Source organism: Rhizobium sp. AN6A, from assembly GCF_900215635.1.
Lineage (GTDB): Bacteria > Pseudomonadota > Alphaproteobacteria > Rhizobiales > Rhizobiaceae > Agrobacterium > Agrobacterium tumefaciens.
Window position 1 is genome coordinate 170,157 of sequence record NZ_OCNC01000003.1, and the last position, 230,686, is coordinate 400,842.

Genomic DNA, 230,686 nt, shown 5'->3' on the forward strand with positions numbered 1-230,686 from the left:
CCAGCACCGGCACAGGGTCGGATGCCATCGCCTCCAGCACCTCCGGCGAAAGCCCGCCATTGCGGATGACCCATTCCATGGCCTCGCGCGTTTGCCGCTCGGCCTTCAGCTGCGCATAAAGCGCCAGTATCAGCCGGTCGCGGACATCGAAGGGCTTCACATCTCTGTCTGAACGTTCTGTCTGTCGTTTCATGTCAAATCCTCAAAGCCGATCAGGCAATGCCCCGGCCTCCGGTCACACCATAGACCTCGCCATTGATGAAACTGCCATCCTGCGAAGCCAGCAGCACATAGACCGGTGCCAGTTCCACAGGCTGGCCTGGACGGCCGAAATCGCTGTCCTTACCGAAATTCCTGACCTTTTCGTCCGGCTGCCCGCCGCTTGGCTGCAAAACCGTCCAGAACGGACCAGGCGCGACGACATTTGCCCGCACGCCCTTTTCGATAAGCTGTTTGGCGAGCGCTTTCGTATAGGCAACGATGCCGGCTTTCGTAGTGGCATAATCAAGAAGAATGGGAGACGGCTCATAGGCCTGTATAGATGCGGTGGTAATCACCGACGATCCGGGTTCCAGATAAGGGACGGCGGCCTGCGCAATCCAGTGCAGCGCGTAGAGATTGGTCTTCATCGTGCGGTCGAAATCTTCAGTCGACAGCTCGGCGATACCCTCGCGATATTGTTGTCTTGCGGCGTTGATCACCAGAATGTCGAGGCCGTTGAGATCGCCTACCGCTTTTTCAACCAGTTCGCGGCACCATGCCTCATCGGTAATATCTCCGGGTAAGGCGACGGCCACGCGGCCTTCCGCTTCGATAAGCGCTACCACCTCTTCGGCGTCCGATTCTTCCTCCGGTAGATAGGATATCGCGATATCTGCACCCTCTCGCGCAAACGCGATTGCCACGGCGCGACCGATGCCGGAATCACCGCCGGTTATGAGCGCCTTGCGCCCGGCAAGCTTGCCGCTGCCGCGATAGGTCTTTTCACCATGATCAGGGAAAGGCATCATGTTCGTGACCAGCCCTGGCATTTCCTGAGTCGGCGTTGAAAAGGGCGGGCGCGGATACTGGTTGCGCGGGTCCTGCGGCTCAAGGCGGTCTGTCATTGGTTTCTCCCAGAGATAGAATTCCATCTTGGTGCGTCTCATGACCAGCGAACTCGTTATCGGAAGGTCAGGTCAGTCGTCTGCCGCCGGCTGCGGCGATGGCGACACAGATGCACCACACACAATCCTAACGATCTGCGTTCGCTCTCGTTCCATTGGCGTAGGAGAATGGAATTACGACGGCATCACGCCGCCGCACTCCTCTTTCAGACGGAATGTTTCTTCCGCTTGCCAGTGCTTGCCGCCGCAGCAGGAGCCACATCCGGCCTGCCGAAGAGATAACCCTGCGCCTGCGCGCAACCTTCATCGACAACCATGCGATATTGCGCGTCGGTTTCGATACCCTCCGCCGTCACCGGCAGATCGAGGCTGCGACCGAGGCCGATCACCGCGCGCACGATGGCGCGGGCATTATCATCCTCGCTCATGGCGGCGATGAAGCTGCGGTCGATCTTGATCTTGTCGAAGGGGAAGCTCTGCAAGTTGCTGAGCGAGGAATAACCGGTGCCGAAATCATCCATGACGATGGCCACACCCAGCGCCTTCAACTGGTTGAGGATGATCAGCGTCGCCTTGCGGTCCTTCAGCAACGCGGCTTCGGTGATCTCGAGTTCCAGCCGGTTCGGCGAAAGGCCGGACTGCATGAGAACCGTGCAGACGACATGGCCGAGATTTGCGAGCGAAAACTGCAATGGTGAAACATTGACTGCGATTTTCAGGTGCGGCGCCCAGGTGCTCGCCTGGCGGCAGGCCTCGCGCAGCACCCATTCGCCGAGCGAGATGATGATCCCGCTTTCCTCTGCAATCGGAATGAAGACATCCGGAGGTACGACACCCCTTGTCGGATGCTGCCAGCGTACCAGCGCCTCATAACCGACGACCTGACCGCATTCGACGGAAAGGACAGGTTGATAGTTCAACAGCAATTCGTTGCGGTTGATGGCAAGCCGCAAATCCGTCTCGAGCTGGCGGCGCTCGCGGGCCTCCTGATCCATCAGGGGATCATAAAAGGACAATATTCCGCGCCCACCCATCTTGGCGCGGTAAAGCGCCAGATCGGCGGCGTGCAAGATGCTTTCGTTGCTGTTGCCGTCCCGCGGAAAGACGGCGATACCGATGCTGACGCCGACAGCGGTCGGGTCGTTGGCCGCATTCATTTTCAACCCGAACATGGCAAGGATCGTCTCGGCAAGCAGACGTGCCTCCTCCGATTTGGTGTGCCGGGCAGTCAGGATAACGAATTCATCGCCGCCGAGACGGGCAACGATATCTCCCGGCCTTGCGCATTCATCGAGGATGGTCGCAACTTTTTTCAGCACCCGGTCGCCCTCGGCATGGCCGAAAATGTCGTTGACCGCCTTGAACCGGTCGAGATCGAGCGCCAGCAAGGCAAACTCATCCTCCGCGTCGCAATGTTCGATCTGCTGGTGCAGCCGTGTCTGGAACATGGTGCGGTTCGAAAGGCCGGTCAGCACATCGTGGCGGGCCAGATATTCGATCTCCCGTTGCGCCTCCCGCTTTTCCGTCAGGTCGCGAATGGCCAGCACTTCGCAAGGATGGCCGCGATACTCGATGGTGCGCACGGCAAGCTCGAACACCTGCGCCCGGTCGGTGCGTTCGCGGATTGCCTCAACCGGCGCGTGGCGCGGCAGATAGGTGGGCTGCCCGTCCATGGCCTTGAAGAGATCATCGGGATTTTTACCCATCAGCGATGCCTCATCGCTGCCGAGAAGACCGGCAAAACGAGTGTTCAGCTCAACAATGCGGCCATCACGGACCACGGCAAGACCATCCAGCGTCGCATCCACAAGCCCCTTGAGGTCGACAAGGTAACGGTCAACGAGAGCGGCGGTGGCAGTGGCTGCGAGGACCAGGAAAGTCACGCCCGAAACGGCACCGATCATGATCACCCTGGCGAGATTGTCGGGATCCGGGCCAGCGACGGACGGATCCGGCGACAGGATCGTGGCCGACATGGCGGTGAAATGCAAAGCGCAGATTGCCACGATCGAACATCCGGCCGGAATGACGATGCGTTTCCATGCGGCGGAACGAAGGAACAGGAAAAAGGCCAGCAGAAAAAATACCCAGGCAACGGCAAAGCCACCAAAAACGGGGCCCCAACGATAGCTGATCGTGGCGGCCACATCCATGCCCGCCATGCCGACGAAATGCATGACCGCAACCGAAAGGGTAACCAGCGTTCCGACGATAACGGGACTGTAGCTCGCCTTCGAGCGCGCCCTGAGCGCCAGCCAGAACCCCAGAACGGCCAGAACCGCCGACAGAGCCGTGAACTGGAAATCAAAGCCGATCGGGACTGAACCCTTATAAGCAAGCATGGCAACGAAATGCGTGGCCCAGACGCTGAGCCCCGCTGCAAAGGCGGCAACCAGCACCCAATAAGGCTTGCGGCCAGCCGGGCTTTCTTCCGCACGCAACAACAAATGGAAAAAAGCATGCATGCCAAGCAGGCAAATAACCGCTGCAAGCAGCACGATCGCATGATCGTGTTGTACCGCAACGCATTCCAGAACCGTGAACATGATGCACTCTCCCAGCCTCGAGAACCGCCCACGATCGCACTATGGAGTTGGTTTATTTATAAATCTCTAATGCAACTTTGGATAATTGATTGATCTCACCGACAAAGAGCCAAGATACGCCGGGCCGACGCGCCAACCCATAAGGCTCTTGCGACCGGCCCTATATACGCCAAGAAAAAAGCCTTTATTTCCAGCTTCGAAAATCATCCCCGGCACAACCGAAAGGTGCCGGACCATCAGCAAAACGCTCCTGCAGACGCGCGCAGCCCCACTCGTTGAGCGCCGTGGGCATCATGTTGTTGAGGTCCATGCCCGGAGAGTTGAATTGCGAAGGCGCGCTGGTGACGTACCAAAGCCAGTATCCCAAGGTTGCGACGACGATAAAGGCGACAATTGCAAGGAACGTTGCCAGCCGTCGCGCAAGGCTCGGGGCTTTTGTCACCGCCGCGCCGGGGGCGGATACGCCCTCCTGACCACGGTTTGCAAGCGCCGGTCCGAGCGAGGCAAGTGCTGCCGCTCTTTCCTGTTCCGATAGGTCAATTCGCTCCAGTTGATCGTCAAGCAGAACAGGCAGCGGGGTTTCACCGTGCCAGACCGCCAGTGCGACATCGTGTTTCCCGGTGTGGCCGACGACGACCGGAATTCGCCCCCTCTCCAGATAGGTAAAGGATTGCCTCTTCGTCTTCCCTTCCCTGACCGTATCGGAATAGGTCACGAAAAGACGGCTGCGTTTTTCGGCGACCGCCGTCAGCGCCACCGGAATAACAGTCAATGGCGCCGGGTGCCGCAGACGCAGACGAGCCCGCAAGGTGCGGATTAGTGTAAACAGCAGTGCGATACAGCCGAAACCGAGCAGGGCAACGAACACGCCCAGGGTTATGATCCGGTTCCAGAGCATATCGAGGCCAAGTGAAATCGTTGCAAGTTCGGGATTCTTCGCCGAAATGACCAGACCGGTTTCGTAGTCACCTGAATGGAAATCGACGAACATGACCTCGACATCCTTCTTGTAGCTCACACCACCATGGTCGTAGGAAAGCTCCGCTTCGCAATTCGTGAAGATCGCCTTGCGGGTCTTGCAACTACCGTTGATATCGCCGCTTTCGATCTCCAGCGGGTCGCGGCTGATCTGATAGTCGCGCAACACACCCGGGCCTTCGGCCACGAGCAGGACGACCGTAATCACCAGCAGCACGGGGATGGAAAAATAATAGGCCGCCGGTACCGAAATGACACCGCGCTTCAAACTGAGCGGCCTTGCGGGAAGTTTTATCTGTGGGAAGCTCATGGTGCTAACGCATTTAGTGGAATGTGAGCGAGCGGGGTTTGGGAATCGCGCTCTGGGAAAGGGTCGATCGCTGCACGGTCTAAACCGCTAAAGCCATCGCGAAAACCCCAAGAATTCAAGGATGCGGGTGTAATAGTTCGCACGGCGGCCCTGTCTTAATTAGCCAGCAAGCCGTCCGGGGACCCACAAAAAAACGGGCGGTAAATTCACCGCCCGTCACATGTTTTCCGTCTAGTGGTTTGCAGTCACTGCTTCGTCACGTTTTCAAGTCGCGTCGTCTGGCTGGGGTGACCGACATAGTCCTTGACGCGCGACGTCAAAACGATCGGCTCGTATCTCTCGAAGAGAGGCAGAACCGCCGGCTTCTGCGCGACGAACATTTCCTGCATCTGGGTGTAGATTTCCCCACGCTTCTTGGCATCGGGCTCAAGGGAAGCCTTTGCGGTCAGAGCCGTCAGTTCCGGAATGTCCCAGGCCGAGCGCCAGACGAAATTGCCGGCATTGTTGGCAGCAAGCGAGTTGTCGGGGTTACTGGAGAACTGCTCCATCGAGCCGAGGACGTTGGGCATATAGGCGCCCGTCTGCGGAATGAGCAGATCGAAGTCCCGCGCACGGTGAGCGGCAATCACGTCCGAACCGTTACCCTGCTGAATGTTCACCTTGATACCGACCTGGCTGAGCGATGCCTGGATGGCGGTAGCAAGATCGATACGCGGCGTTTGGGCAATTGTCTTCAGATTAAGTGTGAAGCCATTCTCATAACCGGCTTCCTTCAGAAGAGATTTCGCTTTCTCGACATCAAGCTTCCAGTCGGGGCTTGGAATGGCATATTCGAAATTCTCTGGAACCGGCACCGTGCGCGCCCTGCCATAGGGCCCCATGATGGTCTTTTCCATTCCCTTGTAGTCGATGCCGTAAGCAATCGCTTCGCGAACCTTGGGGTTGGAAAGAGGCTCCTTGCCGGCATTCATGGACAGGACGTAGAAACCACCCGTCGGCACACGCTGGATCTGAAAACCTTCCTTGTTGTTGAAGGTCGCAAGGTCGGATGCCGTCAGCGCGCTGGCAATGTCGATGTCGCCTCGCTCCAGCATCAGGCGCTCCACCTGGCTTTCCGGTACATGCCGCACGATAACGCGGCGCATTTTCGGGCTGCCGGCCACATAGTCCTTGTTGGCCTCAAGAATGATGATTTCGTTCGGCGACCAGCGATTGAGGGTGAAGGGTCCTGAACCGGCGGAATTTGTTCTCAGCCACGCATTGCCCCAGTCGCCGTCAACTTCATGGGACTTGAGCTCCTTGCTGTCAACGACGCTGGCAATGACCATCGCCAGACGGTAGAGCAGCAGTTCGGAGGTCGTTTGCCCTGACAGTTCGATGCGGACAGTCTTTTCGTCCGGGGCGCTCACCAGCTTGTCGACATTTTCAGCGTTATAACCGACGCGCTTGAGGTTGGCGGCGGCCGCCTGATTCATCTTCAAAAGGCGGCTGAACGAATAAACGACATCCGCAGAGGTGACGGGATTGCCCGACGCAAAGTTGGCGGCGCGAAGATGAAACGTGATGCCCTTGTCATCTGTCTCCCAGCGCTCTGCCAGCTGCGGCGAAACCTTCCCAGAGCCATCGACCGAGATCAGCCGATCGTAAAGATTGGCCATGATTTCGTTGGCTTTCGCTTCGGTAGCCTGATGGGGGTCTAGCGACAGCACCTGGGCCAGCGATGTCCCGACGACGAGCTGGTCGTTGGGGGTCTTGGCCGCCACCGGCGACGCCTGTACCAGCATGGCGCCGAGAACAGTGGTGAATGCGAGACGGATCATTGATTTTTTCATACCTGCTCCTCCTACAGATCGGTAATTGCAAGCCGGCAACGCCATGACGCGCCCACCGACCTGAAACAGTCAAAGATGGTTGTTATTAAGCGCCTCGATGAGCGCGGCGATGTAGCCGTAGCAAAACGCAAATGCGACACCGACTGGATCGCGGCCCGCAATCGTCGGCACATGATCGGGCATGATCATGTAACGATAGCCGAGTTCATGGTAGAGCTTCAGCGAACGCACCATGTCCATGTCACCCTCGTCGGGAAACGTTTCCATGAACGACAGCTTGCCGCCGCTGATGTTGCGGAAATGGACGTTGAAGATCTTGTCGCGGCTGCCAAACCAGCGGATGATCTCGTCGATTTCCTCACGTGGATTGTCGAGCATCTCGCCGATAGATCCCTGGCAAAAATTCAGGCCGTGATAGGGGCTTTCCCGCATCTGCACGAATTTCTTCAGGCCCTCGACGGTGCCGAGCACCCGGGTGACACCCTTGTAGCCGGGGGGGGTGTAGGGGTCATGCGGATGGCAGGCCAGCCGGACCTTGTTGCTTTCGGCAACCGGCACCACGCGTTCGAGGAAATAGTCGATGCGTTCCCAGTTTTCGTCCTCGGATAGAACACCGGCAAGGCCCGGCGCCGCGTCGTGGTCCGCCTTGTCCCATCGCCAGGCTTCATTGAGCGAACCACCGCGCCCACGCTCCATTTCAGTGCGCGGGATGCCGATGAGATTGAGGTTGTATTTCGCCGCCGGGATGCCGGCCCTGGCGATATCCTCAATCATTCTGCAGACGGCATCAATCTGTCGGTCGCGTTCTGGCCCGGCAAGCAGGATATCGGGAAACGATGCCTGTTCGATCGGCCTTGATGGCAACGGCAATTGCACCATGTCGAGCACGAGGCCAAAGCTCTCGACCTTGTCACGGTGGCGCTCAAAATCCTCAAAGGTCCAGCTTGCGGGTGCACCAGGCGGATCGGCATTGATATTCTTGACGCCAAGCTGCGCCCAAACCTTGAAATCCTCGTCATCGCGCGCTGTCACCTGGGTGCCGACATACATCGATTCTCTCCTCACTCCATGCTAGTCATCATATGACATCGCACGAAATAAGACGAGTGTCGAGATGCTATTGCGCCTCGGAAAGCAACCTGTATCGACGCTGGCTCGCAAGCATATGATCGCGCATGGCTTTCCGCGCGGCATCCGGATCCTGCTCTACGATGGCGCGCAGGATTGCCTCATGCTCGGCCTGCACTTTGCGAAGATAATCCGCATTGCCCGTTTCCGGCAGGGTGGGAAACTGACCGCGCGGTATCGAGCGTGACCCGAACTGGCGCAGTGCCTCGAGATAAAACCGGTTGTTGGTCGCTATCGCAATGGCCGTGTGAAACTCGTAATCGGCACTGACGGTGCTTTCGCCCGCATCGATGGCCCGGCCCATTTTCCGATGGGCTGCGGAAATCGCCGCCTCCTGCTGGGCTGTGCGGCGATAGGCGGCAATTGCCGCTGCTTCGCCTTCGGTTGCGAGCCGAAACTCAAGCATTTCCAGCGTTTCTGCAATTGTGCCAACTTCGGATTGCGTCAGCTTCACGCCCGCCCACTCGCTGACATTGCTGACGAACACGCCCTTGCCGTGGATGGGAATGACATAGCCGGAAGAGCGCAGATCCGCGATCGCCTCGCGAACCACCGTGCGGCTCACGCCGTAGGTGCGCTCAAGCTGCGGTTCCGTGGGAAGCTGATCGCCGTTCTTCAGTTTTCCACTGCGAATTTCTGCACTGAGATTATCGATGATCTGTTGTGCCCGCCGCTCCCGCGGCTTTTCCCTATCGCCCATCATGCCACTCTTCCCTCTTGCAGAAAACGAATCCCTTCGTTACTCATATGATGACGTGGCGTTACGTCATATGTTTTCATGTTAGCTCAGGGAGGAGTTGGGATGAAGTACCATCAAAAGTTTTTGCAGGGTAGAATTGCTCGTCTGCGGCGAGCCGTTCAGAAAGTGGCATCGCTGACAGCGTCTTCCCGTGGAAGTGCGATTTGCGATGACTGAAATTTCATTACGCGGGCTTGGACATCGCTTCCTGCAACTTGTCGTCAGCCTCTTCATCCTGCTCTGCATCACCTTCATCATTGGCCGGGTGATGCCGACCGATCCGGTCGGGGCAATCGTCGGTGAGCTTGCAGATCCCAAGGCCTATGAAGCCATGCGGGCTCGTCTTGGGCTTGATCTCCCTCTTTACCAGCAGTTTTTCATTTATCTCCGCGGCTTGCTGCACGGCGATTTCGGTATAGCTATTCTGACCGGAAACCCGGTAACGCGGGACCTGGCGCAAGCCTTCCCGGCGACGCTTGAACTTGCAACGCTGGCAATCATCATCTCCACCGTCATCGGCGTCCCGCTCGGTCTCGCCGCGGCCCTGTTTCGCGACACGTTCATCGACAAGTTCGCACGTGTCTTTGCGCTGGTGGGGCATTCGATACCCGTATTCTGGTTCGGTATCGTCGGGCTCGTGATTTTTTATGCGAATCTCAACCTTGTCGCCGGGCCCGGTCGCGTGGACGTCTTTTACGAAGGCCTCGTGGAGCCGAGAACAGGGCTGATGCTGGTCGACACTCTTCTCGCAGGTGAGACAGAGATTTTCTGGAACGCGCTCGCGCATATCATGCTGCCGGCGATCATCCTTGCCTATATGGCAATGGCCTACATTACCCGCATGACCCGCGCCTTCACCCTCGAACAGCTTAGCCAGGATTATGTGATTGCGGCGCGTGCGAAAGGCGTCAGCCCGGCGCGCACCGTAACCCGCCATGTACTGCCGAATATCGCGGTGCAGCTGATCACCGTTCTCGCCATCTCCTATGGCAACCTGCTGGAAGGCGCCGTTGTGACCGAAATCGTCTTTTCCTGGCCCGGCATCGGACAATACATGACGAATGCACTGCTTATCGGTGACATGAATGCGATCCTCGCAGCCACGATCGTCATCGGCTTCATCTTCATGATGCTCAACTTCCTCGCAGACGTGGCCTACACCACGCTTGACCCGCGGACACGGGAGGTCGCTCGATGACCGATATAACTCAGAACACTCCCGTGCGGAGCCGCAGCGCGTTGTCTCGGATATCCACAACGACGGCGCGGACGCTGCGGAAGCTTGGCGACGAGCCGCTTGGAATGTTCGGCTTTGCCATTCTCGCCATTCTGGTCGTGGTTGCCATTTTCGCTCCCCTGATTGCGCCATATGATCCGGTGCGCCAGGTGCTCGACAATGCGCTTCAGCCTCCCAGCTGGGCGCATCTGGCGGGAACCGACGAATTTGGCCGCGACATTTTCAGCCGCCTCGTCTATGGCACCCGCATCACGATCCAGACCGTCTTGTCGGTCTCGGTCATCGTCGGCCCTGTCGGCCTTGCAATCGGTGTCATGGCCGGTTTCTTCGGCGGCCGAACCGACGCCATTCTGATGCGTGCGACCGATATTGTCCTTTCCTTCCCTTCGCTCGTTCTGGCACTTGCCTTTGCTGCTGCAATGGGAGCCGGTCTTGGCACCGCAATCATCGCGATCTCGCTGACCGCCTGGCCGCCCATCGCGCGTCTGGCGCGGGCCGAAGCGCTGGTCGTGCGCAACACCGACTATGTTGCGGCCGCACGCCTCTATGGGGCCTCGCCGATGCGCATCCTGTTTCTTTATATCGCGCCGATGTGCATTCCTTCGGTCATCGTCAGACTGACGTTGAATATGGCCGGTATCATCCTGACGGCCGCCTCGCTTGGCTTCCTCGGTCTTGGCGCGCAGCCGCCGCTTCCCGAATGGGGGGCGATGATTTCCAGCGGCCGTAAATTCATGCTCGATTACTGGTGGGTCGCCGTCATGCCCGGCATCGCGATCCTTTTGACGAGCCTTGCCTTCAACATCGCTGGCGATACGCTGCGCGACCTACTGGATCCGCGTCATGCCCGTTCCTGATAGCTCTCCCATTCTTTCGGTCCGCGACCTTAACGTTCGCTTTGGCCGCAACGCCATCCCCGCCGTCTCCAATGTCAACTTCGACGTCGGACGCGAGCGTGTCGGTATCGTCGGCGAATCCGGGTCCGGAAAGTCCACGACCGGCCGTGCCGCCATGCGCCTTCTGCCCAAGAGCGCCACGGTGACGGCAGAACGGATGGATTTCCTCTCCGAACCCCTGCTTGAAAAATCCGAGCGCCAGATGGGTGCGATCCGCGGCAGCGAGATGGCGCTCATCATGCAGGACCCGCGCTATTCCCTCAATCCGGTCCTGCCGATCGGAAAGCAGGTGGCGGAAGCGGCCGAGCTGCATCTGGCCCTCAAGGGCAAGGCCGCCAGAAATGCCGCGCGCGACATGCTGCTGCGCGTGCGCATCAACGATCCTGACCGCGTGATGGGGCTTTATCCCCACCAGATTTCAGGCGGCATGGGACAGCGCGTGATGATCGCCATGATGCTGCTTGCCAAACCCAAGCTGGTCATCGCCGACGAACCGACCTCAGCACTCGATGTCAGCGTCCGCAAGGATGTCCTTCTGCTTCTGGACGAGATGGTGCGCGAAAACAATTCGGGCCTCATCCTCATCAGTCACGATATCCGCATGGTCGCAGCCTTTTGCGAACGCGTGCTGGTCATGTATGGCGGACGCGTCGTGGAGACACTCTCCAAGCTCGAAGATGCGCAACACCCCTATACACGGGGCCTGATCGCGGCCATGCCCGATCCCCGCAATCCGGTCCGGCGCCTCAAGGTGCTGGATCGCCAGGCAATCGATGCGGAGGTGATGCGATGATCACGGTAGACAAGCTGGATGTCGTCTACGGCACGAAGGAAAACCGCAATCACGTCGTGCGCGACGTCAGCTTTCGGGTCAACCGAGGCGAGACACTCGGCATCGTTGGCGAAAGCGGTTGCGGCAAGTCGACATTGCTGCGATCGCTTGCCGGCCTGGAATCCGGCTGGACCGGATCGATCTCTTTCGAAGGCAAGCCTGTGGGCAAAGTCCGTAGCCGCGACGAGCTGAAGCTGGCGCAGATGGTGTTCCAGGACCCCTATGGTTCCCTGCACCCACGCCACCGCATCGGCCGGGCTCTTGCCGAACCGATCCGCTCCATGGGGCTTGGTGACGGCTGGTCGAAGGTTCCGGCCGCGCTGCAGCAGGTTGGCCTGCCCGCGCATTTTGCCGAGCGCTTCCCGCACGAACTGTCCGGAGGCCAGCGTCAGCGTGTTGCGATCGCCCGTGCGCTTATCCTCGAGCCGCCGATCCTGCTTCTCGACGAGCCGACATCCGCTCTCGACGTCTCCATTCAGGCGGAAATCCTGAACCTGCTGGCCGATCAGCGCGACGAGCAGAACCTCACCTTCGTTCTCGTCAGCCACGACCTGTCGGTTATAGCCCATATGTGCGACCGCGTTCTGGTCATGCAGAATGGTGTTTTTGTCGATGAGTTGACCAAGGCCGATCTCGAAGCGGGCATCACCCACGCGGCCTATTCAGGCGAGCTCTTCGAGAGCAGCTTTCTTTGAAAGCCGTCATGGGGTGAGCCATGGGAACAGCTGGACTGCGAGGTTTTCCCTGGCAGTCCAGTATCTGATCAGGCCATCAGCCGCGCAAGAGGCAGATGGCCCCGTGATTAGTTCAGCCGTGCTCCGTCTTCACTCGAAAACAGATGGACGCTGTTAAGTGTCGGCGAGACCATGATGCTGTCGCCGACTGCCTGCCCTATGCGTTCCCGAAAGACGCCGAGCACCTTGGTATCGCCGAGTTTCATGGTGACCTGCGTTTCCGATCCTAATGGTTCAACCAGCATGATCTCGGCCGGCACGCCGCCGGCATCAAGCAGGAAGTGTTCCGGGCGGATGCCGTAAACGGCCTGTTTGCCGGCAAAGCCGGCCGCGGAAACTGGCAAGGGCAACACGATACCTGCGGTTTCAAAACCTCTTTCAGTTATCGTGCCGGACAGGAAGTTCATCGATGGCGAACCGATGAAGCCCGCAACGAACTGATTTGCCGGGCGGTCGTAAAGTTCGAGCGGCGTGCCGATCTGCTCGACCCTGCCGCCATTGAGAACCACGACCCTGTCGGCCATCGTCATCGCCTCGACCTGGTCGTGCGTAACATAGATCGTGGTGGTCTTCAGCTTCTGGTGCAGCGCCTTGATCTCGCCGCGCATGACAACGCGCAACTTCGCATCAAGGTTGGACAGGGGCTCATCGAACAGGAACACCTGCGGATTGCGCACGATGGCGCGGCCCATCGCAACGCGCTGGCGCTGGCCGCCGGAGAGCTGGCGCGGATAACGGTCGAGCAGCTGCGCAAGGCCAAGAATATCCGCTGCCCAGTTCACCTTTTCAGCAATTTCCTGCTTGCTCGAGCCGCGGTGCTCCAGCGAAAAGCCCATATTGCTGGCCACAGTCATATGCGGATATAGGGCATAGGACTGGAACACCATGGCAATATCGCGGTCCTTGGGATCGAGATCGTTGACGACCCGCTCGCCGATCCTGAGCTCTCCGCCGGTAATCGTTTCGAGACCGGCTATCATCCGCAGCAGGGTCGACTTGCCGCAGCCGGAAGGCCCGACAAGCACAACAAACTCGCCGTCCTTAATGGCGAGATCGATGCCGTGAATGGTTTTCACCGCGCCATAGCTTTTGCGGATGTCGGAGAGAGTAACGTGAGCCATCAATCGGTTTCCGGTTCTTCAGCCCTTGAGGCCGGTATGGGCGAGGCCTTCGACAAACTGCTTCTGGGCAATCACGAAGACGATGAGCACGGGCAGCGCTGTCAACGTCGCTGCGGCAAGCTGGATGTTCCACATCGGCCCGCCATAGGCGTCGGTATATTGCGTCAGCGCCTGCGGCAGCGTGAACATCTCGGCGCTGGAGAGAAAGACGATGGGTTCGAGGAACAGGTTCCAGGAATGCAGGAACGTAAAGATCGCGACCGAAGCAAGCGCCGGCTTTGCCAGGGGCAAGGCAATCTTGCGAAATATCTTGAAACGTCCAAGACCGTCGACGCGTGCCGCCTCCTCCAGCTCCCCCGGCAGTGTCACAAAAAACTGCCGCATGACGAAGGTGGCAAACACGCTTGGCGCCCCGAAAATCGGCACTAGGATCAGCGGCCAGTGGGTGTTGACCATGCCTGCCTTCAGGAACATTTGGAAAAGCGGCACGATCGTCACTTCGGACGGGATCAGCAGGCCAAGCAGCACGATCATGAAGATCACATTGGCGCCCGGAAAACGGATCCGTGCGAAGGCATAGCCTGCCATTGAGGAGATGATCATCGTGCCGATCGTCACCACAGCGGCAATGTAGGCGGAGTTCCAATATTGCCGCACGAAGGGCTGCAACTCGAACACCTTCGCATAGGTCGTCCAGTCGTGGCTCTGCGGGATGAGCTGCGGTGGGAAGGCGAAGATGTCGCTGATGGGCTTGATGGACGAGGTAACCATCCACCAGGTTGGAAAGACGAAGGGGACAAGCAGCACGCACAGCAACCCGTATAGCGCCACCTGCATGCGGGGGGAAAGGTCAGCTTTCATAAAAGACGATCCTCTTGCGCATCTGCCACTGGGCAAAGGTCAGCACTGCAACAATCAGAAACAGCAGGATGGACAGCGTCGAGCCGTAACCGAAGAAATGGAACTGGAAGGCCTGCTGATAGAGGTAGTAGACCAGCACCGTGGTCGACAGACCCGGCCCGCCCTGGGTCAGAACCGCAATCTGAGCAAAAACCTGCAACGAGCCTACAATGGTGATGATCGAGGTCAACAGGATCGTCGGGCTGATCAGCGGCAGGGTGATGCGACGGAACTGTTTGAAGGCTGGCGCGCCGTCGATGCGGGCGGCCTCGTAGAGTTCCTTCGGCACGCCCTGAAGTGCCGCCAGAAACAGGATCATGTTGAGCCCGACATTCTTGAAGACCTGCACGACGATGACCGAAATCATCGCTGTCGTCTCCTCGCGCAGCCAGTTGGGGCCTTCGAGGCCGACCATCAGCAACATGCCGTTGATGCCGCCGTTCTTCTGCAGCAGGAAACCCCAGACGATCGTCCAGGCAACCAGCGACACGACGACGGGCGAGAAGAACAGCGTTCTGAATATCGCAATGCCGGCAAGCTTCTGGTTGAGCAGCACGGCAAGCAGCAGCGCAAGCGACAGGTTGAACACCACCAGTCCGGCGGAGAATATCCCGGTCGCGCCCAGCACCTCCAGAAGATTGCCGTCTTCGATGAGCATCCGGTAGTTTTGCGCACCGGTATAGGTGAAGGTATTGGCGAGCACGTTCCACTCATGCAGCGAATACCAGAACACCAGCCCCAGCGGGATCAGCACGAAGATTATGATCCCGATCAGTTGCGGGGCGATGAACAGAAAGCCAGCGAGACTGTCGCGCCGCGCGATGGTCCAGAACGCCGATGCAGGGCGATGCCGGGGACGGGTAATCTCCTGCGCGACAGCCATGGCTTTCTCCTCAGCGCTTCAGGAGCGGCGCGATCTGACCGCAGATTTTTTGAAGCGCTCCCGCGACATCGGCCTCCGGCCGCCAGACCGCATCGAGGTTTGAGCGCACGATCTGCTGGATCTGGGCAAAGCCGGAGTGGCCGGGCATGACCTTGCCGGTGGCGATGCCTGATATGACCACCTTTTCGATCTGTTCCTGGCTGAGCAGCGGATTTGTTTTTTTCAACACCTCCGCATTCAACAGCGACTTGCGTGCCGAGGGGAAGAACTGGCTGAGCTTTGCCGAATTTTCCGGATTGGTCATGTAAGCAACGAATTCGGCCGCCGTCTGCGCATTCTTGCCGGACTGCATGACGCCGATGCCGGCCTGTCCGATCAGCGCGTATTCGCCGGCAGGTCCCTTTGGCAGCGGCACGAGGTCCCAGCCGAAAGGCTTGTCCTTCGGCAGAAGCGAGGCCCGGCTGATCTGGGTAATGGTCATCGCGGCATTACCGGCAAAGAAATCGACCGTCTCGCCGGGGCCGGGCATGGCCTTCTTGCTGAAGATGGCATCATGGATGAACGACACAGCATCCGCCATCGGCTTTTCCGCCATCGTGCAGGTTGCGCCATCCGCGCTCCAGGGCGATGCGCCCCAGCCGTTCCACACGGAAGTCAGATATTGCCAGCTCTGGTAATTGAAGTCGCGGACGACAAGCCCGCCCTTGCCGGATTTCGAGACCGCCGAGGCGGTGGCGATGGCGTTTTCCCAGGTCCATTCGCCGGCAGCGATCATCTCCGCCGGCGTCTTTGCACCTGCGGCCTTGATGAGATCATTGTTGACGAAGACCGCAAAGGGCGAGGTCGAGAACGGATAGGCGAAGAGCTTTCCGTCCTGCGACCAGCGTTCCGTGGCCCCGGCGCTGACTTCGTCGAGATTGTAACCCTGCGCGGCCTTCAGCGTGTCGGTAAGCGGGTAGAGCGCACCGGATTTGACGAAATCATAGGCCGAGGTCTCGAAAATCCAGGCCATGTCAGGGGCGTTGCCACCGGCGATCTGGGTCGTCAACGCAGTGGTATAGGTGTCGAAAGGCAGGGACTCATATGTCACGCTGACATTTGGATGGTCCTTTTTGAAGCCGGCTGCGATGTCGTTGAACAGCTTTAGATGCGCCTCGTTGGCACTCCAGATCGTCATGCGCAGCTTGACCGCTTCCTGCGCCGCCGCTGCCCCTGCCAGCGCAAAAGAGCCGATAAGGGCCAGCGCGCAGGCTGTGGTTTGCATTTTCCAATGACTATTCATTCCCAGTCCTCCTCCAAAGATGGGTTCGATCGAACGACAGTTCGTCGTCCTAGTAGGCCGCGATATCCGGCCAGCGTATTTCGATGCCCTCGCGGGTCAGCGCCGTCTGGAAGGCATGAAGATGGTCATCGTCTTCCTGCACCTGATGCGGCGTCAGGCCTTTTTCCAGGCAGTGGGCCGCCAGCATTCCAGCCACTTCGCCGATATTCCATTCGACTGGATGCAGGCGGTAGCAGCCATTGGTGATATGCGTCGTACCGATGTTCTTGCCTGCCGGAATAAGGTTCTTCACGCGCTCGGGTATGAGTGCGCCAAGCGGAATCTCGAACGGGCAGGAAGGCACGTCGATATAGTTGTCGCCACCGGTCGATGGGTGCAGATCGATGCGGTACATGCCAATGCCGATGCTGTCGCGATAGCGGACAGCCCCCCTGTCACCGCGAACCGTGTAGGAAAGATCCTGTTCGACGATACGCGTGACCGGTTTGATGCGGCGGCTTTCCCGGATATAGGGCGCCATGGCAAGGCCGTGTTCGGTGCCGGTAATATCGCCTCTGAGGCGCAGGCCGCGAAAACCCTGTCCGCCATCAAGGCGCGGCGCTTCTGTCTGCAACCAGTAAAACACCGAATAGGAAAGATCGGCCGCCGCCTTCAGATGCCGCGCCTTTTCTTCTTCCGACACATCGATGATGGTGCCGTCCATATAGTCGATCATCGGCCAGTTCACGAGGCAGATATCGGACTTATAAAAACCCGTCGCAAAGTTCTTCCGCGCCGCGATGCGACGGAAAATCCAGAGGTTTTCATCGCCACCGCCCTTGCGCTGGTCGGCATCGACCAGCAGCGGATCGTCATCCGGATTGGGCGTGAAGGAGCGGGTCGTGTGTTCCAGCGTGCGCGGATGCGGCGCGGTGAAACCGAGCATCGGCCCACCCCAGAAATGCGGCTGGTACTTGTGCCAGTAGTCGTAATTATCAGGCTTGTCGATCGTCTGATCGCCGTCGACATGATCGATTGCAAAGCAGATCGATACGGCCTGCACATTATCAGGCTGGGCCTTGGCCGGCGCACTGGGCTCACCTGTGTCCGATTGCGCCTCGAACCCCTTGGCATATTCCGTGCCCGTCATCGGCAACAGATCGCCAAGCTCGGTGGCATCAAGAATGTAGTCGGCGGAAATGACGATCTCCGCTCCGCTTTCGCGATGGCGCACGGTGATCGCGCGGACCCTATCGCCATCCACATCGGCAGCAACCGGCCGATAGGGCTTGAGCACCGTCAGCCGGTCGGCGCCGACATAGGGCATAAGCATGCTCTCCATCACCGCAAGGCTGACGCGCGGCTCGGCGCAGATGCGGCTGACCCAGCCGCCGCCCGGATTGAGGTCACTCCAGGAGCGGGCGCCTTCCGTCAACGGATAATGGTCGCGGTAATATTGGCGCACGCCGTTGCGTAGCGCGCGATAAGAGCGGGTGATGCCGAACTGCTCGACCCAGCTATGTTCGTCCGATGGAACGGCCTGACTAGTCAGCTGACCGCCGATCCAGTCATATTCCTCGGTCATGATCACGCGCTTTCCGGCGCGTGCGGCACCGAGCGCCGCCGCCACGCCGCCAAGGCCACCACCGACCACAAGAATGTCTGCTTGCATCTCTTTCACGTCGTCTCATCCGTTTTGTTGACTGGGGACTTATCTGGGGAGGCCGCTGGAGCCGGCCCCAATGTTTCACCCTTGACGGGTTGGCACTTGAGTAGAATCTGACTTCCCGGGCTGCCGGTCTCGATGCGGTTCACCAGCATTGCAGTCGCCTGCCGGCCCATCTCTTCACGGGGAATTTCATAGGATGTGAAACGCACCGGGCTGCGGCCGGCACGAATATGGCTGCCAAGCACGACCATCGAAAACACGTCGGGCACCCCAATTCCGCGCTCCCGTGCCAAAGTCTCGACGCGCACCGCATCCGCCAGTTCTATGAAAAATGCCACCGTCGCGCCGCTTTCGATGATCGCGTCGAGGATCTTTTCGGCAGGCCGGTTTACCGCCTTTATGTGCAATGCAAGCGTCGCCGCCGTGCCGAGCGCATCACTGAAACCTCGCCAGCGGTCGGCAATCGATTCCGCCGGACCCGCAGGGCCGATATAGGCGAGTTTGGAATGCCCGAGCATCATGGCATCTTCAACAAGCTGCCGTGTGCCCGCGGCATAGTCGCCGCCAACATAGGGCACGGGCCCGCCAGCATCGTCGCGTCGGCCAATCGCCACGAATGGATAATCTTCCGAGACCAGCCGGGTAAGCTCCTTGCGGTCAAATTCGCGGCCGAGGACCAGGCAGCCATCGGCGATCCGGAGCCTGTTGCCCTCGGAAAAAATCTTGCGGTTGTTGCCGACGCCAGCACTGGTCAGCAGCAGAAGATCGTACGCCTGCTGCTGCGCCTCTTCCTCGATGCCCAACAGGAACGGCGTGAAGAAGTCCGCCTGTGCGCTTGGAAAGGCAGGCTCGTAGGTGAAGACGCCGAGGATGCGATTGAGCCCCTTGGCCATGCGGCGCGCGATCGGGTCGGCGACATAGCCCGTCTTGCGAATGACCGCCTGCACGCGTTCGCGTGTTTCAGCAGGGATACGGGCGATCGCGGTCGGCGCGCCGTTCAGAACAAGCGATACCGTGGCCTGACTGACGCCGGCAAGCTTCGCAATATCGTTCTGAGTAAGGCGTTTATGGCTGGTCACGCAATGCCCTCCCCGACATTCGTTAACTGCTAATACGTATTAGCTGTTAATACGCATTAGCACGACTTCCCTACTCTGTGTCAAGAGGGGAAAGACACGCTTGCGGAGAGATGTTTTGACGAAGGCTTATGAGGCGGCCAGCCCGGCCTTATGACGGCCGCGCTGGGCTATGGGCTTTCATACCAGCGGTAAAATGGTGCCCGCTGCGGGTTCAGGGTGCCGAAGGCGTCTTTGCGTCGGCAAGCTTTTGCTGGAGAAGCCAGGTCCACATCGCCTCATCGCCGAGCACTTTTGCCTCCACCTCTTCATGGTTCGTATCCTCAAAAACCGTCAGCCGCACATTGCGTTTCAGTTCCTGGAGACGTTGAACGAGGACAACAGTATCGGACAAAGGAATCACCTCGTCCCTTGCGCCGTGAAAGGCCCAGAAGGCTGTCTTTTCATTGGTGCGGTTGAGGTAATGGCGGATGCCGCCACCAGCAATTGGGACGACCGCAGCAAAAGTTTGCGGAAACTGCTCGGCCATTGACCAGGCGCCGAACCCTCCCCGGCTATATCCGATCAGATAGATTCGGCTGCGGTCCACCCGATGATCCCCCACAACGGAAGCCAGAACGCTTGCAACACGCTCGATCGGATAAAGCAGTTCCTCACTCGGATTTTGTGGCGAAAACACTATGAAAGGAAAATCACGGCCCCCTTCGATCAATTTTGGCAGGCCGCTGCGGCGCAGCTTTTCGACGTCGCTCCCGCCCTGATCGCCGCCATGCAGCCAGACCACGAGAGGATAGGTTTTGTCCGAACCGGCATAGTCTTTGGGCGTGTAAAGCAGATAATTGATATCCGACGCGATCGTTGCGTCAGACCTCATGGCCTTCTGCTCCGCAGACGCAAATGTCGATGTGGCCAGTGCCGCAACAGCGATCAGGCATAGTTTCAAATGCTTCATGCTTTTGTCCTCCCAACAAACACGTCTTCCAAGACGCGACTGGTGAACTCATCAGCCGTCGGGTTGGTTCATTGGTTTGAAAAGCATGCCGGTCGACACGCCATGCGGAACCCGATTGAGGTCGCCAAAATCGATCTGCCAGGTTTGTCCACCGCAGTGTGGAGGACAGAGACATGCGTTCATTATTTGTTCTGGCCTGCTGTTTGAGTTTTTGCTAATCATTGCAACAAGAGTGCTTTTGAAAAATGCCGTCGTCGTGCGGATAGGCAAATATCAAGGATGCAGGCATGGCGGTTGCCTATCTGGACAAACTGAACGAGCAGCAACGCAAGGCCGTGGAACATGGCGTTGGGCCTTCAGGCGGACACACAGCTGGACCGTTGCTGATCATCGCCGGTGCCGGTTCCGGCAAGACCAATACGCTGGCGCACCGGGTGGCGCATCTGATCGTCAATGGCGCTGATCCTCGCCGCATCCTGCTGATGACGTTTTCACGGCGTGCCGCTTCCGAAATGTCTCGTCGTGTCGAGCGTATCTGCAAGCAGGTCATTGGCGCTAACGCCGGAGCCCTCACGGATGCGATGGCCTGGTCCGGCACGTTTCACGGAATCGGCGCGCGCCTCTTGCGAATCTATGCGGAACAGATTGGACTGGACGTAGATTTCACGATCCACGACCGCGAAGACAGCGCTGATCTGATGAACCTTGCCCGACACGAGCTGGGTTTCTCCAAGACCGAGAGCCGTTTTCCGACAAAGGGCACCTGCATTGCGATCTATTCGCGCGCCGTCAATTCACAAACGCCGCTGAAAGACATCCTGCGCCAGCACTATCCATGGGTGTCCAGCTGGGAAGAAGAGCTCAAGCAATTATTCGCCGCCTATGTCGAGGCCAAGCAGGCCCAGAACGTTCTCGATTACGACGATCTTCTGCTCTATTGGGCCCAGATGGTCAGCGATCCCGATCTTGCAGGTGATATCGGCAATCGTTTCGACCACGTGATGGTCGACGAATATCAGGATACCAACCGGCTGCAGGCTGCGGTGCTAATGGCACTGAAGCCGGGCGGTCGCGGCTTGACCGTGGTGGGTGACGATGCCCAGTCGATCTATTCCTTCCGGGCAGCAACGGTGCGCAATATCCTTGATTTTCCGGCATCTTTCAGCCCGGCTGCCGATATTATCACCCTTGATCGCAACTATCGCTCGACACAGCCGATACTGGCTGCCGCCAATGGTGTCATCGACCTTGCCCGTGAGCGATTCACCAAAAACCTCTGGACCGAACGACAGTCACTCGAGCGGCCGAAGCTCGTGACTGTAAAAAGCGAAACCGAGCAGGCGAACTTCATTATCGACCAGGTGCTGGCCAATCGTGAGACCGGCATGACGCTGAAGCAACAGGCGGTGCTGTTTCGCACCTCCAGTCATAGCGGGCCGCTTGAAGTTGAACTTACACGCCGCAACATTCCCTTCGTCAAATTTGGCGGCCTGAAGTTTCTCGACAGTGCCCATGTAAAGGACATGCTGGCAGTATTGCGTTTCGCGCAAAACCCGCGCGACCGCGTCGCCGGTTTCAGGCTACTTCAGATGCTGCCGGGTATCGGGCCGAAGAAAGCCGGCAATATTCTCGATACGATTGCGGCAGATCCCGAACCTTTGCTCGCCCTTGCCGAAATTCCGCCGCCACCCAAAACCGGCGGTGACTGGGTATCCTTCGTGCAGTTGCTGGCGAACATGCGAAAATCGCACGGCGGCTGGCCATCAGATATCGAGCAGGCGCGGCTCTGGTACGAGCCCCACCTAGAACGCATCCATGAGGATGCCGAGACGCGGAAGGCCGATTTGCTGCAACTCGAGCAGATTGCCGGCGGCTATCCTTCCCGCGAACGCTTCCTCACCGAACTGACGCTCGATCCGCCGGATGCCACCAGCGATCAGGCAGGCGTACCGCTGCTCGATGAGGATTACCTGACGCTTTCAACCATTCATTCGGCAAAAGGCCAGGAATGGCGTTCCGTCTTTATCCTGAACGTGGTCGATGGCTGCATACCATCCGATCTGGGCGTCGGCTCCACGCATGAAGTCGAAGAGGAACGCCGGCTGCTCTATGTCGCCATGACGCGCGCCAAGGACAGTCTGTCACTGATAACCCCGCAACGGTTCTTCACCCATGGCCAGAACGCGCAGGGCGACCGGCATGTCTATGCCGCTAGAACCCGCTTCATACCGGCAACTTTGCTGCAGTTCTTTGAAACCGCCACATGGCCCCTGGTTTCGGCCGCAGCCTCCGAGCGCAGCGCGCAGCAGATCCGCATCGATGTCGGCGCGCGGATGCGGGCGATGTGGAAATAGGGAAGATCGTACAGGCTGGAACGATGGATAACACGGCTGTTCGAAAGATCATCCATATCGACATGGATGCCTTTTATGCATCGGTGGAGCAACGCGACAATCCCGCACTTCGCGGCCTGCCCGTCGCCGTCGGCGGATCGGCCGCACGAGGCGTGGTGGCTGCGGCAAGTTACGAGGCGAGAACCTTCGGCGTCCATTCAGCCATGCCGTCCGTCACTGCCAAACGGAAATGCCCGGATCTGATCTTCGTACCGCCACGCTTCGAGGTATACCGGCAGGTGTCGCAACAGATACGGGAGATATTTGCCGAATATACGCCGCTGATCGAGCCGCTATCGCTCGACGAAGCCTATCTCGATGTCACCGAAAACCTGAAAGGCATGGAGATCGCCACCGAAATTGCGCTGGAGATCCGCGCAAAGATCAAGGCTGTCACCAGCCTCAATGCATCTGCCGGCATCTCCTACAACAAGTTTCTGGCCAAGATGGCAAGCGACCTGAACAAACCGAATGGCCAGGCTGTCATCACGCCGAAGAATGGACCTGGCTTTGTTGAAGCCCTGGCCGTCAAGAGATTTCATGGGGTAGGACCCGCCACGGCGGAGCGGATGAAACGGCACGGCATCGAAACCGGGCTCGATCTCAAGTCGAAATCACTTGGTTTTCTGCAACAGCATTTCGGGAAGTCCGGCCCTTATTTCTACAACATCGCCCGCGGCATCGATGAACGGCAGGTCAAGCCCGATCGCATCCGCAAATCTGTCGGCGCAGAAGACACATTCGTCGAGGATATCGACGATCTCGACTTGGCGAAGGCGGAGCTTGGCCCTTTGGCTCAGAAAGTCTGGCGTTATTGCGAGGCCCACGACATCACGGGAAAGACGGTGACCGTGAAAATCAAATATTCGGATTTCAGCCAGGCGACACGCAGCAAAACAGTGTCGGGAGCCGTGTCTGACCTCGCGACTATCCAGGAGATGTCAGAGAGCCTGCTTGCCTCCGTCTTTCCATTCAAACGTCCGGTAAGGCTGTTGGGGATTACCCTTTCCTCGCTGAGCACCGAAGAGAGCGAAGAGGAACCGCAGCTCGCGCTTGGCCTGTGATGCCGCTGTCCCGAAAACGAAAAAGCCCGCCGCGGGAGGAGGTGCGGCAGGCTTTCCGAAATTTCGAACAACGGCTGGGAGGAGGAGTGCCATTGTTCACAAGACAACCCTTGGGAGGAGGATAGGGTCATCTCAATCCGAAGCTTTGCGGGAGGAGGTGCATCGCTTCGATGAAAACAAGATACCCGGTTTTGCCGCATATTAAATAGGCTTTAATGCAGCGCAGCCATGCAAGAAACGCACGAGTCTGCTTTCATCAGCAGTGGCGCGACCCAGATGGATTGCGTCGCCTGTACCCTTAGAATTTCACGCTGGCCGTGAGGCTGACGTTGAAGGGCTCGCCGACTGCATTGGCGTAGCTGGTGGAGCCAATGGATGAGGTATAATAGCTTTTGTCGAAGATGTTCTTCAGATTGAGCTGCAGGGTTACCGGTTTCTCCAACTGAAGCGTATAGGTCGCAAAGGCGTCGAAGACGGCATAACCCGGCAGGTCATAGGAATTGTCGTTGATGCCGGCACGCTGGCCGACGGCCCGCACTCCTCCGCCGATCCGCAGCGTGTTGCCGTTCGGCCCGACCTCACCGACATCATAGGCAAGAAACAGCGAGCCGGTGTGACGCGCGACATTCGGCAAGCGCTTGCCGGCATAGGTGGAATCTTCGAGAACGAGAGCGTCCGTATAGGCATAACTTGCGATTAGATCGAGACTATCGGTAAGGCTGCCGGCAATATCCACCTCCACCCCGCGCGAGCGAACGAGACCGGCGGCCTTCACCGTCGACACACCGCCTACATCCTCCGAATAGGCGACATTGCGCTTGCGGGCATTAAACAAAGCAATATTGGCATTCAACCCGGTGAACAGGTCGAACTTGGCACCCACCTCATAGGAAATGCCCTCCTCCGGATCGAGCCCACCATAATAGGCTCCGATCGAGGATTGCGGGCGGAAGGTTTTCGCCACATTGGCATAAAGGGATGCATCCGGCGTGAGCTTGTAGACGAGACCGGCATTGGGGATGAGTTCGCCGCCATTGTTCTTTGTGTTGACGACGAAGGGGCGGCCTTTGCCGGCATAGATGTCGTAATACTGGTAGCGCAAACCGCCGACAGCGATCCATTGATCGCCCAGATGCACGGCGTCCTGCATATAGATCGAAGCAGTGGAAAGCTCCTCCGTCTGGTCGCTGTCGACGGCCCTGACCGTCGTGCACGCCGGCAACCTGCCGTAAACGGGATTGTTAATGTTGAAATTCGTCGAATTCGCGCATCGCAACATGTTGGTGCGCAGCGTGTCGCTGTAATCGTAGGACATGCCGAACAGCAGATCGTTGCGCAGGCCACCAATATCAGCCTCACCGGTCAGGTCAGCGCGGGCCGCGTGGTTGTAGATGGTGGAATATTGCGTGGCGTCAGCGCGCCGCGTCACCTGCCCCGTGCGGGAATTGTAACCCATCACGCGGGCCTGGTTGTCGGAATATTCGTTTTGGCTATAGGCGTAGTTCAGCGACAGTTTCCAGTCTTCGGACAATTGGCGGTCTATTGAGATACTCGCCAGATCGGATTTGCCATCGGTGATGTTATAGGCCTCGTCCAGCCTGAGACGTCGGCTGACATTGATTGCCTTTCCTGTCGCCGGATCGAAGATCGTGCCGCGATCGAAGGGCACGCTGTAATCCTCATGCATATAGGAAACCGTAATGTCGGTATCCTCGCCGCTCCATTTTAGCGAGGGTGCGATCAGCCAGTTCTTCTTCTCACCAAAATTGCGCCAGTAGTCGCTGTTCTCCCCCTGACCGATCAGGCGATAGGAAAAATCCGTTCCCGCAATAGGTCCGGTCACATCGAAACCGCCGGATGTACCGTACTTGCCCGCCCCAAAGGCTGAGAAGCGCGAATAGGCTTCGGCGGAGAAAGTATCTTCAGGCTTCTTCGTCACGACATTCACCATGCCGCCCGGATCGAGAATGCCGTAGAGCGTGGATGCCGGCCCTTTCAGCACTTCCACTCGCTCCGCCGTATCGTTGAAGGAATGCGGCAATGCGGTCTTCAGCCCGTTGATGAGGATCGAGCCATCGCGATTGTCACCAAAACCACGGCGGATAACGGCATCCTGCGTGCCGCCCAGCGTGTTTGACTGGGTAACGCCGCTGACATTGGCGAGCGCATCATCGAGCGAGCGCGCCTGCTGGTCACGCAGCACTTTGTTTGTCACGACGTTGACCGATTGCGGAATATCGAGGATCGGCGTCTCGGTGCGCGTCGCAGTGCCAGTGGTTATCGGCTGATAGCCGCGCGCACCTTTTTTGACGTCGGCATTAACGGTTATCGTCTCAAGCACGGTCGTCCCGTCGGCATTTTTCTTCGGTGCCGTGGTCTCCTGCGCAAAAGCAGGCAGGGCAACTCCGGCCAGAAGCAACGCCAACAGCGCTCGCGAGCCTACCTGAATGATCATCGAACCGTCATGCATCTGTCTTGTCCCCGGCTGCCCCAAATCGTCATCGCGACGATGATGCACCGCTCTTTCAATTGATGAATGTAGTAGTCAACTTTAATTCGGCTTGTGACGGGCGAAACATCTGGTGGATGCGCGCTCCCTCATGCCTCCACAGTTCTGATTCGAGCTCAAGATCGTCGCTTTTTGTGCAAATCACCGCGTAAAAACCGGCTTTTCGAAAGCTATATACTTGACTACTACAGTCATCAATAATTCTGGTGGCGGCTCGCAAACGGGGAAGATCTTGGACGACGGTGGCAAAAACAGACGCGCGGACATACGTCTTGCGGCCAATGCAATTGAGTTTGCCTATGGCGACACCCCCGTGCTTGCCGACGTGTCCATAGACGTTGCGCCGAACCGATTTACCGTTCTGCTCGGTCCGAACGGGTCGGGAAAATCGACGCTTCTCTCCGCACTTGCCCGCCTGCACCGCCCGGCAAGCGGCCATATCCTTCTCGACGGCCGCGACATATTTCATCATCCCACACGGGAGGTGGCGAAGCGGCTGGGCATGCTGGCACAGCAGAACCACACGCCGGAAGGGCTTTCGGTCTTCGATCTCGTCTCCCGTGGCCGTTACCCGCATCAGGGATTTTTGAAGCAATGGAGCGAGGAAGACGCGGACGCAGTGGACGAGGCACTTTCCGTGACCGGAATGTCCGGCCTTGCCGAAAGAGCAATCGACAGCCTCTCCGGCGGCCAGCGCCAGCGCGCGTGGATCGCCATGGCGCTCGCGCAGCAGACAGATATCATCCTGCTGGACGAACCGACGACATTTCTGGATCTGCATCACCAGATAGAGGTGCTGGATATGCTGGCTGGCCTCGTCACCCACCACAAGCGCACGATCGTTGCCGTGCTGCATGATATCAATCTCGCCCTGCAATATGCCGATCACCTGATTTTTCTGAAGGATGGACGGCTGCGGCACCGGCTGGAAACAGCGACGCTGTGCGATGCCCAAATCATCTCGGACGTTTTCGACATGCCTGTCGCCCAGCTCACGCATCCGGTAACGGCGAGGCCGGTATTTCTTCCCCTGCCCGGACGGACTAGCGCGGCATGATGTTCGCCAGGATGAGCTACAGCAAGCCCGCCATACAGGAAAAGGCCTATGGCCGCGCGCTTGCGGCAGCACTGCTTATGTTTCTGGCCATGCTGCTTCTGATTCTGGCACATATTGGCACTGGCCCGCGCGCCGTTGCTCCACACGTTCTGAACGACCTGATATTTTCCTACGACGCCCGCAATTTTGACCAGCAGGTTTTGCTGCGTCTGCGGCTTCCGCGTCTGCTTGCGGCGCTGCAAGCCGGCGCCTGCCTTGGAGTGGCAGGGCTTCTGTTACAGACCCTGCTTCGAAACCCGCTGGGCGAGCCGCATATTCTGGGATTAAATGCGGGCGCGAGCCTCGCGGTCGTCGCGGCGACCGTGACGCCGCTGGGGTTAATCGCAACGCCGGCCTTGCGCCCTATGCTGGCGGCGACGGGCGCAGGCATCAGCTTCTCGCTCGTCCTTCTGCTCGCATCCGCCGGACGGCAGGGTCTGACGCCAGCAAAACTCGTCTTTTGCGGTATCGCGCTGTCGACGCTTGCCGGAACCCTTACCTCCGCCATCCTCATTCTCAACGAGGAAACATTACAGCAGATGCGCTTCTGGCTGGTTGGCGATACGGCAGGCATTTCGATGGCAGCCGTCGCCGCCGCCCTGCCCGCTGCCATTATCGCACTTCTCCTTGCATTTACCGTCGCGCCGCGGCTCGATCTGCTCGCTTTGGGTGACACCACCGCCACAACGCTTGGCGTACCTGTCCGCTCGACCCGGATCTTGGCGCTTGCCGCAATATCGCTGTTCTGTGGCGCGGCCATAGCCGTCACCGGGCCTATCGGTTTCGTCGGTCTGGTGGTGCCGCCACTCGTGTCGCGGCTAAGAACGGGGCGGCTTCTGCTTGCCATTCCCATAGCCGCGCTCGGCGGCGCGGTTTTACTGATCGCCGCCGATCTCGCCGCCCGCCTGATTCTTGCGCCAAAGGAACTGCCGACTGGGGCAATGACCGGCCTTGTCGGAGCGCCGGTCTTTCTCTGGTTGGTGCGTAGGGTGCTGAAATGAACCGTTACAGGGTCATCAGACTGGCGCATTTTTCAATTCGCCTCTTGCCGCAGCGGCTGGCTATTCTGGTGACGCTTACCCTTTGCCTTACGATTGTCACGGTATGGTCGCTTACCGCCGGCAGCCAATACATCCCGACCTCCTCCCTGTGGTCGTTATTGACCGCTGGAAACAATGATCCCGCCTCGAATGACGCCGTGGTGGTTCTCCACTTTCGCTTTTCGCGCCTGGCGCTTGCCATAGTCTCCGGCGCCATGCTCGGCGTTGCCGGTGCCATCATGCAAGCGACCACCCGCAATAGCCTTGCCGACCCGGGCCTGCTCGGCGTGCGCGAAGGCGCGTTGCTCGCGGTGCTGGGCTGCCTGTTTTTGTTGCCATCCCTGCCGGTGATATTCCGCCCCCTGGCCGGTATCGCCGGTGGGATGGCGAGTGCTGCAATCGTCTTTTCGCTTTCCGGTGTCACCTCACGGCTGCGCTTCGTTCTGACGGGCATCGGCTTCTCATGGTTTTTATCAGCTTTGCTGCTTATCCTTATGGCATCGCTTGATATTCGCAATTTGCAGACGGCGATGATCTGGATGGTAGGAAACCTGCAAGGCGCATCCTGGAGCGCCGTCTCGATCCTTTCAGCCATCCTGGCCATCACCCTTTGCCTTGTTCTCCTCACCGCCCGTGCCGCGGATGTTCAGGCGCTCGGCGACAATAATGCAGCGGCACTCGGCGTTCACACCCGCTGGCTATCAGCGCTGCATGTCATCCTTGCGGTCGTTCTCACCGCATCCTGTATCTCCTTTATCGGCAGCATCGGTTTTGTCGGCCTGATCGGCCCGCATATCGCCCGACTTTTGCTGCCGGGCAGCTCCCATACCGGGCTTGTTATGGGCGCGGGTCTGGCAGGAGCGACGCTGGTTGCAATTGCCGATACGATTGCCCGAACCGCTTTTTCACCGCTGGAATTGCCGATCGGGCTCGTTCTTTCGGCCGTGGGCGCCCCCACGCTTCTTACCCTTCTTTGGTTTCACCGGCACCGACTATAGGTCTTTCATGCGCAAAACCATTCTCGCTTTCGTTTCAACCGCCGGACTTCTTCTGGGGGTATGCGTTGCTCACGCGGAGGGCAGCCGGACCTTTACCGACGACCTCGGCCGCACCGTGTCTGTCCCCTTACAGCCGAAACGTATCGTCGCCCTGCACGACATCGATCTCACCATCCCGCTGATAGAATTGGGTGTGATGCCGGTGGGTAGCCATGGCCGCATGGGTGGGGACGGCAAACCCTATCTGCGCTCCAGCGCCATTCTGACCGGTGTCGATTTCGACAATAGCGACATCGCCTATATAGGCTCCATCAACGCCGATCTGGAAGCGATCGTCGCCCTCAAGCCCGATCTCATCCTGACGGAACCGGACCGACCGACACCAATCGAAAAACTGGAGCAGATCGCCCCGACCGTCGCCATCGACAATACGAAGGACGGCGCGCCGCATATCTACAGGGTGCTGGCTGAACTGACCGGCACGCAGGCGCGACTTGCCGTTCTGGACCGACGCTACCGGGCGCAGATTGAAGCGCTGAAGGCCTCGGTCGAAACCGGCGCGAGCACTGTCTCGGTGTTCCAGCCACTGAATGGCAAGATCAGCGTCTACCATACGTATCGTGCGCTCGGCCGGGTGCTGCGAGATGCCGGTTTTCGGTTCCCAGCCATCATCGACGATATTCCAGACGGCGAGCGCATCGAGATCAGCGCCGAGCGCTTGCCGGAGCTCGACGCCGACTTCATTTTCGATCCGTATCGTTCCGATACCGGCGCTTCTCCGCAGGCCGAAATCGACATGATGGAGGCTGTAATGCCGGGTTTCTGCAATTTTCTGCAGGCCTGCCGCAACGGTCGCTACATCCTTCTGCCGCGGGAAGAGGCAATCTCCAACTCCTACGCCGCACTCAGCCTCATGGTCTCCGCGATCCAGTCGCATCTCGCGGTAAGGCCCACGGCTGAAAAGTAAAGGGGAACAATTGCCGCGACAAAAGCGCTTGCCTGCCAGCTTGGCGCACTGCTAATCCGTGAAGAAGAGTAAGAACTCACCTTCACGGAAAGTCCCATGACGACTGGCGAAACCCGTATATCAAGGCCTAGACATACAGATCGTTTCGGGGAGCAACTGCGCAAGCGCCGCGACCGTCTTTCGCCCGGACTGCTTGCCGTTGCCGAATATATTGACGGCCACCGCCATGCCGTTCTCGGTAAATCGGCGCTGGAAATCGGCTTTGAGACCAATACCTCCGATGCGACGGTCATTCGCGCCATTCAGGCACTTGGGTTTCAGGGGCTGGTCGACCTCAAGGAAACTCTGGAGGCCTATCTCGGCGTGACGGATTCGCCGGTTGAAAAATTGGCCGCTACCACGAAATCCATATCGGGCAACTGCGACGCGGCAATCGACTTCGTTCTCGATAACCAGAAAAACGCGCTGGAAATGCTGGCCACTGTGGAAAACCGCGACGCCATGGCCGCCGCCGTGCGTCTTCTGGCGGAAGCACGCGGCATCGGCGTCCTCGGCATCGGAGCCTCCGGCATTATCGCCACCTATGCCGCCCGGCTGTTCCAGCGCTCCGGCGTTCGCTCCTATGCGCTGAACGCCACCGGTATCACGCTCGCCGAACAATTGCTCGACCTTGAAAACGGCCACGTCCTCATCATGCTCCTGCACGGCCGCGCCCACCGCGAAGCCCAAACCGCAATCGCTGAGGCTGGTCGCCTCGACATCCCGATTATCATGCTGCTCGGCCAGGAAGACAGCGTGCTCAAAAAACACGCCAACGCTTATCTCCTGCTGCCCCGTGCAAAGAACGAAGGGGTAGCGCTACACGCCCCATCCTTCATCGCCATGGAAACCATGGCGCTCGCCCTCTCCGCTGCCCGCCCCGATCGAAGCCTTGAGACACTGGAAAGACTGGTGGAACTGAGGACATCGATCAGGCCGCATAAACGGACATAGTCTTGGGCGAGATACAGACCCGCCACGTTATCCGCTATACTCTCTGTTGCAGAGCAAGATACTCTTGTGTGGTGGACCGATAAAGCGTTATTGACTGTCCGTAGCGATAAAGTCATATCACCGTAAGCAGGCAGAGCAGACAGGATCCGCGCAGTGCAGGTAGAAGCATTCTCGATATCAGGCTTAAAAAAGATAACTCCGGCTCGGTTTGGCGACAGCAGGGGTTACTTCAGCGAAGTTTTCAAACGGGATTGGTTTCGCGAGAATGTGTCGGACGTCGAGTTCGTGCAGGACAATGAATCTCTGTCCGCGCAGGCCGGAACGGTTCGAGGCCTTCACTTCCAGGCGCAACCTTTTGCACAGGGCAAACTCGTTCGCTGTCTTCGGGGACGACTATTAGACGTTGCGGTCGATATCAGAACAGGATCACCCACTTTCGGACAATGGACCGCCGTTGAGCTTTCACCGGAAAAAGGCGAACAGCTGTGGGTTCCGGCAGGCTTTGCCCACGGTTTCATGACGCTGGTTGACGACACCGTTATCTCCTACAAGGTGACAGCTCCCTATAGCGCCGCGCATGATCACGGTGTCAAATGGGATGATCCCGCCATCGGCATCAACTGGCCAAAGCTGGACCGTTGCGTGCTTTCCGACAAGGACGCCAAGCAGCCGTCTCTGTCGGAATTGCCTGAATATTTCACCTACCAAAAAACTGGAAACTGATGATGCGCGTTCTAGTCACCGGCGGCGCCGGATTTATCGGGTCTGCCCTTGTGCGTTATCTCGTAAGCGAGGTCGGTGCGGATGTCCTTACAATCGACAAGCTGACTTATGCCGGTAATCTGGCTTCGCTCAAGCCAATCGAAAACGCGCCAAACCACCGCTTTCTTCAGGCTGATATATGCGACCGGGCCGCAATGAATGACGCTTTCGCGACATTTCAGCCGGACTATGTGATGCATCTGGCAGCCGAAAGCCACGTCGACCGCTCCATCACCGGCGCGGCTGATTTTATTCAGACCAATATTAATGGCACCTTCACGATGCTGGAAGCAGCGCGGCAATATTGGAACGGTCTTGCCGAAGACGCAAAATCAGCCTTCCGCATGCTTCACGTCTCGACCGACGAGGTCTACGGTTCGCTCGGAGAGCATGGCCTCTTCGAAGAAACAACGCCCTACGATCCCTCGTCGCCCTATTCCGCTTCGAAAGCCGCAAGCGACCATCTCGCCACCGCTTGGCAGCGCACCTATGGCCTTCCGGTCGTGATTTCCAACTGCTCCAACAATTACGGGCCATTTCATTTCCCGGAAAAGCTTATTCCGCTCATTATTCTCAACGCGCTGGAAGGCAAGCCGCTGCCGGTCTACGGAAATGGCGCGAACATTCGCGACTGGCTATATGTGGATGACCACGCCCGCGCGCTGTGGCTCATTGTCCAGACGGGACTCGCCGGCGAAAAGTACAATGTCGGCGGCAGAAACGAGCAGAAGAACATCGATGTGGTGAATTGCATCTGCTCCATTCTGGACGAGTTGCGCCCGCAGTCAAAGCCTTATGCCGAGCTTATCAAATACGTCACGGATCGCCCTGGTCACGATGCCCGCTACGCCATCGATGCAACAAAGCTCGAAACGGAACTGGGTTGGAAAGCACAGGAAAATTTTGCGACTGGAATTCGCAAGACCGTTGAATGGTACCTCGACAATGAATGGTGGTGGGAGCCGCTGCGTCAAGGCGTCTACTCAGGTGAGCGCCTCGGCGTTCTGACGAAGGACTGAACCGGATGCGGCTGGCAGTCACCGGAAAAAATGGACAGGTCGTCAGTGCCCTTCAGGCACTGGCCGGACCCGACCTGGAGATTGTTGCTCTCGGCCGGCCGGAGCTTGACCTTGCGCGACCTGACACTGTTTTCAAAGCGCTGCGGGAGGCGAAACCCGATGTCGTGGTATCGGCTGCTGCCTACACCGCCGTGGATAAAGCGGAAAGCGAACCGGACATCGCTTTTGCCGTCAATCGGGACGGAGCAAAAGCCGTCGCGCGAGCCGCAAATGACATCGGTGTTCCCGTCATTCATATTTCCACGGATTATGTGTTCGACGGCACCAAGACCACTGCTTATGTCGAGAATGATCCCACTGGACCGGCCTCCGTTTACGGCCGCTCAAAGCTCGAAGGCGAACAGGCTGTCTCTGAAAGCACCGACAACTACGCTGTTCTGCGAACCGCATGGGTCTACTCGGAATATGGCAGCAACTTTCTAAAAACCATGCTCCGTCTAAGCGAAAGCCGCGATCAGATCAATGTGGTTGCGGACCAGTTTGGGTGCCCCACCTCGGCAACCGACATCGCCGTCGGGATTGTGTCGATCGCGAGAAAACTTGCAACGGATCCAGCCTCACATCTTCGCGGCGTTTTTCACATGTCCGGAACAGGTGAAACGAACTGGGCGGGTTTTGCCAAACAGATATTCGAGTTTTCTGCGGAAAACGGCGGAAAGTCGATGATTGTCAATGACATCACGACCGCACAATACCCTACCCCGGCCCGACGCCCGGCAAACTCCCGGCTTGATTGCAGCAAGCTGGAAGAAGTTTATGGAATAAGATTGCCGGAATGGCAGACATCAACGCGCGCGGTCATGGCCGCCCTAGCGCAGAACAAAAAGGAAATGCCATGAAGGGCATCATTCTTGCCGGAGGCAGCGGAACGCGTCTGCATCCTATGACATTGGCGGTCTCAAAGCAGATCCTGCCCGTTTACGACAAGCCGATGATCTATTATCCGCTGACGACGTTGATGCTGGCCGGCATTCGCGAGATCCTCATCATATCGACACCACATGACATGCCGCTTTTCCAGAACCTTCTGAAAGACGGCTCCCAATGGGGTCTCTCGATCGAATATGCCGTTCAGCCAAGCCCGGACGGGCTTGCCCAAGCCTACATGATCGGCGCCGACTTCATTGGTGGCTCCCCGTCCTGCCTGATCCTCGGCGACAATATCTATTACGGGCACGGACTGCCGGAGCTCTTGCAAAGCGGTACCGACGTCAATGACGGAGCCACCGTTTTCGCCTACCACGTCAACGATCCTGAACGTTATGGCGTCGTTGAATTCGATAGTGAGATGCGCGCGCTGTCCATTGAAGAAAAGCCGTTAAAGCCCAAATCCAACTGGGCCGTTACCGGTCTGTATTTTTATGACGCCGATGTCGTGGACATCGCCGCCAATCTCAAGCCTTCCGCGCGCGGCGAGTATGAGATAACGGACGTGAACCGCATCTATCTGGAACGCGGAAAGCTGAAGGTATCCATCATGGGCCGTGGTTACGCCTGGCTCGACACCGGAACGCCAGACAGCCTGCTGGAAGCCGGGGAATTTGTGCGCACCCTGGAAAAGCGTCAGGGCTTCAAGATAGCGTGTCCTGAAGAGATTGCTTTGAGCAAGGGATTCATCACCGCATCAAAATTTGAACAGATCGCTGAATCCGCGGGCAAGGGCGATTATGGCGTTTACCTACGACGTTTAGCAAGCTCGTGACATAGTCGAAAAGCCGCTAGATAGGGCTCCGAACAGCGCGGAATTTACCAGAGACCTTCCGGGCGAAGATACGCAACATGGAAGTTTGCGAAGAGCGAGGGCCTGGTCATTCGTCGATTTTGACGTACGGAATGTCGCCAAGTCGATCCAGAAAGGGCGGTCGCTCACCAGTATACCAGTTGGAACAAACTGAACTCCCAGGGCGTCGAAACTGCGCCACTGTTCCTGCGGAAAGGTATGCTTTGTCTCTGTAGAATCCGTTAATCCTCATGGTGAGAAGGGTGTCGCGATAACTTTCGCCAACTCTCCGTAGGATGTTGGCCTTTTAGGGGCAACTCCACTTTTCAACTGCAGCCCTTTGCGGTAGTAGGCCTCAAAGATATGAATGCACCCCGGAAACGACTCGAAATGAATATGATCCAAGCAGCTTTATCCCGACCGCTCGAGCTTTCCGTCGTCGTGCCGACGTTCAATGAGAGTCAGAATATCCGCGAACTGGTAAAAAGATTGGATTTGGCCCTTGGGGAAACAGCATGGGAGTTGATCGTCGTTGACGATGATAGTCCAGATGGCACGTCGAAACTGGTGAAATCACTTTCTGCTGCGGATTCGCGTATCAGATGTATCAGGCGTGTAGGACGCCGAGGTCTTGCAGGTGCTTGCATAGAGGGTATCCTCTCAAGCTCTGCACCGTATGTTTTGGTTATGGACGGCGATCTTCAGCATGATGAATCTATTGTTCCGGAAATGCTGCGATCGCTCGAGGGCGGAAAGGATTTGGCAGTCGGCAGCCGCTATGTCGCCGGAGGTTCGTCTAATGAAGGCTTCTCTCGCCTGCGCAAATGGGGTTCGGATACGGCGACAAAGCTCGCTAGACGGGCGCTGAAAATTAGTATTTCAGATCCGATGAGCGGCTTTTTTATGTTGAGGCGCGAGACGTTTGAAGAGGTTGCACCAGCACTATCCAAGGAAGGTTTTAAGATACTGCTTGATTTCATATCATCTTCACCGTCAAATCTTCGAACAGTAGAAATTCCGTTCAAGTTTCGAGAACGCTTCGAAGGAACCTCCAAACTCGGATCACTTGTAACGGTTGATTACTTGGGACTTCTATTATCAAAAATATCCGGTGGCGTTTTGCCGGTGCGCTTTTTGATGTTCGCTTCCGTCGGTGCATTCGGCGTCTTGGTTCATCTGCTGACTCTTCGGATAATGCTGGATGCAGTTCAGCTGTCATTTTCGATGGCTCAGTTTGTGGCGACCATGGTTGCGATGACAGGGAATTTTATCCTGAACAACGAGTTGACTTATCGGGATAAAAAACTCCGTGGCGCGCGTTTCTTCACGGGATTGTTGACGTTTTATGCCGCGTGCAGTGTGGGTACCATTGCCAATGTGGGGGTCGCAAGCTGGATTAACGAGGCATGGCACTCGGACGCTTTGCTATCTGGACTAGCCGGGGCGCTCCTCGGAGCGGTGTATAACTACGCGGCGGCGTCGATGCTCACCTGGAAAAACTGACGGGCGAACATTTAGACTTTGCAGACGAATTATGAAAATGAGGTTCCGGATTGCTTACCAAAGAAAATAACAGCCGCGATTACGCGATTTTTGGTGCAATCATACTCTGTGCTTTGTTTGCTGCAGTCAGCGTTCGTTGGGTGATGTTTTACAGGACCGGTGGCGGACTCGATATCGACGAAGCGGGTTATATTGGATACTCGATCGCGCTCGAGCGTGCGCTTATCGGAGGCGGCATAGTGGGCTGGCTCCATGCATTCTTTACGCCGACGGGCCAAGCACCACTCACGATGGTAGTTGCTTCTTTTATCACCACTGAAGCTGGTACCTACTCGGAATGGATCGCACTAACGACTAATAGTTTTATCTTATTCTTCCTGCTTTTTATGGTTTACCTGCTAGCTGCAAGAGAATACGGCCGCAGTGTAGGCTTTTTTTCACTTATAATAGTGGCAACAACTCCATACGTTATTGATTTTTCTCGCCTATTTAATTTTGGTATACCAACAGCTCTGTTTTTCATCGCAACTATTTATTGCTACCGCCGCAGCGAAGGTATGGCCAAACTCGGCTGGGTCGCAGCAGTTGGGTGTTGCGCAGCATTGATGGTCTTATCACGCACAATGGCATTGGCGTTTTTACCAGCTTTCGCATTGGTTTTTCTGGTGGAAAGCCTTTTTTGGCGCACTCATATTAAAACGCTATTACTATCGATACTTGTCGGGACTGCTACCTTTGCGATGGTATGCGGGCCTTGGTTCGCGGTAAATTTCCATATAGTATTTGAATACCTTTTTTCATTCGGTTACGGTCGGAAAGCGGCTGAGTATGGAGCAGGAGAAGGTATTTTTAGCTATGATGATATTAAGTTTAGGCTCTATTTGTTCGCTAAATACACTAAACTTACACACATAATATTTTTTCTAATTGGCTTATGTGCGATTGCTATCAGTCTAGTTATTTCAAAGAACGAACGCAAAAAAGGCCTTTCGTTCTCTGCCCACGTTTTACTACTGACATCGCTATGCCTTCTGACTTTGATGTCATCACGAAACATCGGGACGGCCTTTGACTTGCCTTTGTTGCCACCGCTAGTAGTTGCAATGGCGGGTTCTCTAGCGAACATTATTAGAACAACTCGGATAAGATATCTTGCTGCTTCCATTGCTTTGCTTTGCGTTACCCCAGTGTACTTCTTACATGCCGATCAACGGTTATGCGAGGCTTATGAGACGGGATTTTCAGCGTCAGGTGTTGACATAGGTCCCGTGGCGTTCTGTGGTGGAATTATGGAAAACTATATCGGCGATAGGTATGGCCGCGGTAATAACGGCGACCAAATCAGGTCCATAGGCGCCGGTTGGATGAATACCAGCTCGGAACTATCGCGCGCCTTGACCGACTTGCCTGGATCAGAGTTTGGTGTGGTATTCGCATCGCGACATATTTTGGCGAACGTCAATTCTGTCAACTTAGCAAGAATACAGACAGTTGGTTCATTCCTACCATTACAGCAAATCGATCCCACTGCTGTCACCGACGACGTTGCCCACTACGGAATATGGCTTACAAGCGCGCCTGTTTCGAGTGCTTGCTACGTAGTCATGCTAAACAGCATAGAGGGTGAGTTTCCTTTTCCAGCAAATCCTGAAAACTTACGCGCTGCACTTTCGCAGAATCATTATTCTGTGGTCGCCACCATCGACACACCGACCCACGGCCAATTTTTCGATATATTCCGCAAGCCCGCTGCCGAGTGTGGAAAAGGACTCCAGGAAAACGCTACCGGATCATTAAGCCTTGAAAAAAAGGCAGCACTATTTGATGACGAGCGCAATCGGTCTGGTTTTTTGGTCGGGGGCGAGTTTGCAAGCAGGAGTAGTGTAGACTAAGCGAGAGTTTGTTCACGAGGCAATCTTCATCGGTCTCGCCTGCATCTAAAAAGGTGACTCGGTTCAGGAAATCATTAAACGGGAAGTATGTGGAACAATGCGGTGTTTGGTGCTTGGAGGCGGGGGATTTCTAGGAAAGAATCTCGTGGATTCGCTCGAGACAAAAGGTTACTTTGTTCGTAGTTTTGATCGGGCACTGAATGAAAAACGTGGTGGGGCAAGTGAGGAAAAGAGTGCTTCTAACGTTGAGCATTTTTCAGGGAATTTTTTGGCACGATCGGATATTGAAGCTGCCCTGAATGGAATTGATGTTTGTTTTCATCTAATTTCGACAACGATAGCCAGCACTTCGAATGCAAACCCGACCTTCGATGTCGAGACCAATTTGTTGGGGACTCTTCAGCTGCTTAAATGCGCTGTGAAGTCGGGTGTAAAACGCATCGTCTTTATATCTTCCGGTGGGACTGTTTATGGTGTTCCTAAGACCATTCCCATTTCAGAGGAGCACAGCACGTATCCCACATCCTCATACGGCATCACCAAGCTTGCTATCGAGAAGTACCTGGATCTTTATCGGTCACTTCATGGACTTGAATATGTCACGCTTAGGCTAGCAAACCCATATGGCGTTGGGCAAAGGCTCGACGCCCAGCAGGGAGCAATAGCTGTTTTCTTAGCGCGTGCGCTGCGTGGCGAGGAGATAAGCATTTGGGGAGACGGCAGCGTTATCCGAGACTATATTTATGTCGATGACGCGATAGATGCTATGGTTCGATCAGCTGATGTCAACATCCAGGGCGGATGTGTCGTTAACATCGGCGCAGGCGTCGGTTACAGCATCAACGAGATTTTGTCTGCAATTGAAAAAGTGACGGGCCGGCGGACAAATAAAAAATATGTCGAAGGGCGCACATATGATGTGCCGGCAAACGTGCTAGACATCTCTGCCGCAGCAAGGTTGCTGGGGTGGACGCCAAAAATTTCGCTCGAGGAAGGGCTTCTTCGTTTTTCGAACTGGATTAAGGACGGCGGCTCCCGCCTTTCATAAGTTGTATGAGGTAGGTCTTGGCTAATAATAATCGCGACGGCGGCTTTGAAGACTTTCGCCAAATGGCCAAAGACTCATCCTTATCGAAATACGAAAAAATAGGATTTCCCGATTCATATCGCGCGGGGTTCGAGACTGCGATTTTTGATGATATCGCAACGAAACTCTCCGGGCTTGAGCGGAGCGGCGCTAAAATACTGGATATTGGCGCCGGATGTAGCGATCTACCACTGATGATAATAGAAAGAGGCCGTGAGCTATCCCAAACAACATACATGATTGATAGCGCAGAAATGTTGGGCCTTTTGCCGGAAGCATCTCATGTCCATAAGCTACCAGGAGCTTTTCCTAACATGTCCGAGTTCGTTCAGGAACATACGGGCTCATTCGACGCTATCCTCTGTTACAGCGTGTTTCAGTATATTTTTGTTGAAATGCCTTTATATAAATTTCTCGATACTGCCCTTTCTTTGCTTGCACCCGGCGGGAAGATGCTGATTGGAGATATTCCAAACATTTCGAAGCGGCGGCGTTTCTTCGCAAGTGAAGCTGGCCGAGAGTATCATCGCAAATTTACAGGGAGCGCTACGGAGCCCGACATCGCGTTCAATCGCATTGAGTTCGACAAGATAGATGATGCAGTGATACTCTCAATCATCGCGAGAGCGAGGGCGCAAGGTTTCGATGCATTTGTCATGCCGCAAGATCCCCGTCTACCAATGGAAAACCGCCGCGAAGATGTGTTAATTGCTAGGCCCTGATCAAAGATGTTCAAAGAAAAACTGATAATAGTGGGCGATAGCGCGTTTGCAGAAGTAGCTTACGAATATTTCTCTCAAGACTCTGAATACGAGGTTATCGGCTTCGCAGTTGAGCGAGCGTACCGGACGAAGACGGAGTTATTTGGCCTGCCGATCTTCGTCTTCGAAGAGTTGCCCGATATTTTTGGCAAGGATGACGTGAAATTTTACGTTGCTATTGTATATTCTCAGCTCAATAGGCTCCGTACCCGCCTCTATAAGGCCGCGAAAGACATGGGGTATCAGCCGGCGAGCTATATCAGCAGTCGCGCCTTTGTCTGGCACAACGCCCAAATTGGAGAGCATTGCTTCATCATGGAGCATAATACCGTCCAGCCATTTGTTTCGATCGGTGACAATGTGGTGCTGTGGAGCGGGAACCATGTTGGACACCATACCAAGATACAGAACAACGTATTTGTCTCTTCTCATGTCGTCATATCGGGATTTTGCTACGTCGGTGAAAACTGTTTTCTCGGCGTTAATTCAGCGATCGCGAACAACGTTACTGTTGCTGCCGACAATTGGCTTGGGCCATCCGTCACCATTTCGTCAAATACACAGGATGGTCAACTTTTCCGGGTAGATCAAGATCAACCAACGAAGGTTTCCGCATTGCGGTTTTTCAAGGTTGCAAAATGAAATGGCTTAAGCGAGGACTCGTTTGGGGGCCTGATCAGACCAAACCTTGGGCACTCAGCCACGCAATGTGTCCCACGCCAATTCAAATTGACGATAACATAATTCGTGTTTACGTCTCAACCTTGGATGCTGAGGGTCGCGGACACGCGACATTTGTGGAGGTTGACGCAAATGACCCAACCATTGTGAGACACGCGCCAGATACCCTGTCTCTGGGACCAGGTGAGTCCGGCGCATTTGATGACAATGGTGTCGTGGCGTTGGGTGTTATCAAAACCGGCGATCGCCATCTCATGTATTACGCCGGTTTCGAGTTGTGTACTCAAATTCGATATCGAATTTTTACCGGGCTTGCGATTAGCGATGACGGAGGGCGATCGTTTAATCGCCATTCCAAGGTGCCGGTTCTAGATCGCAGTGACAAGGAAATGCTTTTCCGCTGCGGGCCGTTTCCAATGATAGACAAAGATGAAATTAGGCTTTGGTATGTCGGAGGCGATCGATGGACGGACATTGATGGCAAGTCGATGCCCGTTTATGATCTACGTCACGTCCGGTCCCAAAATGGGATTTCCTGGCCCCAATTCGGCGATGTTGTTATGTCAATCTCTGGTGACGACGAACATGGTTTTGGTCGCCCATGGGTCGTAAAGCAAGGCGAAGGTAGCTATCAATTATTTTATTCAATCAGACGCCGTTCGCTGAAAGCCTATCGACTGGGTTACGCAGAATCGTCAGATGGGTTGAACTGGATTCGCAAAGACGAAAAAATGGGACTGGATGTCACACCGGGCGGCTTCGACAGTGATGCCATCATGTATTCCGCCGTCATCACAGTAGCCGACAAAACATACTGCTTTTATAACGGTAATGACTTCGGAAAAGAGGGTTTCGCCTTGGCGGAGCTGGTAGAGTGACTTTAGAGATAAGGCCTTTCTCAAGTACTGAAAACGAACTGTGGGATGCTGTCGTATCGCGCAGCATCAATGGTACGTTGCTGCATTCCCGCAAGTTTCTTAGCTACCACGGCGGGCGCTTCGAAGATATGTCTGTCTTCGTTATCTTCAAGACGGAACCTGTTGGGGTATTTCCGGCCGCGCGTTCAGCTGCTGATACTGAGACAGTTGTAAGCCATCCAGGATTAACCTACGGCGGCATCGTCCACGATGGTACTATTTCGGGCGATCGTATGCTCGAAGTCATGGATAAACTCTCGATATATTTTCGCGAAAAGAAATTCCGGAGGCTAATTTACAAGGCCATCCCCAATATCTATGCGATAGCCCCCGCTCAAGACGATAGCTATGCTTTATGGAGGCTTGGCGCGGCTCGTATACGCTGCGACCTTGCTGTCGCCATTGACCTTGCGCATCGTCTTAAACCCAGCCACCGACGGATACGGTCGCTAAAAAAAGCACGCGCGGCGGTAAATATCAAACGAGACATCCGCACATTTGATCAGTTTTGGCCGATACTGTCGGCTAATCTCGCGCGGAAACATGAGGCTGTACCCGTACACAGTCTGGAGGAAATATCGCTTCTCTCGCGCCGCTTTTCGACTGAGATAGAACTGTACGGAGCATTTGCCAACGATATACTTGTAGCGGGTGTTCTCCTTTTTAAGACCGCTCGTGTTTGGCATGCCCAGTACATAGCATCGAGTGAACATGGTTACGAACTCGCTGCTCTCGACGCTGTATTTGATGAGATTATTCGCGATGCACAAAACGCCGGGGTTCGATATTTTGACTTTGGCACCTGCAATGAAAACGGTGGCCATGTGCTGAATGGCGGCCTCTATCGTTTTAAAGCCGAATTTGGCGGTGCAGGCGTCACCTATGAACAATATCAACTTGAACTGGAGGAGCGGTGAAGATTTCGGATTGCAAGGTCTTGGAGTTGCCGAGACGTCTGGACGTGCGCGGAAGCCTGACGTTCGTCGAAGGCGGCCACCACATTCCCTTCGATATTAAGAGAGTATTTTACCTGTATGACGTTCCCACGGCAGAAGGTAGGGGCGCTCATGCGCACCGGGAACTTCACCAATTTCTAGTTTGCCTTTCGGGAAGTTTCGATGTTCGTTTGGACGACGGGACAGATAATACAGTCGTTCACCTCAACAGGCCGTGGCATGGCTTGCATGTACAGCCAATGATCTGGGCCTCGGAGATTAATTTTGATCCAGGTTCGGTTTGTTTAGTTTTGGCCTCTATGCTTTATGATGAAAGCGACTACATCCGCGACTATGATGAGTTCCTGAAAGAAAAAAAAGGTACTGTAATATGAAGGTACCCTTTCTTGATCTAAAAGCCGCCTACCAAGAGATAAGCGCGGAGATAGATGAAGCCGTTCACAGGGTACTCGATTCCGGATGGTACATTCTTGGTGAAGAGATCGAGGCTTTCGAGGCTGAATTTTCAGACTATTGCCAAGTGAAACACACCGTTGCTCTTGGCAACGGACTCGAGGCGCTTCATCTTGGTTTGCGAGCGTTAGGTGTTGAAACCGGAGACGAAGTAATCGTTCCATCGAACACCTATGTTGCGACCTGGCTGGCTGTGAGCCAATGTGGAGCAAAAATCATCCCTGTCGAACCAGACCCTTTCACCCACAATATCGATGCCGGGCGCATCGAGGCTGCCATTACCGATAGAACAAAGGTGATTTTGCCTGTTCATCTCTACGGCTTGCCGGCTGATATGGGCACTATCCTAGACATCGCTTCCAGACATAGATTGAAAGTCCTGGAGGACGCGGCTCAAGCACATGGGGCCGTCTACGATCAAAATCGTATCGGTGGGCACGGTCACGTCGTGGCGTGGAGCTTTTATCCCAGCAAGAATCTCGGAGCACTTGGCGATGCCGGTGCGATAACAACCAACGATGACGTGATTGCTGATAAAATACGTATGTTGCGCAACTATGGAACTCGGACCCGGTACGTAAACGAGGTGCGCGGATACAATAGCCGAATGGATCCGTTGCAGGCGGCCGTCCTGCGCGTCAAACTGAAATATCTGGACCGTTGGAATGAACGCCGTGCGTCAATCGCATCACGATATATTGGCGCAATATCAACGGTTCCGGGGATAGTCGGACCTAACGAACCAGTCGGATACAAACACGCATGGCATCTTTTTGTGATCCGCCATCTTCGGCGAGACAGTTTTGCTAAAATGCTCAACGAAAAGTCGGTCGGCACAATTATTCACTACCCCATCCCGCCACATATGCAGACGGCCTACTCAGATGAGAATTGGAAACCAGAAAGTTTCCCTGTGGCCCGGCGACTAGCGGGAGAGGTGATTAGTCTACCTATCGGCCCACAGATGTCTGACGCGGCAGTCGAGTATGTGGCAGATCTCCTTCATAAGGGGGCAGCGTCCTCATGAGCATCTACAATCTCGGCAATGTGAAGAGATGTACTGAAGAAGCTCTGGAAGCCTCGGACACGGCTAGAGCCCTTGATATTGTCAGGAACGCTGTAGACGTTGTGATCAACAATCAGAGATCGGTAGCGAGAACTCTCGCTAGCAAAGATCTCGACGAGATGTGTCGAAACATCGCAGCGTATCACCGCAAAAATGAGGATTTGGGCTCCTCTTCGGAATCTACCGTGGGAACCGTTATCTTAGCTACCGAACTGGCTAAAGCTGGCGGCCATGTTGAACTTATTAAGGACTACATCCGATCCGGGGAATTCCCTGCGCCAATCACGCTCGTTTTAACGGATTGCTTCGATAGAATAGACGATGTTTTGTCTAACGAATTTTCTCAAACATTCGGCATCAGCGTCGTCACTGTTAAGGCAAAGGACAGTAAACAGCGAGTGGATTTGCTAACAAGACGCCTTAAGGAACTTTGCCCACAAAAAATGCTTCTGATTACCCATAATCAAGACTCAGCTGCGATTGTGGCTGCTCTTATCCATACTGCACCGGAGATGTTTTTTATCCACCATGCAGATCATCATCTTTGTCTTGGCGTAACTTGTGAAGAGTTCATTCATGTCGATGTTGCTCAATTCGCGTACTGCAACTGCCGAAACAGTCTAAAGAATCACGACAACCGGTATTGGCCTATTGTATTCCAGGGGCACTGTTCGGCACGATCGCCAGTATTCGAACTTTCTGCGGGCTTGACGACATGTGCTGTAGGCAGAGAAGAAAAATTCGAAGCTGGGGGATACACCTACGATTATTTTAAGATAATCCCTGAAATACTTCATTCAACCGGCGGAACTCATATTCATGTTGGCCCTCTACAGCAAGAACGGCTCGAGGAAATCCACGCACGCCTTGCTCAACTCGGCATTGATGCATCGCGTTTTTACCATGTTCCGTGGGTAGCATCTGTAGCGACCGCGCTCACTGAATACTCTGTAGACATGTATCTCGTATCGTTTCCTTATGGTGGAGCTAAATCAGTTATAGAAGCAATGGCGGCAGGAATTCCTGTTCTTGCGCACAAAAATTATCGTTCACTCTTAACCAGCAGCTATTTCGTCGCCTACCCCGAATGTTACTCTTGGGCGAATACGGCCGAGCTATTCAAGTTGCTCAAGGAAGTAACAGAGGATGATCTATCTCGGCATTCGGTGATGTCTCGCGTTTTTTACGAGCAAAATTACACTCCCGCGATTTTAAGCGCGGCCATCAAAAAAACGTCCGGGTGGGCAGACCATCAACCCGACTTACGAAGCTACTTTAGTGATGGGTTGCAGGCGTTTTTAGACGAAGAGCGTCTCATCGATGACAAGCAGGAAACCCTCGATCTTAGAAATGAGCTCAGTAGGATGCATAAAGAGTACGCGAAGGTTCATACTGAATATCTGCGTATTTTAGAAGCGTACAACGCACTGGTAAATCAGTAAAATTGTAGTTCGCTCCAACCAAGTACCGCGATGAGCGGGGCAATTTCGTTTCTATATTATCCAAAGTCTCCTTGTGAGAATTTTCTGAGAGCGACATCGATACTGATTGTCTCCCGCTCGACAATATCAAATATTTCAAAATTAGCCCTAGGGCGGCGCCGTTTGATCCCTGATTGAGTTTCGCGAACATACTGCCATGCGGCAGCTTCACGGGTTTCCGGCTTCGGAAAACCTCTAATTTCTTTTTGCTGCCCCCAAAAATCTACATCTATGAGGTCGTTGTCAGCAATCCTCGCAGCTAATTTTTTACCTTCATGGTTTGTTTGGACCGCAATGTCGATTAGAGCGTCAATATCGTTGACATAGCGCTCCATGCTGAATCTTCTGCGACCAATCTCGCTCAGCTGTTCCGAAATGCGACGCAATTCGTCTGATTTTTCAAGTGCGTCGACAACTTTTTTTGCCATGTCATAGCTATCCAGATGCGGAGAGATAAGCAGGTCACCGAGCCCTTCCTCTTGCAATACATCTGCTACGCCGGAAGCTCCGGCGAAACAGAAAATCGGAAGGCCGTGGCAGATGGAATCCAGACCAACATTTGGAAGCGGGTCCAATCGAGACGTTAGCAAGAAAGCGGTCGCACGGCTGTATGCGTATTCAAGACTACCGATGTTTCCAACAATCTCGATATGATTTTCCAAACCGGACCGAATAATTTGCTCTTTAAAGTAGAGAGAAAATTCAAAATCTTTCTCTGGGTCATAACCACCGCCGAACCAGACAAATCGTAGATTCTTATCGGTCGAATTCTTTAGGATGTAGGAACAGGTTTGGAGGAAAAACTCGACACCCTTGCGAAAACTGAATGAGCCTGCACCCATAATTACTTTAGCAGCGGCATTCAAACCCGCGGGTTGGAATGCCGCGTCCACCTTGTCTTTCTCCGGATTTCCTTCCAGGACACACCTACCCTGTGGAACGACGTAAGAACGGTGATTTGGCTGCCATTCCGGAACATGGTTTACCGCGTCAGCCTTGATAATTTCCGCCGAGTAAACCGTTACCGACGAACTGCGGATAATAGCTTCCATGAAATGATGAGGATTTATATACGTTGTAAACTCATGAATCAGCGAGATCGTCGGAATTTGATTGTTGCTCAAAGCTTCAAGAGCGTAGATCGAAACAACGCTATTGACGATCGCGCAATGAATATTGTCAGCCTTTAGAATTTCGTTTACGGCGCGTAGACATAAAATCGGATGATTTTTGGTGATCTTGTAGATTTTATTGACACTTCTCTCGAAGTTGTCTTCTAGGGCACCAGGACCTAGCAAGAGGCAAATGATGTTATACTTTTCGTTCAAAGCTTCAATCAGCTTGAGGCATACAATTGGAGCTCCCGTACGCGAAGCTTCATGGCTGACAAAGAGTATATTTTTTTTTGAAGAGTCCGGAGCCTTGACGGTTTTCTCCACCGGCGACTCCAATTTATATGTTCTGCCCTCTGACTTCCCGTGCTCCAAAAAGTGCGAAACTGCGGAATGACCTGCTGCAGCAACGTCGGGATTGGCTTCGAGATAGTCTTGCGATTTAAAATCGCGAGGAATATTTCCCAAGGAACGCTCAATGCTCTCCCTTATGTAACCCACTAACGAATTTAGCGCCATTGTCATTTTCGGCTTAGCCAATTTATATGTCCTGCCTTCTGCCTTGCCATATTCTAGGTAGTGCTCGACAGCAGAATAACCTGCCGCGGCGACATCAGGGTTGGCCTTCAAATAGTATTTAGAACTGAAATCCCTCGGGATTGTTCCCCTTACACGTGCAGCGAAGCCACGTGAACAGCTAGTGACCGGTTTTAAAACCCTCTTCATAACCTCTCCTAGTCTCGTCTACAGGCATGTTACAAATCGCTGGAAAAACCGAACGGGATCGATATGCCCCTGTCAAATAGTTTCACCACCTGGCGGTGCAGTGTCTTGTCCCTACTTATATCCAAAGGCACCCCAAGAGGAAATTTCAAGCTATTACTAATATAAATTTGACGAAAAAAGAAAGCGTTTCGACTAGTTACGAAAATCAACATCATCCAGCAGCCAAACGGAATGGTCCATAACAAAACTGGTACTGTTTCGCGACAGATTGGAATTATACGCCGGATCTGGGAACTGGTTTGTCTTCCATCTGCTCCTCATAAACTCTACTTCTTTCTTGAATCGCTCTTTTTTTTCTGGCGTGTCCTCGTATCCTCTACTTAAGGATTCGTGGTGATAAAGCTCAGCCCAGGGAGTCCAGACGTTTTCATAGCCGGCCGCACGTATCCTCAGACAGAAATCAACATCGTTAAAAGCAACGGCGAGATCTTCTTCATTTAATCCACCAACGCGATCATAAACCTCACGCCGCACCGTCAAGCAGGCTGCAGTCACGGCGCTATAGCTCTGCCTAAGCTTCAACCGACCAAAATAGCCACCGTGGTCGCGCGGGAAAAGATGATGCCCGTGCCCGGCAACACCGCCCATACCTATTACGACGCCAGCATGTTGCAGACGACCGTCAGGATAGAGTAATTTTGCACCCACGCAACCGACGCCTGGCCGCTGGGTCAATCCAACCATTTCCAACAGCCAATCCGGGGAAATGACCTCAATATCATTGTTTACGAGAGCGATGATTTCGCCGTTGCTTTGAGCAACCGCATTGTTATTCAAAGCGGAATAGTTGAACGGTCGCTCATCACGTATCACCCGTACGCGCCTGTCATGTTTTTGAACTTGATCGAGCCACGCCAACGTGTCGAGATTAACAGACTGATTGTCAACAATGATCAATTCAAAATGATGATAGTTTGTCTTCTCAAGTATAGACTCGACAGCCACTTTAAGGACGTTCAAATGGTCGCGTGTGGGCATGATTATCGAGACAAGCGGCTTGCCCTCGACTGGCCACAAAACACGATAACTAAACGGAAACGGCCCCGCGACAACCGGAACGTCTTTACCGACGGTACGATAAAGATGCTCTTGCAGTGCCAAGCGCCCAGCTTCCGTCGCGTAAGGCTTAGACTCATTTGATGCTGCCGTGCTGCCCGGTGAAGCCCGCCAGGAATAAAGAACCTTCGGGATATGACGAATTTGCCGGTCTTCGACGAGTTCTATACAACGCAAAAGCAAGTCGTAATCCTGTGCCCCCTCAAATCCCGCACGAAATGCTCCGACCTTTCTCACTAACTCCGCGTCATAAACACCGAGGTGCGAAATATAATTCATGCCGTACAGTAGTTCTCTATTCCAATCCGGCTTGAAATGAGGATCATATCTGGTTCCATCCTCCCGTATTTTGTCCTCATCAGTATAGATAATTTTAACATCGGGTTGCACGTTGATCATCTGCGCCACGAGCAGCAGTGCATCATGGTCAAGCAGGTCATCGTGATCAACCAATGCGATGTATTTGCCTTTCGCAATCTCGATTGCGCTATTTGTCGCTTTTGAAATATGCCCATTTTCCTCTCGGAAAATAATGCGGATCCGATCGTCGCGCCTTTCATAATCCTCAAGGACCCGCCTGACCACCGGATCAGTTGAGCAGTCGTCTGCGAGACAGAGCTCCCAATTTGGGTAACTTTGCGCGCGAACAGAGTCGATCAACTCGGAAAGCAGCCGTGGTTGAGGATTGTAAACCGGCACGACCAACGATATTAGCGGCGCATCTTGCAAATCGAGTGCTAGTTTGCGCAGGTCTGCAGATAAATTTTGGCGCAAACGCGCCCATTGCGAGAGTACCTTTTCGTAAGACATTTCAGCAGCACGCCACTGCTGGATTTCAGTCCGCATAGGGTCGCGCTTCGCAGCTGAGCGCTTAAAACGTTCAACCATCCGCGGGGAAAACAGCCCGCTACCGCTTGCCAGAATATTGAGGAATTTAAAGACCAGCTTTTTGCGAAGCTGTTTAAGCGGTCGGTTTCTCGCATCTTGTAAGAGTTTCTCAAGATTTTCGGAGACGGCTACATTCCTTTTACCACCACTGTTCTTGTGAAGCACAGCCGCATTTTTTAAATCATGTTCGAATTCTTCGACAGCATCTTTCATCATCACAGAACGAACGTATGCTTCGCCCGCCAACAAAAAAGCGTCAGTCACGACCGCGCGTCCCACCTCATTACTCAGTAGGCGGAATAACGGCTTTAGACTGTCACTAATGTTATCCCCCCAAAACAGCATCGTCAAACCACTTCGATGCGGCAGCCTCAGCGAAGGGCGACTTCCCACTATCATCTGCCATTGGCGCTGATTAGCGTCACTGCACTCATCCGTACCCATGCCATAAATCAGCACAACGGCTCGCGAGGATAGTTTAACCGTCCACTTCTCAAAGTCCTCGGCAACTGCTCTACCGCAATTACGCGCGTCGACACTCAGAATGTCCACAGATTTATCCGATATCTGGTCCAATGCATGTGAAACATTCTCATTAACAACACGACTGAAGCTTGTGTAGCGCTGATTCAGCAACAGAGCTTGTTCGAAAGCGTCGCTGGGAATGGAGCCCTCACGGGTATTATCCCGCCAGTTCGAAACAGCAAAACACTCCGCTTCAATCGCACGCTCTGCAATAGCCTGACAGAATGAAAAATAGAAAAAGCCGGTGTTTGTCCCGACCTCCAAAATGTTACGCGGGCGTTGAGCATGGACAAGCCACATTGCAAACGGACCATATCGGAGCCAGTCCTTATCTGGATCAACGAAAACCGGTTCGCCAAAAGGAACATTTAAAAAATCCATCTCAAGGCTCCTTATTGGCATCACGCATTACATCCGCGAGGTTTTTTACTTCAGGATGCAACAACATTCGCGCCTCGTTTCGGATTTCATTTCCGACAGGCCCATCAATCCTGGATATCAACATGGCCATTGTCGCAGCTCCGCCGCGGGAGAGCCAAAGTGGAGATTTTTTCAGAAACTGAAAACCGCGCCGCAGAGCGTAACCAGGCAACGCATAAGCGCTTGCGCGCCTTGAAACGGTCGCCAATATCAGAGCTATTCGGTTCGCCCGACCTTCCTGGGTGTTGTGGTCGATGCTAAGTACGCCTTCCAATATGCCTTCAAGTGCTGCATCGTCAGGAATTACAAGTTCACGCGCGATACGATCCACTTCAGAGTTGTCGAAAGACGCAAGTTCTTTATCCAACTGATCGACTTCATGTGTCGCTGAGTGAGTAAAACCATGACGCAACGCCCATTGCGTCAACCCGATCTCGCCACGACGTACGGTTCGTGTTTTATCATCCGTAATATGAAGTTTACGCCAGTACCGCAGAAACGCCGGATCACGGATGATACGAGGACCAAATCCCATAGCATAAGATGCGTAGTGGAAGTTCTTGTGGTCGGTTCGGTGACGCCAGATAATTTCCTTATAGCGATGAGGGGCCACCCTAGGCATGGCAAAATTCGAGGTAGCCGCAACCAAATCTGTACCCAGTATACGCGCATCTTCGAACCAACTTGTTGGTTGAGGAACGAGCCAAACAGAATCGTTCAGCATCCATGCTCTCTGCACATTACTCAACTCAGCCGCTAGATCGAGAAATCCGTCACGGTAACCGCCAAAATCGTATCCGACATTCGGTCTCTCGATAATTCGTGCGACAATAGGGATCAATTTTGCTCTATCATCATCAGACAAGGGTAAATTCGATACGATGACCGGTGCGATCTGGGCACGCCTCATTTCTTCAATCATCGTAACGTGGGACTGCAGGAGCCCTTCTTTTGGAAAAATAAGGTATACCCCAACTTCGTCCTCGATCGAGATTTGCCCGGTAGTTCGCCTTATTTTTCGGCAGGTACGAAAATCGTACCAACGTCGGAAATAAAGCAGGCGCAAGACTTCGCCAGGTAGGTTTAACAGTTGTCTGCCGAGACGAACGAATTCCCGACGAATTTTCCACGAAAAAAAACTGTCCATCGTTTCTATTCAAATGCCGAGTGGAAATTTACCCGGTGATGCATCCACGAGTGAACCCATAAAAAACCGGATCGCGAACCGGATTTCGCCTGTATAGTCGTCGAGGCGGCTGAAATCATAGGCGGCCCCCCTTCAGTTCTTGTGACATTTGTCTAGTACCTTTTATAAACCCCAATGCCTTAGCACGGCGCCTGCGGGAAAATAAACTCGAAGGTGACAATAAAAGAAGAATTCCATTCAGCAGCGCTGTCAGGACTGGAACAGGTCTTCCGTACTTTAGACCCGTATAAATCCGGGAACGTGCCATATGAAAAGCTTTAAAATAAGCGATCTCCGGTGAACGCTCGGTTGAATGACCGCTAGCGTGTTCAACCAAGGAATTTCGAACGAAATACAACGCCCCCAATTTTTGCAGCCGCAACGAAAGGTCGTCGTCTTCGTGATAGAGAAATATGTTCGGATCAAATCCTTTGACAGCGTCGAATTTGGCTTTTGATACGAATAGGGCCGCGCCGCTTAGAACCGGCACCCTACAGTCTGCATCAGGCCACCCCCGTTTCAAAAAGGCACTGCGGGGCAGTAAATATGAACGGCGCTTGAAATAAGGCACGCCTGCGTCATTGATAATTCGAGGGTTGAATGCTGCGCCGTTGGAGTAATCAACGGCAGCATTGAGCAAAGCCTCGACGGCACCTTCCTTCAATCGTGCATCAGGATTCAGAAACAGTAGAAACGGTGTCTGCGCCGCTTGTGCACCCGAATTGCACCCCTTGCCAAAACCTTCGTTTTTCGTCAACGCAACAATTCTTATCGCACGCTCGCTGGGCAAACTTTTAAATGAGTTTGTAAGCCCATTGTCGACGAGCACGATGGCCACCTCATCAGGCACCGAGGCGACCATGCCGCCGATTACATCGTCGCTCTTGTAACAAACAGATATTATCGTAACATCCGACAAAGAATAACGGGTCACGTCAAATCACACTAGGTTGCGGCCATGACGGGCAAATAAGCCGACAGGCGAGGAATGAAGGAAAGAACGTCACCACAATCAATCCGACCACGCAACCGTTCTGATCATTGTTTCACGTTCCCCTCACTTCTACGCGAATTCGCTGGAATGGCCAAGCGTGCCGTTTAGCCCAAACCAATGATCATAGCTCAAATACCTTGCCTCATCCCGCTCTTAAATTTTGGATATCGCTCGCGCTAATTAGGGCTAAGGACTGTTGGCAATAGACATCACTGGAAAGATAAACGCTCAAGCTTGCAAGCGCTGCCGAGCTTGATCGGTTGACACTCATTCGCGGCGAGCTTATTTGCATAGCCTTGAAGACAGACGGCAAGAACCTTGATCACAGCCTTGGACATTATAGAAAATTTCGCACGACTAATAGTGTCGTTTTCGATCGAGGAAAGGCGTGGAGTGCTTTCCTTTGAGCGTGATCAACAGCCACACCAGCGCGATACTTAACCGCGTAGAAACTAAATAAGGATATCTCGGTGATCGGATCGTTTTTGTCGCCAAACGACAAGAAGCTGCTATCGCGGCTTTTTAAAGAAAACTTCAAAATGCACGTCGGTTGGTATTCCGCAGCAATAGCAGCAATGCTCATTGTTGCTGGAACGACATCCCTCAGCGCATGGATCATGCGGGACATCGTCAATAGCGTTTATCTCAAACAGGGATTTGACGTCGTCCTTGAGATTGCATTTGCTGTGGCGATCATATTCATCGTCAAAGGCCTCGCAACCTTTGTTCAGAGCTATTATCTTAGCAAGGCTGGCAACAGCATTGTTGCCGAGCAGCAACGTAGAATCTATGATCGGCTTTTGAAGCAGGGTGTCTCCTTTTTCCAAAATCTGCCGTCTTCCGAACTTCTTGTGCGCGTGACCTACAACGCCCAGGCTGCGCGTAGCGTTATCGACACGATCGTCACGTCCTTCGTTCGCGACCTATTTTCTCTTCTTGGTCTGATTATCGTGATGTTCGCCCAGAATTTTCTTCTGAGCGCGATTTCCATGATCATTGGTCCAATTGCGATTTTCAGCGTTCGCCTTGTTCTGCGTCGCGTTCGCAAGATCATGGAAGCGGAACTTGCTTCGTTGGGCGAAATCGTCAATGTCGTGCAGGAAACCAGCATCGGCGTTCGCGTCATTAAGGCATTCTCGCTTGAAAAGCTGATGCGCCAGCGCATGAACAAGGCGGTATCTGATGTCGAGCAACGCGCCAATGGCATTGCGAAGCTTGAAGCGGCGACCAGCCCGATCATGGAGACACTGTCTGGCCTCGCCATTGCAGTCGTCATCGCCGTATCCGGTTACACCGTTCTTGAAAAAGGTGGCTCGCCGGGCGACTTGATGGCCTTCATTACTGCCCTGCTTCTCGCCTATGAGCCGGCCAAGCGTCTGGCCCGCATGCGAGTTCAGATCGAAGGCGGCATGATTGGCGTGCGCATGATGTTCGAGGTTCTGGACGCTCCGTTGACACTTGCCGAGAAGAAAGATGCCCTGCCGCTCCCCAAGGCAAGCGGCAATGTGGAGCTCAAGAACGTCAGCTTCGAATATGTTCCTAACCAGCCGGTTCTAAAGGACGTCAGCGTCCTCTTCGAGGGTGGGAAGATGACTGCGCTGGTCGGGCCTTCCGGCAGTGGGAAGTCGACGATCATCAACCTCATGATGCGTCTTTATGATCCACAAAGCGGTTCCGTCGAGATCAACGGAATGGATTTGCGCGATGTGTCTTTCGCCAGCCTGCGCGAGCATGTTTCTTACGTCGGCCAGGAAACCTTCCTTTTCTCGGGAACGGTGAAGCACAACATTTCCGTCGGTCGCGACAACGCCACCGATGAGGAAATCATTGCTGCGGCCAAAGCGGCCAATGCGCATGATTTCATCATGAACATGCCCGATGGTTATGATAGCAAGCTCGGCGAAAACGGCTCCGGTCTGTCCGGTGGCCAAAGACAGCGTATTGCAATCGCCCGCGCGATGCTGAGAGACGCAGACATATTGATCCTCGACGAAGCAACGAGTGCGCTCGATTCCGAATCCGAAGCGCTTGTCCGGGACGCGCTTGAGCGTTTGACGCTCAACAAGACATCGATTGTCATTGCTCACCGTCTCTCCACGATCAATCGCGCCGACAAGATCGTCGTCATGGATAATGGTCAGGTTGTCGAGCAGGGAAGCCGTCGCGAGTTGCTCGCAACCGATGGTCTTTACAAGCGCTTGCACAGCATCCAGTTCGATGCGGACGTAGCCTAAGTCAAACTAGGATCGGGCGGCAATGCCGCCCGATCCTTAATAAGCTTGCCTGTCATATCAGGTACCTTCGGCCGGTTGACGCCGATTATAAGGCGATTTCCGTATCGCTCGCTGCCTTCACCAAGAGCGACAGATTTTATGCCACGCGTTCATCGCTCAACCGTATCAGCGGCGCGGCACCGCTCACAGTGCCGACGACTTTCTCCCCCTGACGGATGGCAACCACGATTGCCCCTCCCCCTCCTCGGCGGCCAAAGCGTGAGCCCGCTCGGCTCATGGCTTGTGAACCCGGACGAAATGATGATCTACAAAACCTCGTGCTCTGGCTCGATGCTCCTCATGCTCGGTGACGTCGTCACGACCGGTACGCCGCTCGGCGTCGGCCTTGGAATGAAGCCGCCGGTCTTCCTGAAAGCGGAGATGTCGTCGAACTTGGCATTGATGGCCTTGGCAAACAGCGCCAAATCGTGACAGCATTCGGCCAATAGACAGAATGAGGGATGATGACTGGAATGACGGCGATCGAAAAACTGGCCCAGGGCCTTGTGAAAGCAGGCCTGAACAGCAGCAAAATTGCGCTGGCGACAATCGAGGCGGATGGCCTCGTTCCAGAAGGCCTTGAGGAAGCCATTGCCGTTCAACGCGCTTTCGTTGAAGCTTCCGGTAAAACAGTGGGAGGCTGGAAGCTGGCGATCCGGCCGGACGGGAACGCGGTCGCTGCGCCGATGGTCGATTGTTACCGGATCGGTGACGACGCTATCGCGTCTTTTCCCGGAGCGGATATTGAAGGCATCGAGGTGGAAATCTGCTTCACCCTCGCCACCGATATTCCGTCGCAACCGCCACCCCGCTCAGCAGGGCCGATATACTGACGCATATCGACGCCGTTCACCTCGGCGTCGAGCTGCTCGGCTACCGGTTGGTGGAAAAGAACCAGGTCCCCTTCCCGCTCTTTCTGGCGGATCGCCTTGCCAATCGCGGGTTTGTTCTCGGGCCAGAAATCGACGCGGCAATCATTAATACCTTTGCCGAAAATACCGGGGATCTGCCGCATCTGACAGTGACCGAAGGTACAGAGCTTCGTTTCGATGCGGTGGTGAAACACCCCAATATCGATCCGCTCGCCCCGCTTATCGCTTTCGCCAATTCCCCGCTCAACAGGGATGGAACGCTGAAGCGCGGACAGATCGTCACCACCGGCAGTCTTTGTGGTGCGATAACAAGCGACCTTGCCGCCGAAACCTATATCGATATGAAAGCGGTCGGGGCTTTCACACTTTCATGCTCTTGATCGTCGCCTTCGGCCATCGACGCGGATAGTGCTTCCGCGTCGATGACGATTTTGGTCGAGACGTTACGGATCTAAGGCGTCATGTTTCGAAGAACCCCTTTCGGGCTGGTTCATATCCCGTCGGCCAATCTTCGTCCGGCGATCCTATCCGGCTTTCGTCGTCGCCGTCGTGTCCACGCGGCCCGAAAACCAGTTGGCCAGCAACGCGCCGGAGATATTGTGCCAGACGCTGAAGATGGCGCTGGGCACAGCTGCGAGAGGCGAGAAATATGCCGTCGCAAGAGCGGCACCGAGACCGGAGTTCTGCATGCCCACCTCGATGGCGATTGCCTTGCGCTTGGTGAGTGAGAGGCCGGTCGCCTTTGCCGCGAAATAGCCGAGCAGATAACCGAGCCCATTATGAAGAACCACGACCGCAAAGATCATCAGGCCGGACTGCACGATCGCGCCTTTCGATGCGCCGACAACCGCCGAGACGATCAAAACGATACCGATGACGCTCACGAGCGGCAAAGCCGGCACGGCCGCCTTGACGACACCTGGCAAAAGCTTCTGCAAGGCAGCACCAAGGGCCAGCGGCACCAGCACGACCTTGACGATGCTCAGGAACATTGCCCAGCCATCAACCGGCAGGAACTGGCTGGCGAACAACCACACGAGGAATGGCGTCACCAAGGGAGCAGCAAGCGTCGTCACTGACGTGCAGGCGACGGAAAGGGCGACATCGCCCTTCGAAAGATATGTCATGACATTGGACGATGTGCCGCCCGGGCAGCAGCCAACCAGGATGACACCCGCTGCCACTTCCGGTGGCATCGGGATTAGCAGAGTCAGCAGCACCGCAAGTAACGGCATGATGAGGAACTGGCCGAGCACCCCGATGGTAACATCGACCGGGCGCTTTACGACTTCACGAAAATCGTCGACCGAAAGTGTGAGCCCCATGCCGAACATGATGATCGACAGAAGCGTGACGATCCACGGCCCAATCTGCTTGAACGTATCTGGAAAATAAAAGCCGAGCACGGCAAACAAGATGACCCAGACCGCAAAGGTTTTGCCCACAAAAGCCGAAACGGCTGCCAGCGATTTCATGTCTACACTCCCAAAATGAACATGAAACCCCCTCTAGACTCCTAGGGTGCTCTGTCAAGGTCATTACGCCGTTGCTACAACCTCGCGGTCAAAAACGATACGTCGCAAATCCCGGAAGATCGAATACCTCTAGGTCAACAAGCTCAGTTGGCCAAATCTAGCCAACATTGACCGCGACATCTGCCCCACCAAATATGGAGCCAGATTGATGGCAAAACCCCTTGGTCTACCGAATACTTCAAAATCCCGCAGATGAGGGCGGCGTGAACACTGGACCAAAAAGAGAATGATATATCGATAGATAGACTAAAGATTATAATCCAAATATCCGCTGGCAAGTCGATTCCATCCCTGAAAACAGGCGATAGCTGTCCGTCGGAATACCGATATCGCGGCGCGCGTTTATCGCTGCTATCCGTCCTGCTTTCACCGTGACGGCGATCTCGCAACTTTTCTGCGCGTCGTGCGCAGAAATGAACTCCCTGCGTCTAATTGTCATATTTTGCATATAGTCCGCTGTCTCAACATATTGTCCCGGAATATGCGCGACAATGGTGCGAAACCACACGCGGTTCCCTTCCTTGTCCTGGCCTGTCGGTGCCCCGAACCTGCTCTGAAAGTCTGCGAGTGTCTTGCCTCGCCATTGGGAGTCAAGTTTTCGGTATGGTGACAGCATCGCAGCGACGACACCGCTATTCGCGTCGTTGATCGCCGACGATGTCTGATTCAATGCGGTGCATCCAGTCAGGAACAGAGATCCGACAATAATGGAGGAGAATGATTTCAACATCTTCATTAATTATATCGGCGTCTTCTACAATGAATCGGATGACTTACCCCAACCCTCATCAAAACCGCCCTTCGCTATGATCGCTATTAAATATGGATTTGTACTCAGCAAGCGCTTCAATAGTGGATTTAATATCCAAACTATATTCTGGATTCTGCCTTTCAAAATCCGTCAAAACCATAATACTATCATCAATACGATAATTTGTTCGACACATTCCATAGAAGGTTTCAAAAATATTTTTTAACCATAGCTTCTCACCATATTTTGCCTTTTTAAACTCTTCTATCAAAATATCCCCTGAAAAATTTATCGTTTTTCCGTAGTATACCGCAGACAAAACTGCTGATATTCTTTCTTCTGGATCGTTGTCAATACGCGACAAAATCTCAATAATTTCTTTTTCCGTTCTGTTTTCTGGCGATTTGTACTTCACTTGACAGGCCTCCCTTTGGCCGTGAACAGCCCAGCACGGATAAGTGCATTTTTCTCGGACTGCCGCAGCTCGTTCCAAGAAGACGGAACATACCCGTGATATACGCTCTCAAAGTGATTTTGAAACACAACAATTTCGCCTGTGGAACTGTCGTAACCTATACGCGCAGTACTATTCCCGCCGAGCGGCACAGAATTAGACAATGCCTGCCCTCCGTTCGTAGGTTGGGCACTTACCCCCGGACGAATCTGGTCATGTTTTGGATTTGCTTCATACCTACCGCTGAATGCCCCGGTGGGAACGGGTAGAATATCGACCGAACTGAAAACATTGCCACGGTTATCAGCTATGACAACGTTACCGTTTACGTCAACAACTCGTGCAAAACCAACAGGCAAACCGCCTACATCGTTGCCAACCGCACCGGCGCTAGAAAGTGGTCTGTACCCTTCAGGAACGAGAACGACGGTTCCGTCGGATGCGACAACTCTTCTGTATCCGGCCGTTTGCCCCCCGCTTGCCTCCCCGTGACCTGTTCCAATGCCAGAACGCAAACCGATCACACCGTAGGCGATTTCGGTTACAGTCGCTGACACGTATTTGAGAGCTTGGCCAGTTGCGAAACAGCTGCTCGATTGACCATGGTCCTCGCAGTAACCCACACCAGAAGCGACATCCATGATCTTCTGCTCGAAGACGGTGGAATCTCCTGTTAGCCATCGTTCCATGACCTGATAAGAGAGCAGGCGCTGCGCCAGTGACTCACTGACGCCAAGTTCCTGCAGTCTCATCACATCGAGGTATGCAAAACGCGGGTCATCATTCAGATCACCCAACAGGTCCTGGACACACTGCCTCGTCCGGCAGGCATCAAGCTGACGGTCCTGATCGAAGTCGATCTGGCTATATTTATCTGACACGGCAGCTTTACACGCAGCAGGATCGCCAGCACTGTCGCAGCCCTTTAGTTCCTTGGCGAGATCCTCACTCTGCTTGTGAGTCAGGAAATTATGATTAACGTTGTCTAGCCCGGCGGCCGCGCCGGTCTCTCCTCCGACCGCCGCACCGACTATTGCCGCAACCCACTGGGTGATGGCGCTTTTCTGGTCGTCGGTCAGGTTCGGATTGGCGCTCAACACCTGCTGCAAGACGCCATTGACGACTTCGCTCAATCCACCTGCCAATGCTCCCGATCCGGCACTACCGCCTGCAAGCTGCGCGACAAGGCCCCCGACCGCAGCATGTAGGGCAATCTTCGCCGGACTGCCTTCGGCAAAGCCGAGTTTAGCGGAGATATCACCAACGGCGATGTTGGCAAGCGCCGAGAGGGCAGCCGCACTCTCCTGCTTTGCCTTCAGGCGCTCAATGTCAAATGGGTCGGCCGTTGTATTGGCGTTAGAGAGGTCTGTGTTGAGCGCGGCCAGATCTTGTGTCTGATTGGTGAGGGTCAACTGACCCGGTGTCAGCGTGGCACGGGCAACCCCCTGGTCCTCCTCCTTGGCCGGCTGGCCGACTACAGGAACGGGAATGCCGCCGGGCGTCAGGGATATTCCAAGACTGGAGCTCGACGCCTCGGAGCGGTTGGCTATGTCTGACCAGGTTAACGAATCGGCGGAAAGCGTGTTTTTGGCGGGATCGGCCGTTGAACCTATGACGCCACCGACAAGTTCGACATTGCCGCCGACCTTGACATTATATCCGCCGGAGCCCGCGATTAGTCCGCTCTGTTCGGAAACGTTGGCATAATTACCTTCAACATCGGTTTTCTGAACCCCACCACCGACCTTGCCCGCTGGTGACAGATTCAGGCCACCGCCAGCTGTCTTTTCGTCGTAGATCATCGTATCCTGGCGGCTGACGATGTTGAGGTCGCCACCGACGGCAGCAGTAACCCGTTCACCGGACACAACAGCTCCCGCAAGCGTAGTGTCGTTGCCAGAAGCCAGTGTGACATTGCCGGTGCCCATGACATGGGTGTTGAGGTGAGTGACGCTGTGAGCGTCCTGCTTACCGCTGCCCGCTGCAAAACCACCGCTCAGACCGCCGTTCGTAAGATTGACACCAATTGAAGCGTTTGCTGACTGGCTGCTGCTCGAGGAGGATGAAGCAGATTGGGCACTTTCCAACAGAATGGAGCCGCCAGCCATGAGAAGCACGTTCCCTGATGTCGGATCGCTTTGGGAGCCTGCTGCAATCTGAACGCCACGACCGGCCAAATCGCCGGAGTTGGCGACAATGCTGACTGAATCCCCTGCTTCAATCGTTGTGACAACCGGCGTTAATGTCGAGAGAGTTGCGCTACTCTTTTGGTATGTGAAGCCTATGGACAGGCTTGCAGAGGCCAGCGGCTGAGAACCGCCGTCGATCTGCTTGAGAATGTCTTTTACTCGATACGCCGCGAGCGCAGACGGTGCGAGAGCATAGGCACCGTTCGGACCGCCAAGCTTTCCGGCAGCGTTAGCGAGACTACCCGCAGCACCCGCGAGGCCGGAGGACACCGACAGGCTGATGCCAGCAAACATCTCCTCATGCAGGCTTTCGTAGTTGGACTTGTCCTGCGCCGAAAGCAGATTGACGTTGCGCTCTGCGAGGATAGCAACATCCCGCTCAGCGGACACCTCAGCCGCTTGAAGGTTGGCATCGCGGCCCGCAGAGATTATCAGATCACGGCCGGCAGAAAGGGTGGATCTGGCATTGGTCTCGGAAGACTGGCTCGTTTGATCAACCGACTTGCCGTAGCCAATGCCCACAGAGGCGCTACCACCGCCTGAACTGAAAGAAAGACCGAAACCGGAGCGCTGCTCCTTCTGCGCCGACGAGGCACTTTCTGCCCCGGGAGTGATATTGACGTCACGGGCTGCATCAAGCGTGATGTCGCTGCTGGCTGCGATAGAGGAGCCGATGACATTCACGTCGTTTTCGCGTGCCGTGAGCGTGACATCGGTCCCCGCCTTCAGCGCAGAGCCAACGTTAAAGGTAGATGATTGGCTCTTTTCTTTCTGCTCCTTGCCCCAGAGCGAAAGGAAGCCACCGCCGGAACCGGCGAACAGACCGGATTTCTTGCTGCTGCTCTCCAGCGCGTGCTGCTCCTCCGCCCCGATGATGGCGACGCTGTCACCCGCGACGCTGATCGCATCGCCTGCCGTGACATTCGAGCCAGCGATGACGGCGTTGCCACCAGCATCCAGCTTGATGTTGCCGGACGCGGAAAGCTGGGAGCCAACTGTCGTTTCGTCGTAGTTGTACTGCGTCGAACTCTTTTTCGAGAGGAAGCCCTTGGATGATGAACTCTGCTCGAACTCCGCAGTATTCTTGCCCGACGCGATCAGCAGATCGCCGCCCGCGCTGACATTGATATCGGCTTTGTTGGTCCCGTCGCCGGCAGTCACCGTCGAGGCCGAGAGGACGGTATCTCCACCTGAGACGATGGACACACCCTTCCCGCCGCTGACCGATGATCCGACGACGGTCTGCGTTTCCGTGTGGCTCGTCGTCTGTTTGCTTCCGCCGAACAGACCGCCCTTTTTCTTATAGGCGTAGTCAATCGTGGTAGTGTCGACAGCTTCGGCGATCGTCACATCACCGGTCGCTTTCAGACCAACGGTTCCATCGGCGGCAATCGTGCTGCCGATGACGTTGAGGTTGCCGCCTGAATTGGCTGAGACCGAACCGCCCGCGGTGATCTCGGAACCCTGGCTGGTGGTTCTGACAACCGTCGTCGAACTCCGCTTGTCGCGCAATGTGCTGGTTGTCAACCTTTCAGTCACGGAGATATTGATGTCTCCATTCGACGTCAGGCCGAGATTGCCACCTGCTTTCACCTTCGCATTGGCCAGCAGAATGCTCTCGTTCCCCTTCAGCGAGGCATTGCCACCCGCCGTGAAGGTGCCGCCGATCGCCGCGATCGACGAACCGGAAACAGTCAGATCACCAGCCGATGCAATCATGCCTGATGTTGCAAGCAGGCCAGTATCGATTGTCACCTGATTGCCGGCGATCAGCGCGCCCGCAGAATTCGATCTTTCCCTGTCATTGGCGGCGAGATGTAGTACCGGCGCAAGAACGGTCGTACCGTTCACCGTCTGCCACTCATATTCGACGACGGATTCGGTGAGGCTGGCGATCTCCTCAGCCGTAAGCGGTTGGCCGAGCGGGCGCTGCTGCGCTCCCAGATAGGCGGCTCCGTTGTCGAGCAATTGCTTTATCTGAGCGATCGAATCCTGCCCGTTAAGGCCGGAACCCGTCGCCAGTCTGAGCTGCTGCTCAATATATTGATTCTCGAAATAGGCGTCCCCAAGGAACTGGATCTGCCGGTCCGGCTGGTAGCCGATGCGGCCAAGGAAATAGCTCGATCCGTAGAATTTCGAGACATCGAGGAAGGCGGCACGCGTTTCATAGAGGAACGTCTGACCGGGAATGGTGCCGCCAAAGCCGCCGGACTGCGGGCCTGCAACGGAGCCAATAGTGAACAGCGCACCGCTTGCGGTCATGCCAGCGAGCAATCCGGTCGGATCGCTCGAAGGCGCAGGCGCTGCTACGCTGACATGATCTGCGATCGTACCTGCTGCGGCGGTATTGTTAACGGCACCAAAACCGGTAATACCCAGCGCTCCGCCAGAGCGGATCGCCGCGGGAACACCGCCGATCGCCTCGACGCTTTCTACACTCCGTCCTGGCCCGAGATCTTTTGACGCATCGCGCGTTCCAAAGGGACTGGGACCAGGCATGGCGACCTGCCATGAACCTTCCCAACCACCTGTATCGCCGCTTGTCTTCGATTCCTGCCACTCATAGATGACATCGGGAAAATACTGGCAGCCGCCTTGTTGGTTACAATTTAGCGAAGTGGTACGCTGCAATTGCAAACCGAGATTGTTAAGCGTGCCGGAGCCAACAAGTGTCATGCCGGAGCCGGCTTCGATGTTGCTATAGGCATTGGTAAGATCGACGGTATCGATAAAAAGCGTATTGCCCGCCTTGATTGTCGCTGCGGGGCTACCAGCCGATGTGAGACGGTCTTCAGTCACATCACGATAGACATGGCGAATGGGCGCACCAATGACGAACTGCTTGCCAGCAAAAGAGACGGGAGATGAACAATCTCCACATTCGCGTGCATAATAGGTGTCATAAGCCGACACGAGTGCGTTTGAGATTTGCTGGCTCGTATAGGTCGGAGCCACGCTTTTCTCGTTACGCAGATTTGCCGTCAGGATCGAGATATTGCGACTAGCGGAAATTAGACCTGAACTGTTGACCGTAGCAGCATTGCGCGCGCCAGAAGCACTTCCAGCAATTGTGAGGTCACGACCTGCGACAATCGCCCCCTGATCATTGGCAAGCACGCCGCCCACGAAAAGTGCCGCGTCGTTACCGGCATAGATGAGCCCCGTGGCGGTGTTGGTGAGGTTGCCGGCGATATTGAGGGTAAGATCATTGCCAGCAGCCAGCTGACCGGCGTTGGCAAGTTGCGAAAGCGACAGCGTCAGATTATGGGCCGCAAGAATATTGGTGACGTCATTTGCAGTGAGGCTACCCGCTTGGATCGCGATGTCACCTGACCCCTGAACGGAACGAGCTGTGCTGCTCGCGGTGACAGCATTGAGCCGCGCACCCGTCAGATCTGTCGTTCCAGATGAGGTGAGATCAATACCACCTGACGTCAGCGTGCTGTTGGTGAGATTAATATTATTGGCATCAATGTAGAGTGTGCCAGATGTAGCAAGTCCGCTCCTGTTATTGGAAAGGTCGGCATTTTGCTGCCTGATCCTGATGTCGCCCCCGGCGGCCGTGCGTTTATCGAAACTGATGACACCATTTGTCGAAGACAGCAAAACGTCTCCGTTTGCCTCCAGACTGTCATAGCGGATGTCGCTGCCAGCCAAAGCCTGCAAATTCCCTTCTGCAAGCACGAGCCCGGAAATCCCGAGATCAAGGCCGGAAAGCAAAGCCAAATCGCCTTTCGAAAGCAGCGAGCCCGCTGCGATCGCGCCTGAGGCAGCCGTAAGCGACATCGCCTTGCCAGACTGGGCCGTGCCACCGATGGCAATGGAACCAGCCCCAGACCACAGCGAAACAGGCCCGGCAGCCGACGCGTCGGCCAAGGCAATTCGACCATCCGCCAGAACGTGGAGTGCGCCACTAGCCCCGAGAGTACCGCTGACATCGACGAAACCTGCTCCGCCATTAATCAGGATATCCTCTTCTGCGCCGATCGAAGCGATCTTGGCGTCTTTCCCCGTTTTGACGGACACCGATTTTTTCGAGGTGAGACGACCGGCCGAAACACTTCCCTTCGAAGAGATGTTTACGCCGTTATTGCCAGAGGCATTGCCGATCGAGATTTTGCCGTCTGCCGATAGCGAAAGTTCACCGGCATTGGCGGCCATGTCGCCGCGCATGCGAACGCCAGCGCCCTTTTCCGTGACGACCATCTTGATGCGGCCGGCCTGCATCGCCCCGAGTGCGGAACCATCAATTGCATATTCAGGTGTTCCGGAGATCGCATCGAGCGGTGTCGCTTCACCAGTGGCATAATCGAACTTGCTCTTACCGGCCGTCAGGCGCAGGTCCTCGCCATAGATCGTGCCGTCGATCTGGATGGTACGGGATACGATATCGAACAGATCGACTCTCCCGTCCCCTGTCGCAAAATTCGCTCCCTTCGGACCAAACGTGACGTCTCCGCTATTGACCGTGAAGCCATTGAGACGTCCATCAGCGCCGATGTCAGGCACACCCGTCGTCAGCGTGGCGCGTGGCGTGTTGATGAAACCGCAGCCGTCGCAGGTGGTCCCGTTCGGATTGGCGATAATGACGTCGGCGCGGCCGCCGAACACTTCGGTCGGCCCGACGAGAGAACTGCGATTTTGCGACGTCACCTCATTGAGGATGACCGTGGCAGCACCCCTGCCTTGAAGGTTTGGATTGCCAGGTGTCGCGCCACCCAGCTTCGACGTACCGATCTCACCATTGTAGTTGTTGAGAATAACGCCCGGCGTGCCGACGTTGAAATTGTTGTATTTGTTGTGCGACAGACCCTGGCTGTTGGGTCCGACGATATCGATGAGCGGCACGCCGTTCGGAGCAGCCCCTATCCCGGGGCGATTTGCAAAAGATCCTCCAGCTTCCGGCGATATGTCCTGTGCGTGAAGAAGCACTGGCTGAAGCACGAGCGTAAAACTGACAACGGTGGCAATGATTTTTTGAGCCAGCGTCCCGGCATTGGCGAACAATGCGAGGTCGGTTGTTTTGCGTGGAAGACGCTTAAACTGTGATGTCATTGTTGTTCGCCTCTCGTGGCAGACGGAATTTGGGGCTTAGCGGTCTTTTCTGCTCGTGTCGGCCGGAGACGGCTTGGTGTCGAGTTTCTTGTAGACATCCGCCAGCTTCGACTGCGGGGCCGGGCATTTTTTGCTTTTGGCAATCTCGCCAAGAACCTGATTGCGGTTACGCAATGCGTCGATCTCCAGTTTCTCTGGCGATTTCGGATCCATAAAGAAAAGAGCCGGCCAAAACAGAAGAACACCTGTCGCACCGAGGACGACGTTTTTACCCTGCGCATCGGATCGTTCTTTCACCGTCGCCAGGACCTGCCGTTCGTTAGCCTCGAATTCGCGCTTGATGCCGGCGCAATCGAAAGCGCTGTCGGCAGGGTTTGTCGAAGCAACCGGATGCGCTGCCCGGCCACCGCAACCGGAAACGACACTGGCAGTCGCCACCAGCGCGAATACGACAGACAATTTGGGGGTGTGAAAAGAAGATCTGACCATAATATTCTCTTTTGAAGCCTACCAGCGTGCCGTCACGCTGGCGAAAATGAGATTGCCGCGTCCGTGACTGACGCTGCTGGAAAATGCCTGGGAGTAGCCGAAATCGGCACTGATGTTTCCCCCAACGAGTTTCGCACCAACGGTCCAACTCGCGAGATAGCCGTCTGGAATATCGAAGCGATGCTGCGAGAACACGCGGCCATAATCGAGGCCCAGGTAGGGGCGTAATTCGCCCAGAACGGGCGCCAGACTTGTACCCTCCCATGGCATTGTCCGCCAAACCAGTTCGTTGCGGCTGAAAACTCCGTTGTTACCGAATATGACGCTTTCCCTCAGGCCGCGTACGTTGCTGGAGCCACCAAGCCCGATCTGTTCTGCGCCAAACATGTTATCGGGCGAATATTGGGCATTGAGGAGCGTCGTTAACTCGAACCGCTGGCCAGCCGCCTCGAACGGCCGCGTCGCGCTGACGGTCGTGTTGAACTTCAAAAACCGGGGATCCGCCGTGCCCGCCCCCGGCTCTCCGGCCTCCACGGCGTCGAAGAGATCAAGACCCTTATCAAGGGCAAAATCGAGAGCGATGACGCCACCCAGAATTCTCTGTGAACGCGACAAGCCCAGACTGCCAATCGTGTATCGACGGCTTCCCACCTCAATTCGATTGCCGAGAAGAAAGTTGTCGGTCTGCTTGTATGTGAGACCGCCTCTAAGGGTCGTGATGGAATCCTTGTCTCGCAGAATGACGCGATCTATGCCAAATCCAACCTGACCGGAATTGCCCGAGGTTTCGATCGGCCCAAAATTGCCGGGAATGGTGCTGTTATATTCGTACCAGGAGCCATTTGTTGAAAACGTCCAGTAGCCATAAGGTACGCTTGTATTGAGCGAATAGCTGTTGCTGTGGCCGCGACCATCATCGTCCCAAGGATAATCCGGGCCGCTGCGACCGTAGGAGAACCCTAACTGATCATTGATGCCCAGCAGGTCGTCTAAGCCGACGGAAACATTGGTCTGGGAGTAACCGGTACTCTCTTGACCGAGATTGTTGTTGGAAATACTGGCGTACCAGCGCTTTGCCGGCTTGTTCTCGACATTGAGGATAGACGTTCCATCGTCCTTGCCCGGCAACATCGAGGTCTTCGCGTCGTTCGATGACAGGCGATTGATCTGGTCCAGCCCCTGTTCAATATCGCGAATATTGGCGACCTCACCCTTCACGCCGGGAAAAGCCGTAGCGAATGAACCGTTTCGCCCAGCCGGTTGACCGTTAAGATAGATATCCGAGATCGTGCCCTCGACGACGACCAGCCGCAGCAACCCTGTTCCGGCAATATCCTGTGGGGGAACATAAGCGCGCGAAGTCACAAATCCCTTGTCCAGATAAAGGTCGGTGATGGCCTTGAGCAACGTGGTAATATCCGCAACACCGATGCAGCGATCGTCGTAATGCTCGGTCACTTTTCCGACCGCAATGGCGGACAGACTTGTCGCGCCTTCGATCTCTACACGCGAGATATCGAAGCATGGACCAGCGGATTTTGCGTCGCCTCCCGGCGCCCGGCTGTCACGACCAGCGACGCCATCAGGAGTTATCTGTTTCAGGTTTTCAAGCCGCTGCAACTGCTGTTGCTGGTCCTGCCGGCGGGAAAAATCATCGGCGGGCGACTGTGCAGTTGCCTGCCCTGACGCGAGCAGGTTTGCAAAAATCGCAATGGCAAAGGTTCGCTTGAAACCATTCGCCGCGCTCCTCGGGAAATTGGCTGAGATTTGAGCGGCCGGGACAATTGCGAGACAAAAGTCAGGAGGGACTAGCCGTCGGAAACCAGGAATGAAAGCAGCAAGTGACATATTTCGGAGGCCTGCATTTGAAATGAAGTTTGTCGCGGCAATGCCGCCCATGCTTCACTCTGCAGCTGTCCTTGCTGTCGATCCCCTACCGGGTGCATAGATCAGTTCATCTGACCCAAGAAGCGTTAAAGTAGTAACTTTTTTACGAGACGATAGTCTCTAGTCATTTTCTCAAAGAACCGTACACATTAGAAATTCACGTAATAATCAATCTTGCCAACACCATGGCATGGATATTATTTTTCATCCGTGAATTTTAAGCGCGACCTGCCAATTTCATGCCCATCGGTTCTTCGAGTCAAATAACAACCAGAAGTTACTGCAATGCGCATCTCTCTGCAAGACCGAGATGAAGACCAAAGTTAAGGAGAAACTAAAATTGTTTCTGGGATGGGTGTGAAAAGGCGATGAGACACGCGACAACAGTGACTAGAACCGGTACGTCAACCCGACCACCGGTCCACTCAGCCGTGAATCGAAGACATAACCATCGTGCGAGTAATCAACGTCGAGCACCTTATAGCCTGCCGAGACCGACAATGTGTCGGTAAAGATGTAGTTCACCGTCGCGAGCGCTGACCAGGTAAGATCGGATCCCGCGCCGAAACCGCCGATATCCACCTGCCCATGAACGGACAGTTTGTCCGTGAGGCTGAAAAAGGCGCGTGCGCCGATGACGGGGTCGACCCAGCCGAAACTCTCTCTGTGGGTGGCGGAAACGCTGCCGATCAACGGATGGCTGGCAGTGACCGCAACGTCGTTTGAAATGTGCCAGAAGCGCGCGCCTGCGAGCGCGTCGAGCGAAAACCCGTCTGCATCGATGACACGGTAACCTGCCTGCAACGTCGCCATGAATTCCTGTGTATCCACATTCGCATTGATGGCGGCACCGGCAGGCAAGGTTGGCAAACCCGGAATTTGCAGCGCCGGTAGCGGACCGGCTGCCTTGCTGTCGGTGGTATCGACATACATCAAATCGCCGGAAAGGACGAAACGGTCGTAACGTCCCCAGATGTTGAGAAACCCACCGAAATTGAGATCATCCATGACATCTGAAAAGGATTTCTCCACATGGAGGGTCGGGGCACGTTGGAACGGCGACACGTTGCCATTCAAGCCGGTCGCCCAGAGGTAACCCGTCGCCTGAAATGCCCAGTCTGGTGCCACATCAACCGTCGCGGGTGTGGCAACAACGTCGTCTGCAGCTGTGGCCGCGGTTGCGGAAAAAGCCATAAGGGCCGAAAAAATTGATAATTTTAGCAATGCCTTCTCCCCCCCAACAATCGTCCGTAGCTAAGCGTATTTGACTTCCGGCAACAAGTCCGATTTTCTATCATACGCTGTATCTTGTGCCGCGAACACCGGAGGCTTTTCCATGCGCCTGAAGACCTTGCCGATTTTTTCCGCCTGCACCGCCGCGATATTGTCTGTCGCAACACTGACGACATCGGTGGCCGAAGCCTGCACGCGCTTCGTCTATCTGGGCGAAAATGATCAGGTGATGACGGCCCGGTCGATGGATTGGAAGATGGATGTCGGAACCAACATCTGGGTATTCCCGCGCGGCATGGAACGCTCCGGCGAGGCCGGGCCGAATTCGGTCAAATGGACCTCGAAATACGGCAGCGTCATTGCTTCAGGTTACGATATTTCGACGACAGACGGCATCAATGAGGCAGGCCTTGCTGCAAATGTTCTCTGGCTGGTCGAGTCGAGCTATCCCGCTTATGATGGGAAATCGCCGGGTCTTTCCATCGCCGCCTGGGCTCAATATGCGCTCGATAATTTCGCAACGGTGGACGAGGCCGTCAGCGCGCTCCAGAAGAACCCTTTCACCATTGTCACCGACAATGTTCCCGGCGAAGAACGTCTGGCGACCTTACACCTCTCCCTTTCGGATGCGACTGGTGACAGCGCGATCATCGAATATATTGATGGCAAGCAGGTCATCCACCACGGTCGTCAATATCAGGTGATGACCAATTCGCCGACCTTCGATCACCAGCTGGCGCTCAACGAATATTGGAAGCAGATTGGCGGCACCGTCATGCTGCCGGGCACTAATCGCGCCTCGGACCGGTTCGCCCGGGCTTCTTTCTACGCAAACGCCATCCCCAAGAGCGAAAATCCGGTCGAAGCCATCGCCAGCGTCTTTAGCGTCATCCGCAATGTGTCGGTTCCCTACGGCATAACCACGCCGGACCAGCCAAATATTTCCTCCACCCGCTGGCGCACCGTGATTGACCACAAACGCAAGCTCTATTTCTTCGAATCCGCATTGACGCCGAACATCTTCTGGATCGACATGACAAAACTCGACCTTTCGAAAGAGACGGGTAAGGTCAAGAAACTCGACCTGGGGCCCAATCAGATCCACATCTATTCGGGGATGGCGAATGAGAGCTTGAAGGACACCAAGCCTTTTAAGTTTCTCGGGCTTTGAGGGCGGAAACCGCGCAGTCAGGCCGGGAGCAGCTGGCAAGGTCTGTATCGACCATTCCTCGCCGCCCCACTAACATCATGAACCCGAGAGCATCACGAGAAGCGGTAGTGCAATCGAACGCAGCCCTTTTCGATTGCCGTTGCGCTGACGAGAGTGGGACTGGCCCGATGCCCGGTGAGCGGAAAAAGGGGCTCACCTGAGCCGAGGATTTCCGGGACGACATAAATCTCGATCTCATCCAGTGCATCACGCTCCAGAAAGGCCATCTGCAGCTTTCCGCCGCCCAGCATCCAGACATCGCCGTCATCGAGTGCACGCAATTCCTCGATCAACGAGCCCACACCGCTGCGCGCCTCCAGAGGTCCCTTGGGCCCCTCGATCGGCCTTGAGGTGACGACGATGACGCGTTGTTCTCCGTACGCCCAGGGCGCCTGTTCACCGGCGATGAAATCATAGGTCGCCCGCCCCATGACCACCGTTCGAATTCCTTTCAGGAAAACGCGATAATCGTGTTCGCCGAGGTCCATATCATCATATTTGTAGAGCCAGTCTAGCGAGCCGTCTCCAGAAACGATCCGCCCGTCTAGGCTCGCCGCGATATATCCGCGAATGACCGCCATATTATCCTCCTTGATTTATAAATGAATATACATTTATATATATGTCATGCCAAGACACAAGTCGATTTCAGATGATCAGGTGCTGGATGTCCTGCTGCCCCTCATGTTGCAGACAGGCCCCGACGGGCTGACTTTTGCCGCAGCCGCAAAGGCCTGCGGCCTATCTGCGGCAACCCTGGTGCAGCGTTACGGCAAGCGCGAAAACCTTGTCGAAACCGTGCTTCTGCGCGCCTGGGACAAGCTGCAGGCGGAAACGGAAACAGCCGATGAGGAGGAACCATTGACGCCGCAGGGCGCCATATCCCTTCTCATGCGCCTCATGCCCCCCGAAGCCGCAGAACAAAATGCCAGTGACGGGTTGCTGCTGCTGAGAGAAGACATTCGCAATCCGAAGCTGCGCGCGAGAGGAGCGCTCTGGGGACACACCCTCGCCCAGGCGCTTGGCTGCCGCCTTACCCACGACAAGGCTAGCGAGAAACGGCTTGGCTGGCAGATGGCCGCCTTGTGGCAAGGCGCACATACATGGTGGGCATTCGTCCGCGGGGAAGATGCGAACTCGGCAATTCGCAGGGCACTCGAAGAATGGGTCGCCGCGGTGAACGTCGACGAGCGATAATCCGCGCCATCGTGGCGCATGTTTCATAAGCCCGCCAGCTCTTGGATTTATCCCCCCAAAAACCGCTTGACGTCAACTGTGATTGAGGTCCTAGAAGTATTGTCACCTTGTTTTCGCAAGGCTTTTTCCATGCTCTTGAGCAAACAGTGACAAAGGAATACCCCATGGCTTTCCAGCTTCCCGACCTCCCCTATGCCCATGATGCGCTCGCCCCTTCTGGCATGTCCGAGGAGACGCTGAAGTTTCATCATGATCTCCATCACAAGGCCTATCTGGTGAACTGGCAGGCAGTGGCCGCCCGCCTCTGATTTGAGCCCCACCGAGCCGACCGGTCCCGCTGCCCTGGGGGCGACCGGGCCAGGCGCAGCCGGACAGCCGCCGCCCGGCTGCAACTCCATGCGAGCATCCCCATGTCCTATGTCGTCACCGAAAACTGTATCGCCTGCAAATACATGGACTGCGTGGAAGTCTGCCCGGTCGAATGTTTTTATGCAGGCGAGAATATGCTCGTCATTCACCCGGATCAATGTATTGATTGCGGCATCTGCGAGCGCGAATGTCCGGCCGCGGCAATCCGGCCGGATACCGAGGCGGGTCTGCATGTCTGGCTTGACCTCAACCGCCACTATTCCGGCATCTGGCCGCGCGTGCACCAGAAAAGAACGCCGCCTGATGATGCCGACATCATGAATGGTGCTGCGGCCAAGTTTTCCATTTTTTCGAAGAACCCGGGAGCGGGCGGTTAGCCCGGCACTGCATGTCTCATAATTTCATGCTGATCGATGGTGGTGTGGTCAATCACGCGCATGTCCCGCTGAAAGCACCCTCCTCTCCGACAATCTCGCCGCGTGAATTCAAGGACGCTATGGCGAGCCTCGTCTTCACCGAGGCCGTGGCCACGGCCTCCCATGCGGGCGAGCGGATCGGACGTACGATCACGTCCTTCATGCCGCTCAGCGCCGAACCGCCGCTTCTAATGATCTCCATCGATGCCAGCAGCCGTATGGTCGATCTTGTCGCAGCAAGCCGGCGCTTTTCAGTCACGACGCTGTCCAGAGGGCAGGAGGAGATCGCCGATGTGTTCGCCGGAAAAGGAAACCTGCCGGACCGGTTTTCCGTCGGCCACTGGGATGTCTGGCCGTCGGGAAGCTCAAGGCTTGCTTACGCGCTGCTCTCGATGGATTGCGAACTCGTCGGCTCCATTGATGCCGCCGACCACATCCTGTTTGTTGGATCGATCATCGAAGCGAGCTTCGATCCGCTGCGCAAACCCTTGCTCTGGAGTGAACGCAACTATCTAGGTACGGAGGTAAGCCGTTAGCTAAACCATAGACTTACCTTCCCATGATCTCATGTGCGCAGCGTCTTTCTTCGCCTTCAAGGGCAAGGCCTTTCGAATTGGGGGCGATAGCGGACGACAAACACTGCCAACGCGCGGTGGAATTTTCGCGGTTGTCACTTCGAAAGACGGACAGCTTCGAAATACTTTTCGGCGCGGATATCTCTTCACCGCGCCTTCATGCACACCACGGTCCTGTCGTCGCTGAATTCGCTCGATGTTGACCCCTTCACCGACGGGTACTCGTTGATCTTGTGAAAATCTGCCGTCTCGACGCGGTCAAATTCCGCTTCCCAGTCAGCGATATCGGTTCCAGCCGGCAGAGACAGATAACCGTCGGAAAAGATTTCAAGGCTTACAAGCGTGTCCTTGGCGATGCTAAGATCGACCGTCCCCTCTTCTATGACCGTTCCGCCATTAACCGAGGCGTATCCCAGTACGTGTCCCTGCCTGTTTGCGAATTGCGGCTGGACGCGAATTCCTCCCATCAGGAATTCCTCGACTGCTTCGATATCGCTCTCAAGACCGCTCATGCGGGCTGCGGCAATGACAACATTCTCCGCCTCCTGCGCAGTCATGATGCCGTTTTCGACAGCGGAACGCAGGCCGGAAAAGATGGTCGCACGCGTGCGTGCCTCGGCTGCATCACCATCCCCCATAAAGGCAAAAAGCTGTTTGAAGACAAGGATGCGCGCCGATGTACTTACCTTGTCTATTAGCTTGGCATGCTGCAACAACCGGGAGCCGTTGATACGCACACCGGAATCGCCGGCCAGAAGCAGGCGGAAACTGTCTCCCAGGTCGGCAACAATTGCCAGGGTTGTCGACGGTGGATGGCTGGCATTGATGCGCTCGGCCTCCTGCTTCAAGATATCGCTGATGTTCTGAAAGAGCTTGGGCGCGGCTATTGTTTCCAGCATGCCATCGAGGCCCATTTTCGCCACGGCATTTGCGGCAGCAAGTGCTGCGATACGGCCCGAGCTCAAGCCGCCGTAACTTGCACCGGTAGGGTCGGTCGCACCGTCAAAAACGGCCAGAACCCTTCCCGGTATGATCAGCGCCACATCGTCCCCGGGCGTCGCGGCGTTCTTGTATTTCGATTGCGAAAAGCTCGCGATATTCATCGTCGTGTATTCCTTGCAGAGGGAGGCTGGGCAGAGGGAGGCTGGCGGCGACACGTATGTCGCCGCTCCTGCAGGCTTTTGGTGAGGGCTGGTATGGTTTCAGACGAAAGAGGCTTCTTTGTCTTCCGAGAGGCGGAACACGATGAAGACGCAAAGTCCGGTGCTGACCAGAAGGACGGTTGAAAGCGCCGCAGCCGTGCCAAACTCGCCGTCAATCACCTGAACATAGATGAGAACCGGCATGGTGATCGTTCGTGCCGTGTAGAGGATCAGCGTCGAGGACAGCTCGTTGATAGCCGTTATGAAGCTCATCAGCGAACCGATGATGAGACCGGGCAGCATCAGCGGCACCGTCACCGACACGAAGGTCTTTGCCGGCGAAGCCCCGAGATTGACCGCAGCCTCCTCGATGGACGGTTTGATCTGCCTGAGGATCGATGTCGTGGAGCGGACGCCGTAGGGCAGCCGGCGGATAAACACCAGGACGATGATGATGAGCGCCGTCCCTGTGATGTCAAACGGCGGATAGCGGAACGTCGTGACGTAGCCGATCGCCATGACAACGCCGGGAATGAGGTAAGGCACCATCAGCAGGAGATCGAGCGAGCCGGAGACCGCATTGTCGCGTCGCACCACGATGAAGGACAGCAGGCCGGAAACGATCGCAATCAGTACCACGGCAGCCAGTGCAAACGTGAAACTGTTGGCAATCGCCTGCGGTGAATCGCGAAGGATACGGGCATAGCTATCCAACCCGAAGCCGCCGGTAAAGACGGGACCGCTGGTTGCGAGGAACGAGGTATAGATGACCGTGAGCGACGGCAGCATGGCGATGAAGACGACCAGATAGCAGAAGCCGTGCACGATGAACGATTTCAACGGGCGCATGGATTGCTTTACCGGCCTGTTGGTCAGTGAACTGGCGTAACGGCGCTTGGCAAGAATGTGCCGCTGCAAAAGAAGTGCCGCCATCGAAATTGCAATCATCACCATGGAAATCGTTACCGCCATGGTCGGCGTACCGGCCATTTCGGAGGTGTATTGCGCATAGGCGATGGTCGAAAGCGTTCTGATGCCCTTGCCGAGGATTGCCGGCGTTCCGAAGTCGGCGATGGACAGCACGAAGCAGATGATCGCGCCGGTGCTGACTGCCGGAAAGACCAGCGGCAAGGTGATCTTGCGGAAACGTTCGAACGCCGTGCAGCCGAGATTTTCCGCCGCGTCCTCATAGGACTTGTTGATGGTGTTCAGCGCGTTCTCCGTCATCAGGAAGATGTAGGGAAAGAACTTCAGGCTGAAGACCATCACGATGCCCGGGATCCCGTAGATCGTCGGCAATGAAATGCCGGCGAAGGACAGGAGATTGGTGACAGCACCATTGGCACCGAAGAGCATAATCCAGGCATAAGCACCAATGAACGGCGGGGCGCACAGAACCAGAACCGCGAAGGTGGCAATGAAAGTGCGCCCCTTTATGCGATAGCGAGAGGTGCAGAAGGCAAGCGGAATACCGAGAAGGCAGGCGCCCAGCATGCCCAGCACACCGATGAGAAGCGTATTCCAGAGTGCGACGGTATAAAAACGCCGTGTGAACACTTCCGCATAGTTGCTGAGACCGAACGCACCGGTTTTGGCATCAAAGAAACTGATGAAGAAGACGCTAAAAATCGGCAGGATCAGGAAGATCGCCAGCAGGATGACGGCAAACACCGTCACGCTTGTCCAAAAACCTGGCAGTCGCAGGCGGAAACCGCCGGGAGTCGCAGTCATATCCGTCATGACAGGCGCTCCCCGGTTACGCCCTCGCCGAACAGCTTCGCATCGGCCGCGCGCCAGGAGAAAGTGGTCTTCTGGTTGGGCTGCAGTGCAATGATCTCAGGCGATGGCTTGGTGATCGCCTCGATTTCCTCGCCCGACGAGAGAACGGCTGCAACGTTCATCTCACGCCCCGTGAAGCTGACCAGTCTTATGGTCACGGGCAGTTCGATGCGCTCGTCACCATCGATCGCGGCAGGACCGACAGAAATCGCCTCCGGGCGGATGGCGGCGACGATCTTCCGCTGCGGGGAAATCGCATCCGCCTGCGGCAATGCGACCTTATGGCCGGAAATGGATGTCTGCCCGCCTGCACGGTCAAGCGTCAGGAAGTTGTTTGCGCCCACGAACGACGCAACGAAGCGGTTGGCGGGATTGTTGTAGACTTCCCAGGGTGGTGCAGCCTGCTGAATGACGCCGCCATACATGACGCAAACCAGATCGGACATGGCAAGCGCCTCTTCCTGATCATGCGTGACATAGACGGTGGTGATGTTCATGGCCTGCTGGATTTCACGCAGTTCCCGGCGCAGGTCCACGCGAAGTTTGGCGTCGAGGTTGGACAGCGGCTCGTCCATCAACAGCACTTTCGGGTTGATGACGAGTGCGCGCGCAAGACCCACACGCTGCTGCTGGCCGCCGGAGAGTTCGTGAGGCATACGCTTGGCATAGGGAGCGAGCTGCACGACATCGAGAATCTTGCCGACCCGTTCGCGGATCTCGGCTGAAGACGCCTTGCGCTGTTTCAGACCGAAGGCAATGTTGTCAAACACCGAAATATGCGGAAACACCGCATAATCCTGAAAGACCATGCCGACATCGCGCTTGTGGGCGGGCACATGTTCGATCGCCTGTCTTTCGATGCTGATGCTGCCGCTATCCTGCTGGTGAAAACCTGCAATCGTGCGCAAGAGGGTCGTCTTGCCACAACCGCTGGGTCCAAGAAGCGTAAAAAACGATCCGGAGGGAATGGAGATGTTGATGTCGGAGAGGGCAACGACATCCCGGTAACTTTTCTTGATGCTGGTAATTTCTACGGCGGCCATGTGCTGCTCCATGACATATCCTGCGCGGCACACGACCACGGTGGACGGAACGAAAATGCTGTTGTGAACGAGGTAAGCAGGGGACGGCTGCCTGACGCACCGCCCCCGGCAATGTTCTTACTGGACGTCGAGCAGGATCTCGTTCCACTTTTCCATCAGACGCGAGCGGTTGTCCGCAGCCCACTTGAAGTCGTACTTCGCATCCGGAACATCGGACAGCGGAACGAGCGCCGAATTGGCAGGAACATCGGTTCTGACAGAGCGACGACCGGCTTTCACCACGACTTCCTGCGCTTCCTTGGAGACGATGAAATCGATGAAGGCCTTGCCGTTTTCGGCGTTCGGCGCACCCTTGACGAGCGCCATGCCGTCAGGCGCGATTGCCGTGCCTTCTTTCGGATAAACGATCTCTACCGGAGCGCTGCCAAGCTTGTAGCGCAGGGCGGCGTCTTCGAGCGTGATACCGACCGCCTGCTCGCCATCATTGACGAAACGCGGAACAGCGCCTGAAGAGGTGGAAAGAACGGAGTTGCCGAGAATGCCGGTATAGACTTCCCAGCCCTTCTCCTCACTGTCGAAATCCTGCAAAACCGTCGCCATCTGGATATAGGCGGAGCCGGACTGATCGGCACGGGCCGAGGAAATCAGGCCCTTGTATTCAGGCTTGGCAAGATCGGCCCAGGATGTCGGAACCGGCGCGCCTTTCAGCGCTTCCTTGTTGACGATGAAGGCCGTAACGACTGCGGTAAAAGGAACCCAGTTGGTGCTCGGCGAAAAGGCAGGGTTGATCGATGCTGCCTCGACAGGCTTGTAAGGTTCGAAGAGGTCGGCGGAAAAGTCGATGACGGTGCCATCAACGCTCCAGATCACGTCGCCAGCCGCCTTGCCGCTTTCCGCCTTGATGCGGTTCATCAGCTCGCCGGACCCGGCTTTGACAAGCTCGACCTTGGTGCCGGTCTTCTTTTCAAACATGGGCAGCAACTCATCCATGAGCTGCTGCGGCGCTGCCGAATAGACCACGACGGTACCTTCCGCATGGGCGAAAACCGCACTGGCAAGGAAAGTTGCGCCAGCAACAAGGCGCGCGAAAATAGTGCATGATTGACGCATAAAGGGTGCTCCGTTTTTTTGTTCCCTGACTGGCAAGGCAGTACGACATAATTTCTTATTGATTTTGCGTGTCGCTACCCGCCGTCTGCTATTTATTTTCTTTACGTAAATTAATTAGTCAAGCTGCAATTTATCTTGAATACAAAAATCCAATATCCGTCTGAAAAAACTCAACATTTGAAGACAGCCGCGCTTAATCTGCGAACCTGAAAAGTCAGGACGTTCCGGAAAACAAGGTGCACAGCCACTGAAATTGCGCTAATCATCCGACTTAACTTCTCGTGGGAGACTTGGTTGATCGACCTCGGCTACAATGAACGGCGTCTGCTCGAAATCCTGCGCGGCAAGGGAGGCATGTCGCGCATCGAACTGGCGCGCGAGATGGATGTTTCCGCACCGACCCTCACCCGCCTGACGGCCAATCTTCTGGAATCCGGCCTGATCCTGGAAGCCGAGGAAGCGCGCAGCGACGGCAAACGGGGGAAGCCATCCACTGCCATCGAGATAAATCCGAACGGACTTTTCACGCTCGGGGTCTATTTCAACCCGGACGATCTGCGTGTCTGCCTGGCCGATCTCAACGGCACGATCAGGCAGGAAATCAGGTCCGAGCTTGAGGGACACAGTTTCGAGCATATCATGGAGATGGCCGAGACGGCCGCCCGACAGGTGGTTGAAAAGGCCAAGATCAAAAAGAAGGATGTGCTAGGCTGCGGCATCAGCTTTCCAGGCCACTTCAAGCGTGATCGAGGCCATGTCTTTCGCATCAAGCAGTTCGAGAGCTGGCGCGACATCGACGTGGACAAGGACTTCCAGCCCTATTTCGATTTCCCGGTCTTTCACGAAAATGACGGCAATACCGTCATCCTCTCGGAGCTGTATTACGGAGCGGGTCGAAGCATCCGCAATTTTGCGATGATCTGGCTGACATACGGCATAGGCGGCGCCGTTGTGGTTCAGCGCCATCTCTATCGCGGCACGAACGGCAATGCCGGCGAGTTTGGCGGCCTGTTTCCCAAATCCCATCCACGTCCCTCTGGACAGGACCTTTGCGACACGCTGGCCGCCCACGGAGTGGGCATCCGGCGTTTGAAGGATATTGATGAAAGCTATTGCGACCACCCCGCCGTGGTTGCCTGGCTGGAAAGGGCAACCGACCAGCTTCGTCTGCTGGCGCTGACGGTTGCCCGGACGATGGATCCCGGCGCCATCATTTTTGGCGGATCGCTACCTGACTGGGTTCTTGAACACATCGTCCAGCGCATCGGCTCGCTGGAAATGCTCGGCGAGGACTTTTTCGTCGAGCCGCCTGAAATACGTAAATCGATGATGAGCGACCTGCCCCATCTCGGCGCCGCCAGCATACCAATCTACCGCGCCACAACCCCCAGCTATTATTCCGGCCGGGCGCTGAAGGGTTGGGCTTAACCACCAGTCGTCAGAGGCTTTTCGGTCCGATAGCCGTTGCTTGGTGCCGGGTGTATGGATCTCTCACCCGGCACCGGGTTTTATGGGAATTTCAGGCAAGTTCGGCCGGCACCAATTCCGCAATCTCCGGCCAAAGCGTCTCCGTCACGGCCATCAATTCAGGCGTTGCGGCGGCAACCCAGGGAATGCCGGTTTCGCCGCGCGTTCCAATCCGAACGTCAAGACCCGCCTCCCTTGCCAGAACAACGCCACCGGCAATATCCCACATGGTCGTCAGTTTTTGCAGATGGCCATCGAAGATGCCGCGCGCTGCAAAAACCAGTGAAATCGAGGTCGAACGGATGGATTCCACCACCCAGCCGGCATGCCTCAAGCCGACATTGAGCGCCGCCACCTCCGCGGCATCGGCAGACGCGCTGTCACCGAGCGACATCACCTGCACTTCCTTAAATGGAACATCGCGCGCAAGCGGCTTGCCGTTCAGCAGCAACCCTGTTCCTTCGGCAGCCGAATAGATCTCCTGGAAGACTGGCATGGCGACGACCCCGATTTCCGGGACGCCGTTGCGCACGAAGCCCAGCGAGATGCCCCAAAGTGGTGAGCCGCGCAGGAAGTTTGCGGTGCCGTCGATGGGATCGATGATCCAATAGGCGTCATCTGCGATCCCGCCCATCTCCTCGCCGAGAACGGTTTCACCCGGAAATGCCGCCGCCAGCCGGTCGCGCACCAGCCTTTCAACTGCGGTATCCGCTTCCGAGACGAAGTCCTGAAAACCCTTCGTGCGGGTGGCGATGCTGCCGCGCGCTTCGAAAAAGCGAAGGGCAAGACCCATCGCCTCCTCGATGATGCCGGTTGCACGCTCGAGGCGCTGGTTCATCGTGTCCATGACCTGCCCGTCTCGCCTGCATCAGCCTTAAGCCAGCCCGTGAAGGCCTCGACTTCATCCGTCTGGATTGCACCGACGCCGACCTGCGCCAGTGCGCCCCACACAACTTCTGCATCGGAAAGTGCGCGCGTGTCGTTGAGATCGAGGCAATGGGAAACGTCGAGCGTGTTGATCCAGAGGCGGATATTCTGACGCTCCATTTCGGCGCGGCCTTCGACCAGATCAGCGATATCAGTAAATTTTACCTCGATCATCGGCGCGCGCAACGCTTCGATGCGGCGCAGATCCTCGGCAAACTTGCCCTTCCTCACCGGAAACATCGGCATATGCGGGATTTTGCCGAACCAGTCGGTATCGAGCACATCGAAATGCGCGGCTTCAGGATCGATATCGGTTTTCACCAGCACCTGATCCGCGACGCCGAGGCGCAGCACGGTTTCCATGACCTGCGGCAGGTCACGGGTGAACTTGGTATCGATATTGACGGTGATTTTGCCACGCGCCTCTTCCAGCAATTCTTCCAGCGTCGGTACGCATTCCTCCGTCACATCGGCTGCATCGCCGCCAGCACCTGCCTTCAGCCGTGCGGAACGGACGACATCAAAGGCCAGTTCGCTTACTTTCCCCCGCCCCGTCGTCGTGCGGTCGAGCGTCTCGTCGTGAATGACGACCAGCCGGCCATCGGCCGTCGCCTGCGTGTCGATCTCGATCATCTCCACCCCGGCAGCGACCGCTGCGCGAACCGAAGCCAGCGAATTTTCAGCGGTCGCGGTCCAGAAACCACGATGGGCGATGGTGAGGATCGCGGGATTGTCGCGCGAGCAGAGGGCGAGAACGGCGCACGGATTGGAGACTTTTCGTTGGGCTGCAAGGGTTTGAGGCATTTTTTTCACTTTCGGATGTTGCGTTTACCGGAGTTGGGTTGCCCGGATCAGATTTTCCCCATGCCCGCCGCCATCAGGTCGTCACGCAGAATGCGGCCGGCGATGATGAAAACGACGAGTGCGGGAAGAAGCAGGATGAAGGAGACGATGGAGGCGAGCGGGATCTGCATCGAATAGGGGTCGAGATACATGTAGAGCTTGATCGGCAGCGTCTGCACGACAGGCGCACCGACGATGAAGGACTTGTCGAATTCCTCGAAGCTGCCGATGAAGGACATCAGGCCACCGGCCAGAAGGCCGGGCACCGCAAGCGGCAGGATGATGTGGATGACAATGCCGACCGTTCCCGCGCCGAGCGAACGGGCGGCATGGATCAGGTCGTCGGGAATGGTTTCGAGCGTCGCCGTCATCAGCCGTATCATCAGCGGCAGCGTGCCGACGATCTGCACAAGGATGACCCCAGTCACCGAATAAGCGAGACCGAAGAGAAGAAACACCTGGCCGATGCCGACGGCGACGACCAGCCCCGGAATGATGATGGGGGCCAGAATGAAGATCTCCACCAGCCGTTTCAGCCGGAAGGGAAAACGGGCCATGGCCCACGCGGTCGGCAGGGCGATCGCGGCCGTCGAGAACGTCACGACGATGGCGATGAGGATGCTGTTGACGGCGGCCTGGAAGAGGCTTGCGTCGCCAAGAATGCTCGCCCAGCGCGTGGTGGTGTAATCCTTCGGCACTACCAGAGGCGGCGTCCATCCATCGGCAATGCTCCACAGGAACATCAGCGCCAGAGGCAGGGCGATGGCGAGCGCCAGCGCGGTAAAGAGCCCGATGGAGACGAAAATCCGGTCATCCGGCGTGAAGGTGCGGCGGCGAGTCATGGTGACGGGTTCGAGGGCAATGGCACTCATTATGCGTCTCCTCGGGTTTGGCCGGGGCCGATGCGGGATGTCAGGGAATAATACAGAAGCAGGACGGAGACCGCGAAGAGGCTCAGCACCATGCCCATGGCATAGACCTGATTGAACCGCCCCTGATTGAACTCCGTGACCATGAGAACCGAAAGCGGCCGGGCAGTCGGCGGACCGACAATATCGGGAATGGCGTAGGAGCCCATGGAGCCGATGAAGGTAAGAAGGATGGCGGCGGTGATGCCGGGCATGGCAAGCGGAACTTCCACGAACCGAAAGGTCTTCAGCCTCGAGGCACCGAGCGTGCGCGACGCGTAACGGATGTCCTCCGGTATGGCGGCAAAGGCACTGGTGATGATCAGCGTCATGAAGGGTATCTGCTTCCAGACACTGGCGAGAACGACGCCAATGCCCCAGTCGTCACGCACGAGCTTGGGCAATTCAAGCCCGAGCGGCGCGACCAGCCGGTCGAGAAAACCACCCCTTTCGAAAACGACGATCACCATCAGGCCGACGATGATGCCCGGCACCGCCATCGGCAGCTTGTAAAGGCCGCTGAACAGCTTGCGGCCGAGAAAGCTCTTGCGGATAAGAAGCGCCAGCGGCACCGAAGCCGCAAGCGACACCGTCACCGGCATGACACCGTAGTAGATGGAAGTCGTCAGGCCGCGGATCATCGACGGACGTGTGAAAATCCGCTCGTAGAACATCAGCGTGAAGCTGCCGTCGTCCTGCCTGAAGCTGCCGATCAGCGCCGAAAGCAGCGGACCACCGAAGAAGATCAGAAGATAACCCACCCCCGGCGCAAGCAGGACAAGCAGCTGGGCGCGCCTGTCGCGAAGCACCCCGCGCATCACGCCGCCTCCCCTGCCAGCCCGTCATCGAGCAAATGCACCGATCCGGGAAAACGCAAGGCGACCCTGCGTCCCGCATCGATAAGATTTTCCGCACCGGACTGGCTGATCTTGATCTGGTGGCCGCCGATTTCGACCGTATAGAGCGCATTGGCGCCCATGAAGGAAACGGCAGAGACCGTGCCGGCACCCACCTCGTCGGCGCTGATGTGGATGTTTTCCGGGCGAACCGAAATCTGTGCGGAACCGGCAGCAGTCGCATCCAGCGTTACGGACTGCCCCCAGGGCAATTGCGCCTGCGTACCCTCAGCTAAAACCGGCATAAGGTTGGTCTGACCCAGAAAACCGGCGGTAAAGGCGTGTTTGGGCGCACGGTAAAGTTCGAGCGGCGTTCCCACTTCGACGACGCGGCCAGCATTCATCACCACAATCCGGTCCGACATCGCCATGGCCTCGGCCTGATCATGTGTCACATAAAGGCTGGTCGCGCCGATCCGGCGGTGAAGTTCAGTCAGTTCATGGCGTAGCGTGTCGCGAAGCTTGGCGTCGAGGTTCGAGAGCGGCTCGTCGAACAGCAGGAGGCTTGGCTGCATGACAATGGCGCGCGCCAGCGCCACGCGCTGCTGCTGCCCGCCGGACAGTTGCCGCGGCATGCGGTGCACCAGACCGGCAAGATTACAGATTTCAAGCGCATGGGCGATGCGGCGGGCGCGCTCGTCCTTCGGGACCTTCTTCATCTTCAGGCCGAAGCCAAGATTTTTGGCAACCGACATATGCGGGAAAAGCGCATAGGACTGAAAAACCATGGCGATGTCGCGCGCTTCCGGCGGCGCCTGATCGATGCGTTTGCCGCCCAGCCGGATTTCACCGCCGGATGGCTGGCTGATGCCGGTGAGGATGCGCAAAAGCGTGGACTTGCCGCAGCCCGAGGGGCCGAGAATGGTGACGAATTCGCCCCGCTCGACAGTGATCGACACGGGATGAAGCGCCCGGCTCAAACCGTAATCCTTGCTGATATTGCTGATCTCGAGTTCACTCATGGCGAGGCTCCCTCATGGTTTCGACCAAGGCTCCCGGACCGTTTGGCAGTTTCCAGCCCCACGGTCCGGTCGATCCGGGCAGGTGTTACTGGTTGAGCACTTTTTCATCGAGCGCTTCGGCAAGGGCCGTCGACATGTCCCAGAACGCCGGAACCGACAGGCGCGGATAAACGCTTTGCGGCAGAACATGCTCCTGTACGGCTTTGGGCATCAGGTCGTTGGTGACATCCGCCCGCGGAGAGCGCGAAGCCTTGTTCTCCAGCTTCCAGAGTTGGAACTCCTTGCTCATCGCCATATCGATGAGAAGCAGCGCGGATGCGACGTTCTTGGCATTTGCCGGCACGAAAATGGCATCGCCCGAGCCGACCTGGCCTTTTTCCAGCAACGTGACACGGAAGCTCTCCGGCAACTGCTTGGTCCCGAGGAAGCTCATGACCTGGTCTTCCCAGACAGTGCCCATGTAGAGCTGCTGGTTGTTGATCAGGTTGAGCGTGTCGGCGTTGCCGTTGGTCAGTTCAGCCACGGCAAGGAGACGGCGGTAATAGTCCCAGACCGGCGTAAGGCACTCGGACGTCATTGCCCAGTCTTCGGCCTGCTGCAGCGTCTGATTATAGTCTGTGAGCTGCTTGCGGCAGTCGCCGGTGAGATAATTGAGCGCCACCGAATAGATGAAGCCGCCGCCGGAGCCGCCCTTGGCTGGCAGGGTAACGCCAAGGCGCTTCGGGTTCTTTTCAGCCCAGACGAGAAGATCGTCGAAGCTCTTCGGCACGTCTTCGGCTTTCACGAAGGCGGAATCGTAACCGAGGGCGGTCTGGTTGAGATGCACCAGCGGGAAGCTGCCGCCATGCGCCTTGCCGAAGACGGTCTCGGCCAGTTCCGGATTGTAATTGGCCATGTTGGGCAAGATCTTCGTCAGCGGAATATTGCCGACGACGCCCTTGGAAGACAAAAGCGGATAGCCGCCGCCGCCAGCGAAATAGGCGTCGACAGGCGAATCCTGCCCAGCCGCCTGCACGGCGATGAGCTGCTGGTTCGCCTGATCACCCTTCACGTCGCTATAGGTTACCTTGATGCCATATTTGGCCTCGAACCGGGTAATCAGTTCCTTCCACGTATCCGCGAAACTGCCGGCGAAATTGTACATCGTCACCGTGCCTTCCGCTTTGGCAGCGGGAACGACGATGTCATAGAAATTTTCGCGCGTGACCTTCGACAGATCGAAGTCGAGGTTCTTCATGTTGGTATCCGCCGCAAGGCAAGGCGCTACCGTCGTCGCCAGCGCAAGCGCGGCGATCGCAACAAATTTCATGCTCATTGAATGGTTCCTCCTGGGGATCCGTTATTGACCGGCTTCTTATTACTACACTCTAAGTGTATTATTTGTGACAGTCCAGTGAAAAATGCCGTCCCCGGCGCGCGGCCCGAGTTGCGAAGGCCTTGCGCAGCCGCTATCCAAGGCCATGACAACAGATAAGACACCGCGCCAGACCTTTGACCGCCAGCCGCTTGCCAGCGAGAATGAGCGCCTCATTCTCGATATCGTCCGCCGCCACGGCCCCATTGCCCGTGCAACAATCACCGGTCACACGAACCTGACGCAGCAATCCGTGCATCGGTTGATCGAAGGCCTGCTGGAACGCGGCCTTTTGCGTACCGGCGCACCGCTTAAAGGAACGCGTGGCCAGCCGAGCCCGACCATTGAACTGGTGCCTGAGGCGGCCTATTCGCTCGGAATTTCCATCAACACTGACTCCGTGGTGATCTGCATCGCCGATTTCCGCTGCATGGTGGTTGTCGAAGAAAAATTGCGGATGCTTCCCAGCGATCGCGAAATGACGCTTGCCGCACTGTCGCTCGCTCTGGAACGGTTGCTGGCGGACCACGGCATCCCGCGCGAACGCCTGCTCGGCCTCGGCTTTTCAATGTCGGGATTTTTCGTGTCGGAAGATCGGGCGTTCAACGCGCCGGAACCATTGCGCGACTGGTCGCTGATGGACCTGAAACCGATCCTTGAAGAGAAATTCCGTCTGCCGGTCTGGCTGGAAAACAACGCAACTACCGGTGCGATCGGCGAAAGCCTTCGCGGCGTGGGACTGTGGTGCCAGACCTTCGCCTATCTATCTTTCAACTATGGTTTCGGCGGCGGCCTCATTCTGGGAGGCCAGCCTTTCTACGGTTTTCACGGCAATGCCGGTGAATTCAGCGGCATCTTCAACCCGGATGAAGCCGACAGGCGGCCGGCGCTGCAATATCTGATCACGACGCTGCAAAAACACGGGAGCGAGATAGATTCGATCGAAGCGCTCTATCATCATTTTGACCCTGCCTGGCCGGGCGTCGAGGAATGGCTTGAGCGGACCATGCCGCAGGTGGACCGGCTGGTGGCGAGCCTGATTGCGGTTCTCGATCCACACGCGATCGTCTTTGGTGGACAATTGCCGCGCGCACTCGGCCGGATGATGATCGAACGTGTACACATGCCCTCGCAACGCGAACACCGTTACGGCATCGGCCCGCAGGAAGCAAAACTGGTGCTCAGCGAGACAGAAGGCGATTCCTCGGCACTCGGAGCCACCCTGCTGCCGCTCAGGGTCCGTTATTTCCTGTAACCTGGTAGGGCCGGGCGCGGCGATCAAACCGCGCCCGCAAAACCTTAGCCCCGCAGCCTATTCGACCACCACGGACAGCGCCGAGCCGGTGTAAACCGGTCGCACCTTCACATTGCCCGCGTCGATCGCAGCGAAGGTGCCGGTCAGGCCGTCTGCGGCGATGACGTTGAAGCGCGTGCCGGCAGCGGGTGCGGCGCCATCGAAGGCGAGCCGCAGGGTTGCACCGTCAAGCGTCGCGTTGCCCTTGACCCGCAGCGGAGCCTTTTGCGGATCAAGCGCCAGCGTGCCGCCCGTCTGGGCATAATCGCCACCAATGACGATGTCACTGTCGCCGTTCAGCAAAAACGTTCCGCCGGAGACCAGAACGCCACCTGTACCAAGCGCATTGGCAGAGGATGCCACAAGCATTCCGTCCTGCAAGACGGTGCCGCCGCTATAGCTGTTGGCGCCGGTGAGCGTGAGCGCGCCACTGCCGGATTTGACGAGACGCCCTGCCCCGGCAATATCGTTCGTCCAGCGGTCAGCCGCATTGAACCCACCCGCCGCAGCATCCATCGTCACGTCGACATCGCCGTTAAAGGCGCCATAACCGGCAGCGGCGGCCACCAGATTGATCCGGCCCCAGCCATTGCTGTTGTCAAGCAGCGGATAACCGGCCTCGATACCAGTGGAGAACAGGACTGCGCGGCGTTGCGCGGCATCGAGATAAGGCAGGCGTGTCTCCAGCAGAACCTCGGCACCCTTCGGCACCACCATGGGCGCATCGCCAACGGTTTTGTCGCGGCTGAAGGAAATGGTCATACGCCGGCGATAATCAGCCTCGTTGGTCGCCGCATCGGCAAAAGGGTCTACATCCGGTTTCGCGCTATGGGCAAAGTCGATCAGGGACTGTCCCGCTGGTAAGCGTTTGGCAAAATAGGCCTGCAATTCATCATGCGCGGCCTTCTTGAGATCGGTGTTTTTCGGATCCTGCAGAATAGCGGCGGCTATGGCGGTGGCCGTAATGCGGCCGCCGATCACGTCGACTGGCGAATGCATCCCTGCAACGATACGGCTTTCGCCGAGCTCGGAAGCGGCAGTCAGCAATTCGGAAAACCGCTCCGGCACAACGTAAGCATAAGTGATGGCGGCGAGATAGGCGGCATTGGTGTGACCGCTCGGAAAGCCGCCATCCTTGCCGCGTCCACGGTTCTCGCGCGCATATTTGAGCGCGGGCACAACGACGCCGGGATCGGTTTCGTAAGTTTCAAACTTGCGGTCGCCGATGGTCTCGGTGCCTGTCTCTATCACCTCGCCTTTGGCATTCATGCGCCATGGGCGCGGCGTGGAATAGAAATATTTCGCTGGCGACGTCGTGCCTTCCGGGCCTCGCATTACCTTCATGAGGGCCACGACATCCTTCAGCTCGGAATCGGCCGCTCCAGCCTCGGTGCCCTTGTCCTCTTCCTTGCGCGTGATGACCTCGTTCGGATCGAAATCCGCCAGGGTGTGGTTGATGGTCGTCGTCGCGCCCGCGCCTTCGCGATACCACGGAGCAAGCGGCCCCATGCCGTCGATCATGCTGTAACCCTGCGAGCGGCGGTCTTTCATATAGGCGTTCAAGGCGGCGGCGGGGGTGCGGTTCTCACCGGTTACGGAAAGCACGTAACGCATGTTTTCCTGCCAGACGGCGGGATTGACGGCCTTCACATGGCTGAAATCACTCGGACCGTCGCCATTGGCGCCGCCATCCGCCCATTTTTCATCGCCCAGCGTCCAGATGCGATTAAAACCCGAGAGGATTTCGATGACGGGATTGTCGCGGTCGTCATAGGCACGGACATCTTCGCCCTTGGCACTCTTGCCGGTCTGGTTGCGATAGGTGTCGGAAAGCGGCAGCGGATATCTTGCTGCGGGTTCGGGCACCGTAATGGCATAGCCCTGACCTGCGGGTTGAGTGCGCTCGAATGCCTGTGCGTTCGGGCCAAGAACCAGCAATGCGACGGAGGCAAGCAAGGTCGACCGCACGAACGGAAAAGACGACATCTTCAGTTTAGCCATGACGAATCCTATGATTTCAGCGAATGACGCGTGACGAAGCGGGCACGCAGCTTCCGGCGCGCCTCGCCGTCAGCTTTTATGCCGGGCGTATTGCAGTTTTTTTTCGACTTGCTGATTAAGTCAGATCGCATATGCCACAACAGCCGGCGAACAAGCGGCGAAGTATGCCCGGAGCATAACTCCGGGCAGATCGAGAGCATCGTTATTTCGTGATGAAAGAACGGGCGCTCATCATTTCTTGACCGCAACGGCCTCGTTGATCTTGGCGACATCGTCTTCCAGAACCTTGTAAGTCTGGTCGAGCGTCAGTTCGCCGACGATGAGCTGGCTCATGCGCTGGACGATCTGCTGGTACATGGCAGTGCCACCCTTGGCGTGCTCGAATTCACGGGCGGCCTGCGGCACGTTCTTCTTGTTGTCCAGGAAGACCTTCATCGCCGCCTTGGCGTTTTCGCTCTTCAGCTTGTATTGCGGATCGACGATTTCAGCGCCGGTCAGGATCACGTAATTTTCGGCGATTTCCCGCTGCACCTTTTCAGAGCCGAGGAATTCGACGAAATGGGCGACATCTTCGGGATATTTGGTGCGCTTGAAGCCGACAATCGCCGTGCCGCCGGGCATGGCATAGCAACCGGCATCGCCGCAGGGGGCGTTGATCGCCGTCCATTCGAAGCTGTCACCGATCTTGTTCTGGAACGGATTGACCATCCAGTTGCCGGCCAGATAGGTCACGACGTTACCGTTGACGAATTCATCGCCCATGTTCTTGTATTGCGAGCCGCCCGCAGCACCCCACATTTCCTTGGGGAAGCTGCCGTTCTGCGTCCATGAATAGATGTCGGAGATATATTTTTTCGCCGCGTCGTCAGGGAAGCTGAACTTGCCGTCCTTCACATAGGTCGCACCATAAGCGAAGGCGCCGCCGGAGAAGCGGTGGCCGGAGCGGTCCATGGTGAAGGGAATCTGCACGCCGGTCGACTTGGCAACGCGCGCGGACGCCTCGACGATCTCGCTCAATTTCGCGGTCGGCCCGGGCAAGGGTTCACCCGCCTGCTCGAACAGCGTCTTGTTGACGAAGGGCAGGTTCAGCGTCTGCGAGGCCATGTAACCGTTGATCGACTGCGGATCGTTGACACCAGGCAGACGAAGCTGGGCAAGGCTCGAACCGTGCAGTTTGGCAAAGCCGTCCGCATCCTTCATGTAGGGGCGCATGTCGAGATAGTAGGAAGCGAGCTGCCAGTCGGTGATCTTGGCAACATCCGGTCCCTCGCCCACCGCAAGCTGTACCGGCAGTTGCTTGGAAACGGCATCATAACCGGAAGACACGAAGTTGATCTTCACACCCGGATTGGCCGCCTCGAACTCCTTGCTGAGTTCAGACATGCGCTGCACATAACCCTGGTCGTCATCCGTAAAAAGGAACGTGATCGTTCTTGTCTCGGCCTGTGCGACCGAAAGGCCGGCTATAGAGGCCAATACGAGGGCGCTGACGCCCGAAAACAGTTTCAGCATGCTCATCCTCCCAATGAAAAAATTTTCACAAATCGAATTGAAGCTCCTCGTCTTAATTCGATTTCGCTTGTTTTGCGACTTGACAGAATAAACGTCAAGCTGTTTGTTTCGGCTAAATCGCACAAATCGACGCAACAAAGCGAAAATAGATTTGTGAAAATAATTTCATAAAGATCGACGGGAGGCGATCCATTATGACGGATGGACCATTGGCGACGGGCATGTCGCAGCCCACATATACCGTGCCGCAGGGCGAAACGGTTACCGCCTGGATCGTCTCGGATCTGGTGGAAAACTCATTTCCGGGAATCGCGGCACCGGCGGAAGACCGGGTCAATTATCGCTTCATCAACGGCTTTGTGGATGTGGGCGACCTGCCTTGCCGCAAGGCCTTTCAACAGACGATGATCGACCGTGACATCGCGCCCGACTCCAACTTTACGGTTTCGCACCTCAACCTGCCGGGTTCCAACCGACGCGTTGAATTCACCGGTTTCTGGCACGTTCCGACCCATGTGCAGCGCTGGCTGAAGGGCACGTTCCGCAGCGACACTACAAGACAGGCGCATTTCCGGCTGCGCACCTGCGGCGGCGTGCGCATCTGGGTGGGCGGCGTGGAACAGGTCCGCTTTGAGCCCTTTATCCGCAATGTCGAAAGCAGCCGCGATATCACGCTCGAACTCGCGGACGGTGATAACGAAGTGCTGCTGCTTTGCGAAGATCTGGCGGAACGTGACATCATTTGGTTCTTCGAGCTTGAGGTTACGGACGCCACGCCGCTCACCGTCGTGCTGCCGGTGCCGCTCGACCGGGAAGAAACGAAACGTCTTGCCGCACTGGTGCGCGATGTTCGCCCCGCACGCGACGTTTTTTCCGGCGCGGCCCTCGAGCTGGTCTTCGGGGCAGCACCTGCCAGCGACCTTCCCGTCCACATTGCGGTGAAAAGCCACGGCCACGAGCGCGCCGCCCTTGCCGAGGTCGATACCGTGCTGAAAGCGGGGCAATCGACCCTGACGATTCCCGAGACGGCAGGCATTTCGGACGGATATCATGGCGTCAGGATCACCATGGGTTCAGGTGCCGGAACCGTGACGCGCGTCATCGACGCGGCCTTCATGGGCGATATTGCGCCACAGCTGGCCGCCACCGATATTGCCGAGCGAAAGAAAGCGGCATTGTCCTTCAGCGCCCGCTTTGGTGCATGGCGCATCGGCCGCGCGCTGGCCATGGTCGCAACCGGCAGCGGTGACATGAAGACGATTTCCGGCATCGTCGACGCAACGCTGCGGTCCATCGACCGGCGTGAGGATTGTTCAGATTTCGTGCTGGTGCCGCTTCTCTGGCTGGTGCGCGCCTATGGTGACCGGCTTCCCCCTCAGATGCTTGAGCGGATCAACTCTTCTATTCTCTCCTATCGATACTGGGTGGACGAACCCGGCAACGACGTCATGTGGTTCTGGAGCGAGAACCACGTTCTGTGCTTCCATACCAGCCAGCTGCTCGCGGGAGACTATCTGCCGGACGCCATCTTCAGCGCCTCCGGGCGCACCGGCAGGGAGCAGGCGGTGCTGGCCGCAGACCGGCTGCAGCGCTGGTTCGACAGCGTCGAGGCGCACGGTCTCGCCGAATGGAATTCGGCCGCCTATTACCCGGTGGATTTCATCGGCCTTCTCGCCATCGAACATTGGGCCGAACCGGAACTTGCCGCCCGCGCCCGCCACCAGCTCGATCTCATTTTCGAAATGATCGCTCTGCATACGCTTGGTGGCGTTCCCTCCGGTTCCCAAGGCAGGGCCTATGACAAGGAGCTACGCGCCGGGCCGATGACGGAACTTGCACCTTTTGCGCAAGTTGCCTTCGGTCAGGGCTGGCTCAACAATGGCGTCGCCTCGCTGCCGATGTTCTGCTGTGGAGATTACCTGCCGCCGCCGCATCTTGCCGCCCTGTCGCAACTGACAGGCGGCCGCATGGTCGAGGCGCGTTATGCGCAGGGGCTGGAGCCGGGCAAGCTCGTGCTTTTCAAGAACGAAGCAGCCCAGCTTTCCACCGTGGTGGACCACAAGACAGGACGCAAGGGCCACCAGCAGCACGTCATGGACATCAAACTTGCCGGCCATCCGATGGCGCGGCTGTGGGTCAACCATCCGGGCGAAGACGACCCCTGGGGCACGCAGCGCCCCTCTTACTGGGCGGGCAGCGGCATCCTGCCGCGCGTAGCGCAGCACCGGGATATCGCCATGATGATCTTCGATACGGACGATCACCGCAATGACTGGACCCATGCCTATCTCGGTCGCGACGGGCTGGACGAGGTGGTGACGAAGGGTAACTGGCTCATCACCCGCGCGGGCCGCGGCTTTGCAGCACTTCATGCGACCAATGGGCTTGAACCTGTCACGGCAGGCGCCACCGCCGACCGCGAGATCAGATCACCTGGCCGCCGCGCCGGCTGGATCGGCATTATCGGCTGCGGAGATACGAACGCATTCGCGCACTTCCGCGAAAGAATTCTCGCCACGCAGGTCACGTTCGACGCCGACAGGCGCCTGCTGTCTGTAACGCCGCCCGGTGGCCCCGAACTCTCCCTCAACTGGGACGGCACCTTCACCATCGGCGGGCAAGCCATGGCCTTCGACCACGAGCAGCCACAGCCACAGATCACCTTCGACAGTGCCAAAACCGCCGCAGGCAACGGCGTGGCACAGCCATTTTACTCCTAAGCGGAATGACCAGATGAACCAGCAAAGCATCGAGAAAGACACTCTCAGAACGACGATCGACAGCGTCGCCGCCGCCTTCAGCCGCCTCAAGGGCATACAGGAAGGCCTGGCAAGCGGCAGTTCCGACGGCAAGATCCAGTTCGATGAATGGGATTGGGAAGTGGGCGTTGGCCTTTACGGCTTCCTGCGCCGGGCGCTTGCCGCAAACGACCAGAAAGCTCTGGACGATCTCGTGACCTGGTACGGCTGGCAGATCGATCGTGGCCTGCCGCCACGCCAGATCAACAGTTCCGCGCCAATGCTGCCGCTCGTCATCCTCACCGAACATGTCGACCGGCCGGATTTCCGGGCGCTGGTAGAAGACTGGGCCGACTGGCTTGTGCACAAATTGCCGAAAACCGAAGATGGCGGCTTCCAGCACGTGGTCAAGGAGCGGCTCAACGAGGGTGAACTCTGGGACGACACGCTGTTCATGGCTTGTCTGTTCCTTGCACGCGCCGGTGTGGTCTGCAAACGTCAGGACTGGATCGATGAGGCAGTCTACCAGTTCATGATCCATGCGCGTTACCTGTCAGACCCCGTGACGGGACTGTGGTATCACGGCTGGACCTTCATCGGACGCCACAATTTTGCGCATGCCTTCTGGGCACGCGGCAATTCCTGGATCACCGTTGCAATCCCCGAACTCTTCGAACTGGTGCCCACGCTTGCCGAAAAGGACAAGCGTTTCCTCGCAAATGTGCTTGCAAGCCAGGTGCGTTCGCTGCGCCAGTATCAGCGCGAGGATGGCATGTTCCACACGCTCCTCGACGATCCGACTTCGCCGGTCGAGACGTCGGCAACCGCTGGCATCGCCTATGGCATTCTGCGCGGCATCGAGGCAGGTATTCTCGGCGAAGAAAACCGCGCCCATGCCGAGCGGGCGCTGAAGGCGGTGCTGGGCAATATCGATGACGAAGGCGTCGTGCACGGTGTGTCGGACGGAACGCCCATGGGCCACGACCTCGATTTCTACCGCCGCATTCCCAATTTGCCGACACCCTATGGGCAGGCGCTGACGATGCTGTTGCTGATCGACGTCTTTCTGAAAAGGCCGCAGGCATCATGAGTGCTCACACCAATATCACCATTGCCGCTGAGGGACGTGACGCCACTGCCGATATCCAGCAGGCAATAGATACAGCATCGGCCGCAGGCGGCGGCGTCGTGTCGCTCTTGGCCGGACGGCATGTCAGCGGCGGCCTTCATCTTAAAAGCGGCGTGGAACTTCACCTTGCACAAGACGCGGTGCTCGCGCCGATCTCCGACTACGACGCCTATGCCCATACGTCCGTTTCTGTCATCGCCGAGGATTCCGATCGCGGCATGATCGTCGCAAAGGGCGCGAGCAACATCGCCGTCACCGGCCCCGGCCTTATCGAGGCTGGCGGTGAGAACTTCATCATCGGTGACGACGAAGCCATGGGAACCTATGTGCCGGCGAGAAAGCGCCCGCGTGTCATGGTCCTGGAATCCTGCCGCAACGTTCGCCTTGAAAACCTCGTCGTCAGTGGTTCACCGATGTGGACCCTGCACATGGTCGATTGCGAAGATCTGAGTTTCCGCAACATCCGTGTCGAAAACGATCGCCGCCTGCCCAACACCGACGGCATCGTGCTGGATGCCTGCCGGCGCGCACTGATCGAGGATTGCTCCATCTCCACCGCTGATGACGGCATCTGCCTGAAGACCAGCGCCGGACCGGATGGCAAGGCTGTTGGCGCCTGCGCCGATATCACGGTTCGCCGCTGCACTGTCTCAAGCATGAGCTGCGCCTTGAAGCTCGGCACGGAATCCTTCGGAGATTTCACCGATGTGGTGTTCGAGGACTGCAAAGTCATCGCATCCAATCGCGGCATCGGTCTTTTCTCCCGCGATGGCGGCGCCATGCGCAACATCCGCTTCTCGCGGATCGAGGCAGAGTGCCACGAAACGCCGGGCGGTTTCTGGGGATCGGGCGAAGCCGTGACTGTCACCGTGGTAGACCGCCGGCCGGAACGTCAGGCCGGCAAGGTTGAAAATCTTGTGGTAGAAGACCTGAGCGGCTCGATGGAAGGGGCGATAAACCTCGTCGCCACCTCGAGCGCCGGCATTCACAATGTCACGCTCGCGCGCATTTCGCTGTCGCAGCAGCCCGGCAAACTCGGCACCGGCCTGCAATATGATCTTCGCCCGACCAATGCGGACATTGCACCAAGCCCGGAGGCTGCCGGCCGCGCCAATGCCTGGACACGCAGCGCCGACGGCAGGATCGTCGGACTTGAAGATTACCCCGGCGGCATGCCTGCGGTCTATCTGTCCGGCGTTCACGGATTTTCTGCGCGCGACGTTGCCATTGGAAGAACGATGCCCTTACCCGAGGGCTGGAATGCAAAAGAGATCGTCGCAGAGACGACCTTGCCCGAAGGGAGCAGGTAATGGGAAGTCTAAAGCTGGAAAACCTCAACAAGGCATTCGGTGCCGTTCATGTCCTGCATGATATCGATCTTCAGATCGAGAACGGGGAATTCGTCGTTTTCGTCGGTCCTTCCGGCTGCGGAAAATCCACGCTGCTGCGCATCATCGCCGGCCTTGAGGATGTGACGTCAGGCACCATCGGCATTGGCGGACGCGATGTCAGCGCGCTCTCGCCGGCCGAGCGCAAGATCGCCATGGTCTTCCAGTCCTATGCGCTCTATCCGCATATGAGTGTGCGCAAGAACCTCGCCTTCGGCCTAGAAAACCTGCGTTTCAAGCGGGCGGAAATCGAAAGCCGCATCAACGAGGCGGCACGCATGCTGGCCATCGAACCCTATCTCGACCGCAAGCCGAAACAGCTTTCCGGCGGCCAGCGCCAGCGCGTCGCCATCGGCCGTGCCATCGTGCGCGAGCCTGACATTTTCCTGTTTGACGAGCCGCTGTCGAACCTCGATGCGGCGCTGCGCGTGCAGACCCGCGCCGAAATCACTCGCCTGCATCGCGATATCAAGACGACGATGATCTATGTGACCCACGATCAGGTGGAAGCCATGACCATGGCCGACAAGATCGTGGTGCTGCGTGCTGGCCGCATCGAACAGGTGGGCAGCCCGCTCGAGCTTTTCGACAATCCGCGCAACCTCTTCGTCGCCGGCTTCCTCGGTTCACCGCGCATGAACATACTGAAGGGCACATTCGTCGCCGGCAGCGACGGCGGCTTCGCAATCGACACCGGATACGGCGTGTCCCTGCCCTGCCTCGTCGATCCCGCCGTGGCTACCCCCGGACGGGCAGTTCTGGCGGGCATCCGCCCCTCGCATTTTGTCATCACGCAGGAAAAGGGCCTGCCCTTCGAAGTGCAGTATCACGAGAGCCTCGGCACCGAGACCTATCTCTACGGCAATCTTCAGGGCGAGAAAGAGCAGATCATCGTTCACCAGGCCGGCCACTTCGCACCCGCTTCAGGCTCAGTTCTCAACATCATGCCGGCGCGCGAAAGGGTGCATGTCTTCGACCCCGAAACCGAACTGGCGCTGCCGCGCCTCGACAGCCACGGGAGAGATTAGCATGGCCAATCCGACGCTTGCGAGACTGTCCGACCGCGTGCTCGACGCCGTGATGGCAATCGCCGAAGTGCCGCTCAACCTCATAGAGCGGCTGATCGGCAAAAGGCGCATGCCCTATATCTTTCTGATGCCGAACCTGGTTCTCTTCGGCATCTTCACCTTCCTGCCGATTGCCATTGCCGTCGGTTACGCCTTTACCGGCGGCACCGAGCTGCTGATCACCGACCGCCCCTTTGTCGGTCTGGAGAATTTCGGCAAGCTGCTCGATTGCCAGAGCTATATGGACCCCGGAAGCTGCCGGGAATCGCTGTTCTGGACAGCGATCTGGAACACGCTCTGGTTCGTCGGCTTCAACGTTGTCGCAACGCTGTTCGTCGCGCTGGTCACGGCCCTCATTCTTAACAGGGCGATTGCCGCGCGCGGCTTCTTCCGCGCCATGTTCTTTTATCCCGTACTGCTGTCACCTGTCGTCATCGGCCTCATCTGGAAATGGTTCCTTGACCGCAACGGACTGCTGAACGCCTTCTTCCAGATGCTCGGCGTGCCGCCGGAAATCTTCCTGCTGGATGTCGGCTGGTCGCGCTTCTTCGTCGTGGTCGTATCCGTCTGGTTCCATATGGGCTTTTACACGCTCATCCTGCTGGCAGGGCTGCAGGCCATTCCCAAAGACCTTTATGAGGCAGCCGCAATCGACGCCGCTTCGCCCCGGCGCACATTGCTGCGCATCACCCTGCCGCTGCTGGCTCCCAACCTTCTCGTCGTACTGATCCTTTTGATGATCCGCTCAGTGCAAATATTTGATGAAGCGTGGGTTTTGACCAATGGTGGCGGGCCGGGCACGGCCAATACATTCGTGGTGCAATATATCTACCAGATGGCCTTCGGCAGCGATCTCAGGCTTTTCGGTCTCGCATCCGCCGCATCGGTTCTTATGGGCCTTGTTCTTCTCGCGCTGACGCTCGTGCAACTACGCCTCGGCAAAAAGATGGAGTCCTGATCATGTCCGGCAATATAAACGCAGTCACTTTCCTGACGCGAACCCGCCGCCCCGGCAGGATCGGTCTCACCGATATTCTCTCCTGGGTGTGGCTCATTGGCGGAACGCTCGCGGTGCTCATACCCGTCGTCTGGGCCGCCATGTCCTCGCTGAAGCCGGAAGCCGAGATCACACGGTTTCCGCCGAGCCTTCTGCCGCGCGCCGCCGTGCAGGTGGAGGTTCCAGGTTATGACAGGCCGCTCAGCCTCTGGACCGTCACCATCGACGGCATGGAGCGGGAGATGGCCATGGTCCGGCGCGTTGGCATCAAGGCGCAGATGGTGGATCCGGCCAATCCCGGCCCGCCGGTCAGCGTCGACACACGCGAAATGTCGCCCGTCCAGAAACTGACGATCGCGACGCAGAATTTCACCGATCCCTTGACCCAGTTCAACTTCCTGACTTTCCTGAAAAACTCGGTCTTCGTCACTGTTGTCGCGACGGTTTTAACCTTGATCGTCAACGCCATGGCGGCGTTTGCTCTCTCGAAATACCGCTTCCGCGGCGAGAAGGCGATTTTCGTGCTGATCATCTCCACACTGATGATCCCACTTACCGTCGTCATGGTACCAGCCTATCTTGTTATCGTCGGTGTCGGCCTCGTCGACAATCTCTGGGGTGTCATCATTCCCACCGTCGCGACACCAACCGGCGTGTTCCTGCTCCGGCAATACATGCTGACGATCCCCGATGAACTGATCGAAGCCGCGCGCGTCGATGCGGCCAGCGAATTCCGCATCTTCTGGCGCATCATCCTGCCGCTGACGGCACCTGCACTAGCGGTTCTCGCAATCTTCTCGGTGCTGTGGCGCTGGAACGACTTCCTCTGGCCGTTGATCGTCCTCAGCAGCCGCGAGAACTTCACGCTGCAAGTGGGCCTTAATGCCTTCCAGGGCGAGTTCTCGGTGCAATGGCACTATATTCTCGCCATGACCTTCCTCAGCCTGGCGCCGGTTACCGTCGTGTTCCTGTTCCTGCAACGCTATATCACGACAGGCATTGCTGGGACGGGCATGAAGTAAAAGCTCGGTATCATTTGGGGGGCGGTGCGATGCTGCCCCTCAGCACAAGTCGACAGCCAAGTTCCAGCCGGTGCGCAGGCCGGGTCGGGTCGGCGGCGACAAGCCGCTGCTCCAGCAGGGAAAGTGCCGCACCACCAAGCCTGTCGGCGGGCAATTGAATGGTGCTGAGCGGCGGCGCACTGAAGGCCGCCGGCATGATATCGTCAAAACCCAATACCGAAACGTCATCGGGAACCCGGACACCGGCGTCCGTCAGTGCTTTCAGACAGCCGAGTGCCAGATTGTCGGCAGCGCAGAAAATCGCCGTTGCATTTCTGAGCGGGCGCTCCTCGGCCAGCAGGCGACGAATGGCGGTTTCGCCCCATTGGGGTTCATAACTCTCCACCTCAATGACCATATCCGCAGGCACCGGAAACCCCGCCGCAAGAAATGCGTCGCTATAGCCGTCGTAACGGCGGCGGATCGTCGTGCGCCCCTTCCAGGTAATGTGCAGAATATTGCGATGCCCAAGGGAAAGCAGGTGCTCGATGCCGAGGCGGGCGCCGAAACGGTTCTCGGCCGTTACCGTATCGACGATCATGGCCGGGTCCTCGCCATTGATCAGCACCACCGGTTTGCCGAGCGCCGAAAGCGCCTGAACCAGTTGCGACCGGTCATCGTTCAACACCACGATGCCATCCACATTGTCGGCATCCGCCGCCTGCGCCACCGCGACAGGGTCAAGCCTGCTTGTGGCGCTGACGAAGGGCACGATGCGAATGCCGCGCCGTTCGCATTCGCGTCGGAAGCCGTTCAGCATCGTCCAGCTGACCATGTTGAGATCACTTTGCGGAGCCGCATCGTTGGTCATTGCCAGCAACACCACGCGCAGGGTCGCAATCGTCGCCTTCTGTCGGCGGTTTTCGAGATAACCGAGCGAACGGGCCGCTTCCAGCACCCGCTCGCGCACCAGCGTGGTCAAGGGGGCTGTGCCGTTAAGGGCGTGCGAAGCGGTGCTAAGCGAAACATTCGCCTGCTGCGCCACATCCTTAAGCGTCGTTTTCCTGTCTATTTTCATAAAAGGGAAATTCACCCATTCTTTTAAGGATGGGGCGGGCAAGAAACCGGCACAAAGCAGTTGATTTCAAGAATACCCGAGCCCGATTGCTGCTCTGTTTTGTCACGCAAAGAGTACAGCATCATCCGTAAAAGCGGAATTGATTTCTCTGTGTTTTCTGCCAATCAGCTTGTATTCGAACGCAAGCACCGCCTGCAGCAAACCGCAGACGGTGAGGCGGTCATAGCGCCTGGGAGATATGGTCGATACTGTCTCTGACGGCAGCAGCCGGGTCTTTCAACTCATGCACCTCAGCCGCGAAAGGCTCGAAGCTGTAAGGCCCCCTGTAGCCAGCTGCCTCCAGCGTCCTGATCTGGGCAAGATTCTCCAGCCGGTCGTCGCTATCCACCAGAACGCGGTGGGCGTCCAGCATGTGGGCGACGGAGACGGCGGGGTCGGTCACGCCTGATATGTGGACAAGGCCGGTGCGTTCGGGGAAAAACACCGTCTCTCCTGCCAGATGATGATGGAAGGTGTCGTGCACCAGCCTGTAGACATCGCCACCGCCTGCCGCGTCGATGGCCTTGACGGCCTCAGCCTTGGTGCGCAGCGACGAGACGGGGAAACCAAGCGGTTCGACAAGGCCGGTCAGCCCGCGTTCCTCGAGGATGGGCTTCATGGCCTTCAGCGCGGCCACGAGATCGTCGAAGGGTACCTGCCGGCCCTCGTTGAGCGGGCACATGACAAGCGCCTTCGCGCCGCTTGCGGCGGCGTAGTCAGCCATCATGACTGCCCTTTTTGGCAGATCGCCCGACCAGACGTTGAAGGGATAAAGCGCGTTGATGGAGATGATCGTCACGCCGGCCTTTTCGGCCGCGGCCTTCACGGCAGCCGGGTCCACCGTGCCGACGATGTCAGGCAGGTCGTTGCGGATTTCGACTTCGCTAAGGCCAAGATTGCGCGCTGTCGCGAAGAAGTCCTCGAGGGAGAGTTTTGGTGCGGTGATGTGGTTGATGGCAAAACGCATGAGATATCCTCACTTATAAAGGGCAGGACGCGCGGGAAGGTCGATGGCGACCGCAGCGCCACCGGTTTCCTGCGCGGCGACGCAGGCATCGGATGTGATGGCGGCCACGTAACCGTCCCAGGAATTCGGTCCGGCCGCGGTCCCCTTCGCCGCCGCATGGATGAAATCCTGCAACTCCACATCATAGCTCGCGATAAAGCGATCCTTCCAGTTGGTCAGGATATCGTTCTGCAGCTTGGCCCCGAGACGGGTCTGGACGGACATCGGTTCCGGCAGGCTGGCGATGCCATCCTCTCCCACCACCTGGCACTGAATATCGTAGCCGTAATGGCAATTGACGAAAATCTCGACGTCAATAATCGTGCCCTTGGCCGTTTCCAGAATGACGATCTGCGGGTCTTTCAGCTTCGCATGGCTGCGCACTGCGGAACGGGGAAAGAGAACCCGCGCCGAAACATAGTCATCGTCGAGCAGCCAGCGCAGCACGTCGATCTCGTGGATCATCGTGTCGTGGATGGCCATAGCAGTCACATATTGCTCCGGAACCGACGGGTTGCGATGGGCGGCATGCACCATGATCGGCGCGCCGATCCTGCTGTCGACGGCCTGTTTCAACGCCACATAACCGGCGTCATAACGGCGCATGAAGCCCACCTGAACCAGCCGCTTGCCCTGCGCCACCTCGGCGTCAACGACGCGTTTTGCCCCTTCGGCCGTTGTCGCCAGCGGCTTTTCGCAAAAGCAGGGCTTGCCGGCGGCAATGGCGGCCAGCACATATTGCTCATGCGTTGCACCCCAGGAGGTCACCAGAACGGCGTCCACATCCGGCGATGCAATCAGTTCCTCGCCGGTGGCGAAAATGACGGCGTCCGCAGCAATGTCGTTCTTCACCGCCTCGGCGGATGCAGGGTTGACGTCACTCAGCGCCACGACCTTTGCGCCTCCGAGGACCTTGTTGATGCGGCGGGCATGGTCACGGCCAATCGCGCCGGTGCCGATGACACCAATTCTCACAGTCATGGGAAAAACCTCACTTGCGGTATTTTTCGATATAGTTGTTGATCTCGGCGCACATGAACCTGCCCGATTCATCGGCCCTGTCCTCCCAGGCAAAAACACAGGAGGTCATGATGCCGTCGAAGCCGATTTCGGAAAGCGTGCCGAAGAAGTCGTCCCACGGCACCTCGCCCTGGCCGATGTTCAAGTGCTGGTGCACCCGCGCCTGCGTGCCGGGCGGGTTGAGAATGTAGCGCAGCCCTGAACTGGCCTTGTGATTGAAGGTGTCGCCGACATGCACGTGGGCGAGCACATCCTTCGCTTCGCGCAGCATCGCCTTGGTGTCGTCGCCGAAATAGAAGGTGTGCGGGGCGCAATAAAGAAACTTCACATTCTTCGAATTGACGGTGCGGATGATGTCGAGCGCCGGCTGAAGCGTCTCGCACCAGTCTTCCGGATGCGGCTCGACATGCAGATTGATGTTCTCGCGCTCGAAGATCGGCACAAGTTCTTCCATGGAGCGCCACCAGGCATCCTCGCAGGCCTCGATCATCGAGCCGGTATGGCAGCAATAGCAGGAACCCTTGTCGGGATGTGGTCCACGGCCAAATTCGGAGTTCATCGTGTCGACCTCCAGTTCGACGGCGATCTCGATGGCGCGTTTCCAGTGCTTCACTGCCGCCTGCCGTTCGGTCTCGTCATTGGAGGCCCAGCGATACATCGGCAGCAGCGAGGCAATCTTGACGTTTTCAGCCGCCAGCGCCTTCTTGAACGAGCGGATCCTTTCGGGAAACACGCGCGGCGCCTTGAACCATTCGAGGAAATCGGCGCGCGGGCTGAGCTCGATCCAGTCGTAGCCGAGCTCCCTAACTTTGGCGGGAAGGGCTTCGAGGCTGAGATGGCGGTGCATGAACGGGTCGATGGCGATGCGCATTTACGCTTCCTTGTCGTCGGTATCTGTTGAGGTCGTTGCGGACAGGTTGGGCCGCGGTCCGGGAGAAGAGACCGCGGCCTTGGGCCGGCTTTTCCATCAGCGGCCCCTTGGTTTATTCCCGGCATTCCCAGTGAATGCCGAAATCAGTTCTTCGCCTGATAATCCTTGAGGTTGGCGGGTGTAACGAGTTCGAAGGGCACGAAGACCTTCTTGTCGATCATCTCGCCCTTGGCGAGTTTCAGCGCGGCATCCACCGCGCCCTTGCCCTGGCCGGCGGCATTCTGGAAAACACTGACATCCAGTTCGCCCGCCGCCATCGCGGCAAGTGCATCCTGGGTCGCGTCGATACCCGCGATGATGACGCCGTCCATCGGCCGGCCGGTCGCCTTCAGCGACTGGATCGCGCCGATCGCCATCTCGTCATTGTTGGAAATCACCGCATCGAACTCAACGCCAGCCGAGAGCCAGTTGGTCATCAGGTCCGACCCCTGCGTGCGCGACCAGTTGGCGGATTGCTCCTCAACGAGCTTGATGAAGCTGCAATCCGGAGTGGCGACGACCTCCTTGATGTCCTCTGTCCGCATGCGAGCCGCCTGGTTGGAGAGCTCGCCCATCATCACCACGGCCTTGGCCTCCGTCTTGCCGGCAGTTTTCAGAAGCCGGCAGACCTCCTGCGTCTGCAACGTTCCCGACTGTTTTTCATCGGAAGCGACGAAGGCCTGCTTGTCCGGCAGATTGTCGAGATTGACCGGCTGGCGGTTGACGTAGACAAGCGGAATGCCGGCTGCGGCAGCCGCCTGCGAAAGCGCCACCGTCGCATCCGTATCGACGGGATTGACGATGATGGCGTCGACGCCGGCGGCGACGAAGTTCTGCACCTGGCTCAATTGTTTGCCGACATCGTTCTGGGCGTCCTCGATCTGCAGCGAGACACCGTTCATGCCCTTCGAATAGTCGATCATGCCGTTACGCAGCACGGTCAGGAAATTGTCGTCGAACAGGGCCATCGAAACGCCGATGGTCTGAGCCGAAGCCGTGGTCGCCAGCATGGTGGCCAGAGCCGCAATCGCAAAATGTCTTTTCATGTCATCCTCCTCCGAAACTCTTGAAAAGAAACCGGTCGCACAGCCGCAAGTGCATCGCGCCGCAACCGCTTTCCGGCAAAAGGATACCCGTCGCCGAAGATGGAAATCTGCGGCGTTTGGCAACCTTGAAACATCGTTATTGTCGTGGATCAGCCTCCTGCCCGCTCCACATGCCGGCAACATGATCCTAGTCCGGGGCCGGCGTCAACGCGTCTTCGGCGGGCAAAACCATCATGGCTGATAGAAATAGACGTGGCATTTATGATAGAATCTATCAAACCATCAAAGGCTCTCAGGAACCCATAGATGAGCGGGCACAAATCTCTGTCCCGGTGTTTCCGCCATGCCGTGTTCGATGGTGTGAACCATGGTGGCAACAAGATCCGTGCATAGTTCGCGAAGCGGTGTCTGGAACACGCCGGTAATACGCCGCTCAAGCAACGCCTGACGGGATTCCGGCGTCAACTCGTTGACGAGGCAGACGATGGTTTCCTGGCGGTTCTCCTGCTGCAAGGCCTCGATCACGCCTTCCATGCCGCCACCGATGCAATAGATGCCGACGAGATCTTGGTGTTTGGCGATGGTGTCCATGACAAGCTCGTAGGTCAGCCGCCGCGTTTCCAGCGTGATCAGCGCATCCATCACCTCGAATTCCGGCGCATATTCCCTGATATAGCTGCGAAAACCGGTTTCCCGCAGCGAATGACCGTGAAAACGGTGGCCGCCGAGCAATAGCAACACCTTGCCCTTGCTGCGCGCCAGCCGCGAGATCATCCAGGCCGCCGTGCGCCCGACCTTCATGTTATTCGCGCCAAGATAGGCCTCCCGCACGCCCTGCGCGAAATCGGAAAGCAGGGAGAAGGTGGGAATGCCCTTGGCTTTCAGCGCCTCGACGGCCGCTGTAACGTCGTGATGGTCAGGCCCGGTGGCCGCCACGGCCTGCACCCGGCCTTTCATGCCGGACAGAAGGGCCGCAAGCTCGCTCGGCTCGCCCGACTGCGCAAATTCGATACGCAGGTTCAGATGGCGATCCCTGACGTTGCGCGCCGCAAGCTCCAGCTCATCGGCAAATGTCTGGTAAAAGGAGTGCCGTTCTTTCCGCAGAATGATGCCGAGATTGTAGGATGGCAGATCGGCCAGCATGCGCTGGCGGATGATGTTGGTGGCATGAAAGCCGATCTTCTCCGCCGCCTCGAACACCCGTTTGGAGGTTTCTTCACGCACCGGCAGGCGACCATTCAACACCCTGTCGACAGTCGCAACGCTGACGCCGGCGGCGTTTGCAACATCTGTGATTGTCGGACGCTTCATGAAGACACCCCTTACACGGAAAGAATCCTGTCATATCCCGCAAAACATGTCACGGATCATGATAGAATCCAACGCATACCGAGATTTCGGCGAGGGGTGCCATAGCACGCGGCATAAATATTGATGGCTGGGGTGTCCGGTGCGAGGCCTGCTTTTCCACTTCCCTCATCTTTGTGCTTGTCACAGATATCCAGCCAGCCCAAGTCCTTCGGCTGAAAAGACTCCCTCCGCCGCGCAGACGCGCGTCGGCTGGATTCCTGTGACAAGCACAGGAATGAGGGGAGTTGGAATGCACCAACGCGAGAAAATCATGCGTGTAGTTCCTGAGCACCTGCCGACATAGGTGAAGACATGGCGGCAGCGGCATTCGGACCATCACTATGGCCGAATGCCGCGATCCCGTCAGACCCGCTCGAGCGCCACGGCAATGCCCTGCCCGACGCCGATGCACATGGTCGAGAGCGCATAACGCTTGCCGGTCAGAGAAAGCTCGAGTGCTGCGGTGCCGGCAATGCGCGCACCGGACATGCCGAGCGGATGCCCAAGCGCAATCGCGCCGCCATTTGCATTCACCCGCGCATCGTCATCGGCAATGCCGAGCTGGCGAAGCGTTGCGAGACCCTGGCTGGCGAAGGCTTCGTTCAGCTCGATCACGTCAAGCTCTTCCTGCTTCAATCCGAGCCGTGCGAGGAGCTTGGCCGAGGCCGGGGCCGGGCCGATGCCCATGACGCGCGGCGGAACGCCGGCAGTTGCTCCGCCGAGAATGCGGGCAATCGGCGTCAGGCCGTATTTCTTTGCGGCTTCAGCCGAAGCGATGATGAGAGCCGCCGCACCGTCATTGACGCCGGATGCATTGCCGGCCGTCACTGTCGCACCGTCGCGCTTGTTGACCGGCTTCAGCTTTGCAAGGGCTTCAAGGCTCGTCGCGCGCGGATGTTCGTCTTTAGACACCACCAGCGGATCGCCCTTGCGCTGCGGGATCGTGACCGAGACGATTTCCTTGTCGAGGCGGCCATTGGCCTGCGCGTCGGCTGCCTTTTGCTGGCTGCGAACGGCAAAGGCGTCCTGATCTTCGCGGGAGACCTGATAATCGACGGCGACGTTATCACCGGTCTCCGGCATGGAATCGACGCCATATTGCGCCTTCATCAGCGGGTTGACGAAACGCCAGCCGATGGTCGTGTCGTAGATTTCGGCATTGCGGGAAAAGGCACTTTCGGCCTTGGGCAGCACAAAGGGCGCGCGGCTCATGCTTTCCACGCCGCCTGCGATCATCAATTCCGCCTCGCCGGATTTGACGGCACGGGCAGCGGCGATGACAGCGTCCATGCCCGAACCGCACAACCGGTTGATGGTGGTTCCGGTCACCGAAACCGGCAGGCCCGCCAGCAGCAGCGACATGCGGGCAACATTGCGGTTATCTTCGCCCGCCTGGTTGGCGCAGCCGAAGATCACGTCCTCGACGGCTTCCCAATCCACGGACGGGTTACGCTCGACAAGCGCCCGCAAAGGCACTGCACCGAGATCGTCAGCGCGCACTGAAGACAATGCGCCGCCGAAACGGCCGATTGGTGTGCGGATATAGTCGCAGATGAATGCATCGGTCATCGGTTGTTCCTCAAAGTTCCGGGGCGACAAGATCGGCGACTTCGCCATCGACATGGAGAGGCGCGCCGGTCATGGCCTGCAATTCATCGAAGCTCATCGCCGCCAGTTTTTCGCGCAAAACGAAACGGCCATCCACGACGTCAATCACCGCATGGCTGGTATAGATACGGGTGATGCAGCCGACGCCGGTCAGCGGAAAGGCGCATTTTTCGACGAGCTTCGGCTCGCCGTTCTTCGTCACATGTTCGGTGATGACGAAAACCTGCTTGGCGCCATGCACCAGATCCATGGCGCCGCCAACAGCGGGCACGCCCTTGGAGCCAACGCGCCAATTGGCGAGATCACCATTCTGCGCCACCTGATAGGCGCCGAGGATCGCCACATCCAGATGCCCGCCGCGCACCATGGCGAAGCTGTCGGCATGGTGGAAGAAGGAGGCGCCCGGCTTCAGCGTCACGGCCTTCTTGCCGGCATTGATGAGGTTCCAGTCCTCTTCACCTTCCGGCGGCGCTTCGCCGAAATTCAGGATGCCATTTTCGGTGTGAAAGATGGCCTGACGGCCGGGCGGCTGGTAACGGGCGACCATTTCGGGAAAACCGATACCGAGATTGACGTAAGCGCCATCCTCGATGTCCTGCGCCGCGCGCCAGGCGATCTGGGCGTTGGAAAGCTTGATATCGTCGCGAGTGTTGATTGGCTGGGTCATGCGTAGGCTACTCCCGCACGAATGAGAATTTCTTCCTGTTGCGGATCGGCGATTTCCACGACGCCGTTGACGAAAATGCCTGGCGTGACGACATGCTCGGGGTCGATCTCGCCGGCAGCGACGATCTTCGAGACCTGGGCGATGGTGGTGGCTGCCGCCATGCACATCAGCGGGTTAAAATTGCGCCCCGCCTTGTTGTAGGTGAGATTGCCGTAGGTATCGCCAAGCTCAGCCTTGACGATGGCGAAATCCGCCTTCAGCCAGCGTTCCTGAACATACGACCGGCCGTCGAATTCGGCGATCGGCTTGCCATTGGCAAGCTCCGTGCCGAAGGCAGTCGGGGTGTAGAATGCCGGAATGCCCGCGCCACCGGCACGGATACGCTCGGCAAGCGTGCCCTGCGGCACAAGTTCCAGCTCGATTTCGCCGGCCAGATATCTGTCGGTGAAAGCGCGCGGATCGGAAGAGCGCGGAAACGAGCAGATCATCTTCTTGACCATGCCCGCATCGATCATTGCGGCAATGCCGATACGGCCATTGCCGGCGTTGTTGTTGATGACCGTCAGGTTTTTCGGTCCCTTGTCGATCAGGGCGTGGATCAGCTCGATGGGCGCGCCGGAGCCGCCAAAACCGCCGATCATCACCGTCGCGCCGTCGCCGATACCGGAAATGGCATCAGTCGCGCTCTTGATTGTCTTGTCCATATCAATCCTCCGTCCAGCCGAACAATGGGAATTCGCAAGGCTGCTTGGCGCAGAGCTAAATCCGAATCCGCCTCGACGGCAACAATTTTGTGCGTTATATGATTTTTGTTCGTATATCGCACAAATGGAGCGTGACATGGCCGTCAATGAAAGAGACATGATGGGCGGTCTCGCCAAGGGGCTGAAGGTGATCGAGGCGTTCAGCGCCGAGCGCCCGCGCCTGTCCATATCCGATGCCGCTGACATCGCAGGCCTTGACCGCGCCACCACGCGGCGCTGTCTGCTGACACTGTCGGAAATGGGTTACGCCGCCTATGACGGCAAGTTCTTCACTGTGACGCCCAAGGTTCTGCGGCTTGGAACCGGCTGTCTTGCCACCATGCCGCTACCACGCATCGTCCAGCCCCTTCTCGACCGTCTTTCGGAAGAGATCGGCCACAGCACATCAGTCTCCATTCTGGACGATACCGAAATCGTCTATGTGGCACGCGCCGCCCAGCAGCGGGTCATGTCCATCGCCCTCATGCCTGGCTCTCGCCTGCCCGCCTATTGCACTTCCATGGGCCGCGTTCTCCTCTCAGCCCTCACACCGGAACGGCAGCGCGAGGTCCTGGAACACACGCGGCTGGTGGCACGGACGGAAAAGACGATGACCGGTATCGACGCCCTGCTCGACGAACTCGAGGCGACCCGCAATCGCGGTTATGCCCTGATCGATCAGGAGGTGGAGATCGGCCTTCGCTCCATTGCCGTGCCGATGAAAACCGTGCGCGGGCAGACGGTCGCAGCACTCAATGTCGGGCTTGCCGCCTCGGTAGCGTCGATGGACGATCTGGTAGAGCGTTATCTGCCGGCACTGCTTTCCGTTCAGCGTGAACTGGGAAGAATGCTTGCCTGAGGTGAGGCCGAAGCCGCGCCGTCATCTCCCATTTTCCGCCGTTCAGCCAATCGCCATGCCCGGGGTGTCATGCCTGTTTCCCGCTTGAAGAAGCGGTTGAAATAGGCCGGATCGGCAAAACCGAGATCTTCCGCAATCATCTGCACGGTCGATACGGTGAAGATCAGTTCCTGCTGGGCGATCTCGATCTGTCGCCTGGCGACAAGCCGTTGCAGGCTGAGGCCGGAAACGGAACGGACGAGACGGTTGAGATGGGTCTCGGAAAGGCCGAGCTTCTGCGCATAAAACGCCGCCTTGCCCGGCTCGCGAATATGTCGGGCGATCAGTGACAGCAGGAGTTCGAAGCGCTGTTCCGCAGGGCCTTCCCCGGTTCTCTCCAGCAGAGGCCGCGCCGCTCGCGCAAGAAGCGCAGCCACGGTGGCAAGCTGACCTTCGATCATGGCCTCCCGGCCTATCTCGTGGCTTTCATACTCCGCGGAGATATGTTCGAAATCCCTGCGCAATCGGTCGCCCCCGGAGAAATCCTGCAACGGCAACAATACGGGCTGCTGGAAATTCCGCAGCAGCAGCGCCTGCACGGATGCGGCAAGCGCGCCCGGCAGCACGGTGACGATCACCCCGCCAATATCGCGCGAAAAACGAAAGCCGTGCTCGAAACCCGGCGGCACGACAATGGCGACTGGTGGGCGGATAGCCTCGGTGCGACCATCCAGCAACGCATCGCCCTCGCCGCCCCAAATGTACAAGATCTGCAGGAACGCGGCATGCCGGTGCAGGCCGATTTCAAAGCGATGCAGGCTGCTTCTGGAAAAAAGCGTCTCGCAATGAAAGCGGAAAGCGGTTCCTTGCGCTGTCTCCTCGCCATATAGGCCTTCATTCGCCGCAACCCGCATACCACCCCCGGCTCCCCCTCATCATGGTCGAATTGTGCAATTTACGGATCAGAAAGTCCATTGAGCTTGTGACACGCTTTGGTCAATTTCCTGACAGGAGACAATTCCGGGAGGAAACTAATGCGCACCAAGGTCGTCATCATCGGCTCCGGCCCTTCGGGTCTGCTGCTCGGTCAGCTGCTTGCCAATGAAGGCATCGATACCGTCATTCTCGACCGGGCCGGCAAGGACTACATCCTCGGTCGGGTCCGCGCTGGGGTGCTGGAAGAAGGCACAGTGCACCTTCTGGAAAAGGTTGGCGCCGACAAACGCCTGCACAAGGAAGGTCTGCCACATGACGGTTTCTCGCTGACCTTTGACGGGCGCGATCACCGTATCGACCTCTTCGATCTGACCGGCGGCAAACGTGTCATGGTCTACGGTCAGACGGAGGTGACGCACGACCTGATGGATGCCCGCGAAAAAGCGGGGCTTACCACAATCTATGAAGCCTCGAATGTGGAGCCACATGATTTCGATGGCACCAGCCCCTATGTCACCTATGAGAAAGACGGCGTAAGCCACCGGATCGATTGTGATTTTATTGCCGGATGCGATGGGTTTCACGGCGTCAGCCGCAAATCCGTGCCTGAGCGCTCGATCAAGGAATTCGAGAAGATATATCCCTTCGGCTGGCTCGGTATTCTGGCCGAAGTGCCGCCTGTCAGCCACGAACTCATCTATGCCAACCATCCGCGTGGTTTTGCGCTCTGTTCCATGCGCTCGCACACCCGCAGCCGCTATTACCTGCAATGTTCGCTGGAAGACCGGCCGGAGGACTGGAGCGACGAGCGCTTCTGGGATGAAATCCGCCGCCGCCTGCCGGAAAACCACGCCGATGCCCTGGTGACCGGACCGTCATTTGAAAAATCTATCGCACCGCTTCGGTCCTTCGTGTGCGAACCGATGCGCTTCGGGCGATTGTTTCTGGCGGGCGACGCCGCCCACATCGTGCCGCCGACCGGCGCCAAGGGCCTCAACCTTGCTGCCAGCGACGTGCATTATCTCAGCGAGGCGCTGGTCGAATTTTACCGTGAAGGGACGGAAGCGGGCATCGATTCCTATTCGCAGAAAGCGCTATCCCGCGTCTGGAAGGCCGTGCGCTTTTCCTGGTGGATGACAACCATGATGCACCGCTTTCCCGATACCGGCGAATTTGGCCAGCGCATTCAGGAAGCGGAGCTGGATTACCTCGTGCATTCCCGCGCTGCCTCCACGGCGCTTGCGGAAAACTATGTCGGGCTTCCCTATTAGGAAACAGTTTCAGACTTCGGGTCGAGCAGTTCGCGCGCAGCTTCGCGAATGGCCTGTATCAGCAGCGACAGCGGCAGTGAGGGCTGCGTATCGGCCCGCACCGTCAAGCCGACCGGGCCGCTGGTATCGCCGGTATCGACCGGCAGGATCGCCAGAGTTCCATCCGCCACATCGCCTGCGACCACCCCTTCCGAAATGATCCAGACGGCATCACTGGTGCGCAGGAACGCGCGGCCAAACGCATCCGATACCGTTTCGATGCGGATTGGCAAGGCCGGCACCCCATTGGCGATCAGGAACTGCTCGACGATGGGACCGATCACCGACTGGCGAGTGGGGATCAATACCGGGAACTCGTGCAGGTGATCGAAAACCGAAATGCCCGGCGACAGCAGCGGATGGCCGGCGTGCACGACGAACCGCACCTTTTCGGAATAGAGATGCTCGAAGGAAAAGCCCGCCATCTTTTCCGGCGCAGCCAGCCGCCCGACGACGAGATCCAGATCACCGACGCGCAACTGCTCCAGAAGAACGGCATTGTCACCGGTGACGATCTTGACCGGGCTGCCGGTTTTTTCCGAAAGAAACCCAGCCATGGCTTTCGGCATGATCCTCACCGAAACCGTCGGCAAGGCACCGACGCGAACCGGCGGGCCGGCACGCGCCGCCTCCTGCGAGACGGAATCGACCGCATGGCGAAGTGCCGTCATCGTCGCCCCGGCATGGCGCAGGAACACCTCGCCATAGCGGCTGATGCGGATGCCGCGCCCCTCGCGGTCGAACAGCGAGACGCCGAGAATCTCCTCGAGTTCGCGGATGGTTTTCGTTACCGCCGGCTGGCTGACATGCAGGATTTCCGCCGCACGAATGACGCTTTTCTGGCGCGCCACCTCCACGAAGGTCTGAAGATGCCGGAACTTTATACGCTGCTCAACCATCGAACATATAATCCATTGGTTATATTTTTCACCGATAATGTCATTTTACTTAACCGGAACGTGCTTGCAATATCGTCAACAGGAGGACGTACATCATGCATTTTCTGCGCTGTGGCGAAAACGCGATCCATTATCGTGCGCACGAACTGGAAAGCGGGAAGCCGGTCATCGCCTTTATCAATTCGCTTGGCACCGATTTCCGTATCTGGGATGCGGTGATTGCCGAACTTGGCGACGACTATGCTTTCGTCCTGCACGACAAACGTGGCCATGGCCTGTCCGATATCGGCCGCCCTGCCTATTCGATAGACGATCACGCAGACGACCTGATTGCCATCCTCGATCATCTTTCCGTCAACAATGCGGTCATCTGGGGTCTGTCGGTCGGTGGACTGGTTGCACAGGGACTTTATGCCCGCCGTCCCGATCTCGTGCGTGCCCTTGTGCTCAGCAATACCGCCCACAGGATCGGCACCGCCGAGATGTGGAACGCGCGCATTGACAAGATCGCCGCTGACGGCCTTGCCTCGCTGATCGATCCGGTGATGGAGCGCTGGTTCACACCAGCCTTTCGCCAGCCGGACAATGTGGCTTATGCGGGCGCGCGCAACATGCTTTCCCAACAGCCGGAGGCCGGTTACAGCGGCACCTGCGCCGCCATACGCGATGCCGATTTCACGCACGAAGCGGGCTGCATCGCTGTTCCGACGCTCTGCGTGGCGGGCGATGAGGACGGCTCGACACCGCCAGCACTGGTGCAATCGCTGGCGGACCTAATTCCCGCAAGTCGTCTCGCCACCATTGCACGCTGCGGCCACATTCCATGCGTTGAACAACCGCTCGCCTATGCGCAGGCGGTCGGTGATTTTCTGAAGACCTTGCCGGAGCACTGACAGATGGCGGACAATATCGACAAGAACGAGAGATTTGAGCAGGGCATGAAAACGCGCCGCGCCGTGCTCGGTGACGCGCATGTCGACCGCGCGCAGACGGTGACGACGGGGTTCGACCAGCCGTTTCAGCAGCTCATCACCGAAGCGGCCTGGGGCACGGTGTGGTCCGGTAACCACTGGACGAAGCGCGAGCGCTCGATGGTCACCATCGCCTTGCTTGCCGCACTCGGTCAGGACGAGGAACTTGCCATGCACGTGCGCGCCACCGCCAATACCGGCGCCACCGAAGCGGATATTCGCGAAGCGCTGCTGCACGTCGCAATCTATGCCGGCGTTCCCGCCGCCAACCACGCTTTCAAGACCGCCAAGCTTGCTCTGACCGGCATGAAAGCCGATAGTTCTCGCGACGAGGAGGAGACGAAATGAGTAATACAAAGCCCGAAACCGGGCCGTTCTTCGCACGCGACCGCGACATTCATCCGCTGGCCTATGCTCCCTGGTACAAGACCTCTATCCTGCGTTCTCCGCAGCGCGCCCTGATTTCGCTGGAAGGCACCAAAAGCGAGATCACCGGGCCGGTTTTCGGCCACAGCCTGCTGAACGAGCTGGATAACGACCTGATCCTCAATTATGCCCGCCCTGGCGAAATGCCGATTGGCCCGCGCATTCTGGTCCACGGCCGGGTGCTGGACGAGCGCGGCCGCGGCGTGGACGGTGCGCTCGTGGAATTCTGGCAGGCCAATGCCGGCGGGCGGTATCGCCACAAGAAGGAAACCTATCTCGCCGCCATCGATCCGAATTTTGGCGGCGTCGGCCGCACGATCACGGATGAGAACGGTTATTACTGGTTCAAGACCATCCAGCCTGGCGCTTACCCCTGGCCGAACGGCGTCAACGACTGGCGGCCTGCACATATCCACTTCTCGGTCTTCGGCCACGGTTTTGCCCAGCGGCTGATAACCCAAATGTATTTCGAAGGCGATCCGCTGATCTGGAAATGTCCGATCGTCAAAACCATCCCGGACGAGGATGCGATCAAGCGGCTGATCGCGCCGTTGGATATGAATTCAAACATTCCCATGGACATGCTGGCATACAAGTTCGACATCGTGCTTCGCGGCCGCCGCTCCACGTTTTTCGAAAATCGCAAGGAAGGCAACTGATCATGGTCCAGCCGCTCGGTTATCTCAAGGAATCAGCGTCGCAGACGGCAGGTCCATATGTCCATATCGGCTGCACCCCCAATTTCGTTGGCATCGAGGGCGTGTTTGAAAAGGACCTCGGCTCCGGCGCGCTCTATAACGACAAGGCTCGCGGCGAACGCGTAAGCGTGCGTGGCACGGTCTACGACGGCGCTGGCATGCCGCTGAAGGACGCCCTGATCGAAATCTGGCAGGCGGATACGGACGGTTACTACAACAGCCCCAGCGAAACGCGCGGCAAGGCGGATCCGAATTTCACCGGCTGGGGGCGCTCGCCCGGCGACATGGATACCGGCGAATTCATCTTCGACACCATCAAGCCCGGCAAGGTGCCCTTCCGCGACGGCCGGTGGATGGCGCCGCACATCACTTTCTGGATCGTGGCGCGCGGTATCAATATTGGCCTGCAGACCCGCATGTATTTTCCCGAGGAGCACGAGGCCAATGCCGCCGATCCGGTCCTTGCCCGCGTCGAGCAGAAAAGCCGCATCGCCACGCTTGTCGCCAAAAAGGAGGAAGGAAACATCTATCGTTTCGATATCCGCCTTCAGGGCGAGGGCGAAACCGTGTTTTTCGATATCTGAAGCATATCGCGCCAAAGTGTGTAGCGGTTTTGCGACGACGATATGTGCAAGTAATTTAAAGCGGAACCTGAGATGAGCCTTTCCCCCTTCGAACATCCGTTTCTCTCCGGCCTTTTTGGCGACAGCGAAATCGTTGAACTGTTTTCGGCCAGAGCGGATATCGATGCCATGATCCGTTTCGAGACGGCGCTGGCGCAGGCGCAAGCCGGGGCGGGCGTCATTGAAGCGGATGCGGCGGATGCGATCGTCTCCCGCCTTTCCGATTTTGCCGCCGATACCACCGCGCTTCGCCATGGCGTCGCCAAGGACGGCGTTGTGGTGCCGGAACTTGTCCGGCAGATGCGGGCGGCGGTTGCCGGTACTGCGGCGGAAAAGCTGCATTTCGGCGCCACCAGCCAGGATGTCATCGATACCAGCCTGATGCTGCGGCTGAAGGCGGCAGCGGAAATCATCGCGGCACGGCTCGGCCGCCTCATCGATACGCTGGGTGATATTGCGGCCCGCGATGGCAGCAACCCGCTGACGGGATATACCCGCATGCAGGCCGCCATCGCCATCAACGTCGGCGACAGGGTGGCAAGCTGGATCGATCCGCTGGAACGGCATCTGGTTCGGATCGACACGTTTTTGCAGCACGGTTTTGCCGTCCAGTTCGGCGGCGCGGCCGGCACGCTGGAAAAGCTCGGCGACAATGCCGGCACTGTCCGCGCCGATCTCGCAAACCGTCTCGGCCTTTCTGACAGGCCGCAGTGGCACAGCCAGCGCGACGGTATCGCCGAGCTTGCCAATCTGCTGTCGCTCATCACCGGCACGCTTGGCAAGTTCGGGCAGGATATCGCGCTTCTGGCCGAAGTCGGCGCGGAAATTCGCATGAGCGGCGGGGGTGGTTCGTCGGCGATGCCGCACAAGCAGAACCCGGTCAACGCGGAAACGCTGGTGACGCTGGCACGCTTCAACGCCGTGCAGATTTCGGCATTGCACCAGTCTCTCGTTCACGAACAGGAACGTTCGGGCGCGGGCTGGATGCTCGAATGGCTGTCGCTGCCGCAAATGGTGACGGCAACGGGGTCCTCACTCCTGATCGCCGAGCGCCTCGCGGGGCAGATCGACCGGCTGGGAGCAAGCGAAGACTAAAGAAGGAATGGCAGGTTTTCGCGAAGACTGAGCGGCCTTCGGGCGCTTTGCCAGCGAGATGGGAATGGCGCGGGCGTGCGATGAAAACGCTTGCGATCAATCACATTAGTCGTTGATAAAAAACGACTTTCTTGAACAAGATGAATGAAGAAAAAGTGATTTTTAAGCCGTTTCTAACCGGAGTTGGCGCTTGACACAAAATTGAACTAACTGGTACAAACATTCAGGTTAACGCTATGCTGGCAGAGAAGTGTGGAGCTTCCCCGGCACGGTAAAAACAAACGGAGGGCTTTGGAGCCACAGGGTTTCCAAAGCGATGCGAACAAGGCGAAACGTCTGTTCGGACCCGAACGGGTTGGGAGGAAATATGTCTTACAGTCTCGATTTTTCGGCGGTCATAGACCGCCTGCCCGAGCTGCTTCTGGCCTGTCTTGCAACGATAGGTCTTGCAATCGCCGGCATGTCGCTCGCCACCGTCATCGGGGTTCTCGGCGTCGTCGCCCGTCGTTCGCGCTTCAAGCTGCTGCGCGGTCTGGTCATCGGGTTCGTGGAAGCCATTCGCAACACGCCGTTTCTGGTGCAGATATTCTTCATCTTCTTCGCCCTGCCGCAAATCGGCATCAAGCTTAACCCAACGGTCACGGCCATCATTGCGCTTGCGTTGAACGGCGGCGCCTATGCCATTGAAATCATTCGCGGTGGCGTCGATTCCATTCCCAAAGGCCAGGTTGAGGCGGGATTGGCGCTCGGCCTGCACCGGGCGCAGATCTTCCGGCACATCATTCTGAAGCCGGCGCTTCGCGCGGTCTATCCGTCACTCACCAGCCAGTTCATCATGCTGACGCTGACCACTTCGGTCTGTACCTCGATTGCGGCTTACGAGCTGACCTCGGTGGCTCAGCAGATCGAAGCGGACACCTTCCGCTCCTTTGAAGTCTATTTCTCGATCACGCTGCTTTATCTGGTCATTTCCTCGCTGATGATGGGGATATTTTCCCTCATCTCCCGCACATCGTTCAGCTATCCGGTCAAGTGAGGAAAAGACAATGGCATCCATCGGTTCCAACGAATTGTTCTTCCTGTTGCAGGGCCTGAAATGGACCCTTGCGCTGACACTGATCGGCTTCATCGGCGGCGGCATTTTCGGTCTTTGCGTCGCGCTTGGCCGCGTTGCCGAAACCCCGGCGATCCAGCGCGCCAGCACCGGCTTCATCGCGATTTTCCAGGGCACACCGCTCCTGATGCAGCTTTTCGTCGTTTATTACGGCGTGGCGCTTGCGGGCCTGAATGTGGATGCCTGGGTTGCGGTCGCCATCGCATTCACCCTGCATGCCAGCGCCTTTCTGGGTGAAATCTGGCGCGGTGGCATCCAGGCTGTGCCGAAAGGTCAGACCGAGGCCGCCAACGCGCTTGGCCTGCACTACGTGTCGCGAATGAAGGACGTGGTTCTGCCGCAGGCCTTCAAGATTTCGCTGCCCGCAACCATCGGTTTTCTGGTGCAGCTCATCAAGGGCACGTCGCTTGCCGCCATTGTCGGCTTCGTCGAACTGTCCCGCGCCGGCCAGATCGTCTCCAACCAGACGTTCCGTCCGCTGACGGTCTTTGCCATCGTCGGCATCATGTATTTCCTGATCTGCTGGCCGCTTTCCCTGTGGGGCGCCAGTGTAGAAAAGCGGATGCAAGCCGCTTCCCGCTAATACCCATCAACATGTCATCAAGCTTTGTAAGGAGGAGCAAAAGATGAAATCCAACGGTAAATTCTCACGTCGCACCCTGCTCGCGCTCGCCGCAGCAACGGTTGCCCTGCCCTTTATCGCACCGGTCGACGCCTTCGCCGGCACGGTGGATGAGGCCAAGGCCAAGGGCAAGGTCGTAATCGGCATTCAGGGCGACAATTCGCCCTGGGGCTTCGTCAATTCGAGCGGCGTTCAGGACGGCCTCGATGCCGATATCGGCAAGGCGTTTGCCGAATATCTCGGCGTCAAGGTGGAATTCGTACCGCTTGCAGTGGCAAACCGCATTCCGGCCCTTCTGACGGGCAAGGTCGACCTGCTGTTTGCAACCATGGGCATGACCGCCGAGCGCGCCAAGACCATCCAGTATTCCAAGCCCTATGCCGGTAACGTGCTTTCCGTCTACGGCCCCAAGGACAAAAAGATCGGCAACTATGACGATCTGACCGGCGTCTCCGTCGGCGTTCCGAAGTCCAGCGCCATGGACACGGCGATCACGGCTGGTGCAGGCTCCAAGGCCAAGATCCTGCGCTTTGACGATGATGCCGCCAACATTCAGGCGCTGATTTCCGGCCAGGTCGAGGTTGTCGGTGGCAACCAGTTTTATGGCGACCGCCTCAATCAGGCTGCCAACGGCAAATACGAGCCGAAGTTCGACCTGACGACGCTTTACAACGGCGCCGGCACCCGTCCGGGTGAAAAGGACTGGAACGAGACCGTCAACGCCTTCCTCGACAAGATCAAGTCGGATGGCCAGCTTGCCAAGATCTACGACAAGTGGATGAAGCGCGAAGTTCCCGCTTTCCCGGAAAGCCTGCCGGATATTCCTTTCACCGTGAAGTGAAGACCGGAAGAGGTTGGATTGGGAGGAGTAACCAATGGGAATCTTTAACAAACAGACGCGTTGGCGAACAGCCATCGCCGTCGGATTGGCAGCAGCTTTGCTGCCAATCCTGACACCCGCAGGCGCAGAAGCCAGAACACTTGAAGAAGCAAAGTCCAGCGGCAAGATCATCATCGGCATTCAGGGCGACAACGCGCCCTGGGGCTTCATAAATTCCTCTGGTGTCCAGGAAGGTTATGATGCGGATTTGGCCCGCGGGTTTGCGGACTATCTTGGACTGAAAGTGGAGTTCGTACCACTTGCAGTCGCCAACCGCATCCCGTCGCTTCGCACCGGAAAGGTCGATGCCCTGTTCGCGTCGATGGGGATGACGCCGGAACGCGCGAAAAACGTACAATATGCGCAGCCTTACGCGCATAACGTCATGTCGGTCTATGCCACCAAGGACAAGAAGATAGCCAACTTCGACGATCTCACGGGAATGACCGTCGGCGCACCGAAATCCAGTCCGATGGACACGGCTTTGACCGCAGGTGCCGGCACCAAGGCAAAAATTCTGCGTTTCGACGATGACGCCGCCACCATTCAGGCGATCCTGTCGGGCCAGATCGAGGCAATCGGCGGCAACCAGTTTTATGGTGACCGTCTCGCAGCGGCTGGCGGCAAGGATTACGAGGTGAAGTTCGACCTCGTGACCCTCTACAACAGCGCCGCCACGCGCCCCGGTGAAAAGGACTGGAACGAGGCCCTCAACACTTGGCTCGACAAAGCCAAGGCCAATGGCGAGCTCGCAAAAGTCTATGCCAAATGGATGAAGCGCCCGGTTCCGGAGTTTCCGGCCACGCTTTCTGACATTCCCTACACCGTCAACTAACTGCTTCCCAGCATGAAGGAAAGTTCCATGTCGCAATCCTCCGCCGCACAGGCTCCGCTGATCGCCCTTGAAGGGGTTGGAAAGTGGTATGGAGCCTTCCATGCGCTGAAAGGCGTCAACATGACGGTTCGCAAAGGCGAAAAAATCGTTCTTTGCGGCCCGTCCGGTTCGGGAAAATCCACCCTTATCCGCTGCATCAACCATCTGGAAGAAATCCAGGAGGGCAAGATCACGGTCGAGGGGACCACGCTTTCGGATTCGACCCGCGCCATCGATGCGGTTCGCCGTGAAGTGGGCATGGTGTTCCAGAGCTTCAATCTCTTCCCGCACAAGACCATCATGGAAAACTGCACCCTGGCGCCCATGCGGGTGAAGGGCCTGTCGAAAGCCGATGCGGAAGCGACCGCGCGCAAATATCTGGAGCGCGTGCGCATTCTCAATCAGGCCGATAAATATCCGGCTCAGCTTTCCGGCGGCCAGCAGCAGCGCGCAGCGATTGCCCGTGCGCTCTGCATGGAGCCGAAAGCCATGCTGTTCGATGAGCCGACTTCGGCGCTTGATCCGGAAATGGTCAAGGAAGTGCTCGACACGATGATCGGCCTTGCCCGCGACGGCATGACGATGATCTGCGTGACCCATGAAATGGGCTTTGCCCGGCAGGTTGCCGACCGTGTGGTCTTCATGTCGGAAGGCGAAATCATCGAGGAAGGCCCGCCGGACGAGTTCTTCCGCGATCCCAAGCACCAGCGTACCCGCACGTTCCTCGGCGAAATTCTCGCCCATCACTAAGGCTCACCCGAAGCCGACAGGCAGGCGGGGATGCCCCCCGCCTCTCCCACCACGTTCGATGAGCGATGACCTGATCATGACAGACACCAAATCCTTCAAGGTCGGCCTGATTGGCGCCGACATCCAGCTTTCCAAATCTCCCGCGCTGCACATGCGCGAAGGGGCTGCCCACGGCCTCGACTATTCCTATGAGCTTGTCGATGTCGTGGCGCGCAAGCTGCCGGAAAGCGCGCTTCCCGATCTGCTCAACGAGCTGGAATCGCACGGCTTTGCCGGCACCAACATTACCCATCCCTTCAAGCAGGCGGTCCTGCCGCACCTGCATGAATTGTCTGATGATGCCCGCATGCTCGGCGCGGTCAACACCGTCGTCTTCAAGGACGGACGTCGCATCGGGCACAATACGGACTGGTACGGATTTTACGAAAGCTTCATGCGCGGCCTGCCGGATGCGAAACGCGACCGGGCGCTGCTGGTCGGTGCTGGTGGTGCAGGCGTTGCGGTGGCCCATGCGGCGCTGAAACTCGGCATTACCCATCTCGATATCTGCGACCGCGATTTCAGCCGCACAGAGCATCTGGCTGCCGAACTCAACGCCCGTTTTGGCGAAGGCCACGCCTTTGCCGTGAAAGACCCGGCAGATTCCCTGCCCTTCGCGGATGGGTTGATCCACGCCACACCGATGGGCATGCCCGCCCATCCCGGCATGCCGGTCAAGGCCGACCTCCTTGAACAACGGCACTGGGTGGCCGATATCGTTTATATGCCGCTGGTGACCGAGCTTCTGGCGACGGCGGCCCAAAAAGGCTGTCGCACCCTGCCCGGTGGTGGCATGACGGTGTTTCAGGCTGTCGGCGCGTTTCGGTTGTTCTGCGGCCGTGAACCTGACGCCGAGCGCATGACCGCACATTTCACCGAAATTTGCACGAAAGAGGGTGTGGCGTGAGCCTTTTCACCATACTTAACGGACCGAACCTCAACCTGCTCGGCCAACGCCAGCCGGAAATCTACGGCTACGAGACGATGGCCGATGTGGAGGCCAATTGCCGCGCGATTGCCGAGGCGGCGGGCCACGAGATATTCTTTGCCCAGAGCAACCGGGAATACGAGCTGATCGACTGGATCCATGCGGCGCGCGGCACATCGGCAGGCATCGTCATCAATCCCGGTGCCTTTACCCATACCTCGGTGGCGATCCTCGATGCACTCAATACCTTCGAGGCACCGGTGATCGAGGTTCACATTTCCAACATCCACAAACGGGAGATATTCCGCCACCACTCCTATGTCTCGACGCGCGCCGAAGGCGTGATCGCCGGTCTCGGCATCGAAGGTTACGGGGTGGCGCTCAGCCACCTCATCGGCCGTCTTTCCCGATCGTCGTGATATGGTCCGGGCTCAGCACATATCGCAACACCATGTCGCTGACGTGCTGCGACAATGTTTGCTGACCCTTCTCGGTAAACAGCCCGTCGCCGAAGATGAACGAGAAGGTTGCGACGTTCGAGACGTTGAAAAAGGACAGCGCGCTGATCTGCCAGTGCAGTTCCAGCGCATTGATGCCATTGCGGAAAATGCCGCTCTTCTGGCCGCGCAGAAGCACGCTTTCCAGGGCATCGATGGCCGGCCGGTTGAGCTGGCGGATCGTTTCGGACGATTGCATGTGCCGGCCGTGATGAATGTTCTCGATCATCACCATGCGGATGAAAGCCGGGTTGCGGCGATGGTGATTGAAGGTGAACCGACAGAGCTTTTCGAGCGCCGCAACCGGCTCCAGACCGTCCAGCTCCAGATCGCTCTCGCCGTCACGCACCTTGGCATAGGCTTCCTCAAGAACGCGCTGGTAAAGCCCTTCCTTGTCGGCAAAATAATAATAGATCATCCGCTTGGACGTGCGCGTGCGGGCGGCGATCTCGTCGATGCGCGCCCCCGACAGGCCGTTCTGCGAAAACTCCTCCATCGCAACGGAAAGAATGTCTCGGCGCACGCCTTCCGGATCGCGCTTCGCCTGCCGGGTTTCGCTGGTGCCGTTCGAAGTTGCGCTTTTTGTCATGATCCATCCATCAGCAGGGTATACGGCTTGCCGCCGCACCCTTATTATTAACCAATTAGTACATAACGCTGAAAAGGAACGCAATATGGCGAGCTATGACACAGGCAAACAGGGCGTGCCAATGCGCACTTCCATCGCCACCGTCTCCATCAGCGGCGAATTCCCGGAGAAACTGGCGGCCATTGCCAAGGCTGGCTTCACCGGTGTGGAGATTTTCGAGAACGATTTCCTGACCTACGACGCCTCGCCGCGCGAGGTTAAGGCCCTTGCGGCGGATCATGGGCTGGATATCACGCTTTTCCAGCCGTTCCGCGATTTCGAAGGCATGCCGGAACCGCACCGCGCCCGCGCCTTCGAGCGCGCAGGGCGTAAATTCGACATCATGGGCGAACTCGGCACCGATCTGATGCTGATCTGCTCGAATGTCTCGCCGGTGTCGCTGGGCGGCATAGACCGCGCCGCCGCCGATTTCCACGAGCTTGGCGAGCTTGCGGCCAGGCATGGTGTGCGCGTGGGTTACGAGGCGCTGGCCTGGGGCCGGCACATCAGCGATCATCGCGATGCGTGGGAAGTGGTGCGCCGCGCCGATCACCCAAATGTCGGTATCATCCTCGACAGCTTCCACACGCTGTCGCGCAAGATCGATCCCAACTCCATCCGCTCCATTCCCGGCGACAAGATTTTCATCGTGCAATTGGCCGACGCACCGCTGATTGACATGGACCTGTTGTACTGGAGCCGCCATTTCCGCAACATGCCCGGCGAAGGCGATCTGCCGGTGGTGGATTTCATGCGCGCTGTCGCGGCAACCGGTTATAGCGGCCCGCTGTCGCTCGAAATCTTCAACGACCAGTTCCGCGGTGGCTCGGCGCGTCTGCTGGCTGAGGACGGCCATCGTTCGCTCATCAACCTCATGGATCAGGTGCGCCGTCTGGAGCCCGACATCCGCATCGAGGCGCCCGCCATGCCTGAGCGGGTGCAGACGGAAGGCGTGGAGTATGTCGAGTTCACAACGGCACCGGAGGAAAAGGCCAATCTGGAAGCGCTGCTCGCCACACTCGGTTTTGATAAAACCGCGAGGCACCGCAATCGCGATGTCGATCTCTATACGCAGGGCGACATTCGCATCGTCATCAATACCGGCGGAACCGGTGAGAGTTTCGCCGGTGCATCCTACTCCATCCACGGCACCAATGCCTATGCTTTCGGCCTGAAGGTCGATGATGCGCAGGCAGCGCTTGCGCGTGCGGCAGCGCTGGGCGCGCCGACATTCGCAGAACCGCGCAAATCCGGCGAAGTCGCGGTTCCAGCCATTCAGGGCGTGGGCAATGGCGTCATCTATTTCCTCGACGGGTCCACGGCGCTCGCCTCCATCTGGGACAATGAATTCGCACCGGTAGATGCGACGGCACCGGCAGGCAATACCGGACTGACCCGCATCGACCATCTTGCGCAAACAACGCATTACGATGAAATGCTGACCTGGCTTCTGTTCTACACATCGCTGTTTTCAACGCGCCGCACGCCGATGGTGGATGTGGTCGATCCCGGCGGTCTGGTGCGCAGCCAGGCCATAGAAAGCGTGCCCTCCCCGCGTTTCCGCCTGACCATGAACGGCGCCGACAACCGAAAGACCTTTGCCGGCAAATTTCTGGCGGAAGGTTTCGGCACCAGCATCCAGCACATCGCCTTCGCCACGGACGATATCTTCGCCACCGCCAAGGCTCTGCATGCGCGCGGCTTTCACGCCCTGCCGATCTCGCGCAATTATTATGACGATCTGGAGGCCCGCTTCGGGCTGGAACCGGAATTCTCCGACGCACTCCGGGAAGCAAGCATCCTCTACGACCGGGACGACAACGGCGAATATTTCCAGATTTACAGCCGCACCTTCGGCGAAGGGTTCTTCTTCGAAATCGTCGAAAGGCGCGGTGCCTACGGCGGGTATGGCGCGATGAACGCCCCCTTCCGCATCGCTGCGCAGCGGCGTCTTGCGCCACCGATCGGCATGCCGAAGGAATAGGCGCACACACCAGTCCACTGGTGCTCCAAAAATCCAAACAGGCCGCAGCCGGCAGGAATGCCGCTGCGGCCTGTCTTTATTTACGCCAGCGTCACTATCTCATAGTCCCGTGGAATGGCGGAGGTGGCAACAAACCACTCGGATGCGCGCGTGCGCTGCTGATGAAAATCGAAAGCGGCGCGGTCCACAAAAAGCTCTTCCACCCTCCAGATCAGGGGGTCTTCGGTCTGCGATACCTCAAAGGAAATACAGCCCGGCTCCGCTCTGGTCAGGCGAATGTGATCGGGTAGATGGCTTTCTACAAATTGGACATCCCGCACCGATGCGCAACGCAGGAAGCCGGATAGCCTCACCGCACCCGTTCTATTCGTCATACCCGGTATCCTTTTTCAATAGTCTTCATCCGGCCTGTACCACGGGCAGCGGCACCCGCAACCACTGAAATCGATACATCCTCAATACAGACTAAAACCATCCCTTAATCGGGGTCCGGGCCGTCGGCACACCCGCGCCCAAAATAAATGCACTTGCGTATTTGTAGAGCAGTATACAAAAATTGTTCAACACTCTGGACATGATTGTCCGGTTTTGTTAGCTTTTTTTGTAAAACAAGGGTGGGGAATACAAGTTTATGCGCATCATCGATTCTGAGACTGGCATCAGGCATTTTACCGGCACCGGTGAGGTCGCCCGTAGCACTTCGACCAGGTCGCAATTCCCGTATCGACCGGCAGCAGCCAATCTACATCGCGCCTGAAACGCCATGCGCTTTCTTTTGACACTCCCATCCTCCGGCACAGCGTTTCATCCCGCGCGCCTGCCCCACGCCCTTGCCCCCTCACTATTTCAGATGGCCGCGCCGGCATTGCCCCGCACGCCAAGCCGGAGACGCTGATATGACTGCCGCAAACCGCAACGCCCTCCTCTCGGTTGAAAACCTGAGCGTTGAGTTCGGCGACAGCCGCGTCGTGGACGATATTTCCTTTGCCGTGGAAGCCGGCAGGACGGTGGCAATCGTCGGCGAATCCGGATCGGGCAAATCGGTCACTTCGCTCTCAACCATGCGTCTTGCGGATATGATGGGCGCGACTTACCCCGCCGGTCGCATCATGTTCGAAGGCAAGGATCTGCTGAAGGCATCGCAGAAGGAAATGCGGTCGATCCGCGGCAAGGAGATCGCCATGATCTTCCAGGAGCCGATGACGTCGCTGAACCCGGTCTTCACCATCGGTGACCAGATCTGCGAAGTGCTTGTCCTGCACGAGAAAATGGGTAAGGCGGCGGCCATGGCCGAGGCAAAAAAGTTGCTCGACATGGTGCGGTTGCCGGATGCGGCCGAGCTCTTGCACCGTTATCCGCATCAGCTTTCCGGCGGCATGCGCCAGCGCGTGATGATCGCCATGGCGCTTGCCTGTCGGCCGAAGCTGCTGATCGCCGACGAACCGACGACGGCACTGGATGTCACCATTCAGGCGCAGATCCTCAACATCATGCGCGACCTGCAAAAGAAGCTCGGCATGGGCATGGTCTTCATCACCCATGACATGGGCGTGGTGGCGGAAATGGCCGATGACGTCGTCGTCATGTGGAAGGGCAGGAAGGTTGAGGAAGGCCCGGTCAAGGACATCTTCGCCAATCCGCAGCATCCCTATACGCGGGCGCTGCTTTCCGCCGTTCCGCGTCTCGGCAGCATGACCGGCGAAGAGTTTCCCAAGCGCCTGCCGCTCACCGTCCTGCAGGATGGCCAGCCGGTCGTGGTGGGCGAGGAACGCGTGCAGAACACCGCGAAATACGACGAGAAGCCGCTGCTTTCGGTTCGCGACCTGTTCGTTCGCTTCGATATTCGCAAGAACCTGTTCGGCAAGGCGACGCACCGTTGCAGCGCTGTGCAGAAGGTCAGCTTCGACATCCACGCCGGGGAGACGCTGGCGCTGGTCGGTGAATCCGGTTCGGGAAAATCCACCATCGGCCGCACCATCCAGCAGCTGCAATCGGCGGTGTCGGGCGAAATATCCTTCAACGGCCGCAGCTATTCTGAGATGTCGGCAGCGGAACGTTTCCGCATGCGGCAGGAAGTGCAATATATCTTCCAGGATCCCTTCGCCTCGCTCGATCCGCGCAAGACGGTCGGCTTCTCGATCGCCGAACCGATCAATACCCACGGCCTGATCAACGATGCCAAGGCGGTGCGCCGCCGGGTGGATGAGCTGCTGGAACGGGTGGGTTTGAGTTCGGAACATGCATCGCGGTATCCGCACGAGTTTTCGGGCGGCCAGCGGCAACGCGTCTGCATCGCCCGCGCGCTCGCCTCCGATCCGAAGCTCATCATCGCCGATGAAGCGTTGTCGGCGCTCGACGTTTCCATCCAGGCGCAGATCATCAATCTGTTCATGGATCTGCAGGCGGAACGTGGTCTTGCTTACCTGTTCATCAGCCATGACATGGCGGTGGTGGAAAAGATGAGCCACCGCGTCGCGGTGCTTTATCTCGGCCAGATCATGGAAATGGGCAGCCGCCAGCAGGTCTTCGAAACGCCGACGCATGATTATACGCGCCGGCTGCTTTCCGCAGTGCCGGTTGCCGATCCCCTGATCGAGCGCCGCATCGCCATGATCGAGGGCGAAATTCCCAATCCCGTGCGCCGCGTCGGCGATGAGCCCGCCATTCTCGCCCATGAGGAAATCAATCCAGGCCACTTCATCGCGAAGAGCGCCTGAACAATAACCAAAACCGTAACCATCTGAAGAGGAACAGGTAGATGACAAAAATCAATAAGGGGATGACGGCAACGTTCGTCGCGCTTGCGCTGGCCGGCACGGCCTTCACCGCAGCGCCGGCTTTCGCCGCCGGCAAAATGACCATTTCCAGCCCGCAGGACCCCGGCAGCTGGGATCCGATCGACACCTTCCTGGTGCAATGGGCAGCTGTAGCCACCAACATCTTCGATGGCCTGACCTATCGCGGTCCGGACCTGAAACTCGTGCCCGGCCTTGCCGAATCCTGGGAAGAGCTGGATGAAGGCAAGCGCATCCGCTTCAAGCTGCGCCAGAACGTCAAGTTCCATAATGGCGAGCCCTTCAACGCCGCCGCCGTCAAGTTCACCTTCGAGCGCCTTCTCGGCGAACAGGGTGCCAAGGGCCCGCAGCGCTCCAACTATGTCGCCATCGAAAGCGTCGACGTCATCGACGACTACACGGTGGACATGAAGCTGAAGGCCCCCGATCCGGTGCTTCTGACCAAGCTTGCCGGTTATGGCGGCATGATCGTGCCGCCGAAATACATTCAGGAAAAGGGCGAGGACAACTTCAACCTCAACCCGGTCGGCACCGGCGCGTTCAAATTCGTCTCCTATGCGCCGAAGACCAACATCAAGCTGGAAGCCAACCCGGATTACTGGGGCGGCGCACCAAAGCTCTCCGAACTGGAATTCCGCTTCATCGCCGAGCCGGCGACCGCGGTTGCCGAATTGCAGGCCGGCCGCGTCGATCTCGTCATTCCGCCCACCATCCCGATCGGCATGATCCCGGTCATCGAAGGCGATTCCAAGCTGGAGATCGTCAGCGTTCCAGGCCCGACTGTGGATGCGCTGCGTTTCAACACCCGTGACGGCATCACCGCTGATCCCAAGGTGCGCAAGGCCATCATCATGGCCGTTGATCGCGGCACGATCGTCAAGTCGATCCTTGCCGGTCAGGCCTCGGAAATCGCCAGCTTCCAGAGCGCGCTGTCCTTCGGTTACGACGCCGACCTGAAGCCGCTGCCTTACGATCCGGAAGGCGCAAAGAAGCTGCTCGCGGAAGCCGGCGTCAAGCCGGGTGCGGCACTGCAGATCGATATCAGAGGCAACGATGCGACGATGAACGAAGTCGCGCAGGTCATCTCCAGCTATCTGTCCATGGTCGGCATCACCGCCACCATCAAGCCCTATGAGACCAACGTGCTCCTGAACGACATCATCCCGCAGGGCAAGACCGGCGCGATGTTCCAGCAGAAATGGGGCGGCTGGACCTTCGATTACGACAACACGGCCTATTCCATGTACCACTCGGGTGAAAAGTGGAATCCTTACGACAAGGACGAGAAGCTGGACAAACTGCTGGAATCGCAGCGCCCGCTGACCGACCGAGCCGAGCGCGAAAAAATCCTCAAGCAAGTCGGCGCCTATGCCGCCGAGCGCGCGCTGGAAATTCCGCTTTACAACACCAATGCCATTTACGGCATCAACAAGCGGGTCAAGGGTTTCGTGGCACCGCCGGATAACCGCCTGAAGCTGACCGACGTCACCGTCGAATAATCGGGCTTATCCTCCCTAACAACGCCTTGCCCGCCATCCCGCGGGCAAGGTCGGGTCTCTCTTCAAGGTAAAAAACGTGGCCGGATTCCTCATCAAGCGATTGCTGCAGGCGATTTTCGTCGTCATCGCCATCACCCTTCTCGTTTCCTTCGCCATCCGCCTGACGGGCGATCCGGCTGTCACCATGTTCCAGGGCGGCGGCAGCATGACGGAAGACGATCTGGCGCGCATTCGTGCGGCGCTTGGAACCGACCGGCCGTTCTTCGTGCAATATTTCAGCTTCCTGAAAGGCCTGGTTACGCTCGATTTCGGCCGCAGCTTCACCGGCAGCACGCCGGTATCGCGGCTCATCGCCGATGCCCTGCCCGCCACGCTGCTTCTCGCCTTCATCTCCATGGCGTTGTCGATTGCGCTTTCCATTCCGCTCGGCATCAAGGCCGCGACCTCGCGCGGCAAGACGGCCGATCAGGTAATCCGTATCTTCTCGCTCGTCGGCCTGTCCTTCCCCAATTTCTGGCTGGCCACCATGCTGGTGCTGCTTTTCTCCATCACGCTCGGCTGGCTGCCGCCAAGCGGCATGGGCGGCTTGGCAAGCTACATCATGCCATCGGTCACCATGGGCGTTATCCTGACGGCAACCAATGTCCGCCTGGTGCGCACGGCCATGCTCGATACGCTGCGCTCGCAATATGTCATGGTGGCGCGCGCCAAGGGCCTCAGCGAAAACAAGGTGCTTTACAAGCATGCGCTGCGTAACTGCGCCATTCCGCTGATTACCTACTTCGGCCTGCAATTCGGCGGACTTCTCGGCGGCATCGTCGTCATCGAGCGCGTCTTCAACTGGCCGGGTCTCGGCACGCTCGCCTTCGATGCGGTGGGCGCGCGCGACTATCCCGTGCTTCAGGCCGTCATCACCGTGCTGTCGCTGATGATCGTCGGCATCAACCTTCTGGTCGATATAGCCTACGGGCTGGTCGATCCGCGCATCCGCACGGAGTAATTGACGATGGCTGCCAAAACCTCGCGCCTGTCGCGCTTCAACAATCTCGAATTCATCCTCGGCGCCCTGCTTACCGTCGTCATCTGCCTTGCCGTTCTTCTTTCCGACGTGCTGTTTCCGGGCGGTGCCGAAAAGATCGACCTGATGGCGCGCCTTGCCAAGCCCTTCACTAGCGCCGCCCATCCGCTCGGCACCGATCCGCTCGGCCGTGACGTATTGGCCCGTGTCGTGGCCGGCGGCAAGATTTCGCTGCTCGTCGGTTTCACCTCGGTCATCGGGGCCGTGGTCTTCGGCGTGATCGTCGGCCTGGTCGCCGGTTATTATCGCGGCTTCTGGGACATGCTGGTCATGCGCTTTGCCGATATCCAGCTCGCAATGCCCTTCATTCTCTTGGCGATCACCTTCATCGCGATTGTCGGCGGCAGCCTCACCAACACCATCATCCTCTTGATCGTCTCGCAATGGGTACAATATGCCCGCCTGGTGCGCGGCTCGGTGCTGACGCTGCGCGAACGGGAATTCATCCTGTCCGCCCGCGCCATTGGCGTGAAGGACTGGCGCATCATTCTCCAGCACCTTCTGCCGAATCTTATCGGCCCGGTCATCGTGCTGATGACGCTCAACGTCGCCAACAACATCCTGCTGGAAAGCAGCCTCACCTTCCTAGGCCTCGGTGTCGATCCGACCATTCCGAGCTGGGGCGGCATGCTGGCGGATGGCCGCACCTATCTGCAAACGGCATGGTGGGTCAGCGTCTTCCCCGGTCTTGCCATCCTGCTAACCGTGCTTGGCCTCAACCTTCTCGGTGACTGGCTGCGCGACAGCCTCGACCCCACCGGCAGAACCTCAAGGTGATTGTGATGAGCAAGATTTTCGAACAGACCTTCAAGCGTACTCTGGATGCGCTTCTCGCCAATGCCGCGCCCGGCCAGTCCTTCGAGGCATGGACGTTCGATGACGCCAAAAGCCGCCGCGAGGCCGAAGAAAGGCTGAAGAAAAAAGGCGTCAGTGCCCGCATCCGCAGCGCCTACAAGCCGCTTCTCTTCACCTTTCTGGAAGAGATCAATCTTGGTGGCGTCGATGCCATCGAGGTGCACTACCCGGTGCACGCCAATGCACCCGCCAATCGTTTCCGGCTGGAGGCCTATCCGCTGGCGGCACTAGCCGGCGACGCGAAGATCGATTTTATCGCCCGCGACGACGACGCCCTTCATTATGACGTTACGCTGAGCCGCAACGGCAAGAAGGAAACCCTGAAGGTTCTCGCTCCCAACCGGGTTCATACCGATATCGTCGGCGAAACCAATGTCTCGCCAACCGGCTGGTTCCGTCCGGCCGGTGACGCTACGGGCGAGCGGCTGGAGACGGATTACGAGCAGCTTTTCGAAGCGGCAATCAATGCCGTTGCCAACCACGGCTGGGGCGATGAGGAACCCTATTTCGAGGAGTTGAACATCCGCGTCACGCACCCGTCCGAAGACATGGCGCTGCCGGTCGGGGACGAGGTGGTCAGCCTGCGTGAAGCGCTGCACGAGGATTTCTATTTCTCCCTCCTGGAATTCTTCCAGAAGAAGTCCGGCCGGCCGCTGGGCGACAGGGGCCTGAAACCCGGCCAGATCGTTCCGGAAGTCGTCAAAAGCAACGGCGACGTTTCGGTCCGCATCGAGACCCGTGCACTCACCACCACTTTCCTGGATGGCGGCGAACAGCGGATCGACGAGGCCCGCGAACCGGTGGCGGCAGGTCAGATCGCGCGGATGCTTGCGGAGATTGGCGGCGAGGCGTTCGAGGCCCGCTCGCGGTCGGGCCGCGTTCTTGCCGCCCGTTATGTCGCGGGCAGCGATGCCGCAGTGATGATCAGCGGCGGCCAGCATCCCAATGAAACCACCGGCATCGTCGGCGCCGTCCGCGCCGCCCGCAAACTTGCGGAAAGACAGGGCGCGCATTTCACCATTTCGCCGCTGGAAAACCCTGATGGTTATGCCCTGCACCAGCGCCTGCGCGCCGACAATCCACGCCACATGCACCATGCGGCGCGGTACACGGCGCTCGGCGACGATCTCGAATATCGCACGCGGGAAAATTCGGGCGTCCATCTCAACGAGAAGGCAATCCGTTTCAGCGCGCAGGAGATGAGCGGCGCGAGCCTGCATGTGAACCTGCACGGTTATCCCTCGCACGAATGGACCCGTCCGCTTTCCGGTTATGTGCCGCGCAATTTCGCCATGTGGACCCTGCCGAAGGGCTTTTTCCTGATCATCCGCCACCATGCGGATTGGGAAAAGCAGGCGGAAGCCCTGCTCGACCGGGTTACCCGCCATCTCGGCGCCATTCCGGGCCTGCTCGACTACAACAACCGCCAGATCGCGCTTTACGAGATTCACGCCGGTGAAACCGGTTTCCGCATCATCAACGGCTTCCCGTGCCTGTCGTCCATCGACGACCGCCACACAGTGCCGATGACGCTGATTACCGAATATCCTGATGAGACGATCTACGGCGACGACTTCATCACCGGCCACACGGCGCAGATGGAAACGGTTCTTTCCGCTTACGACGCCTGGCAGGATATTTTCGTCGCGGACGTTGCCTGATTTCGAAGCGCCCCCGATCGGGGGCCTCAGAATGATGACGAAGTCCCGAAGCCCTCGTCCGTCATGCTTGGGCTTGTCCGGAGCAGCTGCAACGTCTTGATCTAGTTGGACGTGATTGGATCCTTGGGGCAATCCAGCGATGACGCCGGGTGTGAGGGAGCTTTGTCATCACCCTCAGTTGCCCTTGTACGGCTTACTTCTCAGCCGTGGCGGCAAGCTTCTTTTCCTGCTGCTTCTGCAAAAGCCGCTTGCCCTTGCTCAAAATATGCAGATTGGCGGCATCAAGTTTGTTATACCCGGCCTGGATAATATCGAGATCGGCAACGTGACCGATTGCTGCCAGTTCATGCATCACGTCGCCAACAGCGACATCGACGCTCGGCTTCGGCAGGTGAACAACATCTTCCACCGCGGCGCGCATGCCCTCCGCCGCGCCGCCCATGACGTGATACAGCGCCATCGCCTTGCGGAGAAAAGCTTCGCGGCGCTCGATCTTGTTGTTGAGTATACTGTCGCCAACGCGATTCCGCATAAGATCAACGGCTTTATTCTGATATTCGCCCATCAAGACACCAAATGAAATTCAAAATATGCTTCGGGAGACTAGGGACAATCCCCTTAGAACTGGTTAAGGCACCGGGATTACGTGCATATTATCGTCATTTTCCGGCGGCGTGGCGCAGGACATTTTTCATAACGGCGGCATTTGGAAGCAGCATGCTGAAACGGGACCATTCGTGACGGCTGCAGCGGCTGCGGCAATTGAGAATCGCCAGACTATCCCTATTGTATGATGCAATATCGGGCAGAACCGGATGAGGCGGAGATCCATAACCATCAGGTTATTTATTGCCCCCTTTTTTTTCATTTTACTTTGGCCATCGCACTTACCAGTTTGACTGGCTGGATCGGTGGAGGGAGCCACGGATCAATTGGGAGGAAATCATGAAATTACGGATCACCGCCGCAATCGCGGCCATCTGCTTCAGTTCCGTTGCCTATGCCGAGACGATCAAGGTCGGCGTGGTCGGCCCGTTCTCAGGCCCCTTCGCGCTGCAAGGCAAGAACTTCAAGGCCGGCATAGACGCCTGGTTTTCGCTTCACGGCAACAAGGTGGGCAATGACACTGTCGAAGTCGTCTACCGCGATGTGCCGCAGGCCGATCCGGCGCAATCCAAGGCGCTGGCGCAGGAGCTGGTTGTAAAGGAAGGCGTGCAATATCTTGCCGGCTTCTATTTTACGCCCGACGCCATGGCGGTTACGCCGCTTCTGAAACAGGGCAATGTGCCCATGGTCATCATGAATGCGGCCACGTCGGCCATCGTTACCAAAAGCCCCTATGTGGTGCGCACCTCATTCACGACATGGCAGACATCCACGCCCATCGCCAAGGTGGCTTTTGATGGCGGCGTCAAGAAGGTCATTTCGCTGGTCAGCGATTACGGCCCGGGCGTTGACGCGGAGAACGCCTTCAAGGCAGCCTTCACCGCCGCTGGCGGCGAAGTTGTGGAAAGCATTCGCATGCCGCTTTCCACCAATGATTTCAGCCCCATCATGCAGCGCGTGAAGGATTCCGGCGCACAAGGCGTCTTCGCCTTCCTGCCCTCCGGCCCGACGACGCTCGGCTTCGTGAAGGCCTTCAACGATAACGGCCTGAAATCATCAGGCATCAAGCTTTTCGCGCCGGGCGATCTTACACAGGAATCGGATCTGCCGGCCCTTGGCGAAGCAGCGCTCGGCATGCAGACTACCTTCCACTATGCCGTCTCCCACGATTCACCCGAAAACAAGACCTTCGTGGAGGCCGCAACCAAGGCCATTGGCAATCCCAAGGAACTGTCCTTCCCCGCAGTCGGCGCGTTTGACGGCATGTACGTCATCACCAAGATGATCGAGGCGACCGGCGGCAAACAGGATGCGGAAAAGGCTGTCGAGGCGGTGAAGGGTCTTTCCTGGACAAGCCCGCGCGGCCCTGTCAGCATCGATCCGCAGAGCCGCCACATCACGCAGAACATCTATCTGCGCGAAGTCTCCAAGGGCGATGACGGCAATTATTACAACAAGGAAGTCCAGACTTTCGAAAAACAGGGCGATCCGGGCCTTGCCGCCGCCAAGTAAGCATTGAGACGAAAATGACCGGCTCCGCCTTTTGCAGGCGGCTCCGGCACGGGCGCAATCGCATCGGGAGGAGCTTTCGAACATGCAGACGGTCTTCAGCATCCTTGTCGATGCGCTTGCCTATGGCATGGTGCTTTTCATCATCTCCATTGGCCTATCCGTGACAATGGGGCTGATGCGTGTGGTCAATCTCGCCCACGGCGCCTTCGCCATGATCGGAGGGTATCTCGCCTCCTATGCCGCCCATGGCCTCGGCCTTGGTTACGCGGCGGCAATCCTCGTTGCGATTGTCGGCACCATCGTGATCGCCATACCGCTCGAACGGTTTCTCTACCGACGCATTTACGGCGCGCCCGAACTGACGCAGGTGCTGATGACCATCGGCATCACCTTCTGCATCATCGGCATCGCCAATTTCGTGTTCGGGCCAACGCTCAAAACCATTCCGCTGCCGCAGGAACTCGCGGGTCCCACCGATCTCGGTTTTCGCACCATCGCCACCCACCGCATCTTCGCCATCGTCGCTGGCCTCGTGGTGGCGGCGGCACTTTGGTTCACGTTCGAAAAGACCGCCTTCGGCATCAAGTTGCGGGCAGCGGTGGATAATGCGGCCATGGCCGCAGCCCTCGGCGTGCGCACCGAAATCATCTATGCCGTAAGCTTCGCCATCGCCGTCGGCCTTGCCGCCATGGGCGGCGTCATCGGCGCAGAATTGCTGCCGGTCGAACCCTATTATGCGCTGCGCTACATGGTCACCTTCCTGGTGGTCGTATCCGTCGGCGGCGCAGGCTCGATCCCCGGCGCGCTGATCGCCTGTCTGCTACTTGGCGCCATCGATACGACCGGGCGGTATCTTGCCCCCGAATATGGCGAATTCTTCTTCTATCTGGCGGTCATCGTGATCATCACGCTGTTTCCGCGCGGCCTTCTTGGAAGGGCGAAATGAGATGGCGGTGCTCATGAACGACCTCACTGAAACGGCAAAACTGCCGAAGGCCCGCTCGCCCCTGCGCGCGATTGGCGGTCCCCTGCTCATCATCATCGCCGCCATCGCCGGTTACTTCCTGTTTCCGGATAATCTGGCGCTGTTGACGCGCATCATCGCGATAGCGCTTCTCGTGCTCTCCATCGATCTCGTTACCGGCTATTGCGGCGTGGCGACACTTGGCCATGCGGCCCTGTTCGGTGCCGGCGCCTATGCCGCCGGCATTGCCGCTGCCCACTACGGTATCACCGACCCGCTTCTCATGACCCTCATCGGCGCAGCAGTGGGCGGCATCGCGGGATTGCTGTCCGGCACCGTTCTGTTGCGCGCGCACGGCCTGCCGCAACTGGTGCTGTCCATCGCCGTCGTCCATCTTTTCCATGAGGCGGCCAACAAGGCGTCGGACTGGACGGGCGGCAGCGACGGGCTTGCCGGCGTCTCGCCCGATGCGCTGTTCGGCACCTTCGAATTCGATCTTTACGGCCGCACCGCCTATATCTATGGCGTCTGCCTGCTGCTTCTGGTTTTTCTGGCACTTCGCGTCGTCGTCAATTCGCCCTTCGGCATGCTGTGTCGCGGCGTCAAGCAGGACAGCATCCGCATTCAGGCCATGGGCGGTTCGGTCAATGGCACGATTTTGAAGATGTTCGTGATATCAGGCATCGTCGCCGGAATCGGCGGCGCGCTGAACGCCATCTCCACGCAGGTGGTCGGCCTCGACAGCCTCAGCTTCACGCTGTCTGCCGAAGCGCTGGTCATGCTGGTTCTCGGTGGCGCGGGCTCGCTTTATGGCGCGCTGATCGGCACCGTCACCTTCATGTGGTTCGAGGACGTCGTTTCCGCCGCCAATCCGTTCCACTGGCTTACAATCGTCGGCCTGCTTCTGATCGCCGTCGTGCTGTTTGCGCCGCGCGGCCTTTATGGCGCGGGCGAACAGATCATCGCGCGCCTGCGGGGAGATCGCAAATGAGCGCCATTTTCGAAGTTTCCGGCCTGCAGAAAAATTTCGGCGGTCTCGTCGTTACCAACAATGTCTCGCTGTCGCTTTCGCCCGGCGATCGCACCGTGCTGATCGGCCCCAACGGCGCCGGCAAGACCACCTTCGTCAACCTCGTTACCGGAAACATCAAGCCATCCGCCGGAACCGTGCGGATTGCCGGAGAAGAGGTGACGGGGCTCAGCGCCAGTCAGCGCGTGAAGCGCGGACTTGTCCGCTCGTTTCAGGTGACGCGGCTGTTCCAGGACATGACGCCAGAGGAACATGTCGCACTCGCCATTCTGCAAAGGGAAGGCAGGACGGGTCGGATTTTCGGCCGTTACCGCGCCATGCCAACGGTGATGAGCGAGGCGCGCGACATTCTCGGTACGCTTGGCCTGCTTGCCATCGCCGAAACCCGCGTGCGTGAAATCGCCTATGGCCAGCAGCGGCTGATCGAGATCGCACTCGCCATGGCGCTCAGGCCCAAAATCCTGCTGCTTGATGAACCTGCCGCCGGCGTTCCCTCGACGGAAACGGCGCGTATCGAACAGGCGCTCGACCGCCTGCCCGCCGACCTCGCCATATTGATGATCGAACACGACATGGACCTGGTCTTCCGTTTCGCCAAACGTGTGGTCGTGCTCGCCGCAGGCGCCGTCATATTCGACGGTTCGCCTGGCGAAGTCACCAGCAACGCAGAAGTCCGCCAAGCCTATCTCGGAAGTTACGCCAATGCCCGCAGCGCCGCTTGAAATCGCCAACCTGACCGCCGGTTACGGCCCCACCCGTGTCATCGAGGGTCTGTCGCTCTCCGTTCCCGCCGGTTCGCGTTTCGCGGTGCTCGGACGTAACGGCGTTGGCAAGACAAGCCTGTTTGCCACGCTTGCCGGGCAGACGAAACGTTTTGCCGGTGATATCCATCTCGGCGGGCAGGACATCACCGCCCTGCCGAGTGCTGCCCGCGCCCTCGCCGGTCTCGGTTACGTGCCGCAGACCCGCGATGTCTTTCCGACACTCACAGTCGAAGAAAACCTCTTCGTCGGCCTCAAGGGCCGGCCGAAATCGGCAATCGAGGAAGCCTACACGCTGTTTCCGCGCCTGAAGGAAAGACGCCGCAATCTCGGCTCGCAACTCTCCGGTGGCGAGCAGCAGATGCTTTCCACCGCCCGCACCATCCTCGGCCAGCCGCAGGTGCTGCTTCTCGATGAACCCCTCGAAGGTCTCGCCCCGGTCATCTGCGAGGAACTGATGGCGGCCTTCTCGAAACTCGCGCAATCGGGCGAAATGACCATTCTTCTCATCGAACAGCGCATCCAGATGGCCATCGACTTCGCCGACCACGCCATCATCATGGAACGCGGCCGCATCGTCTGGTCGGGACCGTCCGACGATCTTGCGGCGAACCCGGATATTGTTGATACGCATCTTGGTGTGGGTGGATTGCACTGACCCAAAAGCGTCAACCACCCCCTCTTCGTCGTTCCGGCCTCGAGCCGGAATGACGAAAGTTAACCCGATCACACACCGCAACAAACCCCAATCCCGCTTCATTTATCCGTTCCTAAAAAACACAATGGAATAAAAATTCCATTGCAGTTAAAGTGCACACGATTTCAATCTGCACAAAGGAACGACAATGACGGCAATCGATGCGCCAGACTCCGTGAAGGCTTTTGAGGAGCGGTTGCTTCAGGTCGCGGAAGGCCTTCCGAAACGATTACGTCAATGCGCAGATTATGTCGCGTCCAATCAGGATCGCATTGCCGTTTCCACCGTCGCCGAAATGGCAGAAGGTGCCGGCGTGCAGCCGTCTGCATTCATGCGCTTTTGCCAGATCATGGGTTTTTCCGGCTTTTCGGAGATGCAGCGCCTGTTTCGCGATTCCTATGTCGGCGGCTGGCCGGATTATGCGACCCGGCTGGACCACCTGCGCGAGAAGGGCGACGAGAGCGCGTCGGGCCTGTTGGCGGAGTTCGTGGAGGCTGGCCGTTCCTCGTTGGAAATGCTGCTGAAATCGGTCGATACGAGGCAGCTTGACGAGGCGGTCTCGGCGCTAGCACAGGCGCGCACGGTGCATATCATCGGTTTGCGGCGCTCCTTCCCCATTGCCAGTTACCTCGCTTACGCCTTCGAGAAAATGAAGGTACCTGCGGTTTTGCACAGCGCCGTCGGTGGCCTTGGCAATCTGAGCGCCATCTCCCGCGATGACGCGCTGATTGCGATCACTTTCTCCCCCTATTCGGCGGAAACGCTGGAATTGGCGGAGATGGCCCGCGCCAACGGCATTCCCGTCGTCGCCATGTCCGATTCGGCCGTCAATCCGCTGCGCAAGTCCGGCGCCACGCTGCTCACGGTAACGGAAATCGATTTTGGCGCATTCCGCTCGCTTTCCGCCACGCTCTGTCTCGCCATTACACTCGCTGTCGCTGTGGGAACACGCAAAACAGCCTGAATATTTTTATTGAAAACATAAAAAATAGAATTTATGATCCAAATTCATGAAACGGGCATTCCATAATTGTCCGTCTCGTGAATGCACCCGAAGGTGGTGAGACAGAAAGTGGGCGGAGGAGGCCCACTGGCATCAGGCTCCCTCAATGCGGGGTCCGAAGGAGGAAGCTTTTGAAAAAACTTGACCTTATCACGATCGGGCGCTCGTCGGTCGACCTTTATGGTTCGCAGGTCGGCGGCCGGCTGGAGGACATGGCCTCCTTTGCCAAATATATTGGCGGCTCTCCCACCAATATTGCGGCCGGCGCTGCGCGGCTCGGCCTTGCCAGTGCCGTCATCACCCGCGTTGGTGACGAGCATATGGGCCGCTTCATCCGTGAACAGCTGGTGCGCGAAGGCGTGGACGTACGCGGCGTGAAAACCGACCCGGAGCGGTTGACGGCGCTGGTGCTTCTCGGCATTCGCGACCAGAACCAGTTTCCGCTGATTTTCTATCGCGAGAACTGTGCCGACATGGCGCTCAGCGAAGACGACATCGATCCCGCCTTCATTGCCGAAGCAGGCTGTGTCTGCGCCACCGGCACGCATCTGTCGCATCCGAAGACGGAAGCGGCCGTATTGAAGGCGCTGAAACTTGCCCGCGAAAACGGTGCGAAAACAGCGCTCGACATCGACTACCGACCCAACCTCTGGGGTGTTGCCGGCCATGGCGATGGCGAAAGCCGCTTCGTGGAATCGCAGAAGGTCACCGCCAAGCTGCAATCTACCCTGCACCTGTTCGACCTGATTGTCGGCACCGAGGAAGAATTCCACATTGCCGGCGGCTCGACCGATACGCTGGCCGCGCTGAACGCCGTACGCAAGGTGTCGAACGCGACGCTGGTATGCAAGCGTGGCCCGATGGGTGCTTCGGTTTTCGCCGGCGAAATTCCGGCGAGCCTGGACGATGGCGAGACGGGCGAAGGTTTCCCGATCGAGGTCTTCAATGTTCTCGGCGCGGGCGATGGCTTTATGGCCGGGCTTTTCCGTGGCTGGCTGCGCGGCGAGGACTGGCCGACAACGCTGAAATACGCCAATGCCTGCGGCGCCTTTGCCGTTTCCCGCCACGGCTGCACGCCCGCCTATCCGAGCTGGGAAGAGCTGCAATATTTCTTCAAGGCCGGCATCCGCAACAAGGCGCTACGCAAGGATGAGGCGCTGGAACAGGTGCATTGGTCCACCAATCGCAAGGGCGAATGGGACACGATGCGCGTCTTCGCCTTCGACCATCGCATGCAACTGGAAGCGATCGCCGACGAACTCGGCGTGAAACACGAGCGCATCGGCGCCTTCAAGAAGCTCTGCCTCGAGGCCGCGCAAACGGTCGCCGGTGGCAAGGCCGGTTACGGCATTCTCTGCGATGGCCGCCTCGGGCGCGATGCGCTTTTCGCAGCCAGCGGCTCCGGCCTGTGGATCGGCCGGCCGGTGGAATGGCCGGGTTCGCGCCCGCTGACGCTGGAACCGGAACTCGGCAAGGATTTCGGCGGGCTTTCCGAATGGCCGCTGGAAAATGTCGTCAAGGTTCTGTGCTTCTATCACCCGGATGATACCGACGAAATGCGCGCTGCGCAGGAGGAGACGGTGATGCGTCTGTTCCAGGCGACACGCCGCAACCGGTTGGAAATGCTGCTCGAGGTCATTCCCTCCAAGGTCGGCCCGACCGACGATCTGACCGCCGCGCGCATCATCGAACGCTTCTACGAGATCGGCGTTTATCCCGACTGGTGGAAACTGGAGCCGATGAAAACCAGAGCCGCCTGGAAAAATGCCTGCGACGCCGTGCATCGCAACGATCCTTACGTGCGCGGCATCGTCGTTCTTGGTCTCGACGCACCGCAAAGCGAGCTGGAGGAGAGCTTCCGCCTTGCCGCCGGTTTCGATCTGGTCAAAGGTTTCGCGGTTGGCCGCACGATTTTCGCCGACGCCGCGCGGGGTTGGCTCGGTGGCAAGATCACCGATGAGGAAGCGGTGAAGGACATGGCGCAGCGATACACCAGCCTGTGCCGCATATGGGATGAGGCGCGCGCCAAAAAGGGAGAGGCAGCGTGAAGACAATCAGATTGACGGCTGCGCAGGCTATGGTTCGTTACCTCGCCGCGCAGATGAATGAACATGGCGAGACCTATATTGCCGGTGTCTGGGCCATCTTCGGCCATGGCAATGTCGCCGGCATCGGCGAGGCGCTTTATGGCATTCGCGAGGAACTGCCGACTTATCGCGGCCAGAACGAGCAATCGATGGCGCATGCGGCGATTGCCTATTCCAAGCAGCTGCGCCGCCGGCGGGCAATGGCGGTCACCTCCTCCATCGGCCCCGGTGCTGCCAACATGGTAACGGCGGCAGCGCTTGCCCATGTCAACCGCCTGCCGGTTCTTCTCATCCCCGGCGATGTCTTCGCCAATCGCGGTCCCGACCCCGTGCTCCAGCAGCTGGAGGATTTCGGCGACGGCACGATGACGGTGAATGACTGCTTCCGCCCGGTTAGCCGTTATTTCGACCGCATCATGCGCCCGGAACAATTGCTGACCGCCCTTCCCCGCGCCATGCGCACCATGACGGACCCGGCCGATTGCGGCCCGGTAACGCTGGCCTTCTGCCAGGACGTGCAGGCGGAAGCTTATGATTATCCCGTCAGCTTCTTTGAAAAACGCGTCTGGCGGCAACGCCGCCCGGAACCGGATGTGGCGGAATTCGAAGAGGCCGTCGCCGCGCTGAAGGCTGCGAAGAACCCCGTCATCGTTGCCGGCGGCGGTGTGCATTTTTCCGGCGCCACCGAAACGCTGAAGCGTTTTGCGGAAACCCATTCCATCCCGGTCGTCGAAACGCAGGCCGGCAAATCGGCATTGGCATGGGATCACGATCTCAATTTCGGCCCGGTCGGCGTCACGGGGGCGGAAAGTGCCAATATCATAAGCGAGAAAGCCGATCTGGTGTTCGGCGTCGGCACTCGCTTTCAGGACTTTACCACCGGTTCCTGGGCGTTGTTCAAGAACCCGGACCGCAAGATTCTCGCCCTCAATGTGCAGCACTATGACAGCACCAAGCATGATGCGATCAGCCTGACGGCGGATGCGAAGATCGGTCTCGAAAAACTGTCGGCCGCCCTTGGCAGCCACCGCTTCACGGCACCGGATGCCAAGCTCAAGGCGGCATGGTTCGAGAAGGCCGATGCCGATACGGCGGCACCGGGTGAGGACAATGCCAACAGCCTGCCCACCGACATGCAGGTCATCGGCGCCGTGCAGCGCCAGTCGCGCGACAATACCGTCGTCATGTGTGCGGCGGGCACTATGCCGGGTGAGCTGCATCAGTTGTGGAAATCGAAGCTGCCGCTCTCCTATCACATGGAATATGGCTTCTCCTGCATGGGCTATGAGGTTGCCGGCGGCCTCGGCATCAAGATGGCGGAACCGGACCGGGACGTGATCGTCATGGTCGGCGACGGCTCCTATATGATGATGAATTCCGAGCTTGCGACATCGGTTGCCATGGGCGTCAAGATCACGCTCGTCATCACCGACAACCGCGGTTACGGCTGCATCAACCGGCTGCAAATGGAAACCGGCGGCGCGGAGTTCAACAACCTCTACGCCCACACCAACGTCAACCCCATCGCCATCGACTTCGTCGCCCATGCCGGCTCCATGGGCGCGGATGCGCGCAAGGTTTCCACCATCGCCGAGCTGGAAGCGGCGCTTGCGGCCGCTCGCGAATCCAGCCGCACGACTGTCATCGTCATCGATACCGACCCCTATCCGACACCGCAGGCCGGTGGCCACTGGTGGGATGTGGCGGTACCCGAAGTTTCCGACCGCGCCGAAATCGGACCGGCGCGCGCGCGCTATGAAAACCATATCAAGGAAAGACAGTAAGATGATCCGTTACGGAACCAACCCGATTGCCTGGTCCAACGACGACGACCGCACGCTGGGCGCCCATATCAGCCTTGAACAATGCCTCGACGAAACCGCCAAGATCGGCTTCGACGGCATCGAGAAGGGCCACAAGTTCCCGACCGACCCGGAAGGCCTGAAGGGTGTGCTTGCGCCGCGCGGCCTGTCCTTCGTCTCTGGCTGGCATTCGCTGAACCTTCTGACCGACAGCATCGAATCCGAAAAGAAGGCGATGCAGCCGGCGCTCGATCTGCTGAAAGCCATGGGCTCGAAGGTCATCATCGTCTGCGAGACCTCGAACGCCATTCACGGTGCCGACGACACAGCGCTGGTCGACCGTCCGCGCCTTGCGGCTGAAGATTGGGCGAAGTTCGGCGCGGGTGTCGAGGCGCTGGCGGCCTATGCTGCCGAACAGGGCATCACCCTCGTCTACCATCACCACATGGGAACCGTGGTCGAGAGCGAAGACGAGATCGACCTTCTGATGAAGCATACCGGGCCGAAGACCCATCTGCTGCTCGATACCGGCCATTGCCTGTTCGGCGGCGGCGATCCCGTGCGCGTCGCGCAGAAATACATGCACCGCGTCGGCCATATCCACGCCAAGAACGTGCGGCCGGTGATTGCCGATCAGGTTCGGAACGAGCGGCTTTCCTTCCTCGAAGGCGTTCGCCGCGGTGTGTTCACCGTGCCGGGCGACAGCGAGGGCGGCGTGAACTTCCCGCCGGTTCTGAAAATTGCCACCGAGCACAATTACAGCGGCTGGCTGGTCATCGAGGCCGAACAGGACCCGGATGTGCGCAACCCCTTCGAATATCAGAGCCTAGGCCTGAAATCGCTGAAGGCTTTTGCGCGTGAGGCCGGACTGGACAAGGCTCAGGCGGCTTGAGGCCCTTTACTCCCTCATTCCTGTGCTTGTCACAGGAATCCAGCCGACGCAGCTCTCGCGCGGTGGAGAGAGTCCTTTCAGCCCAAGGACTTGGGCTGGCTGAATCCCTGTGACAAGCACAGGGATGAGGAAAACGAAACGTCACGAGTAGTTCGCCGCCCATTCGAAATATCGACAAAAAGGAACACCACCATGACCTCACTTCTGCGCAAGCCGGTCGCGACAAGCGGCAAGGTGCACGACATCACGCCCCAAAGCGCGGATTGGGGTTATGTCGGTTTCGGCCTTTATCGTCTGAAGCCCGGTGAAACCGCAGCCGAGAAAACTGGCGATAAAGAAGTCATTCTGGTGCTTGTCGAAGGCAAGGCGAAGATTTCCGCCGGCGGCAAGGAGTTCGGCGAACTCGGCGACCGCATGAACGTGTTCGAGCGCAAGCCTCCGCACTGCGTTTATGTCCCCGCCGGCTCCGAATGGTCGCTGACGGCCACGACGGATTGCACCGTCGGTGTCTGCACCGCACCGGGTGAAAAAGGTAGCCGCGAAGCGCAACAGATCGGTCCCGATGGCGTGCAACTGACCGAGCGCGGCAAAGGCGCCAATACGCGTTACATTTTCCCCATCGCCATGGAAGAGCGCGATGTCGCCGATAGTCTCCTGGTGACGGAAGTTTTCACCCCGTCGGGCAACTGGTCGTCCTATCCGCCGCACCGGCATGATGAGGATAATTACCCTGATATGACCTATCTGGAAGAGACCTATTATCACCGGCTCAACCCGGCGCAGGGCTTCGGTTTCCAGCGCGTTTTCACCGAGGATGGGTCGCTGGACGAGACCATGGCTGTGGCGGATGGCGATGTCGTGCTGGTTCCCAAGGGACACCACCCCTGCGGCGCGCCTTATGGCTACGAGATGTATTATCTGAACGTGATGGCCGGGCCGATGCGCAAGTGGCGCTTCAAGAACCACCCCGATCACGACTGGATTTTCAAGCGCGACAATCCCTGAGGCACTCCGCAGTACCCCCATTCCTGTGCCTGTCATAGGGATGAGGGCAGTGGGGCCGACATCGGCCCTACCGCCTTACACTGTGCTCAATACAACATGAATAGATAGATCACTGATTTCATTGTAATAATTTAGGGAGAAGAGACCATGGCCGCTCTTGGCGTTGGCCTTATTGGCACGGGTTACATGGGCAAGTGCCACGCTTTGGCGTGGAACAACGTCACCAGCGTTTTCGGCGATGTGGAGCGTCCACGACTGGTCACACTGGCAGAGGTCAATCCCGAGCTTGCGGCAAAAAAGGCCGCCGAGTTCGGTTTCGCCCGCTCGACCGGCAACTGGCGCGATCTGCTTGCCGACCCTGAAATCGACGTCATCTCGGTCACCACACCCAATGCCTTTCATCCCGAAATGGCGATTGCCGCACTCGATGCCGGCAAACACGTCTGGTGCGAAAAGCCGATGGCGCCTGCCTTTACTGATGCGGTGAAGATGCGTGATGCGGCCCGCCGTTCGGGCAAGGCGGCGGCCATGGGCTACAACTACATCCAGAACCCTGTCATCCGCCATATGCGCCGCCTTATCGACGAAGGCGCGATCGGCAATGTCTACCATGTCCGTGCGGAAATGGATGAGGACTTCATGGCGGATGCCACCCAGCCCTTCTACTGGAAGAGCGAAGCGTCCTCCGGCTATGGCGCGCTGGATGATTTCGCTGTTCATCCGCTATCACTTCTGTTTTCCCTTTTCGGCCATCCCGAAAGCGCGATCACCGACATGGTGAAGCCTTACGAGACGCGGCCGCTAAGTGGTGGCGGCGAGCGCGCTGTGGAAACGCATGATCTTGCCAGCGTGCTTCTGAAGCTCGAAGGCGGCATTTCGGCGGTGCTGATCGCCAACCGCTCGGCCTGGGGCCGCAAGGGCCGTATCGCCATCCAGATTTACGGCTCCACCGGCTCGATCCTTTTCGACCAGGAGCGGATGAACGAATTCCAGCTCTACACCACGGACGGGCGCCCGGAGGAGCAGGGTTTCAGAACCGTTCTCGCCGCCCCTCACCACAAGCCGTATGACCGCTTCATTCCCGCCCCCGGCCACGGGCTCGGCTTCAACGATCTGAAGGTGATCGAGTGCCGGGAACTGATCGCGGCCATCGAGGGCAAGACGGCGCATATCATCGACTTCGAGGAAGGCCTGAAGATCGAGCGCAGCATTCATGCCATGGCCCGATCCTTCGCCGAGGGACGATGGGTCGCGACGAGTGAGATTGCGGAATAGGCAGAGTCGGGGTTAGCGCGGAACTTTGCCTCTTTCGTCATGCTCGGGCCTGTCCCGAGCATCTGCAACCGATTGATTTAACGCTACGTGGTTGGATCCTCGGGACAAGCCCGAGGATGACGGCGGAGAGGTGTTACCCCTTAACCGGCGTTTCCGGCACCGGCGTCAGCACCTTGCCATCCCTAAACCAGCCGAGAATATTGTCGGCCACCAGATCGGCCATCGCATTGCGCGTCGGGATGGACGCAGAGGCGACGTGCGGCAGCAGGGAAACGTTCGGCAGTGACAGGAACGCTTCCGGCACCTTCGGTTCTGCGTAGAACACATCGAGACCGGCAGCACCCACCGCACCGCTCTTGAGGGCCTGCAAAAGCGCATCCTCATCGACGCTGGAGCCGCGTCCGACATTGATGAACACGCCCTGCGGACCAAGTGCCGAGAGGACTTCCGCGTTGATCGCCTTGTGCGTTTCCGGGGTGCCGGGCACGATGCAGATCAGCGTGTCGACAGCCTGCGCCATCTCCTTTAGCGAGCCGTAATAGGTATAGGGCAGACCATCGCGCTTGCTGCGGGTATGATAGCCGATCTCCACCTTGAATGGCTCCAGCCGCTTGGCGATTTCCTGGCCAATGCGACCCATGCCGAACAGGCCGACCTTGCGGCCGCGCAACGAAAACGGCGAAAGCGCGAAGGGTCCTTCGCCAACCCATTTGCCCTCACGCAGCCAGGTTTCGGCCTGATAGAGACGGCGAACCGTGTTGATCAGCAGCGCAATCGTCGTGTCCGCAACTTCGTCGTTCAGCACGTCGGGTGTATTGGTCACCACGATACCGCGCGTGGCGGCATGTTTGGCATCAACGCCATCGTAACCGACGCCGAAATTGGCAATGATCTCGAGTTTCGGCAGCGCATCGATCCATTTGGCGTTGACGACGCCTGAAACGGCGATGGCATTGATGCGCTCAGCCGCACCATCAGGCAGAACCGGCTCGGCACCGGCGGGCACTGTCACGATCTCGACCTTGCCTTCGAGGCGTTCGAGCACGCGCGGGTTGATCTTGCCGGGAACGAGAACGACGGCTTGTCTGTCAGACATGGGTGGATATTCCTCCTGATTGCATTCCGATATCGTCAGAGCGGATTCATGGGCGAACCACTCGCCGTCCCGCTCTTCTGGGCCGCGATCTTTTCAAACAACGGCGGCCGTGAAAAGGGCAATAAGGGGAAGCTATGGGGGCAGACGGAAGTTTCATGCCTTTTTTTAACGCGCCCGCCTCCGTCATGCCGGACTTGAGGCGCGCGTCGGCGCGGCGCAAAGAGTCTTTCCAGCTCAAGGACTTGAGCTGGCTGGCTTTCGGCTTAAGGCCGGAATGACGAAAGAGAGGTATACGCTGCTCAAACTCTCGGACGGACCGGCCCTGTCGACTGGCGGATGCGCATTTCCGGCTTGATGAGGTGCACGCCATCAGGCTCGTGGCTGCCCGCCAGCCTGTCCAGAAGCGCGCGCGCCGCAAGGCGCCCCACCTCGGCCTGGCCGTTGGACACGGTGGTCAGCGCCGGCGTGGCGATGGCCGCCTCCTCCAGATCGTCGTAACCCGTCACGGAAATATCCACGCCCGCCACCAGTCCGGCGCGCGAAATACCGTTCATCAGGCCGATGGCGACCAGATCGTTCCAGCAGACGGCAGCGGTGGGCTTCTGCGGCAGCGACAGGAAATGCACGGCGGCCTCAAAACCGCCTTGCTTGGAGCGTGGGCCGGGAATACGCAGATTCGGATCGACCTCGATTCCCGCCTTGCGCAGCGCGTTGACATAACCCTGATAACGATCGCGGCCGGTCGAGGTCTGGTCGGTACCACCAACCATGGCAATGGTGCGATGGCCAAGGCTGATCAAATGATTGGTCGCAAGCGAAATGCCATAGCTGTCATCGCCGCGATAGGTCGGCATGTCGACGCCCTCGAGCGAGCGGGCCACCAGAATGGCCGGCATGCCGTTTTCCTCAGCCAATGTCATGTCCTCGATCGGCGTGCCGATGGCGGGCGACATGATGATACCATCAGAACCAAGTTGCAGCAGCGTCTCGATGAAGGTGCGCTGTTTTTCAACCGAATCATAATGGTTGGACAGAATGAAGGTCTGGCGGCTGCGATCCAGCTCGGTTTCGATGGCCTTGAGAATTTCCCCATAAAACGGGTTCATCACATCGTGGAACACCACGCCGATGATGCCGGAGCGCGAGGTGCGCAGGCTGGCGGCCCGGCGGTTGTAGATGTAGCCGAGCGCCCGGGCCTGTTCCTTGATCTTGTCGCGGGTGTCAGAGGCGACCAGCGGACTGTCGCGCAATGCAAGGGAGATGGTGGCAGTCGATAGACCGAGGCTTTCGGCGATTGTCGACAGTTTGATCTTTTGTGCCACGGCATTTCTCCCCAAACCCATGTCATTGACAGAAGTCTCTGTTTAAATCGCAATTAAACAATTTAAACAAAATCCGCAACCGGTTTAAGGAATATCAACAAAAAGACAGTGGTTTTTTAAAAACTCAACAAATTATTGAAGGTTGGTATCGATCACCTTGAGAAGTTTAACCACGGTCCTGATGTCCTTGGCCGAAAGCCCCTCAATCGCCCGCGCACCGCAATTTGCGATGGAGACGTTGATATGTTCGACGCTTTTCAGGCCCGTCTCCGTCAGTTTCACCAGTGTCACGCGGCCATCTTCGTCATCGCCGCTACGCTCCACGAAGCCCTGGGCTTCCATGCGGCCGATGGTCCGCGTCATGGTCGGCGCCTTGACACCTAGTTTCTGGGCGATCTGTCCAGGCGTGAGGCTGCCTTCCTGCGCCAACGCCAGAATAACGCCGTCCTGCCCGGCATAAAGGCCGCTTTCGGCAAGGCTGTGGCTCAGCGCCGTGCGCATGGAACGGGCGGCCTGGGTGATGGATTGCGCCAGTTCCTCAGGGTTGAAATTCTCATCCCTCTTTTTGGCGTCCTTTACTTTCTTGGTGCCCTTGTCCTTTTTGGCGCCCTTGTCCTTATGCCCAGTTTTGTCCTTGCTCATATGCGAGTGCCTTTTACCCTGTGGCGGAACCGATATATGTTGCTGGAAATCCTTACCGAATGCACGCGCGGACTGCCAGATGCCAAACTCATACACGCATTATCACGACGAAAACGTAACAGACCCTCATCTTCGCGCAACAGGTGCAATTTCAGTGCTGCCGCTCGGTGCGCACGAACAGCACGGGCCGCACCTGCCCTTCGAGACAGACACGCTGATTGCGGCGGGCATTGTCTCCCGTTTGGCTGCTGTTTTGCCCGCCAGTCTGCCGGTCTCCTTCCTGCCGGTGGAGCCCGTTGGATATTCCATCGAGCACATGAATGTGCCGGGCACGAAGTCGTTGCGTTACGATGAGGCCGTTGAGCGCTGGCTCGGCATTGCTAAGGCCGAATATGAAAAAGGCGTGCGCAAATTCGTGATGTTGAACGCCCATGGCGGCAATTCGCCATTGATGACCATCGTCGCCACCGAGGCGCGCGCCCGCTTCGGTATGCTGGCGGTCGCCACCAGCTGGACCCGCTTCGGCGTGCCGACGGATGTGGTGACACCGGAAGACAAGGCGATCGATATCCATGGTGGCGATATAGAAACGTCGGTCATGCTGGCGCTTTGCCCGGAGCGGGTGGCGATGGAGAAAGCCGCCGACTTCCCCTCCCGCCAGAGCGATTTCGCCAGCCGTTTCAGGCATCTGCGTGCCTATGGTCCACACGCTTTCGGTTGGCTGATGAGCGACCTGAACCCTGATGGCGTTGCCGGAAACGCCGCTGCCGCCTCAGCCGAGAAGGGCGAAAGGATCATTTCCCATGCCGTTTCGGGCCTTGTCGAACTGCTTGAAGACGTCCACGCTTTTGACATAACGTTATTTCATAACAAAATTTGAAAAACTGCACCGAAACCGGCCAGAATCCCTTTGAACTGCCCTGATGTCACGCCTATATGGTCGTCGACACTTATTCCTTGAGGCCTCAACCGGCCTTTTTCCACGCGAGGTTTCCATGACCGAAACAGCACCAGCCAAGCCCATTCCAGTCACCGTCCTGACGGGATATCTAGGCGCCGGCAAGACGACGCTTCTCAACCGTATCCTGTCCGAGAACCACGGCAAGAAATACGCTGTCATCGTCAACGAATTCGGCGAGATCGGCATCGACAACGATCTGATCGTCGAATCCGACGAAGAAATCTACGAAATGAACAATGGCTGCGTCTGCTGCACGGTGCGCGGCGACCTCATCCGCGTGGTCGAAGGCCTGATGCGCCGGCCCGGCCGATTCGACGGTATCATTGTCGAGACCACCGGTCTTGCCGATCCCGTTCCGGTCGCCCAGACCTTCTTCATGGATGACGACGTGCGCGCCAAGACCGAGCTTGACGCCGTGGTCGCACTGGTCGATGCCAAGCACCTGCCGCTGCGCCTGAAGGACAGCCGCGAAGCCGAAGACCAGATCGCCTTTGCCGATGTCGTCATCGTCAACAAGACCGATCTCGTTTCGCCGGAAGAAGTCGCCCGCATCGAGGATATCGTGCGCGCCATCAACCCTTCTGCGCGCATCTACAAGACCACCCGTTCCGGCGTCGATCTCGCCCGCGTTCTCGACCAGGGCGCCTTCAATCTGGAACGTGCGCTCGAAAACGATCCGCACTTCCTCGAGCACGGCCACGAGGATCACGCATGCGGTCCTGATTGCGACCACCACCACCATGATCATGGGCACGATCACGGACATGACCACCATCATCACGACCATGATCACGCGCACCACGATCATGACCACGGCCACGATCACCACCACCATGGCGCGGCCTCCCCGATCCATGACGTGACGGTGCAGTCGGTGTCGCTGCGCGGCGGCGAGATGAACCCGGAGCGCTTCTTCCCGTGGATCCAGAAGGTCACCCAGACAGACGGCCCGAACATCCTGCGCCTCAAGGGCATCATCGCATTCAAGGGCGATGCGGAACGTTACGTGGTGCAGGGCGTGCACATGATCATCGAGGGCGATCACCAGCGCCCGTGGAAGGAAGGCGAAAAGCGCGAAAGCCGCCTTGTCTTCATCGGCCGCGAACTCGACCGCGAAAAGCTGGAAAAGAGCTTCAACGCCTGCCTTGCCACGGCTTGACATCCTTGACGGGGCACCGTGCCACCCTTGGCGTTTTCGGTGCCCTTCCTCACTTTCGACGTCATCCTCGGGCTTGACCCGAGGAGCCATTGCGGCCAGCATATGGATGGTCGGATCATTCACGGGCCTGCCCCCTATGATCCACCTGACGCCACGGGTTGAAACCGCACCAACGGGTCTTCCCGACCTGGTCTGCGACCGAAATCCATCAATGACAAACACATAGACGAAAGACCGATGCCCCATGCCGACTGTTGCCCCGCTTGATATCGAAGGCCACGTGGTCTCGACCCATTTTCTCGGCGACATTCCGCTGTTTGCCACCGCCGCCGGCACCATTCACCGGCTGGATGGCGGCGAGAAGGTCACTGAGGCGCATGAGGGTCTGCTGACCTGCATCCGCGATCCCTACAGCGCCACGCTGCTGTCGGGCGGCGAGGACGGGCGCGTGCTGCGCATTGGTCACGATGGCAGCCTCAGCGAGCTGGCCAATGTGCCGCGTAAATGGGTGGGCGTTGTTGCCGGCGGTCCGCAGAAGGCGGTCGCTTATGGCGTCGGCAAGTCCAGCTTCGTGCGCCTGTCGGACGGCACGGTCAAGGAGTTCAAGGAAGAGCGCACGGTGGAGGCAATAGCCTTCGCGCCCAAGGGCCTGCGCATTGCTGTTGCACGCTATAACGGCGTGACGCTGCATTGGGTGGCGAGTGCAGGCGATCCGGTCGATCTGGAATGGAAAGGTGCCCATACCGGCGTCACCTTCTCGCCTGACGGTAAGTTCCTCGTCACCACCATGCAGGAAAACGCCCTGCATGGCTGGAAGATGGAAGCGACAAAAGGCGGCATGGAAGCCCGCCATATGCGCATGACGGGTTATCCCGCCAAGGTGAAATCCGTTTCGTGGTCGGCAAAGGGCAAGTGGCTCGCCTCATCAGGTGCCCCGGCCGCGATCGTCTGGCCGTTTTCCGGCAAGGACGGCCCGATGGGCAAGGCACCCGAAGAACTCGGCAGCCGCGCCAACATCATGGCTACCAATGTCGCCTTTCACCCGCTGGAAGATGTGCTGGCCATCGGCTTCATTGACGGCATGATCCTTGGCGTGCGGCTTGCGGACGGCAAGGAAGCCCTGCTTCGCCGCCCCGGCAAGGGCGCCATTACCGGCATGGACTGGAGCGCCACCGGCAAACTGCTCGCATTTGCCTCCGAGGCAGGCGACTGCGGCATCGTCGATATTTCAGCGTAAGGGCAGCAATGGGGCGCACAATGCGCTGGCCGATCTCCCACTACCCTCATGCCTGTGCTTGTCACGGGAATTCAGTCAGCCCAAGTACTTGGGCTGAAGGGGCTCTCTCGCCACGCAGACGCGTATCGGCTGGATTCCTGTGACAAGCACAGGCATGAGGGCTGGTGGGTGTCAGCGCCAGAAAACCTCGGCGTTGTCTCCCTATTCGCTCACCTGACGCCGCGTCAGGAACAGCAGCAGCAGGGCTGCCCCTGCACCAACCGAAGCAAGTCTGATCGACGTACCGAAGCTTGCATATTGCGATACAAACCCCATAAGCGGCACGGCAAACAACCCGGCAAGGAAGATGGAATTCATGTAGAGCGCGGTCGCCCGCGCCGTTCGGCCGCGCGCAAAGCCCTGCACGAAGGTGAGGCACGTGCCGGCGCAAAGCCCGTAATAGGCCCCTTCAAGTGCTGCTCCGAACAACATGGCCGGAAGGGTCTGGACCGAGGCTATGACGTTGAAGGCGACGATTGCCATCACCGCAGAGATGCAAAGAAGGATGCGGGCGCTGACCCGGCGCATGATCCTTGGCGCAAGCAGGATCAGCAGAACCTCCATCGCGCATTTGACGCTGAGCGACAGGCCCGGCACGTAATCCGGCAGGCCCACCTCGCGCACCAGAAATACCGGCAGGGCCGAGGCGCACAGGGCGTGGGCGAAAGACATGCAGAAGCTGGCCGCCGCCGCCATCAACAGCGGCAGGTTGCGCCGCTTATCGTTGTCGCCCTCTTCCCGTCGTTCCATCGGGCATGTCTGGCCGCGCGGCACGAAGGCAAGGGCAAGCCCGCCCCAAATGGCCGCCATCAGCATGGCATTCATGAACACGGCCTGCGCACCGGCAAGATCGAGGATCAGATAGGCGGCGGCCGGAAGCAGCATCCATGCCAGCGACACCATTGTCCGCAGAAAGGCGTTATAGGCAGGTGCATCCAGTGCTTTTACCCGGCCATAGTAGCGACCATAACTGAAAATCAGGGTACTGGCGGCGTTGGAAAGCCCCATTCCCGTTGCCGTCACCGCCACGAGCAATGCCAGGTGCCCGGAGGTCGCCGCCGCCGCTGCAATAAAAGCACCAAACACAGATAGCAGTAGCAATGGCCGCACCCGCACACCAGCATCAACACGTTCGCCATAAGTGCGGCTGGCGATGATCGAAGCAACCATTGCCGTCACGCTGTAGAGACCAAGCGTGGCCGGCGGGTGACCAAGGACCTGTATGATGTAAAAACCGATAAACGGCACAACAGCCGCATTGGTGCCGCCGGCGATAAAGACCAGCACGGCGATCATATAGGCCTGACGATCAAAAACGCCCGGCGAGGTGTTTTTCTGTAGCATGGGGGAATCGACTGAAGATCGGCAGCGGGAAGTGGATTGAGGCCACCATCACACCAAAAGGGTATGCTGTTCAAGCCCGAGCGGAAGGCGATGTGTGTTTTCGTTCCTCACGAAGCACGCCACCCCTGGTTCCCTGAGCACCAGGGCGTCGCAGCGCTTGCGCCGCCCCTTGTCGAAGACGGAAAAACCGTCAGAACTTCACGCCAAGGCCAACCTTGACGACATGTTCGCTGACATCGCCGGTCGAAGTGATCGGACCGGTATGGTAGGTTGCCTTGCCGAAGTCGTTGTAACGATATTCGACGCGTCCAAACAGGTTGTTGGTGAAGGCATAGTCTACGCCCGCGCCGACCGTCCAGCCGTGCAGCACCTTGCTGTCCTCACCGAAGGGCGCCTTCACTTCGCTGTCCGTCGCGGTGTAGCCGGCAGCGGTGTAGATCAGCGCCCGGTCGATCGCATAACCGGCGCGCAGACGCGCGGAGCCGTTCAGGCCTGCGGAAACCTCGCTGGTGACGATGGTCTTGTCGCCCCAGGCATAACCGAGATCGCCCTCGACACCCAGAATGACGGAGGGGGCCACTTCAGCGTTATAACCAGCGAAACCGGAAAAACGGCCGCCGTCAAATTCATGCTTCGTGGTGACACCGAAAGTGGTCGACTTCACGCGGTTCCAGCCATAACCGGCGGAGGCACCGACATAAACACCGTCCCAGGAAAAGGCAGGCGCAACATCGTTGACGACCGGTGCCGCTGGAATATCGCCGACGGCGTCGGCGGCAACGGATGCGCCAGAAAGAATGCCGAGCAGGCCGAGGGCGAGAAGAGATTGTTTCAACATGCGATAGCTCCTTGAAAATACCATCCCGGCACCTGCGTGATGCGAGTTTTCGCGACCAGAAACGCAGCGTAATGACGGGGTTGACGCACCCCTAGATTGAAGAACATCGTGGTTAAAATCGCGTAAACGGCACCGACAAAAAGGCCCTTGCAGAACGTATTCCCGTTAATATTGCCAAATTTATCAAATATAAATCAGAACTCACGCGGATGATGCCGAACCGTGCGCTCCGACATATGACGGCAGCCATCGCGTCACAAAAACCATCATGAGTAGTGGCCATCCCACAGTTTTGTGTGTGCAGTCATTGGCGGCCACAAACAAAAAAAGGGAGCCCGAAGGCCCCCTTGCAGTCATGCGATGCGCCGTTTGTTATTTCCGGAAGCACCGTGTGTCATACACACGTAGCTGGAGGACTGCTTGCGGCTTATATCCTGCGCACATCGTTTACGCCGAAAATCCCTGTCGATTTTCGATCTGCACCATTAGTGGCGACGCTTTTTGCCGCCATCGTTCTTGTTGTCGATGACATCGACGGAAGTCTTGTTGCCGTTGAGAAGGCCATTCAGGATACCGGTCTTGTTGCCGTTCAGAATCCCGTTATTGGACAGGATTCCGCTGACACCCAGATCGATGCTTGGCGACACGACGACGAGTGCGCCGCCCTTGTTGCTGTTTCCGGACAGGATGCCGCCCAGCAGACCACCGGCATTGGCCTGACCAACGGAAGCGACAGTAAGAACAGCGGCTATGCAAGCAAATTTGGCAATCATTTCTCTCTCCTCTTATGTTTGATCACGCCCCATGGCGTAGTCGAACTGTATATTTAGAGGATTCTAATTCAAGCAAATCCTAATATTACAATAAACAATTAACTTTAATACTGGTGATTTTAATCAAGTTTTACGCGATTGGCGCCGGTCTATTCTTCTGGAATTTCCGTGGGATACACCATGACTTCCGGCCTCGACAATATATCGCCCCTGAAACTTTATTAACCATCCAACTATAAGATATTGCTTAATTAGAGACCGGAGATGCAAATGCGGCTGGGGGGATACATCGCGCTTGTTCTTGGGCTTGCCTGCACCTGCGGTGCGCAGGCGGGGGAAAACGCCGATGAACACAATATCACCTATAAAACCGGCATCGGCTACGACACCAATTATTTCGGCGATACCAACCGGCTGAAGGCGATTTCGCTGCGCGCCGGCTTCGGGCTTAACGGAAAGTTCGTGCTTGATGGCACGGAACTGCGTTATTCGCTCGAGCATGAGGAGGTTCGCCTCCCCCGTTACCGTTTTGCCAATGAACACAACACCATTGCCAGCCTGGGGCTGACCAGGCGTCTGTCGGAGCGGCTGGAATGGGCCGTGGAACTGCGTGGCACACGCAGCGATGCCGGCGATATCTTCCTGCATCTGCCGGCAGAAGACATCGGTTACCGGCGACTGGACCACAAGCTGGAGGCATCGACACAGCTCGGCATCCTTGCTCTTGGCGGAAAGAACACGCTGACGGCGGGTTTTGCCAGCCTGATGAAAGGCAAGGCGCGTTTTCGTCCGGCCTATTTCGTACCCACCCGCCTGGAGGCCAATGAAGCGCTCTTGTCGCTCAAGGCCGAACATGTGCGCCCCCTGGCCGGCGGCGAGGCCGGACTGACAATTGCTTATGACCGCATTGCCGTGCCGGAAAGCCAGCAGGAGAAATACGAGCGTTTTCCGGCCAGCACGTTGCGGGGATCACTTGCCTACGGTTACAAGTTCTCCGAACGCTTCGCCGTTCTGGCCGAAGGGGGCCTGACGACCATTTCCGGCGACGATATCAGCGACAAGGTGAAGCGCACCCGGCCCTATCTCAGGGCCGAAGCCGAGGTGAAGGCTACCGACCGCATCGCCTTCGGTGCTGGCTTCTCCCAGGACTATGCGCTTTTCGACCCTGATGATCCCATTGCCGAGTTCCACCGCCGCTGGCAGTTCGTGGTTAAAAGCAAGCTCACCGACAAGGTGGGGCTGGACCTGGCGCTGCTGCGTGTCCACAAGGACTGGATCTATTACAATTATGACACCAGCGAACGAAGGCTTGTGGCCACACTGTCCTTCGATACCGGCAAGAACAGCAAGCTGGAGGTGGAATTCAACCGCCTTCTGCATGGCGAGCGCGACACCGACCTGTCCTATAGCGGCTCCAGCGTGACCTCGCGTTTCACCGGCACCTTCTGAAACATAAGGCAGCCACATCACCAAAGCGCATATCAAGTCGAAATTCGGTCCCAATTTCTGCTAGAATCCAGCTCCGAGATTCGAAGGCAGGACAGACCGGATAATGAACAGACGATTTTTGCTCCTTGCGGCTGGCCTGACCTCCATTCCCGTTGCTGCCGCGGCACATCCGCATATATTCGCCGAAGCGCGCATGGAAATCGTCGAGGGGCCGAACGGTACCATCGAAGAGGTGCGCAACATCTGGCGTTTCGACGAGATGTTTTCGGCAAGCGTGGTGATGGATTACGACAAGAACGGCGACCTGAAGCTGGACAAGAACGAGCTGGCCGAAATCGGCAACACCGTGCGTGAATCGCTTGGCGAATTTTCCTACTACACCTTCATCACCGCCAACGGAAAACAGGTGGATTTCGCAAAGCCCGACACCATTCACGTGGACTACAAGGACAAGCAGATCCTGATGTTCTTTTCCGTCAAGCCAAACACGCCGCTTTCCATCAAGGGCAAGCTCAGCTTCGGCGCGTGGGACCCGACCATGTATACGGCGATCGATTTTGCAAAAGACGGTGATCTGGCGACCGTCGGCAAGGATCTCGCCGCCTGCAAGCACCATGTCGTGCGCCCCGACCCGGACGAGGTGATCTCACAAAACCAGAGTTCGCTCACCGACGCCTTCTTCAACGACCCGACCGGCACCGACATGACCAAGCTCTTCGCCACCCGGCTGGAGGTGACATGCTGAGCCGAAACGGGCGCCTTTGCGGACACCTGACCATCGCCGCGATCTGCGTTCTGGCTGTGGCAGGTGCTGCCCACGCGCAATCGCCGCTCGGCATAGGTTCGGCCGAGCCGTCCTTTGCCCTTGGCGGGCCGTTCGCGCCGCTGATGCAATGGATCAACGTGCACCAGCAGATGTTCTACCGGGCGCTGACCGGTGCCCTGAAAGCCATGCGCGAAGACAATTGGGCGATGGCATCGCTGGTTGGCCTCTCCTTTGCATACGGGGTCTTTCATGCCGCCGGTCCTGGCCACGGCAAGGCTGTCATCTCTTCCTATATGATCGCCAATGAAACGCAGCTGAAACGCGGCATTCTCATTTCCTTCATTTCAGCACTCATTCAGGGCGCAATGGCCATTGGCCTCGTTGTCGCAGCCTGGCTCGTGCTGCGCGGCACCTCCATCACCATGACGAAAGCCACGCAGGCAATGGAGATCGCCAGCTTTGCCATGGTGGCGCTGTTCGGCGCCTGGCTTCTGCTGCGCAAGCTCTGGTCGCTGCGCATCCGGCGCGTACCGGTTGCCGCCTTCGCCGTTGCGGGGGAAGCAACAGCGGTCAGAACCACGGGCATGGGCACGGGCCTCAGGTTTCAGGGCAAGCCGGTTTTCGCGGACCACGCCCATAGCGGCACAGGTGATCTTTGCGTCTCCTGCGGAAAATCGCACGCGCCCGATCCGCTGCTTCTCAAAGGCAAGAATTTCAGCCTGCACGAAGCATGGTCGGCCATCATCGCTGTTGGCCTGCGGCCATGCTCCGGCGCCATCATCGTCATGAGCTTTGCGCTCTTGAACGGGATTTTTCTCGGCGGCGTGCTTTCCGTGCTTGCCATGTCGCTGGGTACCGCCATCACCGTATCGCTGCTTGCCATCATGGCCGTCTCGGCCAAGGGGCTTGCCGTGCGCTTCGCCGGCCCCGGAAGCCGCAGGGCAGCGGGCATCAGCCACGCGATCGAGATTGCCGGTGCGCTGTTCGTGCTTTTGATGGGCCTTATGCTGCTTGGCGCGTCGCTTCAGTTCTAACTGTCGCGGCGGCGCTGGTAGCGGGCGCGCAGCCAGAACAGCAGGAAAAAGCACAGCACCACCACCGAGCCAAACGCCGCGGCAAGAAAGGGCGAATAATCCCCCAGCCACAGCATGATTTTCGGCATCACGTAAAACACCAGCCCAAAACCGAGGATGATGCCAGCGGCGGCAAGGCCCGGCGACCAGTCTTTACGGCCAGAGCCAGGCTTCTTTTCAGGCGTGGCCATGGGCGAGCTCCGCGCGGATATCCTCAAGCTTGCGCTTCTGCGCGCCATCGGCCGTAAAATTCTCCGGCGAAAGCCAGATTTCAAACGCCTTGCCGATCAACGGCCATTCGCCGTCGATCATTGAAAACCACGCCGTATCGCGGTTCGCACCCTTGGAGATCATGTGCTGGCGGAACACTCCCTCGAAGGTGAAGCCGTAACGCTTCGCGGTGATCTTGGAGGGTTCGTTTTGATTGTGGCATTTCCACTCGTAGCGGCGGTAACCCAGATCTTCGAAAACGTGTTTCGCCATCAGATAATGCGCTTCGGTCGAAAGGGGCGAGCGCTTCATCCTGGCGCCATGGGCAACGGAACCGACCTCGACCACGCCATTGGCGGGATCGGGCCGCATGTAGCTTGCCATGCCAACGACGTCACCGGTGGCATTTTCAACGAAAACCAATGTCACCCAGTTGAGTTTCTCACCCGCGTTGACAAGCCAGTCACCAAAGGCTGCAGCGTCGGCAAAGCCGCTTTGCGGGAAATATTTGAGAAGCGCATTGACCCCCTCACCACCAAGCGCAGTCCAGAGCCTTGCAAGATGCCTGTCGCGATCAAACGGTTCCGCCGTCACATAACGGCCCTTCAGCGTCACCGGCTGCGGCGCCGGACATCCCTTAAAATCACTCAGATCGCGCATTCTCTTCCCCATTGTCTGGGAGAAGGATTAGGCCAAGCGGGGCTGGATGACAACAGTGGATGTGGGGGCGTTGCGGTGGTCTAGGGTGGGTGTGCTTACTACCCTTGGCGGGTGTGGCTCACCCCCCTCTGCCCTGCCGGGCATCTCCCCCACAAGGGGGGGGAGATCGACACGCGGCGGCCTCTCGGCCGTCTCCAACGTTTTAAGTGAGCGGGCGTTGCCTTCTGGCTGATCTCCCTCCTTGTGGGGGAGATGCCCGGCAGGGCAGAGGGGGGGGGTAACCACGCCCGCCGAGGCTAAACAGCTAACCGCCTACCTCAAACCTTCGCCGCCACCACCGTCGACTCGATATGATCGACCAGCGCATCGGGCAACCCCAACCGCCCGGCAAGCAGATCGAGATAACCGCGCTCAGCCCGCGTATCGGCCTCTATGGCAAGACGCGAGGCGGTGTAGATTTCCACCTTCTGCTCCTCTGTGCGGGCAGCAGCCACCAGCGCGTCGATATCCAGCGGATCGGCCAGTTCCTTTTCGAGGAACCGCTCGGCTTCCGTGTCGAGGCCGGACACCTGCACCTTATCCATGATGTTGGCGCGCTCGTTTTCGTCGATATGGCCGTCTGCCTTGGCAGCGGCAATCATCGCCTGGATGAGTTTCAGCGCAAAATCGTTGGAAAGGGCTGGAGATTGCGGATGGAAGGCGGAATCGGCGGGCGGGGCGAGAAGCTCCGGCTCGGGTTTTGGTGCTGCTTCAGGCGCCTGCCCGGATTTGTAATTCTTGTAGGCAAGATAACCGAGACCGGCGATGGCCGCGACGCCGCCGATGGTGGCGACATTGCCGGCGAGCTTGCGGCCGGTCTTGGTGCCCAGAATGGCGGCGGCGAGCGCACCGGCCTTCATCGGATTGTTCTTGGCGATATCGGCGGCCTGCCCGGCTCTGTCACGGACGCTTCCCGAAAGGCCCGGCACCTGTGAGCCGAGGAATTGTTCAAGAAGCTTCTTGGCGTCGAACATCAAAATCTCCTGTGAGGGTAAAGTCTACACGGGAAGATAGGGAGCCATGGCACGAATACAAATGACAAACCCGCTCACGCCTTCGTGAACGGGTTTGAAGAAGCGGCAGATCAGCCGCGCAGTGCTGCGGCTTCGGCGGCGAGCCTGGTGATGCCGGCCCAGTCAGCCGTTGCCACCAGCTCGCGCGGAGCAACCCAGGAGCCGCCGACACAGACGACGTTCGGCAGGGAAAGATAGTCATTGGCATTCTTCAGCGAGACGCTGCCGGTCGGGCAGAACACCGTACCGGCGAGCGGCGAGGACAGTGCCTTGAGGTATGGCGCGCCACCGGCCTGTTCCGCCGGGAAGAACTTCAGCACCTTGTAGCCTTCGTCGCGCAGAGTCATGACTTCGCTTGCCGTGGCGGCCCCCGGAAGCAGCGGCACCTTGGAGGCGCGCGCAGCTTCCAGCACGCTTTTGTTGATGCCGGGGCTGACGATGAAGGTGGAACCGGCTTCGGCGGCCGCCTCGAAATCTTTGGCGTTGAGAATGGTGCCGGCGCCGACATGGGCGCCCTCCACTTCCGCCGCAACCGCACGGATGGCATCGAGTGCCGCCGGCGTGCGCATGGTGATCTCGATTGCCTTCAGGCCACCTGCGACCAGCGCGCGCGCGAGCGGCACGGCGGAAGCGGCATCATCCACGATCAGCACCGGCACGACCGGCTGCAGCTTAAGGATGGAGAGCAGTTTTTCGGAGTCCTGGGCCAAGATAAGCCTCCCTTGCGCGATTGAAACGATTGAAATCCGGTTTATCGATTAGCCTGCCCCGGCCTTGATGTCGAGGCATGGCAAGACCATTTTTATCCAGATACTTCAATCTATTCGCTTCTTTATGACGTCTTCATGCGATAATCTGGCGCACCGGTTTACGGAGACAGCATGGCCAAGGAAATCGAGCGGAAGTTTCTGGTTGCAGGCGATGAATGGCGTAATGAAGTGACGCATAGCATGGCTTTCCGGCAGGCATATGTCGCCTCGCTGGAAAATCGTTCGGTCCGGGTCAGGATCGTCAACAGGCTTGACGCGACACTGACCATCAAGATCGGCGCGAGTTCGCTCGTCCGCGATGAATATGAATATTCCATTCCACTGAATGACGCGGAAGAATTGATGGCCAGCGCCCCCGGCGTGGTGATCGAGAAGATGCGCCACACGGTTGATCACGGTGGATTCACCTGGGAAGTCGATGTTTTCGAGGGTAAATACAAGGGGCTGATCGTGGCGGAGGTAGAGATGGACGACGAGAACGCCAACCCCGATCTGCCCTCCTGGCTTGGCAAGGAGGTAACGGGCGACCGTCGCTTCTCCAACCAGTCGCTCGCCATGAACTGTCCCCACGGAGACTTGGCGGATGCCCTTCAGGATTGACCCGAACAAACCTTTCGACGATGAAATCCGCCGCGCGGGACTGGAACTGATCGAAGAGGCGATAACCAGCCTTCGCGACCAGCCTTCCGGGCGCCATGAGGCCGTGCACGATGCCCGCAAGCGGTTCAAGCGGCTGCGCGCGCTCTACCGCCTCGTCGCCAGGGCAGCACCCGATTTCAGCAAAGAGGAAAACGCCCGCTTTCGCGATATCGCCCGCTCGCTTGCTTTTGCGCGCGAAGCAACGGCGCTGGTGGAGACGGTGGAGTATCTCGAGACTTTCGCGACCTCCACGACGCAAGGAAAGGCGCTGCGATCGATCACGACAGTCCTGCGCAAGCGCCGCGACCACGCCATCGAACACGAGGCAGGTCTCGACGACGCCATTGCGGCCGCCATCGCCGGCTGCGAGGAAGCACGCAAGAGGCTGAAGGCAGTGTCGCTGCCGGACGAGCTTAAAGATGTGACAAGGCTGGTGAAGACTGGCTGGGCGAAGCAGAGGAAGAGGGCGCGTAAAGCACTTGCCGACTGCCATGAGCAGGCCGACGTCGAACATTTCCACGAATTGCGCAAGGCGGGCCAGGCCTACTGGATGCATCTCGGCCTTCTGCGCCGCCTCTGGCCATCGGCGATGCGCGCCAAGCGGTCCGACACCAAGCGGCTGGTGGATATCCTCGGACACGAGCACGATCTCTCGGTCCTTTCAGCCTTTGCCGACCGGGAACCGGAGCGTTTCGGCAATGGCGAGCGACTGGCTCTGCTTCTCGATGCAATCATTCAGAGGCAGCAGGCGCTGCGCGGAGATGGCCTTGAGCTGGCAAACGAAGTCTTCTCCGAATCCGCCAGAACCGAAAGCCGCATCGTCGGCCTTTTATGGCGGCAGGCGGCGAAGTAGACCGGAAAGCCCGAAGAGACTGAGAATTTGACGATTTTCAAAATACCGGCAGCGGCGGATAAATATTGATTTGCGACCGCCGCCGCTGTATTTCAGCGCCCATGACCGACACCACCATTCTCCCCCGCCCGGAAGCCGCCCCTCACCCCACTGGCGATTTTCTCGTGGCTGCGCTTTATCATTTCGCCCGCCTGCCGCGGTTTGAAAGCCTGCGCGACGAGCTGTTTCAGCTTTGCCGGGAAAACGGCGTCAAGGGCACGCTGCTTCTGGCGGCGGAAGGTATCAATGGCACCATTGCCGGGCCGGATGCGGGTGTACGCACCATACTTGCCTTCCTGCGTGCACAGCCGGAATTTACGGCGCTGGAACACAAGGAAAGCCGGGCATCGAACATGCCCTTCGTGCGCATGAAGGTGAAGCTCAAGAAAGAGATCGTCACCATGGGCGTGCCGGATATCGATCCCAACCGCATCGTCGGCACCTATGTCGATCCGCGCGACTGGAACTCGCTGATCTCCGACCCGGACACCATCGTCATCGACACCCGCAACGACTACGAGACCGCGATCGGTCTCTTCAAGGGCGCGGTGGACCCAAAGACCAAGACCTTCCGCGAGTTTCCCGACTGGGTAAAGAACAATCCCGGCCTGCACAACAAGCCGAAGATCGCCATGTATTGTACCGGCGGCATCCGCTGCGAAAAGGCGACCGCCTTCATGAAGGAACAGGGGTTCGATGAGGTCTATCACCTCAAGGGCGGCATCCTGAAATATCTGGAAGAGGTGCCGGAAGAAGAGAGCCTGTGGGAAGGCGCCTGCTTCGTGTTCGACGAGCGCGTCTCCGTCGTCCACGGTCTTGCCGAAGGCGATCACAAGCTCTGCCACGCCTGCCGCAACCCGATCACATCAGAGGTGCGCCAATCCCCGTTGTTCGAGGAAGGTGTGTCCTGCCCGAGCTGTTACGACGACCGGACAGAAGAAGACCGCCAGCGGTTCCGCGACCGGCAGCAGCAGATCGAACTGGCAAAGAAGCGCGGCGAGCGCCATCTGGGGCGGTAAAGCCGATCGGCGGCCAGAGGACTGCAAAGTCCTGACGCGATGTAGGAGAGGTCAGCTGTCCGCCGTCATGCGGGGCCTGATACGGCATCCAGCCACGGCACGTCTTCACGGTAAGAAAGCTCTTACGCGATTAACGACTTGATCGCTCTGGGCCCCGGATGAGGTCCGGGGTGACGGAGTATGGATCACCCTTTTGCCCCTGCCCGAAGCGCAAACAGCGGCGCCGTCTGCTCCTCCAGCATGGCGGTAATCTCTTCAGCGGCGACGGGTTTTGAGAACAGGTAGCCCTGCAATTCGTCACAGCCACACAGATGCAGGATAGCCGCCTGTTCTTCTGTCTCGACGCCCTCCGCCGTGACCGGAATATCGAGAGATTTTGCAAGCGCCACGGTTGCCTGCAACATTTCCAGCGACCGCCCACCCTGCTCCAGCGCCATGACCAGCGACCGGTCGATCTTCATGCGGTCGAAACCGAAGCGGCGCAGATATCCGACGCTGGCGAAACCGGCTCCGAAATCGTCGAGCGCTATATGCAGGCCAAGCTGTTTCAGCTTGTCGATTGCCGCACTTGCCCGCTCCGGATTCTGGATGAAATAGCCCTCGGTCATTTCCAGCCGCAGCCTTGCGGTTGGCGTCTGCGTGGCAGCGAGAATATCCGCCACGTTGCCGGAAAAGGCCGGATTGCGGAACTGAACGGGTGAAATATTCACCGAAAGCTTGATGGAGGGCCATTGACCCGCCGTCTCGCAGGCCTTGCGCAGCACCAGCAGGCCGAGCCGCTCGATAAGGCCACTGGTTTCGGCAGCGGCGATGAAGATATCCGGCGGCACGAAGCCGTATCCCGGCCTTTGCCAGCGGGCAAGCGCCTCCACCCCGGTTATGCTGCGCGTGGCGGCATTGACGACCGGCTGGTAGACCACCGATATCTCGTCATTCAGGATGGCATAACGCAGATCGGCCTCAAGCTGCAGCTTCTCCTCGCGCAGAGCATCCATTTTCAGCTCGTAGGCGACATAACGCCCACGCCCGTTTTCCTTGGCCTGATACATGGCCATGTCGGCGCGGCGCAGCAGTTCCTCGCCGTTGATATCACCGGCTCTGGAGACGGAAGTGCCGATGCTGCAACCGATGCTCGCCACCCGCTCGCCGATGCTGAACGGCTCGGTGAACAGTTCGAGCAGCGCCTGGCAGAGCTTGCGGCCTTCCGACCACACGTCGTTGCCCTGAATGGCGATGGCGAATTCGTCGCCGCCGAGCCGCGCAAGCACGGCATCTTCCGGCACAAGCACCCTGAGCGCCGCCGCAACGCCCTTGATCAGCCGATCGCCGGCAGCGTGACCGTAGGAATCGTTGATCTCCTTGAAACCATCAAGATCGAGGTAAAGCAGCTTGATATCGGTCTTGTCGTGGCGGGCCTTGCCCACCATGCGGTTCAGCTTGGAAAACAGCCCGGCGCGGTTGCTGAGCCCGCTCAGTCGATCGCGCAGCGCCTCTTCCCTCGCCGCCGCCTCGTCGGCCTTCAGCCGGTCGAGCGTTGCCGAACCGATGATGAGAAGTACGAGAAAGAACGTTCCGGCAATGCCGAGTGCCGTGAAGACGACCGGCCGGGCCTCATGGAAGCTCACGTCCCCCGGCAGCTGCGAGCGCCAGACGAGCCGCGCCAGCACATCGCCAAGCGGATTGACGACATCCACATGGTTGGTCGCCGGTCCGTCGCCATATTGCAGTTGCAGACCATCGATGACGTAGTTGCGGGCCAGCTTGTCCACCGTCGCCTGTTTGAGATGGCGCGCGAAAATCAGATATCGCCGCTCGGATCCAACCGGCGGCAAGACCCCGGATTTGAGCCGCACCAACGCGACACCCGTAGCCGCGACGCCGTCGCGGGTTTTCACGAAACCGGTGACCTGCGACGCGATGCCGGGACGCATGGAGCGCACCCGTTCGATCATCTCCTTGAGGCCTTCCGCAAAATAGTCATGGGGCTTCCAGGCAACCGGCTTGCCGTTCTGGTAAGCCATGCGGACCTTGCCGTCTTCGTCGAGGACGACGGCGGTATCGAAAAGATCGCTGTTAACCGTCATCTCGCCATAATTGCTCGCCACCCAGTCGAACCTGTCGGGGGCGTAAACATAGTCGGCGGCATCGTCCCAGGCGGCGTAGTCGTTCAGCGTCGCGCCAAGCTGGTCGCGGAAGGTGACAAGGGCGCCCGCCGTCGTCTCGCGCGAGCGGGCATTGTCGAGCGAGTTCGCCCTTTCCCTGACCTGGCTCAGAGCAGACAAGACCAGCGCGGTGACGATGAGAAGCACCAGCGCAAAGGTGGACAATACGACGCCGACGGCGGTTCTACGACCGACCGGCAAATATTCCCCAATGTTTCGCGGCGCAATCCGCATAAAATCCCCTTCGAAAGCATCATCTTGCGAAGGAAACATTCAAAAGCCGTTAAGTTGGATTGTGGCGACGCCACAAAAAACAACGGGTATAAAACGACAGTATGGGTGAAAAAGAGAAAAATTCTCCCCACAATGGTGGGGGATTTTCATGAAAACCGCGGATGCGTCCGCCCCGCAAACAAAAAACCTCCCCCGCGAACGGGAGAGGCTGCAACTTCAATCGTGTCAGGCCGGATTACCAGGACGGAATGACCGTGCCGTTGAACTTCTCCAGAATGAAGGCCTTCACTTCCGGGCTGTGGTAGGATTCCACCAGCGTCTTCACCCACGGCTTGTCCTTGTCCTGCGCACGAACGGCGATGACGTTTGCGTAAGGGGACTTTTCGCTTTCGATGGCGATGGCGTCCTTCTTCGGGTTCAGGCCTGCTGCCGTGGCATAGTTGGTGTTGATGACCGAAGCGTCGGTGTCATCCAGCGAGCGCGGCAACTGGGCAGCGTCAAGTTCGACGATCTGGATGTTCTTCGGGTTTTCGGTGATGTCGGCAGGCGTTACCTTCAGACCGGCTTCTTCCTTGACCTTGAGCACACCCTTGGAAGCGAGAACGAGAAGCGCACGGCCGCCATTGGTCGGGTCGTTCGGAATACCAACCGTCGCGCCGTCCTTCAGCTCGTCAAGGTTCTTCACCTTCTTCGAATAAACGCCCATCGGGGTGGTGATGGTGGTGCCGACGCTGACGAGATCGAACTTGCGGTCAGCGATCTGATTGTCGAGGTAAGGCTGGTGCTGGAAGGAGTTGGCCTGAAGCTCACCGTCTGCCAGCGCCTGGTTCGGCACGACGTAGTCGGAGAACTCGACGATATCGATGTCCAGTCCCTTGGCGGCGGCGATCTTCTTGACCTGTTCCATGATCTGCGCGTGCTCGGCTGGTGTAACACCAATCTTGATGGTTTCGGCCAGCGCCTGACCGGCGGTAAAGAGAGCGGCGAGCGAAGCCGCGAGGATGATTTTCTTCATGGATGTCTCCTTGGGTTTGTTGTTCTTGGGATTGTTGTTCTTGAACGGTTTTATCAGTTCTTGCGGGTGCGCTTGTCGAAGCTGCGGGCAAGCCGGTCGCCGGCGCTCTGCACGAGCTGCACGAGCACGATCAGCACCAGCACCACGACCAGCATCACGTCAGGCATGAAGCGCTGGTAGCCGTAGCGAATGCCGAGATCACCCAGCCCGCCACCGCCGACAGCACCGACCATGGCCGAATAACCGATGAGGCTGACGAGTGTGAGCGTAAGCGCCAGCGTGATGCCCGGCTTTGCTTCCGCAAGCAGGACCTTGGTGACGATCTGCAACGGTGTTGCGCCCATGGCGCGGGCCCGCTTCGATCAGGCCCTTGTCGACCTCGCGGATCGCCGCTTCCACCAGCCGTGCGATGAAGGGCACGGTGGCAACCGTCAGCGGCACGATGGCCGCACTGGTGCCAATGGAAGTGCCAGCGACCAGCCGCGTGAAGGGAATGATTGCCACCACCAGAATGATGAAGGGCGTGGAGCGCGCCGCATTGACGACAAGGCCGAGGATGCGGTTCGTCATCGGCGCGGGGAAGAGTTCGCCTTTGCCGCTGGTGGCAAGGAAAACGCCCATCGGCACGCCGATGATGGAGCCGACGATGCCGGCGACCGCGACCATGTGCAGCGTTTGCAGAAGACCCTTCGACAGAAGGTTGAAAAGCATATCAGGCGACATAACCGAGCACCTCCGTGTGAAGACCGGTCTCAGTGTAAAAGCGGCCGGCGCGGGCGGTGATTTCCGCCGTGGCCGGATAGGACACAACCAGCGAGCCGAAGGGTTCGCCGGAAATTTCCTCGATGGTGCCGGCAAGGATGTTCACGTCAGGGCCGATTTCCGCAACAAGACGCGCGGTCAGCGGCTGGAATGCCGTTTCGCCGAAGAACACCAGCCGCACGAGAACGCGGTCACCCTCCGCGGCTTCCGGCTTCAACCCTGATGTAACCCAGTGCGGCAGCTTAACCCCGACCGAGGACGACAGCAGGCTGCGGGTCGTCTCGTGTTTCGGCGCGGTGAAAATATCGAAGGTGCGCCCCTCCTCCACGATCAGGCCCCTGTCGATAACGGCGACCTGCGAGGCGATGGTCTTCACCACCTCCATCTCGTGGGTGATGAGCAGCACTGTCAGCCCAAGTTCGGCATTGATGCGCTTCAAGAGTTCAAGGATGGACTGGGTCGTCTCCGGATCGAGTGCGGACGTCGCCTCGTCCGACAACAGCAGCTTGGGTTGCGTCGCAAGCGCGCGGGCGATGCCGACACGCTGCTTCTGCCCACCCGACAGTTCCGCCGGATAACGCTTCGCCTTGTCGGAAAGGCCGACGAGTTCGAGCAGCGGCGTTACCCGCGTTTCGATCTCTTTTTTACCCAGACCGGCAATTTCTAGCGGCAGCGCCACATTGTCGAAAGCGGTGCGCGACGACAGGAGATTGAAGTGCTGGAAGATCATGCCGACGGAACGGCGAAGGGTCCTCAGACTCTTCTCATCAAGGGCAGCAACATCGACACCGTCGACGACCACCCGGCCGGACGACGGTTTTTCAAGGCCGTTGGCGAGGCGGATGAGGGTGGATTTGCCGGCACCAGAGCGGCCGATGATGCCGGTGATGGAACCCTTCGGCACGACATAGTCAATGCCGGCAAGGGCTGCGAAGCCCGGCTTGCCATCGCTGCCGCCAAAGGTCTTGGTCACGCCTTCAAACGTGACCATCGCGTCCTTGGCAGTCTGCGGTGCGCGCGCGAGCGATGTCGCGTTGGATGAAAAACTCATTGGGAACTCTGCGAAAACTCTTGACGGATCGGGTCTCAAAAAATCCTGTTGCGGTGCTGAACCGCTCTCTTCATGCAGCCTTCTGGCACATTCGATGACAGCTGATTTTCCGGGTCATTTCGTCAGGCTTTCACTCAGAAATGCCGGGGATCGGCAATTCGATGGCGCATACTTGCCCGCAGGCGCCATCTTTTAACAGGGATGATTTTTCAATTATCTGAAATCAGAGAAAAAATCTACCGCAAAGCCGTCTGTGCGGCCCTGCGGCAGTCAAGACTTCGCGAGTGCGTGAAATCAGACGCGGCTGACGAATTCCTCAAGCGGGCGGCGGACCTTCTTCAGGTTCACCAGCCAGTCGCCTTCCGGCTCGCGGTATCCGAGCGGCAGGATGGTGACGGAGCGCAGGCCCTTTTCACGCAGGCCGAGGATTTCATCCAGCTTGACCGGATCGAAACCTTCCATCGGTGTGGAATCCACACCCTCGAAAGCAGCCTGCGCCACCGCCATGCCGAAACCAATATAGGCCTGACGGGCTGCGTGTTCGAAATTCTCCTGCTCATCACGCTGCGGATAGGAGGAGAGAAGCTTCTGACGATACGCTTCCCAGCCCTCGTTCTTGACGCCGCGCTCTTCGTTGACCAGATCGAACATATGGTTGATCCGCTCTTGCGTGTAGTTATCCCACGCCGCAAACACCAGAAGATGCGAACCTTCGGTGACCTGCGCCTGGTTCCAGGCGATCTCGCGGATCTTTGCGCGCACTTCCGGATCGGTAACGACGATGACTTCGAACGGCTGCAACCCGCTGGAAGTGGGCGCCAGCCGGGCGGCTTCGACGATGCGCTCGACCTTGTCTTCCGCAACAGTCTTGGAAGGATCCATTTTCTTGGTGGCATAACGCCAGTTGAGTTTTTCGATAAGCATGTTCGTTTTCCCTGGGAGGACCAGCCCGCACCGCTCCGGATGAGGCAGCAGCGGGCGCTACGTCTGCGTAGCCTGCCTGACATAGGAGACAGGATGGCAGGCGCAAGCAGGCACCGCCGGGTAACTGGCAAAAAAGTTTGGAAAACTGATAGTAAGGTGGAAGAACTTTATTGGGGAGAGCGATAGTGTACTCCTGGTGAGGAATACGGCAGGTAAAGTTCACACACGAGCCAGCCTCTCCACCCTCATTCCTGTGCTTGTCACAGGAATCGAGCCGACACGCGTCTGCGTGGCGGAAAGACTCCCCTCAGCCCAAGGACTTGGGCTGGCTGGATCCCTGTGACAAGCACAGGGATGAGGGAGAAAGCCTCACCCCTTCATCACACCGTGGTTCCCCTTCGGGAAACCCGATGCCAGCGCGCTGTACCATTTGCCGCTGTTCTTCAACGTACGAACCTGCGTTTCGTAATCCACGTGCACGAGGCCAAAGCGCATGCGGTAACCCTCCGCCCATTCGAAATTGTCCATCAGGCTCCAGGCGAAGTAACCCCGCATGGGGTAACCGTCCTTCACCAGATCGGCAACGATACCAAGATGTTCGGCGTAATAGTCAAGACGGGGCTGGTCGTCCACCTCGCCGTTTTCGACGCCCATATTGTAGCAGGCGCCATTTTCGGTGATGTAGCAATCAGGCAGCTCGTAGCGCTCGTAGAGCGTCTCCACCAGGGAATGCAGCGCCGGCGCATAGACTTCCCAGCCGATATCGGTCTTGACATCGCTGACGGCCGGGGCTGGTTTGGTGGCAGGGAATTCCGCACCTTCGGTGGCGTCGTCGGCAACGCGCATCGGTGTATAATAATTCAGGCCCCACCAGTCGAGCTTCTGGCTGATGATGGACAGGTCTTCCGCCTCCACCACCGGCATGCGGCTGCCCAGGGCTTCCATCATTTCGGCCGGATATTCGCCCTTGAAGACCGGATCGAAAAACGCGCCGTTGTGGAACTGGAATGCCCGTTCAGCTGCCTTCAGGTCGGCGTCGCTATTGGAGGCCGGGATGACGGAATGGGCGTTCAGCACCAGTCCGACCGGCACCTTGGGCGCAACATGGCGGGACGCCTCGACGCCGAAACCATGGGCAAGGTTGATGTGGTGCATGGCCGCAAGGGCTGCTTCCATGTTGCGCTCGCCCGGCGCATGAATGCCATAGAGATGGCTGAGCCAAACTGCACACCAGGGTTCATTGAAGGTCGCCACCGCATCCAGCCGGTCGCCCAGCCGTGCCATGACGGTCTTGGCGTAACGCTGGAAGGCATGGGCGGTGGAACGCGAGGCCCAGCCGCCGTCGCCCATCAGTGTCAGCGGCAGGTCCCAATGGTAAAGCGTCGCATAGGTTTTTATGCCGCGCGCCTTGCAGCCATCGACGAGGCGGTCGTAGAAATCCAGCCCCTTCTCGTTGATCGGGCCGAAGCCATCGGGAATGATGCGCGGCCAGGCAATGGAGAAACGATAGGCCTCGACACCCATTTCCTTGATGAGATCAAGATCATCCTCCCAGCGATTATAGTGATCGCAGGCAACGTCGCCATTGTGGCGCCCGAAGACATGGCCCGGCATGTTGCAGAAGGCATCCCAGATGGATGGCTTGCGGCCGTCAACCTTGGTGGCACCCTCGATCTGGAAGGAGGCGGTCGCCACGCCGAACAGGAAATCGCCGGGGAAACGGGCTGCAAGCGCTTTGTGATCGGTCATCGGATAGGCCCTTTCGTCATCCATCGAGCGTCAAAAGATGGAGAGCGGTTTAGACCAAGTCAGCAATGAGGTACAGCCGCAAGCACGCAAAATCTGCAACGTTTCAGCAGCGGGGTTAAGATATCCAAAGCGCTTTAGGTACACGAAAGTCGCCGCAACGGTTTCCCGGCGACGGGAGAAACGACAGCCCGGCAAATGCGGATGGGAGTTGAGGGTGGTGGAAAGTCTTGCATCTGCCGGGCCGCGTCCCGTTTGACCGGAATGCCGGTCCATCGGTGACAGCCTTTTCACGACACCTACCGGATCGGCCCTTCCCGCTGCTGGCAATTGCGGGACGCCTTTCCGGAACGTGGTTTGCCAGAACCACGCTTGTCGATGCCGGCAGCCGGTCCGCGAAAGGCACCGCGCGTATCGCCCTTCCGTCCGGTTGCAGGGGAATGATGCAGCGAAACAGACGGGTGGGGACATGCGGGGAAAGGTTTTGCGGTAAGTGACTGGAAAGAAAGGAGGGGTGGCGCGGAACTGTTCTCGCCTTTGGCAGCAGACGGCGAGCAGGCCCCGTCATCCGGCTATCGCGACCTTCTTAGCCTCACTTTATGGAATGTTATCTGCAGCATCAGACCCGGAGACCGCACGGCGTCGTACACCGCAGATACGACGTCATCCTCGGGCGTGTCACGAGGATGACGGAGAAGAGGTTTTGCGGCTTTAACCAACCTCTAGACGGGGGATGCTCCCCCGTCCTTTGTTTTTGAACGTACCAGCCCGTCAAACGTAACGATTGACCACGTTCTCCAGATATTCCTGACGACCGGACTTCGGCTCGGGGTTGATATCCTGGCGCTCGACCAGCGCTGCGATTTCTTCGAGCTTCAGCTCGCCGCGCAACATCTTCTGGGCTTCAGGTGCGTCCCATTTCGCGTAACGCTCCGAAAGCGGCTTCGACAGCGCGCCGTCCTCGATCATCTTCGCCGCCGCCTTCAGGCCGCGGGCGCAGCAATCCATGCCGCCGATATGGCCGATCAGCAGGTCCTGCGGATCGAGCGACTGGCGACGCAGCTTGGAATCGAAGTTGGTGCCGCCATTGGTGAAGCCGCCGCCGGCCAGCACGTGGTAATAGGCCAGCGCCATTTCAGGTACGTTGTTGGGGAACTGGTCGGTATCCCAGCCAGACTGGTAATCGTTGCGGTTCATGTCAATGGAGCCGAAAATGCCGAAGGCATTGGCCATGGCCAGTTCGTGTTCGAAGGAATGGCCGGCGAGGATGGCGTGGCCCTGCTCGATATTGACCTTCACTTCCTTTTCGAGACCGTTCTTCTGCAGGAACGCGTAAACGGTTGCGACGTCGTAGTCGTACTGGTGCTTGGTCGGCTCCTGCGGCTTCGGCTCGATCAGGATCGTGCCTTCGAAACCGATCTTGTATTTGTATTCCACAACCAGATTGAGGAAGCGGCCGAGCTGGTCCAGCTCGCGCGAAAGATCGGTGTTGAGCAGCGTTTCGTAACCTTCACGACCGCCCCACAGCACGTAATTGGCGCCGCCGAGCTTCTTGGTGGCATCCATGCAGGTCTTCACCGTCGCAGCCGAGAATGCGAAGACATCCGGGTCCGGATTGGTCGCGGCACCCGACATGAAGCGGCGGTTGGAGAACAGGTTCGCCGTACCCCACAGAAGCTTTACGCCGGTATCAGCCTGCTTCTGAGCGAAGAAATCGACGATCTCGTTGAGGTTCCTGGTGTTTTCGGCAAAGTTCCTGCCTTCCGGGCGCACGTCAGCGTCGTGGAAGCAATAGAACGGCGAACCGAGCAGCGAGAAGAATTCAAAGGCGACATCGGCCTTCAGCTTGGCGGCCTGCATGGTGTCTTCAAACCACGGACGCTGGAACGTCTGCCCACCGAATGGGTCGCCGCCCGGCCAGGTGAAGGTGTGCCAGTAAGCCACGGCAAAACGCAGGTGATCTTCCATACGCTTTCCGGCAACGATCTCGTCGGGGTTGTAATGGCGGAAGGCGAGCGGGTTGGTGCTGTCGGGGCCTTCATATTTGATCTTGGCGATATCGCCGAAGAAGCCTGTGGTCATTGGGTGGTTCCTCCTTGGTGGGTTGGGTTTAATTGATGGAGGGTGTGGCTACCCCCCCCCTCTGTCCTGCCGGACATCTCCCCCACAAGGAGGGAGATCGGCAAGACGATAACTTCAGCGCATCCTCCGCAGCGTTAGAGATGGCCGGGACGGTGCAGCGATTCGATCTCCCTCCTTGTGGGGGAGATGCCCGGCAGGGCAGAGGGGGGTAAGCGGCGAGTGCGGAGCCTCACCGCGAAAGCCCCCTGATCGCCGGATAAAGCGCGTGATACCGCTGGTAGGCCTCCTCATAAGCATCGCCAAGCGCCACCACCGGCTCGATCGTCCGCGCCGTTTCAGGCTGCGTGCAGACTGCAACCGGATCTGCACCTGTTGCAGCGATGAGACCGAGGCGGGCGGCGCCGAAAGCGGCGCCGAAATCGCCCTCCGCGGGAATATCCACGGGCACACCGAGCGAAGTCGCGATCGAGGCCAGCCAATAGGCCGAGCGCGAACCGCCGCCGATGGCGGTGACGCGGGAAATGGAGGTACCGGCCGACTTCAGCGCTTCGAGATTGTCACGGATAGCGAAAGTCACGCCTTCCAGCACGGCCTGCGTCAGCGCCTTGCGGTCACTTTCATGCGAAAGACCAATGAAAGAGCCGCGAATGGCGGCATCGTTATGCGGCGTGCGCTCGCCGGAAAGATAGGGTGCGAAAGTGACGCCGCTCGGCGCCAGAAGCTCGTCGCCCAGTTCACCCGTCAGTTCGGCTGCGGACTTGCCGGTGAGGCGCGAATACCAGTTGAGTGCATCGGTAGCGGACAGGATGACGCCCATCTGGTGCCATGTGTTGGGAAGCGCGTGGCAGAACGCGTGTACGGCGCTTTCCGGCTTCGGCAGATAGGAGGCGTTGGCGGCAAACAACACGCCGGAAGTGCCGAGCGAAACGAAGGCGTGGCCCTCTTTCACCGTGCCCATGCCGCAGGCGGAAGCGGCATTGTCACCCGCACCGCCGGCCACCACGGCCTTGCCCGCAATGCCCCATTGCGAGGCGAGCTCGGCACGCAGCACACCTGCCTCCTCGGTGCCTTCGACCAGCGACGGCATGTGTTTTTCCTCAAGGCCGGTCGCCGCCAGAAGATCGGTAGACCATTTGCGCGCACCGGTATCGAGCCAGGAGGTGCCGGCGGAATCCGACATTTCGGAGATATATTCACCCGTCAGCCACAGTCGCAGGTAATCCTTCGGCAGCAGTACCTTGGCCACCTTCGCGAAGATTTCAGGTTCGTTCGTCGCCACCCAGGCCAGTTTCGGTGCGGTAAAACCGGGGAATACGATGTTGCCGGTGATCTTGCGGAAGCGCGGATCGGCATCGAGTTCGCCAGCCTCGGCATAGGAGCGCGTGTCGTTCCACAGAATGCACGGCCGCAGCACATTGCCGCTGGCGTCTATCAGCGTCGCTCCATGCATCTGGCCGGAAAGACCGATACCTTTCACGGCAGCGAGTTCCTTCGCAAACTTCTGCTTCAGACCTTCGACTGCGGTTTTCGTCGCGGCAATCCAGTCTGCCGGGTCCTGTTCCGACCAGCCGTGATGCGGACGCGAGACCTCCAGCGAGCCGTTGGCCGAGCCGACGATCTTCTGATCGCCGTCCATCAGCAGGGCTTTGACACCGGATGTTCCAAGATCGAGACCGAGATACATGTAATTCTCCATTCCGGCGCTCCTTGCGCCACTTCAGCGGTTTTAAGGGTCACCGCATTTCCGGACGGAAAACCGGCGGCCACTTTTCCTGGAAATGCTCTCCTCAGGGCAGATTGTCCCTGAGGAATATGTCGATGCGGATACGCTCCTGCGCGGCGATGACAGCCAGACCATCGGCGCGCGCTTTCAACACGCGAATGGCGCTGCGCACCTCATGCCCTGCATCCTGGTTGAGTACCGCATCGAGCACTCCTTCCCGCAGCGCATTGGCCGTGTTTTCGGTAAGCTCATGGGCGATGACGGATGGCGATCTTTCTCCCGATGATGCTCTGAGCGCCCGGATGAGGCCGCGATTACCGGCGCCGAGACTGTAGATGCCGGACAGCGCGTCGCTCGCAAGCGCCTTGGTGACCAGTGCCTCGACGGTGACGGGATCGTCCCGGCCTTCGAGGACCGGCAATAGTCGCAGGTCCGGAAATTCGCTTTCGATGACGGAGCGGAAGCCGTCGAGGCGTTCGCGATGGTCGCGCACCAGCATCGAGCCGGCAACGACAGCAATATCGCCGCCGCGCCCGGACAGGAAGCGCCCCATGAGGCTTGCCGCCGTGCGCCCGGCCGCAACGTTGTCGACACCGGCATAATGGTCTCGGCGCGAACCGGACAGATCGGAGACCAGCGTGACGGTGGCGATGCCATCTTCGGCCAGCCGGTCTGCGGCTTCGGCAACATCCTCAGAATCGGTCGCGACGAAGGCGACGCCGGACGGCTTTTCCCGCCGCGCGACTTCCAGCGCCTCCGTCAGTGCCGCGGCATTGAAGGGCGGCACCTCGATAACGCGGATCGCCGTGCGCTCCAGATGGGCACGGGCGGCTGCAGCACGAACTTCGGCTCTCAGCGTCGCCATGAAGGAATTGTCGTTGCCGGGAAGGATGAAGACCAGTGAATAATTGCGACCCTTGGCCAAATTGGCGGCAGCGATATCGCGCACATAACCAAGCTCGGCAATCGCCGCCTCTACCCGCGCTCGAGTAGCGGCGTGAACGCCGGGGCGCGTGTTCAGCACCCGGTCGATGGTGGCAAGGCTGACACCCGCCCGCTCGGCGATATCGTGAACTGTCGGCTTCATGTTTCCTCCCGTGCCATTTGAATATCCACCTTTGCTGCCGTCGTAAACCGAAAAATGATGTACGTACCTCACATTTTCAGCAAGACAATGATTTCACTCTATTTCCATCTTTGAACTGCGGGTGTGCGCCTTTGCCCGTCGTCATCCTCGGGCTTTTCCCAAGGATTTAGACAAGTCAATAAAATCAACAGGCTGCAGATTATCGGGGCTGACCAACAACTTCCGTCATTTTAGCCTTGGGCCAAGGATTTGGGCTGGCTGGATATCGGCTCAAGGACGGCATGACGGAAAAGTATCGCGAACCAAACAAAAAAGGGGCCGTCATTTCCGACGGCCCCAGCTCTGCGGTGGATGGGAGGGGATTTTGTTCAGTGCGCCGCGTCTGGTGGCGGCGCTGCCTTCGGTTTCTGGATCAGTACGGTCATGAAGATCAGGCTGCCGAACAGCAGCGTCAGCGCGAAGAACACATCCGCAAAGGCGAGTATCCACGCCTGCTGCGAGACCATGCCGACCAGCTTCTTGATCGCGACGGAAGCACCGTCCAGCCCGTAGGAATCGTAGTTTGCGCCGACATTGTTCAGCCACTCCAGCGCCTGTGGATTGGAATAGCTGACATGTTCCGCCAGCCGCACATAATGATCGTCGGTGCGCTGCGACAGCAGCGTGTTGATGACGGCAAGGCCAACCGCGCCGCCGAGGTTGCGGGTGAGATTGAACAGGCCCGAGGCATTGCGGATGCGCGCGGGCGGAAGCGTTCCGAGCGCGATGTTGTTGATCGGCACCATGCACATCATCAGTCCGAAACCGCGCAGGATCTGCGGGATCAGCAGCTCGTAGAAATCCCAGTCGGTCGTCACGGAGGTCATGATCCACGTGCCGCAACCGAAGCTGATGAAGCCGATGGCCATCATGATGCGCGGATCGAGCTTGGTGGACACCTTGCCGGCAATCGGCGCGGTGAAGAACATGGCAAGACCCGACACAAACATGGTCTCGCCGATCATCAGCGCATCGTAACCGCGTACCCGGCCGAGATAGAGCGGGTAGAGATAGGTCAGCCCGTAAAGCCCTATGCCCATCACGAAGGAAAACAGCGAGCCGATGGAGAAATTTCGGTCCGCAAAGGCGCGAATGTCCACAACGGGGAAGTCCACCTTGAAGGCACGCCAGAAGAACACCACCGCACCGATGACCATGGCCACCGAGCCGATGACGATATGCTCGTCGTTGAACCAGTCCTTGTTGTTGCCCTCTTCCAGCACGTATTCCAGAGAGCCGAGGAAGACGGCCATGGAGATCAGCCCCCACCAGTCGAACTTCTTCCACAGCGAGGTTTCAGGCTTGTCGAAATCGATCAGGCTCCATGTCAGGATGGTGACGATGATGCCGGGAATGATGTTGACGAGGAACAGCCAGTGCCAGGAGAAGGCATTGGAAAGATAACCGCCGACCGTGGGACCGATGGTGGGCGCAAGCGTGGCGACGAGACCGATGATAGGCGAGACGACCGAACGCTTGGAGGGCGGGAAAATGGTGAAGGCGGCCGCAAAGACCGACGGGATCATGCCGCCGCCGATAAAGCCCTGGATCGCCCGGTAGACGATCATCTGGTCGATATTGGTCGCGGTGGCGCAGAGCGCGCTCGACAGGGTGAAGCCGGCGGCACAGGTGGCAAACAGCACGCGCGTGGACAGGATGCGCGCCAGCGTGCCCGACAGCGGAATCATGATGACTTCTGCGATCAGATAGGATGTCTGCACCCAGGCGATCTCGTCGGAGCCCGCCCCGAGACCTGCCTGGATTTCCGCAAGCGAGGCGGAGACGATCTGAATATCGAGAATGGACATGAACATGCCGAAGACCATCGCGAAGAACGCGATGAGCCTGCGCTTGTCCATGGGTGGATCGACGGGGACAGATGCCCCGCCTGTGCCGACAACCGTAGCCGCCATGATCTTGCCCTCAACGACGCCCTGGTTGGCCTATGGGTTAACGTGCGCCGTTTTCGTGTTTTCCGGCGCCGTGCGGGTATCCACATCGACGACGACGCTCAGGCCCGCACGCAGATTGTGCTTGGCGAGATCTTCCTTGGAGAAGACGATACGCACCGGCACGCGCTGGATGACCTTGGTGAAGTTACCCGTTGCGTTTTCCGGCGGCAGCATCGAGAAGACCGAACCGGAACCGGGCGAGATCGACTGCACCGTGCCTTCAATGGTCTCGTCGTCGAAAGCATCCACATGGACGCGGACCTTCGAACCGGGCACCACACGGGCCAGCTGCGTTTCCTTGAAATTGGCGTCGATATAAAGCTCGTTCAACGGCACCAGCGAAGCAAGGCGCTTGCCGACCGAAACGAGATCGCCCGTCTGCACCGCCAGATTGCCGATAACGCCGTCATAGGGCGCTTTCAGCACGGTGAAGGCCAGATCGCGGGCCGCCTTGTCCTTGGAAAGCTGCAGCGAACGGATGGTGCTTTCGGCTTCCTCGCGCTGGGCGCGAAGAAGCTCGACATTGGCTTTCGCGGACGAGATCGCCGCCTCGCCGGCCACGACATTCGCCCTGGCCTGATCGAGCGCGACCTGCGCGCTGTCGGAAGCGGCAACGGTTCCGACATCCTTCGCCTGCAATTCGGTGGCGCGCTTCTGGGTGATTTCCGCGCCGCGAAGGGCCGCATCCAGAGCGCCCTTCTGGGCAACGGCCTGTTCCTGCGCTGCCTCGCCGCCGATGATCTGCGCATCGATGCGCTTCAGCGACAGTTCCTCGGTGCGGATCTGCGCGTCGGCCTGTTCAAGCGCGATGCGATAGTCGCCGTCATCCAGAGTAACCAGCGGATCACCCGCCTTGACTTCCTGGTTTTCGACAACGTTCACCTTGGCGATGTAACCCGAAACCTTGGGCGCGATGACCGCGATATCACCCTGTATATAGGCGTCATCCGTCGAAACCATGAAGCGACCGTCGATCCACCAGTTATAACCGTACCAGCCGGCGCCGGCGAGAAGGGCGATCGCAAAGATCGGCAGAAGCGGCGAACGCTTCTTCTTCTTCGGTGCGGCAATTGTCTGTGGCGGCTGTTGCGGCGGGGCCTCCACCGGCTTTGCCGGAGAGGTCTCGGCCTTGGCGGAAACGTCCGCCTCTTCCGCATCGTTGACGGCGCGAACCGCGCTATTCTTCTGGGCCGACATGAGATTGTACCGTGATAAATTGAAGAAAGTTTTTCGAACTGAACCGTTCGGTTCGATTGACATAATCCCTTTCCTGACACATATCAAGTGTAATCGAACTGATTGGTTCGACGTTCGGTTAATTTTTTTTACGCCATTGCAGTGCTAGGAACCGGTAACGATGGCAGGTGAAGACATGGATATGGAGACGGAAACCGAAACGGGCTGTCCGGGAAACCCCGCCGGGCGTTTTGCTGCGGGCGAAGACCCGGCCAAGCGTGAGCAGATTGTTGCCGGCGCCTGGCGCGTGTTCAAGCGCAAGGGCTTCGATGCCGCCAGCATGAACGACATCACGCGGGAAGCGGGCGTTTCCAAGGGAACGATCTATGTCTATTTCTCCAACAAGGAAGACCTGTTCGCCGCCCTTGTCGATCATCACCGGCAGGAATTCGCGACCTCCATGCGCAACATTCTGGCCGGCACCGAAGAGGTGCGTGACGGCCTGAAACAGTTCGGCAAGGCTTTCGCCAACAAGATGATCTGCTCGGAAATGATACCGGCCATGCGCTCGGTGATCGGCGTCATCGACCGCATGCCGAAGCTGGCGCAGCGTTTCTTCATCGCAGCACCCAATAACGTCCGCACCGTTCTTCAGGATTTCATCGAGCATCAGGTCTCGCTCGGCCATCTCAAGGTCGATGATGTCGAACTTGCCGCTCGGCAATATATCGAGCTTTCCACGGGCACTTTCTTCAAGCTGCGCCTGTTCGGAGAACTCGAAGGCCCGGTTCCCGAAGAGGAGCTGGACCGGGTGATCGACAGCGCTATCATGGTGTTCATGGCTGCTTACGGAACCGACAAGGCCTGAAATCATTCAGCAACGGGCGACCGGACCGGCAACGGCATGGGGCCTGATACGCGGTTTGCGCGAAATTTCGATGAAATCTTGCCAATCACAGGCGCGGTCTCCTTGTTTCTCGCGTATTGCGCTATAAATTCCACGAACCGAATGTTTCGGGTGGCCTTGTTGCTGAAAGGAAAAATTCCCTGATGGAGTCCGTTCTCCCTCTTCTGTCCGACCCCGCTGCCTGGGTGGCGCTGGTCACCCTGATCGTCATGGAGGTCGTGCTTGGCATCGACAACCTGATCTTCATCTCGATCCTCACCAACAAGCTTCCGCCTGAACAGCGCGAAAAAGCCCGCAAGATCGGCATCGGGCTTGCCTTGATCATGCGTCTCGGCCTTCTCGGCACTGTGGCCTGGATCGTGCAGCTCACCACGCCGGTCTTCGAAATCTTCGGCCACGCCTTCTCGTGGAAGGACATGATCCTCATCGCCGGCGGTCTCTTCCTGATGTGGAAGGCCACCAAGGAAATCCACCACAATGTCGATCCTGAAGATCACAAGGAAGACATGGTAGGCGGCCCGGTTGCGATGAATTTCGGCGCCGCCATCGGCCAGATCCTGCTGCTCGACCTCGTGTTCTCTGTGGACAGCATCATCACCGCGGTTGGCATGACACCGCATCTGCCGATCATGATCGTGGCCGTGATCTTTGCCGTTGCCGTGATGCTGCTCGCCGCAACGCCGCTCGCCAACTTCATCGAGCGCAACCCCACCATCGTCATGCTGGCACTCGCCTTCCTGATGATGATCGGCACGACCCTGATCGCCGAAGGCATGGGCTTCCATGTTCCCAAGGGCTACGTCTATGCCGCCATGGCGTTTTCGGCGCTGGTGGAACTGCTCAACATGCTGGCGCGTAACGCCAGACAGCGCAAGAAAGCACAGGCGGCCAAACCGCACTGATTGCCCTCACCCGTCATGCCGGACCTGATCCGGCAACCCTTCCGCCCAAGCCCTTGGGCTGAAGGGACACTTCCCGCCGCGCCGACGCGCGGCGGCTGGATACCGGCTCAAGGCCGGTATGACGCGAACGTGCGGAAAGCGCCGGCCAGTCGGAACCGCATGCCCCGCCTCGCGTTCTTCGACATCCCTACCGGAAGAGTCCGTCCCGCCGTCTCTCCTTCGAAAGCATAAGCAAGCATGACGACCGACCAGATCCTCGCCTTTACCGTGATCGCCGGCATGATGGTCGCGTTCATATGGGACAGGTTCCGCTATGATGTGGTCGCGTGCAGCGCGTTGCTGGTGGCGGTGGCGGTTGGGGTTGTGCCTTTCGACAGGGCGTTCTCCGGTTTCTCGGACGATATCGTCATCATCGTCGGCAGTGCGCTGATCGTCAGTTCGGCCGTGGCGCGTTCAGGGGTGGTCGATATGACGATCAAGAAATATTTCCCGGAGATGCACTCCAAAACCCTGCAATTGGCCTTTCTGATGATCGTCGTCGCCATCATGTCGGCCTTCATCAAGAACATCGGCGCGCTTGCCATCATGATGCCGGTTGCTTTTCAGTTCGCCCGCAAATCCGGCAGCCCTGTTTCCTATTATCTGATGCCCATGGCCTTCGCCGCCCTTCTGGGCGGGCTCATGACGCAGATCGGCACCTCGCCCAACATCGTCGTTTCCAGGCTGCGTGAGGAAATGACCGGACAGAGCTTCTCGATGTTCGATTTCACCCCGGTGGGTGCCGGGCTGACCGTGATCGGCATCATCTTCCTGACCTTCGGTTACCGGCTGCTGCCGGTGCGCAACCGCCAGCAGGCATCGGTGGAGGATATTCTGGACCAGTCGGCCTATACCGCCGAAGCGACGCTTCCCGCCGACAGCACCTACGCCGACAAGCCGCTGCGGGAGCTGTTGAAACAGGCGGATGGCGACGTAATCGCCAGCACTATCCTGCGCGGACCCCGGCGTATCTCCCCCTTCCCCGATGTCAATCTGAAGCCGGGCGACACCATTCTTCTGGAAGGCAACCCGGAGGGCCTCGACCGTATCGTCTCGCAGGCCAAGCTGCTGCTGTCAGGCAAGCCGCTCACCGAGAACGGCCAGAAGACCGCTGACCTTATTTCCATGGAAGCGGTTATCAGCAACGAATCCGTTCTCAACGGGATTTCCGCGCGAGAACTGGCGCTGTCCTACACCCGCGGCGTCAATCTGATTGCAGTCAGCCGTCGCGGCCAGCGCGTCAGCCAGCGGCTCTCCGACCTGACCTTGCAGGCGGGCGACGTCATTCTCCTGCAGGGCAGCCGCAAGAACCTGCCACAGGTATTGCAGGAATTTTCGCTGCTGCCCCTGGCGCAGCGGGAAATCCTGCTTGGAGTGCAGCGCCGCGCGCTGTTGCCCGTCATCGTGCTTGCCGCGGCCATGATTGCCGCCGGCAGCGGGCTGGTGCCGGTATCCGTCGCCTTTTTCGCCGCCGCCTTCCTGATGATCGTCGTCGGCGCGATACCGCTCACCGAAGTCTATAAATCGATCGACGGGCCGATCCTCGTCATGCTCGCCGCCCTCATTCCCGTCAGCGACAGTCTGCGCACCAGCGGCGCCAGCGAGCTGATCGCCGCCTGGCTCGGCCATGCCGCACAAGGACTGCCGCCCTTCGCAGCACTCGGCATGATCCTCTTGACCGCCATGGCGGTAACGCCCTTCCTCAACAATGCTGCAACCGTGCTGGTCATGGCGCCCATCGCCGCCGGTTTCGCCACCACGCTCGGCTTTCGGCCGGAGGCCTTTCTGATGGCGGTGGCGATCGGCGCCGGCTGCGATTTTCTCACGCCCATCGGCCACCAGTGCAACACGCTGGTCATGGGTCCGGGCGGTTATCGTTTCAGCGATTATCCGCGCCTTGGACTGCCGCTGTCGATCATGATCGTCATTGCCAGCATTCCGATGCTGCTTTATGTCTGGCCGGTGAATTAGGGGCGGTTTACGTCCGGGCGAAGACAGCGCAAGCGCCATATTTCCTTGACGCCTGCGGCATAATATGGCCTAAGCCGATGCCGAACGGAAATATGCAAAAGTGCGTTCAACACGCCTTTCCGCACCCTTTCCCGCCGCATTCAAACGAAAACTTCGTGATAGAAGGGTGAAGCCGCCCCGATGTCACCACCCCGTCACGACGAGTGAATTTCATGACCACTTCCGGCGTTCGCGTCCGCATCGCACCTTCCCCCACCGGCGAGCCGCATGTCGGCACCGCTTACATCGCGCTGTTCAACTATCTCTTCGCCAAGAAACACGGCGGCGAGTTCATCCTGCGCATCGAGGATACCGACGCCACCCGCTCGACGCTGGAATATGAGCAGAAGGTTTTGGAGGCGCTGCGCTGGACCGGCCTCACCTGGTCGGAAGGCCCTGACGTCGGTGGCCCCTACGGTCCCTACCGTCAGTCCGAGCGCAAGCCTATGTACTGGCCATATGCCGAAGAATTGCTGGAAAAAGGCCATGCCTTCCGTTGTTTCTGCACGCCCGAGCGGCTTGAGCAGATGCGCGAAGCGCAGCGCGCCGCTGGCAAGCCGCCGAAATATGACGGGCTCTGCCTCCACCTGAAGGCTGAAGAAGTGACCACCCGCGTCGCCGCCGGCGAAGCCAACGTCGTGCGCATGAAAATCCCGACCGAAGGTTCGTGCGATTTCCATGACGGCGTTTACGGCGATGTCTCGATCCCCTGGGATTCGGTTGACATGCAGGTGCTGATCAAGGCCGACGGCATGCCGACCTATCACATGGCAAACGTCATCGACGACCATCTGATGAAGATCACCCATGTGGCGCGCGGCGAAGAGTGGCTGGCTTCAGTGCCCAAGCACATCCTGCTTTACCGTTATTTCGGCTGGGACCAGCCGACATTCATGCATCTGTCGCTGATGCGCAACGCCGACAAATCGAAGCTTTCCAAGCGCAAGAACCCGACGTCGATCTCCTATTATTCCGCGCTCGGCTACCTGCCGGAAGCGCTGATGAACTTCCTCGGCCTGTTCTTCATCCAGATCGCCGAAGGCGAAGAGCTGCTGACCATGGAAGAGCTGGCCGCGAAGTTTGATCCGGAAGCACTTTCCAAGGCCGGCGCCATCTTCGATATCCAGAAGCTGGACTGGCTGAACGGCCGCTGGCTGCGCGAAAAGCTCACGCCTGAGGACTTCATTGCCCGCACGCTGGAATGGGCGATGGAAAATTCACGCCTGACCGAAGGCCTGAAGCTTGCCCAGAGCCGCATTTCCAAGCTCGGCGAATTGCCAAACCTTGCCGGCTTCCTGCTTGCGAGCGACGTTGGCCTGACGCCCGCCTCCTTTGCCGGTCTCAAAAGCAAGCCCGAGGAAATCCACGAAATCCTCACCACGGTTGCCACCGATCTGGAAAAAATGCCTGATTGGAACGTTGAAGCCATCGAGGCCGAGCTGCGCGACATTGCCGAACGCACGGGCAAGAAACTGCGCGTCGTCACCCCGCCGCTCTTCGTCGCCGTCTCCGGTTCCTCGCGCTCGCTGCCGCTGTTTGACTCGATGGCGCTACTCGGCCGCTCCGTGGTGCGCCAGCGCCTGAAGGTCGCTATTGCCGTTGTGGCCACGATGGTTGGCAGCGGAAGCTGATAATTTAATGCTGACCGCTACGGCAGCATCCTAGAATACCCCCCTCTGCCCTGCCGGGCATCTCCCCCACAAGGGGGGAGATCAGATGCTGAACCCGCTCGTTCCATGGGCAAGGTGCCAGCCGCTTGTCGATTCCCCCCCTTGTGGGGGAGATGCCCGGCAGGGCAGAGGGGGGTAACCGCAACGAACAAGCCCGCTAAAGGCAAAAAACATGACCGACACCAAGACCGAAACCACCGCCCTTTCCTCCGACGCCACCGAAGTGCGCCGCCAGAAACTTGCGCTGCTGCGCGAGCAGATCGGCGATGTCTATCCGGCGCATTTCCATCGCACGCTGACCAATGCGGAGCTGGCGGAAAAATATGCCGATATCGAACCGGACACGGAAACCGGCGACACGGTAACGGTGGCGGGCCGCGTTTATTCGTCGCGCAATTCCGGCATGTTCATGGATATCCATGACGCTTCGGGCAAGGTGCAGATCTTCAGCCACAAAGATACGACGCCGGAAACGGCGCGCAATCTTCTGCCGATGATCGACATTGGCGACATCATCGGCGTAACCGGCAAGGTGCGCCGCACCAAGCGCGGCGAGCTGACGATCAACGCTGAAGAAATCACCATGCTCACCAAGTCGCTGCTGCCGATGCCGGAAAAATGGCACGGTGTCTCCGATATCGAGCTGCGTTACCGCAAGCGCCATCTCGATATTCTCGCGAACGAGGACTCCAAGCTGCGCTTCCTGCAGCGCTCCAAGATCCTGTCCGGCATCCGTCGCTTCATGGAGGCCGAAGGCTTCCTCGAAGTGGAAACGCCGATGCTGCAGACCGTCTATGGCGGCGCGACGGCCGATCCGTTCAAGACCTTCCACAATACGTTGAAGATGGACATGTATCTGCGCATCGCGCCGGAACTGTTCCTGAAGCGCACGCTGGTATCAGGCCTTTCCGACAAGGTGTTCGAAATCAACCGCAACTTCCGCAACGAAGGCGTCTCCACCCGGCACAATCCTGAATTCACCATGATGGAGTGCTATTGGGCCTATGCCGACTACGAAGACATCATGGGTCTGGTGGAACGGCTGTTCGAGACGCTGGCGATTGCCCTCCACGGCACGACCGAGGTGGAATTCCAGGGCCAGACAATTTCCTTCAAGGGTCCATTCAAGCGCGTGCCCATGCCTGATGCGGTGAAGGAAGCGACCGGCATCGACTTCCTTGCAATCAAGACTGACGAGGAAGCCCGCGCCGCTGCCAAGGCTGCCGGTTTCGCCGTCGAGAAGGACTGGACCTGGGGCGAATGCCTTGCCTTCATCTTCGAAGAGAAGGTTGAAGGTACGCTTATCCAGCCGAGCCACGTCACGCATTTCCCGAAGGATATCTCGCCCTTCGCCAAGGAGGTGCCGGGCGAACCGCGCCTCGTTGAGCGTTTTGAGAGCTATTGCAACGCCTGGGAAGTGGGCAACGCCTTCTCCGAACTCAACGATCCCGAAGAGCAGCGCCGCCGCATGGTGGAGCAGCTTGAGCAGGCCCATGCCCGCGGTGAAAAGGACAAGCAGCTGGACGACGAATTCCTCGACGCCATCGACCAGGGCATGCCACCCGCCGGCGGCCTCGGCATCGGTGTCGATCGCCTGATCATGCTCCTGACCAACGCCCCCTCGATCCGAGACGTCATCCTCTTCCCGGCCCGCCGCAACAAGGCGGACTAAGGACACTCAAGCGAAGGCGGCCGCATGGCCGCCCTTGCCCTCATGCGCTCGGTCTCTACCGAGCATTGTGGTCCCTGTGGCAAAATTTCCTGTTAGATCGTCTCATTGCGCAGACGCGCAAAGGCTGGATGCCGGATCAGGTCCGGCATCACGAAAGAAGGCGCTGCGACGATATTTTACAAACGTCGGCACAGCCGTATCAATTTTCCAGATGGTTTTAATTCCGAGGTGTCAGCAAGAGCTCAAACGCTCCTAATGCCCCGCCTTCGCCTTTGCCGCGCCCGGCTCTTCCGCAGGCGGAACCTCACCCTCAGCCAGCTTCTCTTCCGCCGCCTGCGCGGTCGTTGTGCCTTTTCCGAAGATCAGTGATTTCAGATAGCTGATGCTGAAGATGCTGCCGCCATCGGCTTCCGGGGTCGAGGTCAGAAGTTCCTCGTCAGCTACGGGTTCGCCGTGGGCTTCCGCACCGGGTCCGCCCTCATGCGTTTGCGCCGGCGCAGCATCGTGGCCGCCGCCCTCGCCCTTGGTCTCGCCGTGGCCCGACGCGCCTTTCGCGGCCTTTCCGCCATGCCCTTCGGGCGCAGCGTCCAAAGCAGGTGTCGCGCAGTCGGTTGCATCACTCAGGCTTGCAGCCATTGCTTCGGCATCTTCCAGCGGCAGATCGATGCGCAGCCCGTAAAACTGGCCGCTGCCGTTTGATGCACCATCGTAGTAAAAGGCGGAATAACGCTGGGCATCGGCGCCTTCGGGAATTTTCGCCGGGTCGGCAATGAAGACCACCTGGGCCGCGATGGCGCGGCCGCGCATTTCCGAGCGCAATTGCGGGCCGTTTTTATCCAGCACGGAAACCTGGACCAGATCGGGCTTCTGTTTGTCGTAAACTGCCCTGGCGACGCGCAGCGCCGTTTTCAACCGGTCCGTGCCGTTGCCGCCGTCAGTACGAATGAATTTGCGGACCCACAGGGAACCGTTCTTGCGGATGTTGACTGTCTGGACTGCGTCGCAGGAAAGCCCGTTGGCGGAGGCATAGGTGGACCCGAGCAGCCGCTCGCTGCCGATAAACACGGCAGCAGAACCGGTCGCACCTGCCAAAAGCAGGATCCCGCCTCCGATCATAACGAGTTTGCGCGAAAACCGCATTCGTCCGAATACAGCCTTCACGCGCAAAATCCTGACATTCAGTACCCCGCCTATCGCCCTCACCCCGGAACGTGGCTCGAAGGATGAGGAACACACGCGGGATAAGCTCGGGACCTCGTTGTCCGAGCCTTGCGATAGTGCCGCTTTCTCATTGAAAAAAGTTTAATCCCCCCGGCGCCGTGCGGGCAAAAGCGCACCATTTTCAGACATTTTTGAAATCCGCTAAATTGCGAATGATTTGCAATAGCGTTGACAAGTGTGAATCCATGACAGATGGTGTTGCGAGTTGATCGCAACAAAAATCGGTGACAGACGTGAATCTCCATAAAATCCGCCATGCCCTTTTTGCTTTTTCGCTTTTCCTGCCTGCTGCGGCTATCGCGCAGGAGAAACCGAAGGTGGTCACCACCTTCACGATCATTGCCGATATGGCGCGCAATGTGGCGGGCGATGCGGCAGAGGTGGAGAGCATCACCAAGCCAGGCGCTGAAATTCACAACTACCAGCCGACGCCGCGCGACATTCTCAAGGCCCGCAAGGCGGATCTGGTGCTGCGCAACGGCCTCAATCTGGAATTGTGGTTCGAGAAGTTTCTGGCCAATCTTTCAGGCGTACCTGATGTGACTGTCAGCGACGGCATCGAACCGATGGCGATTAATGGCGGGGCGTATCAGGGGAAACCCAACCCACATGCCTGGATGTCACCCGATAACGCCTTGATCTATGTGGAAAATATTCGCAAGGGACTCGCTGGAATAGATCCCGCCCACGCCGAGATTTACGCCGCCAATGCCAAGGCCTATTCCGACAAGATCCGTGCCACCGTGCAGCCCATCCGCGATGAGCTTTCCGCCCTTCCTGAGAACAAGCGGTGGTTGGTAACGAGCGAAGGGGCGTTCTCCTATCTCGCCCGGGATTTCGGGCTGAAGGAACTGTTCCTGTGGCCGGTCAATGCCGACAGCCAGGGTACGCCGCAACAGGTGCGCGGCGTGATCGACGCCATGCGCGAACATAATATTCAGGTCATCTTCAGCGAAAGCACGGTTTCCGCCGATCCCGCCCGGCAGGTGGCCAAGGAAACCGGAGCGGCCTATGGCGGCATACTCTACGTGGATTCGCTGAGCGAGTCCGACGGCCCTGTTCCGACCTATCTCGACCTGCTGCGCGTAACGAGCAGCACGATTGCCAAAGGACTGTCTTCATGAGAATGGGCAGCAAAAAAAGCGGCGGCGGCCTGACGGTTCAAAATGCGACAGTGACCTATCGCAACGGCCACACCGCATTAAGAAATGCCAGCTTTTCCATTCCACGCGGTACGATCACTGCACTTGTCGGCGTCAACGGCGCCGGCAAGTCCACGATTTTCAAGGCAATCATGGGTTTCGTGCCGCTGGCCGCCGGTTCCGTCTCTATTTTCGACCTACCCGTGAAGGATGCACTCAGAAAAAACCTCGTCGCCTATGTGCCGCAAGCCGAAGAGGTGGACTGGAGTTTTCCCGTACTGGTTGAGGACGTGGTGATGATGGGCCGTTACGGCCATATGAACTTCTTCCGTATTCCGTCGAAACACGATCACGAGATGGTCGAGAGAGCGCTGACGCGCGTCAATATGCTTGATTATCGCAAGCGGCAGATCGGCGAGCTTTCCGGCGGGCAGAAGAAGCGGGTGTTTCTGGCCCGCGCGCTGGCGCAGGAAGGTCAGGTTATCTTGCTGGATGAACCCTTCACCGGCGTCGACGTGACGACGGAAGAACAGATCGTCGCGCTGTTGAAGGCACTGCGTGACGAGGGCCGCGTCATGCTGGTTTCCACCCATAATCTCGGCAGCGTACCGGAATTCTGCGATCGCGCCGTCTTCGTCAAGGGCACGGTTCTGGCGTCGGGCAAAACAGCGGACACCTTTAACGAAGAGAACCTGCAAAAAGCCTTTGGCGGCAGCCTGCGCCACTTCGTTCTCGGTGGGGCCGAACTGCATGATGATGCCGATCCGCGCCGGGTGAAGGTGATTACCGACGATGAACGGCCTTTCGTGATCTACGGAAAGAACGGCCAGAACGGACACGATCCGCAGGCTCCGAAGGAAAAAGCCGATGATAAACAGCCTTCTTGAGCCATTCACCTATGGCTACATGCTGAACGCCATCTGGGTCAGCGCACTTGTGGGCGGCGTCTGCGGCTTTCTTTCCGCTTATCTTATGCTAAAGGGCTGGTCGCTGATCGGCGACGCGCTCTCGCACGCCATCGTTCCCGGCGTTGCGGGCGCTTATATGCTGGGGCTGCCCTTTTCGCTCGGCGCCTTTCTTTCCGGCGGGCTCGCGGCTGGCTCCATGCTGTTCCTCAATCAGAAAACCCGGCTCAAGGAAGACGCGATCATCGGCCTGATCTTCACCTCGTTCTTCGGGCTGGGGCTGTTCATGGTGTCGCTGTCGCCCACCTCGATCAATATCCAGACCATCGTACTTGGCAATATTCTGGCAATTACCACCGAGGACACGATCCAGCTTGCCCTGATCGGCGGCATCAGCCTCCTCGTACTGGCGCTGAAATGGCGCGACTTCATGGTGGTCTTCTTCGATGAGAACCATGCCCGCACAGTGGGGCTGAAACCGGAAGTGCTGAAAGTGATCTTCTTCACCCTGCTTGCCGCCTCCACGGTTGCAGCCCTTCAAACCGTCGGTGCCTTCCTTGTCGTTGCCATGGTGGTGACACCAGGCGCGACCGCCTATCTTCTGACCGACCGTTTCGAGCGGCTGATCCTGATGAGCCTCGTGATCGGCGCGACCACCAGCTTCGTCGGCGCTTATCTCAGCTACTTCCTCGACGGCGCCACCGGCGGCGTTATCGTCGTGCTGCAAACAGCGATCTTCCTTTCCGCTTTCGTGTTTGCACCCAAACACGGGCTGCTCGCTTCGCGCGCCAAAGCCCGCAAGGCACTGGGAGAAGCGCAATGAGCGAATATCTCGAACTCGCCATCCTGCCGTTTCAGCTGCCCTTCATGCAATATGCCTTCATCATCACCCTGATGATTGCCGTGCCGATGGCCATGCTCTCGTGTTTTCTGGTGCTGAAGGGCTGGTCGCTGATGGGGGACGCGGTTTCGCACGCCGTGCTGCCCGGCGTGGTGATTGCCTACATTGCCGGAATTCCGCTTTCCATCGGCGCTTTCACCGCCGGTATGATCTGCGCTCTCGGCACCGGTTTCATCAAGGAAAACAGCCGCATCAAGGAAGACACGGTGCTCGGCATCGTCTTTTCCGGCATGTTCGGGCTGGGGCTTGTGCTTTACGTGAAGGTGCAAAGCGACATGCATCTGGATCACATCCTCTTCGGCGACATGCTGGGCATTGCGCCTTCAGACATGCTGGAGACCGGGCTGATCGCGCTTTTCGCCACCCTATTTCTCGGGGTGCTGCGCAAGGACCTGCTGGTCAATGCCTTCGATCCGCAGCATGCCAAGGCAATCGGCCTGCCCGTTCGCATTCTGCATTACGGTCTGCTGATGGTTTTGTCGCTTGCCGTGGTCGGCGCGCTGAAGGCTGTGGGCATCATCCTCTCCGTCGCAATGCTGGTCACCCCCGGCGCCATCGCCTTTCTGCTGGCGCGGCGCTTTTCCGCCATGCTCCTGGTCGCCATCTCGGTTGCAGTTCTCTCTTCGCTTGCAGGAATATGGCTAAGCTTCCTGATCGACAGCGCGCCAGCCCCGACCATTGTACTGTTCATGAGCCTCGCGTTCGTCGCAACATTCATTCGCACCAGCCTCAAGGCCCGCCGGATCGACGCCGCCAATGAAACGGTGGTGTAAAAGAACGATTTTTGCGGGCGCGTGGAACATTTTCGCCTTTTGCGCGTCATTTTCATGAGCTTGCCCTCAAGCGGCAAACTCATGAAAATTAAGCGAAAGGGGAAGCTCCATGCTGAAATGGGCTCTTATTTTCTTTGTTATTTCGTTGATCGCGGGCGTATTCGGCTTTACCGGCATTTCGGCAGCGGCGTCGGGCATTGCCCGTATCCTGTTCTTCATCGCCGTCGTGATCTTCCTGGTCTTCCTCGTGCTTGCACTGATCGCTGGAAGCGTGGTGGCGTAATAAAAAAGGCGACCGGCTTTTGGGCCGGTCGCCTTCTCCTCTCTCCCGTATAGAATTATCAGCCTGTCCAGCCACCGTCGATCACATGGATCTGGCCAGTGGTGAAACCTGCCTCATCCGAAGCGAGATAGGTGACGAGTGCGGCGATTTCTTCAGGCGTGGCAATGCGGCCCATAGGCTGGCGGGCAATGAAGTCGGCCAGGGCCTGTTCGTAATTGCCGGTGGCGCGCAGGCGGTCATGCAAGGACGGGCTGTCCACCGTGCCCGGGCAAATGGCATTGCAGCGAATACCCTTGGTGACAAAATCAGCAGCAATTGCCTTGGTCAAACCGACAACGGCAGCCTTGGAGGCGGTATAGGCGAAACGGTTCGGCACGCCCTTCACGCTGGATGCGACGGAGGACATGTTGACGATTGCGCCCTTACCCTTTTCCAGCATGCCTGGCAGGAAGGCGCGGCAGGTGCGGTACATGGCCTTGGCATTGAGATCGAAGGAGAAATCCCAGTCCTTTTCCTCGCAATCGAGAATGGTGCCGGAATGAACGAAACCGGCACAGTTGAACAGAACATCCGCATGGCCGATATCGGCAGCAAAAGCCTTCACACCATCGCCATCCAGCACGTTCAGAACCCGCGTTTCCGCACCTTTCAGGGTCGAAAGCGCCTGCTCGTTGATATCAGTGGCGATGACGCGCGCGCCGAGCGATATGAATCGCTCCGCCGTCGCACGGCCGATACCCTGGCCGGCTGCGGTGATCACCACTGTCCGCCCGTTAAAATCCTGCACCATGAATAGCCTCCCGCTACGGCGCACCCGCCCGCTGGGGCCGAGCCGCTGAATTTCGCCAGTGAATTTCATTGATCTCAAATATGGATCGACAATTCATATGTAAACGCGGTATTCATGTAACGTCAAGCAGGCTTGCGCAAAAGGGCAGCGTGCGGCAACGGTATTTCCAAAGTGCATTTCCCGCCAGCCAATCCTTGCAAAACGCCACCGAGGCAAGATGACCGAAGACGACAGCGAAAGATATCGCGCCCCCGCCCTCGACAAGGGTCTGGACATTCTCGAGCTTCTCGCCCGCACGGATGGCGGGCTGACGCAGATCGAGATTGCCAAAGCCATAGGCAAAACCCCGAACGAGCTTTACCGCATGCTGGACCGGCTGGTGCGCCGTGGTTACGTACAGCGGCTGGAGGGTGACCGGTTTTCGCTGACGCTGAAAATGTTCGGGCTCGCACATTTCCACGCGCCGGTGCGCCGGCTGGTCTCTTTCGCAGCCCCGGTGATGCGCGATTTTTCCGCAAGCGCCGAGCAGGCCTGTCATCTCGCCGTTTACGACCGCGGCAGTGTTGTCGTCATCGCCCAACAGGAGTCCTCCACCTATTGGGCCATGTCCATGCGGGTGGGCGCGCAGATGAGCCTCTTCCAGACCGGTTCCGGCCATGTGCTGCTGGCCTTCCAGAACGAGGTACAGCGCAAGATCATGATCACCGAGCAGGTGCGCGGTGGCGGGGAAATCGAGCCTTCAGACCTTGAGGAGCGGCTGGCGGAAGTTCGCAGGAATGGCTTCGAATCCATGGACAGCATGCAGACCGCAGGCGTGCGCAATATTTCCGCCCCGGTGCTGACACTTGATGGTACGGCACTTGCCGTCATCACCTGCCCCTATATCACCCCGCTTGGCGGCAAGGCCCCGACGCGCGAGGCCTGCGAGGTACTGATCCGCGATGCCGCAAGGCGCATTTCCGAAGTGGCGACGGGTCAGGGAACCCTCTGAGACGCACAAAAAAACGCGACCGGCAGGGACCGATCGCGTTTAAAGTGACTGGAGATTTCTGTATCTTAAACGCAAAGGGGACCCGGATGGTTCCCCTTTTTGTTATCAGGCGGCAGCCAGCGTCAGTTCCTTGCGGACCATTTCGCGCAGCGTTACCAGATCCTTGGCGAACAGGCGGATGCCTTCCGAGAGCTTCTCGGTTGCCATCGCGTCTTCGTTCATTGCCCAGCGGAACGCCTTTTCATCGAGCGACTGCAGCGGCTCGGCCTTCACATTGTCGGGCGAAAGCTTGCGCTCAAGCGTGCCGGTGTCCTTGTCCAGCTCTTCCAGCAGCGCCGGGCTGATCGTCAGGCGGTCGCAACCGGCAAGCGCTTCGATCTCGCCGACATTACGGAACGATGCGCCCATGACGACGGTGCCAATGCCATTGGCCTTGTAATAATTGTAGATGCTGCGCACCGAAACGACGCCCGGATCGGTCTCGGCAGTGTAGGTCTCGCCGGTCGACTTCTTGTACCAGTCGAGGATACGGCCGACGAAGGGCGAGATGAGGAAAGCCTTGGCTTCCGCGCAGGCGATGGCCTGTGCCTGCGAGAACAGCAGCGTCAGGTTGCAGTCGATGCCCTCGGATTGCAGAACTTCCGCAGCCTTGATGCCTTCCCATGTGGAAGCCAGCTTGATGAGGATGCGTTCACGCTCGATGCCGCGCTCCTTGTAGGAGGCGATGATGTGGCGTGCCTTGGTGATGGAGGCCTGCGTGTCGAAGGACAGGTCGGCATCGACTTCGGTCGATACGCGGCCGGGAACCAGACCTGCAAGGGCCGCACCGACGGAAATGGCAAGACGGTCGGCAACGGCAGCAACGACAGCGTCGGACTGGCCGCCCTGCTTCTTGCCCCAGGCAACGGCTTCCTTCACCGCATCCGCAAAAGCGGGGGTGCCGAGCGCCTTCAGAACGATGGTGGGGTTGGTGGTGCAATCCACCGGCTTCAGGCGCGCAACCGCCTCGATGTCGCCGGTATCGGCAACGACCGTGGTGATAGCGCGAAGTTGTTCGAGTTTGGACGTCATGGCGAATGATCCTTCATGATCTCTTGTAAACTTGCACAGCCGTCTTTTCGTTCCCGCACCATGGTGCGCCCAAGGCCGAAATCACGGTTTTGTCCGGCTCCGACTATCGCAAGCGGCAAGGTCGAAAGTCAAGACATTTGCGCATCGCAATTGACATAAGTTTCACGCCTGCGATACTCCGCCCCATAAAGAGAGTGACAAAAACCGTGGCGAAACTGAGAAGAGAAACCCATACGGCCTATTCGGAAGCGGCTTCGCTGAGGTTGCGTGCCGCATGGCTCTACTATAATCAGGGTTTGACGCAGAAAGATGTCGCCGAGAAGCTGGGCATCAGCCGCTCCACTGTCATACGCCTTCTGGACGAGGCGATGAAACGCTCCGAAGTACAGATCTGGATCAACGAGGGCATCGAGGATTTCGTCGAACTGGCCGGTAGGCTGGAGGCAGCTTATGGGCTGGATGAGGCGGTGATCATTCCCTCCCCCGGCCAATTCCCCGGCAAGGCGAATGCCGAAGGCACGGCCAAGGCCGTTGGCCTGGCGCTCGGGCAATTCCTCTCCGAAGCGGTGCCGAACGACGCCACCATCGGCGTCGGCTGGGGCCGCACCATGACCGCCTCGCTATCCAGCTTCCGCCCGCCGCGCCGGGAAAACTGCAAGGTCGTCTCGCTGCTCGGCGGTATCGTCGCCGTGCACCAGACAAACCCGCTTGATTACACCTGGCGGCTGGCAAGCGCGCTTGGGGCGGAATGTTACATGTTCCTTGCACCGCTGCTGGTGGACTCCGTCGAGACCAAACGGGCGCTGATTGAAAAATGCGGACTCGCCACGCTTTATGATCTGGCCGAAACGCTCGACCTCGCCATCGTATCCTGCGGCGATATCGGCCCGCATTCCACTTCGCTGTCGGAAGGTTTCATTTCGAAGGAAACGCTTCAGGAACTCATCGATGCCGGCTGCGTCTGCGACACCATGTTCAACTTCATCGACGCGGAAGGCCGCTCCGTCGATCACCCGATCAACGAGCGCGCCATGGCGATCGATCTAGACACGCTGCGCAAGGCCAAACACATCGTGCTCGCCTCCGGCGGCGCCCACCGCGCCATCGCCATCCGCGCCACCATCAAGCGCATCGGGTGCAATACGCTGATTACAGACGAGGCGGCGGCAAGGGCGTTGATGGAACTGGTTTAGATTTTCTCGGGCCATTCCCGGGCAGCGTGCTGAACGAATAGGACCTCGATCTGCCTGTCCGTCACGCGATAAGCCACGATGTAGGGCAGACCGGAAATAACCAGCTCCCTCGTCCCTTCGATTTCACCGTAACGACCGAGATAAGGATTGGCGGACAGAAGGCGTGCCGTTGTCTGGTGGATTGCCCGAACGACCTTTGCCGCCGCACGCGGATTACGCCCCGCAATGTAGTCGCCGATACCGCCAAGTTCTTTAAGATAACGCGGCGTCCAGACCAACCGCACGCGTTTCAGGCCTTGGCATATTTGTTCAAAACAGCGTCAATCTCTTCCTCGGAAACGAACTCTCCGGCTTCTGCCTCAGCCAGCCCAGCCCTGACACCGCTTGTCCACTTCTCCTGCCATGCCAAGGAACGGCCATGCGACAGCGCATCTTCTATGATGCGACTGGGGCTCAAATTCGAGCGCTCGGCCAGAAGGTCTATCCGGCGCTTTAGATCATCGGGAAGTTCGATCGTGCTCTTCATGGACAAAGAATAGCCGATCCTCGACGGATCGGCAAAGACAATCAAAACCCCGTCACACCTTCCCCGTTTCCCATCCCAACATCGCCCGCTTGCGGGTAAGGCCCCAGTGATAACCCGTCAGCGCCCCGCTTTTTCCAACGGCGCGATGGCAGGGCACGACGAAGGAGACGGGGTTGGCGCCGACTGCTGCACCGACCGCACGGGAGGCGGTTGGCTGGCCGATATCGCACGCGATGTGCGAATAGGTGACGGCGCGGCCCATGGGAATTTTCAGAAGGCTTTCCCACACCCGCACCTGAAAATCCGTGCCGAGCAGTACGACCCGCAATGGCCGGTCCGCCGACCACAGCGTCGGTTCGAAAATACGTGCGGCATACGGCGCGGTGGCTTCACGATCCTCGACATAGTCCGCATTCGGCCAGCGACCGGCCATGTCCTCGAAACAGGCTCTTTCCTCGCCGGGATCGGCGAAAGCGCAGCCGGCAAGGCCGCGATCGGTCACCATGACCAATGCAAGACCGAAGGGTGAAACATGGAAACCGTACCGGATCGTCAACCCACCGCCCTTGGCCTTCCATTCGCCTGGAGACATGGCCTCGTGGGTGACGAACAGATCGTGCAGGCGGCCGGGCCCAGACATGCCGACCTCGATCGAGGTTTCCAGCAGCGGCAGATCCTCTTCGCGCAACAACCTTTTGGCATGATCGAGCGTTACGGCCTGCAAAAACGCCTTGGGGGAAAGACCGGCCCAGCGGGTGAAGGTCTTCTGCAATTGCGTTGGCGACTGGCCGAGCCTTGCGGCAATGGCTTCAAGGGAGGGCTGGTCGCGATAATCCAGCGTCAAAAGCTCGATAACCCCGCGCACCGTATCGTAATCCGAACCGATGGGGGTGATGTCTTCATTCAGCATGATATTGGCGTTCATCGCATGTCTCCTAACGCTTCACAGAAAACCATCAAAGCGCGTCGGTCTCCACCCGTTTCTTGCGCCGTACTCAGTTTCTGCCGAGACACCGGCCTCGAGCCGATATGACGGGTTGTAAGCGGAATTATCCGCTCACATCCGCCGCACCGTCGCCAACGCACCGCCGAAAGCCTTGGCGAAGCTTTCCCGGTCATCCGGATTGAGAAACGAGCCGATATCCGTTGCCTTGCCTTCACCCGTTACATGCATGGAGACGATGCCGATTTCCTCGTGCCGCTGAACCCTGAAGCGGGCCCAGAAGGGGTTGAAACGATGCTCGACCACGCGGCCAGTCGGGGAAAATTTGCGGATAGACAGGCTGGTGCGCGAGACGCTCACCTCTTCCCGCGCCTTCGCTGCCCGGTAATTGGCGCGGAAGGCGACATAAAGCAGCAGAAAATCCAGCCCGAAGAACAGGCCGACTGGCCATGCGCCGGTGGTGAGGAAAAAGCCGCCATGGAGGAGGCAGGCAAGCCCGGACAAGGCGAGAAGCAGCCGGAAACCCCTTCTTCCGAGCGAACGGTGCGGAACGAGTTCCGCCGCAAAAATCGGCTGATCGTTGAGCGTATCCACGTTGATTTCCTCAGGGCGGGCTGGCTATAGATAGGTCATGACAGTCGCCAAAAAACGATCCAGCACCCAAACATTGAAAAAGTCAAATGCGACATCCGCCCGCAGACCGGCGCGTGTGAAGACGATCTATTCGAAGGACGAGTTGAAAGAAATCTTCCGCCGTTTCTCCATTCAGCGGCCGGAGCCGAAAGGCGAGCTGGAACATACCAACCCCTTTACCCTGCTGGTGGCCGTGGCGCTTTCGGCGCAGGCGACCGATGTGGGCGTGAACCGGGCGACGCGGGCGTTGTTCAAGGTGGCCGATACGCCGGAGAAAATGCTGGCGCTTGGCGAGGAGGAGCTGATCGGCCATATCAAGACCATCGGGCTTTACCGCAACAAGGCCAAGAACGTTATCGCTTTGTCACAGATGCTGATCGACAATTTCGGCGGTGAGGTACCGAGGACGCGCGAGGAGCTGGTGACCCTGCCCGGCGTCGGCCGCAAGACGGCCAATGTGGTGATGTCGATGGCCTTCGGTGTGCCCACACTCGCCGTGGACACCCATGTTTTTCGTATTGCCAACCGGCTCTGTCTTGCGCCGGGGAAAACCCCGGATGAAGTGGAAGACCGGCTCGTCCGCATCATTCCCGAAGAATATCTGTTCCATGCCCATCACTGGCTGATCCTGCACGGGCGTTATTGCTGCAAGGCGCGCAAACCGGAATGCGAGCGCTGCGTGATTGCCGATATCTGCAAATCACCGGAAAAGACCTTCGATATTCCAGCTCCGCTGGTGGAACTACCCGCGCAATTGTTCGGTGCGGCCAGCGGCGAATGACGGATCGCGCCGGCTGACGGCCTTGTGCAGATGCACCATCATCGAAGCCGCAAAAAGCGGCGTCAGAAGGTTGAGGAAGGGGATTGCAAGGAACGCTGCAATCACCAGCCCGGCCATGAACACGGTTGTGCGGTGTTTCAGCCGGAAAAGCCGCGCGTCAGCAGGCGAGCGGAAACGCATGGCCGCAAATTCGAAGAACTCCCGGCCCAGCAGATAACCGTTCACCAGAAAAAAGGCGATGAGGTTGACGCCCGGCACCAGCAGCAACAAAAGAGCTATCAGGTTGCCGGCAATGACGACGCCAAAGAACTTGATCGATGACACCATGGCCTCACCGATGGGCATCGCCTTGCCCGGCGGATCATCGGGATAGGTCTTTTTCTCCACGACTTCGGCGACATCGTCGAGAAACAGTCCGGCAATAACGGCAGTGACCGGCGAGATCAGCAGGGCCAACGCCAAAGCCAGCCCGATTCCGGCGAAAATGGCGAAAACGAAAGTCAGCCATCCCGCCCAGTCCGGCACGCTGGGGATCAGCGTATCCACCCACGGCAAGGCGAAATAGATGAAGACAGAGCGGATGGCGAACCACAGCGCTGCCAGCACCAGAAGCGTCAGCCCCAGAACCTTCCAGAACACCGACCGGGTCTCGGTGGCAAAAAGATTGCTGAAGGCAAGCCTCGCCGCATTAAAAATCATTCGGAACTCCTATGCCGCCTCTCGCGTTTAAAACTCGCGTTCAGGAGAGATAGGCGCCGCCCATCCGCTCCGCAAGACAGGAATGAAGACGTCGCTGTTGGGAATTAAACCGCAGATGGAATTTCCCTTGAATAAAAGACTTCTCTAAAATATAATAATCTATCTATTAGAATTCGCATTCCGGTCCGGTGGAGGACAAGGCCGGAAAAGCTCGCCCCCACCGACAAGTCGCGGTTCGCACGCTCGCCCGGGCGTGCGGATGCATCATCGTTCATAAATATAAAAGAATGAGGCGTTGGTGGAACAGCTACTGTTGAATCTGACCCGTGCCATGAAGGCCGGTACGCCTTCAGAGCGCAAGATCGCCAAATATCTGATCGAGCATTTGGACGAATTGCCGTTTGAGACGGCGCAGACGCTGGCTGCCAAGCTCAGTCTCAGTCCTATGACGGTTGGCCGTTTTCTGCGCTCGCTCGGATACCGGCAATTCAGCGATATTCGCATCGATCTGCGCCACGCCGAGGAATCCGCAAGCGTGGACCAGCCCGCTATCGTTGAAAGCGGCGATCAGAAGTCCAATCCGTTTTCGCAACTCCTTTCCCAACAGATCCAGGCCATTCAGGCTGCTTTCGAAATGACGGACCAGCCGATATGGCGCGTCGCCATGAGCGAGATCGCTTCGGCGGCAGATGTTTTTCTGGCAACGTCACCGGAAGGCCTTGGCACTGGAAGGCACTTTCACGGGCGGTTGCTGGAATATCGCAGACGCGTGCACTACCTCGGCAGCGACAGCGCCGCCTATATCGCCCTTTGGGACTTCGATCCCGCAGAAGCGCTTCTCATCCTCATGGATTGCGGCGGCAGCATCACGCCCTTGCAGAGCCTTTCTGCGACGGCACGAAAGAGCGGCTACAGAACCCTGTTGATCACCACCCGGTTCTATGAATGGGGACCGGAAAGCGCCGATATCTGTCTTGCCATGCCGCACACCCAGACCGGCGGACAAGGCCTGCTGCAGCTCGTTGCACTGATGGAATTCACCCTCTGCAGCCTGATTGCCGGAGCCGACGAGCAGCGCACGGCACGCATGAAAAACCTCAACGGCCTGAAACGCTCGCTTGGCATCTGACCCTCTGTGGGAGGAAACAGGCCGCGCCCGTCCGCCACGACCTTACCTGCCGTTGTCGGCGAAGATCAGAGGCTTTCCAGCTCCTGGCGATGGCGGTGCATGGCGAGAAAACGGCGATAATCCCGCTCGTAAAGCGGTGTGAGCGCCGGATTGCCTGAGATTTCCGTATTGCCCGGATACATGGCGGCACCCGCCGCTGCAAGGCCCGCATGCACACCGCCGGCGGCTGCCGCTGTCATCGCCGTGCCGAGAAGAACGGCGTCGGCTGTGGCGGGCACGACGATGCGCTTACCGGTCACATCAGCGTAAAGCTCCATCAACAGCGGGTTCTTCACATGGCCGCCGGTAACATGCAGGCTTTCGACGGCATAACCGAAACGCTCCATCGCATCGAGCACATGGCGCGCGCCAAGCGCAATCGCCACGGCGGTGCGCCAGTAGAGGCGGCAGAGACTGTCGAAGGATGTATCCAGCGTCAGCCCGCTGATGACGCCCACCGCATGCGGATCGGCGAGCGGTGAGCGGTTGCCGTGGAAATCCGGCAGTACATGCAGCCGTTCGGCAAAGGCCGCGCCCTCGAGCGCGCGCAATTCGGTAACCCGCGCAACGATGCGGGCGTGCAGCGCCGTATCCGGCTCGCCGCCCGCCGCGTGCATGCGCACGATATGATCGAGCAGCGCGCCGGTGGCAGATTGCCCGCCCTCCACCAGCCAGTGGCCGGGCAGCACCGCCTGCCAATAGGGACCCCACAGGCTGTGGCCTGGCATCTGCCGCTCGGACATGGCGACAAGGCAGCTGGAGGTGCCGGCGATCAGCGCCACATGTTTACCCACATCATCAGAAAGGCATCCGCCAAGCGCACCCAGCGTGCCGGCGTAAGCATCGATCATGCCCGCCGCCACCTGGCAGCCGGTGTCGAGGCCGAGTTCGGCCGCAGCCTCGGGCGAAAGCGGGCCGATGGCTGTCCCCGGCATCACGGTTGTTTCGGGCAGGCCTGCCCGCTGTTTCAGATCGCCAAGCCCGGCAAGATTGAGATAATCCGCCTGCCAGCCGGGATTTTCCTGCGCCAGAAAATTCCACTTCGCCGTCTGCGTGCAATTTGAACGCTTGGTGGAACCGGTTGCCTTCCAAGTCAAGAAATCCGCCAGATCGAAGGCGAAAGACATGCGCCCCCAGCTTGCCGGCAAATTCGCCTTCAGCCACATCAGCTTCGGCATCTGCATTTCCGGTGACACGCTTTTACCAGCGAAATCCAGCACGCGGTGGCCGGATACCGTCAGCCGGTCGGCCTCGCCGATTGCCCGATGGTCCAGCCAGACGATGGTGTCGAACCGGTCTTTGGCCGTGACGGAGACAGAAACCGGTTCGCCACGCTCATCACGGATAACGAGCGAGCAGGTGGCATCAAAACCAATGGCGGCTATGCTGTCGGGTAACACACCCGCATCGGCAAGCGCTGCTCTCACCGCAAGGCAGACGGCGTTCCATATATCGGTGGAATCGTGTTCGGCGTGGTTTTCCTGCGGCCTTTGCATCAGGATGGGATGGGTTGAGCGGGCGAGAAGCCTGCCGGTCGGGTCGAAAATCCCGGCGCGGGCGCTCGCCGTTCCTACATCGACAGCGACGAGATTTTGACGCATCAAGACTTCAGTTCCATCCCTTGCGTAACGACCTCCGGGCGGTGGCAGGCATGGTTTCCTTCAGCCTGCGTCACGTTCCACCTGGCTGTCAAAACCGCCCTTCCCCATATAATCGCCGACAAGTTGAACCAAATCTTCCATGGCGTCAAACGTGGCATCGGCACCTAGCTCCGCGATCTTTTCGCGGAATGCCGGAAACCGCGCATGCGAGCCGCCGGTAAAGGCGAAAACCGCCATGCCTGCTGCCTTCGCCGCCGCAATGCCCGCCGGGCTGTCCTCGATCACGATACACTGACGCGGGTCAGTGCCCATCTGTCGCGCCGCATGCAGGAAAAGGTCGGGTGCCGGCTTGCCGTTCTTCACCATGGTGGCGCTGAAAACATGCGGCTCAAATTTATCGATCAGGCCGGTCAGCCCCAGCGAATAACGGATGCGTTCCGGTTGACTTGAGGAGGCAACGCAGCGTTTTAAGGCCACCAGCCTGTCCAGCGTTTCGGCAATGCCGTCGATGGGACGCAACTCGGTGCGGAAACGCTCGAACAACGTCGCGCGCATATGCTCGAGAAAATCGATGTCGGTCTCGATACCGTATTCTTCAAACAAAGTCGTCGTCATGCTGGCAACGCTGCGACCGAGAAAGCGGTTGTAGGCCTCTTCCTCCCCCATCTCCACGCCAAGATGGGAAAGCATGTCTAGAAGAACCGAGATGGAGACCGGCTCGCTGTCGACCAGAACGCCGTCGCAGTCGAAAATCAGAAGAGGCCCGGTCCCGTCTCGCATCTCACGTCACTTTTCAGCCAGCTTGTCATCCAGATAAAGCTGCAAGGTCTTCGCCGTGCCTTCGTGCCACAGTGTCGTCAATGCATGAGAGAAGCGTTTACGGAAAAGCTCCGATTCGGCAACCTCCCCGAAGATATCGTCAAGTGAAAGGAAGGCCATTGGATCGTCCTTGGCCTTTGTGGCTGCCGCCTGTAGCCGCTCGGCGCTGGCGTCGTTGAAGGTGATTTGCCTGCCGCTGTCGGAGGTGCCGTAGAAATAACGGCACCACAGTGCCGAAACCAGCGACAGACCGACAATATCTTCACCGCGCGCCAGACGGTCGGCGGTGGAGGGCAGAATGAATTTCGGCTGGCGGTTGGAGCCATCCTGCGCGAGGCGCGGAATGGTATCGCCGATTTTCGGGTTGAGGAAACGCCGTTCGATCAGGCCGAAATATTCGCCAAGATCAGTATCGGGCACGGGCGGAATGACCGGGATGATCTCTTCCTTTTCGAGCTTTGCCAGAAACGCCCGGATCAGCGGATGCTCCATCGCCTCATGCACGAAATGAATGTCGAGCAGCGCTGCCGGATAGGCGATCGCCGCATGGCCGCCATTGAGGATGCGGATCTTCATGTGCTCGTAAGGCGCAACATCCTTGACGAACTGAACGCCCGCCTTTTCCAGCGCCGGTCGGCCCGCCGGGAAATTATCCTCCATCACCCATTGCTTGAACTCCTCGCAGAAGACCGGCCAATTGTCCTCAATGCCGAAATCGTCACGGGCGATATTGCGTTCGCGCTCACCGGTGGCGGGGGTGATGCGGTCGACCATCGAATTGGGGAAAGCGACGTTATCGCCGATCCAGTTGGCGAAGGCCGGATCGGACAAGGCGGCGAGACCGACCACCGCGTTTTTGGTCACCTTGCCATTATGGGGAATGTTGTCGCAGGACATGACGGTGAAGGGTGAAAGCCCCTTGTCGCGCCGCGCCTTCAGCCCGGCAACGATAAGTCCGAACACGGTTTTCGGGGAAGACGGGTTCCTGCCATCCTCGGCAATCGCGGGATGCTGCGGATTGAAGGAGCCGGAGGCATCGATGAAATAACCGCCTTCGGTAATCGTCATCGAAACAATACGGATTTTCGGATCGGCGAGGGTGTCGATGATGCCTCGGGTATCGCCAACCTTCAGAATGTCGATCATTGGCCCGGTGACGCGCGCACCGGTGCGATTATTGTCCTGCTCCACCACCGTGGTCAGGAAATCCTGCGCGGCAAGTTTTTCGCGCATTACCGCGTCCGATGGCAGTACACCCGCACCAATGATGGCGAAGTCGTGGTCCGCGCCGGTGTTGAACAGGTCGTCCAGATAGACCGCCTGATGGGCGCGGTGGAAATTGCCGACGCCGAAATGCACGATTCCGGCGGAAAGATCGGCCCGGGAATAGGCCGGAATCGCCGCCGTTTTTTTGGCTTCATCAAGCGTGGCGAGGGAGAGTTTGCATGTCATGTCACGATCCTCGAAGGGGAAACGTTGTTTGTGCCAGGACCGGATGACAGGTACCCGGCACGCAGCGCGGATTTGCCTTCCTGTCTTCGCGTCATATAGCGATGCCCTTGTCATCGAACCTGTGGATTTTGGCATCATCTGGTGTGATGAAGACGGTATCGCCGTGTTTGCATTCGAATTCACCGTCGGTTCTGGCGGTGATGGGGCCGATGCCGGGGACGTCGAGGTGGAGGAAGGTGTCGGAGCCGAGATGTTCGGCAACCGTGACCTTGCCCTGCCACAGGCCGGTTTCTTTCGACAGCGTCAGGTGCTCGGGCCGCACGCCGGCGGTGGTCGCACCCTTTTGCCGGGCGTAATCGCCGGTCACCAGGTTCATGCGCGGCGAGCCGATGAAGCCGGCGACGAAGAGGTTGGCGGGCGAGCGGTAAAGCTCCATCGGTGAGCCGACCTGCTCGATATTGCCGCGGTTGAGGACCACGATCTTGTCGGCCATGGTCATGGCCTCCACCTGGTCGTGGGTGACGTAGATCATCGTCGTCTTCAGCGTGTTGTGCAGCTCGGAGATTTCCAGCCGCATGGTGCCGCGCAGCGCCGCATCGAGGTTGGAGAGCGGTTCGTCGAACAGGAACGCCTTCGGTTCGCGCACGATGGCGCGGCCGATGGCGACGCGCTGGCGCTGGCCGCCGGACAGTTGCGAGGGCCGGCGCTCGAGATAATCGGTAAGGTTGAGGATGCGGGCGGCATCGTCGACCTTCTTGTCGATGACGGCCTTGTCGAGCTTGGCCATCTTCAGCGGGAAGGCGATGTTGTTGCGCACACTCATATGCGGATAGAGCGCATAGGACTGGAACACCATGGCAAGGCCGCGCTCGGCCGGGGCCTTTTCGGTGGCGTCGTTGCCGTCGATGACTATTCTGCCGCCGGAGACGTCTTCCAGCCCGGCAATCAGGCGCAGCAGCGTTGACTTGCCGCAGCCTGACGGGCCGACGAAGACGACGAACTCGCCGTCATGGATATCGAGATCGATCGACGGGATGACTTTTGCCTCGCCGAAGAGCTTGGACACGTTCTGAAGGGAAATGCTGCCCATTATTGTCGTTCCTTATTTCACGGCGCCAAAGGTGAGGCCACGCACGAGTTGTTTCTGCGAGAACCAGCCGATGACGAGAATGGGGGCGATCGCCATCATCGAGGCGGCCGAGAGCTTTGCCCAGAACAGCCCCTGCGGTGAGGAGAAGGAGGCGATGAAGGCCGTCAGCGGTGCCGCATTGGTGGTCGTCAGCCGGATGGTCCAGAAGGATTCGTTCCAGGCGAGAATGACGTTCAGGAGCAGCGTCGAGGCAATGCCCGGAACCGCCATTGGGGTCAGTACATGCACGATCTCGTTCCAGAGCGAGGCACCATCCATGCGGGCGGCCTCGAGGATCTCGCCGGGGATTTCGCGGAAGTAGGTATAAAGCATCCACACCACGATCGGCAGGTTGATGAAGGTGAGCATGACGGTCAGCCCAATGCGGGTATCGAGCAGGCCGGCATTGCGGAAGATCAGGTAGATCGGTACCAGCACCGCCACCCCCGGCATCATCTTGGTGGAGAGCATCCACATCAAAATGTCCTTGGTGCGTTTGGTCGGCGAGAATGCCATGGCCCAGGCGGCGGGAATGGCGATCATGAGCGCGATGATCGTCGAGCCGAGCGACAGCACGACCGAGTTCATGAACGGCTTGAAGTAATCGCGCTGGGTCTGCACGGTGATGTAGTTTTCGAGCGTGCCCGAGGGAATGAGGCTGAAGCCTGCGATCGCCTCCGGCTCGGTCTTGATCGAGGTGAGGAAGGCGTAAAGGATCGGGAAGAACAGCAGCAACGCCACGGCCCATGCCGCGATGGTGAAGCCGATCTTTGCGCGTGTCGTTGTCTTGCGGGCCATGATCGCTTCTCCTTAACGGTCGAGGTTCTTGCCGACGGCGCGCATCAGGAAGATGGCGACGATATTGGCGAGCACGACGGCGATGATGCCACCGGCCGATGCGCCGCCGACGTCGTAGCCCAGAAGCGCCGTGCGATAGATGAGGAAGGCAAGGTTGGTCGAGGCATAGCCGGGCCCGCCATTGGTGGTGACGAGGATTTCCGCGTAAACGCCGAGCAGGAAGATCGTCTGGATGAGGATGACGACGGTGATGGCGCGGGCAAGATGTGGCAGCGTCAGGTAGATGAAGCGGTTGATGAAGTTGGCGCCATCCATCTCGGCCGCTTCCTTCTGCTCGCCATCGAGCGACTGCAGGGCGGTGAGCAGGATCAGCGTGGCAAACGGCAGCCATTGCCAGGCGACGATGATGATGATGGAGAGCAGCGGAAACTGCGCGAACCAGTCGACCGGCTGCAGGCCGAAGAAGCGCGACAGATCGGCAAGCACGCCGTAACCGGGATGCATGATCATGTTCTTCCACACCAGCGCCGCGACAGGCGGCATGACGAAGAAGGGCGAGATGATCATGATGCGCACGATGCCCTGACCGAAGATGTCCTGGTCAAGCAGAAGCGCAATCGCAATACCGCCGATGACGGTGATCAAAAGCACGCCGCCGACGATGGCAAGTGTGTTGAAGATCGACTGGAAGAAGGCCGGATCGGTATAGAAATACTGGTAATTGAACAGGCCTGCAAAGCTGACATTGGCAGGGTTGAGCAGATTGTAGTTCTGGAACGAGAACCACAGCGTCATCGCCAGGGGCACGATCATCCACACCAGCAAAAGCAGCACCGAAGGCGCAAGCATAACCCGCGCCAGACCGCTCGTGTTTCGTGTTGCCATTGCACTAACCTCCCCATGGGCTCGGGCATCACGATATGCGCCCGGCATATCCGGAAGAACCGGCTCATTCCAGTTTTGATTTGAAAGGCTTAAAGGCCGCCGCGCAGCTCGCGGCTTGCGCCCCCAAGGTTCGCTGCCCGGCATTGGCGCCGGACAGCGATCTTCAGGAGGATTACTTGATGTAACCGGCGCGGGTCATTTCACGCGTCGCTGTCGACTGGGCGCTGGCAAGCGCATCGTCGACACTGGACTGGCCGGCAACAACCGCCGAGAACAGCTGACCGACCGTGGTGCCGAGCGCCTGGAATTCAGGGATCGCCACGAACTGACCGCCGGTGTAAGGCACGGGCTTTACGGTCGGTTTGGTGATGTCGGCGGCATCCATCGCAGCAAGCGTCGGCTTGGCGAAGGCGGCGGCTTTTTCATAGTCAGCATTCTTGTAAAGCGAGGTGCGGGTACCCGGAGGCACGTTTGCCCAGCCTTCCTTGGCAGCGACGAGTTGGGTATATTCCTTGCTGGTTGCCCAGGAGATGAACTTCTCGGCGGCATCCGCCTTCTGCGAGCTCTTCGGGATAGCAAGGTTCCATGACCACAACCAGTTGCCGTGGTTCTTCAGCTCGCCATGCGTCGGGAAGAGCGCATAACCGACCTTGTCGGCAACGGTCGAATCCTTCGGGTTTGAAACGAAGGAAGCAGCCACCGTGGCATCGATCCACATGCCGCATTTGCCCTGCTGGAACAGCGTCAGGTTTTCGTTGAAGCCGTTGGAGGAAGCACCCGACGGACCGGCATCCTTCATCAGATCGACGTAGAACTGAAGAGCACTCTTCCATTCCGGCTGATCGAACTGCGGCTTCCAGTTCTCATCGAACCAGCGGCCGCCAAAGGAGTTGGTGAGCGCGCTGATGAAGGCCATGTTCTCGCCCCAGCCAGCCTTGCCGCGCAGGCACATGCCGTTGATATCCGTCTTGCGATCGGTAATCTTGCGGGCAGCGTCACCGATGAATTCCCAGGTCGGGTTTTCAGGCATCTTCAGGCCGGCTTTTTCAAACAGGTCCTTGCGATACATGATCATGGCGGATTCGCCGTAGAAGGGCGCCGCATAAAGCTTGCCTTCGCTGGAAAGACCACCACGGATCGCCGGCAGAATATCATCCACGTCGTATTTGTCGCCAAGCTTTTCGAGCGGCAGCAGCCAGCCCTGCTTGGCCCAGATCGGCACTTCATAGTTGCCGATGGTCATGATGTCGTACTGGCCGCCATTGGTGGCGATATCGGTCGTCACGCGCTCGCGCAGGACGTTTTCTTCAAGCGTGACCCATTCCACCTTGATGTCGGGGTTCTTGGTGGTGAAGTCGGAGGTCAGACCCTGCATGCGGATCATGTCACCGTTGTTGACGGTGGCGATGGTCAGCGTTTCGGCGGAAGCAAGGGTCGAAAAGGCGAGTGCCGAGCATGCGCCCAGCAAAATGGTCTTCAATGTCATATCTTCCTCCCAGAAGAAATTTATGAGCATTCGCTTTGCTCTGGGGCATTTACTCACCCGCAGCCGAAAAAAGTCAAGCAACATCCTGTGCTGCGGCGCACATGGAAAAATCAAGTCATTGATTTTGATGGATTAATTTTTGCTCAATGCGTGAGCAAATATTCACTTGTCGCTTCGTCGGTGATGAGGCCGTTCAAAAGACCACCCCGCAGTGCCGCGAGAATCGAGGCATTCTTGCGCGCGCCCTGCGCCATGCCGATGACCGTGCAGGTCTCTCTGGACGGGATGGGAACAGAGGCGACGCGCTCGTTGACGGAATGGTCGAGAATGTGGCCGTTGGCATCATACATCCAGCCGCAGATTTCGCCGATCGCACCGCTTGCCATCAGGGCCTTCATCTCGTCGACACCGAGAAAACCATCAACGCAGAGCGGTGCGTTTTCTCCGAGTTCGCCGACGCCGACGAAGGTGACATTGGCGGCGGCACCCAGCGCCAGCGTGGAGCGCACCATGGACTGGTCGTGCAGCAATTCCCGCTCTTCCGCAGACGAGCAGAGAACCGGCAGCGGCATCGGAAAATGCCGCGCCTTGATGGCATCGGCCATACTGAAGATGACGTTGTAATAGGCCGCCGATCCATCCGGCCCGATATTGCCTGTCAGTGACACGATGCGGTGCTGCGGACATTCCATCGGCGGCAGTTGGTCCACAGCCGCCTTCAGCGTACGGCCGGTGCCGATGGCAAGCACGATGGGATCGGCATTTTTCAGCCAGCGCTCGATCTCCGCCGCGCCGGCCTCGGCGATGCCGACCGTGGAGGAAACGCCAGCGGGATCGCTCGGCACCACCTCGATATATCTAAGGTCGAACTTCTGCTTCAGCCGCTCCGCCTTTTCAAGACAGGCGGCAATGGGGTGATCGAGCCGGACCTTGATCAGACGCTCGGCGACGGCCAGCGACACCAGCCGCTGCGCCGATTGCCGGGATATGCCCATGGCAGCGGCGATCTCGTCCTGCGTGCGACCCGCGACATAATAAAGCCAGCCCGCGCGCGCCGCATCATCCAGCCGTCCATGTGCGTCGTTCCGTCTGGCCATGCCGCCGCCCTCTAAGAATTATGTTCGAGCATTTGCTGGCATTTTTTCAGGCCGCCTGTCAAACGGCGCAGCGACTGAGCGAAGCGTTTGGCGGCACCGGGCACCTCTAAAGAGGATGTAAAACATTGCCACCGTCATGCTCGGGCCTGTCCCGAGCATCTGCAACGCACCTATTTACGAGACATTGGCAGATACTCCGCACAAGACCGAAGATGACGTCGCGAACACAGAGGCACCTATCCCAGCGCAGTTGCCACTATATCAAGCCGCTTCCTGCACCAGATGCCCCGCCGAAACCTCGCGGTAATGGCGTTGCGGCGGAACATAGTCCACCGGACGGATCGGGCTTTTTATCTCGTCCGTCGCCATGTTGCGCCTGATCTGGCGCCGGGCCGGATCCGGCACCGGAACGGCGGACATGAGCTTTTTCGTATAGGGGTGCTGCGGATTATCGAAGACGGCGGCGCGTGGGCCAATTTCGACGATCTCGCCGAGATACATCACCGCGACACGATGGCTGACACGCTCAACCACAGCCATATCGTGGGAAATGAACAGGAAGGCGAGGTTGAGGCTCTGTTGCAGATCGAGCAGCAGGTTACAGACCTGCGCCTTGATGGAGACATCGAGCGCCGACACCGCTTCATCGGCAACGATGACCTTGGGGTCAAGCATCAGCGAACGGGCAATGGCGATGCGCTGGCGCTGGCCGCCGGAAAACTCATGCGGGAAGCGCCGCATCATATCCGGGCTGAGGCCAACCTTCTCCATCAGGTCCGCCGCCTTTTCACGCGCCTGCGCCTTCGGTCCAAGCCGGTGTTCGATGAAGGGCTCCATGATCGCCGTGCCGATGCTCATGCGCGGATCGAGACTGGCGAAGGGGTCCTGAAAGATCATCTGCACGCTGCGGCGCATGGTGCGCAACGTCGTCTTGTCGAGTTTCATCACCTCGTAACCGTCGAGCGTCACGTTACCGGAGGTCGGCTCGATCAGCCGGGTGATCGATCGCCCGGTGGTGGACTTGCCGCAGCCGGATTCACCGACCAGCGATAGTGTCTCGCCCTCAGCCAGATCGAAGGAGACCTTCTCCACCGCATGCACGGCACCGGACTTGCGGCCGAGAAGACCGGAGCGGATATCGAAGCGGGTCGTCAGGTCCCGGACCGAAAGAATGGGCGTGCGACCACCGGAAACCGTGTTCCTGACCTCTTCGACCGGTTGGCTTTCGCCGGTCTTGATATCGATGATCGGAAAACGGGCGGGCAGCACCCGCTCTTTCATCGAACCGAGCTTCGGCACCGCCGAAAGCAGGGCGCGCGTATAGGGATGGTTCCCGCGATGGAAGATATCGTCCGTCGTGCCGGTTTCCACCACGTCGCCGCGGAACATGACGATGGTGCGGTCAGCCACTTCCGCCACCACGCCCATGTCATGGGTGATGAACAGGACCGACATGCCCTCCTCTTCCTGCAATTGCTTGATAAGGTCGAGAATCTGGCCCTGAATGGTCACGTCGAGCGCCGTCGTCGGCTCATCCGCGATCAGGAGCTTCGGCTTCGACGCAAGCGCCATGGCGATCATCACGCGCTGGCGCATCCCGCCGGAAAACTGGTGCGGATAGTCGTCGAAACGGTTCTTCGCATTGGGAATGCGGACTTTTTCCAGAAGCCTGACAACCTCGGCCTTGGCAGCAGATGAGGAAATATCCTGGTGCACGGTCAGCGCTTCGGCGATCTGCTTGCCGATCGGGAAGATCGGATTGAGGCTGGTCATCGGCTCCTGGAAGATCATCGAAATGTCCTTGCCGCGAACCTTGCGCATCTCCTCTTCCGGAAGTGCCAGCAAATCGCGCCCACCGAGCATGACCTTACCCTCGATGCGGCTCGTTTTCTTATCGAGAAGCCGCATGATCGACAGCGACGTCACGCTTTTGCCCGAGCCGCTTTCGCCAACGATCGCCACCGTCTCGCGGGGCGCAATGTCGAAACTCATATTGCGGACCACCGATTTCCAGCCGCCATCAACGCGGAAGGACGTGGTCAGATTTTGAACCGAAAGTACCGGGCTTACCGAACCGCCGGTCTGTTCCATGGATGTTGCCGCCAAAAGCATGCCGATCTCCTGAAAAGCGAAAGGCGGCCATGAAGGCCGCCGGATGTCTTACGCAGCAAGCGCGGTTTCGGCCATCGAGACCCAGTAGCTGATGCCGTAAGGCAGGGCCTCGTCGTTGAAGTCATAGGCGGCATTGTGCAGCCCGGCCGTGTCGCCGTTACCGATGAAGATGAAGGCGCCGGGGCGTGCTTCCAGCATGTAGGAAAAATCTTCCGCGCCCATATGCGGGTTGGGATTGGTGTTGACGGCGTTTGCGCCTGCCACACCTGCCGCCACGCTGGTTGCGAATTCGGTTTCGTCATTGTGGTTGAAGGTGACGGGATAACCGCGATCGTATCTCACCTCCGCCGTCGCGCCATGCGCCATGGCGGTGGCTGTCGCCACTTCCTTCAACCGTTTTTCGGCGAAATCGCGGGTTTCCGGCAGCAGGGTGCGCACCGTGCCGGTCAGCGTCACCGAACCGGGAATGACATTGCCCGCCGTGCCGCCGTGGGTGGTGGCGACGGTGACGACCAGCGATTTCAACGGGTCCGTTTCCCGCGAGACGATGGATTGCAGGGCGATGATGATATAGGCCGAGGTCAGCACCGGATCGACGGAAAGATGGGGGGCCGCCGCATGGCTGCCCTTGCCGGTAATGACGATCTCGAAACTATCCGCCGCCGCCATGGTCGAACCCTTGCGGATGGCGAAATTGCCGACCGGAATGCCCGGCTCGTTATGCATGCCATAGACCTGCGAAATGCCGAATTTCTCCATCATGCCGTCGTTCAGCATGGCAAGTGCCCCTGCGCCACCCTCTTCAGCCGGCTGGAAGATGACGGCCACGGACCCTTTGAAATTACGGGTCTCGGCCAGATATTGCGCCGCGCCTAAAAGCATCGCCGTGTGCCCGTCATGGCCGCAGGAATGGGCCTTGCCCGGAACCTTGGAAGCCCAGGGCTTGCCGCTGGTTTCGAGGATCGGCAGCGCATCCATGTCGGAGCGGAAACCGATGGTCGGGCCGTCCCCGTGCCGCCCCTTGATGATGCCTACCACGCCGGTCTTGCCAATGCCGGTTTCGACGATATCGCATCCGAAGGATTTGAGTTTCTCCGCCACGAATTTCGAGGTTTCGAAGACGTCGTAGAGCAGCTCCGGCGTCTCGTGCAGGTGGCGCCTCCAACCGGCTACTTCTTCCTGCATCTCGGCCACACGGTTCAATATCGGCATTCCCATTTTTCCTTTTTTTGTTCCCCGCCGGGTTGTCGGGAACCATATTGCGTTTGGAATTTCTGCTTTTGCAAGTATGAATTTCGCTAGATGAATGAAAAATAGGCCCGAAGCCAATCGGCTCAAATTTTGTTCATCAATCAGAGTTTGGGGCTTGCATTTCAAAAAAACTGACAATAGCATCATTGGGAACGGAGGAATATTCGTTAGCAAAGTCAAACACTTAAAATAAAAGACTTGCAAATGACGTTGAGGAAAAGCGTCAAACATTCAAACAGATAAAATCTTAAAAGGGGAAAATCACAATGAAGAAGCGCAGCGTTCTCTTTGCCAGCACGGTGGCGGCCTTGGCCATGGCAGGCTCTGCCGCCCATGCCGAGCGTGGCAGTGACGGCGAACTGAAAATCCTTTTCTGGCAGGCTGTATCGACACTCAACCCATATCTTTCCGCTGGCACGAAGGAAGTCTACAGCTCGTCCATGGTGATCGAGCCTCTGGCGCGCTACGACGAAAAAGGCGAGCTGGTGCCGATGCTGGTGAGCGAAATTCCGACGGTCGACAATGGCGGCATCGCGAAGGATCTGCTCAGCATGACGTGGAAGCTGAAGAGCGACGTCAAATGGTCTGATGGCACGCCCTTTACCGCTGACGACGTCATCTTCACCTGGAAATATTGCATCGCACCGGACGGCGGCTGCGCGCAGGCGGCACAATATGAAGGCGTGAAGAACGTCGAGGCGATCGACGCCCACACCATCAAGATCAGCTTCAACGAACCGAAGCCCTACCCCTACTCCGCATTCGTCGGCGCACAATCGCCTGTCATCCAGAAGAAGCAGTTTGAAAAATGCGTCGGCGCTGCGGCACCCGGCTGCACATCCGCCAATTTCGGCCCCATCGGCACCGGCCCCTTCGTGGTCAAGGATTTCAAGCCGAACGACGTCATCAGCTTCGTGGCCAACCCCAATTATCGCGATCCGGCCAAGCCCGCCTTCGCCACGGCTACCCTGAAGGGCGGCGGTGATGCAGCTTCCGCCGCACGCGCCGTTCTTGAAACCGGCGAATTCGACTACGCCTGGAACATGCAGGTGGAGCCGGAAATTCTGGCCACCATGGTAGCGGCCGGCAAGGGCAAGCTGGAAACTGCCTTCGGCACGCAGGTCGAGCGTATCAATCTCAACTGGTACAACGCCGATCCTGCGCTGGGTGACAAGCGCTCCACCAAGGAAGGCGGCCCGCATCCGGCCCTTTCCGACCCGGCCGTGCGCCGCGCGCTCTCACTTGCCATCGACCGCGATATCATCGATGAGGCAGGTTATGGCGAGGCGGGCAAGCCGACCTGCAATATCGTGCCGGCCCCGGAAGCCGTCGCTTCGACGAAGAATGACAGCTGGTGCCTGAAACAGGATCTGGAAGGCGCAAACAAGCTGCTGGACGATGCGGGCTGGGTAAAGGGCGCCGATGGCATCCGCGCCAAGAACGGTGTGAAGCTGTCCTTCCTCTACCAGACCTCCACAAACTCCGTTCGCCAGGCCACGCAGGAACTGGTGAAGGACATGTGGTCGCAGATTGGCGTTGCTTCCGAACTGCGCAATGTCAGCGCCTCCGTCTTCTTCGGCGGCGATCCGGCAAGCCCCGACACCTTCCAGAAATTTTTCGCCGACGTTGAAATGTACACCAACAATTTCGACGGTACCGACCCGGAAAAATATCTGGCGGAATGGCTATGCGACAAGATCCCGGCTCCGGCTAACGGCTGGCAGGGACAGAACATTCCGCGTTATTGCAACCCGGAATTCGACAAGCTGGTGGGCGAACTCTCCAAAACCGCAGACCTTGCCAAGCGCGGTGAGATTTCCAAGCAGCTGAACGATATGCTGACCGAAGAAGGCGCGCATATTCCGCTGATCCATCGCGGCAGCGTCTCCTCGCATTCGTTGACACTCGAAGGCGTTCGCATGAACGCCTGGGATTCGGAACTCTGGAACGTCGCGGACTGGTCCCGCAAGAAGTAACCCGCAAATGCGCGGTCGCCCCTGACGGGGGGACCGCGCTCATTTTGCGAGACCCTGACGGTCTGGAGACTTTTCGATGTTTACCTTTACGCTCCGGCGGCTTGCCTTTGCCGTACCGACGCTGCTCGTCATCAGCTTCGTCATATTCGCCCTGCTCGATCTGGCGCCGAATGATCCGACCGGCGACCTGCCGCTGACCATTCCACCCGAAGTGCGCGAGCAGATCCGCGCTTCGCTCGGTCTCGACCAGCCCTTCTTCATCCGTTACATGCTGTGGCTGCAGCAATTCTTCATCAATGAACCGCTGAACCTGTTCGAAAAGCTGACAGGCTGGCAGATCGGCGACGGTAGCCGCATGCGTGTGCTGTCCTGGGCAACGCGCAGCCCGGTGGTCGATCTCGTCATCCAGCGCATGCCGCAAACGCTTTGGGTGGTCGGCCTTGCCTATCTCTTCGGCGCGCTTCTGGCGATCCCGATCGGCGTCATTTCGGCCTACAAGCAATATTCGATCTTCGACCAGATCGGCACCTTCGTCTCGATGGTGGGTTATTCGGTTCCCACCTTCTTCACCGGCGTGCTGCTGGTCGTCATCTTCAGCTCCTATCTGCAATGGTTCCCTTCCGTCTACGATACCAATCTGCAGGTGACGGACTGGGGAAGCCTCGTGGCACAGATCAAACAGATGTTCATGCCGGTTCTGGTGCTAACCCTCTACAACGTCTCGCAGATCAGCCGTTTCGTGCGCGCCTCGATGCTGGACAATCTGCATCAGGACTATGTGCGCACCGCGCGTGCCAAGGGCGTGAAGGAAAAATCCGTTCTGCTCGTTCACGTCCTGCGCAACAGCCTTATACCCGTCGTCACCGTCATCGCACTCGGCGTGCCGACGATCTTTTCCGGCGCCATTATTACCGAACAGATTTTCCGCGTGAACGGGCTTGGCCAATTGCTGATCACCGCCGTTCAGGGCGCGGATATTCCGCTGGTGCAGACGCTGACCTTCATTTTCGCGGTGCTTATCGTGCTCTTCAACCTTATTGCCGACGTGCTTTACGGCATTCTCGACCCGAGGATCCGCTATGACTGACGCCACCCTCGCAGCACCAGCCGTTGCCGCCACGCCTGTGCAATCGGCACTTGCCGATATCTGGAAACAGTTCCGCGTCCACAAGGGCGGCGTGGCAGGCCTGTTCGTTTTCATCTTCATTTTGCTTGCGGTCTATGTCGGGCCCTATATCCACACCGTCGCGCCCAATGCCATCAATGTGAAGGAACGCAACCAGTGGCCGTCGCTGGCGCATCCCTTCGGCACCGACAATCTGGGCAAGGACATGCTGGCGCAGGTGCTGGCGGGCGGGCGCATCTCGCTTGCCGTCGGCATCACCGCCATGCTCCTGGCGCTGTTTCTCGGCACGCTGGTGGGGGTGCTGTCAGGCTATTTCCGAAGACTTGACGGGCCACTGATGCGGCTGACGGACCTGTTTCTGGCCCTGCCGCTGCTGCCGCTGCTGCTCGTCATTCTCATGCTGTTCCGTGACACGCTGCGTGCCGCTTTCGGGCCGGAAACCGGTATCTTCATCCTCATCGTCTTCGTGATCGGGGTAACCAGCTGGATGCATACCGCACGCATCGTGCGCGGCGACGTGCTGACGATCAAAAGCCAGGAATTCATCATGGCGGCGAAATCGAGCGGCATGCGCGAATACCGCATTATCCTGCGCCATATCCTGCCGAATGTGTTGAGTTCGATCATGGTCTCAGCCACGCTCGGCATCGCCTCGGCCATCATCACGGAATCGGCGCTGTCCTTCCTCGGCCTCGGTTTTCCGTCAGACTTTCCGACCTGGGGACGGCTGTTGTTCGATGGCGCCAACTTCCTGCAGCTGACGCCCTCGCGCGTGCTGTGGCCTGGACTGGCAATCTCGCTGACGGTTCTGAGCGTCAACTATATCGGCGATGCCGTGCGCGATGCGCTTGATCCAAGGGCGCTTAAGAGCTGAGGCGAAGGGCGCTGTGGCTGCGCCCTTCCCTTTATCTCAGTGATAATTCATCTTTTCCGCGTCGAGAATGCTGTCTGCATCCAGCGCAGCAATCGGAATGTCGCTGCGCGCCGGAATATCGCCGGAAAGCTGCAAGGCCAGATAACGCCCGCAGCAGACTCGTAGAAACGAGGTGAAGTTGCCGAGATCATGCCCGGCATCGATCGATTCATTATAAAGCTTGGCGATGAGCTGCGCGCTGTTCATGCCATCGCGGCGTGAAATCTCGTCCAGAGTCGTCCAGAAGAAGTTTTCAAGTCTGACGCTGGTGACCATGCCATCGATCCGCAAAGACCGGGTATGGCTTTCCCAAAGCGTCGGGTCTGCCTTGATGAAAAGCTTGCACATGGTGTCCTCCCTCAGCAAGCTGCAGAAGATAGACGGGAAACGGGACCGGTAAAAGCCCCATTCCGCCGGCCTTATCTGCCGAGCACCGCCATGAATTGCGAAAGCCATGCCGGATGCGCCGGCCATGCGGGCGCCGTCACCAGCTTGCCGTCGGTAACCGCCGCGTCGATGGCGATATCGGCATAGGTGCCGCCCGCCAGTTCCACCTCGGGGCGGCAGGCCGGATAGGCCGAGCAGGTGCGGCCCTTGAGGACACCCGCAGCCGCCAGCAATTGGGCACCGTGGCAGACGGCCGCGACCGGCTTGTCAGCCTCGAAGAAATGCTTCACGGCGGCAAGCACATCCCCATTCAGCCGCAGATATTCCGGCGCGCGACCACCGGGAATGACCAGCGCGTCGTAGTCCGCGACCTTGATATCGGCAAAAGTAGCGTTGAGCGCGAAATTGTGGCCGCGTTTTTCTGAGTAGGTCTGGTCGCCCTCGAAATCATGGATCGCGGTCGCGATCGTCTGGCCAGCCTTCTTGCCGGGGCAGACGGCATGCACCGTGTGACCAACCGCAAGCAGCGTCTGGAACGGCACCATGGTCTCGTAGTCCTCGGCGAAATCGCCGGTGATCATCAAAATCTTCTTCGGCATGCTTGCTCCTCCCATTTTGAATGCCCGAGGCACCGTAACAGGAGGGGTGGAGAAGCGGGTATTATGGCTATACTACAGGGCCGATAAAGGCGGGATCAGCGCGCTTTGGGCGGCTCCGGCCAGCGCCGAACACCGCCGCCCCAATCCTCGAAGGCCTTGGAAAGCTTGAGAACGAGCAGATCCGCGTAACGCGGGCCGACGATCTGCAAGCCGATGGGCATCCCGGATTTCGAGAAGCCGCAATTGATCGAGGATGCCGGCTGCTCCGACATGTTCCAAGGGACGGTGAAGGCGATATGTTCGAAGGGTCGCTCGGGATCGTTGGTGGGCGACGCCCAGTCGGCCGGATAGGAGACGATGGGATTGACGGGTGAAATCACCACATCAACCGACTGCATCAACCGCCCGCAGGCTTTGCGCATTTCCATGGTCTGGTTGAAACCGAAAACGGCACGCGCGCCGGAAACATCAGCGCCCTTCAGCGCCCATTCGTGAATATAGGGAAGGATCGCCGCGCGTCGTTCGTCACTCAGCGCCGCCATATCGCCCCAGAATTTCGCCCGCCAGAAATCATCCAGCCCATCAAGCATGTCCCGAGACAGAACCGGCTCGACCGGGACGACGATGGCGCCAGCATCTTCGAACAGCTTTGCGGCCGCGCCAACAGCATCCCGCACCTCATCGTCCAGGGCCAAGCCGCAGCCGGCATCCAGCATAAGGCCGATCCTCAGGCCCTTTACGTCGATATCGAGGTCCATCCAGTTGATATCGTTGGGCGGCAGCGCGGTGCCGTCACGCCAGTCCGGGCGGGAAAGCGTGGCCATGGCATAGGCGGCGTCAACGACGGTGCGGGTCATCGGCCCGGCGCAGCGGCCTGTATAATAGGGATCGACGGGTATGCGGCCCTGGCTTGGCTTGAAGCCGAACAGCCCCGTCCACCCCGCCGGTAGCCGCACCGAGCCGCCAATATCCGTACCGATATGCAGGGTGCCGTAACCCGCAGCACCGGCAGAAGCCGCACCGGCACTGGAGCCGCCGGGGTTCTGTGTCGGGTCCCACGGGTTGCGGCTGAGCTTGTGAAAACTGGAAAGGCCTGATGACAACATGCCGTAATCCGGGCAGGTGGTCTTGGCGTAAAGGATGGCGCCGTCCTCGCGGCAGCGGGCCGCAACCGGCGCGTCTTCCAGAGCCGGCACCAGTTCCACCGCTTTGGTACCAAGCGGAACCGGCTGGCCTTTGGTGGCGATCAGTTCCTTCAGCGATACCGGAATCCCATCGAGGGGCCCGAGCGTTTCACCTTTTTGCCACCGCATCGTCGAGGCCAGCGCCTGCTTGCGGGCATCCTCGGGATCATAGGCGTAAAGCGCGTTCACCGTGGGCTCGAATGCGTCGATACGGGCCTCTACCACCTGCCAATATTCCGATGGTGACAGCTTCTTTTGCCCGTAAAGCGCCAGGATTTCGAGCGTGTTGAGGTGTATGAGATCGGTCATAAGCTTCGTCTCGTCAGAAAACAGATAATATGGGCGATATCGGCTTGAAGCGGTCAGCTGGTATCGCGTGGGTCCAGCAGGTCGCGCAGGCCATCGCCAAGCAGATTGAGGCCGAAGACCGCGAGCGCAATGGCAAGGCCGGGCATGATGGCAAGCCAGGGTGCTGCGCCAAGATAGGTCTGCGCATCGGCGAGCATCCGCCCCCAGGTGGCGGCCGGCGGCGGCATGCCGAGACCGAGGAATGAGAGTCCCGCTTCGGTGAGGATGGCAAGGCCGAGCTGGATGGTCACCTGCACGATGATCTGGTTGGAAATATTCGGCACGATATGAAACAGCGTGATCTTGGCGCGGTTCTGGCCGATGCTGGTGGCGGCGGTGACATATTCCCGCGACCATATCTGCAAGGCCGCACCCAGCGTCAGCCGCGCAAAGACCGGCACCATGAAGGTGGCAATGGCGATGATGGCGGTGAACCGCCCCGTACCGATGAACGCACCGAGCATCATGGCCGACAGAATCGGCGGTACGGCGAAGATGATATCGCAGGCACGCATCACCAGGGTTTCGGTGAAACCGCGCAGTGCCGCGACCGATACGCCAAGCGCCGTGCCAATGAGCGCGCCGATGGCAACGGCGGCGATGGAGGTGGAGAGCGAATTCCATGCCCCCGCCATCAGCATGGACAGCACATCGCGGCCAAAATGGTCGGTGCCAAGCCCGCCGTAGGCAAAGGGCGATTTCAGCTTCTGGGCAATCTGTATCTTCGTCGGAGAAACCGGCGTCCAGACCAGCGAAAGCAGGGCGACCGCGACAAGAAAGAGAGTGACGGCGATGCCAAGGACGAAAGCGGGGCGGCGGCGAATCAGTCGCATCATCGTGCACCTGTCCGCAGTCTTGGATCGATAAAGAGATAGGCGATATCGACCAGAAAATTCATGACGATGACGAGCGCCGAGAAGAACAGCACGACGGACTGCATGACGACGATATCCCGCTGGGTCAACGCCTGATAGGCAAGCCGCCCGAGGCCCGGCAGGTTGAAGACATTCTCCACCAGCACTGCCCCGGCAATCAGGAAGGTGAATTGCAGGCCGATCATGGTGACAACGGGGATCATGGCGTTCGGCACCGCATGCCGCCACAGCGCTACCCGCTCGCTCAGCCCCTTGGCGCGGGCGGTGCGCACGAAATCCTCGTTCATTACCTCAAGTACTGCCGAGCGGCAGACGCGGGTGAGGACGCCTGCCTGCGACAGCGCAAGGGCAATGGCTGGAAGCACAAGCGCGATAAATCCAGCAGAAAAACTCGGACGCCAGCCGGGAAAACCGCCTGATGGCATCCAGCCGAGCGTGGTGGAAAAGACGATGATGAGCAGCAGCCCGACCCAGAAACCGGGAACGGCAATGCCGACATGGGAAAACAGCCCGGCTGCGAAATCCACCGGCCCGTTTCGGCTTCTCGCTGCCGCCACGCCAAGCGGAATGGCGATGGCGACCGACAGGCAGACTGCGAGCAGCGCAAGCGGCAGGGTGACGGCAAGCCGCTCGACAATAAGCCCCGCTACCGGCACGCCATAGGTATAGGATTGTCCGAGATCACCCCGGAATACGCCTGCAAGCCAGTGGATGTAACGCAATGGCAAGGGCTGATCGAGACCCATCTGCTTTTGCAGCGCGAAAAGCGTATCCGGGCTCGCCGACGTGCCGAGCATGATGGCCGCCGGATCACCCGGCAACAGCCCCATGATGATGTAGATGATGAGCGACACCGCAAACAGCGTGACGATGAGGCTTGCAAGGCGCCGGACGAGAACGGCTAACATCTGGCATTCTTTCCTTGCGTTGTTTCGTTTCGGGATGTGGCGGATGGATTTATTGTCATCCCCGCACACTCTTCCCTCATCCCTGTGCTTGTCACAGGGATCCAGCCGACGCGCGCCTGCGCAGCGGAAATATCCCTCTCAGCCCAAGGACTTGGGCTGGCTGGATTCCTGTGACAGGCACAGGAATGAGGTGGTGGGTAGGAATGCGCCTCGCCGTTCACAACGAACGTCACTCTTCCCAATGCACATCCGTCAGGACATTGGAGGGAATGGGTTCGTTTTCCCACAACCCCTTCAACTTCTTGTCCCAGACGCCGAGCTTCGGCATCACGAACAAGAACAGCGCCGGCACATCTTCGGCGAGGATTTTCTGGGCTTCGCCGTAGAGCTTTTCCTGCTCGGCCGCATCCGCCGTCTTTTCGACATTGGCGATGACTTCGTTGAAGGCAGGGTTCTTATAGTTGAAATAATAGGGATCACGGGAGTAGATATCGATATCCATCGGCTCAGCGTGGGCGACGATGGTCATGTCGTAATCCGCGCCCTTCAAAACATCCGCCACCCATTTGGCCGGAAATTCCGTGGTCTCGATGGTCATGGTGACACCGATTTCGGCCAACATCGCCTGCAGGATTTGCGAGGTCCGCTGGGCATAGGCCATTTGCGGGGCCTTGATCGTGAAGCTGAAACCGTCGGGGTAACCTGATTCGGCAAGAAGCGCCTTTGCCTTGTCGATATCGTAAGAATGAACACCGGTCGTATCGATGTAACCGCGATCGTTCGGCGTGTAGTGGCTGCCGATGGCCGTGCCGTAACCCGACCATGCGCCTTCAATCACCGTCCCGCGATCCACCGCCATCATCAGCGCCTGGCGCACGCGCTTGTCGTTGAAGGGTTTGCGGGCATTGTTCATGCCGGCCACGACCTTGAGTTCCGTATTGCCAACGAAGGTACCGAGACGCGCATCGCCGTCGAAGGACGTCATCAGTTCCGGCGCGCCGAATTCCGGGAAGGCATCGATATCGCCGGATTTCAGTGCCGCTGCCTGCGCCTGCGGATCGGAAACGAAGCGGAAGGTGGCCTTTTCAAGCTTCACCGCCACCGCCTTGTCCCAATAGGCCGCGTTTTTCTCCAATTCCACCTTGTCGCCCTTGGCCCAGTTCACGAACTTGAACGGGCCGGTGCCGATGGGCGTGGTACGGTTATTGTCAGCGCTCTTCGGCGCGACCATGACGGAGGCCGGCCAGCCGAGCCAGTAGATCAGGCTGCCCGCCGGCTGCTTCAGCTTCAGTATCAGCGTCGCGGCATTCGGCGTTTCTATGCTCTCTATGGCGGTGAAGAAGCGTTTTTGTGGGTTTACCGACGTTTCACCTCGCGCCCGGTCGAGCGAAAATTTCGCAACGGAGGAATCGAAAACCTCGCCGTCGTGGAAGGTAACACCCTGGCGCAGCTTGAACGTATAGGTCTTGCCATCGGCTGAAATTTCCCAGCTTTCGGCAAGCTGCGGTTTCACCTTGCCGTCATGGTCGATGGTGACGAGACCTTCGAATATGTTCTGCCAGCTGACCTGACCGATGGCGACGGGTGCCGCAATTGTCGGGTCGAGACCCGTCGGCTCCACTGTCATGCCCAACGTCAAGGCGGTCTTCGGCGCGGCCGCGGCGTCCGTCATTGAAAGCGGCATCCAGAGCGCCGTTCCCAGTGCAAGCGCAAGCGCGGCGCGCCGCGTAACTTTCAACGGCTGCGAAAAATAAGTGCGTGGCATCATTGTCCCCTGTCTGGCGGCCGAGGCATTTTTGCCCTTCGAAGACCACCCGTTGCAAAAAGAGTGTCATGTTGCAGGCGCACACACAATCGTGATTTTTGTGTGCTCCGTGTAGCTGAAATGGCTACACGGAAATACGGATGGAAATCAACCGGGATGGACAATTCTCCAGGCTGGCGAATTCCCCTACCCCGCTGTCGCCTCGCGCATGAAACGCTCGATGAAATCGGCAAGCTTGGAGGCGGCGAAGGACAGTTGCCGGTCGGGCGCCACGCAGAGATCGATCTGGGTGTGGATGCCCTTCTTGCCGGAAAGCGGAACAGCAACCATCTGGCCGCTGCGGATTTCACGCGCCACCGACAAGGCCGGCAACAGCGTGGCCGCGGCATGGCCCAGAACCAGTTCCTTCAGCATTTCCAGCGAACTGGTGATAAAGACGGGATCAAGCTCGATACCGGCATCGGCAAACAGCGTATCGAAGGCCTGACGCGCCGCGAAACTCTTGTCCGGCAGGGCAAGCGGCAGGCTGGCCAGTTCCTTCAGCGAGACTTCCGCCTGCGCGGCAAGCGCATGGCCGGTCGGAAAGATCGCATCGTAACTGATACGGGTGCGCGAACGCACTTTCACGCCGGAGACCTTGGGCGCAAAAAGGCTGACGACCAGATCCGCTTCGGCTGCACCAAGTGCTTCCATCGCCTGGCGCGCGCTGGTGATGTGCACCTCGAAGCGCAACTGCGGATATTTGAGGCTGAACTGCGCCAGCACAGGCGCCAGAAGGTTCGCCACCGTCGCGCCATTGGCATAAACGGTGACCCGGCCGCGCTGAAGCCCCTTCAGGTCATCGATCAGCTGGTGCACATGGTCGAGTTCGCGCAGCGTCTTGCCGGCGCGGGCAGCCAGCAATTCCCCCGCCGCCGTCAGCTTCACGCCCCGGCTGGAACGCTCCACCAAAGGCGAGCCGAAATAATATTCGAGGTTCTCGATCTGGCGACTGACTGCCGTCGGCGCGACATTCAGGCTTTCGGCAGCGGCGCGCATGGAATTGGTGCGGACAAGTTCGTCGAAATACATCAATGCGCGCAATTGCATGGTCTGGATACCCTGTTTTGGCCGGCACTGTCCGTCATGCCGGGCTTGACCCGACTATAGCGGCAGCTCAAGCGCGCTTGAAGCCCTCGCTCGCCACCAGCAGCTGCCTTGTATAATCCGCAGTAAACTCGCGGCTTTCCAGCGCTTCCGCCTCCAGCATTTCCACCACCTTGCCGCTTTTCATCACCGCAAGGCGATCGCACATGTGGCTGATGACGCCGAGATCGTGGCTGACCATAACGAAGGTGAGGTTGCGGTCCTTGCGGGCCTGTTCCAGCAGATTGAGGATTTCCGCCTGAATGGAGGCGTCGAGCGCCGAGGTCGGCTCATCCAGTAGCAGGATCTTCGGCTCCACGATCAGCGCGCGGGCAATGGCAATACGCTGCCGCTGGCCGCCGGAAAGCTGGTGCGAATAGCGGAAACGGAAACCGGTGCCGAGACCCACCTCGTCCAGCGCGCGGGCAATACGCTCTTCGCGATTGTCGAGACCGTGGATGACCAGCGGTTCGAGCAGCAGCGCATCCACTGTCTGGCGGGGGTGCAGGGAACCGTAAGGGTCCTGAAACACCATCTGCACATCGCTATAGAAGCTCTTGTCACGGTGTTTGCCCGAATAGGAGCGACCGGCCACCATCAACGAGCCTTCGTCGAAATGGTTGAGGCCGGCAATCGCCCGAAGCAGCGTCGACTTGCCGGAACCGGACTCGCCAACGATACCGAAGGACTCACCCTCGGCCACATCGATGCTAACGCTGTCGAGCGCGATGTAACCGTCGAAATCGACCACCATGTCTCTGATAGAAAGAACCGTGCTCATGCGCGCCACTCCGCCTTGCGTTCCAGAACCGGCAGCGGATGCCGGTGGCCGCCAATTTCCGGCAGGCAGTTCAACAGACCCTGCGTATAGGGATGCTTCGCCTCTTTAAGATTGGCAGAAGACAGCTCCTCAACGACCTTGCCCGCATACATGACCAGAACGCGGTCGCAGAAAGACGACACCAGCCGCAGGTCGTGGCTGACGAAAATCAGCCCCATGCCGCGATCGCGCACCAGCTTGTCGAGAATATCGAGCACTTCGAGCTGAACCGTAACGTCGAGCGCCGAAGTCGGCTCATCGGCGATCAGAAGTTCCGGGCCGCAGACCAGCATCATGGCAATCATGACGCGTTGGCCCATTCCGCCGGAAACCTCGTGCGGGTAAAGATCGAACACGCGCTCGGGATCGCGGATCTGCACCGCCTCCAGCATGGCGAGCGTGCGTTGGCGCGCCTCGCCGGAACCGATGCTTTCATGGGTGCGCAGCGTTTCCATAATCTGGCGGCCGATGGGCATGACCGGATTCAACGAATATTTCGGGTCCTGCAGGATCATGGCCAGGCGCTTGCCGCGCATGAGCCGCCGTTCCTTTGCCGAAGCACCGAGAAGATCGACATCGCCGAAGCGCAACACATCGGCCTCGATGCGCGCACTTTTCGGGGTCAGCCCCATAATGGCGCGGCCGGTCTGCGATTTGCCGGAGCCGGACTCGCCGACGATGCCAAGGCGTTCGCGTCCCAGCGTGAACGAGACGCCACGCACCGCCTCCACCAGCCCGGTGCGGGTGGGGAAGGAAACGCGCAGGTTCTCGACGGTCAGAAGCGGCGCGCTCATTGGTTCGCCTCCTTGGGGTCCAGCGCATCGCGCAGGCCATCGCCCAGAAGGTTGAAACCGAGGCTGACGATCAGGATCGCAATGCCCGGCATGGCGGCAACCCACCATTGGTCGAGAATGAAACGGCGTCCGGAAGCAATCATCGCGCCCCATTCCGGCAGCGGCGGCTGTGCACCGAGGCCAAGGAAGCCGAGACCGGCTGCTGTGAGGATGATGCCCGCCATATCGAGCGTGACACGCACGATGAGCGACGACATGCAAAGCGGCATGACGTGTTTCAGGACGATGCGAAACGGCGACGCTCCCATGAGTTTGACCGCCGCGATGAAATCGGAATTGCGGAAGGTCATGGTTTCGGCGCGCGCGATGCGCGCATAGGGCGGCCATGAGGTGACCGCGATGGCGAGCACCGCGTTTTCAATGCCCGGCCCAAGTGCGGCCACCAGCGCAAGCGCCAGAACCAGCTTCGGAAAGGCCAGAAAAATATCGGTGATGCGCATCAGAACTGCATCCACCCAGCCGCCGGCATAACCCGAGACGGTGCCGACGATGAGTCCGATGGGTGCGGCGATGATGGCCACCAGCAGCACGACGAACAGGGTCAGCCGCGAACCGTGGATAAGGCGCGAGAGAATATCACGCCCCTGATCGTCAGTGCCGAGCAGGTAACCTTCTGTCCCCGGAGGCAGAAGCCGGGCATTGCGCAGATCGCCCTGCACCGGATCGTGTGGCGCCAGCACATTGGCAAACAGCGCGACAAACAGCAGCGCAATTATGATGCCGAGGCCAAGCAGCGCCAGCCGGTTTTCCGAAAACCGCCGCCAGATGACATAGGCACGGCCAAGCCGCGCCTGCCTGCGCGAGGCAGGCCGGTCGGAGAGCAGCCATTCGCGGCTGTAGGGTTTGAGTGTATCGGTCGAAATCGTCATCGGCTGCGCGTCCTTGGATCGAGCGTCCGGTAAAGCAGATCGGAGAAGAGATTGATGCCGACGAAGATGGCGCCGATCACGATCGTGCCGCCAAGAACGGCATTCATATCCGCATTCTGCAGGGAATTGGTGATGTAGAGGCCGAGCCCCGGCCACGCGAAGATGGTTTCGGTCAGTACCGAACCTTCCAGCAAACCGGCGTAAGATAGCGCAATAACGGTCACCAGCGGCACGGCGGCGTTGCGCAGAGCGTGGAACCAGATGATGCGCGTTTCCGAAAGCCCCTTCGCGCGCGCCGCAACGATATATTCCTGGGCGAGCTCGTTCAGCATGAACGAACGTGTCATGCGGCTGATATAGGCCAGCGAAAAATAGCCGAGCAGCGAGGCAGGCAGGATGATGTGGCGGAACAGATCCCACAACACGTCCCATTGCCGTTGCCAGATCGCGTCGATCAGGAAGAAACCCGTGACCGGCGTGAAGGTGAATTCGTAGACGATATCCATCCGGCCGGGATAGGCGACCCACTGCAACCGGGCGTAAAACACCAGCAGCGCCAGGAGGCCAAGCCAGAAAATCGGCACGGAATAGCCGATAAGGCCGATGACGCGCACGACCTGGTCCGCAAAGCTGCCGCGCTTGACCGCGGCGAGCACGCCGAGCGGAATGCCAAAAACGGCGCCGATGATGGTGCCGAGCGTGGCAAGCTCTATGGTTGCCGGGAAAACCCGCTTGATATCCTCCATCACCGGGTTGGTGGTGAGGACTGAGATGCCGAAATCACCCGACAGCGCCTGCTTCAGATAGATGAAGAACTGCTGCCAGAGCGGCAGGTTGAGGCCGAGCTGCTCACGCACGCGCTCGACCACATGCGCAGGCGCGCGGTCGCCGACAATCGCCAGTGCGGGATCGATCGGCACAACGCGGCCAATGAAAAATGTGACCGCCATCAGCCCCAGAAAGGTGGTGATGACGGTGACGGCGAAGCCGAGAATGGCCTTCGCGCGGGCGTTGGCACGGCGTTTGCCCTGCCTCGCCCGGCTGTTTGCTTCAACGATGCTCAAGAGACCGATCCTTCCGGATCATTCCTTGGAGATCGTATAGACATAGTTGGTGTCGAAGCTCGGTCCGAGCTTCAGGCCCTTGAGCTTCGCGGAGTATCCCGCCACTTCCGTCTGCTGGAAGATGATGACGAACGGGCCTTTTTCGAGAACTTCCTTCTGGAGGTTCTGATAGATGGCGGCGCGCTTGGCATTATCCTTTTCCAGAAGTGCCGACTGCGTTTCCTTCGTCAGCTCCGGAACGTCCCAGGCGTTGCGCCAGGCAAGCGTCTTGTTCTTGCCTTCTTCGGAGTTGTCGTAGTTGATGGTGAAGGTTTCGGCATTCGAGTTCGGGTCGAAATAGTCCGAACCCCACTGGCCAATGTAGATATCGTGCGTGCGGGCGCGGTACTTGGTCAGCGTCTGCTTGCCGTCGCCCGGAATGATTTCCAGCTTGATGCCAGCCTGCGCCAGCGTCTGCTGTACGCTTTCGGCAATGCCGGTTACCGGCTGCGTGTTGCGCACATCCATGGTCACGGTGAAGCCGTCCTTCAGGCCGGCCTTCGCCAGCAGTTCCTTGGCCTTGGCGACGTCGAGCTTGTATGGGTTCTCGTCAAGCGCGCCGAGCTGGCCCTTTGGCAGGAAGGTCTGGTGGATTTCGCCGATGCCCTTGATGATCGTCGCGCCGATCGCGTCGTAGTCGACGAGATATTTGAAGGCCTCGACGACCTCAGGCTTCTTCAGGTTCTCGTTCTTCTGGTTGAGGCTGAAGTAATAAACGGTGCCCTTGGGCGCGGAGGTGACGGCAAGGCCTTCCTTCTTGGAAACGGCTTCCATATCACCCGGCTCGAGGTTGCGGGCAACGTCGATATCACCGTTTTCAAGCGCCAGGCGCTGGCCGGAGCTTTCCTTCATGTGACGATAGACCACGCGCTTCAGCTTTGGCTTTTCGCCGTAGTAGTTCGGGTTCACTTCCAGAACGACGGATTCGTTGGCCTTCCAGCCAAGGATCTTGTAGGGGCCGGAACCGGCATAACCTGTCTTCAGGAACGCATTGCCGAAATCGGTGTCGTATTTGTAGTCGGCACTCGGCGTGACGGGCTTGGCCTTTTCGGTCACCAGCTTCTTGTCGACAACTGCGGCAACCGTCGCGGTGAGAACGTTCAGCACGAAGCTCGGTGCATAGGGCTTGTCGACTGTCAGTACGAAGGTGTTGGCGTCCGTCGCTTTCGCCTTCTCAGTGACGTTGTCGCCCTTGAGACCGAACTGCGTCAGAAGGAATGCTGGCGACTTGTCGAGCTTGATGGCACGTTCAAAGGAAAAGGCAACATCATCTGCCGTCACCGGATTGCCGGAGGCGAATTTCAGGCCGGTCTTCAGCTTGAAGGTATAGGTGAGACCGTCTTCAGAGGTCGTCCAGCTCTCGGCCAGATCGCCGATCACCTTGGAGGTGTCGTTGAGATCGATGGAAACCAGCTTGCTGTAGGTGTTGCCAGTAACTTCAGCTGCCGAAAGCTCGAATGCCTCACCCGGATCGAGCGTGATGATGTCGTCGATGGCGAAACCTTCAACCAGCGTATCGGCCGGCGTGGCAGCAAAAGCGTGCGGCGCAGACAGCATCATCAGCGACAGAGCAGCGCTGGTGCTGAGAATACGCATGGACTTGTTGAGCGATTTGATCATAGGATCTCCCCTTTTGTTATGAGATTGATTTAGTTCGCTTTTATTTGCCTTCAGGCCGGCTCGTGCCAGGCCTGGGATAGGACGCGCAGCCAGTTTTCCCGGCATATTTTAGCAAGTTCTCCATCACCGTAGCCCGCCGATTTCAGCGCCGCAACCAGATTGTGGTTGCCGCTGGCATCGGCAACGCCAACGGGTACCGTCGCACCATCGAAATCCGATCCGAGCGCCACGCAATCGATGCCCATGCGCTCCACCATGTAGTCGATGTGGCGCACCATGTCGGAAAGCGGCGTGTCGGCAATGTCGCGCGCATCCGCCCGCAGCATGGTGACCGCGTAGTTGAGACCCACCAGACCGCCGCTCTCCTTGATGGCATCCATCTGCCGGTCAGTAAGATTGCGGGCGACGGGGGTGAGCGCATGTGCGTTGGAATGGCTGGCGATCAAAGGCTGGTTCGTGGTCTTCGCCACATCCCAGAAGCCCTTTTCGGTGATGTGGGCGAGATCGATGAGAATGCCGAGCCGGTTGCACTCCTTGACCAGCGCAAAACCGGCATCGGTAAGGCCGGGCGCGGTATCGGGCGACATTGGATAGGAGAAGGGAACGCCGTGACCGAAAATATTGTGCCGGCTCCAGACCGGACCGAGCGAACGCAGGCCGGCGGCATAAAAAACCTCAAGCGCATCGAGATCGGCACCGATCGCCTCACAGCCTTCCATGT

At 58.4% G+C, this 230,686-nt stretch carries 199 protein-coding genes and 4 pseudogenes (2 of these 203 only partly in view); 98 read left to right on the plus strand and 105 right to left on the minus strand.

Features of this window, described 5'->3' with window-relative positions; all coding sequences use genetic code 11:
• The 7 genes from CRO62_RS04715 to CRO62_RS04745 all read right to left on the minus strand — a co-directional run.
• Positions 1-193, minus strand: the 5' portion of a protein-coding gene (locus CRO62_RS04715; RefSeq protein ID WP_097099400.1) for a hypothetical protein. The gene continues 92 nt to the left of window position 1, outside the view; 193 of the gene's 285 nt are visible here — the first part of the coding sequence; its start codon is at positions 191-193; its stop codon lies beyond the left edge, outside the window.
• A gap of 19 nt (positions 194-212) precedes the next feature.
• Positions 213-1,106 (minus strand): SDR family oxidoreductase, encoded by an 894-nt coding sequence (locus CRO62_RS04720; RefSeq protein ID WP_038495923.1) that lies wholly within the window; start codon positions 1,104-1,106, stop codon positions 213-215.
• 206 nt (positions 1,107-1,312) lie between these two features.
• Positions 1,313-3,652, minus strand: coding sequence for an EAL domain-containing protein (locus tag CRO62_RS04725; protein ID WP_097099401.1), 2,340 nt, complete (start codon positions 3,650-3,652; stop codon positions 1,313-1,315).
• Between the two features lie 184 nt (positions 3,653-3,836).
• Complete coding sequence (locus CRO62_RS04730; protein ID WP_097099402.1) at positions 3,837-4,940, minus strand: hypothetical protein; 1,104 nt, start codon at positions 4,938-4,940, stop codon at positions 3,837-3,839.
• Positions 4,941-5,185: 245 nt separating this feature from the next.
• The gene (locus tag CRO62_RS04735) at positions 5,186-6,724 is read right to left on the minus strand and encodes an ABC transporter substrate-binding protein (protein ID WP_370953851.1); all 1,539 of its coding nucleotides are present in this window, start codon (positions 6,722-6,724) and stop codon (positions 5,186-5,188) included.
• 117 nt (positions 6,725-6,841) lie between these two features.
• Entirely contained in the window at positions 6,842-7,822 is a 981-nt protein-coding gene (locus CRO62_RS04740; protein WP_013761138.1) for a mannonate dehydratase, read from the minus strand.
• 67 nt (positions 7,823-7,889) lie between these two features.
• Positions 7,890-8,603: a FadR/GntR family transcriptional regulator gene (locus CRO62_RS04745; protein WP_082065900.1), complete on the minus strand. Its 714-nt coding sequence runs from the start codon at positions 8,601-8,603 to the stop codon at positions 7,890-7,892.
• Positions 8,604-8,808: 205 nt separating this feature from the next.
• Here CRO62_RS04745 and CRO62_RS04750 point away from each other — a divergent pair, with 205 nt between their 5' ends.
• Genes CRO62_RS04750 through CRO62_RS04765 form a run of 4 tightly spaced genes read left to right on the plus strand, consistent with a single transcriptional unit; the run spans position 8,809 to position 12,299 of the window.
• On the plus strand, positions 8,809-9,837 hold the full coding sequence (locus tag CRO62_RS04750) for an ABC transporter permease (protein ID WP_004431168.1): 1,029 nt from the start codon (positions 8,809-8,811) through the stop codon (positions 9,835-9,837).
• Positions 9,834-10,733 carry an ABC transporter permease gene (locus CRO62_RS04755; RefSeq protein ID WP_097099403.1) on the plus strand — a complete coding sequence of 300 codons (900 nt, stop codon included), beginning with the start codon at positions 9,834-9,836 and terminating at the stop codon, positions 10,731-10,733. The genes CRO62_RS04750 and CRO62_RS04755 overlap by 4 nt, the downstream gene beginning before the upstream one ends.
• Complete coding sequence (locus tag CRO62_RS04760; RefSeq protein WP_025594967.1) at positions 10,720-11,565, plus strand: ABC transporter ATP-binding protein; 846 nt, start codon at positions 10,720-10,722, stop codon at positions 11,563-11,565. The genes CRO62_RS04755 and CRO62_RS04760 overlap by 14 nt, the downstream gene beginning before the upstream one ends.
• Entirely contained in the window at positions 11,562-12,299 is a 738-nt protein-coding gene (locus tag CRO62_RS04765) for an ABC transporter ATP-binding protein (protein ID WP_025594968.1), read from the plus strand. Before CRO62_RS04760 ends, CRO62_RS04765 begins: the two co-directional genes overlap by 4 nt.
• 107 nt (positions 12,300-12,406) lie before the next feature.
• On the opposite strand, the gene CRO62_RS04770 is transcribed toward CRO62_RS04765, so the two are convergent.
• The 7 genes from CRO62_RS04770 to CRO62_RS04800 form a co-directional block, all read right to left on the minus strand.
• Positions 12,407-13,459, minus strand: a complete 1,053-nt coding sequence (locus tag CRO62_RS04770) for an ABC transporter ATP-binding protein (protein ID WP_097099404.1) — start codon at positions 13,457-13,459, stop codon at positions 12,407-12,409.
• A gap of 18 nt (positions 13,460-13,477) precedes the next feature.
• Complete coding sequence (locus CRO62_RS04775) at positions 13,478-14,320, minus strand: carbohydrate ABC transporter permease (protein WP_035200343.1); 843 nt, start codon at positions 14,318-14,320, stop codon at positions 13,478-13,480.
• A complete protein-coding gene (locus CRO62_RS04780) occupies positions 14,310-15,242 on the minus strand; it encodes a carbohydrate ABC transporter permease (protein WP_097099405.1) in 933 nt (310 codons plus the stop codon). Before CRO62_RS04780 ends, CRO62_RS04775 begins: the two co-directional genes overlap by 11 nt.
• A gap of 10 nt (positions 15,243-15,252) precedes the next feature.
• Complete coding sequence (locus CRO62_RS04785) at positions 15,253-16,524, minus strand: ABC transporter substrate-binding protein (RefSeq protein ID WP_097099406.1); 1,272 nt, start codon at positions 16,522-16,524, stop codon at positions 15,253-15,255.
• A 49-nt stretch (positions 16,525-16,573) separates the two neighbouring features.
• Complete coding sequence (locus tag CRO62_RS04790; protein WP_097099407.1) at positions 16,574-18,175, minus strand: FAD-dependent oxidoreductase; 1,602 nt, start codon at positions 18,173-18,175, stop codon at positions 16,574-16,576.
• 5 nt (positions 18,176-18,180) lie between these two features.
• Positions 18,181-19,251 carry a LacI family DNA-binding transcriptional regulator gene (locus tag CRO62_RS04795; RefSeq protein WP_097099408.1) on the minus strand — a complete coding sequence of 357 codons (1,071 nt, stop codon included), beginning with the start codon at positions 19,249-19,251 and terminating at the stop codon, positions 18,181-18,183.
• A 211-nt stretch (positions 19,252-19,462) separates the two neighbouring features.
• Positions 19,463-20,200, minus strand: a complete 738-nt coding sequence (locus tag CRO62_RS04800) for a prolyl oligopeptidase family serine peptidase (protein WP_097099409.1) — start codon at positions 20,198-20,200, stop codon at positions 19,463-19,465.
• 287 nt (positions 20,201-20,487) lie between these two features.
• On the opposite strand from CRO62_RS04800, the gene CRO62_RS04805 reads away from it, so the two are divergent.
• Together CRO62_RS04805 and dinB are read left to right on the plus strand one after the other, a co-directional pair.
• Positions 20,488-22,554, plus strand: a complete 2,067-nt coding sequence (locus tag CRO62_RS04805) for an ATP-dependent helicase (protein WP_097099410.1) — start codon at positions 20,488-20,490, stop codon at positions 22,552-22,554.
• A gap of 23 nt (positions 22,555-22,577) precedes the next feature.
• A complete protein-coding gene (gene dinB / locus CRO62_RS04810; protein WP_097099411.1) occupies positions 22,578-23,657 on the plus strand; it encodes a DNA polymerase IV in 1,080 nt (359 codons plus the stop codon).
• 298 nt (positions 23,658-23,955) lie between these two features.
• On the opposite strand, the gene CRO62_RS04815 is transcribed toward dinB, so the two are convergent.
• Positions 23,956-26,127: a TonB-dependent siderophore receptor gene (locus tag CRO62_RS04815; RefSeq protein ID WP_097099412.1), complete on the minus strand. Its 2,172-nt coding sequence runs from the start codon at positions 26,125-26,127 to the stop codon at positions 23,956-23,958.
• A gap of 271 nt (positions 26,128-26,398) precedes the next feature.
• On the opposite strand from CRO62_RS04815, the gene CRO62_RS04820 reads away from it, so the two are divergent.
• The 19 genes from CRO62_RS04820 to CRO62_RS04910 all read left to right on the plus strand — a co-directional run bounded on the left by CRO62_RS04820 (position 26,399) and on the right by CRO62_RS04910 (position 45,579).
• Positions 26,399-27,223 carry an ABC transporter ATP-binding protein gene (locus CRO62_RS04820; protein ID WP_097099413.1) on the plus strand — a complete coding sequence of 275 codons (825 nt, stop codon included), beginning with the start codon at positions 26,399-26,401 and terminating at the stop codon, positions 27,221-27,223.
• On the plus strand, positions 27,220-28,263 hold the full coding sequence (locus tag CRO62_RS04825; protein ID WP_097099414.1) for a FecCD family ABC transporter permease: 1,044 nt from the start codon (positions 27,220-27,222) through the stop codon (positions 28,261-28,263). The genes CRO62_RS04820 and CRO62_RS04825 overlap by 4 nt, the downstream gene beginning before the upstream one ends.
• Positions 28,260-29,300, plus strand: a complete 1,041-nt coding sequence (locus tag CRO62_RS04830; RefSeq protein WP_097099415.1) for a FecCD family ABC transporter permease — start codon at positions 28,260-28,262, stop codon at positions 29,298-29,300. Before CRO62_RS04825 ends, CRO62_RS04830 begins: the two co-directional genes overlap by 4 nt.
• A gap of 7 nt (positions 29,301-29,307) precedes the next feature.
• Positions 29,308-30,267 carry an ABC transporter substrate-binding protein gene (locus tag CRO62_RS04835; RefSeq protein WP_097099416.1) on the plus strand — a complete coding sequence of 320 codons (960 nt, stop codon included), beginning with the start codon at positions 29,308-29,310 and terminating at the stop codon, positions 30,265-30,267.
• A 96-nt stretch (positions 30,268-30,363) separates the two neighbouring features.
• Positions 30,364-31,260, plus strand: coding sequence for a MurR/RpiR family transcriptional regulator (locus CRO62_RS04840; protein WP_097099417.1), 897 nt, complete (start codon positions 30,364-30,366; stop codon positions 31,258-31,260).
• A 153-nt stretch (positions 31,261-31,413) separates the two neighbouring features.
• On the plus strand, positions 31,414-31,983 hold the full coding sequence (gene rfbC / locus CRO62_RS04845; protein WP_097099418.1) for a dTDP-4-dehydrorhamnose 3,5-epimerase: 570 nt from the start codon (positions 31,414-31,416) through the stop codon (positions 31,981-31,983).
• Between the two features lie 2 nt (positions 31,984-31,985).
• Positions 31,986-33,041, plus strand: coding sequence for a dTDP-glucose 4,6-dehydratase (gene rfbB / locus CRO62_RS04850; RefSeq protein WP_097099419.1), 1,056 nt, complete (start codon positions 31,986-31,988; stop codon positions 33,039-33,041).
• 5 nt (positions 33,042-33,046) lie between these two features.
• Positions 33,047-33,940, plus strand: a complete 894-nt coding sequence (gene rfbD, locus CRO62_RS04855) for a dTDP-4-dehydrorhamnose reductase (RefSeq protein WP_097099420.1) — start codon at positions 33,047-33,049, stop codon at positions 33,938-33,940.
• Positions 33,937-34,803 (plus strand): glucose-1-phosphate thymidylyltransferase RfbA, encoded by an 867-nt coding sequence (rfbA, locus tag CRO62_RS04860; protein WP_097099421.1) that lies wholly within the window; start codon positions 33,937-33,939, stop codon positions 34,801-34,803. The genes rfbD and rfbA overlap by 4 nt, the downstream gene beginning before the upstream one ends.
• A 408-nt stretch (positions 34,804-35,211) precedes the next feature.
• Positions 35,212-36,324, plus strand: a complete 1,113-nt coding sequence (locus tag CRO62_RS04865) for a glycosyltransferase family 2 protein (RefSeq protein ID WP_210201853.1) — start codon at positions 35,212-35,214, stop codon at positions 36,322-36,324.
• A 50-nt stretch (positions 36,325-36,374) separates the two neighbouring features.
• The gene (locus CRO62_RS04870) at positions 36,375-38,216 is read left to right on the plus strand and encodes an ArnT family glycosyltransferase (protein WP_097099423.1); all 1,842 of its coding nucleotides are present in this window, start codon (positions 36,375-36,377) and stop codon (positions 38,214-38,216) included.
• Between the two features lie 97 nt (positions 38,217-38,313).
• The gene (locus tag CRO62_RS04875) at positions 38,314-39,264 is read left to right on the plus strand and encodes an NAD-dependent epimerase/dehydratase family protein (protein WP_097099424.1); all 951 of its coding nucleotides are present in this window, start codon (positions 38,314-38,316) and stop codon (positions 39,262-39,264) included.
• Between the two features lie 17 nt (positions 39,265-39,281).
• Positions 39,282-40,025 (plus strand): class I SAM-dependent methyltransferase, encoded by a 744-nt coding sequence (locus CRO62_RS04880; RefSeq protein WP_097099425.1) that lies wholly within the window; start codon positions 39,282-39,284, stop codon positions 40,023-40,025.
• 6 nt (positions 40,026-40,031) lie between these two features.
• Positions 40,032-40,706 (plus strand): acetyltransferase, encoded by a 675-nt coding sequence (locus tag CRO62_RS04885; RefSeq protein WP_038495227.1) that lies wholly within the window; start codon positions 40,032-40,034, stop codon positions 40,704-40,706.
• Positions 40,703-41,623, plus strand: coding sequence for a hypothetical protein (locus CRO62_RS04890; RefSeq protein WP_038495224.1), 921 nt, complete (start codon positions 40,703-40,705; stop codon positions 41,621-41,623). Before CRO62_RS04885 ends, CRO62_RS04890 begins: the two co-directional genes overlap by 4 nt.
• Entirely contained in the window at positions 41,620-42,579 is a 960-nt protein-coding gene (locus CRO62_RS04895) for a GNAT family N-acetyltransferase (RefSeq protein WP_097099426.1), read from the plus strand. Before CRO62_RS04890 ends, CRO62_RS04895 begins: the two co-directional genes overlap by 4 nt.
• Positions 42,576-42,992, plus strand: coding sequence for a sugar 3,4-ketoisomerase (locus tag CRO62_RS04900; protein ID WP_097099427.1), 417 nt, complete (start codon positions 42,576-42,578; stop codon positions 42,990-42,992). Before CRO62_RS04895 ends, CRO62_RS04900 begins: the two co-directional genes overlap by 4 nt.
• The gene (locus CRO62_RS04905) at positions 42,989-44,098 is read left to right on the plus strand and encodes a DegT/DnrJ/EryC1/StrS family aminotransferase (protein ID WP_097099428.1); all 1,110 of its coding nucleotides are present in this window, start codon (positions 42,989-42,991) and stop codon (positions 44,096-44,098) included. The genes CRO62_RS04900 and CRO62_RS04905 overlap by 4 nt, the downstream gene beginning before the upstream one ends.
• Entirely contained in the window at positions 44,095-45,579 is a 1,485-nt protein-coding gene (locus tag CRO62_RS04910) for a hypothetical protein (RefSeq protein ID WP_097099429.1), read from the plus strand. Before CRO62_RS04905 ends, CRO62_RS04910 begins: the two co-directional genes overlap by 4 nt.
• A 56-nt stretch (positions 45,580-45,635) precedes the next feature.
• Here the strand turns inward: CRO62_RS04910 and CRO62_RS04915 are convergent, their stop codons facing one another.
• The 4 genes from CRO62_RS04915 to CRO62_RS04930 form a co-directional block, all read right to left on the minus strand.
• Positions 45,636-47,456, minus strand: a complete 1,821-nt coding sequence (locus CRO62_RS04915; protein ID WP_038495212.1) for a glycosyltransferase family 4 protein — start codon at positions 47,454-47,456, stop codon at positions 45,636-45,638.
• Between the two features lie 192 nt (positions 47,457-47,648).
• On the minus strand, positions 47,649-50,366 hold the full coding sequence (locus CRO62_RS04920) for a glycosyltransferase (RefSeq protein WP_323455475.1): 2,718 nt from the start codon (positions 50,364-50,366) through the stop codon (positions 47,649-47,651).
• A 1-nt stretch (position 50,367) separates the two neighbouring features.
• Entirely contained in the window at positions 50,368-51,552 is a 1,185-nt protein-coding gene (locus tag CRO62_RS04925) for a rhamnan synthesis F family protein (RefSeq protein WP_038495209.1), read from the minus strand.
• 115 nt (positions 51,553-51,667) lie between these two features.
• A complete protein-coding gene (locus tag CRO62_RS04930) occupies positions 51,668-52,525 on the minus strand; it encodes a glycosyltransferase family 2 protein (RefSeq protein ID WP_097099431.1) in 858 nt (285 codons plus the stop codon).
• 530 nt (positions 52,526-53,055) lie between these two features.
• On the opposite strand from CRO62_RS04930, the gene CRO62_RS04935 reads away from it, so the two are divergent.
• The 3 genes and pseudogenes from CRO62_RS04935 (at position 53,056) to CRO62_RS04950 (ending at position 56,110) form a co-directional block, all read left to right on the plus strand.
• Positions 53,056-54,819: an ABC transporter ATP-binding protein gene (locus CRO62_RS04935; protein WP_097099432.1), complete on the plus strand. Its 1,764-nt coding sequence runs from the start codon at positions 53,056-53,058 to the stop codon at positions 54,817-54,819.
• A 336-nt stretch (positions 54,820-55,155) separates the two neighbouring features.
• A pseudogene (locus CRO62_RS04945) lies at positions 55,156-55,307 on the plus strand (fumarylacetoacetate hydrolase family protein); the annotation flags it as partial.
• 24 nt (positions 55,308-55,331) lie between these two features.
• A pseudogene (locus tag CRO62_RS04950) lies at positions 55,332-56,110 on the plus strand (2-keto-4-pentenoate hydratase).
• A 144-nt stretch (positions 56,111-56,254) separates the two neighbouring features.
• Here CRO62_RS04950 and CRO62_RS04955 read toward each other — a convergent pair.
• From CRO62_RS04955 to CRO62_RS04985, 7 genes are all read right to left on the minus strand, one after another.
• A complete protein-coding gene (locus CRO62_RS04955) occupies positions 56,255-57,205 on the minus strand; it encodes a bile acid:sodium symporter family protein (protein WP_097099433.1) in 951 nt (316 codons plus the stop codon).
• A 313-nt stretch (positions 57,206-57,518) separates the two neighbouring features.
• Positions 57,519-58,001 (minus strand): hypothetical protein, encoded by a 483-nt coding sequence (locus CRO62_RS04960; RefSeq protein WP_097099434.1) that lies wholly within the window; start codon positions 57,999-58,001, stop codon positions 57,519-57,521.
• Positions 58,002-58,053: 52 nt separating this feature from the next.
• Positions 58,054-58,431: a hypothetical protein gene (locus tag CRO62_RS04965; protein ID WP_097099435.1), complete on the minus strand. Its 378-nt coding sequence runs from the start codon at positions 58,429-58,431 to the stop codon at positions 58,054-58,056.
• Complete coding sequence (locus tag CRO62_RS04970; RefSeq protein ID WP_323455476.1) at positions 58,428-65,714, minus strand: hemagglutinin repeat-containing protein; 7,287 nt, start codon at positions 65,712-65,714, stop codon at positions 58,428-58,430. The genes CRO62_RS04965 and CRO62_RS04970 overlap by 4 nt, the downstream gene beginning before the upstream one ends.
• Positions 65,715-65,750: 36 nt before the next feature.
• Positions 65,751-66,203, minus strand: a complete 453-nt coding sequence (locus CRO62_RS04975) for a hypothetical protein (RefSeq protein WP_097099436.1) — start codon at positions 66,201-66,203, stop codon at positions 65,751-65,753.
• A gap of 18 nt (positions 66,204-66,221) precedes the next feature.
• A complete protein-coding gene (locus CRO62_RS04980; protein ID WP_097099437.1) occupies positions 66,222-68,102 on the minus strand; it encodes a ShlB/FhaC/HecB family hemolysin secretion/activation protein in 1,881 nt (626 codons plus the stop codon).
• 378 nt (positions 68,103-68,480) lie between these two features.
• Positions 68,481-69,284, minus strand: a complete 804-nt coding sequence (locus CRO62_RS04985) for a hypothetical protein (protein ID WP_097099438.1) — start codon at positions 69,282-69,284, stop codon at positions 68,481-68,483.
• Positions 69,285-69,426: 142 nt separating this feature from the next.
• On the opposite strand from CRO62_RS04985, the gene CRO62_RS04990 reads away from it, so the two are divergent.
• Positions 69,427-70,494, plus strand: coding sequence for a linear amide C-N hydrolase (locus tag CRO62_RS04990; RefSeq protein ID WP_097099439.1), 1,068 nt, complete (start codon positions 69,427-69,429; stop codon positions 70,492-70,494).
• 92 nt (positions 70,495-70,586) lie between these two features.
• On the opposite strand, the gene CRO62_RS04995 is transcribed toward CRO62_RS04990, so the two are convergent.
• Positions 70,587-71,114, minus strand: coding sequence for a dihydrofolate reductase family protein (locus CRO62_RS04995; RefSeq protein WP_097099440.1), 528 nt, complete (start codon positions 71,112-71,114; stop codon positions 70,587-70,589).
• A gap of 46 nt (positions 71,115-71,160) precedes the next feature.
• On the opposite strand from CRO62_RS04995, the gene CRO62_RS05000 reads away from it, so the two are divergent.
• The 4 genes and pseudogenes from CRO62_RS05000 (at position 71,161) to CRO62_RS05015 (ending at position 73,051) form a co-directional block, all read left to right on the plus strand.
• Complete coding sequence (locus CRO62_RS05000) at positions 71,161-71,730, plus strand: TetR/AcrR family transcriptional regulator (protein WP_097099441.1); 570 nt, start codon at positions 71,161-71,163, stop codon at positions 71,728-71,730.
• A 164-nt stretch (positions 71,731-71,894) separates the two neighbouring features.
• Positions 71,895-72,029, plus strand: a pseudogene (locus CRO62_RS05005) (superoxide dismutase); the annotation flags it as partial.
• Between the two features lie 111 nt (positions 72,030-72,140).
• Complete coding sequence (gene fdxA / locus CRO62_RS05010; RefSeq protein WP_019567027.1) at positions 72,141-72,476, plus strand: ferredoxin FdxA; 336 nt, start codon at positions 72,141-72,143, stop codon at positions 72,474-72,476.
• Between the two features lie 11 nt (positions 72,477-72,487).
• The gene (locus tag CRO62_RS05015; protein ID WP_179784457.1) at positions 72,488-73,051 is read left to right on the plus strand and encodes a flavin reductase family protein; all 564 of its coding nucleotides are present in this window, start codon (positions 72,488-72,490) and stop codon (positions 73,049-73,051) included.
• Between the two features lie 185 nt (positions 73,052-73,236).
• Here CRO62_RS05015 and CRO62_RS05020 read toward each other — a convergent pair whose 3' ends face one another.
• From CRO62_RS05020 to CRO62_RS05035, 4 genes are all read right to left on the minus strand, one after another.
• Positions 73,237-74,193 carry a hypothetical protein gene (locus tag CRO62_RS05020; protein ID WP_097099442.1) on the minus strand — a complete coding sequence of 319 codons (957 nt, stop codon included), beginning with the start codon at positions 74,191-74,193 and terminating at the stop codon, positions 73,237-73,239.
• 99 nt (positions 74,194-74,292) lie between these two features.
• Positions 74,293-75,972: an ABC transporter permease gene (locus CRO62_RS05025; protein ID WP_097099443.1), complete on the minus strand. Its 1,680-nt coding sequence runs from the start codon at positions 75,970-75,972 to the stop codon at positions 74,293-74,295.
• A complete protein-coding gene (locus CRO62_RS05030) occupies positions 75,969-77,054 on the minus strand; it encodes an ABC transporter ATP-binding protein (RefSeq protein ID WP_004431090.1) in 1,086 nt (361 codons plus the stop codon). The genes CRO62_RS05025 and CRO62_RS05030 overlap by 4 nt, the downstream gene beginning before the upstream one ends.
• A 117-nt stretch (positions 77,055-77,171) precedes the next feature.
• On the minus strand, positions 77,172-78,164 hold the full coding sequence (locus tag CRO62_RS05035; protein WP_097099444.1) for an ABC transporter substrate-binding protein: 993 nt from the start codon (positions 78,162-78,164) through the stop codon (positions 77,172-77,174).
• A gap of 294 nt (positions 78,165-78,458) precedes the next feature.
• Here CRO62_RS05035 and CRO62_RS05040 point away from each other — a divergent pair, with 294 nt between their 5' ends.
• The gene (locus CRO62_RS05040) at positions 78,459-79,592 is read left to right on the plus strand and encodes an ROK family transcriptional regulator (protein WP_004431088.1); all 1,134 of its coding nucleotides are present in this window, start codon (positions 78,459-78,461) and stop codon (positions 79,590-79,592) included.
• Between the two features lie 91 nt (positions 79,593-79,683).
• Here the strand turns inward: CRO62_RS05040 and CRO62_RS05045 are convergent, their stop codons facing one another.
• The 6 genes from CRO62_RS05045 to CRO62_RS05070 form a co-directional block, all read right to left on the minus strand.
• On the minus strand, positions 79,684-80,478 hold the full coding sequence (locus CRO62_RS05045) for an inositol monophosphatase family protein (protein WP_179784458.1): 795 nt from the start codon (positions 80,476-80,478) through the stop codon (positions 79,684-79,686).
• Entirely contained in the window at positions 80,466-81,362 is an 897-nt protein-coding gene (locus CRO62_RS05050) for a glycerophosphodiester phosphodiesterase family protein (RefSeq protein ID WP_097099445.1), read from the minus strand. The genes CRO62_RS05045 and CRO62_RS05050 overlap by 13 nt, the downstream gene beginning before the upstream one ends.
• A 47-nt stretch (positions 81,363-81,409) precedes the next feature.
• Complete coding sequence (locus CRO62_RS05055) at positions 81,410-82,273, minus strand: ABC transporter permease (protein WP_097099446.1); 864 nt, start codon at positions 82,271-82,273, stop codon at positions 81,410-81,412.
• Complete coding sequence (locus CRO62_RS05060; protein ID WP_097099447.1) at positions 82,273-83,127, minus strand: ABC transporter permease; 855 nt, start codon at positions 83,125-83,127, stop codon at positions 82,273-82,275. Before CRO62_RS05060 ends, CRO62_RS05055 begins: the two co-directional genes overlap by 1 nt.
• A complete protein-coding gene (locus CRO62_RS05065; RefSeq protein ID WP_097099448.1) occupies positions 83,127-84,167 on the minus strand; it encodes an ABC transporter ATP-binding protein in 1,041 nt (346 codons plus the stop codon). Before CRO62_RS05065 ends, CRO62_RS05060 begins: the two co-directional genes overlap by 1 nt.
• Positions 84,168-84,252: 85 nt before the next feature.
• A complete protein-coding gene (locus CRO62_RS05070) occupies positions 84,253-85,482 on the minus strand; it encodes an extracellular solute-binding protein (protein ID WP_097099449.1) in 1,230 nt (409 codons plus the stop codon).
• Between the two features lie 145 nt (positions 85,483-85,627).
• On the opposite strand from CRO62_RS05070, the gene CRO62_RS05075 reads away from it, so the two are divergent.
• Entirely contained in the window at positions 85,628-86,776 is a 1,149-nt protein-coding gene (locus CRO62_RS05075; RefSeq protein ID WP_097100386.1) for an ROK family transcriptional regulator, read from the plus strand.
• A gap of 57 nt (positions 86,777-86,833) precedes the next feature.
• Here CRO62_RS05075 and CRO62_RS05080 read toward each other — a convergent pair whose 3' ends face one another.
• Positions 86,834-88,816 carry an acid phosphatase gene (locus CRO62_RS05080; protein WP_097099450.1) on the minus strand — a complete coding sequence of 661 codons (1,983 nt, stop codon included), beginning with the start codon at positions 88,814-88,816 and terminating at the stop codon, positions 86,834-86,836.
• Between the two features lie 231 nt (positions 88,817-89,047).
• Entirely contained in the window at positions 89,048-90,328 is a 1,281-nt protein-coding gene (locus tag CRO62_RS05085; protein WP_097099451.1) for an ABC transporter substrate-binding protein, read from the minus strand.
• A 194-nt stretch (positions 90,329-90,522) separates the two neighbouring features.
• On the opposite strand from CRO62_RS05085, the gene CRO62_RS05090 reads away from it, so the two are divergent.
• The 6 genes from CRO62_RS05090 to CRO62_RS05115 are packed head-to-tail and all read left to right on the plus strand — an operon-like array spanning position 90,523 to position 98,669.
• Positions 90,523-93,048, plus strand: coding sequence for a hypothetical protein (locus tag CRO62_RS05090; protein WP_097099452.1), 2,526 nt, complete (start codon positions 90,523-90,525; stop codon positions 93,046-93,048).
• A 13-nt stretch (positions 93,049-93,061) separates the two neighbouring features.
• Positions 93,062-94,156, plus strand: a complete 1,095-nt coding sequence (locus CRO62_RS05095; RefSeq protein WP_013762386.1) for a glycoside hydrolase family 88 protein — start codon at positions 93,062-93,064, stop codon at positions 94,154-94,156.
• Positions 94,153-95,505, plus strand: coding sequence for a glycoside hydrolase family 28 protein (locus CRO62_RS05100; protein WP_097099453.1), 1,353 nt, complete (start codon positions 94,153-94,155; stop codon positions 95,503-95,505). Before CRO62_RS05095 ends, CRO62_RS05100 begins: the two co-directional genes overlap by 4 nt.
• Positions 95,505-96,611, plus strand: coding sequence for an ABC transporter ATP-binding protein (locus CRO62_RS05105; protein WP_097099454.1), 1,107 nt, complete (start codon positions 95,505-95,507; stop codon positions 96,609-96,611). The genes CRO62_RS05100 and CRO62_RS05105 overlap by 1 nt, the downstream gene beginning before the upstream one ends.
• 1 nt (position 96,612) lies before the next feature.
• The gene (locus tag CRO62_RS05110; RefSeq protein ID WP_004431062.1) at positions 96,613-97,608 is read left to right on the plus strand and encodes a carbohydrate ABC transporter permease; all 996 of its coding nucleotides are present in this window, start codon (positions 96,613-96,615) and stop codon (positions 97,606-97,608) included.
• A gap of 2 nt (positions 97,609-97,610) precedes the next feature.
• Positions 97,611-98,669, plus strand: a complete 1,059-nt coding sequence (locus tag CRO62_RS05115) for a carbohydrate ABC transporter permease (RefSeq protein WP_013762383.1) — start codon at positions 97,611-97,613, stop codon at positions 98,667-98,669.
• A 10-nt stretch (positions 98,670-98,679) separates the two neighbouring features.
• Here the strand turns inward: CRO62_RS05115 and CRO62_RS05120 are convergent, their stop codons facing one another.
• From CRO62_RS05120 to CRO62_RS05165, 9 genes are all read right to left on the minus strand, one after another.
• On the minus strand, positions 98,680-99,726 hold the full coding sequence (locus tag CRO62_RS05120; protein WP_179784459.1) for a LacI family DNA-binding transcriptional regulator: 1,047 nt from the start codon (positions 99,724-99,726) through the stop codon (positions 98,680-98,682).
• A 220-nt stretch (positions 99,727-99,946) separates the two neighbouring features.
• On the minus strand, positions 99,947-100,732 hold the full coding sequence (locus tag CRO62_RS05125) for a TIM barrel protein (protein ID WP_097099456.1): 786 nt from the start codon (positions 100,730-100,732) through the stop codon (positions 99,947-99,949).
• Between the two features lie 9 nt (positions 100,733-100,741).
• Positions 100,742-101,752 carry a Gfo/Idh/MocA family protein gene (locus CRO62_RS05130; RefSeq protein WP_097099457.1) on the minus strand — a complete coding sequence of 337 codons (1,011 nt, stop codon included), beginning with the start codon at positions 101,750-101,752 and terminating at the stop codon, positions 100,742-100,744.
• Positions 101,753-101,762: 10 nt separating this feature from the next.
• Positions 101,763-102,662 (minus strand): sugar phosphate isomerase/epimerase family protein, encoded by a 900-nt coding sequence (locus CRO62_RS05135; RefSeq protein WP_097099458.1) that lies wholly within the window; start codon positions 102,660-102,662, stop codon positions 101,763-101,765.
• A 143-nt stretch (positions 102,663-102,805) separates the two neighbouring features.
• Positions 102,806-103,747 carry a sugar ABC transporter substrate-binding protein gene (locus tag CRO62_RS05140; protein ID WP_097099459.1) on the minus strand — a complete coding sequence of 314 codons (942 nt, stop codon included), beginning with the start codon at positions 103,745-103,747 and terminating at the stop codon, positions 102,806-102,808.
• A gap of 282 nt (positions 103,748-104,029) precedes the next feature.
• Positions 104,030-105,058, minus strand: a complete 1,029-nt coding sequence (locus tag CRO62_RS05145) for a LacI family DNA-binding transcriptional regulator (RefSeq protein WP_097099460.1) — start codon at positions 105,056-105,058, stop codon at positions 104,030-104,032.
• Between the two features lie 402 nt (positions 105,059-105,460).
• A complete protein-coding gene (gene pcaF / locus CRO62_RS05155) occupies positions 105,461-106,666 on the minus strand; it encodes a 3-oxoadipyl-CoA thiolase (RefSeq protein ID WP_019567006.1) in 1,206 nt (401 codons plus the stop codon).
• 10 nt (positions 106,667-106,676) lie between these two features.
• Complete coding sequence (locus CRO62_RS05160) at positions 106,677-107,372, minus strand: CoA transferase subunit B (RefSeq protein ID WP_004431045.1); 696 nt, start codon at positions 107,370-107,372, stop codon at positions 106,677-106,679.
• Positions 107,369-108,076, minus strand: coding sequence for a 3-oxoacid CoA-transferase subunit A (locus CRO62_RS05165; protein WP_060642652.1), 708 nt, complete (start codon positions 108,074-108,076; stop codon positions 107,369-107,371). The genes CRO62_RS05160 and CRO62_RS05165 overlap by 4 nt, the downstream gene beginning before the upstream one ends.
• Positions 108,077-108,212: 136 nt before the next feature.
• Between CRO62_RS05165 and CRO62_RS05170 the strand changes: the two genes are divergently transcribed.
• Positions 108,213-108,974, plus strand: a complete 762-nt coding sequence (locus tag CRO62_RS05170; protein ID WP_097099462.1) for an IclR family transcriptional regulator — start codon at positions 108,213-108,215, stop codon at positions 108,972-108,974.
• On the opposite strand, the gene CRO62_RS05175 is transcribed toward CRO62_RS05170, so the two are convergent.
• Positions 108,944-109,867, minus strand: coding sequence for a helix-turn-helix domain-containing protein (locus CRO62_RS05175; protein ID WP_097099463.1), 924 nt, complete (start codon positions 109,865-109,867; stop codon positions 108,944-108,946). The genes CRO62_RS05170 and CRO62_RS05175 overlap by 31 nt on opposite strands.
• A 120-nt stretch (positions 109,868-109,987) precedes the next feature.
• Here CRO62_RS05175 and pobA point away from each other — a divergent pair, with 120 nt between their 5' ends.
• Entirely contained in the window at positions 109,988-111,160 is a 1,173-nt protein-coding gene (gene pobA, locus CRO62_RS05180; protein WP_097099464.1) for a 4-hydroxybenzoate 3-monooxygenase, read from the plus strand.
• Here the strand turns inward: pobA and pcaQ are convergent.
• Complete coding sequence (gene pcaQ, locus CRO62_RS05185) at positions 111,157-112,098, minus strand: pca operon transcription factor PcaQ (RefSeq protein WP_097099465.1); 942 nt, start codon at positions 112,096-112,098, stop codon at positions 111,157-111,159. The genes pobA and pcaQ overlap by 4 nt on opposite strands.
• Positions 112,099-112,193: 95 nt before the next feature.
• On the opposite strand from pcaQ, the gene pcaD reads away from it, so the two are divergent.
• From pcaD to aroQ, 12 genes are all read left to right on the plus strand, one after another.
• A complete protein-coding gene (pcaD, locus tag CRO62_RS05190; protein WP_097099466.1) occupies positions 112,194-112,991 on the plus strand; it encodes a 3-oxoadipate enol-lactonase in 798 nt (265 codons plus the stop codon).
• A gap of 3 nt (positions 112,992-112,994) precedes the next feature.
• Positions 112,995-113,417, plus strand: a complete 423-nt coding sequence (gene pcaC / locus CRO62_RS05195; protein ID WP_097099467.1) for a 4-carboxymuconolactone decarboxylase — start codon at positions 112,995-112,997, stop codon at positions 113,415-113,417.
• A complete protein-coding gene (pcaH, locus tag CRO62_RS05200) occupies positions 113,414-114,154 on the plus strand; it encodes a protocatechuate 3,4-dioxygenase subunit beta (protein WP_004431032.1) in 741 nt (246 codons plus the stop codon). The genes pcaC and pcaH overlap by 4 nt, the downstream gene beginning before the upstream one ends.
• 2 nt (positions 114,155-114,156) lie before the next feature.
• Entirely contained in the window at positions 114,157-114,777 is a 621-nt protein-coding gene (gene pcaG / locus CRO62_RS05205; RefSeq protein WP_097099468.1) for a protocatechuate 3,4-dioxygenase subunit alpha, read from the plus strand.
• Positions 114,778-114,849: 72 nt separating this feature from the next.
• The gene (locus tag CRO62_RS05210; protein ID WP_097099469.1) at positions 114,850-115,911 is read left to right on the plus strand and encodes a 3-carboxy-cis,cis-muconate cycloisomerase; all 1,062 of its coding nucleotides are present in this window, start codon (positions 114,850-114,852) and stop codon (positions 115,909-115,911) included.
• Positions 115,912-116,278: 367 nt separating this feature from the next.
• On the plus strand, positions 116,279-116,947 hold the full coding sequence (locus CRO62_RS05215) for an amino acid ABC transporter permease (protein ID WP_045022345.1): 669 nt from the start codon (positions 116,279-116,281) through the stop codon (positions 116,945-116,947).
• Between the two features lie 10 nt (positions 116,948-116,957).
• Complete coding sequence (locus CRO62_RS05220) at positions 116,958-117,608, plus strand: amino acid ABC transporter permease (protein WP_097099470.1); 651 nt, start codon at positions 116,958-116,960, stop codon at positions 117,606-117,608.
• 43 nt (positions 117,609-117,651) lie between these two features.
• Positions 117,652-118,488 carry a transporter substrate-binding domain-containing protein gene (locus CRO62_RS05225; protein ID WP_004431022.1) on the plus strand — a complete coding sequence of 279 codons (837 nt, stop codon included), beginning with the start codon at positions 117,652-117,654 and terminating at the stop codon, positions 118,486-118,488.
• Between the two features lie 34 nt (positions 118,489-118,522).
• Complete coding sequence (locus CRO62_RS05230; protein WP_097099471.1) at positions 118,523-119,362, plus strand: transporter substrate-binding domain-containing protein; 840 nt, start codon at positions 118,523-118,525, stop codon at positions 119,360-119,362.
• A gap of 27 nt (positions 119,363-119,389) precedes the next feature.
• A complete protein-coding gene (locus tag CRO62_RS05235) occupies positions 119,390-120,151 on the plus strand; it encodes an amino acid ABC transporter ATP-binding protein (protein WP_004431018.1) in 762 nt (253 codons plus the stop codon).
• Positions 120,152-120,209: 58 nt separating this feature from the next.
• The gene (locus CRO62_RS05240; protein WP_373694456.1) at positions 120,210-121,097 is read left to right on the plus strand and encodes a shikimate dehydrogenase; all 888 of its coding nucleotides are present in this window, start codon (positions 120,210-120,212) and stop codon (positions 121,095-121,097) included.
• Complete coding sequence (gene aroQ, locus CRO62_RS05245; protein WP_097099472.1) at positions 121,094-121,537, plus strand: type II 3-dehydroquinate dehydratase; 444 nt, start codon at positions 121,094-121,096, stop codon at positions 121,535-121,537. The genes CRO62_RS05240 and aroQ overlap by 4 nt, the downstream gene beginning before the upstream one ends.
• Here aroQ and CRO62_RS05250 read toward each other — a convergent pair.
• The gene (locus CRO62_RS05250) at positions 121,509-122,204 is read right to left on the minus strand and encodes a TetR/AcrR family transcriptional regulator (protein ID WP_097099473.1); all 696 of its coding nucleotides are present in this window, start codon (positions 122,202-122,204) and stop codon (positions 121,509-121,511) included. The two genes, aroQ and CRO62_RS05250, sit on opposite strands and share 29 nt — an antisense overlap.
• A 121-nt stretch (positions 122,205-122,325) precedes the next feature.
• On the opposite strand from CRO62_RS05250, the gene CRO62_RS05255 reads away from it, so the two are divergent.
• Positions 122,326-124,227: a bifunctional sugar phosphate isomerase/epimerase/4-hydroxyphenylpyruvate dioxygenase family protein gene (locus CRO62_RS05255; RefSeq protein WP_097100388.1), complete on the plus strand. Its 1,902-nt coding sequence runs from the start codon at positions 122,326-122,328 to the stop codon at positions 124,225-124,227.
• An 80-nt stretch (positions 124,228-124,307) separates the two neighbouring features.
• Here the strand turns inward: CRO62_RS05255 and CRO62_RS05260 are convergent, their stop codons facing one another.
• Positions 124,308-124,601, minus strand: a complete 294-nt coding sequence (locus CRO62_RS05260; protein WP_179784460.1) for a putative quinol monooxygenase — start codon at positions 124,599-124,601, stop codon at positions 124,308-124,310.
• Between the two features lie 522 nt (positions 124,602-125,123).
• On the opposite strand from CRO62_RS05260, the gene CRO62_RS05270 reads away from it, so the two are divergent.
• The 5 genes from CRO62_RS05270 to CRO62_RS05290 all read left to right on the plus strand — a co-directional run bounded on the left by CRO62_RS05270 (position 125,124) and on the right by CRO62_RS05290 (position 132,115).
• Positions 125,124-126,944 (plus strand): ABC transporter ATP-binding protein, encoded by a 1,821-nt coding sequence (locus tag CRO62_RS05270; RefSeq protein WP_004431005.1) that lies wholly within the window; start codon positions 125,124-125,126, stop codon positions 126,942-126,944.
• A gap of 41 nt (positions 126,945-126,985) precedes the next feature.
• Positions 126,986-128,521: an ABC transporter substrate-binding protein gene (locus tag CRO62_RS05275; protein ID WP_097099476.1), complete on the plus strand. Its 1,536-nt coding sequence runs from the start codon at positions 126,986-126,988 to the stop codon at positions 128,519-128,521.
• A gap of 76 nt (positions 128,522-128,597) precedes the next feature.
• Entirely contained in the window at positions 128,598-129,521 is a 924-nt protein-coding gene (locus CRO62_RS05280) for an ABC transporter permease (RefSeq protein WP_179784461.1), read from the plus strand.
• A 6-nt stretch (positions 129,522-129,527) separates the two neighbouring features.
• Positions 129,528-130,376 (plus strand): ABC transporter permease, encoded by an 849-nt coding sequence (locus tag CRO62_RS05285; RefSeq protein ID WP_004430999.1) that lies wholly within the window; start codon positions 129,528-129,530, stop codon positions 130,374-130,376.
• Positions 130,377-130,381: 5 nt separating this feature from the next.
• Complete coding sequence (locus CRO62_RS05290; RefSeq protein ID WP_097100390.1) at positions 130,382-132,115, plus strand: M14 family metallopeptidase; 1,734 nt, start codon at positions 130,382-130,384, stop codon at positions 132,113-132,115.
• Between the two features lie 193 nt (positions 132,116-132,308).
• Here CRO62_RS05290 and CRO62_RS05295 read toward each other — a convergent pair whose 3' ends face one another.
• Positions 132,309-132,680 carry a hypothetical protein gene (locus tag CRO62_RS05295; protein ID WP_097099477.1) on the minus strand — a complete coding sequence of 124 codons (372 nt, stop codon included), beginning with the start codon at positions 132,678-132,680 and terminating at the stop codon, positions 132,309-132,311.
• 380 nt (positions 132,681-133,060) lie between these two features.
• On the opposite strand from CRO62_RS05295, the gene CRO62_RS05300 reads away from it, so the two are divergent.
• The 11 genes from CRO62_RS05300 (at position 133,061) to CRO62_RS05350 (ending at position 145,749) form a co-directional block, all read left to right on the plus strand.
• On the plus strand, positions 133,061-134,233 hold the full coding sequence (locus CRO62_RS05300) for an ABC transporter substrate-binding protein (RefSeq protein ID WP_097099478.1): 1,173 nt from the start codon (positions 133,061-133,063) through the stop codon (positions 134,231-134,233).
• A gap of 82 nt (positions 134,234-134,315) precedes the next feature.
• The gene (locus CRO62_RS05305) at positions 134,316-135,179 is read left to right on the plus strand and encodes a branched-chain amino acid ABC transporter permease (protein ID WP_013762353.1); all 864 of its coding nucleotides are present in this window, start codon (positions 134,316-134,318) and stop codon (positions 135,177-135,179) included.
• A 1-nt stretch (position 135,180) separates the two neighbouring features.
• Positions 135,181-136,188, plus strand: a complete 1,008-nt coding sequence (locus CRO62_RS05310) for a branched-chain amino acid ABC transporter permease (RefSeq protein WP_097099479.1) — start codon at positions 135,181-135,183, stop codon at positions 136,186-136,188.
• Positions 136,185-136,949: an ABC transporter ATP-binding protein gene (locus tag CRO62_RS05315; RefSeq protein ID WP_097099480.1), complete on the plus strand. Its 765-nt coding sequence runs from the start codon at positions 136,185-136,187 to the stop codon at positions 136,947-136,949. Before CRO62_RS05310 ends, CRO62_RS05315 begins: the two co-directional genes overlap by 4 nt.
• Positions 136,930-137,646 carry an ABC transporter ATP-binding protein gene (locus CRO62_RS05320; RefSeq protein ID WP_004430985.1) on the plus strand — a complete coding sequence of 239 codons (717 nt, stop codon included), beginning with the start codon at positions 136,930-136,932 and terminating at the stop codon, positions 137,644-137,646. The genes CRO62_RS05315 and CRO62_RS05320 overlap by 20 nt, the downstream gene beginning before the upstream one ends.
• Before the next feature lie 187 nt (positions 137,647-137,833).
• Positions 137,834-138,649 carry a MurR/RpiR family transcriptional regulator gene (locus CRO62_RS05325; protein WP_004430982.1) on the plus strand — a complete coding sequence of 272 codons (816 nt, stop codon included), beginning with the start codon at positions 137,834-137,836 and terminating at the stop codon, positions 138,647-138,649.
• A gap of 170 nt (positions 138,650-138,819) precedes the next feature.
• Positions 138,820-140,736 carry a bifunctional 5-dehydro-2-deoxygluconokinase/5-dehydro-2-deoxyphosphogluconate aldolase gene (locus tag CRO62_RS05330; RefSeq protein ID WP_097099481.1) on the plus strand — a complete coding sequence of 639 codons (1,917 nt, stop codon included), beginning with the start codon at positions 138,820-138,822 and terminating at the stop codon, positions 140,734-140,736.
• Positions 140,733-142,559, plus strand: coding sequence for a 3D-(3,5/4)-trihydroxycyclohexane-1,2-dione acylhydrolase (decyclizing) (gene iolD, locus CRO62_RS05335; protein WP_097099482.1), 1,827 nt, complete (start codon positions 140,733-140,735; stop codon positions 142,557-142,559). Before CRO62_RS05330 ends, iolD begins: the two co-directional genes overlap by 4 nt.
• 1 nt (position 142,560) lies before the next feature.
• Positions 142,561-143,469: a myo-inosose-2 dehydratase gene (gene iolE / locus CRO62_RS05340; protein ID WP_097099483.1), complete on the plus strand. Its 909-nt coding sequence runs from the start codon at positions 142,561-142,563 to the stop codon at positions 143,467-143,469.
• Between the two features lie 192 nt (positions 143,470-143,661).
• A complete protein-coding gene (iolB, locus tag CRO62_RS05345; RefSeq protein ID WP_097099484.1) occupies positions 143,662-144,474 on the plus strand; it encodes a 5-deoxy-glucuronate isomerase in 813 nt (270 codons plus the stop codon).
• A 147-nt stretch (positions 144,475-144,621) separates the two neighbouring features.
• Positions 144,622-145,749 (plus strand): Gfo/Idh/MocA family protein, encoded by a 1,128-nt coding sequence (locus tag CRO62_RS05350; protein ID WP_097099485.1) that lies wholly within the window; start codon positions 144,622-144,624, stop codon positions 145,747-145,749.
• Positions 145,750-145,882: 133 nt separating this feature from the next.
• Here the strand turns inward: CRO62_RS05350 and CRO62_RS05355 are convergent, their stop codons facing one another.
• The 3 genes from CRO62_RS05355 to CRO62_RS05365 all read right to left on the minus strand — a co-directional run bounded on the left by CRO62_RS05355 (position 145,883) and on the right by CRO62_RS05365 (position 148,809).
• The gene (locus CRO62_RS05355) at positions 145,883-146,845 is read right to left on the minus strand and encodes a 2-hydroxyacid dehydrogenase (RefSeq protein WP_004430968.1); all 963 of its coding nucleotides are present in this window, start codon (positions 146,843-146,845) and stop codon (positions 145,883-145,885) included.
• A gap of 299 nt (positions 146,846-147,144) precedes the next feature.
• Positions 147,145-148,167 carry a LacI family DNA-binding transcriptional regulator gene (locus tag CRO62_RS05360; RefSeq protein WP_004430963.1) on the minus strand — a complete coding sequence of 341 codons (1,023 nt, stop codon included), beginning with the start codon at positions 148,165-148,167 and terminating at the stop codon, positions 147,145-147,147.
• A 132-nt stretch (positions 148,168-148,299) separates the two neighbouring features.
• Entirely contained in the window at positions 148,300-148,809 is a 510-nt protein-coding gene (locus tag CRO62_RS05365; protein ID WP_004430960.1) for a MarR family winged helix-turn-helix transcriptional regulator, read from the minus strand.
• A gap of 79 nt (positions 148,810-148,888) precedes the next feature.
• Here CRO62_RS05365 and CRO62_RS05370 point away from each other — a divergent pair, with 79 nt between their 5' ends.
• The 3 genes from CRO62_RS05370 to CRO62_RS05380 all read left to right on the plus strand — a co-directional run bounded on the left by CRO62_RS05370 (position 148,889) and on the right by CRO62_RS05380 (position 152,166).
• Positions 148,889-149,689, plus strand: coding sequence for a creatininase family protein (locus CRO62_RS05370; RefSeq protein ID WP_097099486.1), 801 nt, complete (start codon positions 148,889-148,891; stop codon positions 149,687-149,689).
• A gap of 115 nt (positions 149,690-149,804) precedes the next feature.
• On the plus strand, positions 149,805-150,929 hold the full coding sequence (locus CRO62_RS05375; protein ID WP_004430957.1) for a CobW family GTP-binding protein: 1,125 nt from the start codon (positions 149,805-149,807) through the stop codon (positions 150,927-150,929).
• 244 nt (positions 150,930-151,173) lie between these two features.
• A complete protein-coding gene (locus CRO62_RS05380; protein WP_038495032.1) occupies positions 151,174-152,166 on the plus strand; it encodes a WD40 repeat domain-containing protein in 993 nt (330 codons plus the stop codon).
• A 201-nt stretch (positions 152,167-152,367) separates the two neighbouring features.
• Here CRO62_RS05380 and CRO62_RS05390 read toward each other — a convergent pair whose 3' ends face one another.
• The 3 genes from CRO62_RS05390 to CRO62_RS05400 form a co-directional block, all read right to left on the minus strand.
• Positions 152,368-153,549 carry an MFS transporter gene (locus CRO62_RS05390; protein WP_097099487.1) on the minus strand — a complete coding sequence of 394 codons (1,182 nt, stop codon included), beginning with the start codon at positions 153,547-153,549 and terminating at the stop codon, positions 152,368-152,370.
• Between the two features lie 190 nt (positions 153,550-153,739).
• Entirely contained in the window at positions 153,740-154,387 is a 648-nt protein-coding gene (locus tag CRO62_RS05395; protein WP_097099488.1) for an outer membrane protein, read from the minus strand.
• A 485-nt stretch (positions 154,388-154,872) separates the two neighbouring features.
• A complete protein-coding gene (locus tag CRO62_RS05400) occupies positions 154,873-155,160 on the minus strand; it encodes a hypothetical protein (protein WP_004430950.1) in 288 nt (95 codons plus the stop codon).
• A gap of 270 nt (positions 155,161-155,430) precedes the next feature.
• Between CRO62_RS05400 and CRO62_RS05405 the strand changes: the two genes are divergently transcribed.
• The 3 genes from CRO62_RS05405 (at position 155,431) to CRO62_RS05415 (ending at position 158,409) form a co-directional block, all read left to right on the plus strand.
• Complete coding sequence (locus CRO62_RS05405) at positions 155,431-156,609, plus strand: hypothetical protein (protein WP_097099489.1); 1,179 nt, start codon at positions 155,431-155,433, stop codon at positions 156,607-156,609.
• A gap of 103 nt (positions 156,610-156,712) precedes the next feature.
• Positions 156,713-157,354, plus strand: a complete 642-nt coding sequence (locus CRO62_RS05410) for a DUF1007 family protein (protein WP_097099490.1) — start codon at positions 156,713-156,715, stop codon at positions 157,352-157,354.
• The gene (locus CRO62_RS05415) at positions 157,348-158,409 is read left to right on the plus strand and encodes a nickel/cobalt transporter (protein ID WP_097099491.1); all 1,062 of its coding nucleotides are present in this window, start codon (positions 157,348-157,350) and stop codon (positions 158,407-158,409) included. Before CRO62_RS05410 ends, CRO62_RS05415 begins: the two co-directional genes overlap by 7 nt.
• Here CRO62_RS05415 and CRO62_RS05420 read toward each other — a convergent pair.
• The 4 genes from CRO62_RS05420 to CRO62_RS05435 all read right to left on the minus strand — a co-directional run bounded on the left by CRO62_RS05420 (position 158,406) and on the right by CRO62_RS05435 (position 161,080).
• Positions 158,406-158,639 (minus strand): hypothetical protein, encoded by a 234-nt coding sequence (locus tag CRO62_RS05420; RefSeq protein WP_097099492.1) that lies wholly within the window; start codon positions 158,637-158,639, stop codon positions 158,406-158,408. The two genes, CRO62_RS05415 and CRO62_RS05420, sit on opposite strands and share 4 nt — an antisense overlap.
• Positions 158,626-159,318, minus strand: a complete 693-nt coding sequence (locus tag CRO62_RS05425) for a GNAT family N-acetyltransferase (protein ID WP_097099493.1) — start codon at positions 159,316-159,318, stop codon at positions 158,626-158,628. The genes CRO62_RS05420 and CRO62_RS05425 overlap by 14 nt, the downstream gene beginning before the upstream one ends.
• 317 nt (positions 159,319-159,635) lie before the next feature.
• Complete coding sequence (locus tag CRO62_RS05430; protein ID WP_097099494.1) at positions 159,636-160,331, minus strand: tellurite resistance TerB family protein; 696 nt, start codon at positions 160,329-160,331, stop codon at positions 159,636-159,638.
• A gap of 110 nt (positions 160,332-160,441) precedes the next feature.
• On the minus strand, positions 160,442-161,080 hold the full coding sequence (locus CRO62_RS05435; protein ID WP_097099495.1) for a 2-dehydro-3-deoxy-phosphogluconate aldolase: 639 nt from the start codon (positions 161,078-161,080) through the stop codon (positions 160,442-160,444).
• 171 nt (positions 161,081-161,251) lie between these two features.
• Here CRO62_RS05435 and CRO62_RS05440 point away from each other — a divergent pair, with 171 nt between their 5' ends.
• From CRO62_RS05440 to CRO62_RS05450, 3 genes are all read left to right on the plus strand, one after another.
• A complete protein-coding gene (locus CRO62_RS05440; protein WP_097099496.1) occupies positions 161,252-161,740 on the plus strand; it encodes a CYTH domain-containing protein in 489 nt (162 codons plus the stop codon).
• Positions 161,724-162,632 carry a CHAD domain-containing protein gene (locus tag CRO62_RS05445; RefSeq protein WP_097099497.1) on the plus strand — a complete coding sequence of 303 codons (909 nt, stop codon included), beginning with the start codon at positions 161,724-161,726 and terminating at the stop codon, positions 162,630-162,632. Before CRO62_RS05440 ends, CRO62_RS05445 begins: the two co-directional genes overlap by 17 nt.
• Before the next feature lie 101 nt (positions 162,633-162,733).
• Positions 162,734-163,690 carry a rhodanese-related sulfurtransferase gene (locus CRO62_RS05450; RefSeq protein ID WP_097099498.1) on the plus strand — a complete coding sequence of 319 codons (957 nt, stop codon included), beginning with the start codon at positions 162,734-162,736 and terminating at the stop codon, positions 163,688-163,690.
• Between the two features lie 185 nt (positions 163,691-163,875).
• On the opposite strand, the gene CRO62_RS05455 is transcribed toward CRO62_RS05450, so the two are convergent.
• From CRO62_RS05455 to CRO62_RS05510, 11 genes and pseudogenes are all read right to left on the minus strand, one after another.
• Positions 163,876-166,125 carry an EAL domain-containing protein gene (locus CRO62_RS05455; protein ID WP_003516234.1) on the minus strand — a complete coding sequence of 750 codons (2,250 nt, stop codon included), beginning with the start codon at positions 166,123-166,125 and terminating at the stop codon, positions 163,876-163,878.
• Between the two features lie 196 nt (positions 166,126-166,321).
• Positions 166,322-167,101 carry a MetQ/NlpA family ABC transporter substrate-binding protein gene (locus tag CRO62_RS05460; protein ID WP_097099499.1) on the minus strand — a complete coding sequence of 260 codons (780 nt, stop codon included), beginning with the start codon at positions 167,099-167,101 and terminating at the stop codon, positions 166,322-166,324.
• A gap of 53 nt (positions 167,102-167,154) precedes the next feature.
• Positions 167,155-167,824, minus strand: a pseudogene (locus tag CRO62_RS05465) (methionine ABC transporter permease).
• Entirely contained in the window at positions 167,814-168,914 is a 1,101-nt protein-coding gene (locus CRO62_RS05470) for a methionine ABC transporter ATP-binding protein (RefSeq protein ID WP_013762329.1), read from the minus strand. Before CRO62_RS05470 ends, CRO62_RS05465 begins: the two are co-directional and overlap by 11 nt.
• Positions 168,915-169,208: 294 nt before the next feature.
• Positions 169,209-169,838 carry an NAD(P)H-dependent oxidoreductase gene (locus CRO62_RS05475; protein WP_097099500.1) on the minus strand — a complete coding sequence of 210 codons (630 nt, stop codon included), beginning with the start codon at positions 169,836-169,838 and terminating at the stop codon, positions 169,209-169,211.
• Between the two features lie 369 nt (positions 169,839-170,207).
• Positions 170,208-171,587, minus strand: a complete 1,380-nt coding sequence (locus CRO62_RS05480) for a GH1 family beta-glucosidase (protein ID WP_025595048.1) — start codon at positions 171,585-171,587, stop codon at positions 170,208-170,210.
• A 768-nt stretch (positions 171,588-172,355) separates the two neighbouring features.
• Positions 172,356-173,666 (minus strand): xylose isomerase, encoded by a 1,311-nt coding sequence (gene xylA / locus CRO62_RS05490; RefSeq protein ID WP_097099501.1) that lies wholly within the window; start codon positions 173,664-173,666, stop codon positions 172,356-172,358.
• A gap of 229 nt (positions 173,667-173,895) precedes the next feature.
• A complete protein-coding gene (xylB, locus tag CRO62_RS05495; protein WP_097099502.1) occupies positions 173,896-175,350 on the minus strand; it encodes a xylulokinase in 1,455 nt (484 codons plus the stop codon).
• 103 nt (positions 175,351-175,453) lie between these two features.
• Complete coding sequence (locus tag CRO62_RS05500; RefSeq protein WP_097099503.1) at positions 175,454-176,476, minus strand: LacI family DNA-binding transcriptional regulator; 1,023 nt, start codon at positions 176,474-176,476, stop codon at positions 175,454-175,456.
• 368 nt (positions 176,477-176,844) lie between these two features.
• On the minus strand, positions 176,845-178,428 hold the full coding sequence (locus tag CRO62_RS05505; protein ID WP_097099504.1) for a DHA2 family efflux MFS transporter permease subunit: 1,584 nt from the start codon (positions 178,426-178,428) through the stop codon (positions 176,845-176,847).
• A gap of 30 nt (positions 178,429-178,458) precedes the next feature.
• Complete coding sequence (locus CRO62_RS05510) at positions 178,459-179,664, minus strand: HlyD family secretion protein (RefSeq protein ID WP_019566960.1); 1,206 nt, start codon at positions 179,662-179,664, stop codon at positions 178,459-178,461.
• A 160-nt stretch (positions 179,665-179,824) separates the two neighbouring features.
• Here CRO62_RS05510 and CRO62_RS05515 point away from each other — a divergent pair, with 160 nt between their 5' ends.
• The 5 genes from CRO62_RS05515 (at position 179,825) to lysS (ending at position 186,843) form a co-directional block, all read left to right on the plus strand.
• Positions 179,825-180,511, plus strand: coding sequence for a TetR/AcrR family transcriptional regulator (locus CRO62_RS05515; RefSeq protein ID WP_003516212.1), 687 nt, complete (start codon positions 179,825-179,827; stop codon positions 180,509-180,511).
• Positions 180,512-180,693: 182 nt separating this feature from the next.
• A complete protein-coding gene (locus CRO62_RS05520) occupies positions 180,694-181,452 on the plus strand; it encodes a TerC family protein (protein ID WP_003516210.1) in 759 nt (252 codons plus the stop codon).
• Positions 181,453-181,689: 237 nt separating this feature from the next.
• Complete coding sequence (locus tag CRO62_RS05525) at positions 181,690-183,462, plus strand: SLC13 family permease (protein WP_097099505.1); 1,773 nt, start codon at positions 181,690-181,692, stop codon at positions 183,460-183,462.
• Between the two features lie 212 nt (positions 183,463-183,674).
• Positions 183,675-185,132 (plus strand): glutamate--tRNA ligase, encoded by a 1,458-nt coding sequence (gene gltX, locus CRO62_RS05530; RefSeq protein ID WP_097100391.1) that lies wholly within the window; start codon positions 183,675-183,677, stop codon positions 185,130-185,132.
• Between the two features lie 211 nt (positions 185,133-185,343).
• Entirely contained in the window at positions 185,344-186,843 is a 1,500-nt protein-coding gene (gene lysS / locus CRO62_RS05540) for a lysine--tRNA ligase (RefSeq protein ID WP_080864540.1), read from the plus strand.
• Between the two features lie 252 nt (positions 186,844-187,095).
• Here lysS and CRO62_RS05545 read toward each other — a convergent pair whose 3' ends face one another.
• Positions 187,096-187,983 carry a hypothetical protein gene (locus tag CRO62_RS05545; RefSeq protein WP_179784510.1) on the minus strand — a complete coding sequence of 296 codons (888 nt, stop codon included), beginning with the start codon at positions 187,981-187,983 and terminating at the stop codon, positions 187,096-187,098.
• A gap of 314 nt (positions 187,984-188,297) precedes the next feature.
• Here CRO62_RS05545 and CRO62_RS05550 point away from each other — a divergent pair, with 314 nt between their 5' ends.
• From CRO62_RS05550 to CRO62_RS05570, 5 genes are all read left to right on the plus strand, one after another.
• A complete protein-coding gene (locus CRO62_RS05550; RefSeq protein WP_179784462.1) occupies positions 188,298-189,188 on the plus strand; it encodes a metal ABC transporter substrate-binding protein in 891 nt (296 codons plus the stop codon).
• A complete protein-coding gene (locus CRO62_RS05555; protein ID WP_013762317.1) occupies positions 189,185-190,093 on the plus strand; it encodes a manganese/iron ABC transporter ATP-binding protein in 909 nt (302 codons plus the stop codon). The genes CRO62_RS05550 and CRO62_RS05555 overlap by 4 nt, the downstream gene beginning before the upstream one ends.
• Positions 190,074-190,934, plus strand: coding sequence for a metal ABC transporter permease (locus tag CRO62_RS05560; protein WP_097099508.1), 861 nt, complete (start codon positions 190,074-190,076; stop codon positions 190,932-190,934). Before CRO62_RS05555 ends, CRO62_RS05560 begins: the two co-directional genes overlap by 20 nt.
• Positions 190,931-191,785 (plus strand): metal ABC transporter permease, encoded by an 855-nt coding sequence (locus CRO62_RS05565; protein ID WP_019566953.1) that lies wholly within the window; start codon positions 190,931-190,933, stop codon positions 191,783-191,785. The genes CRO62_RS05560 and CRO62_RS05565 overlap by 4 nt, the downstream gene beginning before the upstream one ends.
• Positions 191,786-191,894: 109 nt before the next feature.
• Positions 191,895-192,068 carry a DUF1328 domain-containing protein gene (locus tag CRO62_RS05570; protein ID WP_003516193.1) on the plus strand — a complete coding sequence of 58 codons (174 nt, stop codon included), beginning with the start codon at positions 191,895-191,897 and terminating at the stop codon, positions 192,066-192,068.
• Positions 192,069-192,126: 58 nt separating this feature from the next.
• On the opposite strand, the gene CRO62_RS05575 is transcribed toward CRO62_RS05570, so the two are convergent.
• Complete coding sequence (locus CRO62_RS05575) at positions 192,127-192,858, minus strand: SDR family oxidoreductase (RefSeq protein WP_013762314.1); 732 nt, start codon at positions 192,856-192,858, stop codon at positions 192,127-192,129.
• Positions 192,859-193,075: 217 nt separating this feature from the next.
• Between CRO62_RS05575 and CRO62_RS05580 the strand changes: the two genes are divergently transcribed.
• Positions 193,076-193,849: an IclR family transcriptional regulator gene (locus CRO62_RS05580; RefSeq protein ID WP_097099509.1), complete on the plus strand. Its 774-nt coding sequence runs from the start codon at positions 193,076-193,078 to the stop codon at positions 193,847-193,849.
• A 105-nt stretch (positions 193,850-193,954) separates the two neighbouring features.
• Here the strand turns inward: CRO62_RS05580 and tal are convergent, their stop codons facing one another.
• Complete coding sequence (tal, locus tag CRO62_RS05585) at positions 193,955-194,920, minus strand: transaldolase (RefSeq protein ID WP_013762313.1); 966 nt, start codon at positions 194,918-194,920, stop codon at positions 193,955-193,957.
• A 206-nt stretch (positions 194,921-195,126) separates the two neighbouring features.
• Between tal and CRO62_RS05590 the strand changes: the two genes are divergently transcribed.
• Positions 195,127-196,113 carry a sugar-binding transcriptional regulator gene (locus tag CRO62_RS05590; protein ID WP_162633671.1) on the plus strand — a complete coding sequence of 329 codons (987 nt, stop codon included), beginning with the start codon at positions 195,127-195,129 and terminating at the stop codon, positions 196,111-196,113.
• Here the strand turns inward: CRO62_RS05590 and CRO62_RS05595 are convergent.
• The 4 genes from CRO62_RS05595 to CRO62_RS05610 all read right to left on the minus strand — a co-directional run bounded on the left by CRO62_RS05595 (position 196,110) and on the right by CRO62_RS05610 (position 198,176).
• Positions 196,110-196,397: a type II toxin-antitoxin system RelE/ParE family toxin gene (locus tag CRO62_RS05595; protein ID WP_097099510.1), complete on the minus strand. Its 288-nt coding sequence runs from the start codon at positions 196,395-196,397 to the stop codon at positions 196,110-196,112. The two genes, CRO62_RS05590 and CRO62_RS05595, sit on opposite strands and share 4 nt — an antisense overlap.
• 5 nt (positions 196,398-196,402) lie before the next feature.
• Positions 196,403-196,639 carry a CopG family ribbon-helix-helix protein gene (locus tag CRO62_RS05600; protein ID WP_035212907.1) on the minus strand — a complete coding sequence of 79 codons (237 nt, stop codon included), beginning with the start codon at positions 196,637-196,639 and terminating at the stop codon, positions 196,403-196,405.
• 52 nt (positions 196,640-196,691) lie between these two features.
• Positions 196,692-197,564: a methylated-DNA--[protein]-cysteine S-methyltransferase gene (locus CRO62_RS05605; RefSeq protein WP_003516183.1), complete on the minus strand. Its 873-nt coding sequence runs from the start codon at positions 197,562-197,564 to the stop codon at positions 196,692-196,694.
• 132 nt (positions 197,565-197,696) lie between these two features.
• Entirely contained in the window at positions 197,697-198,176 is a 480-nt protein-coding gene (locus CRO62_RS05610) for a DUF2244 domain-containing protein (RefSeq protein WP_097099511.1), read from the minus strand.
• Positions 198,177-198,213: 37 nt separating this feature from the next.
• Here CRO62_RS05610 and nth point away from each other — a divergent pair, with 37 nt between their 5' ends.
• On the plus strand, positions 198,214-198,996 hold the full coding sequence (nth, locus tag CRO62_RS05615) for an endonuclease III (protein ID WP_097099512.1): 783 nt from the start codon (positions 198,214-198,216) through the stop codon (positions 198,994-198,996).
• Here nth and CRO62_RS05620 read toward each other — a convergent pair.
• On the minus strand, positions 198,958-199,695 hold the full coding sequence (locus tag CRO62_RS05620; protein WP_097099513.1) for a sulfate transporter family protein: 738 nt from the start codon (positions 199,693-199,695) through the stop codon (positions 198,958-198,960). The genes nth and CRO62_RS05620 overlap by 39 nt on opposite strands.
• Positions 199,696-199,990: 295 nt before the next feature.
• On the opposite strand from CRO62_RS05620, the gene CRO62_RS05625 reads away from it, so the two are divergent.
• Positions 199,991-200,824 (plus strand): MurR/RpiR family transcriptional regulator, encoded by an 834-nt coding sequence (locus tag CRO62_RS05625; RefSeq protein ID WP_179784463.1) that lies wholly within the window; start codon positions 199,991-199,993, stop codon positions 200,822-200,824.
• Between the two features lie 65 nt (positions 200,825-200,889).
• Here CRO62_RS05625 and CRO62_RS05630 read toward each other — a convergent pair whose 3' ends face one another.
• The 10 genes from CRO62_RS05630 to CRO62_RS05675 form a co-directional block, all read right to left on the minus strand.
• Positions 200,890-202,464 carry an FGGY-family carbohydrate kinase gene (locus tag CRO62_RS05630; protein WP_179784464.1) on the minus strand — a complete coding sequence of 525 codons (1,575 nt, stop codon included), beginning with the start codon at positions 202,462-202,464 and terminating at the stop codon, positions 200,890-200,892.
• 60 nt (positions 202,465-202,524) lie between these two features.
• Positions 202,525-203,244 carry an HAD family hydrolase gene (locus CRO62_RS05635; protein ID WP_097099516.1) on the minus strand — a complete coding sequence of 240 codons (720 nt, stop codon included), beginning with the start codon at positions 203,242-203,244 and terminating at the stop codon, positions 202,525-202,527.
• Positions 203,245-203,250: 6 nt separating this feature from the next.
• Positions 203,251-204,735: a mannitol dehydrogenase family protein gene (locus CRO62_RS05640; protein ID WP_097099517.1), complete on the minus strand. Its 1,485-nt coding sequence runs from the start codon at positions 204,733-204,735 to the stop codon at positions 203,251-203,253.
• 91 nt (positions 204,736-204,826) lie between these two features.
• Positions 204,827-205,825 (minus strand): ABC transporter ATP-binding protein, encoded by a 999-nt coding sequence (locus CRO62_RS05645; protein ID WP_013761442.1) that lies wholly within the window; start codon positions 205,823-205,825, stop codon positions 204,827-204,829.
• 12 nt (positions 205,826-205,837) lie between these two features.
• Positions 205,838-206,662 carry a carbohydrate ABC transporter permease gene (locus CRO62_RS05650; RefSeq protein ID WP_003510506.1) on the minus strand — a complete coding sequence of 275 codons (825 nt, stop codon included), beginning with the start codon at positions 206,660-206,662 and terminating at the stop codon, positions 205,838-205,840.
• Positions 206,663-206,674: 12 nt separating this feature from the next.
• Complete coding sequence (locus CRO62_RS05655) at positions 206,675-207,547, minus strand: carbohydrate ABC transporter permease (protein ID WP_013761441.1); 873 nt, start codon at positions 207,545-207,547, stop codon at positions 206,675-206,677.
• 172 nt (positions 207,548-207,719) lie between these two features.
• Positions 207,720-209,033, minus strand: a complete 1,314-nt coding sequence (locus CRO62_RS05660; protein ID WP_013762306.1) for an ABC transporter substrate-binding protein — start codon at positions 209,031-209,033, stop codon at positions 207,720-207,722.
• 143 nt (positions 209,034-209,176) lie between these two features.
• On the minus strand, positions 209,177-210,130 hold the full coding sequence (locus CRO62_RS05665; RefSeq protein ID WP_097099518.1) for a sugar-binding transcriptional regulator: 954 nt from the start codon (positions 210,128-210,130) through the stop codon (positions 209,177-209,179).
• Positions 210,131-210,391: 261 nt separating this feature from the next.
• Positions 210,392-212,242 carry an ABC transporter ATP-binding protein gene (locus CRO62_RS05670; RefSeq protein ID WP_097099519.1) on the minus strand — a complete coding sequence of 617 codons (1,851 nt, stop codon included), beginning with the start codon at positions 212,240-212,242 and terminating at the stop codon, positions 210,392-210,394.
• Between the two features lie 48 nt (positions 212,243-212,290).
• Positions 212,291-213,454 carry a M20 aminoacylase family protein gene (locus CRO62_RS05675; protein ID WP_003518084.1) on the minus strand — a complete coding sequence of 388 codons (1,164 nt, stop codon included), beginning with the start codon at positions 213,452-213,454 and terminating at the stop codon, positions 212,291-212,293.
• A gap of 305 nt (positions 213,455-213,759) precedes the next feature.
• On the opposite strand from CRO62_RS05675, the gene CRO62_RS05680 reads away from it, so the two are divergent.
• The 3 genes from CRO62_RS05680 (at position 213,760) to CRO62_RS05690 (ending at position 217,469) form a co-directional block, all read left to right on the plus strand.
• Positions 213,760-215,469 carry a peptide ABC transporter substrate-binding protein gene (locus CRO62_RS05680; protein WP_097099520.1) on the plus strand — a complete coding sequence of 570 codons (1,710 nt, stop codon included), beginning with the start codon at positions 213,760-213,762 and terminating at the stop codon, positions 215,467-215,469.
• Positions 215,470-215,545: 76 nt separating this feature from the next.
• Positions 215,546-216,556: an ABC transporter permease gene (locus CRO62_RS05685; RefSeq protein ID WP_003518086.1), complete on the plus strand. Its 1,011-nt coding sequence runs from the start codon at positions 215,546-215,548 to the stop codon at positions 216,554-216,556.
• Positions 216,549-217,469 (plus strand): ABC transporter permease, encoded by a 921-nt coding sequence (locus CRO62_RS05690; RefSeq protein ID WP_013762302.1) that lies wholly within the window; start codon positions 216,549-216,551, stop codon positions 217,467-217,469. The genes CRO62_RS05685 and CRO62_RS05690 overlap by 8 nt, the downstream gene beginning before the upstream one ends.
• 36 nt (positions 217,470-217,505) lie before the next feature.
• Here CRO62_RS05690 and CRO62_RS05695 read toward each other — a convergent pair whose 3' ends face one another.
• The 13 genes from CRO62_RS05695 to CRO62_RS05755 form a co-directional block, all read right to left on the minus strand.
• Entirely contained in the window at positions 217,506-217,856 is a 351-nt protein-coding gene (locus CRO62_RS05695; protein ID WP_003518088.1) for a ribbon-helix-helix domain-containing protein, read from the minus strand.
• Between the two features lie 71 nt (positions 217,857-217,927).
• Positions 217,928-218,494, minus strand: a complete 567-nt coding sequence (locus CRO62_RS05700; protein WP_179783982.1) for a DJ-1/PfpI family protein — start codon at positions 218,492-218,494, stop codon at positions 217,928-217,930.
• Positions 218,495-218,589: 95 nt separating this feature from the next.
• Entirely contained in the window at positions 218,590-219,987 is a 1,398-nt protein-coding gene (locus tag CRO62_RS05705; RefSeq protein WP_097099521.1) for an amidase, read from the minus strand.
• Positions 219,988-220,040: 53 nt separating this feature from the next.
• Complete coding sequence (locus CRO62_RS05710) at positions 220,041-220,862, minus strand: ABC transporter permease (protein ID WP_013762300.1); 822 nt, start codon at positions 220,860-220,862, stop codon at positions 220,041-220,043.
• Positions 220,859-221,809 carry an ABC transporter permease gene (locus tag CRO62_RS05715; RefSeq protein ID WP_097099522.1) on the minus strand — a complete coding sequence of 317 codons (951 nt, stop codon included), beginning with the start codon at positions 221,807-221,809 and terminating at the stop codon, positions 220,859-220,861. Before CRO62_RS05715 ends, CRO62_RS05710 begins: the two co-directional genes overlap by 4 nt.
• Before the next feature lie 229 nt (positions 221,810-222,038).
• Positions 222,039-223,574 (minus strand): ABC transporter substrate-binding protein, encoded by a 1,536-nt coding sequence (locus CRO62_RS05720; protein ID WP_097100395.1) that lies wholly within the window; start codon positions 223,572-223,574, stop codon positions 222,039-222,041.
• 186 nt (positions 223,575-223,760) lie between these two features.
• Entirely contained in the window at positions 223,761-224,663 is a 903-nt protein-coding gene (locus CRO62_RS05725; RefSeq protein WP_097099523.1) for a LysR family transcriptional regulator, read from the minus strand.
• A 67-nt stretch (positions 224,664-224,730) separates the two neighbouring features.
• The gene (locus CRO62_RS05730; RefSeq protein ID WP_045019301.1) at positions 224,731-225,480 is read right to left on the minus strand and encodes an ABC transporter ATP-binding protein; all 750 of its coding nucleotides are present in this window, start codon (positions 225,478-225,480) and stop codon (positions 224,731-224,733) included.
• On the minus strand, positions 225,477-226,313 hold the full coding sequence (locus tag CRO62_RS05735) for an ABC transporter ATP-binding protein (RefSeq protein ID WP_003518096.1): 837 nt from the start codon (positions 226,311-226,313) through the stop codon (positions 225,477-225,479). Before CRO62_RS05735 ends, CRO62_RS05730 begins: the two co-directional genes overlap by 4 nt.
• The gene (nikC, locus tag CRO62_RS05740; RefSeq protein ID WP_025595070.1) at positions 226,310-227,242 is read right to left on the minus strand and encodes a nickel transporter permease; all 933 of its coding nucleotides are present in this window, start codon (positions 227,240-227,242) and stop codon (positions 226,310-226,312) included. The genes CRO62_RS05735 and nikC overlap by 4 nt, the downstream gene beginning before the upstream one ends.
• The gene (locus CRO62_RS05745) at positions 227,239-228,306 is read right to left on the minus strand and encodes an ABC transporter permease (protein ID WP_003518099.1); all 1,068 of its coding nucleotides are present in this window, start codon (positions 228,304-228,306) and stop codon (positions 227,239-227,241) included. Before CRO62_RS05745 ends, nikC begins: the two co-directional genes overlap by 4 nt.
• 18 nt (positions 228,307-228,324) lie before the next feature.
• Entirely contained in the window at positions 228,325-229,965 is a 1,641-nt protein-coding gene (locus tag CRO62_RS05750) for an ABC transporter substrate-binding protein (RefSeq protein WP_097099524.1), read from the minus strand.
• A gap of 50 nt (positions 229,966-230,015) precedes the next feature.
• Positions 230,016-230,686 carry the 3' portion of a dipeptidase gene (locus CRO62_RS05755; protein ID WP_097099525.1) on the minus strand. Its footprint extends 385 nt past the window's final position, so only the last 671 of its 1,056 coding nucleotides appear in the window; the start codon falls outside the window, past its right edge; the stop codon is at positions 230,016-230,018.

What these genes read in the sequence shown, in the direction of transcription:
- CRO62_RS04720 (WP_038495923.1), bottom strand. Translation starts at nt 1,106, where the DNA reads ATGACAGACCGCCTTGAGCCGCAGGACCCGCGCAACCAGTATCCGCGC.
- CRO62_RS04725 (WP_097099401.1), bottom strand. Translation starts at nt 3,652, where the DNA reads ATGTTCACGGTTCTGGAATGCGTTGCGGTACAACACGATCATGCGATC.
- CRO62_RS04730 (WP_097099402.1), bottom strand. Translation starts at nt 4,940, where the DNA reads ATGAGCTTCCCACAGATAAAACTTCCCGCAAGGCCGCTCAGTTTGAAG.
- CRO62_RS04735 (WP_370953851.1), bottom strand. Translation starts at nt 6,724, where the DNA reads ATGCTGGTACAGGCGTCGCCGGTGGCGGCCAAGACCCCCAACGACCAG.
- CRO62_RS04740 (WP_013761138.1), bottom strand. Translation starts at nt 7,822, where the DNA reads ATGTATGTCGGCACCCAGGTGACAGCGCGCGATGACGAGGATTTCAAG.
- CRO62_RS04745 (WP_082065900.1), bottom strand. Translation starts at nt 8,603, where the DNA reads ATGATGGGCGATAGGGAAAAGCCGCGGGAGCGGCGGGCACAACAGATC.
- CRO62_RS04750 (WP_004431168.1), top strand. Translation starts at nt 8,809, where the DNA reads ATGACTGAAATTTCATTACGCGGGCTTGGACATCGCTTCCTGCAACTT.
- CRO62_RS04755 (WP_097099403.1), top strand. Translation starts at nt 9,834, where the DNA reads ATGACCGATATAACTCAGAACACTCCCGTGCGGAGCCGCAGCGCGTTG.
- CRO62_RS04760 (WP_025594967.1), top strand. Translation starts at nt 10,720, where the DNA reads ATGCCCGTTCCTGATAGCTCTCCCATTCTTTCGGTCCGCGACCTTAAC.
- CRO62_RS04765 (WP_025594968.1), top strand. Translation starts at nt 11,562, where the DNA reads ATGATCACGGTAGACAAGCTGGATGTCGTCTACGGCACGAAGGAAAAC.
- CRO62_RS04770 (WP_097099404.1), bottom strand. Translation starts at nt 13,459, where the DNA reads ATGGCTCACGTTACTCTCTCCGACATCCGCAAAAGCTATGGCGCGGTG.
- CRO62_RS04775 (WP_035200343.1), bottom strand. Translation starts at nt 14,320, where the DNA reads ATGAAAGCTGACCTTTCCCCCCGCATGCAGGTGGCGCTATACGGGTTG.
- CRO62_RS04780 (WP_097099405.1), bottom strand. Translation starts at nt 15,242, where the DNA reads ATGGCTGTCGCGCAGGAGATTACCCGTCCCCGGCATCGCCCTGCATCG.
- CRO62_RS04785 (WP_097099406.1), bottom strand. Translation starts at nt 16,524, where the DNA reads ATGAATAGTCATTGGAAAATGCAAACCACAGCCTGCGCGCTGGCCCTT.
- CRO62_RS04790 (WP_097099407.1), bottom strand. Translation starts at nt 18,175, where the DNA reads ATGCAAGCAGACATTCTTGTGGTCGGTGGTGGCCTTGGCGGCGTGGCG.
- CRO62_RS04800 (WP_097099409.1), bottom strand. Translation starts at nt 20,200, where the DNA reads ATGAAGCATTTGAAACTATGCCTGATCGCTGTTGCGGCACTGGCCACA.
- CRO62_RS04805 (WP_097099410.1), top strand. Translation starts at nt 20,488, where the DNA reads ATGGCGGTTGCCTATCTGGACAAACTGAACGAGCAGCAACGCAAGGCC.
- dinB (WP_097099411.1), top strand. Translation starts at nt 22,578, where the DNA reads ATGGATAACACGGCTGTTCGAAAGATCATCCATATCGACATGGATGCC.
- CRO62_RS04815 (WP_097099412.1), bottom strand. Translation starts at nt 26,127, where the DNA reads ATGCATGACGGTTCGATGATCATTCAGGTAGGCTCGCGAGCGCTGTTG.
- CRO62_RS04825 (WP_097099414.1), top strand. Translation starts at nt 27,220, where the DNA reads ATGATGTTCGCCAGGATGAGCTACAGCAAGCCCGCCATACAGGAAAAG.
- CRO62_RS04830 (WP_097099415.1), top strand. Translation starts at nt 28,260, where the DNA reads ATGAACCGTTACAGGGTCATCAGACTGGCGCATTTTTCAATTCGCCTC.
- CRO62_RS04835 (WP_097099416.1), top strand. Translation starts at nt 29,308, where the DNA reads ATGCGCAAAACCATTCTCGCTTTCGTTTCAACCGCCGGACTTCTTCTG.
- CRO62_RS04840 (WP_097099417.1), top strand. Translation starts at nt 30,364, where the DNA reads ATGACGACTGGCGAAACCCGTATATCAAGGCCTAGACATACAGATCGT.
- rfbB (WP_097099419.1), top strand. Translation starts at nt 31,986, where the DNA reads ATGCGCGTTCTAGTCACCGGCGGCGCCGGATTTATCGGGTCTGCCCTT.
- rfbD (WP_097099420.1), top strand. Translation starts at nt 33,047, where the DNA reads ATGCGGCTGGCAGTCACCGGAAAAAATGGACAGGTCGTCAGTGCCCTT.
- rfbA (WP_097099421.1), top strand. Translation starts at nt 33,937, where the DNA reads ATGAAGGGCATCATTCTTGCCGGAGGCAGCGGAACGCGTCTGCATCCT.
- CRO62_RS04865 (WP_210201853.1), top strand. Translation starts at nt 35,212, where the DNA reads ATGAATATGATCCAAGCAGCTTTATCCCGACCGCTCGAGCTTTCCGTC.
- CRO62_RS04875 (WP_097099424.1), top strand. Translation starts at nt 38,314, where the DNA reads ATGCGGTGTTTGGTGCTTGGAGGCGGGGGATTTCTAGGAAAGAATCTC.
- CRO62_RS04885 (WP_038495227.1), top strand. Translation starts at nt 40,032, where the DNA reads ATGTTCAAAGAAAAACTGATAATAGTGGGCGATAGCGCGTTTGCAGAA.
- CRO62_RS04890 (WP_038495224.1), top strand. Translation starts at nt 40,703, where the DNA reads ATGAAATGGCTTAAGCGAGGACTCGTTTGGGGGCCTGATCAGACCAAA.
- CRO62_RS04905 (WP_097099428.1), top strand. Translation starts at nt 42,989, where the DNA reads ATGAAGGTACCCTTTCTTGATCTAAAAGCCGCCTACCAAGAGATAAGC.
- CRO62_RS04910 (WP_097099429.1), top strand. Translation starts at nt 44,095, where the DNA reads ATGAGCATCTACAATCTCGGCAATGTGAAGAGATGTACTGAAGAAGCT.
- CRO62_RS04915 (WP_038495212.1), bottom strand. Translation starts at nt 47,456, where the DNA reads ATGAAGAGGGTTTTAAAACCGGTCACTAGCTGTTCACGTGGCTTCGCT.
- CRO62_RS04920 (WP_323455475.1), bottom strand. Translation starts at nt 50,366, where the DNA reads ATGGATTTTTTAAATGTTCCTTTTGGCGAACCGGTTTTCGTTGATCCA.
- CRO62_RS04925 (WP_038495209.1), bottom strand. Translation starts at nt 51,552, where the DNA reads ATGGACAGTTTTTTTTCGTGGAAAATTCGTCGGGAATTCGTTCGTCTC.
- CRO62_RS04955 (WP_097099433.1), bottom strand. Translation starts at nt 57,205, where the DNA reads ATGAAATCGCTGGCAGCCGTTTCGGCTTTTGTGGGCAAAACCTTTGCG.
- CRO62_RS04960 (WP_097099434.1), bottom strand. Translation starts at nt 58,001, where the DNA reads ATGAAGATGTTGAAATCATTCTCCTCCATTATTGTCGGATCTCTGTTC.
- CRO62_RS04970 (WP_323455476.1), bottom strand. Translation starts at nt 65,714, where the DNA reads ATGACATCACAGTTTAAGCGTCTTCCACGCAAAACAACCGACCTCGCA.
- CRO62_RS04975 (WP_097099436.1), bottom strand. Translation starts at nt 66,203, where the DNA reads ATGGTCAGATCTTCTTTTCACACCCCCAAATTGTCTGTCGTATTCGCG.
- CRO62_RS04980 (WP_097099437.1), bottom strand. Translation starts at nt 68,102, where the DNA reads ATGGGCGGCATTGCCGCGACAAACTTCATTTCAAATGCAGGCCTCCGA.
- CRO62_RS04985 (WP_097099438.1), bottom strand. Translation starts at nt 69,284, where the DNA reads ATGGCTTTTTCCGCAACCGCGGCCACAGCTGCAGACGACGTTGTTGCC.
- CRO62_RS04990 (WP_097099439.1), top strand. Translation starts at nt 69,427, where the DNA reads ATGCGCCTGAAGACCTTGCCGATTTTTTCCGCCTGCACCGCCGCGATA.
- CRO62_RS04995 (WP_097099440.1), bottom strand. Translation starts at nt 71,114, where the DNA reads ATGGCGGTCATTCGCGGATATATCGCGGCGAGCCTAGACGGGCGGATC.
- CRO62_RS05000 (WP_097099441.1), top strand. Translation starts at nt 71,161, where the DNA reads ATGCCAAGACACAAGTCGATTTCAGATGATCAGGTGCTGGATGTCCTG.
- fdxA (WP_019567027.1), top strand. Translation starts at nt 72,141, where the DNA reads ATGTCCTATGTCGTCACCGAAAACTGTATCGCCTGCAAATACATGGAC.
- CRO62_RS05015 (WP_179784457.1), top strand. Translation starts at nt 72,488, where the DNA reads ATGTCTCATAATTTCATGCTGATCGATGGTGGTGTGGTCAATCACGCG.
- CRO62_RS05020 (WP_097099442.1), bottom strand. Translation starts at nt 74,193, where the DNA reads ATGAATATCGCGAGCTTTTCGCAATCGAAATACAAGAACGCCGCGACG.
- CRO62_RS05025 (WP_097099443.1), bottom strand. Translation starts at nt 75,972, where the DNA reads ATGACGGATATGACTGCGACTCCCGGCGGTTTCCGCCTGCGACTGCCA.
- CRO62_RS05030 (WP_004431090.1), bottom strand. Translation starts at nt 77,054, where the DNA reads ATGGCCGCCGTAGAAATTACCAGCATCAAGAAAAGTTACCGGGATGTC.
- CRO62_RS05035 (WP_097099444.1), bottom strand. Translation starts at nt 78,164, where the DNA reads ATGCGTCAATCATGCACTATTTTCGCGCGCCTTGTTGCTGGCGCAACT.
- CRO62_RS05045 (WP_179784458.1), bottom strand. Translation starts at nt 80,478, where the DNA reads ATGGACACGATGAACCAGCGCCTCGAGCGTGCAACCGGCATCATCGAG.
- CRO62_RS05050 (WP_097099445.1), bottom strand. Translation starts at nt 81,362, where the DNA reads ATGCCTCAAACCCTTGCAGCCCAACGAAAAGTCTCCAATCCGTGCGCC.
- CRO62_RS05055 (WP_097099446.1), bottom strand. Translation starts at nt 82,273, where the DNA reads ATGAGTGCCATTGCCCTCGAACCCGTCACCATGACTCGCCGCCGCACC.
- CRO62_RS05060 (WP_097099447.1), bottom strand. Translation starts at nt 83,127, where the DNA reads ATGCGCGGGGTGCTTCGCGACAGGCGCGCCCAGCTGCTTGTCCTGCTT.
- CRO62_RS05065 (WP_097099448.1), bottom strand. Translation starts at nt 84,167, where the DNA reads ATGAGTGAACTCGAGATCAGCAATATCAGCAAGGATTACGGTTTGAGC.
- CRO62_RS05070 (WP_097099449.1), bottom strand. Translation starts at nt 85,482, where the DNA reads ATGAGCATGAAATTTGTTGCGATCGCCGCGCTTGCGCTGGCGACGACG.
- CRO62_RS05075 (WP_097100386.1), top strand. Translation starts at nt 85,628, where the DNA reads ATGACAACAGATAAGACACCGCGCCAGACCTTTGACCGCCAGCCGCTT.
- CRO62_RS05080 (WP_097099450.1), bottom strand. Translation starts at nt 88,816, where the DNA reads ATGGCTAAACTGAAGATGTCGTCTTTTCCGTTCGTGCGGTCGACCTTG.
- CRO62_RS05085 (WP_097099451.1), bottom strand. Translation starts at nt 90,328, where the DNA reads ATGCTGAAACTGTTTTCGGGCGTCAGCGCCCTCGTATTGGCCTCTATA.
- CRO62_RS05090 (WP_097099452.1), top strand. Translation starts at nt 90,523, where the DNA reads ATGACGGATGGACCATTGGCGACGGGCATGTCGCAGCCCACATATACC.
- CRO62_RS05095 (WP_013762386.1), top strand. Translation starts at nt 93,062, where the DNA reads ATGAACCAGCAAAGCATCGAGAAAGACACTCTCAGAACGACGATCGAC.
- CRO62_RS05100 (WP_097099453.1), top strand. Translation starts at nt 94,153, where the DNA reads ATGAGTGCTCACACCAATATCACCATTGCCGCTGAGGGACGTGACGCC.
- CRO62_RS05105 (WP_097099454.1), top strand. Translation starts at nt 95,505, where the DNA reads ATGGGAAGTCTAAAGCTGGAAAACCTCAACAAGGCATTCGGTGCCGTT.
- CRO62_RS05110 (WP_004431062.1), top strand. Translation starts at nt 96,613, where the DNA reads ATGGCCAATCCGACGCTTGCGAGACTGTCCGACCGCGTGCTCGACGCC.
- CRO62_RS05115 (WP_013762383.1), top strand. Translation starts at nt 97,611, where the DNA reads ATGTCCGGCAATATAAACGCAGTCACTTTCCTGACGCGAACCCGCCGC.
- CRO62_RS05120 (WP_179784459.1), bottom strand. Translation starts at nt 99,726, where the DNA reads ATGAAAATAGACAGGAAAACGACGCTTAAGGATGTGGCGCAGCAGGCG.
- CRO62_RS05125 (WP_097099456.1), bottom strand. Translation starts at nt 100,732, where the DNA reads ATGCGTTTTGCCATCAACCACATCACCGCACCAAAACTCTCCCTCGAG.
- CRO62_RS05130 (WP_097099457.1), bottom strand. Translation starts at nt 101,752, where the DNA reads ATGACTGTGAGAATTGGTGTCATCGGCACCGGCGCGATTGGCCGTGAC.
- CRO62_RS05135 (WP_097099458.1), bottom strand. Translation starts at nt 102,662, where the DNA reads ATGCGCATCGCCATCGACCCGTTCATGCACCGCCATCTCAGCCTCGAA.
- CRO62_RS05140 (WP_097099459.1), bottom strand. Translation starts at nt 103,747, where the DNA reads ATGAAAAGACATTTTGCGATTGCGGCTCTGGCCACCATGCTGGCGACC.
- CRO62_RS05145 (WP_097099460.1), bottom strand. Translation starts at nt 105,058, where the DNA reads ATGAAGCGTCCGACAATCACAGATGTTGCAAACGCCGCCGGCGTCAGC.
- pcaF (WP_019567006.1), bottom strand. Translation starts at nt 106,666, where the DNA reads ATGACCGATGCATTCATCTGCGACTATATCCGCACACCAATCGGCCGT.
- CRO62_RS05160 (WP_004431045.1), bottom strand. Translation starts at nt 107,372, where the DNA reads ATGACCCAGCCAATCAACACTCGCGACGATATCAAGCTTTCCAACGCC.
- CRO62_RS05165 (WP_060642652.1), bottom strand. Translation starts at nt 108,076, where the DNA reads ATGGACAAGACAATCAAGAGCGCGACTGATGCCATTTCCGGTATCGGC.
- CRO62_RS05170 (WP_097099462.1), top strand. Translation starts at nt 108,213, where the DNA reads ATGGCCGTCAATGAAAGAGACATGATGGGCGGTCTCGCCAAGGGGCTG.
- CRO62_RS05175 (WP_097099463.1), bottom strand. Translation starts at nt 109,867, where the DNA reads ATGCGGGTTGCGGCGAATGAAGGCCTATATGGCGAGGAGACAGCGCAA.
- pobA (WP_097099464.1), top strand. Translation starts at nt 109,988, where the DNA reads ATGCGCACCAAGGTCGTCATCATCGGCTCCGGCCCTTCGGGTCTGCTG.
- pcaQ (WP_097099465.1), bottom strand. Translation starts at nt 112,098, where the DNA reads ATGGTTGAGCAGCGTATAAAGTTCCGGCATCTTCAGACCTTCGTGGAG.
- pcaD (WP_097099466.1), top strand. Translation starts at nt 112,194, where the DNA reads ATGCATTTTCTGCGCTGTGGCGAAAACGCGATCCATTATCGTGCGCAC.
- pcaC (WP_097099467.1), top strand. Translation starts at nt 112,995, where the DNA reads ATGGCGGACAATATCGACAAGAACGAGAGATTTGAGCAGGGCATGAAA.
- pcaH (WP_004431032.1), top strand. Translation starts at nt 113,414, where the DNA reads ATGAGTAATACAAAGCCCGAAACCGGGCCGTTCTTCGCACGCGACCGC.
- pcaG (WP_097099468.1), top strand. Translation starts at nt 114,157, where the DNA reads ATGGTCCAGCCGCTCGGTTATCTCAAGGAATCAGCGTCGCAGACGGCA.
- CRO62_RS05210 (WP_097099469.1), top strand. Translation starts at nt 114,850, where the DNA reads ATGAGCCTTTCCCCCTTCGAACATCCGTTTCTCTCCGGCCTTTTTGGC.
- CRO62_RS05215 (WP_045022345.1), top strand. Translation starts at nt 116,279, where the DNA reads ATGTCTTACAGTCTCGATTTTTCGGCGGTCATAGACCGCCTGCCCGAG.
- CRO62_RS05220 (WP_097099470.1), top strand. Translation starts at nt 116,958, where the DNA reads ATGGCATCCATCGGTTCCAACGAATTGTTCTTCCTGTTGCAGGGCCTG.
- CRO62_RS05225 (WP_004431022.1), top strand. Translation starts at nt 117,652, where the DNA reads ATGAAATCCAACGGTAAATTCTCACGTCGCACCCTGCTCGCGCTCGCC.
- CRO62_RS05230 (WP_097099471.1), top strand. Translation starts at nt 118,523, where the DNA reads ATGGGAATCTTTAACAAACAGACGCGTTGGCGAACAGCCATCGCCGTC.
- CRO62_RS05235 (WP_004431018.1), top strand. Translation starts at nt 119,390, where the DNA reads ATGTCGCAATCCTCCGCCGCACAGGCTCCGCTGATCGCCCTTGAAGGG.
- CRO62_RS05240 (WP_373694456.1), top strand. Translation starts at nt 120,210, where the DNA reads ATGAGCGATGACCTGATCATGACAGACACCAAATCCTTCAAGGTCGGC.
- CRO62_RS05250 (WP_097099473.1), bottom strand. Translation starts at nt 122,204, where the DNA reads ATGACAAAAAGCGCAACTTCGAACGGCACCAGCGAAACCCGGCAGGCG.
- CRO62_RS05255 (WP_097100388.1), top strand. Translation starts at nt 122,326, where the DNA reads ATGCGCACTTCCATCGCCACCGTCTCCATCAGCGGCGAATTCCCGGAG.
- CRO62_RS05260 (WP_179784460.1), bottom strand. Translation starts at nt 124,601, where the DNA reads ATGACGAATAGAACGGGTGCGGTGAGGCTATCCGGCTTCCTGCGTTGC.
- CRO62_RS05270 (WP_004431005.1), top strand. Translation starts at nt 125,124, where the DNA reads ATGACTGCCGCAAACCGCAACGCCCTCCTCTCGGTTGAAAACCTGAGC.
- CRO62_RS05275 (WP_097099476.1), top strand. Translation starts at nt 126,986, where the DNA reads ATGACAAAAATCAATAAGGGGATGACGGCAACGTTCGTCGCGCTTGCG.
- CRO62_RS05285 (WP_004430999.1), top strand. Translation starts at nt 129,528, where the DNA reads ATGGCTGCCAAAACCTCGCGCCTGTCGCGCTTCAACAATCTCGAATTC.
- CRO62_RS05290 (WP_097100390.1), top strand. Translation starts at nt 130,382, where the DNA reads ATGAGCAAGATTTTCGAACAGACCTTCAAGCGTACTCTGGATGCGCTT.
- CRO62_RS05295 (WP_097099477.1), bottom strand. Translation starts at nt 132,680, where the DNA reads ATGGGCGAATATCAGAATAAAGCCGTTGATCTTATGCGGAATCGCGTT.
- CRO62_RS05300 (WP_097099478.1), top strand. Translation starts at nt 133,061, where the DNA reads ATGAAATTACGGATCACCGCCGCAATCGCGGCCATCTGCTTCAGTTCC.
- CRO62_RS05305 (WP_013762353.1), top strand. Translation starts at nt 134,316, where the DNA reads ATGCAGACGGTCTTCAGCATCCTTGTCGATGCGCTTGCCTATGGCATG.
- CRO62_RS05310 (WP_097099479.1), top strand. Translation starts at nt 135,181, where the DNA reads ATGGCGGTGCTCATGAACGACCTCACTGAAACGGCAAAACTGCCGAAG.
- CRO62_RS05315 (WP_097099480.1), top strand. Translation starts at nt 136,185, where the DNA reads ATGAGCGCCATTTTCGAAGTTTCCGGCCTGCAGAAAAATTTCGGCGGT.
- CRO62_RS05320 (WP_004430985.1), top strand. Translation starts at nt 136,930, where the DNA reads ATGCCCGCAGCGCCGCTTGAAATCGCCAACCTGACCGCCGGTTACGGC.
- CRO62_RS05325 (WP_004430982.1), top strand. Translation starts at nt 137,834, where the DNA reads ATGACGGCAATCGATGCGCCAGACTCCGTGAAGGCTTTTGAGGAGCGG.
- iolE (WP_097099483.1), top strand. Translation starts at nt 142,561, where the DNA reads ATGATCCGTTACGGAACCAACCCGATTGCCTGGTCCAACGACGACGAC.
- iolB (WP_097099484.1), top strand. Translation starts at nt 143,662, where the DNA reads ATGACCTCACTTCTGCGCAAGCCGGTCGCGACAAGCGGCAAGGTGCAC.
- CRO62_RS05350 (WP_097099485.1), top strand. Translation starts at nt 144,622, where the DNA reads ATGGCCGCTCTTGGCGTTGGCCTTATTGGCACGGGTTACATGGGCAAG.
- CRO62_RS05355 (WP_004430968.1), bottom strand. Translation starts at nt 146,845, where the DNA reads ATGTCTGACAGACAAGCCGTCGTTCTCGTTCCCGGCAAGATCAACCCG.
- CRO62_RS05365 (WP_004430960.1), bottom strand. Translation starts at nt 148,809, where the DNA reads ATGAGCAAGGACAAAACTGGGCATAAGGACAAGGGCGCCAAAAAGGAC.
- CRO62_RS05370 (WP_097099486.1), top strand. Translation starts at nt 148,889, where the DNA reads ATGCCAAACTCATACACGCATTATCACGACGAAAACGTAACAGACCCT.
- CRO62_RS05375 (WP_004430957.1), top strand. Translation starts at nt 149,805, where the DNA reads ATGACCGAAACAGCACCAGCCAAGCCCATTCCAGTCACCGTCCTGACG.
- CRO62_RS05380 (WP_038495032.1), top strand. Translation starts at nt 151,174, where the DNA reads ATGCCGACTGTTGCCCCGCTTGATATCGAAGGCCACGTGGTCTCGACC.
- CRO62_RS05390 (WP_097099487.1), bottom strand. Translation starts at nt 153,549, where the DNA reads ATGCTACAGAAAAACACCTCGCCGGGCGTTTTTGATCGTCAGGCCTAT.
- CRO62_RS05395 (WP_097099488.1), bottom strand. Translation starts at nt 154,387, where the DNA reads ATGTTGAAACAATCTCTTCTCGCCCTCGGCCTGCTCGGCATTCTTTCT.
- CRO62_RS05400 (WP_004430950.1), bottom strand. Translation starts at nt 155,160, where the DNA reads ATGATTGCCAAATTTGCTTGCATAGCCGCTGTTCTTACTGTCGCTTCC.
- CRO62_RS05405 (WP_097099489.1), top strand. Translation starts at nt 155,431, where the DNA reads ATGCGGCTGGGGGGATACATCGCGCTTGTTCTTGGGCTTGCCTGCACC.
- CRO62_RS05410 (WP_097099490.1), top strand. Translation starts at nt 156,713, where the DNA reads ATGAACAGACGATTTTTGCTCCTTGCGGCTGGCCTGACCTCCATTCCC.
- CRO62_RS05415 (WP_097099491.1), top strand. Translation starts at nt 157,348, where the DNA reads ATGCTGAGCCGAAACGGGCGCCTTTGCGGACACCTGACCATCGCCGCG.
- CRO62_RS05420 (WP_097099492.1), bottom strand. Translation starts at nt 158,639, where the DNA reads ATGGCCACGCCTGAAAAGAAGCCTGGCTCTGGCCGTAAAGACTGGTCG.
- CRO62_RS05425 (WP_097099493.1), bottom strand. Translation starts at nt 159,318, where the DNA reads ATGCGCGATCTGAGTGATTTTAAGGGATGTCCGGCGCCGCAGCCGGTG.
- CRO62_RS05430 (WP_097099494.1), bottom strand. Translation starts at nt 160,331, where the DNA reads ATGTTCGACGCCAAGAAGCTTCTTGAACAATTCCTCGGCTCACAGGTG.
- CRO62_RS05440 (WP_097099496.1), top strand. Translation starts at nt 161,252, where the DNA reads ATGGCCAAGGAAATCGAGCGGAAGTTTCTGGTTGCAGGCGATGAATGG.
- CRO62_RS05445 (WP_097099497.1), top strand. Translation starts at nt 161,724, where the DNA reads ATGCCCTTCAGGATTGACCCGAACAAACCTTTCGACGATGAAATCCGC.
- CRO62_RS05450 (WP_097099498.1), top strand. Translation starts at nt 162,734, where the DNA reads ATGACCGACACCACCATTCTCCCCCGCCCGGAAGCCGCCCCTCACCCC.
- CRO62_RS05455 (WP_003516234.1), bottom strand. Translation starts at nt 166,125, where the DNA reads ATGTTTCCTTCGCAAGATGATGCTTTCGAAGGGGATTTTATGCGGATT.
- CRO62_RS05460 (WP_097099499.1), bottom strand. Translation starts at nt 167,101, where the DNA reads ATGAAGAAAATCATCCTCGCGGCTTCGCTCGCCGCTCTCTTTACCGCC.
- CRO62_RS05470 (WP_013762329.1), bottom strand. Translation starts at nt 168,914, where the DNA reads ATGAGTTTTTCATCCAACGCGACATCGCTCGCGCGCGCACCGCAGACT.
- CRO62_RS05475 (WP_097099500.1), bottom strand. Translation starts at nt 169,838, where the DNA reads ATGCTTATCGAAAAACTCAACTGGCGTTATGCCACCAAGAAAATGGAT.
- CRO62_RS05480 (WP_025595048.1), bottom strand. Translation starts at nt 171,587, where the DNA reads ATGACCGATCACAAAGCGCTTGCAGCCCGTTTCCCCGGCGATTTCCTG.
- xylA (WP_097099501.1), bottom strand. Translation starts at nt 173,666, where the DNA reads ATGACCACAGGCTTCTTCGGCGATATCGCCAAGATCAAATATGAAGGC.
- xylB (WP_097099502.1), bottom strand. Translation starts at nt 175,350, where the DNA reads ATGTATCTCGGTCTCGATCTTGGAACATCCGGTGTCAAAGCCCTGCTG.
- CRO62_RS05500 (WP_097099503.1), bottom strand. Translation starts at nt 176,476, where the DNA reads ATGAAGCCGACAGTTCACGATATCGCCGAGCGGGCGGGTGTCAGCCTT.
- CRO62_RS05505 (WP_097099504.1), bottom strand. Translation starts at nt 178,428, where the DNA reads ATGGCGGCTACGGTTGTCGGCACAGGCGGGGCATCTGTCCCCGTCGAT.
- CRO62_RS05510 (WP_019566960.1), bottom strand. Translation starts at nt 179,664, where the DNA reads ATGTCGGCCCAGAAGAATAGCGCGGTTCGCGCCGTCAACGATGCGGAA.
- CRO62_RS05515 (WP_003516212.1), top strand. Translation starts at nt 179,825, where the DNA reads ATGGCAGGTGAAGACATGGATATGGAGACGGAAACCGAAACGGGCTGT.
- CRO62_RS05520 (WP_003516210.1), top strand. Translation starts at nt 180,694, where the DNA reads ATGGAGTCCGTTCTCCCTCTTCTGTCCGACCCCGCTGCCTGGGTGGCG.
- CRO62_RS05525 (WP_097099505.1), top strand. Translation starts at nt 181,690, where the DNA reads ATGACGACCGACCAGATCCTCGCCTTTACCGTGATCGCCGGCATGATG.
- gltX (WP_097100391.1), top strand. Translation starts at nt 183,675, where the DNA reads ATGACCACTTCCGGCGTTCGCGTCCGCATCGCACCTTCCCCCACCGGC.
- lysS (WP_080864540.1), top strand. Translation starts at nt 185,344, where the DNA reads ATGACCGACACCAAGACCGAAACCACCGCCCTTTCCTCCGACGCCACC.
- CRO62_RS05545 (WP_179784510.1), bottom strand. Translation starts at nt 187,983, where the DNA reads ATGCGGTTTTCGCGCAAACTCGTTATGATCGGAGGCGGGATCCTGCTT.
- CRO62_RS05555 (WP_013762317.1), top strand. Translation starts at nt 189,185, where the DNA reads ATGAGAATGGGCAGCAAAAAAAGCGGCGGCGGCCTGACGGTTCAAAAT.
- CRO62_RS05560 (WP_097099508.1), top strand. Translation starts at nt 190,074, where the DNA reads ATGATAAACAGCCTTCTTGAGCCATTCACCTATGGCTACATGCTGAAC.
- CRO62_RS05565 (WP_019566953.1), top strand. Translation starts at nt 190,931, where the DNA reads ATGAGCGAATATCTCGAACTCGCCATCCTGCCGTTTCAGCTGCCCTTC.
- CRO62_RS05570 (WP_003516193.1), top strand. Translation starts at nt 191,895, where the DNA reads ATGCTGAAATGGGCTCTTATTTTCTTTGTTATTTCGTTGATCGCGGGC.
- CRO62_RS05575 (WP_013762314.1), bottom strand. Translation starts at nt 192,858, where the DNA reads ATGGTGCAGGATTTTAACGGGCGGACAGTGGTGATCACCGCAGCCGGC.
- CRO62_RS05580 (WP_097099509.1), top strand. Translation starts at nt 193,076, where the DNA reads ATGACCGAAGACGACAGCGAAAGATATCGCGCCCCCGCCCTCGACAAG.
- tal (WP_013762313.1), bottom strand. Translation starts at nt 194,920, where the DNA reads ATGACGTCCAAACTCGAACAACTTCGCGCTATCACCACGGTCGTTGCC.
- CRO62_RS05600 (WP_035212907.1), bottom strand. Translation starts at nt 196,639, where the DNA reads ATGAAGAGCACGATCGAACTTCCCGATGATCTAAAGCGCCGGATAGAC.
- CRO62_RS05605 (WP_003516183.1), bottom strand. Translation starts at nt 197,564, where the DNA reads ATGAACGCCAATATCATGCTGAATGAAGACATCACCCCCATCGGTTCG.
- nth (WP_097099512.1), top strand. Translation starts at nt 198,214, where the DNA reads ATGACAGTCGCCAAAAAACGATCCAGCACCCAAACATTGAAAAAGTCA.
- CRO62_RS05620 (WP_097099513.1), bottom strand. Translation starts at nt 199,695, where the DNA reads ATGATTTTTAATGCGGCGAGGCTTGCCTTCAGCAATCTTTTTGCCACC.
- CRO62_RS05630 (WP_179784464.1), bottom strand. Translation starts at nt 202,464, where the DNA reads ATGCGTCAAAATCTCGTCGCTGTCGATGTAGGAACGGCGAGCGCCCGC.
- CRO62_RS05635 (WP_097099516.1), bottom strand. Translation starts at nt 203,244, where the DNA reads ATGCGAGACGGGACCGGGCCTCTTCTGATTTTCGACTGCGACGGCGTT.
- CRO62_RS05640 (WP_097099517.1), bottom strand. Translation starts at nt 204,735, where the DNA reads ATGACATGCAAACTCTCCCTCGCCACGCTTGATGAAGCCAAAAAAACG.
- CRO62_RS05645 (WP_013761442.1), bottom strand. Translation starts at nt 205,825, where the DNA reads ATGGGCAGCATTTCCCTTCAGAACGTGTCCAAGCTCTTCGGCGAGGCA.
- CRO62_RS05650 (WP_003510506.1), bottom strand. Translation starts at nt 206,662, where the DNA reads ATGGCCCGCAAGACAACGACACGCGCAAAGATCGGCTTCACCATCGCG.
- CRO62_RS05655 (WP_013761441.1), bottom strand. Translation starts at nt 207,547, where the DNA reads ATGGCAACACGAAACACGAGCGGTCTGGCGCGGGTTATGCTTGCGCCT.
- CRO62_RS05660 (WP_013762306.1), bottom strand. Translation starts at nt 209,033, where the DNA reads ATGACATTGAAGACCATTTTGCTGGGCGCATGCTCGGCACTCGCCTTT.
- CRO62_RS05665 (WP_097099518.1), bottom strand. Translation starts at nt 210,130, where the DNA reads ATGGCCAGACGGAACGACGCACATGGACGGCTGGATGATGCGGCGCGC.
- CRO62_RS05670 (WP_097099519.1), bottom strand. Translation starts at nt 212,242, where the DNA reads ATGCTTTTGGCGGCAACATCCATGGAACAGACCGGCGGTTCGGTAAGC.
- CRO62_RS05675 (WP_003518084.1), bottom strand. Translation starts at nt 213,454, where the DNA reads ATGCCGATATTGAACCGTGTGGCCGAGATGCAGGAAGAAGTAGCCGGT.
- CRO62_RS05680 (WP_097099520.1), top strand. Translation starts at nt 213,760, where the DNA reads ATGAAGAAGCGCAGCGTTCTCTTTGCCAGCACGGTGGCGGCCTTGGCC.
- CRO62_RS05685 (WP_003518086.1), top strand. Translation starts at nt 215,546, where the DNA reads ATGTTTACCTTTACGCTCCGGCGGCTTGCCTTTGCCGTACCGACGCTG.
- CRO62_RS05690 (WP_013762302.1), top strand. Translation starts at nt 216,549, where the DNA reads ATGACTGACGCCACCCTCGCAGCACCAGCCGTTGCCGCCACGCCTGTG.
- CRO62_RS05695 (WP_003518088.1), bottom strand. Translation starts at nt 217,856, where the DNA reads ATGTGCAAGCTTTTCATCAAGGCAGACCCGACGCTTTGGGAAAGCCAT.
- CRO62_RS05700 (WP_179783982.1), bottom strand. Translation starts at nt 218,494, where the DNA reads ATGCCGAAGAAGATTTTGATGATCACCGGCGATTTCGCCGAGGACTAC.
- CRO62_RS05705 (WP_097099521.1), bottom strand. Translation starts at nt 219,987, where the DNA reads ATGACCGATCTCATACACCTCAACACGCTCGAAATCCTGGCGCTTTAC.
- CRO62_RS05710 (WP_013762300.1), bottom strand. Translation starts at nt 220,862, where the DNA reads ATGATGCGACTGATTCGCCGCCGCCCCGCTTTCGTCCTTGGCATCGCC.
- CRO62_RS05715 (WP_097099522.1), bottom strand. Translation starts at nt 221,809, where the DNA reads ATGTTAGCCGTTCTCGTCCGGCGCCTTGCAAGCCTCATCGTCACGCTG.
- CRO62_RS05720 (WP_097100395.1), bottom strand. Translation starts at nt 223,574, where the DNA reads ATGCCACGCACTTATTTTTCGCAGCCGTTGAAAGTTACGCGGCGCGCC.
- CRO62_RS05725 (WP_097099523.1), bottom strand. Translation starts at nt 224,663, where the DNA reads ATGCAATTGCGCGCATTGATGTATTTCGACGAACTTGTCCGCACCAAT.
- CRO62_RS05730 (WP_045019301.1), bottom strand. Translation starts at nt 225,480, where the DNA reads ATGAGCACGGTTCTTTCTATCAGAGACATGGTGGTCGATTTCGACGGT.
- CRO62_RS05735 (WP_003518096.1), bottom strand. Translation starts at nt 226,313, where the DNA reads ATGAGCGCGCCGCTTCTGACCGTCGAGAACCTGCGCGTTTCCTTCCCC.
- nikC (WP_025595070.1), bottom strand. Translation starts at nt 227,242, where the DNA reads ATGACGATTTCGACCGATACACTCAAACCCTACAGCCGCGAATGGCTG.
- CRO62_RS05750 (WP_097099524.1), bottom strand. Translation starts at nt 229,965, where the DNA reads ATGATCAAATCGCTCAACAAGTCCATGCGTATTCTCAGCACCAGCGCT.